Annotated in this window: 206 protein-coding genes, 2 tRNA genes, 1 rRNA gene, 2 pseudogenes and 2 riboswitches (1 of these 213 cut by a window edge); of the genes and pseudogenes, 151 read left to right on the top strand and 60 right to left on the bottom strand. The window is 72.6% G+C overall.

What is annotated here, in order from left to right:
* Window positions 1-576, bottom strand: the 5' portion of a protein-coding gene (locus BGP79_RS13665) for a response regulator (protein WP_076696407.1). The gene continues 90 nt to the left of window position 1, outside the view; only the first 576 of its 666 coding nucleotides appear in the window; it begins with the start codon at window positions 574-576; the stop codon falls past the left edge of the window.
* Window positions 573-2459 carry an ATP-binding protein gene (locus BGP79_RS13660; protein ID WP_076696405.1) on the bottom strand — a complete coding sequence of 629 codons (1887 nt, stop codon included), beginning with the start codon at window positions 2457-2459 and terminating at the stop codon, window positions 573-575. Before BGP79_RS13660 ends, BGP79_RS13665 begins: the two co-directional genes overlap by 4 nt.
* A gap of 187 nt (window positions 2460-2646) precedes the next feature.
* Between BGP79_RS13660 and BGP79_RS13655 the strand changes: the two genes are divergently transcribed.
* Window positions 2647-4146, top strand: coding sequence for a CitMHS family transporter (locus BGP79_RS13655; RefSeq protein ID WP_076696403.1), 1500 nt, complete (start codon window positions 2647-2649; stop codon window positions 4144-4146).
* Between the two features lie 128 nt (window positions 4147-4274).
* On the opposite strand, the gene BGP79_RS13650 is transcribed toward BGP79_RS13655, so the two are convergent.
* Window positions 4275-5174 carry a cytochrome c oxidase assembly protein gene (locus tag BGP79_RS13650; RefSeq protein ID WP_083701937.1) on the bottom strand — a complete coding sequence of 300 codons (900 nt, stop codon included), beginning with the start codon at window positions 5172-5174 and terminating at the stop codon, window positions 4275-4277.
* A 168-nt stretch (window positions 5175-5342) separates the two neighbouring features.
* Here BGP79_RS13650 and gatC point away from each other — a divergent pair, with 168 nt between their 5' ends.
* The 6 genes from gatC to BGP79_RS13620 all read left to right on the top strand — a co-directional run bounded on the left by gatC (window position 5343) and on the right by BGP79_RS13620 (window position 14041).
* Complete coding sequence (gene gatC / locus BGP79_RS13645) at window positions 5343-5642, top strand: Asp-tRNA(Asn)/Glu-tRNA(Gln) amidotransferase subunit GatC (RefSeq protein WP_076696401.1); 300 nt, start codon at window positions 5343-5345, stop codon at window positions 5640-5642.
* Window positions 5643-5680: 38 nt separating this feature from the next.
* Complete coding sequence (gene gatA / locus BGP79_RS13640; RefSeq protein WP_233121613.1) at window positions 5681-7204, top strand: Asp-tRNA(Asn)/Glu-tRNA(Gln) amidotransferase subunit GatA; 1524 nt, start codon at window positions 5681-5683, stop codon at window positions 7202-7204.
* The gene (gene gatB, locus BGP79_RS13635; RefSeq protein ID WP_076696398.1) at window positions 7201-8703 is read left to right on the top strand and encodes an Asp-tRNA(Asn)/Glu-tRNA(Gln) amidotransferase subunit GatB; all 1503 of its coding nucleotides are present in this window, start codon (window positions 7201-7203) and stop codon (window positions 8701-8703) included. The genes gatA and gatB overlap by 4 nt, the downstream gene beginning before the upstream one ends.
* A gap of 109 nt (window positions 8704-8812) precedes the next feature.
* On the top strand, window positions 8813-9460 hold the full coding sequence (locus BGP79_RS13630) for a TetR/AcrR family transcriptional regulator (RefSeq protein ID WP_076696396.1): 648 nt from the start codon (window positions 8813-8815) through the stop codon (window positions 9458-9460).
* 91 nt (window positions 9461-9551) lie between these two features.
* Window positions 9552-12350, top strand: a complete 2799-nt coding sequence (locus BGP79_RS13625) for an MMPL family transporter (protein ID WP_076696394.1) — start codon at window positions 9552-9554, stop codon at window positions 12348-12350.
* A 539-nt stretch (window positions 12351-12889) separates the two neighbouring features.
* A complete protein-coding gene (locus tag BGP79_RS13620) occupies window positions 12890-14041 on the top strand; it encodes a thermonuclease family protein (protein WP_158067192.1) in 1152 nt (383 codons plus the stop codon).
* 259 nt (window positions 14042-14300) lie between these two features.
* Here the strand turns inward: BGP79_RS13620 and BGP79_RS13615 are convergent, their stop codons facing one another.
* Window positions 14301-15287 carry an SDR family oxidoreductase gene (locus BGP79_RS13615; protein WP_076696390.1) on the bottom strand — a complete coding sequence of 329 codons (987 nt, stop codon included), beginning with the start codon at window positions 15285-15287 and terminating at the stop codon, window positions 14301-14303.
* A gap of 242 nt (window positions 15288-15529) precedes the next feature.
* On the opposite strand from BGP79_RS13615, the gene BGP79_RS13610 reads away from it, so the two are divergent.
* Both BGP79_RS13610 and BGP79_RS13605 read left to right on the top strand, forming a co-directional pair.
* Window positions 15530-16270, top strand: coding sequence for a hypothetical protein (locus tag BGP79_RS13610; protein WP_076696388.1), 741 nt, complete (start codon window positions 15530-15532; stop codon window positions 16268-16270).
* A gap of 170 nt (window positions 16271-16440) precedes the next feature.
* Window positions 16441-17613 (top strand): FAD-binding oxidoreductase, encoded by a 1173-nt coding sequence (locus tag BGP79_RS13605; RefSeq protein WP_076696386.1) that lies wholly within the window; start codon window positions 16441-16443, stop codon window positions 17611-17613.
* Between the two features lie 139 nt (window positions 17614-17752).
* Here the strand turns inward: BGP79_RS13605 and BGP79_RS13600 are convergent, their stop codons facing one another.
* Window positions 17753-20023 carry a S9 family peptidase gene (locus tag BGP79_RS13600; protein WP_076696384.1) on the bottom strand — a complete coding sequence of 757 codons (2271 nt, stop codon included), beginning with the start codon at window positions 20021-20023 and terminating at the stop codon, window positions 17753-17755.
* A 119-nt stretch (window positions 20024-20142) separates the two neighbouring features.
* On the opposite strand from BGP79_RS13600, the gene BGP79_RS13595 reads away from it, so the two are divergent.
* A complete protein-coding gene (locus tag BGP79_RS13595) occupies window positions 20143-20958 on the top strand; it encodes a CPBP family intramembrane glutamic endopeptidase (protein WP_083701999.1) in 816 nt (271 codons plus the stop codon).
* A gap of 27 nt (window positions 20959-20985) precedes the next feature.
* Here the strand turns inward: BGP79_RS13595 and BGP79_RS13590 are convergent, their stop codons facing one another.
* The 4 genes from BGP79_RS13590 to BGP79_RS13575 form a co-directional block, all read right to left on the bottom strand.
* Window positions 20986-21837, bottom strand: a complete 852-nt coding sequence (locus BGP79_RS13590) for a sugar phosphate isomerase/epimerase (RefSeq protein WP_076696383.1) — start codon at window positions 21835-21837, stop codon at window positions 20986-20988.
* Window positions 21834-22967, bottom strand: coding sequence for a Gfo/Idh/MocA family protein (locus BGP79_RS13585; protein WP_083701934.1), 1134 nt, complete (start codon window positions 22965-22967; stop codon window positions 21834-21836). The genes BGP79_RS13590 and BGP79_RS13585 overlap by 4 nt, the downstream gene beginning before the upstream one ends.
* Window positions 22964-24373, bottom strand: coding sequence for an MFS transporter (locus tag BGP79_RS13580; RefSeq protein WP_076696381.1), 1410 nt, complete (start codon window positions 24371-24373; stop codon window positions 22964-22966). The genes BGP79_RS13585 and BGP79_RS13580 overlap by 4 nt, the downstream gene beginning before the upstream one ends.
* A 181-nt stretch (window positions 24374-24554) precedes the next feature.
* On the bottom strand, window positions 24555-25466 hold the full coding sequence (locus tag BGP79_RS13575) for a LysR family transcriptional regulator (protein ID WP_076696379.1): 912 nt from the start codon (window positions 25464-25466) through the stop codon (window positions 24555-24557).
* A gap of 110 nt (window positions 25467-25576) precedes the next feature.
* Between BGP79_RS13575 and BGP79_RS13570 the strand changes: the two genes are divergently transcribed.
* The 6 genes from BGP79_RS13570 (at window position 25577) to BGP79_RS13545 (ending at window position 33332) form a co-directional block, all read left to right on the top strand.
* Complete coding sequence (locus BGP79_RS13570) at window positions 25577-27403, top strand: FAD-dependent oxidoreductase (protein WP_198928488.1); 1827 nt, start codon at window positions 25577-25579, stop codon at window positions 27401-27403.
* Between the two features lie 60 nt (window positions 27404-27463).
* The gene (locus BGP79_RS13565; protein WP_076696376.1) at window positions 27464-27799 is read left to right on the top strand and encodes a YciI family protein; all 336 of its coding nucleotides are present in this window, start codon (window positions 27464-27466) and stop codon (window positions 27797-27799) included.
* A complete protein-coding gene (locus BGP79_RS13560; protein WP_076696374.1) occupies window positions 27796-28914 on the top strand; it encodes an alcohol dehydrogenase catalytic domain-containing protein in 1119 nt (372 codons plus the stop codon). The genes BGP79_RS13565 and BGP79_RS13560 overlap by 4 nt, the downstream gene beginning before the upstream one ends.
* Before the next feature lie 8 nt (window positions 28915-28922).
* Window positions 28923-30611: an FAD-dependent oxidoreductase gene (locus BGP79_RS13555; protein ID WP_233121540.1), complete on the top strand. Its 1689-nt coding sequence runs from the start codon at window positions 28923-28925 to the stop codon at window positions 30609-30611.
* Entirely contained in the window at window positions 30608-32419 is a 1812-nt protein-coding gene (locus BGP79_RS13550; RefSeq protein WP_143588427.1) for an FAD-dependent oxidoreductase, read from the top strand. Before BGP79_RS13555 ends, BGP79_RS13550 begins: the two co-directional genes overlap by 4 nt.
* A gap of 202 nt (window positions 32420-32621) precedes the next feature.
* On the top strand, window positions 32622-33332 hold the full coding sequence (locus tag BGP79_RS13545) for a C40 family peptidase (protein WP_076696370.1): 711 nt from the start codon (window positions 32622-32624) through the stop codon (window positions 33330-33332).
* A gap of 56 nt (window positions 33333-33388) precedes the next feature.
* Here the strand turns inward: BGP79_RS13545 and BGP79_RS13540 are convergent, their stop codons facing one another.
* Entirely contained in the window at window positions 33389-34027 is a 639-nt protein-coding gene (locus tag BGP79_RS13540) for a VOC family protein (protein WP_076696368.1), read from the bottom strand.
* A 122-nt stretch (window positions 34028-34149) separates the two neighbouring features.
* Window positions 34150-34266: riboswitch (SAM riboswitch) on the top strand.
* A gap of 61 nt (window positions 34267-34327) precedes the next feature.
* Here BGP79_RS13540 and BGP79_RS13535 point away from each other — a divergent pair.
* Both BGP79_RS13535 and BGP79_RS13530 read left to right on the top strand, forming a co-directional pair.
* Window positions 34328-35653 carry a bifunctional o-acetylhomoserine/o-acetylserine sulfhydrylase gene (locus BGP79_RS13535; protein WP_076696366.1) on the top strand — a complete coding sequence of 442 codons (1326 nt, stop codon included), beginning with the start codon at window positions 34328-34330 and terminating at the stop codon, window positions 35651-35653.
* A complete protein-coding gene (locus BGP79_RS13530) occupies window positions 35650-36801 on the top strand; it encodes a homoserine O-acetyltransferase (protein WP_076696364.1) in 1152 nt (383 codons plus the stop codon). The genes BGP79_RS13535 and BGP79_RS13530 overlap by 4 nt, the downstream gene beginning before the upstream one ends.
* A 139-nt stretch (window positions 36802-36940) precedes the next feature.
* Here BGP79_RS13530 and BGP79_RS13525 read toward each other — a convergent pair whose 3' ends face one another.
* Window positions 36941-37609, bottom strand: a complete 669-nt coding sequence (locus tag BGP79_RS13525; RefSeq protein ID WP_076696363.1) for a LysE family translocator — start codon at window positions 37607-37609, stop codon at window positions 36941-36943.
* Between the two features lie 27 nt (window positions 37610-37636).
* Entirely contained in the window at window positions 37637-38458 is an 822-nt protein-coding gene (locus BGP79_RS13520; RefSeq protein ID WP_076696361.1) for an SGNH/GDSL hydrolase family protein, read from the bottom strand.
* Window positions 38459-38598: 140 nt separating this feature from the next.
* On the opposite strand from BGP79_RS13520, the gene BGP79_RS13515 reads away from it, so the two are divergent.
* Entirely contained in the window at window positions 38599-39270 is a 672-nt protein-coding gene (locus BGP79_RS13515; protein WP_076696359.1) for an alpha/beta hydrolase, read from the top strand.
* A 30-nt stretch (window positions 39271-39300) separates the two neighbouring features.
* Here the strand turns inward: BGP79_RS13515 and BGP79_RS16780 are convergent, their stop codons facing one another.
* Window positions 39301-39516: an RNA-binding S4 domain-containing protein gene (locus tag BGP79_RS16780; RefSeq protein ID WP_076696357.1), complete on the bottom strand. Its 216-nt coding sequence runs from the start codon at window positions 39514-39516 to the stop codon at window positions 39301-39303.
* 148 nt (window positions 39517-39664) lie between these two features.
* Between BGP79_RS16780 and BGP79_RS13505 the strand changes: the two genes are divergently transcribed.
* The 6 genes from BGP79_RS13505 to BGP79_RS13480 all read left to right on the top strand — a co-directional run bounded on the left by BGP79_RS13505 (window position 39665) and on the right by BGP79_RS13480 (window position 44962).
* Window positions 39665-40780 (top strand): DMT family transporter, encoded by a 1116-nt coding sequence (locus BGP79_RS13505; protein WP_076696355.1) that lies wholly within the window; start codon window positions 39665-39667, stop codon window positions 40778-40780.
* Between the two features lie 68 nt (window positions 40781-40848).
* Complete coding sequence (locus tag BGP79_RS13500) at window positions 40849-42231, top strand: glycine--tRNA ligase (protein ID WP_076696353.1); 1383 nt, start codon at window positions 40849-40851, stop codon at window positions 42229-42231.
* Window positions 42228-43136 (top strand): GNAT family N-acetyltransferase, encoded by a 909-nt coding sequence (locus tag BGP79_RS13495; protein ID WP_076696351.1) that lies wholly within the window; start codon window positions 42228-42230, stop codon window positions 43134-43136. The genes BGP79_RS13500 and BGP79_RS13495 overlap by 4 nt, the downstream gene beginning before the upstream one ends.
* A gap of 346 nt (window positions 43137-43482) precedes the next feature.
* A complete protein-coding gene (locus BGP79_RS13490) occupies window positions 43483-44058 on the top strand; it encodes a universal stress protein (protein WP_076696349.1) in 576 nt (191 codons plus the stop codon).
* Between the two features lie 92 nt (window positions 44059-44150).
* Complete coding sequence (locus tag BGP79_RS13485; protein ID WP_076697042.1) at window positions 44151-44585, top strand: CrcB family protein; 435 nt, start codon at window positions 44151-44153, stop codon at window positions 44583-44585.
* The gene (locus BGP79_RS13480) at window positions 44585-44962 is read left to right on the top strand and encodes a CrcB family protein (RefSeq protein WP_076697038.1); all 378 of its coding nucleotides are present in this window, start codon (window positions 44585-44587) and stop codon (window positions 44960-44962) included. The genes BGP79_RS13485 and BGP79_RS13480 overlap by 1 nt, the downstream gene beginning before the upstream one ends.
* Before the next feature lie 99 nt (window positions 44963-45061).
* Here BGP79_RS13480 and BGP79_RS13475 read toward each other — a convergent pair whose 3' ends face one another.
* From BGP79_RS13475 to BGP79_RS13465, 3 genes are all read right to left on the bottom strand, one after another.
* The gene (locus BGP79_RS13475; RefSeq protein WP_076697034.1) at window positions 45062-45709 is read right to left on the bottom strand and encodes an NADPH-dependent F420 reductase; all 648 of its coding nucleotides are present in this window, start codon (window positions 45707-45709) and stop codon (window positions 45062-45064) included.
* 135 nt (window positions 45710-45844) lie between these two features.
* Window positions 45845-46687, bottom strand: coding sequence for an NAD(P)H-binding protein (locus BGP79_RS13470; RefSeq protein ID WP_076696347.1), 843 nt, complete (start codon window positions 46685-46687; stop codon window positions 45845-45847).
* A gap of 116 nt (window positions 46688-46803) precedes the next feature.
* Window positions 46804-50274 carry a bifunctional proline dehydrogenase/L-glutamate gamma-semialdehyde dehydrogenase gene (locus BGP79_RS13465; protein ID WP_076696345.1) on the bottom strand — a complete coding sequence of 1157 codons (3471 nt, stop codon included), beginning with the start codon at window positions 50272-50274 and terminating at the stop codon, window positions 46804-46806.
* 119 nt (window positions 50275-50393) lie between these two features.
* Here BGP79_RS13465 and BGP79_RS13460 point away from each other — a divergent pair, with 119 nt between their 5' ends.
* On the top strand, window positions 50394-51290 hold the full coding sequence (locus BGP79_RS13460) for a LysR substrate-binding domain-containing protein (RefSeq protein ID WP_076696343.1): 897 nt from the start codon (window positions 50394-50396) through the stop codon (window positions 51288-51290).
* 16 nt (window positions 51291-51306) lie between these two features.
* Here BGP79_RS13460 and BGP79_RS13455 read toward each other — a convergent pair whose 3' ends face one another.
* Both BGP79_RS13455 and BGP79_RS13450 read right to left on the bottom strand, forming a co-directional pair.
* A complete protein-coding gene (locus BGP79_RS13455) occupies window positions 51307-52389 on the bottom strand; it encodes a CPBP family intramembrane glutamic endopeptidase (protein ID WP_076696342.1) in 1083 nt (360 codons plus the stop codon).
* A 184-nt stretch (window positions 52390-52573) separates the two neighbouring features.
* A complete protein-coding gene (locus BGP79_RS13450) occupies window positions 52574-53251 on the bottom strand; it encodes an SDR family NAD(P)-dependent oxidoreductase (RefSeq protein WP_076696340.1) in 678 nt (225 codons plus the stop codon).
* A gap of 146 nt (window positions 53252-53397) precedes the next feature.
* Between BGP79_RS13450 and dusB the strand changes: the two genes are divergently transcribed.
* The 8 genes and pseudogenes from dusB to BGP79_RS13415 all read left to right on the top strand — a co-directional run bounded on the left by dusB (window position 53398) and on the right by BGP79_RS13415 (window position 61929).
* Window positions 53398-54672: a tRNA dihydrouridine synthase DusB gene (gene dusB, locus BGP79_RS13445; protein ID WP_369800207.1), complete on the top strand. Its 1275-nt coding sequence runs from the start codon at window positions 53398-53400 to the stop codon at window positions 54670-54672.
* 199 nt (window positions 54673-54871) lie between these two features.
* Window positions 54872-56167 (top strand): deoxyguanosinetriphosphate triphosphohydrolase, encoded by a 1296-nt coding sequence (locus BGP79_RS13440; protein ID WP_076697026.1) that lies wholly within the window; start codon window positions 54872-54874, stop codon window positions 56165-56167.
* Window positions 56164-56727 (top strand): hypothetical protein, encoded by a 564-nt coding sequence (locus tag BGP79_RS13435; protein WP_076696338.1) that lies wholly within the window; start codon window positions 56164-56166, stop codon window positions 56725-56727. The genes BGP79_RS13440 and BGP79_RS13435 overlap by 4 nt, the downstream gene beginning before the upstream one ends.
* Window positions 56728-56872: 145 nt before the next feature.
* Window positions 56873-59038 (top strand): DNA primase, encoded by a 2166-nt coding sequence (dnaG, locus tag BGP79_RS13430; protein WP_076696336.1) that lies wholly within the window; start codon window positions 56873-56875, stop codon window positions 59036-59038.
* A gap of 53 nt (window positions 59039-59091) precedes the next feature.
* Window positions 59092-59164: transfer RNA gene (locus BGP79_RS13425), tRNA-Asn, on the top strand.
* Between the two features lie 170 nt (window positions 59165-59334).
* Entirely contained in the window at window positions 59335-59559 is a 225-nt protein-coding gene (locus BGP79_RS13420; protein WP_076696334.1) for a hypothetical protein, read from the top strand.
* Between the two features lie 34 nt (window positions 59560-59593).
* Window positions 59594-60211, top strand: a pseudogene (locus tag BGP79_RS17130) (MFS transporter); the annotation flags it as partial.
* Window positions 60181-61929: an MFS transporter gene (locus BGP79_RS13415; protein ID WP_369800206.1), complete on the top strand. Its 1749-nt coding sequence runs from the start codon at window positions 60181-60183 to the stop codon at window positions 61927-61929. The pseudogene BGP79_RS17130 and the gene BGP79_RS13415, both read left to right, overlap by 31 nt.
* Window positions 61930-61993: 64 nt before the next feature.
* Here the strand turns inward: BGP79_RS13415 and BGP79_RS13410 are convergent, their stop codons facing one another.
* Both BGP79_RS13410 and BGP79_RS13405 read right to left on the bottom strand, forming a co-directional pair.
* Entirely contained in the window at window positions 61994-62836 is an 843-nt protein-coding gene (locus BGP79_RS13410; RefSeq protein ID WP_076696332.1) for an alpha/beta fold hydrolase, read from the bottom strand.
* Window position 62837: 1 nt separating this feature from the next.
* Window positions 62838-63686, bottom strand: coding sequence for a 3-hydroxyacyl-CoA dehydrogenase (locus BGP79_RS13405; protein ID WP_076696330.1), 849 nt, complete (start codon window positions 63684-63686; stop codon window positions 62838-62840).
* Between the two features lie 177 nt (window positions 63687-63863).
* Here BGP79_RS13405 and BGP79_RS13400 point away from each other — a divergent pair, with 177 nt between their 5' ends.
* Both BGP79_RS13400 and BGP79_RS13395 read left to right on the top strand, forming a co-directional pair.
* Window positions 63864-64895 carry an aldo/keto reductase gene (locus tag BGP79_RS13400; protein ID WP_198928487.1) on the top strand — a complete coding sequence of 344 codons (1032 nt, stop codon included), beginning with the start codon at window positions 63864-63866 and terminating at the stop codon, window positions 64893-64895.
* Window positions 64877-65371, top strand: coding sequence for a rhodanese-like domain-containing protein (locus BGP79_RS13395; protein WP_369800204.1), 495 nt, complete (start codon window positions 64877-64879; stop codon window positions 65369-65371). Before BGP79_RS13400 ends, BGP79_RS13395 begins: the two co-directional genes overlap by 19 nt.
* A gap of 23 nt (window positions 65372-65394) precedes the next feature.
* Here the strand turns inward: BGP79_RS13395 and BGP79_RS13390 are convergent, their stop codons facing one another.
* On the bottom strand, window positions 65395-66600 hold the full coding sequence (locus BGP79_RS13390) for an MFS transporter (protein WP_076696328.1): 1206 nt from the start codon (window positions 66598-66600) through the stop codon (window positions 65395-65397).
* Window positions 66601-66698: 98 nt separating this feature from the next.
* Here BGP79_RS13390 and BGP79_RS13385 point away from each other — a divergent pair, with 98 nt between their 5' ends.
* On the top strand, window positions 66699-67082 hold the full coding sequence (locus BGP79_RS13385; protein ID WP_076696326.1) for a DUF1801 domain-containing protein: 384 nt from the start codon (window positions 66699-66701) through the stop codon (window positions 67080-67082).
* A 167-nt stretch (window positions 67083-67249) separates the two neighbouring features.
* On the opposite strand, the gene BGP79_RS17000 is transcribed toward BGP79_RS13385, so the two are convergent.
* On the bottom strand, window positions 67250-67771 hold the full coding sequence (locus tag BGP79_RS17000; RefSeq protein WP_233121537.1) for a hypothetical protein: 522 nt from the start codon (window positions 67769-67771) through the stop codon (window positions 67250-67252).
* Here BGP79_RS17000 and BGP79_RS16995 point away from each other — a divergent pair.
* Window positions 67764-68276: a cytochrome P450 gene (locus BGP79_RS16995; protein WP_233121534.1), complete on the top strand. Its 513-nt coding sequence runs from the start codon at window positions 67764-67766 to the stop codon at window positions 68274-68276. The genes BGP79_RS17000 and BGP79_RS16995 overlap by 8 nt on opposite strands.
* 52 nt (window positions 68277-68328) lie before the next feature.
* On the top strand, window positions 68329-68928 hold the full coding sequence (locus BGP79_RS13375) for an HtaA domain-containing protein (protein ID WP_143588425.1): 600 nt from the start codon (window positions 68329-68331) through the stop codon (window positions 68926-68928).
* Between the two features lie 54 nt (window positions 68929-68982).
* Here the strand turns inward: BGP79_RS13375 and BGP79_RS13370 are convergent, their stop codons facing one another.
* The gene (locus BGP79_RS13370; RefSeq protein WP_076696322.1) at window positions 68983-69549 is read right to left on the bottom strand and encodes a TetR/AcrR family transcriptional regulator; all 567 of its coding nucleotides are present in this window, start codon (window positions 69547-69549) and stop codon (window positions 68983-68985) included.
* A 95-nt stretch (window positions 69550-69644) separates the two neighbouring features.
* On the opposite strand from BGP79_RS13370, the gene BGP79_RS13365 reads away from it, so the two are divergent.
* Complete coding sequence (locus BGP79_RS13365; protein ID WP_076696320.1) at window positions 69645-70553, top strand: SDR family oxidoreductase; 909 nt, start codon at window positions 69645-69647, stop codon at window positions 70551-70553.
* 102 nt (window positions 70554-70655) lie between these two features.
* Here BGP79_RS13365 and BGP79_RS13360 read toward each other — a convergent pair whose 3' ends face one another.
* Both BGP79_RS13360 and BGP79_RS13355 read right to left on the bottom strand, forming a co-directional pair.
* Window positions 70656-71942 carry an amidohydrolase gene (locus BGP79_RS13360; protein ID WP_076696318.1) on the bottom strand — a complete coding sequence of 429 codons (1287 nt, stop codon included), beginning with the start codon at window positions 71940-71942 and terminating at the stop codon, window positions 70656-70658.
* Between the two features lie 12 nt (window positions 71943-71954).
* Window positions 71955-72803 (bottom strand): trimeric intracellular cation channel family protein, encoded by an 849-nt coding sequence (locus BGP79_RS13355; protein WP_083701998.1) that lies wholly within the window; start codon window positions 72801-72803, stop codon window positions 71955-71957.
* A 107-nt stretch (window positions 72804-72910) separates the two neighbouring features.
* Between BGP79_RS13355 and BGP79_RS13350 the strand changes: the two genes are divergently transcribed.
* Entirely contained in the window at window positions 72911-73570 is a 660-nt protein-coding gene (locus BGP79_RS13350; RefSeq protein ID WP_076697014.1) for a flavodoxin family protein, read from the top strand.
* Window positions 73571-73746: 176 nt separating this feature from the next.
* Here the strand turns inward: BGP79_RS13350 and BGP79_RS13345 are convergent, their stop codons facing one another.
* The 5 genes from BGP79_RS13345 to BGP79_RS13325 form a co-directional block, all read right to left on the bottom strand.
* The gene (locus BGP79_RS13345; protein ID WP_083701930.1) at window positions 73747-74496 is read right to left on the bottom strand and encodes a helix-turn-helix transcriptional regulator; all 750 of its coding nucleotides are present in this window, start codon (window positions 74494-74496) and stop codon (window positions 73747-73749) included.
* Window positions 74497-74556: 60 nt separating this feature from the next.
* Complete coding sequence (locus tag BGP79_RS13340) at window positions 74557-75255, bottom strand: alpha/beta fold hydrolase (protein ID WP_076696312.1); 699 nt, start codon at window positions 75253-75255, stop codon at window positions 74557-74559.
* 134 nt (window positions 75256-75389) lie between these two features.
* Complete coding sequence (locus BGP79_RS13335) at window positions 75390-75791, bottom strand: hypothetical protein (protein ID WP_143588424.1); 402 nt, start codon at window positions 75789-75791, stop codon at window positions 75390-75392.
* A 189-nt stretch (window positions 75792-75980) separates the two neighbouring features.
* Window positions 75981-76730, bottom strand: coding sequence for a ZIP family metal transporter (locus BGP79_RS13330; RefSeq protein WP_076696308.1), 750 nt, complete (start codon window positions 76728-76730; stop codon window positions 75981-75983).
* Window positions 76731-76755: 25 nt separating this feature from the next.
* A complete protein-coding gene (locus BGP79_RS13325; RefSeq protein WP_076696306.1) occupies window positions 76756-78231 on the bottom strand; it encodes a hypothetical protein in 1476 nt (491 codons plus the stop codon).
* A 115-nt stretch (window positions 78232-78346) separates the two neighbouring features.
* Between BGP79_RS13325 and BGP79_RS13320 the strand changes: the two genes are divergently transcribed.
* From BGP79_RS13320 to BGP79_RS13290, 7 genes are all read left to right on the top strand, one after another.
* The gene (locus BGP79_RS13320; RefSeq protein ID WP_076696304.1) at window positions 78347-80005 is read left to right on the top strand and encodes an SDR family oxidoreductase; all 1659 of its coding nucleotides are present in this window, start codon (window positions 78347-78349) and stop codon (window positions 80003-80005) included.
* A gap of 202 nt (window positions 80006-80207) precedes the next feature.
* On the top strand, window positions 80208-81026 hold the full coding sequence (locus tag BGP79_RS13315; RefSeq protein ID WP_158067190.1) for a phage holin family protein: 819 nt from the start codon (window positions 80208-80210) through the stop codon (window positions 81024-81026).
* 51 nt (window positions 81027-81077) lie between these two features.
* The gene (locus BGP79_RS13310) at window positions 81078-81695 is read left to right on the top strand and encodes a CDP-alcohol phosphatidyltransferase family protein (protein ID WP_076696300.1); all 618 of its coding nucleotides are present in this window, start codon (window positions 81078-81080) and stop codon (window positions 81693-81695) included.
* Entirely contained in the window at window positions 81685-82614 is a 930-nt protein-coding gene (locus BGP79_RS13305; RefSeq protein WP_076696298.1) for a DMT family transporter, read from the top strand. Before BGP79_RS13310 ends, BGP79_RS13305 begins: the two co-directional genes overlap by 11 nt.
* A gap of 128 nt (window positions 82615-82742) precedes the next feature.
* Window positions 82743-83939 (top strand): glycosyltransferase, encoded by a 1197-nt coding sequence (locus BGP79_RS13300; RefSeq protein ID WP_076696296.1) that lies wholly within the window; start codon window positions 82743-82745, stop codon window positions 83937-83939.
* A 44-nt stretch (window positions 83940-83983) separates the two neighbouring features.
* Window positions 83984-84057 (top strand) — tRNA-Ile (locus tag BGP79_RS13295).
* A 189-nt stretch (window positions 84058-84246) separates the two neighbouring features.
* Window positions 84247-85434 (top strand): acyl-CoA dehydrogenase family protein, encoded by a 1188-nt coding sequence (locus tag BGP79_RS13290; protein WP_076696294.1) that lies wholly within the window; start codon window positions 84247-84249, stop codon window positions 85432-85434.
* Between the two features lie 109 nt (window positions 85435-85543).
* Here BGP79_RS13290 and BGP79_RS13285 read toward each other — a convergent pair whose 3' ends face one another.
* The gene (locus BGP79_RS13285; RefSeq protein WP_233121531.1) at window positions 85544-86149 is read right to left on the bottom strand and encodes a M23 family metallopeptidase; all 606 of its coding nucleotides are present in this window, start codon (window positions 86147-86149) and stop codon (window positions 85544-85546) included.
* Between the two features lie 503 nt (window positions 86150-86652).
* Between BGP79_RS13285 and rpsB the strand changes: the two genes are divergently transcribed.
* The 8 genes and pseudogenes from rpsB to BGP79_RS13245 all read left to right on the top strand — a co-directional run bounded on the left by rpsB (window position 86653) and on the right by BGP79_RS13245 (window position 94389).
* A complete protein-coding gene (gene rpsB, locus BGP79_RS13280) occupies window positions 86653-87597 on the top strand; it encodes a 30S ribosomal protein S2 (protein WP_076696292.1) in 945 nt (314 codons plus the stop codon).
* 149 nt (window positions 87598-87746) lie between these two features.
* Entirely contained in the window at window positions 87747-88583 is an 837-nt protein-coding gene (tsf, locus tag BGP79_RS13275; RefSeq protein WP_076696291.1) for a translation elongation factor Ts, read from the top strand.
* 141 nt (window positions 88584-88724) lie between these two features.
* Window positions 88725-89468: a UMP kinase gene (pyrH, locus tag BGP79_RS13270; RefSeq protein WP_076696289.1), complete on the top strand. Its 744-nt coding sequence runs from the start codon at window positions 88725-88727 to the stop codon at window positions 89466-89468.
* A gap of 90 nt (window positions 89469-89558) precedes the next feature.
* Entirely contained in the window at window positions 89559-90116 is a 558-nt protein-coding gene (gene frr, locus BGP79_RS13265) for a ribosome recycling factor (RefSeq protein WP_076696287.1), read from the top strand.
* Window positions 90117-91115: a phosphatidate cytidylyltransferase gene (locus tag BGP79_RS13260; protein WP_233121528.1), complete on the top strand. Its 999-nt coding sequence runs from the start codon at window positions 90117-90119 to the stop codon at window positions 91113-91115.
* An 82-nt stretch (window positions 91116-91197) separates the two neighbouring features.
* Window positions 91198-91821, top strand: coding sequence for a DivIVA domain-containing protein (locus BGP79_RS13255; protein ID WP_083701929.1), 624 nt, complete (start codon window positions 91198-91200; stop codon window positions 91819-91821).
* 487 nt (window positions 91822-92308) lie between these two features.
* Window positions 92309-92608 (top strand): annotated as a pseudogene (locus BGP79_RS16990) (DUF485 domain-containing protein); the annotation flags it as partial.
* 182 nt (window positions 92609-92790) lie between these two features.
* Complete coding sequence (locus BGP79_RS13245; protein WP_076696998.1) at window positions 92791-94389, top strand: cation acetate symporter; 1599 nt, start codon at window positions 92791-92793, stop codon at window positions 94387-94389.
* Window positions 94390-94437: 48 nt separating this feature from the next.
* On the opposite strand, the gene BGP79_RS13240 is transcribed toward BGP79_RS13245, so the two are convergent.
* Entirely contained in the window at window positions 94438-94929 is a 492-nt protein-coding gene (locus tag BGP79_RS13240; RefSeq protein WP_076696283.1) for an Lrp/AsnC family transcriptional regulator, read from the bottom strand.
* A gap of 199 nt (window positions 94930-95128) precedes the next feature.
* Here BGP79_RS13240 and pdhA point away from each other — a divergent pair, with 199 nt between their 5' ends.
* The 16 genes from pdhA to BGP79_RS13160 all read left to right on the top strand — a co-directional run bounded on the left by pdhA (window position 95129) and on the right by BGP79_RS13160 (window position 113777).
* Window positions 95129-96319, top strand: a complete 1191-nt coding sequence (gene pdhA / locus BGP79_RS13235; RefSeq protein WP_076696281.1) for a pyruvate dehydrogenase (acetyl-transferring) E1 component subunit alpha — start codon at window positions 95129-95131, stop codon at window positions 96317-96319.
* Complete coding sequence (locus tag BGP79_RS13230; protein WP_076696279.1) at window positions 96316-97362, top strand: alpha-ketoacid dehydrogenase subunit beta; 1047 nt, start codon at window positions 96316-96318, stop codon at window positions 97360-97362. Before pdhA ends, BGP79_RS13230 begins: the two co-directional genes overlap by 4 nt.
* Window positions 97359-99089, top strand: coding sequence for a dihydrolipoamide acetyltransferase family protein (locus tag BGP79_RS16220; protein WP_076696277.1), 1731 nt, complete (start codon window positions 97359-97361; stop codon window positions 99087-99089). The genes BGP79_RS13230 and BGP79_RS16220 overlap by 4 nt, the downstream gene beginning before the upstream one ends.
* Before the next feature lie 10 nt (window positions 99090-99099).
* Window positions 99100-100719, top strand: coding sequence for a carboxyl transferase domain-containing protein (locus BGP79_RS13220; protein ID WP_076696275.1), 1620 nt, complete (start codon window positions 99100-99102; stop codon window positions 100717-100719).
* An 83-nt stretch (window positions 100720-100802) separates the two neighbouring features.
* Window positions 100803-103028: a biotin carboxylase N-terminal domain-containing protein gene (locus tag BGP79_RS13215; RefSeq protein WP_233121606.1), complete on the top strand. Its 2226-nt coding sequence runs from the start codon at window positions 100803-100805 to the stop codon at window positions 103026-103028.
* Window positions 103021-104229 (top strand): acyl-CoA dehydrogenase family protein, encoded by a 1209-nt coding sequence (locus tag BGP79_RS13210; protein ID WP_369800203.1) that lies wholly within the window; start codon window positions 103021-103023, stop codon window positions 104227-104229. The genes BGP79_RS13215 and BGP79_RS13210 overlap by 8 nt, the downstream gene beginning before the upstream one ends.
* A 2-nt stretch (window positions 104230-104231) precedes the next feature.
* Window positions 104232-104804, top strand: coding sequence for a MaoC family dehydratase (locus BGP79_RS13205; protein WP_083701927.1), 573 nt, complete (start codon window positions 104232-104234; stop codon window positions 104802-104804).
* Entirely contained in the window at window positions 104804-105829 is a 1026-nt protein-coding gene (locus BGP79_RS13200) for a zinc-binding dehydrogenase (protein ID WP_076696271.1), read from the top strand. Before BGP79_RS13205 ends, BGP79_RS13200 begins: the two co-directional genes overlap by 1 nt.
* A gap of 10 nt (window positions 105830-105839) precedes the next feature.
* On the top strand, window positions 105840-106664 hold the full coding sequence (locus tag BGP79_RS13195; RefSeq protein WP_076696988.1) for a CoA ester lyase: 825 nt from the start codon (window positions 105840-105842) through the stop codon (window positions 106662-106664).
* Window positions 106665-106713: 49 nt separating this feature from the next.
* Window positions 106714-107577: a sigma-70 family RNA polymerase sigma factor gene (locus BGP79_RS13190; RefSeq protein WP_076696269.1), complete on the top strand. Its 864-nt coding sequence runs from the start codon at window positions 106714-106716 to the stop codon at window positions 107575-107577.
* A gap of 144 nt (window positions 107578-107721) precedes the next feature.
* Window positions 107722-107958 carry a DUF1059 domain-containing protein gene (locus BGP79_RS13185; protein WP_076696267.1) on the top strand — a complete coding sequence of 79 codons (237 nt, stop codon included), beginning with the start codon at window positions 107722-107724 and terminating at the stop codon, window positions 107956-107958.
* A 147-nt stretch (window positions 107959-108105) separates the two neighbouring features.
* Window positions 108106-108840 (top strand): sulfite exporter TauE/SafE family protein, encoded by a 735-nt coding sequence (locus tag BGP79_RS13180; RefSeq protein WP_076696265.1) that lies wholly within the window; start codon window positions 108106-108108, stop codon window positions 108838-108840.
* Window positions 108841-108984: 144 nt separating this feature from the next.
* The gene (gene dxr, locus BGP79_RS13175) at window positions 108985-110241 is read left to right on the top strand and encodes a 1-deoxy-D-xylulose-5-phosphate reductoisomerase (RefSeq protein WP_083701926.1); all 1257 of its coding nucleotides are present in this window, start codon (window positions 108985-108987) and stop codon (window positions 110239-110241) included.
* 64 nt (window positions 110242-110305) lie between these two features.
* The gene (locus tag BGP79_RS13170; protein WP_076696263.1) at window positions 110306-111643 is read left to right on the top strand and encodes an RIP metalloprotease; all 1338 of its coding nucleotides are present in this window, start codon (window positions 110306-110308) and stop codon (window positions 111641-111643) included.
* 117 nt (window positions 111644-111760) lie between these two features.
* Window positions 111761-112927: a flavodoxin-dependent (E)-4-hydroxy-3-methylbut-2-enyl-diphosphate synthase gene (ispG, locus tag BGP79_RS13165; protein ID WP_076696262.1), complete on the top strand. Its 1167-nt coding sequence runs from the start codon at window positions 111761-111763 to the stop codon at window positions 112925-112927.
* Between the two features lie 13 nt (window positions 112928-112940).
* A complete protein-coding gene (locus BGP79_RS13160) occupies window positions 112941-113777 on the top strand; it encodes a DUF4081 domain-containing GNAT family N-acetyltransferase (protein WP_233121525.1) in 837 nt (278 codons plus the stop codon).
* Window positions 113778-113814: 37 nt separating this feature from the next.
* Here the strand turns inward: BGP79_RS13160 and BGP79_RS13155 are convergent, their stop codons facing one another.
* Both BGP79_RS13155 and BGP79_RS13150 read right to left on the bottom strand, forming a co-directional pair.
* Window positions 113815-114366, bottom strand: a complete 552-nt coding sequence (locus tag BGP79_RS13155) for a hypothetical protein (RefSeq protein WP_076696258.1) — start codon at window positions 114364-114366, stop codon at window positions 113815-113817.
* A 122-nt stretch (window positions 114367-114488) separates the two neighbouring features.
* Entirely contained in the window at window positions 114489-115757 is a 1269-nt protein-coding gene (locus BGP79_RS13150) for an acyl-CoA dehydrogenase family protein (protein ID WP_076696256.1), read from the bottom strand.
* A riboswitch (SAM riboswitch) is annotated at window positions 115751-115863 on the bottom strand. It overlaps the preceding gene by 7 nt.
* Before the next feature lie 133 nt (window positions 115864-115996).
* Between BGP79_RS13150 and BGP79_RS13145 the strand changes: the two genes are divergently transcribed.
* From BGP79_RS13145 to BGP79_RS13115, 7 genes are all read left to right on the top strand, one after another.
* Entirely contained in the window at window positions 115997-116308 is a 312-nt protein-coding gene (locus tag BGP79_RS13145) for a helix-turn-helix transcriptional regulator (protein ID WP_076696255.1), read from the top strand.
* Complete coding sequence (locus BGP79_RS13140; RefSeq protein WP_304442064.1) at window positions 116305-116724, top strand: VOC family protein; 420 nt, start codon at window positions 116305-116307, stop codon at window positions 116722-116724. The genes BGP79_RS13145 and BGP79_RS13140 overlap by 4 nt, the downstream gene beginning before the upstream one ends.
* A gap of 14 nt (window positions 116725-116738) precedes the next feature.
* Entirely contained in the window at window positions 116739-117320 is a 582-nt protein-coding gene (locus BGP79_RS13135; protein ID WP_076696253.1) for an SUMF1/EgtB/PvdO family nonheme iron enzyme, read from the top strand.
* Between the two features lie 105 nt (window positions 117321-117425).
* Window positions 117426-117929, top strand: coding sequence for a hypothetical protein (locus tag BGP79_RS13130; RefSeq protein ID WP_076696251.1), 504 nt, complete (start codon window positions 117426-117428; stop codon window positions 117927-117929).
* A 26-nt stretch (window positions 117930-117955) separates the two neighbouring features.
* Window positions 117956-118177: a hypothetical protein gene (locus BGP79_RS13125; RefSeq protein ID WP_076696249.1), complete on the top strand. Its 222-nt coding sequence runs from the start codon at window positions 117956-117958 to the stop codon at window positions 118175-118177.
* 237 nt (window positions 118178-118414) lie between these two features.
* Complete coding sequence (locus tag BGP79_RS13120) at window positions 118415-120217, top strand: proline--tRNA ligase (RefSeq protein ID WP_076696247.1); 1803 nt, start codon at window positions 118415-118417, stop codon at window positions 120215-120217.
* A 94-nt stretch (window positions 120218-120311) separates the two neighbouring features.
* Window positions 120312-121064: a sulfite exporter TauE/SafE family protein gene (locus BGP79_RS13115; protein ID WP_369800238.1), complete on the top strand. Its 753-nt coding sequence runs from the start codon at window positions 120312-120314 to the stop codon at window positions 121062-121064.
* A gap of 87 nt (window positions 121065-121151) precedes the next feature.
* Here the strand turns inward: BGP79_RS13115 and BGP79_RS13110 are convergent, their stop codons facing one another.
* Window positions 121152-121883 (bottom strand): VIT family protein, encoded by a 732-nt coding sequence (locus BGP79_RS13110; protein ID WP_076696244.1) that lies wholly within the window; start codon window positions 121881-121883, stop codon window positions 121152-121154.
* Between the two features lie 210 nt (window positions 121884-122093).
* On the bottom strand, window positions 122094-123737 hold the full coding sequence (locus BGP79_RS13105) for a DUF4439 domain-containing protein (protein WP_076696242.1): 1644 nt from the start codon (window positions 123735-123737) through the stop codon (window positions 122094-122096).
* A gap of 127 nt (window positions 123738-123864) precedes the next feature.
* Here BGP79_RS13105 and rimP point away from each other — a divergent pair, with 127 nt between their 5' ends.
* From rimP to rbfA, 5 genes are all read left to right on the top strand, one after another.
* Window positions 123865-124506, top strand: coding sequence for a ribosome maturation factor RimP (rimP, locus tag BGP79_RS13100; protein ID WP_083701925.1), 642 nt, complete (start codon window positions 123865-123867; stop codon window positions 124504-124506).
* A 1-nt stretch (window position 124507) separates the two neighbouring features.
* Window positions 124508-125557, top strand: a complete 1050-nt coding sequence (gene nusA, locus BGP79_RS13095; protein WP_083701924.1) for a transcription termination factor NusA — start codon at window positions 124508-124510, stop codon at window positions 125555-125557.
* A 13-nt stretch (window positions 125558-125570) separates the two neighbouring features.
* The gene (locus tag BGP79_RS13090; RefSeq protein ID WP_083701923.1) at window positions 125571-125927 is read left to right on the top strand and encodes a YlxR family protein; all 357 of its coding nucleotides are present in this window, start codon (window positions 125571-125573) and stop codon (window positions 125925-125927) included.
* A gap of 138 nt (window positions 125928-126065) precedes the next feature.
* Window positions 126066-129002 (top strand): translation initiation factor IF-2, encoded by a 2937-nt coding sequence (infB, locus tag BGP79_RS13085; protein ID WP_076696238.1) that lies wholly within the window; start codon window positions 126066-126068, stop codon window positions 129000-129002.
* Window positions 129003-129107: 105 nt separating this feature from the next.
* Entirely contained in the window at window positions 129108-129557 is a 450-nt protein-coding gene (rbfA, locus tag BGP79_RS13080; RefSeq protein ID WP_076696236.1) for a 30S ribosome-binding factor RbfA, read from the top strand.
* Between the two features lie 109 nt (window positions 129558-129666).
* On the opposite strand, the gene BGP79_RS13075 is transcribed toward rbfA, so the two are convergent.
* The gene (locus BGP79_RS13075; protein ID WP_076696234.1) at window positions 129667-130809 is read right to left on the bottom strand and encodes a pyridoxal phosphate-dependent aminotransferase; all 1143 of its coding nucleotides are present in this window, start codon (window positions 130807-130809) and stop codon (window positions 129667-129669) included.
* A 54-nt stretch (window positions 130810-130863) separates the two neighbouring features.
* Here BGP79_RS13075 and truB point away from each other — a divergent pair, with 54 nt between their 5' ends.
* From truB to BGP79_RS13045, 6 genes are all read left to right on the top strand, one after another.
* Window positions 130864-132009, top strand: coding sequence for a tRNA pseudouridine(55) synthase TruB (gene truB / locus BGP79_RS13070; protein ID WP_083701922.1), 1146 nt, complete (start codon window positions 130864-130866; stop codon window positions 132007-132009).
* On the top strand, window positions 132006-132374 hold the full coding sequence (locus BGP79_RS13065) for a hypothetical protein (protein WP_076696231.1): 369 nt from the start codon (window positions 132006-132008) through the stop codon (window positions 132372-132374). Before truB ends, BGP79_RS13065 begins: the two co-directional genes overlap by 4 nt.
* The gene (locus tag BGP79_RS13060; RefSeq protein WP_198928486.1) at window positions 132371-132820 is read left to right on the top strand and encodes a hypothetical protein; all 450 of its coding nucleotides are present in this window, start codon (window positions 132371-132373) and stop codon (window positions 132818-132820) included. The genes BGP79_RS13065 and BGP79_RS13060 overlap by 4 nt, the downstream gene beginning before the upstream one ends.
* Window positions 132813-133403, top strand: coding sequence for a GNAT family N-acetyltransferase (locus tag BGP79_RS13055; protein WP_076696227.1), 591 nt, complete (start codon window positions 132813-132815; stop codon window positions 133401-133403). Before BGP79_RS13060 ends, BGP79_RS13055 begins: the two co-directional genes overlap by 8 nt.
* 63 nt (window positions 133404-133466) lie before the next feature.
* On the top strand, window positions 133467-134168 hold the full coding sequence (locus BGP79_RS16215; RefSeq protein ID WP_143588423.1) for a DUF4345 domain-containing protein: 702 nt from the start codon (window positions 133467-133469) through the stop codon (window positions 134166-134168).
* 61 nt (window positions 134169-134229) lie between these two features.
* Window positions 134230-135237 (top strand): bifunctional riboflavin kinase/FAD synthetase, encoded by a 1008-nt coding sequence (locus tag BGP79_RS13045; protein WP_233121523.1) that lies wholly within the window; start codon window positions 134230-134232, stop codon window positions 135235-135237.
* Between the two features lie 48 nt (window positions 135238-135285).
* On the opposite strand, the gene BGP79_RS13040 is transcribed toward BGP79_RS13045, so the two are convergent.
* Window positions 135286-136446 (bottom strand): ScyD/ScyE family protein, encoded by a 1161-nt coding sequence (locus BGP79_RS13040; RefSeq protein WP_076696223.1) that lies wholly within the window; start codon window positions 136444-136446, stop codon window positions 135286-135288.
* Window positions 136447-136720: 274 nt separating this feature from the next.
* Between BGP79_RS13040 and rpsO the strand changes: the two genes are divergently transcribed.
* The 3 genes from rpsO to BGP79_RS13025 all read left to right on the top strand — a co-directional run bounded on the left by rpsO (window position 136721) and on the right by BGP79_RS13025 (window position 141076).
* Window positions 136721-136990, top strand: a complete 270-nt coding sequence (gene rpsO, locus BGP79_RS13035) for a 30S ribosomal protein S15 (RefSeq protein ID WP_076696221.1) — start codon at window positions 136721-136723, stop codon at window positions 136988-136990.
* Window positions 136991-137321: 331 nt separating this feature from the next.
* Window positions 137322-139604, top strand: coding sequence for a polyribonucleotide nucleotidyltransferase (locus BGP79_RS13030; RefSeq protein WP_076696973.1), 2283 nt, complete (start codon window positions 137322-137324; stop codon window positions 139602-139604).
* Between the two features lie 152 nt (window positions 139605-139756).
* Window positions 139757-141076 (top strand): pitrilysin family protein, encoded by a 1320-nt coding sequence (locus BGP79_RS13025; protein ID WP_076696219.1) that lies wholly within the window; start codon window positions 139757-139759, stop codon window positions 141074-141076.
* Window positions 141077-141164: 88 nt separating this feature from the next.
* Here the strand turns inward: BGP79_RS13025 and BGP79_RS13020 are convergent, their stop codons facing one another.
* The 5 genes from BGP79_RS13020 to BGP79_RS13000 form a co-directional block, all read right to left on the bottom strand.
* Window positions 141165-142067: an ABC transporter permease gene (locus tag BGP79_RS13020; protein WP_076696217.1), complete on the bottom strand. Its 903-nt coding sequence runs from the start codon at window positions 142065-142067 to the stop codon at window positions 141165-141167.
* Window positions 142054-143037, bottom strand: coding sequence for an ABC transporter ATP-binding protein (locus BGP79_RS16985; RefSeq protein WP_076696969.1), 984 nt, complete (start codon window positions 143035-143037; stop codon window positions 142054-142056). The genes BGP79_RS13020 and BGP79_RS16985 overlap by 14 nt, the downstream gene beginning before the upstream one ends.
* 101 nt (window positions 143038-143138) lie before the next feature.
* On the bottom strand, window positions 143139-144224 hold the full coding sequence (locus tag BGP79_RS16980) for a hypothetical protein (RefSeq protein WP_076696215.1): 1086 nt from the start codon (window positions 144222-144224) through the stop codon (window positions 143139-143141).
* A 119-nt stretch (window positions 144225-144343) separates the two neighbouring features.
* Window positions 144344-146167 carry an acyltransferase family protein gene (locus tag BGP79_RS13005; RefSeq protein ID WP_076696213.1) on the bottom strand — a complete coding sequence of 608 codons (1824 nt, stop codon included), beginning with the start codon at window positions 146165-146167 and terminating at the stop codon, window positions 144344-144346.
* 67 nt (window positions 146168-146234) lie between these two features.
* Window positions 146235-146612, bottom strand: a complete 378-nt coding sequence (locus BGP79_RS13000; protein WP_076696211.1) for an MFS transporter — start codon at window positions 146610-146612, stop codon at window positions 146235-146237.
* 52 nt (window positions 146613-146664) lie between these two features.
* Here BGP79_RS13000 and BGP79_RS12995 point away from each other — a divergent pair, with 52 nt between their 5' ends.
* The 20 genes from BGP79_RS12995 to dapF all read left to right on the top strand — a co-directional run bounded on the left by BGP79_RS12995 (window position 146665) and on the right by dapF (window position 169685).
* Window positions 146665-147957 (top strand): glycoside hydrolase family 28 protein, encoded by a 1293-nt coding sequence (locus BGP79_RS12995; RefSeq protein ID WP_143588421.1) that lies wholly within the window; start codon window positions 146665-146667, stop codon window positions 147955-147957.
* A gap of 120 nt (window positions 147958-148077) precedes the next feature.
* Window positions 148078-148902, top strand: a complete 825-nt coding sequence (dapB, locus tag BGP79_RS12990; protein WP_076696207.1) for a 4-hydroxy-tetrahydrodipicolinate reductase — start codon at window positions 148078-148080, stop codon at window positions 148900-148902.
* A gap of 64 nt (window positions 148903-148966) precedes the next feature.
* A complete protein-coding gene (locus BGP79_RS12985; protein ID WP_369800202.1) occupies window positions 148967-149656 on the top strand; it encodes a hypothetical protein in 690 nt (229 codons plus the stop codon).
* Complete coding sequence (locus BGP79_RS12980) at window positions 149653-150279, top strand: pyridoxal 5'-phosphate synthase (RefSeq protein ID WP_076696205.1); 627 nt, start codon at window positions 149653-149655, stop codon at window positions 150277-150279. Before BGP79_RS12985 ends, BGP79_RS12980 begins: the two co-directional genes overlap by 4 nt.
* Window positions 150276-150959, top strand: a complete 684-nt coding sequence (locus BGP79_RS12975) for a DedA family protein (protein WP_233121520.1) — start codon at window positions 150276-150278, stop codon at window positions 150957-150959. Before BGP79_RS12980 ends, BGP79_RS12975 begins: the two co-directional genes overlap by 4 nt.
* Window positions 150960-151176: 217 nt before the next feature.
* On the top strand, window positions 151177-152079 hold the full coding sequence (gene dapA, locus BGP79_RS12970) for a 4-hydroxy-tetrahydrodipicolinate synthase (RefSeq protein ID WP_076696203.1): 903 nt from the start codon (window positions 151177-151179) through the stop codon (window positions 152077-152079).
* Entirely contained in the window at window positions 152076-153770 is a 1695-nt protein-coding gene (locus BGP79_RS12965; RefSeq protein ID WP_076696201.1) for a ribonuclease J, read from the top strand. The genes dapA and BGP79_RS12965 overlap by 4 nt, the downstream gene beginning before the upstream one ends.
* 105 nt (window positions 153771-153875) lie before the next feature.
* Window positions 153876-154427 (top strand): dihydrofolate reductase family protein, encoded by a 552-nt coding sequence (locus tag BGP79_RS12960; RefSeq protein ID WP_076696199.1) that lies wholly within the window; start codon window positions 153876-153878, stop codon window positions 154425-154427.
* Window positions 154428-154556: 129 nt separating this feature from the next.
* Window positions 154557-157400, top strand: coding sequence for a DNA translocase FtsK (locus BGP79_RS12955; protein ID WP_076696197.1), 2844 nt, complete (start codon window positions 154557-154559; stop codon window positions 157398-157400).
* A 67-nt stretch (window positions 157401-157467) separates the two neighbouring features.
* Window positions 157468-158064 (top strand): CDP-diacylglycerol--glycerol-3-phosphate 3-phosphatidyltransferase, encoded by a 597-nt coding sequence (gene pgsA, locus BGP79_RS12950; RefSeq protein ID WP_076696195.1) that lies wholly within the window; start codon window positions 157468-157470, stop codon window positions 158062-158064.
* On the top strand, window positions 158057-158566 hold the full coding sequence (locus BGP79_RS12945; RefSeq protein ID WP_233121518.1) for a CinA family protein: 510 nt from the start codon (window positions 158057-158059) through the stop codon (window positions 158564-158566). Before pgsA ends, BGP79_RS12945 begins: the two co-directional genes overlap by 8 nt.
* Before the next feature lie 268 nt (window positions 158567-158834).
* Window positions 158835-161282 (top strand): right-handed parallel beta-helix repeat-containing protein, encoded by a 2448-nt coding sequence (locus BGP79_RS12940; RefSeq protein WP_076696193.1) that lies wholly within the window; start codon window positions 158835-158837, stop codon window positions 161280-161282.
* Between the two features lie 261 nt (window positions 161283-161543).
* Window positions 161544-161984 carry a helix-turn-helix domain-containing protein gene (locus BGP79_RS12935; RefSeq protein ID WP_076696192.1) on the top strand — a complete coding sequence of 147 codons (441 nt, stop codon included), beginning with the start codon at window positions 161544-161546 and terminating at the stop codon, window positions 161982-161984.
* A 132-nt stretch (window positions 161985-162116) separates the two neighbouring features.
* On the top strand, window positions 162117-162338 hold the full coding sequence (locus BGP79_RS12930) for a DUF3046 domain-containing protein (RefSeq protein WP_076696190.1): 222 nt from the start codon (window positions 162117-162119) through the stop codon (window positions 162336-162338).
* Between the two features lie 330 nt (window positions 162339-162668).
* Complete coding sequence (gene recA, locus BGP79_RS12925) at window positions 162669-163730, top strand: recombinase RecA (protein ID WP_076696188.1); 1062 nt, start codon at window positions 162669-162671, stop codon at window positions 163728-163730.
* Between the two features lie 115 nt (window positions 163731-163845).
* Entirely contained in the window at window positions 163846-164343 is a 498-nt protein-coding gene (locus tag BGP79_RS12920; protein WP_076696186.1) for a regulatory protein RecX, read from the top strand.
* A gap of 113 nt (window positions 164344-164456) precedes the next feature.
* Window positions 164457-165923, top strand: coding sequence for a hypothetical protein (locus BGP79_RS12915; RefSeq protein ID WP_143588420.1), 1467 nt, complete (start codon window positions 164457-164459; stop codon window positions 165921-165923).
* A 66-nt stretch (window positions 165924-165989) separates the two neighbouring features.
* Window positions 165990-167537, top strand: a complete 1548-nt coding sequence (gene miaB / locus BGP79_RS12910; protein ID WP_076696182.1) for a tRNA (N6-isopentenyl adenosine(37)-C2)-methylthiotransferase MiaB — start codon at window positions 165990-165992, stop codon at window positions 167535-167537.
* Between the two features lie 70 nt (window positions 167538-167607).
* The gene (miaA, locus tag BGP79_RS12905) at window positions 167608-168531 is read left to right on the top strand and encodes a tRNA (adenosine(37)-N6)-dimethylallyltransferase MiaA (RefSeq protein WP_076696180.1); all 924 of its coding nucleotides are present in this window, start codon (window positions 167608-167610) and stop codon (window positions 168529-168531) included.
* Between the two features lie 83 nt (window positions 168532-168614).
* Window positions 168615-169685 (top strand): diaminopimelate epimerase, encoded by a 1071-nt coding sequence (gene dapF, locus BGP79_RS12900; protein WP_083701917.1) that lies wholly within the window; start codon window positions 168615-168617, stop codon window positions 169683-169685.
* 90 nt (window positions 169686-169775) lie between these two features.
* On the opposite strand, the gene BGP79_RS12895 is transcribed toward dapF, so the two are convergent.
* A complete protein-coding gene (locus BGP79_RS12895; protein ID WP_076696178.1) occupies window positions 169776-170399 on the bottom strand; it encodes a class I SAM-dependent methyltransferase in 624 nt (207 codons plus the stop codon).
* 228 nt (window positions 170400-170627) lie between these two features.
* Here BGP79_RS12895 and hflX point away from each other — a divergent pair, with 228 nt between their 5' ends.
* Window positions 170628-172322 carry a GTPase HflX gene (gene hflX, locus BGP79_RS12890; protein ID WP_076696176.1) on the top strand — a complete coding sequence of 565 codons (1695 nt, stop codon included), beginning with the start codon at window positions 170628-170630 and terminating at the stop codon, window positions 172320-172322.
* Between the two features lie 74 nt (window positions 172323-172396).
* A complete protein-coding gene (locus BGP79_RS12885) occupies window positions 172397-174484 on the top strand; it encodes an ATP-dependent DNA helicase (RefSeq protein ID WP_076696947.1) in 2088 nt (695 codons plus the stop codon).
* On the opposite strand, the gene lexA is transcribed toward BGP79_RS12885, so the two are convergent.
* A complete protein-coding gene (lexA, locus tag BGP79_RS12880) occupies window positions 174481-175188 on the bottom strand; it encodes a transcriptional repressor LexA (RefSeq protein WP_076696944.1) in 708 nt (235 codons plus the stop codon). The two genes, BGP79_RS12885 and lexA, sit on opposite strands and share 4 nt — an antisense overlap.
* A 265-nt stretch (window positions 175189-175453) precedes the next feature.
* Between lexA and BGP79_RS16210 the strand changes: the two genes are divergently transcribed.
* The 7 genes from BGP79_RS16210 (at window position 175454) to BGP79_RS12845 (ending at window position 181796) form a co-directional block, all read left to right on the top strand.
* Complete coding sequence (locus BGP79_RS16210; RefSeq protein WP_083701916.1) at window positions 175454-175957, top strand: LysM peptidoglycan-binding domain-containing protein; 504 nt, start codon at window positions 175454-175456, stop codon at window positions 175955-175957.
* A 109-nt stretch (window positions 175958-176066) separates the two neighbouring features.
* Window positions 176067-177203 (top strand): histidinol-phosphate transaminase, encoded by a 1137-nt coding sequence (locus BGP79_RS12870; protein WP_076696174.1) that lies wholly within the window; start codon window positions 176067-176069, stop codon window positions 177201-177203.
* 201 nt (window positions 177204-177404) lie between these two features.
* Window positions 177405-178013 carry an imidazoleglycerol-phosphate dehydratase HisB gene (gene hisB, locus BGP79_RS12865; RefSeq protein ID WP_076696172.1) on the top strand — a complete coding sequence of 203 codons (609 nt, stop codon included), beginning with the start codon at window positions 177405-177407 and terminating at the stop codon, window positions 178011-178013.
* Window positions 178010-178648, top strand: coding sequence for an imidazole glycerol phosphate synthase subunit HisH (hisH, locus tag BGP79_RS12860; protein WP_076696170.1), 639 nt, complete (start codon window positions 178010-178012; stop codon window positions 178646-178648). Before hisB ends, hisH begins: the two co-directional genes overlap by 4 nt.
* Before the next feature lie 83 nt (window positions 178649-178731).
* A complete protein-coding gene (gene priA / locus BGP79_RS12855) occupies window positions 178732-179514 on the top strand; it encodes a bifunctional 1-(5-phosphoribosyl)-5-((5-phosphoribosylamino)methylideneamino)imidazole-4-carboxamide isomerase/phosphoribosylanthranilate isomerase PriA (RefSeq protein ID WP_076696937.1) in 783 nt (260 codons plus the stop codon).
* Complete coding sequence (locus BGP79_RS12850; RefSeq protein WP_076696168.1) at window positions 179511-180431, top strand: SseB family protein; 921 nt, start codon at window positions 179511-179513, stop codon at window positions 180429-180431. The genes priA and BGP79_RS12850 overlap by 4 nt, the downstream gene beginning before the upstream one ends.
* Before the next feature lie 45 nt (window positions 180432-180476).
* On the top strand, window positions 180477-181796 hold the full coding sequence (locus BGP79_RS12845) for an MFS transporter (protein WP_076696166.1): 1320 nt from the start codon (window positions 180477-180479) through the stop codon (window positions 181794-181796).
* Between the two features lie 112 nt (window positions 181797-181908).
* Here the strand turns inward: BGP79_RS12845 and BGP79_RS12840 are convergent, their stop codons facing one another.
* Window positions 181909-182367, bottom strand: coding sequence for a DUF1844 domain-containing protein (locus BGP79_RS12840; protein WP_198928483.1), 459 nt, complete (start codon window positions 182365-182367; stop codon window positions 181909-181911).
* A gap of 365 nt (window positions 182368-182732) precedes the next feature.
* On the opposite strand from BGP79_RS12840, the gene infC reads away from it, so the two are divergent.
* From infC to BGP79_RS12820, 4 genes are all read left to right on the top strand, one after another.
* On the top strand, window positions 182733-183818 hold the full coding sequence (gene infC / locus BGP79_RS12835; protein ID WP_233121513.1) for a translation initiation factor IF-3: 1086 nt from the start codon (window positions 182733-182735) through the stop codon (window positions 183816-183818).
* A gap of 109 nt (window positions 183819-183927) precedes the next feature.
* Window positions 183928-184122, top strand: coding sequence for a 50S ribosomal protein L35 (gene rpmI, locus BGP79_RS12830; RefSeq protein ID WP_076696162.1), 195 nt, complete (start codon window positions 183928-183930; stop codon window positions 184120-184122).
* A gap of 69 nt (window positions 184123-184191) precedes the next feature.
* Window positions 184192-184578, top strand: coding sequence for a 50S ribosomal protein L20 (rplT, locus tag BGP79_RS12825; RefSeq protein ID WP_076696160.1), 387 nt, complete (start codon window positions 184192-184194; stop codon window positions 184576-184578).
* 92 nt (window positions 184579-184670) lie between these two features.
* Window positions 184671-185555, top strand: coding sequence for an RNA methyltransferase (locus tag BGP79_RS12820; protein WP_076696158.1), 885 nt, complete (start codon window positions 184671-184673; stop codon window positions 185553-185555).
* Between the two features lie 109 nt (window positions 185556-185664).
* Here BGP79_RS12820 and BGP79_RS12815 read toward each other — a convergent pair whose 3' ends face one another.
* Window positions 185665-185943 carry a GlsB/YeaQ/YmgE family stress response membrane protein gene (locus BGP79_RS12815; protein WP_076696156.1) on the bottom strand — a complete coding sequence of 93 codons (279 nt, stop codon included), beginning with the start codon at window positions 185941-185943 and terminating at the stop codon, window positions 185665-185667.
* A 202-nt stretch (window positions 185944-186145) separates the two neighbouring features.
* Between BGP79_RS12815 and BGP79_RS12810 the strand changes: the two genes are divergently transcribed.
* Window positions 186146-187120, top strand: a complete 975-nt coding sequence (locus BGP79_RS12810; protein WP_076696154.1) for a cation diffusion facilitator family transporter — start codon at window positions 186146-186148, stop codon at window positions 187118-187120.
* Window positions 187121-187267: 147 nt separating this feature from the next.
* On the opposite strand, the gene BGP79_RS12805 is transcribed toward BGP79_RS12810, so the two are convergent.
* Both BGP79_RS12805 and BGP79_RS12800 read right to left on the bottom strand, forming a co-directional pair.
* Window positions 187268-188845 carry an amino acid permease gene (locus BGP79_RS12805; protein WP_076696152.1) on the bottom strand — a complete coding sequence of 526 codons (1578 nt, stop codon included), beginning with the start codon at window positions 188843-188845 and terminating at the stop codon, window positions 187268-187270.
* Between the two features lie 114 nt (window positions 188846-188959).
* Window positions 188960-190144: an MFS transporter gene (locus BGP79_RS12800; RefSeq protein ID WP_076696929.1), complete on the bottom strand. Its 1185-nt coding sequence runs from the start codon at window positions 190142-190144 to the stop codon at window positions 188960-188962.
* Window positions 190145-190252: 108 nt separating this feature from the next.
* On the opposite strand from BGP79_RS12800, the gene BGP79_RS12795 reads away from it, so the two are divergent.
* Complete coding sequence (locus tag BGP79_RS12795; RefSeq protein ID WP_076696150.1) at window positions 190253-190726, top strand: (deoxy)nucleoside triphosphate pyrophosphohydrolase; 474 nt, start codon at window positions 190253-190255, stop codon at window positions 190724-190726.
* A 64-nt stretch (window positions 190727-190790) separates the two neighbouring features.
* Here the strand turns inward: BGP79_RS12795 and BGP79_RS12790 are convergent, their stop codons facing one another.
* The 3 genes from BGP79_RS12790 to BGP79_RS12775 form a co-directional block, all read right to left on the bottom strand.
* Window positions 190791-191948, bottom strand: coding sequence for an Rv2578c family radical SAM protein (locus tag BGP79_RS12790; RefSeq protein WP_083701914.1), 1158 nt, complete (start codon window positions 191946-191948; stop codon window positions 190791-190793).
* Between the two features lie 289 nt (window positions 191949-192237).
* The gene (locus tag BGP79_RS12780) at window positions 192238-193761 is read right to left on the bottom strand and encodes a DUF5129 domain-containing protein (RefSeq protein ID WP_083701913.1); all 1524 of its coding nucleotides are present in this window, start codon (window positions 193759-193761) and stop codon (window positions 192238-192240) included.
* Window positions 193762-193857: 96 nt separating this feature from the next.
* Window positions 193858-194337, bottom strand: a complete 480-nt coding sequence (locus tag BGP79_RS12775; protein WP_233121510.1) for a hypothetical protein — start codon at window positions 194335-194337, stop codon at window positions 193858-193860.
* A 249-nt stretch (window positions 194338-194586) separates the two neighbouring features.
* Here BGP79_RS12775 and pheS point away from each other — a divergent pair, with 249 nt between their 5' ends.
* Window positions 194587-195687, top strand: a complete 1101-nt coding sequence (gene pheS / locus BGP79_RS12770; RefSeq protein ID WP_083701912.1) for a phenylalanine--tRNA ligase subunit alpha — start codon at window positions 194587-194589, stop codon at window positions 195685-195687.
* Complete coding sequence (gene pheT / locus BGP79_RS12765; RefSeq protein WP_076696145.1) at window positions 195687-198221, top strand: phenylalanine--tRNA ligase subunit beta; 2535 nt, start codon at window positions 195687-195689, stop codon at window positions 198219-198221. The genes pheS and pheT overlap by 1 nt, the downstream gene beginning before the upstream one ends.
* 117 nt (window positions 198222-198338) lie before the next feature.
* On the opposite strand, the gene BGP79_RS12760 is transcribed toward pheT, so the two are convergent.
* On the bottom strand, window positions 198339-199499 hold the full coding sequence (locus tag BGP79_RS12760; protein WP_083701911.1) for a GGDEF domain-containing protein: 1161 nt from the start codon (window positions 199497-199499) through the stop codon (window positions 198339-198341).
* A gap of 252 nt (window positions 199500-199751) precedes the next feature.
* Here BGP79_RS12760 and BGP79_RS12755 point away from each other — a divergent pair, with 252 nt between their 5' ends.
* The gene (locus BGP79_RS12755; protein ID WP_076696143.1) at window positions 199752-200159 is read left to right on the top strand and encodes an STAS/SEC14 domain-containing protein; all 408 of its coding nucleotides are present in this window, start codon (window positions 199752-199754) and stop codon (window positions 200157-200159) included.
* A gap of 2 nt (window positions 200160-200161) precedes the next feature.
* Window positions 200162-201736, top strand: a complete 1575-nt coding sequence (locus tag BGP79_RS12750) for a bifunctional diguanylate cyclase/phosphodiesterase (RefSeq protein WP_076696142.1) — start codon at window positions 200162-200164, stop codon at window positions 201734-201736.
* Window positions 201737-201791: 55 nt separating this feature from the next.
* Here the strand turns inward: BGP79_RS12750 and BGP79_RS12745 are convergent, their stop codons facing one another.
* Window positions 201792-202796: a quinone oxidoreductase gene (locus BGP79_RS12745; RefSeq protein ID WP_233121507.1), complete on the bottom strand. Its 1005-nt coding sequence runs from the start codon at window positions 202794-202796 to the stop codon at window positions 201792-201794.
* A gap of 145 nt (window positions 202797-202941) precedes the next feature.
* On the opposite strand from BGP79_RS12745, the gene BGP79_RS12740 reads away from it, so the two are divergent.
* The 7 genes from BGP79_RS12740 to BGP79_RS12710 all read left to right on the top strand — a co-directional run bounded on the left by BGP79_RS12740 (window position 202942) and on the right by BGP79_RS12710 (window position 210198).
* Complete coding sequence (locus BGP79_RS12740; RefSeq protein ID WP_076696140.1) at window positions 202942-204015, top strand: aldo/keto reductase; 1074 nt, start codon at window positions 202942-202944, stop codon at window positions 204013-204015.
* Between the two features lie 93 nt (window positions 204016-204108).
* On the top strand, window positions 204109-205140 hold the full coding sequence (gene argC, locus BGP79_RS12735; RefSeq protein WP_076696138.1) for an N-acetyl-gamma-glutamyl-phosphate reductase: 1032 nt from the start codon (window positions 204109-204111) through the stop codon (window positions 205138-205140).
* Window positions 205137-206327 carry a bifunctional glutamate N-acetyltransferase/amino-acid acetyltransferase ArgJ gene (argJ, locus tag BGP79_RS12730; protein WP_076696136.1) on the top strand — a complete coding sequence of 397 codons (1191 nt, stop codon included), beginning with the start codon at window positions 205137-205139 and terminating at the stop codon, window positions 206325-206327. Before argC ends, argJ begins: the two co-directional genes overlap by 4 nt.
* A gap of 7 nt (window positions 206328-206334) precedes the next feature.
* A complete protein-coding gene (gene argB, locus BGP79_RS12725; RefSeq protein ID WP_076696134.1) occupies window positions 206335-207306 on the top strand; it encodes an acetylglutamate kinase in 972 nt (323 codons plus the stop codon).
* 101 nt (window positions 207307-207407) lie between these two features.
* Window positions 207408-208706, top strand: a complete 1299-nt coding sequence (locus BGP79_RS12720) for an acetylornithine transaminase (protein ID WP_076696914.1) — start codon at window positions 207408-207410, stop codon at window positions 208704-208706.
* Between the two features lie 5 nt (window positions 208707-208711).
* A complete protein-coding gene (gene argF, locus BGP79_RS12715) occupies window positions 208712-209677 on the top strand; it encodes an ornithine carbamoyltransferase (protein WP_076696132.1) in 966 nt (321 codons plus the stop codon).
* Window positions 209674-210198, top strand: coding sequence for an arginine repressor (locus BGP79_RS12710; RefSeq protein ID WP_076696130.1), 525 nt, complete (start codon window positions 209674-209676; stop codon window positions 210196-210198). The genes argF and BGP79_RS12710 overlap by 4 nt, the downstream gene beginning before the upstream one ends.
* A gap of 78 nt (window positions 210199-210276) precedes the next feature.
* Here the strand turns inward: BGP79_RS12710 and BGP79_RS12705 are convergent, their stop codons facing one another.
* Window positions 210277-210765: an ankyrin repeat domain-containing protein gene (locus tag BGP79_RS12705; protein WP_083701910.1), complete on the bottom strand. Its 489-nt coding sequence runs from the start codon at window positions 210763-210765 to the stop codon at window positions 210277-210279.
* 211 nt (window positions 210766-210976) lie between these two features.
* On the opposite strand from BGP79_RS12705, the gene BGP79_RS12700 reads away from it, so the two are divergent.
* Genes BGP79_RS12700 through BGP79_RS12690 form a run of 3 tightly spaced genes read left to right on the top strand, consistent with a single transcriptional unit; the run spans window position 210977 to window position 214139 of the window.
* Window positions 210977-212281 (top strand): ABC transporter substrate-binding protein, encoded by a 1305-nt coding sequence (locus tag BGP79_RS12700; protein WP_076696128.1) that lies wholly within the window; start codon window positions 210977-210979, stop codon window positions 212279-212281.
* Window positions 212278-213219 carry a carbohydrate ABC transporter permease gene (locus tag BGP79_RS12695; protein ID WP_076696127.1) on the top strand — a complete coding sequence of 314 codons (942 nt, stop codon included), beginning with the start codon at window positions 212278-212280 and terminating at the stop codon, window positions 213217-213219. Before BGP79_RS12700 ends, BGP79_RS12695 begins: the two co-directional genes overlap by 4 nt.
* Entirely contained in the window at window positions 213216-214139 is a 924-nt protein-coding gene (locus tag BGP79_RS12690; RefSeq protein WP_083701909.1) for a carbohydrate ABC transporter permease, read from the top strand. The genes BGP79_RS12695 and BGP79_RS12690 overlap by 4 nt, the downstream gene beginning before the upstream one ends.
* Before the next feature lie 124 nt (window positions 214140-214263).
* On the opposite strand, the gene BGP79_RS12685 is transcribed toward BGP79_RS12690, so the two are convergent.
* Together BGP79_RS12685 and BGP79_RS12675 are read right to left on the bottom strand one after the other, a co-directional pair.
* Window positions 214264-215175 (bottom strand): hypothetical protein, encoded by a 912-nt coding sequence (locus BGP79_RS12685; RefSeq protein ID WP_143588419.1) that lies wholly within the window; start codon window positions 215173-215175, stop codon window positions 214264-214266.
* A 203-nt stretch (window positions 215176-215378) separates the two neighbouring features.
* Complete coding sequence (locus tag BGP79_RS12675; protein ID WP_076696121.1) at window positions 215379-216182, bottom strand: hypothetical protein; 804 nt, start codon at window positions 216180-216182, stop codon at window positions 215379-215381.
* Between the two features lie 197 nt (window positions 216183-216379).
* Between BGP79_RS12675 and BGP79_RS12670 the strand changes: the two genes are divergently transcribed.
* Together BGP79_RS12670 and BGP79_RS12665 are read left to right on the top strand one after the other, a co-directional pair.
* Entirely contained in the window at window positions 216380-217879 is a 1500-nt protein-coding gene (locus tag BGP79_RS12670; protein ID WP_369800201.1) for a long-chain fatty acid--CoA ligase, read from the top strand.
* A gap of 31 nt (window positions 217880-217910) precedes the next feature.
* Window positions 217911-218363, top strand: a complete 453-nt coding sequence (locus BGP79_RS12665) for a DUF2867 domain-containing protein (RefSeq protein ID WP_083701908.1) — start codon at window positions 217911-217913, stop codon at window positions 218361-218363.
* Between the two features lie 41 nt (window positions 218364-218404).
* Here BGP79_RS12665 and BGP79_RS16665 read toward each other — a convergent pair whose 3' ends face one another.
* Window positions 218405-218911: a 2'-5' RNA ligase family protein gene (locus tag BGP79_RS16665; protein ID WP_076696906.1), complete on the bottom strand. Its 507-nt coding sequence runs from the start codon at window positions 218909-218911 to the stop codon at window positions 218405-218407.
* Window positions 218912-218934: 23 nt separating this feature from the next.
* Window positions 218935-220419, bottom strand: a complete 1485-nt coding sequence (locus BGP79_RS12655; RefSeq protein ID WP_076696118.1) for a cryptochrome/photolyase family protein — start codon at window positions 220417-220419, stop codon at window positions 218935-218937.
* A gap of 113 nt (window positions 220420-220532) precedes the next feature.
* On the opposite strand from BGP79_RS12655, the gene BGP79_RS12650 reads away from it, so the two are divergent.
* Both BGP79_RS12650 and argH read left to right on the top strand, forming a co-directional pair.
* Window positions 220533-221813: an argininosuccinate synthase gene (locus tag BGP79_RS12650; protein WP_076696116.1), complete on the top strand. Its 1281-nt coding sequence runs from the start codon at window positions 220533-220535 to the stop codon at window positions 221811-221813.
* Complete coding sequence (gene argH, locus BGP79_RS12645; protein WP_076696115.1) at window positions 221806-223236, top strand: argininosuccinate lyase; 1431 nt, start codon at window positions 221806-221808, stop codon at window positions 223234-223236. Before BGP79_RS12650 ends, argH begins: the two co-directional genes overlap by 8 nt.
* A gap of 65 nt (window positions 223237-223301) precedes the next feature.
* Here argH and BGP79_RS12640 read toward each other — a convergent pair whose 3' ends face one another.
* Window positions 223302-224216 carry a DNA-3-methyladenine glycosylase gene (locus tag BGP79_RS12640; RefSeq protein WP_076696113.1) on the bottom strand — a complete coding sequence of 305 codons (915 nt, stop codon included), beginning with the start codon at window positions 224214-224216 and terminating at the stop codon, window positions 223302-223304.
* Here BGP79_RS12640 and BGP79_RS12635 point away from each other — a divergent pair.
* The 5 genes from BGP79_RS12635 to BGP79_RS12615 form a co-directional block, all read left to right on the top strand.
* On the top strand, window positions 224211-225179 hold the full coding sequence (locus tag BGP79_RS12635; RefSeq protein ID WP_076696111.1) for a DNA-3-methyladenine glycosylase: 969 nt from the start codon (window positions 224211-224213) through the stop codon (window positions 225177-225179). The two genes, BGP79_RS12640 and BGP79_RS12635, sit on opposite strands and share 6 nt — an antisense overlap.
* 93 nt (window positions 225180-225272) lie before the next feature.
* Window positions 225273-225836 (top strand): adenine phosphoribosyltransferase, encoded by a 564-nt coding sequence (locus BGP79_RS12630; protein ID WP_076696109.1) that lies wholly within the window; start codon window positions 225273-225275, stop codon window positions 225834-225836.
* Between the two features lie 302 nt (window positions 225837-226138).
* Window positions 226139-228466: an AAA family ATPase gene (locus BGP79_RS12625; RefSeq protein WP_233121504.1), complete on the top strand. Its 2328-nt coding sequence runs from the start codon at window positions 226139-226141 to the stop codon at window positions 228464-228466.
* Window positions 228447-229868 carry a tyrosine--tRNA ligase gene (gene tyrS, locus BGP79_RS12620; protein ID WP_083701903.1) on the top strand — a complete coding sequence of 474 codons (1422 nt, stop codon included), beginning with the start codon at window positions 228447-228449 and terminating at the stop codon, window positions 229866-229868. Before BGP79_RS12625 ends, tyrS begins: the two co-directional genes overlap by 20 nt.
* A gap of 679 nt (window positions 229869-230547) precedes the next feature.
* Window positions 230548-230686: ribosomal RNA gene (locus BGP79_RS12615) — 16S ribosomal RNA — on the top strand; the annotation flags it as partial.

Genomic DNA, 230686 nt, shown 5'->3' with positions numbered 1-230686 from the left:
CGAGAGGTGCCGTTGCGCCGTCGCCCGCGACACGCCGACCGACGCCGCCAGCTCCGTCGCCGAGTAGGCCAGTGCCGGGTCCATCGCCTCGAGCAGCACCGCCTCCGTGGCCGACCGCGGCCGGCCGGTCGGCACGGAGTCGCCCGCGATCAGGGCGCGTCGGGCCCGGTCCACGCCGGCTTGATCCAGTGGCCCCGCAGCGTCCAGCATCCGCCGGTACCGCGCGTAGGCGCGCAGCTGCTGGGACAGCGCTTCCTCCGTGAACGGCTTGAGCAGGTACGCCAACGCCCCGCGCCGGAACGCCATCCGCAGCGCCGCCGGCTCCGCAGCGGCGCTGAGCAGCACGGTGTCGACGTCGAGGGTGCCGAGCAGATCCAGCCCGGTGCCGTCGGGCAGATAGACGTCCAGCAGCACCAGGTCCGGCCGGTGCCGGGCGACCGCCGCCCGCGCCTGCTCGACCGAGCCGACCGGCGGCAGTGCCGAGAACCCCGCGACGGAGTCGACATAACGGGCGTGCAGCCGAGCGACGTGGAAGTCGTCGTCGACGATCAGCACCGACAACGGGCGCGCGGTCATCGGGGGCTCCTCTCGGTGGCCGGGTCGAGGGTGGCCGGATCGAGGCCGGACGGATCGGCGACCGAGGGACCGCCGCCGGACGCGCCGCCCCCGGACGCGCCGCCGCCGGACGCGCCGCCGACGACCCCGGCCGCCATCACCGTCGGTAGCCGGGCACACATGACGGCGCCGGGGCCGCCGGGCCGGCCCGGGGAGGCGACCCAGGTGTCCCCGCCGAGACGTCGGCTCAGGGCCAGGCCCAACCCGCTGCCCAGGCCGAGGCCGGACGAGGACCCACGTCCGGCGTCCGACGGGCCGGACGGGTCGGCGGAGTGAGGGTGGGAAGAGGCGACGTCGGTACTGTAGCCCTCGGCGAAGATGTCCTGCGCCGCGCCACGGGCCGCCTCGGGGATGCCGTCCCCGGAGTCGGCGACCACCAGGTGCAGCGTCGTCGCGTCGTCGAGCGCTTCCACCTCCACCCACCGGTCGGTCGACGCGCCGGCGACGGCGGCCTTGATGGCGTTGTCGATCAGGTTGCCGAGCACCGTGGTGACCTCGTGGGTGCTGGCGACGGTGCCGCGCACCAGCGTCTCGGGGCCGACCCGCAGCGCCACGCCCCGCTCGGCGGCCTGCACGCTCTTGGCGCCGATGAACGCCTGCAGGTGCGCGTCCCCGAGCAGGTCGATCTGCTCGGCGGGGAACACCAGCGGCCCCGACCCGGCGAGCTCGGCGAGATAGGCCCGCGCGCCGTCGACGTCGCCGCCCCCGAGGTAGCCGGCCAGCGTGTGCAGCTGGTTGGAGAACTCGTGCCGTTGCGCGCGCAGGGCCCCGGACATGGTCTCGACGGCGTCCAGGCGCCGGGTCAGCTGCTGCAGGTCGGTGTGGTCCCGCAGCAGGACGACGCGGCCGAGGTCGCGGCCGCCGTGCTGCACCGCGCGGACGGTCACCAGCAGCACCCGCTCCTCGTGCACGACGATCGCGGGGTCCTCCCCGGTCACCGCCGGCGAGGCACCACCCGTGTCGAGCCGCAGCAGCCCGGCGGGCAGGGGCAGCGACGCCCAGGGCCGGCCGGCGACGTCGTGCGGCAGGCCGAGCAGCTCGAGCGCGGCGTCGTTGCCGACGGTCACGTGCCCGTCGGGTGCCACCCCGACGACGCCCTCGTCGACGCCCTCGAGGACGGCCACCTGGTCCTGCACGAGTTCGCGGAGCTGCTCGGGCTGCAGTCCCAGCGTCTTGCGGGCCAGGCGGCGGCGCAGCAGCAGGCTCGCCAGCAGGCCGACGACGAGGGCACCGAATGCGCCGAGCACGATGCCGACGGCGTCGCGCCCGATCACCGCCGTCACCGACTCGCGGGAGAAGCCGACGCTCACCTCCCCGACGACCGCGGCGGACCCCGGCGCGTACACCGGCACCTTCGCGCCGGCCGAGGCGCCGAGGGTGCCGGTGTTCCGGGTGGTGACCTCCTCGCCGCGCAGCGCCGCGGACGGGTCGGTCGAGACGACCTGGCCGAGCCGGTCGGCGGTCGGGTGGGCCAGGCGGACGCCCGTCTCGTCCGTGACGACGACGAAGAGCGCGCCGGTGCGGGTGCGCGCGGCCTCGGCGGTCGCGAAGATCGGACCCGCCCGCAGCTGCGCGACCGGCGGGGTTCCCTGCTGGGCGCTGATCGCGGCCACCTGCGTCCGCAGGGCCGGCTCGGAGGCGACGGTGCGCGCCAGGCCGAGGGCCTGTCGCTCCGCGTCCTCCCAGCTGCGCTCGATCGTCGACCACAGGAAGAGGGAGCCGCCGATCACCACGATGAGCAGCACGACGCCGACCTCGAGCAGCAGCGTCTCGGTGGTGAAGGAGAGCCGACGCCGGTGCGGGCGCGCGAGCAGCGTCTCCGTCGTCCGGCGCGGCGTTGTCATGGCGTCCAGTCTGCCCCCATCACGCCGCCCGGAGGAGCGGAACCGGGCGTGAGCACAATGCGCAGAACGTGCCGAACGCGCACTATGCCGGGAAGCGCGCGGAACCGGGACGACGTGGCCGCGCTCACCCTAGGGTCGGTGACGGTCGTCACGCCGCTGTGACGCCGAACGCACCCCAGGAGTCCTCATGCTCGTCATCCTCGGCTTCGCCATGATCCTCGTCTTCATGACGCTGATCATGACCAGGAAGCTCACCCCGGTCGTGGCGCTGATCGTCGTCCCCACCATCTTCGGCCTGTTCGCCGGCGCGGGTCTCGGCATCGGCGACATGGTCATGGACGCCATGAAGTCGATGACCTCCACCGCCGCCCTGCTGATGTTCGCCATCATCTACTTCGGCCTGATGATCGACGTCGGGCTGTTCGACCCGCTGGTGCGGTTCATCCTGCGCCGCTTCGGCAACGACCCGGCCAAGGTCGTCGTCGGGACCGCGGTGCTCGCCGCGGCCGTCTCCCTGGACGGCGACGGGTCGACCACCTTCATCCTCACGACCGCCGCCATGGTGCCGGTGTACCTGCGGCTCGGCATGAGCCCGGTGGTGCTCACCTGCGTGGCGGGCCTGGCCAACGGCACGATGAACATCCTGCCGTGGGGCGGCCCCACCGCCCGCGCCGCGACGGCCCTGAAGATCCCGGTCGCCGACGTGTTCGTGCCGATGGTCCCGTCGCTGATCGCCGGCCTGCTCGTCACCCTGCTGTTCGCCTGGCACCTGGGCCTGCGGGAGCGACGCCGGCTCGGCGGCACCGTGAGCCTCGAGACCTCCGGGGCCGGTACCGTCCGCGGCACGGGCGAGCGGTGGGCGCGGGGAGCCGTGGCGCGGACCGCGACGGTCGGCGGGGGCTCCCGCGGTGGCACCGGCACGGCCGTCCTGAACCGGCCCGAGGCCGGCGTGGGCGGCGGTACGGGCACCGGTGAGAGCGGGACGAACGGCGCCGGGACGAACCACGCCGGGACGGACGGTGGCTCCGCGATGGCCGGGACGGCGCTGGACCCGACCCGGGAGACCCTGCGGCCGAAGCTGATCTGGTTCAACCTGGCCCTGACCGTCGCCATCATGGTGTTACTGGTCGCCGACGTGCTGCCGCTGCCGTACATCTTCATGGTCGGCTCCGCGATCGCCCTGATCGTCAACTTCCCGCACGTCAAGGGGCAGGCGCGACAGATCGTGGCGCACGCGCCGTCCGTCGTCGCCGTCGTCTCCATGGTGATGGCCGCCGCGGTGCTGACCGGGGTGCTTTCGGGCACCGGCATGGTCGACGCCATGAGCCAGTGGCTCGTCTCGGTGATCCCGCCGGCGCTCGGGCCGTTCATGGCCGTCATCACCGGCATCCTCTCCATCCCGATGACGTTCTTCATGAGCAACGACGCGTTCTACTTCGGGGTGTTGCCGGTGCTCAGCGAGACCGCCGGTCACTACGGCGTCGGCGCGGCCGACATGGCCCGCGCGGCGATCACCGGTCAGCCCTTCCACCTGCAGTCCCCGCTGGTCCCGGCCATCTTGCTGCTCGTCTCCCTGGCCAACGTGGACCTCGGCGACCACCACCGCAAGGTGCTGTGGCGCGCCGCCGTCGTCAGCCTGGTGATGCTGGGCATCGGCGTGGCGACGACGGCGGTCGGCATCGGGTAGCCGGCTCCGTCGACGACCTCGAACAGCGCGGCGAATGCCCCGTCGTTCACGGATTGCCGCGAACGACGGGGCATTCGACGAACAACGCGGCAATGCGGCGCGGCGATCCCGCGCGGCACCGGACGGCGTCAGCCCTCGGCGGGCGGTGTCGGCCGGTGCCCGAGGTGGGCCTGGGACAGGGCGGTGAACTCGTCCTCGGTCAACTCGTCGAAGGACCGGGCCTCCGTCGCATCGGTACGGGAGAAGCGGACGAACATCAGGATGATCAGTGGCAGGTCGATGATCTCGGCGATGAACCACAGGCTGTCACCCGCGAGCTGCTGGTCCCGCAGCGGATTCGGGAACCACGGCAGCCCCGCCCCGGCGGCCGCGTGCTGGTCGAGCACCTGACCGCTGAGCCGCACGATCACGCCGGGAATCGCGTCGAGCAGCAGTTCGGCGAAGACGAACACGAACTCGAGCATCAACAGGCCGCCGACGCGGGCGAAGAAGGCCTCCTCCGTGTTCGGCAGGATCATCAGTAGCCCGACGAGCGGCACCAGCACCGTCAGCACGACGCCGATCGCGGGAGAGGTCCGCAGCGTGAACGACCACGGGGTCACGAACGACATGAACAGCACGAAGCCGATTAAAGGCGCCAGGATCGGGTTGCTCACCAGGCGCACCGGCCGGCTGGTGGCCCAGCGCTCCAGCCGTCCGCGACCGACGGGGCCGAGGGCGGCGCGCGCCAGGGTCACCGGTCGGCCGAGGCCGACGAGCATCGGGACGAGGAACAGGTCGAGGCTGAGCTTGACCGCAAAGGCCCAGCGCAGCGTCGAGGAGTAGACGCCCACGAACCCGCAGCTGAGCACGACGAACGAGCCGAGCCCGAGGACGAGGAAGGCCAGCGTGCGCCACACCGGCCAGTGTCCGCCCGCCCGGTGCACGGCCCGCAGGCCCCGCACGTAGCCGGCCGCGGCCAGCCCGACGAGCACGAGGGCCACCGGGTCGAGGGTCCAGGAGGAGAGGAGGACTTGCAGCGGCGGCATCGGTGTCTCGGATCTGCGGTGGAACGGACGAGAAGGGCGCACGAGCTGGCCCGCCCGCCATCCTGCCACCGTCGGCTGAGCGGGGTCTGGCCGGGCGTCGTCGTTCCCCTCGGCGGGCCGCCGTAGGATGGAGGGCGGAAAACCCACCCGTGTCTTTTGAGGAGGACTGTGGCTCAGATCAGTCGTGACGACGTCGCCCACCTGGCGCGGCTCGCCCACATCGAGATGTCCGAGACGGAGCTGGAGACCATGGCCGGCGAGCTGGCGGTGATCGTCGACTCGATCGCCTCCATCTCGCAGGTGGCCGGCGACGACGTCCCCGCCACCAGCCACCCCCTCCCGCTGTCCAACGTGTTCCGCGAGGACACCGTGGGGGAGACCCTGACCCAGGAGCAGGCGCTCTCCGGCGCCCCCGACGAGGAGGACGGTCGCTTCAAGGTCCCGGCCATCCTGGACGAGGAGCAGTGAGCGTGACCGCCGACCTGATCACCCTGACCGCCGCGCAGATGGCGGAGAAGCTCGCCGCCGGCGAGATCACCTCCGTCGAGCTGACGCAGGCGCACCTGGATCGGATCGCCGCCGTCGACGGCGCCGTCCACGCCTTCCTGCACGTCAACGCCGAGGAGGCGCTCGCCGTCGCCGCCGAGGTGGATGCCGCCCGCGCCGCGGGGGAGAGCATGCACCGGCTCGCCGGCGTCCCGATCGCGATCAAGGACCTCATCGTCACCGTTGGGCAGCCGACGACGGCGGGCTCCCGCATCCTCGAGGGCTGGATGAGCCCCTACGACGCGACCGTGGTCGAGAAGATCCGCGCCGCGAAGCTGCCGATCCTCGGCAAGACCAACCTCGACGAGTTCGCCATGGGCTCCTCGACCGAGCACTCCGCATTCGGGGACACCCACAACCCGTGGGACCTGGACCGGATTCCCGGCGGCTCCGGTGGCGGATCCGCCGCCGCCGTCGCCGCCTTCGAGGCGCCGCTGGCCCTGGGCACCGACACCGGCGGATCGATCCGCCAGCCCGCCGCCGTCACCGGCACCGTCGGCGTCAAGCCGACCTACGGTGGCGTGTCCCGGTACGGCGCCATCGCGATGGCCTCGTCGCTGGACCAGATCGGCCCCGTCGCCCGCACCGTCGAGGACGCGGCCCTGTTGCACGAGCTGATCGGCGGCCACGACCCGCGCGACTCCACCTCGCTCGCCGACCCGGTGGCCGCGTTCGCGGCGGCCGCATCCGCGGCCGCGGTCGACGGCAGCGTCGAGGGGCTGCGCATCGGTGTCGTCACCGAGCTGCAGGGTGAGGGTTACCAGGCCGGTGTGCTGGACCGCTTCCACGAGTCGCTCGACCTGCTGCGCGAGGCCGGGGCCGAGATCGTCGAGGTCTCCTGCCCGCACTTCCAGTACGCCCTCGGGGCCTACTACCTGATCATGCCGTCCGAGGTCTCCTCGAACCTGGCCAAGTTCGACGGCGTGCGGTACGGACTGCGCACGCTGCCCACCGAGGGCCCGATGACCATCGAGCGCGTGATGGCCGCGACCCGTGCCGCCGGATTCGGGGACGAGGCGAAGCGCCGCATCATCCTCGGCACCTACGCCCTGTCCGCCGGCTACTACGACGCCTACTACGGCTCGGCGCAGAAGGTGCGCACGCTCGTCCAGCGCGACTTCGACGCCGCGTTCGAGCAGGCCGACATCCTGATCTCCCCGACAGCGCCCACGACGGCGTTCCGGCTGGGGGAGAAGACGGACGACCCGCTGGCCATGTACCTCAACGACGTCGCCACCATCCCGGCCAACCTGGCCGGCGTGCCGGGCCTGTCCCTGCCGAGCGGCCTGGCCACCGAGGACGGGCTGCCGGCCGGCATCCAGCTGCTCGCCCCCGCCCGCGAGGACGAGCGGCTGTACCGGGCCGGTGCCGCGCTCGAGCGGCTGCTGGTGCGCCGCTGGGGCGGCCCGCTGCTGGAGAAGGCGCCGGACCTGCTGTCCGCGCGGGACGACGCATCCCTGACCACCACCGGAGGCGAGAAGTGAGCACCGAGACCCTGGTTCCCTTCGACGAGGCGCTGGCGACCTACGACCCGGTCCTCGGGTTCGAGGTGCACGTCGAGCTGAACACGAAGACGAAGATGTTCTCCGCCGCCCCCAACGCCTTCGGAGACACGCCGAACACCAACGTCGCGCCGGTGGATCTCGGTCTGCCCGGCGTGCTGCCGGTGGTGAACAAGACCGCCGTGGAGTCCGCGATCAAGCTCGGCCTGGCGCTGAACTGCTCGATCGCGCCGTCCTGCCGCTTCGCCCGGAAGAACTACTTCTACCCGGACACGCCGAAGAACTTCCAGACCTCCCAGTACGACGAGCCGATCGCCCACGACGGGTACCTGGACATCGAGCTCGAGGACGGCGAGGTGTTCCGCGTCGAGATCGAGCGGGCCCACATGGAGGAGGACGCCGGCAAGCTGACCCACCTCGGTGGCGCGGCCGGCCGCATCCAGGGCGCCGACTACTCCCTGGTCGACTACAACCGGGCCGGCGTGCCGCTGATCGAGATCGTCACCAAGCCGATCGTCGGCGCCGGTGCCCGCTCCCCGGAGCTCGCCCGGGCCTACGTGGCCGCGGTCCGCGAGATCGTCAAGGGCCTGGGTATCTCCGACGCGCGGATGGAGCGCGGCAACGTCCGCTGCGACGCCAACGTCTCCCTGATGCCCAAGGGCGCCACCGTCTTCGGCACCCGGTCCGAGACGAAGAACGTCAACTCGCTGCGCGCCGTCGAGCACGCCGTCCGGCACGAGATCTCCCGTCACGCGGGCGTGCTGAACGCCGGACAGAAGGTCGTGCAGGAGACTCGGCACTGGCACGAGGACACCCGGTCCACGACGTCCGGGCGGCCCAAGTCCGACGCCGACGACTACCGGTACTTCCCGGAGCCGGACCTCGTGCCCGTGGTCACCAGCCGCGAGTGGATCGAGGAGCTGCGGGCGACGCTGCCCGAGCCGCCGGCCGAGCGGCGCAAGCGGCTCAAGGCCGACTGGGGCTACAGCGACGCCGAGTTCCGTGACGTCGTCAACGCCGGGGTGCTCGAGGCGATCGAGGACACCATCGCCGTCGGCGCCTCCGCCGCGGTCGCCCGCAAGTGGTGGATGGGGGAGATCTCCCGCGTCGCGAAGACCCGCGACGTCGAGCCCACCGAGGTCGGCGCCACCCCGACGCTGATCGTCGAACTGGATGCGCTGATCACCGAGGGGCGGATCAACGACAAGATCGCCCGCCAGGTGCTCGAGCACGCACTCGCCGGCGAGGGCACGCCCGCCCAGATCGTCGAGGCCCGCGGCCTGGCCGTGGTCTCCGACGACGGTGCGCTCGGTGCGGCCGTCGACGAGGCGATCGCTGCCATGCCCGACGTCGTCGCCAAGATCAGGAGCGGCAAGGTCCAGGCCGTCGGCGCCCTGATCGGGCCCGTCATGAAGGCGACCCGCGGTCAGGCCGACGCCGGCCGCGTCCGCGAGATCGTGCTGGAGAAGCTCGGCGTCTGACGCCGTCCGTCTCGATCGACGCCCCGCACCCGACAGGGGTGCGGGGCGTCGTCATGTTCTTCACGAGGGTATTTGCATCGAGTGCAAGATTGCACCTAGTGTAGTCACCGTGACCCGATCGACCCTCGACCGTCGCGCTGCGCAGAAGGCGGAGCGCCGTTCCGCGCTGGTCGACGCCGCCCGCGAGCTGATCGAGGACCGCGGCGGCCCCTTCTTCGGCGTCGACGAGCTCGCCGCCCGCGCCGACGTGTCGCGTCGGACGGTCTTCAACCACTTCCCGTCCCTGGACGACCTCTTCCTCACCGTGTGCGAGGACGCGCTCGCCGTCGTCGTCGACGACTTCCTCGCCCGCATCGCCCGCACCCCGCTGGGGGACGGCAGCCGGTCCGCCATGTTCGACGAGATCGCCGCCGCCATGCACGACGCGGACCTGCCCGCCGCGATCGCCACCATCCTGCGCATCCTCGGCGGCGCGTCGTCCGCGAACGACCGCAAGGCCCCGCTGACCGACGCCGCCTTCTCCCGCGTCACCGAGCGGCTGCTCGCCGAGGTGCTGCGCCGCCACCCCACCGCGGACCCGCTCGAGGCCGAGCTGCTCGTCGAGTCCCTGATGAGCGGTGTCATCGTCATCGCCCGGCACTGGGTGGAGCGCACGGACGGCCGCCTCGACGCCGACGCGCGTGCCACCTGGGAGGACCTGCTCACCCGGCTGCTCGGCAGCGTCCGCAACGGCTACCTCCCGGCCACCACCCCCTGAACCCGCGGGTCCGCACCCGCATCCCATCCTCACGGAGCCCGGCGGTGCCGGGCCCGACAGCACTCACACAGAGAGAAAGGAGCGAGTCGGCATGGCCGGTCTCCTCTACCGCCTCGGGCGGTTCTGCGCCAGCAGGCACTGGCTGGTGATCATCAGCTGGATCCTCGTGCTCGCCATCTCCGGCGGGACGTTCGCCCTCTTCTCCGGCACCATCTCGTCCGCGATCTCCATCCCCGGCACCGCCACGGAGAAGGTCCAGGACCGGCTGGCCGAGAAGTTCCCGGCCGCCACCGGCGGCTCGGGCAGCATCGTCGTCGCGACCGAGAACGGCGCGGCGTTCACCGACGCCCAGAAGCGCGAGATCACTGCGCTGTTCGGGGGCATCAAGACGATGGACGGCGTCAAGGACGCCATCGACCCGTTCGCGCAGCAGAAGCAGCTCGACGACGCGCGGACGAAGGTCACCGACGGGCGGACGCAGATCGCCGATGCCCGCGCCAGACTCGACGCCGCGCAGCAGAAGATCGACGCGGGGCGCACGCAGCTCGCCCAGGCGCAGCAGCAGCTCGACCAGAAGAAGTCGCAGGCGCAGGCCGCCGGCCAGTACGCCTTCGCGAAGCCGCAGCTGGACCGTGCCCAGGCGCAGCTCGACGCGCAGACCCCGCAGCTGGCCGCGGGTCAGAAGCAGATCACCGACGGGCGCGCCACGCTGCAGACCCAGCAGACGAAGCTGGAGCAGGGCGCCGCGCTGCTGGACCTGTCGAAGAACATCCGGGTCGTCTCCGAGGACGGCAGCGCCGCGATCGGCACCATCCGCTTCGACCAGTCGACGTTCGCGACACCGCAGCCGCAGAAGCAGGCCATCAGCGACAAGGCGGAGAAGGCCGGGATCGCCGGCGTGCAGGTCGAGGTCTCCCACGACATCGCGCAGGGCGTGCCCAGCGTGCTCGGCCCCGGCGAGATCGTCGGTGTCATCATCGCCGCCATCGTGCTGCTGGTCATGCTCGGCACCGTGATCGGCGCCGCGCTTCCGCTGGTCAGCGCCATCCTCGGGGTGGCGGTCGCCTCGCTCGCGGCCCTCTCGTTCTCCAACCTCGTCGAGTTCATCTCGGTGACCCCGGTGCTCGGCGTGATGCTGGGGCTGGCGGTCGGCATCGACTACTCGCTGTTCATCCTCAACCGGCACCGGTCCCAGCTCAAGCGCGGGATGTCCGTGCACGAGTCGATCGGCCTGGCCAACGGCACGTCCGGCAACGCGGTCGTGTTCGCCGGATCCACCGTCATCGTCGCCCTGCTCGCCCTGAACATCACCGGCATCCCGTTCCTCGGCCTGATGGGCACGGTCGGCGCCGGCGCGGTCCTGGTGGCGATCATCATCGCCATCACCCTCACGCCCGCGCTGCTGTCCCTGGTCGGGGTGCGGATCCTGAAGAAGAAGGAGCGTGCGGCGATCGGGCGGGACGGTACGGCCCCGCGCCTGCCGACCACCCCGATGTCCACGTGGCGGGCCATCGTCACCCTGGTGGCCGGCGTCATCGTGCTCGTCGTCATCGCCCTGCCGGCCACGCAGATGCGACTCGGGCTGCCCTCGGGGGCCTCCGAGGCCACCGAGTCGACCCAGTACAAGGCGTACAAGACGCTCGAGCAGAAGTTCGGCGCCGGCCAGAACGGTCCGCTGCTGGCCGTCGCGGAGCTGCCGGAGCCGGTGGCCCAGGCGGACGTGACCGCGACGGAGGTGACCATCGGCCGCGCCATCGCCGGTCAGCAGAACGTCGCCGCCGTCGCCCCCATCGGCGCCTCGGACGACCGCACCGTCATCGCCTTCCAGGTGGTGCCGACCAGCGGACCGGACAGTGAGACGACCGAGCAGCTCGTCCGCGATCTGCGGGGCGTCTCCGTCGACGTCGACGGCGGCCGGGCCACGCTGGGCGTCGCGGGCAACGCCAGCGCCAACATCGACGTCTCGACCAACCTCGCCACCGTGCTGCCGATCTACCTGGTGGTCGTCGTCGGGCTGTCGCTGCTGATCCTCATCCTGGTGTTCCGGTCCATCCTGGTGCCGCTGACGGCGACACTCGGCTTCGTCCTGTCGCTGCTCGCGACCTTCGGGGGGATCACCGCGATCTACCAGTTCGGCTGGCTCGGCGCCGTCTTCGGGGTGCACGACCCGGCGCCGATCCTGAGCTTCCTGCCCATCATCGAGATCGGCATCCTCTTCGGCCTCGCGATGGACTACCAGCTGTTCCTCGTCTCCGGCATGCGGGAGGCGTACGCCCACGGGCACGAGGCCAGGGTGTCGGTGCAGCGCGGTCTGCACGCCGGCCGCGCCGTGGTGACGGCGGCGGCGATCATCATGACGTCCGTGTTCTCGGGCTTCATCTTCTCGGAGTCTTCGACGATCCGGCCGATCGGCTTCGGTCTCGGCTTCGGCGTCCTCGTCGACGCGTTCCTGGTGCGGATGCTGCTCATCCCCGCCGTGATGCACCTGCTCGGCCGGTCGGCCTGGTGGCTGCCGCGGTGGCTCGACCGGATCCTGCCGGACGTCGACGTCGAGGGCGCCAAGCTGGAGCGCGAGCACCCGGCGACGGGCCCGATCCCGGCGGTGGCGAGCTCGGATCCGTCTGCGTTCACGCCGCAGGGGCGCGACGACGAGCTGGTGTCGGTGGGTGCGCCGTCCGGCGGTGCGGCGTCGTCGGCCGCCGGCTCGGCAGGCTCCGGCTCGGCTGGCTCGGCCGGCTCGGGTGCGCCGTCCGGCGGGGTCCCGTCTGCTTCGGGCGCTCCGTCCGGCGGGGGTCGTCACGCGGCGGCGGCGTCGGGCGACCGGGACGTCCCGGCGGACACCGATGCGGGTTCCGGGTCGTCCGGCCGCGGGCCTCGGCACCGCGCCTGATCCACCCGGTCACGACGGCCGTGCTGTTCCCGCTCCGGCGGGCGGCGCGGCCGTCGTCGTCTCCGGTCGGCGAGGCTCAGCCCCGGTCGCATGCTGCACGGTGAAGGGCGGCCCGACGCGCCCCAGCGATCGGGACCGTTCCTGCCATGGCGCCGGGTTGCTCGGTCCCGAACGGCAATACCGGTCCCGATGGCGCCTCGACCGTTGGTGCGGTCGTCGTCCCCGCCCTGTGCACCTCAGCCGATGGGACAGGTACTCCCGCTGAGTGGGGGACTTGCGGTCCCTCGTGGCAGGAACGGTCCCGTCTGCGGTGTCGATGCGCAGGTCGGAGCGCCGGCGACCGCCTTACTCGCTACGCCGCGCTGTCGAGAGTGCATGCTGGCGTGGCTCGATCAGGGATGTCCACGACTTACGGAGATCGGAGACACCGCTTGTTCAGCATCAGGTCGTGGTCAGGTGCGCTGGCCGTCAGTGCCGTGCTGGTGATCAGCGGGTGCAGTGCGCCGACCGCGGGGGGAACCGTCGCGTCGGAGTCGGCCGTGACGGCGGTCGACGCGGTGGCCGCCGACGGCGACATCGCGACCGTCGTCCGCGTCATCGATGGCGACACCTTCGATGCCACCCTGCACGGCAAGGTGACCCGTATCCGGTTGCTCAATGTCGATACCCCGGAGACCAAGCACCCGAACAAGGCGGTGCAGTGCCAGGGCCCGGAAGCGACCCGGGCGCTGACCGACCTGCTGCCTGTCGGATCGACGGTGTCCCTCGACTACGACGTCGAGCGCACCGACCGCTACGGGCGCACGCTGGCCGCGGTCACCGGGCCGACCGGTGTCTTCGTGAACTCCGAGCTCGCCCGGTTGGGACTGGGGGTCGCCGTCATCTTCAAGCCGAACGTCAAGTGGTACGACGCGGTGAAGAAGGCGCAGGACGAAGCCACGACCCAGCGTCGCGGGCTGTTCGACCCCACCATCGGCTGCACCATCCCTGCCGCCGAGCAGAGCGTCGGTCAGACGATCTCCACCGGCACCGAGGACACCGCGGCGGCGGCCCAGGCGACGGCCGATCGGCTCACGTCCCAGATCGCCAGGCTGGAGGCGATCCGGTCCCTGCTGATGAAGCCGCCAACCGGATTCGTCGTGGCGGGCCTGTTCTCGTCGTCCGATCTCGAGGCGCTGATCGGGCGCGCGAAAGCCCGCAGGACCACGGCCGACACCACGGCGTCGACCCTGCGAGCTGACGAGACGCGTGCCGCCGGGCAGCAGCGGGCCGCCCGCGCCGCCGCTCAGCGGGAGGCGGATCGACGGGCAGCGGCCGCCGCGCAGGAAGCGCAGGCGGAGGAGGCGCGCCAGGCACGGGTTGCGGACGCGGAGCGTCAGGCGGCTGCCGAGGCGGCGGCGCAGCAGGCTGCCGCGGATGATGCTGCTCGGGCGGCGGCGCAGCAGGCTGCCGCGGATGATGCTGCTCGGGCGGCGGCGCAGCAGGCTGCCGCGGATGAGGCTGCTCGGGCGGCGGCGCAGCAGGCCGCCGACCAGGCTGCGGCCGCTGAAGCCGAACGCCAGGCCGAGGCGGCGCGCCAGGCGCAGGAACAGCAGCAGGCGCCGGCGCCTGCACCCGCGGATCCCTACCCCGGTTACCACGGGCCGCGATGCTACGAGCCGGGAGGCCAGGTCTGGCACCCCTGCGGGTGATCAGGTCCGGTCGCCGGGTTCGGCACCGCCCTTGAATCGGACGGTCACGACGGCCGCGGCGCCTCAGCCCCGGTCGCATGCTGCACGGTGAAGGGCGGCAGATGCGCCCACAGTGATCGGGACCGTTCCTGCCATCGCGCCGGGTTGTTAGCGTCCCGAATGGCAAGAACGGTCCCGATGGCCGTGTCCGCTCGCGCGCCGGCGCCGGAACGACGACGACGTCGGGTGCCGGTCGTGACCGGCGGAAACTCCGGCGGCCCTAGCGTTCCAGGTTCTTCTGCGCCGCGCGGTGGCCGAGGCCGGTCAGGAAGTTGACCAGCGGCGAAGCGAGGCGGCGGCGCGCGTCCTCACCCTTGACGGTCGTCGCGTCGTCCGAGCGGACGTTCGGCCCGCTGGCCGTCGTGCCCGGCAGGAACCGGTTGAAGATCCCCATGCCGCGCACCGTGATCGAGGGTGCCAGACCGCCGAAGCGGGTGGACGCCTGGGCGGCAATGCCGATCGCGGCCACGGGCTTGCCCGCCAGCGTCGCCGCGACCATCTTGTGCGCCGCCCGCTCGGCGGGCATCGCGACCAGCGGCAGCGTCGCGCCGAGGGAGAACCACCGGTACTCCTTCTCGACGTCGCCGACGAAGGCCGCCTGCAGGTGCGAGCCCGTGCGCATCAGGCCCGGCACCAGCGTCGTCGCCGTCACCCCGGTGCCCGCGAGCTCCGCGGCCAGCCCCTGGGTGAAGCCGACGGCCCCGAACTTGGCCGTCGAGTACGGCACCAGGTGCGGGGCGCTGACCTTGCCGCCGAGTGACGTGACGATGCCGATCCGCCCATGACCGCGAGCCCGCATGCCGGGCACCGCCGCCAGCGCCACGTTGATCGGCCCCCAGGTCATGATGTCGATCGCCTCCCGGAAGTGGCCCCGGTTCATCGCCGCGAGCGGGCCCACCTGGATGACGCCCGCGACGTGGACGACGACGTCGAGCACCCCCTGCCGCTCGGCGAAGGCGACGAGGTCCGCGACCGCGTCGGGATCGCCCGCATCGGCGACGCGGTGCAGCACCCGGGTGCCGGACGGGTCCAGGTCGGCGGCGGCGGCGGCCAGCGTCTGCTCGTTGCGCGCGGCGATCACGACCCGGTAGCCCTGCTCGAGCAGATCGCGCGCCATCAGCAGGCCGAGGCCGCGCGAGGCGCCGACGACGAGGGCGACGCGGAGGGAGGAACCGGTGGACGAGGGGGAGGAGGCTGCGGCGGTCATGGTGCCAGTCTTGCCAGCGGCTCGCACCGGCACAAGCGCACAGCAGCGCCACGAGACGCACAGGCGGAAATGGGCTGATGCTGTGGCGCCGAACTGGCAGATGGGGTACAGGCGATCCCCAGTGTCCGCTCGCACACTGGTCAACGGCATCGCGGAACCGGCGCTCACCTGGGGCGCCACGATCCCGGGGAATACCTCGAGGGTCGTCGGACCGCCGCGTCACCTCACTCAGGGGAGAGACCATGCAGGACTTCGAGACACCGACGCCGGACGAGCGGACGACCGCGCACCGGAACTCGCGACGCACCCGGTCGACGGTGCGCTGGGCGGCCACCGGACTGCTCACCCTCGGGCTGGCCGGCGCCGGCGGCGTCGCCGTCATGGCAGCGGGCAACGGCACCGACGGGCAGCCCACGAGCGGGGCGACGCCGAGCCCGAGCGCCTCCGCGAGCCCGGGTCAGCACCACGGCCACGGCCGCGGGCACCGCGGGGACTGGTTCCCCGTCGGACCGGCCCGGGCACCGCTGCACGGCGAGTTCGTGGTGCCGAAAGGCCAGAGCACCGCCACCGTCCTCGTCCAGCGCGGGCAGATCACGGCCGTGTCCTCGACCTCCGTGACGGTCAAGTCCTCCGACGGCTACACGGCGACCTACGCACTCGGCACCTCGTCGAAGCTCTTCGCCGCCCCCACGCGGCCGCTGCGTACCCCGGACTCGAGCGCCGGCCCGGACTCCACCCCCAGCCCGAGCGCCAGCCCGAGTGCCGGCGCGCAGGCCCGAGGCACCCACGGCGCCCGCCACCGCACCACCATCACGGCCTCCGAGCTGAAGGTCGGCGATCGGGTGGCGTTGATGGCCGCCAAGTCCGGGACGCCGACCGTCGAACGGCTGCTCGTGCTGCCGGCCGGTGCGGGCAGGACCGCCCCGGCGACACCGGCGCCCTCCTCGGGCGCCACCACGCCGGCGCCGACGTCGAGCTCCTGAGCGCGAGCCAACCCCTCAGGCAACCCCCGAACCACCGGTACCGACACGGATCGACCCTCGCAGGAGCCCCGGGGGTCGATCCGGCGTCACCGGAGCGTGCCGGGTCGCGGATCTGAGACTGATCAGCGCAGACCGGTGACCCCGGTGCCGCCCTGTGACACGATCGGGCCATGGACACCGACGTCTTGATCATCGGCAGCGGCATCACCGGCCTGTCCCTGGCGGCGGCGCTCGCCCCGCACACGGGGGTCGTCATCGTCGAGGCCGATCCCACCGTGGCCTACCAGCAGACGGCGCGGGCCGCCCGGGCCCTCGAGCCCACCATCGATCCGCCGGTGCTGAGGGCTCTGCGGCGCCGCTCGGCCGAGCTGATCGCGGACGCGCTCGGGGACGGGGCACACCATCTCGCTCGCACTCGCCGGCGTGTCTTCGCGGGGTCGAGCGGGCAGGTCGACGACCTCGCCGCCGCCGGGGCACTGACCGTGGCCGAGGACGCCGTCGCCGTCCTGACCGCCGCGGCCGCCCGTGACACATCGGTCTCCGCGGCCACCGACGACGCCCTGGAGGTCGATGCCGGGGCACTTCAGGAGTACTACCGCGACGCCGCGCTGGACGCCGGCGTCGACATCATCCCCGTCGCGGACGTGCACACGGCGGCGCGCATCGGCGGTGGCTGGCTGATCGGCGCCGGCCAGGAGGGCATCGCCGCGCGGACCGTGGTCAACGCCGCGGGGGCGTGGGCGGACCCGATCGCCGTCATCGCCGCCGTCGAGATCCAGGGCCTGCAACCGCACCGGCACACCGCCGCCGTGTTCGGCCTGGACGCACCCCTCGACCCGGACATGCCGGCGCTCGTCCGCGACGGCGTCGTCATCCGCCCCGACGGGGACGGCCTGCTCGTCGCCGGGGTCGCGGGCACGCCGGGGAACGCCGGGTTCGTTGCGCCGCACTCGGCAGCGGTGGAGAACCTCCGACGGGCCGCGCTCACGCTGACCGGCCACCGACTCGGTGAACTCGACCGGGCGTGGACGGCGGTCCGCACCCGCGGTCGCGACGGACTGCCGGTGGTGGGGTACGACGGCGAGGCGGACGGGTTCTTCTGGCTCGCCGGTCAGGGCGACGGCGTCGTGCACGTCGCGCCCGCGCTCGCCGAGCTGGCGGCCGGGCTGATCCTCGACGCGCACGGCATCGACCGCGGCGACACTGGTCGCAACCCGGCTGCAGCCGCGGGTCGGTCGACCGACGAACCCGACCCGACTGCGATCCTCGCCGCGCTCTCACCCGTCCGACGGGTGCCGACCCGACCGTCCGCCGACCTGGGCCGCACCGCGCCCGTGCACTGACGACGGCGCCCGGGCGGCGCCCTGACACCGTCCGACGCGCGGCCGGGCAGCGACGCGTCCAGACGCGACAGCAGCCCGACCATCAGTCACGGCGGCGGTGCGACTGCGCCGTAGCCGGTCGCGTCGTCCGCCTCCGCCATCAGGCGACGCCGAGCGCGTCCAGCATGAACGCGTACTGGAAGGCGGTGTCCTTCCACTTCTCGTACCGGCCGCTCGCGCCGCCGTGGCCGCCGTCCATCTCGGTCTTGAGGATGATCGGCTCCGAGCCGGTGCCGATCTCCCGCAGCCGCGCCACCCACTTGGCCGGCTCGACGTAGAAGACGCGCGTGTCGTTCAGGCTCGTGATCGCCGCGATCTTCGGGTACGCGACCGGCGCGATGTTCTCGTAGGGGGAGTAGCCCCGCATGTAGGCGTAGACCTCGGGATCGGTGATGGGGTTGCCCCACTCCTCCCACTCGAGCGCCGAGAGCGGCAGCTCGGGGTCGAGGATCGTCGTCAGCGCGTCGACGAACGGCACGACGGCGACGATGGCGCGGTACCGCGTCGGCGCCAGGTTCGCGACGGCGCCCATCAGCAGCCCGCCCGCGGACCCGCCGGTCGCGACGATCCGCGCCGGGTCGGCCCAGCCGGAGTCGACGAGGAAGTCCGTGACGTCGACGAAGTCGGTGAACGAGTGGCGCTTGGCGAGCTTCTTGCCGTCCTCGTACCAGGGCCGGCCGAGCTCGCCGCCGCCGCGCACGTGCGCGACGACGAACACGACGCCGCGGTCGAGCAGGGAGAGCCGGGCGACGGAGAAGGACGGGTCGATGCTGATCTCGTACGAGCCGTAGCCGTACTGGATCACCGGGTTGCGCCCGTCGGGCTCGACGTCGGCGCGCCGCACGATCGAGACGGGGATCCGGACGCCGTCGCGCGCCGTCGCCCACGCCCGCTCGGCGCGATACGCGGTCGGGTCGTACCCGCCGAGCACGGGTGTCTCCTTCCGCAGCGCCAGGGCCAGCGCAGCGGAGTCACCGGCGGACTCGCCCGCCCCGTCCCCGGCGCCGTCCAGGGCCGGGAAGTAGTCGTAGACCCGCGGCGGCGTCAGGAACGAGGTGTAGGTGATCCGGGCGACGGGTGCCTCGAACTCGGCGCCGACGAGTGACGCCGAGTAGAGCTCCTCCTCGAACCGCGGCTCCGTGGCGGGTCGCTGCTGCGCCGTGCCGAGACCGGCGAGCTCGAGCACCTGGACCCGTTCGGTCGTGTCCATGCGGGCGGCGACGAACAGGTGGGTGCGGTTCGAGGCGATGCCGCTCAGACGCACGGTGTCGCGGTGCTCGATGACGGGCGTCCACGTCTGCTCGGCGACCGGCCGGCCGGCGTCGGCGGGATCCATCAGGGCGATCGCCGAGTTGACCGCGTCCCGGTTGTGGAGCAGAACGAACTGGTCCCGACCGTCGAGCAGCACCGGTTCGACGTCGTAGAGCACGCGATCGGCGCGGTCGATGACGATCTGGAACCCGGCGTCGTCGCCGTCGCTCGTGTCGAGGCGCTGCACCCGGGACTCGCTGTACTCGGAGTTGCCGGACGTGACGATGAGCCAGCGCCGGTTGGAGGAGATCTCCGCGCCGAGCCAGAGGCCCGGGTCGTCCTCGCGGGCGACGACCTCGTCGGCGGAGGACGGCGTGCCGAGCACGTGCCGGCGCAGCTCGTGGGGACGCCACGCGGCGTCCACGACGGTGTAGTAGAGGCTGCGCCCGTCCGGGTGGAACTGGGCGTCGTAGAACGTGTCCTCGATGACGTCGGGCAGCGCCTCACCGGTGCGCAGGTCCTTCACGCGGATGGTGAACCGCTCGTCGCCGGCGCTGTCCACCCCGTACGCGAGCAGGCCGCCGTCCTCGCTGACGGCGAAACTACCCAGGGAGAAGAACGGCAGGCCGTCCGCCTCCGCGTTGCCGTCGAGCAGGACCTGTTCCCCGTCGAGCGGCTGGCCGGGCTCGATGACGGGCGGCTCCCAGTGGGACAGCTCGGTGCCGTCGCCCTCGGCCGCCACCCGGCAGTGCACGGCGTGCTGGCCGCCCTCGACCGTGCGGCTGTAGTACCACCAACCGTGCCGGCGGGACGGGACCGAGAGGTCCGTCTCCTGGGTGCGGCCCTTGATCTCGTCGAAGATCCGCTCCCGCAGGCGCTGCTGGCCGGCGGTGACGGCGTCGGTGTACGCGTTCTCCGCGGTCAGGTGCGCCAGCACCTCAGGATCCGTCTTCTCGCGCAGCCACTCGTAGTCGTCGACCAGGGTGTCCCCGTGATGGGTGCGCTCCTTCGGGATCTTCCGGGCCACCGGAGCGGGGGGCAGGGCCGCGGCCGGGAGGGTGGCGGAGCCGGGGGCGGGGGTGGTGCCGTCGGCGGGAGTCGGAGCGGAGTGGTCGGTCATGCCTCGATCCTAGGAGCCGGGGTCCGGGGACGCTGCTCGATCCGCCCACCGCGGACAGGCGGTGAGGGCACGGTGGCGGTGCCCCACGATCGCCGAGGTCGGTCGTCTAGGGTGTGGGCGTGCCCGCTGACTCCGCCGCGACCGACCGCCTCGAGGCGTTTCCGGTCGCCTCCGGCCCGGACCGCCGTCGCCTGCGGTTCGAGATCCTTCTCGTCCTCGGCCTGTCGCTCGGCGAGTCGGCCGTCTACGCCGTCGTCCAGCTGATCGACAAGCTGACCACCGGACCCCTCGGGGGCCAGACGACCACGTTGAACCCCACGCAGAGCAACCGCGAGTACCTGGACCTGACCTACCAGCTGCTCGGCATCGGGTTCTCCCTGGTTCCGGTGCTGCTCGTCCTGTTCCTGCTCGCGGGGCAGGGCGGCGGGCCCGGTGCGCGGGTGCGGCCGCTGCGCCTGCTCGGCATCGACCGCTCACGGCCCTGGGCCGACCTGGGGCAGGGGGCCGCTCTGTTCGCCGTCATGGCCGGCGGTTCGCTCGCCCTCTACGCGGCCGGCCGGGCGCTGGGGATCACGACGGCGCTCGTGCCGGCGGCACTCGGCACCTACTGGTGGACCGTGCCGGTCCTGATCCTCTCCGCGGTGCGGCACGCCGTGCTCGAGGAGGTGATCGTCGTCGGCTACCTGATCCTGCGGTGGCGGCAACTGGGCTGGACGACGCCGGCGATCCTCGTGGCCAGCGCGGTGCTGCGCGGCAGCTACCACCTCTATCAGGGCATCGGCCCGTTCCTCGGCAACGTCGTCATGGGGCTCGTCTTCGTCGCCTTCTACCTGCGGGTGCGCCGGGTGATGCCGCTGATCATCGCGCACGCCCTGCTCGACATCGGCGCGTTCGTCGGGTTCACGCTGCTCGGCCGGGCCACCGGCTTCGGGTGAGCAGGCCGCGCTGACCAACGGACCGGCTCAGGCAGGCTCGTCGACCGTGGCCAGCAGCTCGCGGGTCGAGGTCAACAGGTGCTCGGCCCAGCCCAGCGCTCCGAGCCGGGCGGCCCGGGCGTGGTCCGGCACCTCGAGACTGAGCGGCGTGTCCTCGCCCACGGCCCGCAACAGCTCCCGCAGGGGGAACGCCCCCTCACCCGGGGCGCGCCGCAGGGCGCGGGACTCCACCTTCCGCGGTTCGCCGTCGGCCGTCATCCCCCGCGGCAGGGGCGTGGGCACGTCCAGGTCGCTCGGCACCGCGGCCGGCCCGTCGCACAGCTGGAGCACGGGGATCAGCCGGGCCTCCAGGGCGGCCACGTCGGCGACGGAGCTGCCGCCGCGCACGAGGTGGAGGGGATCGAGCATCACCCGGGCGCCGGCGGCCGTGGCCACCGCTGCCGCGTCGGCGACGGTGGCGACGGCGTTGTAGCTGATGGCCTCCAGCGCCGGCACGATGCCGTGGTCCGCGGCGTCGCGGACCAGCTCCGCGAGCGTCTCCGTCAGCCGTGCCCGGTCGGCATCCTGGCCCGCGACGTTGATGATGTCGGCCCCGTAGGCGGCTCCGGCCTCGAGCATCGGCAGCCAGGCCTCTCGCCCGGTACGGCCGTCCAGGGACAGGAACTCGATGTCCCGTACCCGCAGCCCGGTGTCGCTCAGGCGCGCGACGGTGGACCGGGAGGCGGCCGATCCCGGCGCCTGGTCGGGGATGTCCTCGGCCGGCGTCGCGCCACGGACGCGGATGCCGACGAAGTCGTACCCGGCCCGGGCGGCCGTGGTGACGAGGTCGGGCGGGTCGAGCTGCAGCAGGCTGAGGTGGGCGAGTCCGATCTCCCTCATCGGGGTGCTCCTCCGGTTCCGGGGCCCTCGTGCTCGATTGCGTCGGGCCCGGTCGCGTCGGGTCGCTCCGGGCGCCCGCTGCGGACCGCGGCGTACACCGCGGCGAGGGTGCGCAGGGACCGGAGCGCGTCCTCGCCGGTCACGCCGGGCTCGCGGCCCTCGCGCACGGCGGTGACGAACTCGGCGATCTGGAGGGTGTGGAACGGCGCGAGGGCGGCGTTGATGGACGGCAGGTCGGCGTCGGGCAGCAGTGCCACCGGCGGGGCGAGTGCCGCGGCGCCGGGGACGGCCCAGACGTCGTTGACCGCCTCGGTCCCCTCCGGGTACTCGAGCAGGCCGACGGTGGCGCCGGTGGAGCCGGTGACCGCGACGCGCAGTCCCAGGCCCGGTGTCAGTGCCGTCGATGCCACCAGCTGGCCCATCGCCCCGTTGGTGAACCGCAGCGTGGCCACGAGGGTGTCCTCCACCTCGATGTGCTCGCCGTGCCGATAGGTGTCCGCCGCGGCCATGACCAGGTCGACGTCCCCGAGGTACCACTGCAGCAGGTCGAGGTAGTGGATGGCCTGGGTCATGAGCACGCCACCGCCGTCGGTCGCCCACGTGCCGCGCCAGGGGGTGGCCGTGTAGTAGGCGGTGTCCCGGTGCAGCAGCACCTCGACGCGGCCCAGGATCGGCGTGCCAAGGGTGCCGTCGTCGAGCGCCTCCCGGATCCGTTGCGCCGCCGGCCACCAGCGGCGCTGGAACACCGCACCGAGCCGGACGCCGGCCTCGCGGCAGGCCGCCACCATCCGTTCCGCGGACGGGACGTCGACGGCCAGCGGCTTCTCGCACAGCACGTGCACCCCGTGCGCCGCCGCGGCGAGCACGAGCTGCTCGTGGGTGGGGTGCGGGGTGCAGACGCTCACCACGTCGACGTCGTGGGCGAAGAAGTTTTCGAGGTCGGTGGTCGCCGTCCCGATGCCGTGCTCGGCCGCAAAGGCCTCGGCCCGCTCGGCGTCGGCGTCCAGGCAGGCGACGACCTCGACCTGCGGCTGTGCGCGATACGCGAGCACGTGGTTGCCGGCGATGGCGCCGCATCCGATGATGCCGACGCGCAGGGCCGGCTGGTTCGCGGGCTCCCGGGCGCTCACGCTGACGCCTCCGTCCGGCCGGCGGGGGCCAGCGTCTCGGACGCGTTCGCGGGGGTGACGGTTCGACCCCGGCGGCCGGTGCCGAGGGCGAGGTCGGCGGTCGGCGTGTGCGCGGTCTCCCGGCTCAGGGCGGCGCAGAGTCCCGAGATGCCCACGCACACGGCCGAGAAGAGGGCGACGCCGAACCAGTTGTGCTGGGCGCCGGAGACGGACTCGGCGATGGCCGGGGTGAACCCGGCCAGCAGCAGGCCGACCATGAGGCAGATCGCCATGCCGGAGTACCGGACGTTGGCCGGGAACTGCTCGGGGAAGTAGGCCGGATAGACGGCGTTGGTCGCCGAGTACGCGCCGGCCACGAGCAGGATGCCCAGCACCCACACCGGCCAGGTGTTCGCCGGGTCCCCGTTGGCCAGGGCCCACAGGAAGGCGAAGATGAGCACGATCTGGGCGGCGGCGCCGGTGATGAAGACCGGGCGGCGTCCGACCCGGTCGGAGAGGTGGCCCCAGAGGGGCAGCGCCACGACGGCCACCAGGTTGGCCACGCTGATGAAGGCGAGCATCTCGTTCCGCGGGATGCCGGAGACGGCGGTGCCGTAGGAGAGCGTGAACACGTTGATCATCGTGTTGACCATGGTGAACAGGCTCATCCCGGTGACCAGCAGCAGCGTGCGGGGGTGGCGGCGGACCAGCTCGAGGACGGGCACCGTGACGACGAGGTTCAGTTCCCGGGTGTCCCTGAACACCTCCGGCTCCTCCAGGGTGCGACGGAGGACGAGCGCGACGATCGTGACGACGGCCGAGACGAGGAACGGCACGCGCCAGCCCCAGCTCAGCTGCGCGTCCGCGGGGAGCGACTGGAGTGGGATGAAGACGGCGGAGGAGAGCACGATGCCGAAGGTGATGCCGGCCATCGTCCAGCTGGAGAAGAATCCGCGGCGGTGGTCCGGGGCGTGCTCCATCGACAGGGACGCCGACCCGGGCGACTCGCCGCCGGCCGAGAGCCCCTGTGCCAGCCGCAGGACGATGATGATGATCGGCGCCCAGATGCCGATGGCGTCGTAGGTGGGAACGAGCCCGATCGCGAAGGTGGCCGTCCCCATCAGGACCAGCACCATGATGAGGACCTTCTTCCGTCCGATCACGTCGCCGAGGTGGCCCCACAGCAGGGCGCCGAGGGGCCGGGTGATGTAGGCGACGCCGATCGTGGCCAGCGAGAAGAGCTGACCGGCGGTACCCGCACCGGGGAAGAAGAGGTCCTTGAGGTAGAGCGCCGCGGCCGTGGCGAAGATGAAGAAGTCGTAGTACTCCAGGGCGCTGCCGGCGAAGCCGGAGACGGCGGCGTTGCGCGCGTTGCGGCGCTTCCTCTGCGCCCGCACGTCCTCCGGCGTCGTGACCGTGCTGTTCATGGATTCCCCTTGCGTCGGACCGGGGTGCACGCCCTCGTGCTCCACCGGGTCGGTTCGGTCCAGCGTCACCGCGGTCCGAGGTGACGGGCGACACATGCCAGCGTGGGGGATGCGGTCGAGGAAATCCAGGACCCAATCAGTCATGCACTGTGTAGCAGGGACACTTGATCCTCGGGGGAGGTCAGAGCCCGCCGGTGTCCTCCACGGCGGGGAACACCCGGTCCAGCACAGTGAGGAAGGCGCGCAGGGGGACCGACTCGTTCTCCTCCGACCAGATCACCCCGTGCCGGAAGATCACCGGCTCGCCCTCCAGCTCCACCCAGACCGCCGAGGCCGGCAGGATCGGGATCACCTCGGAGGTCACCAGCGTGACCCCGACGCCGGCCGCCACCATGGAGAGGATCAGGAACGGGTCGCTCACCGTCTGCGCGACGTCGGGCAGGAAGCCGGCGGACTGGCACAGCTGCCGCGCCACGACGGTCATCGACGAGTTGCCGTCCACCGGGCCCATGACGAAGGGCTCGCCCCGCAGCCGACGCACCGGGATTGGCCCGCGCCCGGCGAGCGGATGGTCGGCGGGGACGACGCAGCCGACGTGCTGCCGGGAGATCTCCCGACCGGCCAGTGGGGGCTCGAGATCGCTGATCAGGCCGATGAAGGCCGCATCCAGGTCGCCGTTGCGGACCATCCGGATGCCGTCGAAGGTGCGCACCCCGCCCTCCAGCCGGAGCTCGATGGACGGGAAGTCCCGCCGCAGCGACTGGGTGATCCGCGGCAGCGTCTGGTGATTGTGCACGCCGGAGAAGCCGAGGGAGATGCGTCCGGTCGGCACCCCCTCCGCGCTGCGCGCCGCATCCATCGCGTTGGCCAGTGTCCGCAGGGTCCGGTAGGCGTAGGGGAGGAGCGCCTCGCCCGCGCCGGTCAGGGCGACCGACCGCGTGCTGCGCACGAAGAGCGGGGTGCCGACCTCCCGTTCGAGCCGGCGGATGACCTGGCTCAACGGGGACTGGGCCATGTGCAGGCGGGCCGCCGCGCGGCCGAAGTGCATCTCCTCGGCGACCGCGACGAAGGCCTCGAGCCAGCGCACCTCCATGGCGACACCTCTCCCCGTACTGAGCTTGTGCCGCACACAGTATCGGACCGATCGTGAATCAATCGATCCATGGTCTTGTGGCGGTCCCACCGGACCACCACGCTGGAGGAATGAGCAGGACCAGCGCTGACGCGATGACCGGGACCGACGAGCAGGTCGACGAGACCGTCGACGTCGTCGTGGTGGGATCCGGGGCGGGAGGACTGTCGACGGCGGTCACGGCCGCCCACCAGGGCCTGCGCGTCCTCGTCCTGGAGCGGGACCGCCACTGTGGCGGGGCCACCTCCCGGTCCGGCGGGTGGATGTGGGCGCCGCGCAACGAGTTCGCCCGGGCGGACGGCGTCGACGAGTCCCTCGACGACGTGAAGGCCTACCTCCGTGCCGCCGTCGGCGACGAGTACGACGAGGTCCGGGTCGACGCCTTCCTGCGCCACGCCCCCGCGATGGTCTCCTTCTTCCAGCACCACACCGCGCTCCAGTTCACGCCCGGGGCGAGGATCAACGACATCTACGGCACCCTGCCGCACGCCGGCACCGGGCACCGCTCCGTCGGCCCCGCCCCGCTGAACGGCCGCAGCCTGCCGCGGAGCCTGCGCCGCATCCTGGCGCCGCAGTACTGGGAGACCTCCTTCCTCGGGATGGGCATCATGGCCGGCCCGGACCTGCAGGGCTTCCTCGCGGTCTCCAAGTTCCAGCTGCACGGCTGGGTGCACGCGGCCCGCCGCGTGCTCGGCCATCTCGGGGACCTGGTGACCACTGGGTCCGGGCAGCACTGGGTCAACGGTGTCGCCCTGACCGGTCGGCTCGCGAAGTCCGCCGTCGACGTCGGCGTCGACATTCGGGTCTCGCACCGCGTCACCGGCCTCACCCGGGACGCCACAGGCAGGGTGACCGGGGTCGTGGTCGAGACGCCCCACGGTCGGCGCACCGTCGGCGCGTCCCGCGGCGTGGTCCTCGCCGCCGGCGGGTTCTCGGCCAGTGCGGCCATGCGCCGGGAATTCTTCCCGCACAACCGTGACGCCGACGATCACCACACGCTCGCTCCGGCCACGGCCGACGGCGCCGGCATCGCGCTCGGCCGCTCCGTCGGCGGCGTCCTGGACACCACCGGCGTCTCCCCGGCGGCGTGGTGCCCCGTCTCCCTCGTGCCCTACCGGAACGGACGCACCGGCGTCTTCCCGCACATCATGGACCGTGCCAAGCCGGGGGCCATCGGTGTCCGCCGCGACGGGAAGCGCTTCGTCAACGAGGCCGACGGCTACTGGGACTACGTCACCGGGATGAACCGGGCCACGCCGGACGGCGAGGCCGCCGAGGCGTGGCAGATCGCCGACTCCCGCACGGTGGCCCGCTATCCGTTCGGTTTCGCCATGCCCCGGCCGGTGCCCAAGCTGCCGTTCCTGCGCTCCGGCTACCTGGTCAAGGCGGACACCCTCGAGGCGCTCGCCCAGCGGTGCGGCATCGACGCGGACCAGCTGGTGGCCACCGTCGCCGCGTTCAACGAGGACGCCCGCCGCGGTGAGGACCCCGAGTTCCACCGCGGGGAGACCGCCTTCAACCGGTACGGGGGAGACTCCGATGTCGTCCCCAACCCGTCGCTCGCCCCGATCGAGAAGGCACCGTTCTACGCCGTCCACGTCCGTCAGGGCTCGTTCGGCACCTTCGCGGGCCTGCGCGCCGACGAACGCGCCCGGCTCCTCGACGAGCACGGCGCACCGATTCCCGGCGTCCACGTCGTCGGCGTCGACCAGAAGAACCTCTTCGGCGGCCACTACCCGGCCGGCGGCGTCAACATCGGCCCGGCCATGACCTTCGGCTACATCGCCGCCCTCGACCTGGCCGCCACGGATCCGGCCACCGACCCGGGCGCCGACACCGCCACCGAGCCGGCCACCGCCATTGAGCCGGTGCGAGCCGGCAGGTCCGTCACCGGCTGACCGCGCTGCCGCGTGCGGCCCCGTCCTCCTCTTCACCCGACGATCCCCTCAGGAGTCACCATGTCCCTCTTCGCCGTCACCTACCGCTACACCCCCGGATCCGAGGCCGGGCGCGACGAGCACCGCCCGCGCCACCTCGCCTTCCTGCAGGAGCTGTTCGACGACGGGCGATTGGTGGTCTCCGGTCCCACCGACGCCACCGGTCCCGAGCCCGGGGCGCTGCTCGTGGTGCGTGGCGAGTCGCCCGAGGACGTCGACGCCACGATGGCGGCCGACCCCTTCGCCCACCACGGCTACGTGGAGCGGACCGTCCGGGGCTGGGACCCGAAGTTCGGTGCGGACCGTCTCGCCGCTGCGGACGACGACCGGTCCACCGCGGGGGGGTCGGCCCGATGAGCGCGGAGACGATGCTGGCCGTCCGCACCGTCGCGGCCACCACCCTCGACTACGTCCGCGTCCCCCGGCCCTCCGCCGGTCCGGGGGAGGCCCTGCTCCGGATCGATCACGTGGCCCTGTGCGGCACCGATCTGCACATCTTCGAGGACGACTACGCCTCCGAGCTGCCGCTGGTCCAGGGGCACGAGCTCGCCGGCACCGTCGTCGCCCTCGGCCCCGGTATCGACGAACCCGGCGTCGACGGCCTCGCCCTCGGCGATCGCGTGGCCGTCGATCCGCTCATCCCGTGCGGGCAGTGCGCCGCCTGCCGGCAGGGGCGCGGAAACGTCTGCGCCCGCCTCGTGGTGCTGGGCTGCTACTGCGACGGCGGCCTGGCCGAGTACCTCCCGGTCTCCGCGGAGCGGCTGCACCGGATCCCGGACGGCATCCCCTCCGAACTCGGCGCGATCGCCGAGCCGGTGTCGATCGCCCTGCAGGCCATCACCCGGGGACGCGCGGCGGCCGGGGAGACGGTGCTCGTGCTCGGCGCCGGGCCCATCGGGCTGCTCGCCACGCTGGCCCTGCGCGACCTCGGGTGCACCGTGATCACCGCCGACACCGTCCCGGGACGGCTCGACCTCGCTCGGGACTTCGGCGCCCATCACACCCTCCTCGTCGACCCCACCGGTCCCTTTCCGGCCGAGGAGCTGGCCGCGGCGCTGCCCGACACCGCGCCGGACGGCCCTCAGCTGGTCCTCGAGGCCACCGGCGTGCCCGCCTCGCTGACCAACGCCGTCACCGCCGTCGCCCCCGCCGGGCGCGTGGTGCAGGTCGGCATCTCCGTCCGGCCCACCGGATTCCCGCTCAACCTGCTGGCGTTCAAGGAGATCGACCTGCTCGGCAGCCGCAACAGCCAGGGCCTGATCCCGCAGGCGCTCGAGCTCATCGTGCGCCACCCGGACACCGTGCGCGCCCTCATCACGCACCGGTTCGGGGTGCAGGACCTCGCCACCGCCTTCGCCACCATGCGCGACACGGGGCAGCGGGTCGGCAAGATCCTCATCGACATGCCCGGTGCCGGCGACGACGGGGACGGCACGCGCCGCGATGCCCGGGACGGGGCGCTGTCACGATGACCAGTCCCGTGACCAGCGCTGTCAGCACCCCGGTCATCACCCCCGTCTCCGCGCTGCCGGCCCGGGCCGACGTCGTCGTCGTCGGCTCCGGCGCCGCGGGCCTCACCGCGGCGACGCGCGCCGCCGACGCCGGGGCCCGCGTCCTCGTCCTGGAGAAGGCCGCGCTGCTCGGCGGCACCACTGCCGTCGGCGGGGGCGTCCTCTGGGCTCCCGCCAACCGGCTCGGCGCCGCCGCCGGCTACGCCGACTCCCGGGAGGACGCGATCGCCTACCTCACGGCGGCCACCGGCGGGACCGTGGACCCCGAGGACGTCGCCTGGTACGTCGATCGGTCCGGTGCGGCGGTGGACTGGCTCGTCGAGAACACGCGCGTCCGGCTCACGCCGCTGGCCCGGCCCGACTACCGCCTCGCGTGGCCGGGCGCCACGGAGGGCGGCCGCAGCCTCGACAACGACGCGTTCGACGTCGGCTCGGTGCCCGGCCTGCGGGACGCGATCCGGCCGACCAGCTACTTCCCGCTGCTGACCATGGCCGAACGGGACGCCCTGAACGGGGCCGCCCCCGACGCGGCCCTGCTGACCCGCCGGGCCGAGGACGGCGCGCGCACCATGGGCGGGGCGCTGGTGGCGAGCCTGCTCGTCTCCGCCCTCGAGCGGGGCGTGACGGTCGCCGCGGGCGCGCGCGTCACCGGCCTGGAGCCGGCCGAGGACGGCGCGTGGACCGTCACCGTGGCCGGCGCGGCGCCGATCGAGACCGGCGCCGTCGTCCTCGCCTCCGGCGGCTTCGAGTGGGACGACGCTCTGCAGCGCGCGTTCCTGCCGCACCCGGTGGTCCCGATCTCCGCCCCGTCCAACGAGGGCGACGGGCTGCGTCTGGGCCTGCGGCTCGGCGCCGCCGTCGCGGAGATGACCACCTTCTGGGGCGTGCCCGTGATCACGCCGCCCGGGCAGGTCTACGACGGGCGCGCCTCGGGGCGGATGGGCAACGTGGAGATGACCCTGCCGGGCTCGATCACCGTGGGGGCCGACGGCCGCCGCTTCGTCAACGAGGCCCTGAACTACCACGACGTCTCCCACGTCATGGGCGCCGTCGACGAGCACCGGCTCGAACCGAAGGGGCTGCCCGCCTGGCTGGTCGTCGACGACCGGTACCTGCGCAGCTACCCCGTGGCCGGCTCGACCCCCGGCCAGGGGCCCGACGGGATGGTCACCGCGGACACCATCGAGGAGCTCGCGCGGCGGATCGGCGTCGACCCGGCGGCGCTCGCCGACGAGGTGGCCCGCTTCAACGCCGATGCCGCGGAGGGCGTCGACCGGGCGTTCGGGCGCGGCGCCTCGGCCGAGGACCGGTTCCTCGGCGACGACAGCATCACCCCCAACCCGTGCCTGCGGCCGTTGACCGTGGCGCCGTTCCACGCCGTCGCCCTGCACTGCGGCGCGCTCGGCACCTCCGGCGGGCTGGCCACCGACCGGCACGGGCGGGTGCTCCGGTTCGACGGCGAGGTGATCGACGGGCTCTACGCCGCCGGCAACGTCTCCGCCACCCTCTTCCGTGGCGCCTACCCCGGCGGCGGATCCACCCTCGGCCCGGCGATCACCCGGGGCTTCGCCGCCGGCGAGCACCTCGCCGCCACGTTCACCGCCGGCTCCGCCGGGTGCGCCACCACCGCCCCGGCCGCACAGGAGATCCTCGCATGAGCACCACCACCGCCGACGTCCGCGCCGGCACCGCCATCCCGTACCCCTCCGGGGAGCCCGCCGCGGCACTGCGCGAGGCCGACGAGCTCGACGTGCTCGTCATCGGCGGCGGTGGGGCCGGGCTGTCCGCCGCGGTGTTCTCCGCCATCGCCGGTCTGCGCGTCGCCGTCGTCGAACGCACCGACCGGGTGGGCGGGACGACCGCATGGACCGCCGGCACCACCTGGGTGCCGGGCACCCACCACGCGGCCGAGGTCGAGGCGAGCGACTCGCGGGCCGACGCCGCGGCCTTCCTCGACGCCGCCGTCGGCTCGCACGCCCCGGCGGAGCTGCGTCAGACCTTCCTCGACCTGGGTCCGGAGGCCGTCGCCGTGATGGAGACCGGCTCGTCGGTGCGGTACCTCGCCCGGAAGGTCCACCCGGACTACCTCACCCAGCTCCCCGGTTCCCGGCTGGCCGGGCGGGCGCTCGAACCGGCCACCTTCGACGGGACCCGCCTCGGGGAACGCCTCGCCCTCGTCCGGGACCCGCTGCCCGAGTTCACGGCGTTCGGCGGCATGTCGATCGAGCGTGACGACATCGGCCACCTCGCCGGCGCGCACCCGACCGAGGAGTCCCGGCGGCACCTGCTGACCCTGCGCCGCGCCTACCGCGACGCCGTCGCCCGCCACGGGAGGGACACGCGGCGCACCATGGGCAACGCGCTCGTCGCCGCGCTGCTGCACACGCTCGACGAGCGGCGGGTCCCGGTGCTGACCCGCAGCCAGGTGGTTTCCGCGACCCGCACGGACGGCGGCTGGGACGTCCGCATCGACGAGGACGGGACGGCCCGGCACGTGACCGTCCGGAACCTTGTCGTCGGCTCCGGCGGATTCAACCGGCACCCCGGACGCCGCGCGGCGCTGCTGCCGGGCCACGACATCGCCTGGTGCCCCGGGGCGCCCGGCCACACCGGCCAGGCGCACGACCTCGTCGACGGCCTGGGCGGCCACTACGGCACCACCGGATTCGCCCACGCGTTCTTCGCCCCCGTCTCCACGCGCCGACGGGAGGACGGCAGCCGGGCCGTGTTCCCGCACTTCGTCATGGACCGCGCCAAGCCGCACATGGTGGTGGTCGACCAGCACGGGCGTCGCTACGTCAACGAGGCGACCAGCTATCACCTCTTCGGCAACCAGATGGTGATGCACGACCACGAGGACCCGGGCTCGGCCACGCCGTCGTTCCTGATCACGGACGCGACCGGCATGGCGACGTACGGCCTCGGGATGGTGCGGCCCTTCCAGCGCGAACGGGGGCTCCGCCCCTACCTCGACGACGGGTACCTGGTCCGGGCCGACTCCCTGGCCGTGCTCGCCGACCGGCTCGGCATCGCCGCCGACCAGCTGGCGCGCACCGTCGCGCACACCAACGCGTCCGCCGCCCGGGGCGAGGATCCCGAGTTCCACCGCGGCCTGAACGACTACCAGCGGTTCAACGGCGACCCCGCCTCGTCGACCGGGCACCCCAACATCGCACCCGTCGACGGCGCCCCCTACTACGCGGTCCGCCTCTACCCCGGGGACATCGGGGCATCCACCGGATTCGAGACGAACGCCGCGGCGGAGGTGCTCGGCGCGGACGGGACGCCCCTCGGCGGCGTCTACGCCGCGGGCAACGACATGCAGTCGGTGATGGGCGGCACGTATCCCGCGCCCGGCATCACGATCGGACCGGGGCTGGTCTTCGCCTACGCCGCGGTGCGGAACATGGCCGGCGACCGGCCGCTGCCGGGCGCGGAGACGCGGCGGCCGCTGGCGGGGTGGTGACGGCGCTCCTCGTCGGCACCGGCCGGACTCCCAGCATCATCGCAGGCGGACACCCATGGTCACGGGACCGTCGGGTGCCCTAGGGTGACAGGCATCGGGCCGACGACGTCGGCCGGAGGGTCGGCCCCGGTCGGCCCGTCCACGCACGGGGAGCAGGACGGCCGCACGCCGCCGCACCGCGTGGCTTTCTACGGGGGGATCCATGAGTACCCAGCACGCCCGGCATCGCGCCGAGACCGTCCACCCCGGCAGCGCCGGAACCGGCGGCGTCGGACGGGTCCTCGCCCGGCACGGCCGCCGGGCCGCGACCGTCGCCGTCGTGGGCGCCCTGACCGGTGCCGCCACGCTCGGGCTCGCCGCCCCCGCCCAGGCGCACTGGCTGGTGGCGCCGCCCGCGCCGGCTCCGGCCGCAGCCGTCACCACGACCACGACACCGGTCACGGGCGAGGCCTGGCCGATCCCCGACTCGGCGATCCGGGCCACGCTGCCGACGACGCTCGGCCCGGTGACCACCTGGCGCACGCCGACGGCCGCCGTCGCCACGGGCAACGCCGCGGCGCTGCGCAACGCGATCATCGCCACCGCCCAGACCGGTGTGGGCCACCGCTACGTGTGGGGCGGCACCTCACCGGTGACCGGGTGGGACTGCGGCGGCTATGTCAGCTGGGTGCTGCGCCAGCACGGCTTCGATCTGCCGGTGCTCGGGGGCGACGCGATGGCCACCGCGCTCGGCGCCCAGCAGATCCCGCTCTCCGAGGGCCGGCCCGGGGACATCATCTGGATCCCCGGCCACCACATCGGCATCTACGACGGCAACGGCGGGGCCTACGAGGCGCTCAATCCCGTCCAGGGCACGATGCACGTCCCGTACCACGGGGGACTGCTGATCCGGCTGCCCGTCAAGGACAGCTGAGCGCACGTCCGGCTCGGTCCGCATCCGATCGACGGGCCGGGAGCGGCCGGAGCCGGCTAGATGGTGACGGTGCCGCGCGGGGTCTCGAAGGTGACCGAGAGGACGCCGGGGGTGCCGTTGGGGGCGACCCAGTCCACGTCGACGTCGGCGAGGGCGTCCCGCACGTCCCGTCCCAGCCAGTCGGTGACCCGCGAGGGGGAGCCGGCGATCTGCAGTTCGGCCAGCGCGACGTCGGTCGGCGCCGCCATCGAGGGGTGCAGGTCCGGCGGGCTGATCCAGTTGAGCAGGAACGGCACCTGCGGGTCCGCGATGAGGCCCTTGACGCCGATCTGCCGCCACTGCAGCTCCCGGCCGTCCGGGAACTTCCGGTTGCCCGGCACCGAGTCCCGGCCGAGGCGCTTCTCGAACAGGGCGAGATCGGAGACGCTGACCACCCAGCCGAGCCAGCCACCGCCCAGCTCCGAGCGGGCGCGCACGGCCTGACCGAACGGCGCGCTGTCCGCGGACGGGTGGTCGAGCACCTCGACGACCTCGATGTAGCGGTGGTTCTTCAGGGGGAAGATCGCGTTCCGGGTGCCGAACCGCGGGTGGATGCCACCGGTCACCGGGCGCATCCCGAGCGCCTGGCCGATCTCCTCGGCACAGACGTTGAGTCCGGCGGGTCCGCAGGCGAAGGAGACGTGATCCAGGCGCATGCCGACATCCTCGCACCGGCGCCGCGCCGACGCTGGTTAGGTGACCCTAATCACGTCCCGGCGGGGTACGTCGAGAGTCATCGACTTGCGCGGGAGGGCCGGTGCATCGAACACTGGTGCGAGGTCATGAGTGTCAGCGACATGCAGCCCCGGCTCGCTGACCGGCAACCCTCCTACCGCGGTGGGGTGCCCCGGGTGAAGACCTGGCGCCGCGCACTCGCGCGTCGCAAGCGCGGGCCGGTGTGCCCGGGGACGGTGCACCCGCCCCGGAACCGCCGGCTCTGATCCGAGAGGCACGGCATGTCCGACTCCTGGTCCTTCGAGACCCGCCAGATCCACGCCGGCCAGCAGCCCGACCCCGCCACCGGGGCCCGGGCGCTGCCGATCTACCAGACCAGCTCCTTCGTCTTCGACGACGCGGACCAGGCAGCCTCCCGGTTCGCGCTGGCGGAGCTGGGCCCGATCTACACCCGGATCGGCAATCCCACCAACGAGGCCGTCGAGAACCGGGTCGCCTCGCTCGAGGGCGGCGTCGGTGCCCTGCTGCTCGCCTCGGGCTCGGCCGCCGTCACGTACGCCATCCTCAACGTCGCCGAGGCCGGTGACCACATCGTCGCCAGCCCCTCCCTGTACGGCGGCACCCACAACCTCTTCCACTACACGCTGCCCAAGCTCGGCATCAGCGTCGACTTCGTGGAGAACCCGGACGACGCGGCGTCCTGGGCGGCGGCCGTCAAGCCCACCACCAAGGCGTTCTTCGGGGAGACCATCTCCAACCCGCGGCAGGACGTCCTCGACATCGCCACGGTCGCCGACGCCGCGCACGCCGCGGGTGTGCCGCTGATCGTCGACAACACCGTGCCCACCCCCTGGCTGGTGCGGCCCATCGAGCACGGCGCCGACGTCGTCGTCCACTCCGCGACCAAGTACCTGGGCGGGCACGGCAACGCGATCGCCGGGGTGATCGTCGACGCCGGCCGGTTCGACTACACCGCCGAGGCGGGCCGCTTCCCCGGTTTCACGGAGCCGGACGAGTCCTACCACGGCCTGGTGTTCGGGCGGGATCTGGGGGAGGGTGGGGCGCTGGGCGCGAACCTCTCCTACATCCTCAAGGCGCGGGTGCAGTGGCTGCGGGACACCGGGGCCGCCGCGAGCCCGTTCAACGCGTTCCTCATCGCGCAGGGCCTGGAGACGCTGAGCCTGCGGATCGAGCGGCACGTGGCGAACGCGGAGAAGGTCGCGGCGTGGCTCGAGGGGCGCGACGACGTGCTCTCGGTCGCCTACGCCGGCCTGCCGTCCAGCCGCTGGTACGAGCTCGGCCGGAAGTACGCGCCGAAGGGTGCCGGCGCCGTGATCGCCTTCGAGATCGACGGCGGAGCAGAGGCCGGGCGCCGGTTCGTCGACGCGCTGACCCTGCACTCGAACGTGGCCAACATCGGGGATGTGCGCTCGCTCGTCATCCACCCTGCGTCCACGACCCACAGCCAGCTCTCGGACGTCAACCAGGCGATCGCCGGGGTGAGCCCCGGACTGGTGCGCCTCTCGGTGGGCCTCGAGCACATCGACGACATCCTCGCCGACCTCGAGACCGGCTTCGCGGCCCTGCGGGAGGCCAACGCCGCATGAGTGTGCTCCCGGACCAGCAGCAGCACCAGCAGCAGGCGCGTTCCGCCCTCGCCTCCCTCGGCGAGGCGGCCGATGCGGTGCGCTTCGCGTCCGTGGGCGACCTCCCGCTGGAGGGCGGCGGCGTCCTGCCCGACGTCGTGCTCGCCTACGAGACGTGGGGCACCCTGAACGCGGACGCGTCCAACGCCGTCCTCATCCACCACGCCCTGACCGGCTCCTCGCACGTCGCCCGGGGGGACACCGACGTGCCGGGCTGGTGGGACACCCTGGTGGGGCCGGGCCGGCCGCTGGACACGGACGAGGTGTTCGTCGTCTCGATCAACATGGTCGGCGGCTGCTACGGGTCGACCGGCCCGTCCTCGCTCGCCGCGGACGGGCGGCCCTGGGGGTCGCGGTTCCCGCAGATCACCCTCCGCGACGCCGCGCACGCGGAGAAGCGGCTCGCGGAGGCGCTCGGCATCGACGTCTTCTCGCTCGTGATCGGCGGGTCCATGGGCGGAGCCCGGGCGCTGGAGTGGGCGGTGACGTTCCCGGACGCGGTGCGGCGGTGCGCGGTGCTGGCGATCGGGGCGTCCTCGACGGCCGAGCAGATCGCGTGGGCGCAGCCACAGCTGCTCGCCATCCGCAACGACCCGGACTTCGCCGACGGCAACTACTACGACGGTCCGGCGCCCGCGGCCGGCCTCGGCATCGCCCGCCGGATCGCGCACATCACCTACCGCAGCGAGGCGGAGCTCGGTGCCCGGTTCGGCCGGAACCCGCAGACGGGGGAGGACCCCTTCAGTGGGACCAACGCCTCCCGCGGTCGGTACGCCGTCGAGAGCTATCTGGACCACAAGGCCACGTCCTTGGCCGCCCGCTTCGACGCGAACAGCTACATCGTGCTCTCCGACGCGCTGATGAGCCACGACGTCGCCCGCGGCCGCGGCAGCCTCGAGCAGGCGCTCGCCGGGGTGCGGGCCGAGTTCCTCGTCGCCGCGGTCACCTCGGACCGGCTGTACCTGCCCGAGCAGTCCTTCGAGCTGGCCGCCGCGCTGCCGGGGGACGTGTCGGTGCACCTGATCGACGCCGCCATCGGGCACGACGGGTTCCTCACCGAGATGGACCAGCTCGGCGCCCTGCTGGACGCGCACGTCTTCGGCCGCTGAGTGGTCGCTTCCGGTGCCCGGTGCGCTTGCGGTGCAACGGCTACCGCGAGTGTGGCCGGTGGGGCGGATGAGGCGTCGTCGGCGCCACTCCCGTCACAGCCGTCTCACTCGGTGTAGCGAACGCTCCGCCTGCGATTCGTCAGCGGACGGTCGGGGCTCCGCCGGTGACCGACTCGACCGCGAGCGTCCCGCCGAACCCGAGCAGCACGACGCCGGTGACCCGGTCGACGATCCGCAGGGACCGCGGGCTGGAGAGCCACCGCCGCGCCGCCCGGCCGCCGACGATCAGCACGCTGAACCAGGTCATGGTCAGGGCGGCGTGCACACCGGCGAGGATCGCGCCCATCAGCAGCGGCGGCACCCCGGCCGGGAGGAACTGCGGGATGGTCGCGATGGAGAAGACGCCGACCTTGGGGTTGAGCAGGTTGGTGCCGGCGCCCACGAGCCAGCCGCGCCAGGCCGAGGACGGCGCGGGCGGGAGCTGGTCGTCGAGCTGCTGGGGCAGGGACCGGCCGTGGCGCACCGACCGGACGATCATCGACCCGCCGAGCCAGAGCATGTACGCCGCGCCGGCCACGGTCAGCGCCCGGTAGGCCACTTCCGACGCGGTCAGCAGGGCGGAGACGCCGACCGCGGCAGCGACGCCCCACACCATCGCGCCGGTCGCGACACCGGCGGCGGTCGCCCACGCGCAGGGGCGCGTGCGGGTCAGGGAGGACCGCAGCACGAGGGCGGTGTCGAGCCCGGGCACCAGCGTGAGCAGGCCCGCGAGCAGGGCGAAGGCGAGGACGGCGTCGAGGATCGTCACCGCCTCAGGCTACGGGTGCTCCCCGTTCTACTCCGCGCCGGGCGGCATGCCGGGGCCGAACACCGGCCCGGGTACGGGGCGCTTCGCGGAGACGTGGTCGCTCGAGGAGACCCGCCGGATGCGGCGCAGCACCCACGGCGCCAGGTACTCGCGCGCCCAGACCAGGTCCTCGCTGCGGGCCTGCCGCCACGTCCGCGAGGGCAGCGGGCTCGCCTGCATCGGGTGCAGGTCGTGCGGGACGTTCAGGGCGTCGAGCGCCATCATGGCGATCCGGTGGTGGCCGAGCGGGGAGAAGTGCAGCCGGTCCGGCGCCCACATCTGCGGCTCCAGCAGCTCGCGCAGCGACCACATGTCGGCGATGACGGCGTCGTGCCGCTTCGCCACGGTGTGCAGGTTCTCGTTGAAGATGGCCACCCGGCCGCGGATCGCCCCGAGCACCGGGGTGTCGCGGATGTCCGGGCCCGTGAACAGCAGCACCGTGGCGCCCGAGTCGGCGAGCCGGCCGATCGCGCCGTCCAGCCGAGCGGCGACCGCGTCCGGGTCGGCCCGGCGGATGATGTCGTTGCCGCCGGCGGAGATGGTGACCAGGTCCGGCTTGAGCTCCAGCGCGGGGTCGACCTGCTCGGCGATGATCTGGTCGAGCAGCCGGCCGCGGATCGCGAGGTTGGCGTAGGCGAAGTCGCCCGCCGTCCGGCCCAGCTCCTCGGCCAACCGGTCCGCCCAGCCGCGGTGACCGCCCTCCGCGGCGGGCTCCGGGTCCCCGATGCCCTCCGTGAACGAGTCGCCGAGGGCCACGTACCGGGTCCACGGGTGCACGGGCTGGTGCTGGTCGGTCACGTTCTCACTCACCCCCCCATCGTGCCACTCGCGCGCCCAGCCGGAGCTCGTCACGAGAGGTCGCACGGAGGCCGATCTCGAGCCGGAGGGGACATCGATCGACGAGCCGACGGAGGGACGGAGCCTCGCGGTGACCGTGGCACAATGGCGCGGTGACGTCCCCCGATCTGTCCGTGTGGTGGTCCGCGCCCGCTTCCGAGCGCGCGGGAACGCCCCTCGTCCTCCTGCTCCACGGCTACGGCGCCGACGAGCGCGACCTCGCCGCTCTCGTGCCGTTCCTGCCCGCCGGCATCACCTACGCCGCGGTCCGCGCGCCCCACCCGATGGAGCCGGGTTTCTCCTGGTTCGACCTGCAGTTCGACCCGACCGGCAGGGCCGTCGGCTACTCCGGCGGTGCCGCGATCGACGCGTGCCGCACCTTGTTCACCTGGCTCGACGGCGTGCGGGGCGACTTCAGCAGCGTCAGTCTGCTCGGTTTCTCCCAGGGGATGGCGGTGGCGACGTCGATGCTGCGTCACGCGCCGGAGGACTTCGCCGTCATCGTCGGCTGCTCCGGCTTCGTGCTGGTCGAGGACGGGAACGTCGACACCAGCGCCGACGGCTACTTCGACGACGCCGCGCTGACCGCCCGCCGGCCGCCGATGTTCTGGGGCCGGGACCAGGAGGACGACGTCATCCCCGTCGAGCTGGCCGAGCAGACCGCCGCGTGGCTGCGCGGGAAGGTCGATCTGATGAAGGTGCTCTACGCCGGGATGGGCCACGGGATCAACGAGCAGGAACTGCGGCACGTCAACGAGTTCCTCACCCATCACCTGCTGGGCTGACGGGCCGGGGGAGAACCCTCGGGTGAAGCGTCAGGCGACGCGGACGCCCGTCCCGTTGACCTCGACCACGTCACCGGAGCGCACCTGCCGGCCGCGCCGGGTCTCGATGTCCCCGTTGACCTTGACGAGGCCCTCCTCGATCAGGCGCTTGGCGTCGATGCCGTCCTCGGCCAGGTTGGCCAGCTTCAGCAGCTGACCGAGCCGGATGGTCGTATCGCGAAGGCCGATCTCCTCGAAGTCACTCACCGGCCCAGTGTCCCACGCACGCGCGTCCGGCCCGGGGCCGCCAGCGCCGGGAGGCCGGGCACGACCGAGCGCAACCGGCCGAGACCCCGCGTGACGCGACGACGACGGACCGCCCGGCGGGCCGGGGGAGCGGCCTAGGCTGGAGGGTGTGACTGCCGACCGCGTGACGCCCGACGATGCCGCGACCTCGACCGCTGATACCCCGCGGCCCCGGGTGCACATCCCCGCCCCCGTCGGCGCCCTCCTCGCGATCGTCGGCGGCGTCGCCTTCGCCTTCCAGTCCCGCATCAACGGCGCCGTCGCCGGCCAGTTCCACGACGGGTTCGCGGCCGCGGCCCTGAGCTTCGGCGTCGGCGCGGTGGTCCTGCTGATCGGGGTGGCGCTCGTCCCGGCCGGCCGGCGCCGCGCCGCCCGCCTGATCCGGGCCATCCGCTCCGGGGACCTGCCCGCCTGGTACCTCGTGGCCGGGGCCATCGGCGCGAACGTCGTGCTGGCGCAGAGCCTGACCGTGGCGATCCTCGGCGTCGCCATCTTCACGGTCTCCCTCGTCGCGGGCCAGACCATCAGCGGCGTCCTCGTCGACGCGACCGGCTTCGGCGCGCGGGAGCCCCGACCGCCGTCACGGTGGCGGCTGATCGGCTCGGTGCTGACCATCATCGCGGTCGTCTGGGCCGTCTCGCCGGACTTCAGCGGCAGCACCGACCTGGGTGCGGTCATCGGCCCCCTCGTGCTGCCGGTGATCAGCGGTCTGCTCTACGGGTTCCAGCAGGCCATGAACGGCCGCATCGGCGCCGCGGCCGGGACTCCGATGATCCCCGCCACGACCAACTTCACCGCCGGCGCGATCGTGCTGGTGATCGCGTGGGCCATCAAGCAGGCGTTCGTCCCGACGACGGGCACGTTCCCGACGGCGTGGTGGGCGTTTCTGCCCGGCCCGCTCGGCATCGTCGCCGTCTCGCTCAGCGCGCTGCTCGCCCCGCGGCTCGGCGTGCTGCTGCTCGGCCTGGGCACCATCGCCGGCCAGCTGCTCGGCTCCCTCGGCCTCGACCTCTTCGCCCCGGCCGGTGGCGCGCACGTCGCCGCCGCGACCATCGGCGGCACTGCCCTGACCTTCGTCGCCGTCCTCGTCGCGACCCTGCCGTGGCAGTCGCAGCGGCGGTTCGCGGACGCCGGCCGCCGGGCCCGGCAGGAGCAGGAGAGCCACGGGAACGACGACGTCGACGGGCCCGCCCGCCGCACCGACGCCGACCGGCCTGCGCGGTAGGGTGGTAGCTGCCTTTCCGGCCTGGGCCCGCATCCAGCGGCCACGACCCCCATTGGAGCCCTCACCTCATGCCAGCAACCCGCCTCGATTCCGTCATCAACCTGGCCAAGCGCCGGGGGTTCGTCTTCCAGGCGGGTGAGATCTACGGCGGTTCCCGCTCGGCGTGGGACTACGGCCCGCTCGGCGCGGAGCTGAAGGAGAACATCAAGGCCGCCTGGTGGCAGACGTTCGTGCGCGGCCGCGAGGACATGGTCGGCCTCGACTCGTCGATCATCCTGCCGAAGCGCGTGTGGGAGGCCTCCGGGCACGTCGCCACGTTCACCGACCCGCTGGTCGAGTCCCTGCACACCCACAAGCGCTACCGGGCGGACCACCTCGTGGAGGCGTACATCGCCAAGCACGGGAAGCCGCCGGTCAACGGCCTCGCCGACATCCGCGATCCGGAGACCGGCCAGGAGGGCAACTGGACCGAGCCGCAGCAGTTCTCGGGCCTGATGAAGACCTTCCTCGGTCCCGTCGACAACGAGGAAGGCTTGCACTACCTGCGGCCCGAGACGGCACAGGGCATCTTCGTCAACTTCCTCAACGTCGTCACCGCGGCCCGCAAGAAGCCGCCGTTCGGCATCGGGCAGGTCGGCAAGGCGTTCCGCAACGAGATCACGCCCGGTAACTTCATCTTCCGCACCCGCGAGTTCGAGCAGATGGAGATCGAGTTCTTCACGGCCCCCGACGAGGCGCAGCGCTGGTTCGAGCACTGGGTCGAGTCCTGCTGGGACTGGTTCGTGGACCTCGGCATCAACCCGGACAACATGCGCCGCCTCGACGTCCCCGAGGACGAGCGGGCGCACTACTCGGCCGGCACCATCGACCTCGAGTACCGCTTCGGCTTCCAGGGCAACGCGTGGGGCGAGCTGATGGGCGTCGCCAACCGGACGGACTTCGACCTGACCAACCACTCCGAGGCGTCGGGCACCAAGCTGCAGTACTTCGACCAGAACTCCGGCGAGCGGTACACCCCGTACGTCATCGAGCCGTCCTTCGGCCTGACCCGGTCGATGATGGCGTTCCTCGTCGACGCGTACGCCGAGGACGAGGCCCCCAACGCCAAGGGCGGCGTCGACAAGCGTACCGTGCTCAAGCTGGACCCGCGGCTGGCCCCGGTCAAGGCCGCCGTCCTGCCGCTGTCCCGCAACGAGAACCTGTCGCCGAAGGCGCGGGACCTGGCCGCCGAGCTGCGCAAGCGCTGGAACATCGACTTCGACGACGCCGGCGCGATCGGCCGCCGCTACCGCCGCCAGGACGAGATCGGCACCCCGTTCTGCGTCACGGTCGACTTCGACACCCTCGAGGACCAGGCCGTGACCATCCGCGAGCGGGACACGATGGGCCAGGAGCGCGTCTCCCTCGACCAGGTCACCACCTACCTCTCCGAGCGGCTGGCCGGCGCGTGAGCATCACCTACCGCCCGTGGGCCGAGGGCGACGACCTGGAGCTGCTGCAGATCCTCGGCGACGCGTCCCACCCGGCGCTGGCCGGGGGCCGCGCGCTGCTGCGCCCGGCGTCGGAGAGCCCGTTCGTGCGCACCATCGTGGCGGAGGACGACGGCGTGCCCGTGGCCGCCGGCGTGGTCAGCGAGGCGTCGGTGCACCCGGAGCGGCTCTGGATCTACGTCGAGGTGGCCCGCGAACGGCAGCGGGAGGGCATCGGCTCCACCCTGCTCGCCATGCTCAAGCAGGAGACCGGCGCCGCTCCCGTGCAGCGGCTGCGCGCCAAGGTCGAGCTCGGCTCGCCGGGCGCGTCCTTCGCGGCGTCTGCCGGGTTCGGCCCGCTGCAGCGCTCGCAGGTCGTCGTCGTGAAGCCGCAGGCGCTGCCGCTGGTGCCGCTGCACGAGGACGGCTCGCAGGTCATCGAGGACCTGGCCACCGGCTCGGTCGAGCTGACGACGGCCCTGTGGGACTTCTACCGGGCGGTGCACCAGTGGGATCCGCCTGCCGAGCTGTCCGTGGGGCGCGTCAACCAGCTGTTCCTCGGTGAGGCCGCCGGCGCCCACGGTGCGGTCGTGCTCCGGACGAAGGGGGCCATCACCGCCTTCGCGATCAGCTACGCGCCCGCGCCGCCGGACAATCCCGCGCTGGATGCGCCGGAGAACGAGCCGACCGACGTGCTGCTGGGCTACGACACGACGGCGCACAACCCGTCCTTCGCGCTCAGCCAGCTGCTCGCGCTGCTCGTCGCCTCCTACCCGGTGGCCCTCGAGGTGGACGAGTCGATGGGCGACCTGGCCGACCTGCTCGCCCCGCTCGTCGCCGACGGGCGCGCCGAGGTCGTCCAGGAGACGCTCATCGTCGCCGACTGAGCTCCCGGAGCCGAGCTCCCGGAGCCGACCGACCGGCATCCGACCACCCGGATGCCGACCAACGCGTCGATGGCGCCGACCCACCCGGGCCGGCGCCATCGGTGCGTCCGGGCGGCCTGCGGCGACTTCCGTGCGCGGCCTCGGTGCGCGGCCTCTGCTCGCGGTCGGTGGTTGAATGGGAACGACGCCGCGTTCGCGCTCCGGCCGGTCCGACGGCGTCACGGCGGTGGGGCCCGCCGTCCCCAACCTCGGCCGCACCGGTGATCGCGCGGTCCGACAACGGTCCCTGTCCCGTCATCGGGCTGCCCTGACCCGGGCCGCCCCGTCACCCCGGACAGGAGCACCCGTGCCCGCCTCACCCCCGCAGGACTCACCGGTTCCCGGCTCGCCGTCTCTCGACCCCCGGCCCGGCGGTCGACCCGGCCCCGTCGTCGTCGGCGTCACCGACCGCCAGCCCGCCGTCGTGCTCGACACCGCCGCGGACTTCGCCGCCCGGCTGGGCGCCCCGCTCATCCTCGTCGCCGCCGACCCGACCCACCTGCCGGCCGACCCGCGCTCGGCCGCCGATCCGGAGGCGCCGGTCGTCGCGCTCGACCCGGACGAGCAGGACGACGACGCCCGCCCCCGGCTGCGCACCCTGCTCGAGGCGCGGGTGGCCGCGCTGCGAGCCGACCGTGACCTCGACCCCGCCATCCGCCTCCTGCCCGGTGACCCGGCCGAGGTGCTGACCGCCGTGGCCGCGGCCGTCGGCGCGCAGTTGATCGTCGTCGGGACGGCCGACCGGTCCTTCCGCGCCGGGGTGCGCGAGTTCTTCGAGGGGTCGGTCGCCACCCATCTGGCGCACCGCCAGACGGTGCCGGTGCTCGTGGTGCCGAGCCCGGGCGTCACCGCGGCCGCCGACCGCCCGCGGACTCGCGCGTGAGGGCGGAGCGCGCGGCGTCGGGCGCCACCGGTGCCGGGCCCGTCGGTGAGAACCCGCAGGCGGCGGCCGCCCGCCGCCCGGTGCACCTGCGGATGCGGTGGGTCCTCCTCGTCGCCCTCGGCGGGATGGTCGGTACCGGTGTGCGCGAGGCGCTGGCCCTGACGTTCCCCGCGCCGCCTCACGGCTTCCCCCTGACCATCTTCGGCATCAACGTCGTCGGCGCGTTCGTGCTCGGCTGGCTGCTCGAGTTCCTGGCCCGGCGCGGGCCGGACGAGGGCGGCCGCCGAGCGGCGCGGCTCGGGATCGGCACGGGCGTGCTCGGGGGCTTCACGACCTACAGCGCGCTCGCCGTCGACACCGCCCAGCTGGCCGGGACCGCGACCGGCACGGCGCTGCTCTACGCGGCGGGCAGTGTGGTCGTCGGGACGGCAGCGGCATGGGCGGGCATCGCGACCGCCGCGGCGGGGGCGCACCGCTCCGAACGCGGGACGGCACCGGCCGAGCACGGCGACGGGGCGACGTCGTGATCGGCCCGGCCCTGTTCCTCGGCATCGCCGCGGCCGGAGGCGTGGGCGCGGCCCTGCGATTCGTCGTCGACGGTCTGGTCCGGTCCCGCACCCGCGGCACCTTCCCGTGGGCGACCGTGCTGATCAACGTCACCGGCTCGCTGCTGCTCGGGGTCATCACCGGTCTGGCGGCGGCCCACGGGCTGGACCGGGCCTGGGTCCTGGTGCTCGGCGGTGGCCTGCTCGGCGGCTACACGACCTTCAGCACGGCGAGCGTGGAGACGGTGCGGCTGGCCCAGGGCCGCCGGCGCCTCGCCGCGGCCGGCAACGCGGTCGGGACGGCGGTGCTGACGGTGGCAGCGGCGGCGATCGGCCTGGGGCTCACCGGCGCCCTCTGACCCGCAGAACGACGCCAGCTCGTCAATGGATGTCGCATCCGGGTCCCCGGAGGGCCTCGATGGAGCATCTGTTGACGAGCTGGCGGGTGAAGCGGGAGATCACATGTCGCGGTAGCGCTTCGCGTTGCCGAGCGCGGTGCGCAGGCCGTCGGCGTCGTACCGGTCGACGTACGCCTCGGTGTCGCGCTGGTAGCGCCAGCCCTCGGCGAGCGGTCCGGCGTCGACGACGTCGAAGCCGAACTCGTTGATCAGCGCGCTGACCTGCGCCTTGGCGGCCTCGTCGTCGCCGGCGATCGCCAGCGCCCGGCGCCCGGACGTGCCCTCTGGCTCGCCCTGCGTGCCGAGGTCCTTGAAGTGGATGTGGTTGAACGCCTTGACGACGTGCGACTCCGGCAGGTGCTCCTGCAGCAGCTCGCTCGTCGTGGTCTCCTCGGCGTCCAGCTCCGGCATCTGCCCGTCACGCTGCGGGTAGTAGTTGTTGGTGTCGATGACGACCTTGCCGGCCAGGGTGCCCACCGGGACGTCCCGGTACGCGCTCAGCGGGATGGTGACGACGGCGATGTCCGCCAGGCGGGCCGCCTCGTCCGCGCGCTCGGCCCGGGCGTGCGGCCCGAGCTCGGCCACCAGGGACTCGAGGGTCTCCGGTCCGCGCGAGTTGCTCATCACGACGTCGTAGCCGTGGTCGACCGCCAGCTTCGCCAGGGTCGAGCCGATGTTTCCGCTTCCGATGAATCCGATCGTGGTCATGGTGGCGGCAACCACGCCCCGGCGTCGCCCATTCCCCGGCCCCACTCCGCCAGCTCGCGGACTTGTGCAGCACCCGAGCCCGATCCGCCCGTCGATGAGGCGAAAGTCCGCGAGCTGGCGCCGGGCGCAGCGTGGTCAGGCGCCGGTGCGGAGCAGCTGCTCGAGGGTCAGCGGGGTGGTGCCGGTGACGCGTTCGACGTCGTCGGTCACCGGGGCGAGCACGCCCGAGGCGATCGACGTGTAGGTGGAGATCCAGGCCTCCACCTGCCAGTCCGGCGCTCCCCAGACGGCGCGGGACGCGTGCGCTTCCGCCAGCGTCTCATCGACGTACCGGAACGGCTCGCCGCGGACCTCGGTGAGGGTCGCCGCGATCTCCTCGAGCGTCAGCGCCTGTGGCCCGGTGAGCGTGTAGGTGATGTTCCGGTGGGCGACGGCGTCCTGCAGCACGGCGACGGCGACGCGGGCGACGTCGGCGCGGGCCACGGCGGCCACCCGGCCGTCGGCGGCGGGCCCGCGGATCACCCGGTCGTCGCCGGCGAAGAGCTCGAACATGTCGAGGTAGAAGCTGTCCCGCAGGAACGTGAACGCCAGGCCCGACTCCCGCAGGATCTCCTCGGTGGCCCAGTGGTCCCGGCCGAGGGTGAAGGTGGCGTCGTCCGCGGCGGCCGCGAACGACGTGTAGACGATGTGCTCGACGTTGGCGCGCACGGCCGCCTCGATGAAGCAGCGGTGCTGTTCGACCCGGTCCGCGCTCTCCCCGGCGGAGACCATGAACAGCACGTCGGTGCCGTGCAGCGCCTCGACGGCGGCGTCCTGATCGGCGTACTCGGCCACCCGGACGTCGGCGCCGGGCAGCTCGGGCGCCCGAGACGCGTCCCGGACCACCAGTCGCGGGGCGATGCCGTCGGCGGACAGCGAGCGAGCGACCCGGCCGCCCACCTCGCCCGTGGACCCGGTGATGGTGAGCGTCGTCGTCATGACGTCCTTCCTCTCACCCCTGTCGCCGGCTCGTCAATAGGTGTCGTATCCGGAGCCTTTTCAGGGCCGGATGGAACATCTCTTGACGAGCTGGCGGAAGGAGCCGGGGAGGGGCGTCAGATCAGTCGGTCCGTCAGGTGGTCCGGCGTGCCGAACCGGTGGGCGGTGATGCTGACCGCCTGCTCGTGCAGGAACGGCAGCAGCTCCACCCGGCCGGCCTCGGTGACCTCGCCCGCGTACACGGCGATGTCCGGACGGGGTCCGACGGCGGCCATCAGGGCGTCGAGCGCCGGGCCCGCCGCCCCGATCAGCCGGATCCGGCCGCCGGGCAGGTCCGCGGCGCGGCGAGCGAACTGGGCGTCCGACTCGACGACGGCGTCGACGTGAGCCGAGGCGAGCACGGTGCGGATCGGCTCCGGCAGGAGTTCCGGCGAGGAGATACTGACGCGGGACCCGGCGCGCAGACCGGCAGCCGCCACCCGGATCAGGTCGGCGACGTCGCCGCCCGCGGCGAGCCGCACCCGCACCGGAACGGGCAGGTAGCGCAGGATGTTCCGCTCGGCGTGCAGGCCGGAGACGTCGCGGGCGAGCCCGAACTCGCGCTCCCACGCCACCTGGTCGGAGGCGACGGAGCGGTCGAGGAAGCCGGCAGACGAACCCGACCGGGCCGCCGCCGCCACGAGCGCCGTGACCGCGGGCAGCAGCACGCCCGCCGGCGACGCGGTCGCCTCGCTCCGCCGCCACGCGCCGAGGCCCATCAGGTAGCTGGGCCCACCGGCCTTGGTGCCCGGTCCCACGGCCGAGCGCTTCCACCCGCCGAAGGGCTGGCGCCTCACGATGGCGCCGGTGATGCCGCGGTTGACGTACACGTTGCCCGCCTCGACGTGCTCGAGCCAGTGGCCGATCTCCTCCGGGTCGAGGGAGTGCAGGCCGGCGGTCAGCCCGTAGGCAACGCCGTTCTGCAGCTCGAGCGCCTCGGAGAGCGTGTCCGCCGTCATCACGCCGAGCACCGGGCCGAAGTACTCGGTCTGGTGGAACGGGGAGCCGGCCTTGACGTTCATCCGCACGCCGGGGGACCACAGCCGCCCGTCCTCGTCGAGCTGCCGCGGCTGGACGAGCCAGTGCTCGCCGCGCTCCAGGGTGGTCAGCGCGTGCGCGAGCTTGCCGGCGGCCGGTTCGATGATCGGACCCATCTGGGTCCGCGGGTCCTGCGGCCAGCCGACCATCAGGGAGCGGACGCCGTCCTCGAGCTGACGCAGGAAGCGCGCCGACCGGCGGACCGGCCCGACCAGGATGACGAGCGACGCGGCGGAGCACTTCTGCCCGGCATGCCCGAAGGCCGACGCGATGACGTCCCGCACCGCCAGATCCAGGTCCGCGCTGCCGGTGACGACGATGGCGTTCTTGCCGCTGGTCTCGGCGAGCAGCGGCAGGTCCGGCCGGAACGAGCGGAACAGTTCCGCCGTCTCGTAGGACCCGGTGAGGATGACCCGGTCCACAGACGCGTGGGCCACCAGCTCCCGACCGAGTTCCTCCTCGCCGACCTGCATGAAGCGCAGCACCTCCCGGGGCACCCCGGCGTCCCACAGTGCCTGGGCGAGGACGGCGCCGCAGCGGGACGCGGGTCCGGCGGGCTTGAGCACGACGGCGCTGCCGGCGGCGAGCGCGGCGAGCGTGGACCCGGCGGGAATCGCGACGGGGAAGTTCCACGGCGGGGTGACGAGCGTCAGCCGGGCGGGCGCGAAGGTGGCGCCGTCGACGGCGTCGAGGCCCCGGGCCTGCTCCGCGTAGTAGTGGGCGAAGTCGGTGGCCTCGCTGACCTCGGGGTCGGCCTGGTCGATGGTCTTGCCGGCCTCGGCGGCCATCACCTCGATCAGGTCGAACCGGCGGGCGGCCAGCATCTGCCCGGCCCGGTGCAGGATCCCGGCCCGCTCGGCACCGCTGCGGGCACCCCACGCGGCGCCGGCCTCGGCGGCGGACCGCAGCACGGCGTCCAGCTCGCCGGCGTCCTCGATCCGGGACGCCTCGAGCAGGTCGACACCGGCGCGGGAGTCGCGGGCGCGCTCCAGCACCAGCCGGCCCCAGTCCCGGTTGGCCGGCAGGGACGCGTCCGTGTCCGCCGTGTTGGCGAACCGATCCGGCAGGGGCGCCTCGAGCGGCCGTTCGGTGGCGCGGTCCTGCGTGCGGGCGGGCGCCGGGACGACGCCGTCGAGCGCGGCCATGTCATCCAGGAAGGCGAGGAACCGGGCCTGCTCGCGCTCCAAGAGGGCCGGCTCGTCGGCCAGGTCGGTGACGGCGGACATGAAGTTGTCCGGGCTGGCACCCTCCTCCAGCCGGCGCACCAGGTAGGCGATGGCGACGTCGAACTCGTCCGGGTGCACCACCGGCGTGTAGAGCAGCAGCTGCCCGACGGTGCGACGGACGGCGGTGGCCTGTGCCTGCGCCATCCCGAGCAGCATCTCGACGTCGATGCCGTCCTGCACCCCGCGGGCGCTGGCGAGCAGCCAGGCGAAGGCGACGTCGAACAGGTTGTGCCCCGCGACGCCGATCCGCACCGCCGCCAGGTTCTCCGGGGTGAGCGCCCGGACGAGGATCGCCTTGTAGTTGGCGTCGGTGGCCTGCTTGGTGGGCCAGGTGGCGGCCGGCCAGTCGTGCAGGTCCGCCTCGACGTGCTCCATCGGCAGGTTGGCGCCCTTGACGACGCGGATCTTGATCGGCGCGCCCCCGGCGGCCACCCGCTGCTTCGCCCAGTCGGTGAGCTCGTCGATCGTGGCGATCGCATCGGGCAGGTACGCCTGGATGACGATGCCCGCGGTCAGGCTCGCGAACTCCGGCTGATCGAGGATGGCACGGAAGACGGCGACGGTCAGCCGCAGGTCCTTGTACTCCTCCATGTCCAGGTTGATGAACTTCCGCGCCGCCGCGCCCGCCGCCTGCCGGTACAGGGGGGTCAGCCTGCCGACGATGTCGGCGACGGCCTCGTCGAACGCCCACAGCGGGGTGGGGGAGACGGTCGAGGAGACCTTGATGGAGACGTAGTCGACGTCGTCGCGGGCCAGCAGCTTCGCCGTGCCCTCGAGCCGGCGGCCGGCCTCGGCGGTGCCGAGCACGGCCTCGCCGAGCAGGTTGATGTTCAGCCGGTTGCCGCCCGCGGCGATCCGCTCCAGCGCCGGCCCGAGCCTGCTCTCGGTCGCGTCGACGAGCAGGTGCCCGACCATCCGGCGCAGCGCGGCGCGGGCGGCGGGGATGACGACGCCGGGGGCCACGGGGCCGAGCGCACCGCCGGCGCGGACGGCCGTCTTCAGATACCAGGGCAGGAAGGCGGGCACGTCCGCGGCGATCTCGGCGAGCTTGCGGGCGGCGACCCCGTCGTCCTCGGGCCGGATGACCCCGTCCACGAAACCGACCGTGAACGGCAGGCCGCCCGGGTCGCGGAGCACGCCGGCGAGGTTCTTCGCCGAGGCGTCGACCGGGATGGCGGCAGCCTCGGCGAGCCACTGGCGGACGAGGGCGACGGCGTCCCCGGCCAGCTCGCGCGGGTCGTCCGGGGCCGGCGGGGTCGGTCGGGTCTCGGTGGTGCTGGTCATGCGTGGGCCTTCCTTCGGCGTTCCGGGGCTTGGCACCAGTATGGGAGCGCGCTTCGTTCGGGAACAGCGATGATTGACGAAGGTTGTCCTTCACTGTTTCCGACGAATGGGGCCTCACCGTGCTGGATCTCAAACGGCTGCGGCTGCTGCGTGAGCTGCGGATCCGCGGGACCATCGCCGCCGTCGCCGCGGCGGAGAGCTACAGCCCGTCCTCGGTGTCGCAGCAGCTCGCGCTGCTGGAGAAGGAGGCCGGGGTCCCGCTGCTGCGCCGGGTGGGCCGCCGGGTGGTGCTCACCGCGCAGGCCGAGGAGCTCGTGGGTTACGCGGACGAGCTGATCGCGACGATGGAGCGGGCCGAGTCCGCGCTCGCCGCCTCACGCACGGAGGTCTCCGGGACGGTGCGGGTGGCGGTGTTCCAGTCCGCCGCGCTGGCCCTGATGCCCGAGACGCTGCGCGCCCTGGCGGACCGCTTCCCGCAGGTGCGGGTCGAGATGGTCCAGCACGAGCCGGAGTCGGCGCTGCACGAGACGTGGGCGGGGGACTTCGACGTCGTGATCGCCGAACAGTACCCGGGGCACGCGACCGCGAGGTACCCGGGGCTGGTGTGGCGGGAACTGATGGCGGACGCGATCCTGCTGGCGGTGCCCCGGCACTGGGAGACGGTGAACGGCCTGATGGACACGGCCGACGTGCCGTGGGTGATGGAACCGGCCGGGGCGGCGTGCCGGCACTGGGGCGAGCAGACCTGCCGGGTGGCCGGCTTCGACCCGGACGTGCGCTTCGAGACCGCGGACCTGCAGGCGCAGATCCGTCTCGTCGAGTCCGGCAACGCCGTCGGGCTGATCCCGGACCTGGTGTGGGCCGGCCGGGAGCGGACGGTGCGGCTGATCCGCCTTCCCGGTGACCCGCGGCGCACCGTCTTCACCGCGGTGCGCGCGTCCGGCGCGGAGCGGCCGGCCGTCGTCGCGGTCCGGGAGGCCCTCGCGCGGACGGCCGCCGGCATCACGGGGGAGTGAGACGGCCCGCCGAGGGTCAGGTGCCGAAGCCGGCGCCCTGCAGCAGCAGCGCGAGCAGGATCGACGTGCCGTTGAACCACATGTGCGTGAGCACGGCGGGCCCGAGCCGGCCGAACCACAGCGTCAGCCCCGCGTTGGCGATCCCGATGACGAAGATGGACGCGAACTGGATCACCACGGACCGGGGATCGTCGAGCTGGCCCAGGTGCGCGCACCCGAAGAGGAACGCACTGACCAGGGCCGCGATGACCGACGCGCGCACCAGCGGGCGCTTCGCCGTCGCCGGGCGCACCCGGGCGCGGGAACGCTCCGCGCGGGCGGCGGCCGGAGAGCCGGCCGGGGCGCCGCCTGAGGAGACACCCGGGGCACCGCCTGAGGAGACGCCCGGGGACAGCGCGGGCTGACGCCGCCAGCGGCCGAGCCACGCCTGGTTCTGCACGGCGCGCAACAGCAGTCCCCGGAAGAACAGCTCCTCGAGCAGCGGAGAGATCAGGGTGGCGCCGATGCCGGCATTGATCACCAGCCAGAACGTCGAGCTGCCGGCGAGGAAGAGGTCGCCGTTGCTCTGCAGCGGCGCGGTGGCCCCGGTGAGCAGCACGACGACGACGGCGACCACGATGCTGACCAGCCGCAGGCCCACCGAGGCGAGCAACCCGATCAGCAGGTCCACCCACCGGAACCGCAGCCCGAAGTCCTTCGCCAGACTGCCGAACCCGCGGGTCCGGGAACTGATGAGGGCAGCGCCGAGCAGGACGGCCCACGTCAGCACCAGGGAGATGAAGACGCCGGCGCCCTCGTCGAGTGCGGTGCGGCCCACCAACCGGGCGATCACGGGACCGAGGACCAGGCCCACCGCGATCGGCAGGACGACGAAGGCGGCGGCCGCGAGCACGACGTCGATGATCGACCACCGCGGTCGCAGCGGATGCGTGGGGGTCAGCTGAGCCGGATTCGCCCAGCGCAGCGACGCCGGCAGGTGCTCACCGGGCCGACCGCGCAGCGGGCGGGACTCCGGTCCGGGCGGAGGAGCCTGCGGTACCGGCGCGATCCCTCCCGGACGCCACGGCGGCACGGGGACGGGCGGTCCCGGTCGGGTCATCGGCGGTTCATACCCTTCATGCGATCAGGACGCGGCGGCGGGCCGGAATGGCCGCGGCCGTGGCGGGCGTCGCCCGCACCCTCACGCTAGCGCCCACCGCTGACCGAACGCTGGTCGCGCTCGCCGGACCGCGGGAGGAGAGGGGGCCCGGGAGGTGACGGCCCGTGACGGCCCGGACCCATCGCTACAGGGACGTCATCCCACGGACGCGGTGCCCGACGGCGATGGCCTCACCCGAGACCGCCGAGCGGGGCGAGAGGAGGAAGGCGATCAGGTCGGCGATCTGCGCGGGGCTCGACTCGCCGCCCCGGCCGGGGGCGACCTCGGTGGCGGGTTCGACGTCGACCGTGCCGGGGTTGACGGTCGTGACGGCCACCCCGGTGCCGGCGCACGCATCGGCCAGGTTCTTGGCCGCGATGATCAGTGCCGCGTTGCGCACCGACCCGGTCAGGTTGCCGGTGAGCAGCGCGTTCTGTCCGCTGACCCCGACGATGCGGCCGAAACCGGCCTCCGTCATGGTCGGCAGCACGGCGTTGGCCACCCGCAGGAAGGTCATGGCCTTCGCGTCGATCGCCCCGATCACCTGGGCCGGGTCGGCCTGACGCTCGGGATCCAGGGTCTGGGCGGCGGGTGCCGCGGCCACCACCAGCCCGTCGAGCCGCCCGTGGTCCGCGAGCACCCGGTCGATCCCGGCGGAGACGGACGCGTCGTCCGCGGCGTCGAGCGTCAGTCCGTCCTCGATGTGCCGGGACGCGGGCACCACCGTCGCCCCCTCGGCCCGCAGGAGGTCGACGACGGCGGAGCCGATCAGACCGGTGGCACCGACGACGAGGATGACGCGATCACGCAGCTGGAGGTCCATGGCGCGACGCTATCAAGGAGGCGCGAACAGCGTCGCCGGGCCTCCGTGCGGGTGACGACACCGGGCTGTCCGTCCACCGCTGTGAACTCATGCACCGCGTGACGGTGGTGTCCGGTGTGGACCGCGTCCTCTGGGACAATGGACCGGTGACCGCTACCGTGACCGACGCTGCCGTGGCCGGTCCGGGCGTGCTGACCGCGCCCGGCGGGCCGGACGGCACGCACTCATCGACCGACGCGCCCTCCGGCGCCACCGCCCTCAAGCTCGACCTGCTGCCCCTGCAGCTGGGCCACCTCACCGTGGACACCCCGGTGGTGCTGGCCCCCATGGCGGGGATCACGAACACGGCGTTCCGCCGCCTGTGCCGCGAGTACGGCGGCGGCCTGTACGTGGCCGAGATGGTGACCTCTCGGGCCCTCGTCGAGCGCACGCCCGAGTCGATGCGGCTGATCAAGCACGACGACGACGAGGCCGTCCGCAGCATCCAGCTCTACGGGGTGGACCCCGTCACGGTGGGCGCCGCCGTGCGGATGCTCGTCGAGGAGGACCGCGCCGACCACATCGACCTGAACTTCGGCTGCCCCGTGCCCAAGGTCACCCGGCGCGGCGGCGGCTCCGCGCTGCCGTGGAAGACCGACCTGTTCACCGCGATCCTCCACGCCGCCGTCCGCGAGGCCGGCAAGGCCCGAGGCGGGGCCGGGATCCCGCTGACCATCAAGATGCGCAAGGGCATCGACGAGGACCACCTCACGTACCTGGAGGCGGGCCGGATCGCCCGTGACGCCGGTGTCGCCGCCGTCGCCCTGCACGGCCGCACCGCGAACCAGTACTACTCCGGCACTGCGGACTGGGACGCGATCGCCCGCCTGCGCGAGGCCCTGCCGGACGTGCCGGTGCTCGGGAACGGCGACATCTGGTCCGCCGAGGACGCCGTGCGGATGGTGCGCTCGACCGGCGTCGACGGGGTCGTCGTCGGCCGCGGCTGCCAGGGCCGGCCGTGGCTGTTCGGGGACCTGCAGGCCGCGTTCGAGGGCAGCGACCGTCGCTTCCGTCCCGGCGTCGACGTCGTCGCCGCGACCTTCCGTCGGCACGCCGAGTTGCTCGTGGAGAACTACGGCGAGGAGCCGAAGGCCCTGCGCGACATCCGCAAGCACGTCGCCTGGTACTTCAAGGGCTACCCCGTGGGTGGGGACCTGCGCGCTCGACTCGCCCAGGTCGAGACGCTGGCCGGGCTCGACGAGCTGCTCGGTGAACTCGACCTCACGCTGCCGTATCCCGGGAACGCCGCCGAGGGGCCTCGCGGCCGGGCGGGCAGCCCCAAGCGCACCGCCCTGCCGGACCGGTGGCTCGAGTCCCGCGCCCTGAACGAAGAGCAGCGGGCCACGATCGCCGCCGCCGAGCTGGACGTCTCCGGTGGCTGAGCGGGCACCCGGAATCCGCGCCGCGGACGGAGCGGCGGACGGGACGGCCGACAGTGCCGCGGGCGTGCCCGCTGGACGGGTGACCGACACCCCGGCCGCGGGCGAGGGCGGCCTCGCCGCCACCGCCGAGCCCACCGCGTCCCTCGCCGGTACCGTCCGCGTCGTCGAGCACGGCATCACGACGCCGGGTTCCGGCAGCCTGGACGGTGCCGACGGCGCCGGTCTGCCGTCCGGCTACACCGACGCCGACGTCGAACGCTGGGTGCCCGAGAGCCCCAAGAAGCGGCACCGCACCGACTTCGAGCGGGACCGCGCCCGCGTCCTGCACTCCTCCGCGCTGCGCCGGCTCGGGGCGAAGACGCAGGTCGTCTCCCCGGACACCGATGACTTCGTGCGCACCCGCCTCACCCACAGCCTCGAGGTCGCCCAGGTCGGGCGGGAGCTCGGCCGGCTGCTCGGCTGCGACCCCGACGTCGTCGACGCCGCGTGCCTCTCCCACGACCTCGGCCACCCGCCGTTCGGCCACAACGGGGAGGCCACCCTCAACCAGCTCGCCCAGAACATCGGCGGCTTCGAGGGCAACGCCCAGACCCTGCGCCTGCTCAGCCGGCTCGAGCCGAAGGTCGTCACCGGCGACGGCGGCTCGGCCGGCCTGAATCTGACGCGCGCGAGCCTCGACGCCGCGTGCAAGTATCCGTGGTCGGCCAAGGATGCTCCGCTGATCCACGGCGTGCGGACCAGCAAGTTCGGCGTCTACGAGGACGACCTGCCCGTCTTCACCTGGCTGCGCGACGGCGCCGAGCCGGGTCGCAGTTGCATCGAGGCGCAGGTGATGGACCTGGCCGACGACATCTCCTACTCGGTGCACGACGTCGAGGACGCCATCGTCTCCGGCCACCTGCAGCTGAGCCAGCTCACCGACCGGGACACCCGCGACCGGGTGATCGAGTACACGCGCCAGTGGTACCTGCCGCACACCGACCCGGCCGAGGTGGACGCCGCCCTGGCGCGCCTGGAGGCCAGCGCGGTGTGGGTGCGCGATTCCGGGGTCGACCGCGCCGGCCGGGCCGCCCTGAAGGACATGACGAGCCAGCTGATCGGCCGGTTCTGCCAGAGCGCTCTCGAGGCCACCCGGGCGATCTACGGCCCGGACCCGCTGACTCGCTACGCCGCCGACGTCGTGGTCCCGGCCGACACGGTCACCGAGATCGCCGTCATGAAGGGCATCGCCACGACCTTCGTCATGACCAGCTACGACCGGCAGCCGATCTACGAGGAGCAGCGCGAGGTCCTCACGCAGCTCGTCACCATGCTCGCCTCCACGGGGGACCAGCACCTGGACCCGATGTTCGCCGTCGACTGGCGGGACGCCGCGGACGACGACGCGCGGCTGCGCATCGTCGTCGACCAGGTCGCCTCGCTGACCGACATGTCCGCCCTCGCGTGGTACGGCCGGCTCAGCCCGCTCGGCCGGCAGCGGCAGCGGCTGTGGTGAGCGGCAGCTCGCCCCGGGGGAGTGCCGCCCCGAGCCGGGCCTCCCTGATCAAGGACCTCAAGCGTCGGGCCCAGGGCAGCCCGTTCACCGTCGAACGCGCCGGCGACGGCGCCGTCGTCCGGCTCGCCCTCTCCGCCGGCGGGTGGGGTGGCCGGCTGCGCGACGCCGGCCTGCCCGTGGCCCCCGAGGTCACGCTGGACCTGGACGAGACCGGGCGTACCTACGTCCTCCGCGCCGCCGCACGCGAGCTGGCCTGGCAGGACGGCGCGAACCCCGACCGTCCCGAACCTCTGATCGGCGGACCGGCGCTGGTGCCCCGCGTCGGCCGGGGCGGCACCGCCGGACTGCGCCGTGAGGGTGTGCGGTGGGAGGCGCCCGCCGAGCTGGCGCGCAACCCGATCGGGGCGATCTTCGCCTTCGTCGACGACGCCCTGGCCGACTCCGGCTGGACCCGCCGCGCCAACACCGGCCTCGCGGAGAAGAAGGTGCTCGTCGGGTCGATCGTCGCCGTGGTGGCGTTCGCCGTCGTCGGGGTGATCACCTGGCTGCTGCTGCGCTGAGCTCTCCCGCCAGCTCGCCGACAGATGCTCCATCGGGGCTCGACACCGGGGTGGATGCGACATCCATTGACGAGCTGGCGGTGGGTGGCCCGGGCGCCGGTGGACGACGGCGGGGAGTGTCGGTGCCGCTGGCTAGACTGGAGCCGTGGCGGGACTGATACGGCGGGAGGACATCGACACCGTCCGTGAGCGCACCGACCTGCGGGACATCGTCGGTGAGCACGTGACCCTCCGCACCGCCGGCGTCGGCAGCTGGAAGGGCCTCTGCCCGTTCCACGACGAGCGTTCCCCCTCGTTCACCGTCCGCCCTCAGATCGGCCGCTACCACTGCTTCGGCTGCGGCGAGAAGGGCGACGTGTTCGCCTTCGTCCAGGCCATGGACCACGTCACCTTCACCGAGGCCGTCGAGAAGCTCGCGCACCGGCTCAACTACGAGCTGCAGTACGAGCAGGGCTCCGGCCCGCGCCGCGAGGACGTCGGCAAGCGGCAGCGGCTCGTGGACGCGCACAAGGTCGCCGCCGAGTACTTCGTCGCCCAGCTGCGCACGCCCGGTGCCGCCATCGCCCGGGACTTCCTCACGGAGAAGGGCTTCACCGCCGAGGACGCCGCCCACTTCGGTGTCGGCTACGCGCCGCAGGGCTGGGACCACCTGCTCAAGCACCTGCGCGGCAAGGGCTTCACCGACGAGGAACTCGGGCAGACCGGCATCTTCACCGCCGGCAACCGCGGGCTCTACGACCGGTTCCGCGGCCGGCTGATCTGGCCGATCCGCACCATCGCCGGGGAGACGATCGGATTCGGTGCACGCCGCCTGCACGACGACGACCAGGGCCCCAAGTACCTCAACACCCCGGAGACGGCGCTCTACAAGAAGTCGCAGGTGCTCTATGGGCTGGATCTGGCCAAGAAGGACGTCGCGCGCACCCGCCAGCTCGTGGTCGTCGAGGGCTACACCGACGTGATGGCCTGCCACCTCGCCGGGATCCGTACGGCGGTGGCGACCTGCGGTACCGCATTCGGCGGCGAGCACATCAAGCTGGTCCGCCGGCTGCTCTCCGACGACGGCAGCGGCGGTGAGGTGATCTTCACGTTCGACGGCGACGAGGCCGGGCAGAAGGCCGCGCTCAAGGCGTTCGACGAGGACCAGAAGTTCGTGGCGCAGACCTACGTGGCCGTGGAGCCGACCGGCGCGGACCCGAACGACCTCCGCCTGACGGGAGGCGACACAGCCGTCCGGCACCTGCTCGAGTCCCGGCGGCCCCTGTTCGAGTTCGCGATCCGGGCCACGCTGAAGAACTTCGACCTGGAGACCGTCGAGGGTCGGGTCCGGGCGCTGCGGGCTTCCGCCCCCGTGGTCGCCGGGATCCGTGACGCCGCCATCCGCCCCGGGTACGCCCGGGAGCTCGCCGGCTGGCTCGGCATGCCGGTGGAGGACGTCACCGCCGCGGTCGCCGCCGCCGGCCGGCACACTCCGACCGGCAGCGCGCAGAAGGGGCACAATCAGAACGAGCGCGGGCAGATCGGGCACGCGCAGACCGGGCGGAGCCAGGCCGGGCTCAGTCAGAACGGGCACGGGCAGACCGGTCGCAGCCAGAACGAGCGCGGCCAGCGTGGTGCCGGTCAGCAGCGGGATCGGTATCCGCAGGGCCGGAACGACGGCCGGAACGACCGCCGCGACGGCCGGCAGTCCGACGGCCGCCGGTCCGACGACCGACGCGACGACCGGTGGCCCGACGAGGCCGGAGCACAGGCCCCGGACGCCGGGCATTTTGCCGGTGCCACCCGGGTCGACGAGGACGGCATACCCGCCCGACCGCTGCCCGGAGGCGGCCGGAGCTTTCCCCGCCCGGACTGGCGCGATCCGGCCGTCGGCATGGAGCGCAAGGCCCTCGAGGTGGTCCTGCAGGTCCCGGGAGCGCTGACCGCGTCGGACTGGGACCGGTTCGACGCCGCCGTCCTGCGCGAACCCGCCCACCGTGCGGTACACGAGGGCATCGTCGCCGCCGGCGCCGCGGGTGCGCCCGCCTCGCGCTGGGCCGATGCCGTCCTCGACGAGGTGCCCGAGGTGCTGCGCGGTTTCGTCTCGGAGCTGGCGGTCACGCCGCTGCCGGCGTCGAGCGAGGAGAACCTGAAGGCCTATGCGGAAGGGGTGCTGCACCACCTCTTCGACGCGCAGATCGCCCGCCGGAAACAGGACATGCTGGCCCAGTTGCAGCGGCTCGACAGCGGCGCCGATGCGGACCGTGCGCGGGCCCTCCAGCAGGAGTTGATGGAGCTCGAACGGCAGCGCCGAGCCCTGCGCCCGCAGTGATCCGCCGATTTCATCCGGGCCCGTCCGGACTGGTACGGTAGTACCTGCTTCATTCCCCCGTAGCTCAATTGGCAGAGCATTCGACTGTTAATCGAAGGGTTACTGGTTCGAGTCCAGTCGGGGGAGCATCACCACGACGAAGGCCCCGTGATCACGCCGATCACGGGGCCTTCGTCGTTCGCGCCGGTCAGCGGCGACCCGCACTGATCAGCCTGCTGATATTCGCGTCCTGATCGCGACCCTAGACTCGCACTCGGCCGGACCACCGGGGTCCGTTCGTGGAGGGAGAACGAACCATGGCAGTTTCCGTCAACCTCGCCAAGCTCCTCGACAAGGCGTACGAGGACTCCTCGATGGAGGAGATCCTCAACGCGCCGATCTCCGCCCTCGCCGGCGTCACGGATGCCACGGGGGAGAAGATCGCGGAGGCCTTCAAGGTCAAGACGATCGGCGACCTGGGCAACAACAAGTACATCGCCGCCGCGGTCGCGCTGGCGGCGCTGGGCAAGCACGCCGGCTGACGCCTCCGTGGTTCCCGCGACGGGGCCGGTCGGGATGCCCGGCCGGCCCCGTCGTCGTGCGGGAGGCAAGCCGCGCCCGACCCCGTCGACTCACGCGGAAACAAACGTTCCGCGGGGTACGTTCTCGTGCAGAAGAATCGTTCGCCGCCGCAGAACCGAGGCCCCGATGCCCACTCCGAGCACCGCCGGCCGCTGGCCGCGCACGGTGTCGCTGCGCCCGCGCGCCGAACGCGGCCGTCACTCCGCGGCGAATGCGCCGTCCGAGCCGACCGGGAGCCCGGCTCCCGGCACGTTCGGTACCGGTGAGGGCGGCTCGCCGATCATGACCCACCGGCAGATCCTGCTGGTGCTGCTCGGCCTGATGGCGGGCATGTTCCTCGCCTCGCTGGACCAGACGATCGTGGGCACCGCGATCCGCACGATCGGTGACGACCTGCACGGCCTCGACCAGCAGGCCTGGGTCACCACCGCGTACCTGATCTCCTCGACCATCGCGACGCCGATCTACGGCAAGCTCTCGGACATCTTCGGCCGCCGCCCGCTGTACCTCTTCGGCATCACCGTGTTCATCGTCGGGTCGCTGCTCTCGAGCTTCTCGACGTCGATGATCATGCTCGCCGCGTGCCGCGCCTTCCAGGGCATCGGCGCCGGCGCCCTGATGTCGCTGCCGCTCGCGATCATGGGCGACATCCTGGCCCCGCGCGAACGTGCCCCTACCAGGGGTTCTTCCTCGCCATCTTCGGCGTCTCGGCGGTCCTCGGCCCGCTCATCGGCGGCCTGTTCGCCGGGGCGGACCAGGTGCTGTGGATCGCCGGCTGGCGCTGGGTGTTCCTCGTCAACGTCCCCATCGGCGTCGTCGCCCTGCTCATGGTCATCGCGTTCCTGCACCTGCCCCGGTTGGGTGAGCACCGCACCCCGCGGATCGACTGGTGGGGTGCCACCGCGGTCATCGTCACCCTCGTTCCGCTGCTCCTCGTCGCCGAGCAGGGGCGCGAGTGGGGCTGGGTGTCGCCCGGCGCGATCACCTGCTACGTGCTCGGGGGCGTCGGCCTGGTCACCTTCCTGCTCGTCGAACGGGTGATGGGCGACGACGCGATCATCCCGCTGAAGCTGTTCGGCTCGAGAGCGTTCTCGATGGCCACCGTGCTCGGCTTCCTCGTCGGCTTCGCCATGTTCGGGGCGATGCTGACGCTGCCGCTGTACCTGCAGATCGTCATCGGTCTGACGCCGACCGAGTCCGGGTTCGCGACCCTGCCGATGGTGCTCGGCCTGATGATCGCCGCCGCCGGGTCCGGGCAGATCATCTCCCACACGGGGCGGTACGGCATCTTCCCGGTCACCGGCACCGCGGTCACCGCCATCGGCTATCTGGTGCTGGTGTTCCTCAGCCTCGACTCCCCGCTCTGGTACGTCATGATCGGCATGTTCCTGATCGGCCTCGGCCTCGGGCAGCTGATGCAGACCCTGACGCTGGCGACGCAGAGCGCCGTGGCGCCGCGCGACATGGGCGTGGCCACCAGCTCGTCGACGTTCTTCCGGCAGATCGGCGGGACGATGGGCACCGCGGTGCTGCTCTCGGTCCTCTTCGCCGTCATCCCGGCCAACATCGCCCACGCCATGGGCGACCGGGGCGACCTCGCGTCCTCGCTCGACGCCGCGCTGACGCCGTCGGTCGCGTCCGCCCCCGCCAACGCCGGCGTCATGCGCACCATCTGGAACCCGATCGTCGGGCCGCTGAAGGAGAACGTGCAGACCGGACTGGACCAGGGTGCGCAGCGCGCCAAGCAGGCCGCCGACGCGGCCGTGACGCAGCGGGTGACGGCGGGGGTGCAGCAGCAGGTGGCCGCGGGCAGGATCCCCGCGAGCGCCGCGTCGGGCGCGATCGCCCAGCAGGTGGCCGCGGCCCGCCCGGCCGCGCAGGCGCAGGCCCTCGAGGCGGCCGCCCGGCAGGCGCAGGCGACCGTGACCGACGGCCGGCTCGTCGTGAACTGGGCGGACGCTGGCCAGCGGCGTCACTGGGTCGATCAGCTCGCGCCGACGGTGGCGGACCGGGCGGCGAACGCCACCGGCGGCAGCGGCGGTGGCAACGGCATCACCAGCGACACGTCGTTCCTCAACGGCGCGGACGCGCGGCTGACGCGGACCTTCATGACCGGGTTCATCGACTCGGCCGTGACCATCTACCGCGTGGGGCTCGGGGTCATCCTGCTGGCGTTCGTGCTCTCGTGGTTCTTCCGCGTCCCGCCGCTGCGCCAGACCTCCGCCCTGCAGGAGGCGGCCGACCAGCAGCGGGCCGCGGACGAGGGGGCGGCGGGTACCGCCGTCACCGCGCCGGTGCCTCAGCCGGATGCCACCGGTACGCGGACCTGACCGGGCCGGAACCGGCGGCCGGCTGAGCGCGGCGGAACAGGGCGTCAGCGAGCGTGAACGAGCGTCAGTCCGCCGCGTCGACCCCCGCCAGGAAGGCGTCGACGATCGCGGCCGGCTGCTGGTCGGGGATCCAGTGGGTCCCGCCGATCTCCACGAACCGGTACGGACCGGTGACCGAGTCCGCGCACAGCTGCGCCGCGCGCCGGGAGACCGCGGAGTCGCGCGAGCTCCAGACGAACGTCGTCGGCACGGTGACCCGGGGCGTCGAGGAGATGAACGGCAGCGCCCGGTACCAGCCGAGCGCCCCGGGCAGCGCGCCGCCGTCGACCATCTCGTGCCGGTACCGCTCCAGCGCGGCGGCGTCCATCCCGGCGCCGGCCAGCAGCTTCGGGCCGCCGGAAGCGGTGCGGGAGAGCACCAGCTCCGGGATGCGGGGCAGCTGGAAGAACGCCATGTACCAGGAGCGGCGCGCCTGAGCCCGTGAGCGCAGGGCACGCGAGAACGCCACCGGGTGCGGGACCGACACCGCGGTCCACGTCCGCACCCGCTCGGGGTGGTGCGCGGCGACGGACCAGCCGACGTTGGCGCCCCAGTCGTGCCCGGCCAGGTGCACGGGCCCGGCGCCGAGCCGGTCGATCAGGGCGACGACGTCGGCGGTCAGCTCGGCGAGGCGGTATGCGCGACGGCCGCGCGGCCTCGCTCCGGGGGAGTAGCCGCGCTGGTCCAGCGCCACCGTCCGGTAGCCGTGATCGGCCAGCCGGGCACTGACGCCCGCCCACGACGTCGCCTTCTGCGGGAAGCCGTGCAGCAGGACGACGACGTCCCCGTCGAGGGGACCGGAGTCCGTGACGTCGAAGGTCAACCCGTCGCGGACGAACGAGGTCAGCCGGGCCGGTGCGGCGTCCATGTCAGCGGTAGTCGTAGAAGCCCTGGCCGGTGGCCCGGCCGAGCTTGCCGGCGTCGATGTAGTCCCGCTTGAGCACCTCGGCGAACTGGCGCAGATCGGCGTCGGGGCTGGTCCGCATCAGGTTGTACGGGGTCTGCATCCCGATGATGTCGTAGATCTGGAACGGGCCGAGCGGGGCTCCCGTGGCCTTGCGCCAGGTCAGGTCGATCGTCTCGACGTCGGCGACGCCGCGCACGTACAGCTGCGACGCGGCGGTCAGGAAGGGCACCAGCAGCGAGTTCAACACGTACCCGGGCTGCTCCTTGAGCACCCGGATGACCACCATCCCGATCTCCTCCGCGAACGTCGCGACCTCGTCGAAGCACGCCGGATCGGTCCCCGGGTGGCCCATCACCTCGGCGGTGTTCTGCACCCAGATGTTGTTGGCGAAGTGCAGGGCGAGGAAGCGCTCGGGCCGGCCGGTCGCGTCGGCGATGGCGCTCGGCAGCAGGGTGGAGGAGTTGGTGGCGAAGATGGTCCGCTCGGGGGCCGCCTCGCCGACCGCGGCCCAGGTCTGCCGCTTGATGTCCAGCACCTCGGGCACGGCCTCGATCACGAGGTCGGCGTCGCCGACGGCGTCGGCCAGGTCACGGGTCGCGCGGATGCGGGCGACGGCGGCGTCGAGCAAAGCGTCCGTGGCGTCCGGCAGATCCCGGCGGTACTGCTCGGCCAGGTACGCCCACCGCTGCGGCAGCGTCGCCAGGGTTGCGTCGTCGAGGTCGCGGACCACCACGTCCTTGCCCTGGTACGCGGACTGGAACGCGATCTGGGACCCCAGAACGCCGCTGCCGAGAACCGTGATCGTCTGCATGTCATCTCCTGTACTGGATCGGACGGATCGAGATCGGCCGGAACGAGACCACGCAGGTCGGACCGGCCACCGAGGCCAACCTATCCCGCCCCGACCGCCGGTTGATCAGCATGCTGACCGAGGCGGGTGATGTCGCCTAGGGTGGATCCGTCCCGACCGGTCGTCCCGAGGAGTTCCGTGAGCCAGCATCCCGACCAGCAGCCGACGTCACCGGAAGAGAACCGCGGCCAGGTTCCCGCGGGCAGTCCGGTGCCGGGCACCGACGCCGGTGCCGATACCCCCACCGGCGCCGACGGGGCGATGCAGCAGCGGGACTTCGGCCGCACCGGCCTGCGGGTGTCCGTGGTGGGGCTGGGCGCCGGGCAGATCGGTGAACAGGACGTCACGGAGGCGGAGGCGGCCCGGGTGCTGGGCAGCGCGCTGGACGCCGGCGTCACCCTGATCGACACCGCGGCGACCTACGGGCTGAGCGAGGAGCGGATCGGCCGGCACGTGGCCGCGCGCCGCGACGAGTTCGTGCTCTCCACCAAGGGAGGCCAGGCGCTCGACGGGCACGCCGAGTGGACGCCCGGCGCTGTCACCGCAAGCATCGACCGCTCGCTGCGCCGCACCCGGTCGGAACGGCTGGACATCTTCTTCCTGCACTCCTGCCCGGTCGACGTGCTCCGGCGCGGAGACCTGCAGGACGCGCTCGACGACGCCGTCGCGGCCGGCAAGGTCCGCGTCGCCGGCTACAGCGGGGACAACGAGCACCTCACCTACGCCGTCGAGTCGGGCCGGTTCGGCGCGATCGAGACGAGCATCAACGTCGTCGACCAGGCGAACCTGCGCCACGTCGTCGGCACCCTCGCGCGGGACGCCGGGCTCGGTGTGATCGCCAAGCGGCCGATCGCCAATGCGCCGTGGCGTTTCGCCGAGCGCCCCGTCGGCCACTACGGCGAGCTGTACTGGGAGCGCTTCCGCGAGCTCGGGCTGGAGGCCGCGGTCGCCGGAGCCGAGGGCGCTTCCGGCCTGGAGTGGAACGAGCTGGCCCTGCGGTTCACCGCGTACGCGCCGGGCGTCCACACGGCCATCGCCGGGACGGCGAAGGCGGACCACCTGCGCAGCAATCTCGATGCCGCCGCCGGCGGACCGCTGCCGGCCGACGTACTGAGCGCCATCGACCGGGCGTGGGAGCGGGCGGGCAGCGCATGGCCGGCCTCGACCTGACACCGCGGCCGGTAGGGCCACGCCAGGACCCGGTCACCGCCCCGCTCGACCGGACCGGACCGGTCGACGCCGCTGCACCCGCGGGCTCGATGGGACTGCTGGCCCGGGCGCGGGCCGGTCTGGACCGGCTCACCCCCGCCGAGGCGCTCGCCGAACAGCGGCGCGGCGCCGTCCTGGTCGACGTGCGCACGAGCGCACACCGCGCGGCCGCCGCGGAGCTGCCGGGCGCGCTCGTCATCGACCTGACCGTGCTGCCGTGGCGCCTGGACCCGTCGTTCGCCTACCGCATCCCGGAGGCCACCGCGTGGGACACCCGCTGGATCCTCGTCTGCCGGCACGGCTACTCCTCGTCCCTGGCGGCGTGGAACCTCCGGCAGCTGGGCCTGAGCCGCGCGACCGACGTGATCGGGGGATACGAGGCATGGGAGGCGGCGGGACTGCCGGTCACGCACGACCCGCCCGACATCCGCTCCTGACGACGCCTGGGCCGGGCCCGCGATCACGAGTCGGCGACCGTGGGGGAGCGCGGAGCCGCCGTGGCCGTCAACCCGACGACGACGGCAAGCGCACCGAGGCCCCAGCCGATGCCGGCTGCCGCGGCCACCGCTCCCACCAGGAGCGGCCCGCCGGCGTCCCCGAGCTCCCGGCCCAGTTCGGCGGTGCCCATGGTCCGGCCCATCCGCTCGGGCGGGGCGGCGTCGGCCAGGTGGGCGAAGGCGATCGGGGTGGTCACCGCGATGCCCGCGCCGATCAGTGCCGCCGCCAGATAGACCAGGACGCCGGCAGCGACACCGGCCGTGACGGCGGCGAGGGCGCCGGCGACGATGCCGACGGCGATCAGGCCGAGGCCCCCGGCCATCGCCGGGCGGTCGGCGAGGCGGCCGGCGTCGCGGGCCCGGCCGATGACGGGCTGGATCAGTGCGGACGCGAGGGCCAGCACGGTCACGGCGCCGATGCTGAGCACGGTGCCCAGGCCGGAGGCTGCGGCGATCGCGGGCAGGAAACCCACGGCTGCACCGAGCGACCCGGTCGCCGCCGCCAGCACCGCGGTCGGGCCGAGGAAGGACCGTTCGACCAGCTGCCGCGCCAGGTCCGTCAGCGTGTAGCGTGGCCGGGGCAGCGGCGTGATCGCCGGGACGGCGACGGCGGCCCACCCGGCCGCGACGAGCGCGATCACCGCGAGGACGCCGAACAGCAGCGGCAGGCCACCGGCGAGGATCAGCCCGGCACCGATCAGCGGCCCCAGCGCGTAGCCGAGGCTCTTCCACGACCCGTACCGGCCGAACGAGCGCCCGCTGCGCGGCCCCGCGAGGCGGGCGACGGCCGCCGAGGAGGCGGGGGAGAAGGCCGAGGCCGCCGCTCCCTGACCCAGCCGGGCGACGGCGAGCAGCACCGGGCTGGCCGCCCCGATCCCGATCAGGGACGCCACGGCGAAGCCCAGCAGCCCGGCCACGATCACCGGGCGCGGGCCGATCCGGTCGGCGAGTGAGCCGAACACGGGTTTGAGCACCACCTCGGCGAGGTCGTAGAGCGCGAGGAAGACGCCGAGGGCGAGCAGGCCGGCGCCGACGTCGCCCCGGGCGGCCCCGACCTCGGCGCCCAGACCCGCGGCCACGCTGTGCGCACCGAATGCCGTCGTGAAACCCGCGGCGTAGAGCGGGGCCACCGCCCGGGCAGAAGGCGGGGCAGGGCGCGGCGAACTCATGTGCGGCAGTCTAGGGGCGCCGGGGGTCCGCTCCGGCCGCCCTAGACTGACCGCAGCCTGCAGCACCCGGATGCCGGCCGACGGGAGGAGAACCGCGCATGGACGCCACGCCCAGCGACCGGATCGACGAGCTGATCGAGCAGCATCCCGACTGGCGGGGCGAGACGCTCGCGCGGATGCGTCGTCTCATCCTCGACGTCGATCCCGGCATCGTCGAGGAGTGGAAGTGGATGGGCGCCCCCGTCTGGGAACTCGACGGCATCCTCGTGGTCGGCAACATCTTCAAGAAGAAGGTCAAGCTCGGGTTCATGTACGGCGCGTCCCTGGACGATCCGGCCGGTCTCTTCAACGGCGAGCTCGGTGGCAACCAGCGGCGGTCGGTGGAACTGGCCGAGGGTGAGACCGTCGACGACGCCGCGTTCCAGGATCTGGTCCGCGCCGCCATCGCCCGGAACCGGGCCAAGCGGGGCACCGCAGCCTGACGACGGTCGAGCAAATTCGCTGAGTGCATACTCATCATCAGGCCAATTCATTGGACAGATGTGTGCCCTGTCACGTGAACTGAAGCGACGGCGTCCGGTCCTCGGGCGCCGACCCGCTGTCTGTGCCCGGGACCGTTCCCGCGAGGCACGCCGATGTTCCCGTGAGGTCACCCATGACTGTCGACTCGCCCGTCTCCGCCGGCATCCCATCGTCCCCCGACGTCGATCTGTTCTCCGACGAGATCCTGACCGATCCCTACCCGACGTTCGCGCGGCTGCGCGAGCAGGCCGCCGTCGTGCACATCGAGGCGAACGACCTGTGGGCGCTCAGCCGCTACGACGGCATCCGGGACGCCCTGGCCAACCCGGAGGTCTTCTCCTCCAACAAGATCGCCTTCAACGACCAGATGAACGAGGCGCTGCAGGGCACGACGCTCACCACGGACCCGCCGGCGCACGCCTCGATGCGTGCCGTGCTCTCGGAGAACCTGTCGCCGCGCTCGCTGCGCAAGGTCAAGGGAGAGATCGACGCCAAGGCCGACGCGATGGTCGCCGACCTGGTCGAGCGCGGGCAGTTCGACGCGATCGACGACCTGGCCCGGGCCCTGCCGCTGCAGGTGGTCGCCGACCTGATCGGCGTCACCGGCCGGCCGCGGCGAGATCGCCCCCGAGGCCTGCGGCATGATCATCCACCAGTACGTGGCCGCCGGCATGGACACCACCATCGCCTCGATCGGCAACGTCATCGCCCTGCTCGCCTCCCACCCGGACCAGTACGAGCTGATCCGGCGCGACCCGTCGCTCATCCCCGCCGCCTACAACGAGGCGCTGCGCCTCGAGCCGCCCGTCAACACCTGGGGCCGGCTGGTGAAGGAGGACGTGGAGATCGAGGGCACGGTGATCCCCGCCGGGGCCCGCGCCGCGATCCTCTTCGGGTCGGGCAACCGGGACGAGCGCCACTACGAGGACGCGGACACCTTCCGGGTCGAGCGCAACCCGGTCGATCACCTCAGCTTCGGCTACGGCATCCACGGCTGCGCCGGTCAGGGCCTGGCCCGGCTCGAGGCCCTGGCCGTGATCACCGCGCTCACGCGCCGGGTCCGCCGGTTCTCCGTGGGCCGGTCCGAGCGCGTCGTCAGCAACATGACGCGCAGCCTGGACAAACTGCCCGTCGTCGAGCTCGACGCCGCCTGACGTGACCTGGGCCGAGGCCCGCAACGCACGAGAGACGGAACGAGGAGTGGATGTGGCCGCAGGGATGACCTGGGGGATCAAGGACAGCCTGATCGCCTACATCGAGGGACCGGCCGAGGGCGAGGTTGAGGTCACCACCCCGGCGGTCCGCACGGATGCCGGGTTCTTCTTTCCCCGGGCGGATCAGCCGGGTGAGACGGCCGACGCGGCGGGTACGCCGCACACGGCCGGCGCCGCGGCCTTCGCCTTCGCCGGATCGGTGCGACTGACCGGGCACTGGGGTGCGCTCGACGTCCTGCTCGCCGACCCCCGGATCACCCTGACCGGGAGCACCGGCACCCTGGCCGTGCGGGATCGGGGGCATCGCGACCCCACGGCCACCCTCGTCATCGCCGACCTCACGCTCGTCCCCGCGAGAGCATCGAGTCAGGCGTCCGACGACGAGGAGGGCGACGCGGCGGGGGATGCGCCGAACGACGGGACACGTGACGCCCCCGGTGGTGCGGACGCCGACGCCGACACGGGCGCCGACGCGGAGTCGTGGCTGCTGACGGCGACGTTGACTCCGCACGGTCGGTTCCTGCTCGGCGCGCAGTACCGCGTCGGTGAGGACCTGTCCCCGCTGCGAGTCGTCCTCCCGTCGCGCTCTTGACACGGCACCCGCGTGGCCTGCGCGCGTCGTGGTGATGGCAACGCGGATCGGCGCTCAGGCCGGGGCGACGAGGCTGTGCAGCCGCGCCAGCACGGCTTCCTGCAGGTCGGCGAACGAGCGCGTCTCGCCGGCCTCGATCCATGCGGCGAAAGTCGTGCGGAAGACCGTCACCGCACTCTCTGCGGCGAGCGCGGAGGTCGTCCCGTCCAGCCCGTGGTCCCGCAGCGCGGCGGTGAGGGTGAGCGCCAGCGCCGAGAGCTTGAGCAGTTCCCGCTCCTGCAGGCTCGGGTGTCCGGCGATCACGGCCTGCCGGATCCGGGACCACGCGCGCCGCTCGTCGGGGAAGAAGGCCGCCGCTCCGGAGAGGGTGGCGCGCACGAGAGCCATCGGGTCCGACGAGGCCGCGGTGTCGAGGCCGGAGAGGAACGCCTGCTCGAACAGGTCCTGCCCGTTGAAGAGCACCTCCCGCTTGTCCGCGAAATGGCGGAAGAAGGTGCGCTCGGTCAGACCGGCGGCGGCCGCGATCTCGGCGACGGTCGTCCGCTCGAACCCGTGGGCGGCGAAGAGGTCGAGCGCTGCCGCCTGCAGACGCTCGCGCGTACCGGTCTCCCATCGGGCCATGTCCTCATCCTACCGGGGGGATGACAGCGGCTGACATCAGCGCTACGGTGATGGCAGTGACTGTCATCAGAGGCGGTCGGAGCAGGGGAGTCACCATGCAGGTCTTCGTCACCGGGGCCAGTGGATGGATCGGATCGGCGAGCGTCGACGAGCTGCTCGCGGCGGGGCACGAGGTCACCGGCCTCGCCCGCAGCGATGCGTCGGCGTCGTCGCTGGAGAAGAAGGGAGTCCGGGTCCTGCGCGGCGACCTGGACGACCTCGACGCGCTGCGGCGCGGTGCCGAGGCCGCGGAGGGCGTCGTGCACCTGGCGAACAAGCACGACTGGGCGCACCCGAGGGAATCGGATCGCGCCGAGCGGGCCGCGGTGGAGACCCTGCTCGCCGCGCTCGACGGGTCGGACCGGCCGTTCGTCGTGGCCTCCGGGCTCGCGATGCTCGCGCAGGGCCGGCTGGGCACCGAGACGGATCCCTCGCCGGCCGTCGGGCCCGCGTCGCCCCGGGGCGGCACGGAGAACCTGGCGCTGGACCACGTCGAGCACGGGGTGCGCAGCATCGCCGCCCGCTTCGCGCCGACCGTGCACGGGACGGGCGATCACGGCTTCATCGCCCTGATCGTGGCGGCGGCACGGCGTCGCGGTGTCTCCGGCTATGTCGGGGAGGGCACGAACGCGTGGGCGGCCGTGCACCGGTCCGACGCCGCCCGGCTGGTCCGCCTCGGCCTCGAGCAGGCGCCCGCCGGCACGCGGCTGCATGCGGCGGCGGAGGAGGCGGTGAGCACGCGGGAGATCGCCGAGGCGATCGGCGCGATGCTCGACGTGCCGGTCGTCTCCGTCGCCCCCGAGGATGCCGTCGACCACTTCGGATTCATCGGCCGGTTCTTCGGACTCGACATGAGTGCCTCGAGCGAGCTGACCCGGGAGCGCTTCGACTGGACGCCGACGGGCCCGACCCTGCTCGAGGACATCGCCGCCGGCGCCTACGCGCACGCCGGCCTCGACGCCTGACCGGCACCCACACGCCAGCTCGTCGATAGATGTCCCATCCACCGTCCTTTCCGAGGCGAATGCAGCATCTATCGGCGAGCTGGCGAGGGTGGGCTGCCGCGGTCAGCTGCCGGCGAACCAGGTGGTGGCTGCGACCACGATGGCGGCGGTGCCGGTCGACAGGGTCGGTTCCATCACCGGGGCGAACTGGGGGGAGTGGTTGGCGGGGATGTCCTGGTTGACCGTCCCCTTCTTCTCCGCCGCCGCGTACGTCTGCGGATCGATACCGCCGATGCCCCAGTAGCTGTAGGGCACACCCAGGGCCCGCGGGATGTCGCTGAAGTCCTCGCTCGCCGACTGCCGGCCCTGGTCGTCCACGGCGTCGCCGAAGTGCGCGGTGAACGCCGCGGTCAGCCGCGCCGTCGTGTCCTCGTCGTTCTCGGTCAGCGGGTAGTGGTCGAACATCTCGATGTCCGGGTCCTCCGGCGCGTCCGACGCCTGCGACTCGGCGACCGCGATGCGCGTGATGGCGCCCAGCACGTGCTCCCGGACGGCCGTGTCGAAGGTGCGCACGTTGAGCTCGAGCACGGCCCGGTCGGCGATGATGTTGCTCTTCGTCCCGCCGCTGATCCGGCCGATGGTGACGACCGCGAAGTCGCCCGGGGCCACTTCGCGGGCGACGACGGTCTGCAGGCGCATCACGATCGAGGACGCGAGGACCACGGGGTCGACGGAGAGCTGCGGCATCGAGCCGTGCGCGCCGCGGCCGTGCACGGTGATCCGGATGCTGTCCGCGCTGGAGAGGAACGGTCCGGCGTGGGGGCTGACGACGCCGGAGGTGAAGGCGAGCACGTGCTGCGCGAAGGCGACGTCCGGGTGGGGGATGGTGTCGGCCAGCTTGTCGTCGACCATCTCCTTCGCCCCCGTCGCGTCCTCCTCGGCCGGCTGGAAGAGCGCGACGAAGGTGCCGCTCCAGGCGTCCTTCGACTCGGCGAGCAGCCGGGAGGCACCGAGCAGGCAGGCGACGTGGACGTCGTGGCCGCAGGCGTGCGCCACGGGTACCTCGTTGCCGTCCGCGTCCTTCGCGGTCACGGTGCTGGCGTAGTCCAGCCCGGTGTCCTCCTTCACCGGCAGGGCGTCCATGTCGGCGCGCATCAGCACGACCGGGCCGTCGCCGTTGGCGAGGACGCCGACGACGCCGGTGGTCCCGATCTTCTCGGTCACCGCGTAGCCCAGACCGGTGAGTTCCTTCGCCACCCGCGCGGCGGTCTCGACCTCCTGGTTGCTCAGCTCGGGGTGCTGGTGGAAGGACCGGTAGAGACCGTGCTGCCAGTCGGTGATCCCGTCCTGGCCGCGCAGGATCCGCTGGGCGGCTCCGTCGTCAGGCGTCGCGTTCTCGGTCGTGCTCATCGCCGTGCTCCCTCACTGGTCGTGCCGGTCGTGCTCACGGTGGTTCCGGTCCTGCTCCCGCTGGACGACCTCCTCCCGCGTTGCGGCGTCGTCCCGGTCGTTCCGGTCGTCCGGGTCCCGGGAGACGACGGCGGTGGCCCCGCCGTCGTGGTGGAGGTGATGGACCGCGTCCGTGCCGACGCCCCACCAGTGGCTCAGCCAGCGCGACGCCTGCCGCGCCGGACGAGGCGCATGGACCTCGTGGGGCAGCTCCCAGTCGAAGTGGCGCGCGAGGAGGGAGAAGGTGGCGGCGACGACGATCGCGGCGATCGAGTCCGCCGTGGAGTGACCCAGCAGCCACAGGACGACGGTGATCGAACTGGCGACGAGGGCGCTGGTGGCGCTGAGGGTCCTGCCGCCGAAGATGCTCGGCGTCTTCTGCAGCATGACGTCGCGCACGGTGCTGCCGCCGACGGCGGTCAGGGCGCCCATCAGCACGGCCGGGAGCCAGCTCAGTCCGAGTTCGAGGGTCTTCTGGGCGCCGACGTTGGCCCAGCAGCCGAGCGAGAGGGCGTCCAGCAGGGTCAGGGACCAGCGCGCCGGGCGGCTGCGGAACGGGATGACGAAGGCGACGCCCGCCCCGATCAGGGCCATCACGAGGTAGAGCGGATCGGCGACCGCCGCGACCGGGCCCGCCTGCAGGAGCGCGTCACGGATCATGCCGCCGCCGAGTCCCGAGAGGATGGCGAGCACGATGAAGCCGACGATGTCGAGGCGCGCCGTGCGGGCCGCGATCCCGCCGAGGACGGCGTTGGCGAGCACGCCCGTCAGGTCGATGACGCGGACCGCCTGGTCGACCGTCTGGGCGTCGGGGGGAGTCACGGCGTACACGCTGACCTCACCCGGTTCACCCCAGCCACCGTCGTCGCGATGACAAGGGCAGAGGTCCCGGGCGACACCGCACAGGCACGATCATCAGTATGCTGGCGATGATCGGCGCCGCCGGTGCCGACGACGTGCTCCCGGGAGGCCCCGTGTCCGCTCCACTGACCGTTCTCGCGCTGGTCTGTTCGCTGAAACCGTCACCGGCGCGCTCCAGCGCCGAGCTGATGGCGCGGCAGGTGCTCGACGAGCTCGCCACCCACGGTGTCACCGGTGACGTCGTGCGGGTGGTGGACCACGACGTCAAACCGGGCGTCGAGCTGGACATGGGCGAGGGTGACGCGTGGCCCGGCATCCGGGAGCGGCTCATCGCGGCCGACATCGTGCTCATCGCCACCCCGACGTGGATGGGGCAGCAGAGCAGCGTGTGCCAGCGTGTGCTCGAACGGCTCGACGCGGAGCTGTCCGAGACGGACGACGCCGGCCGCCTGCAGACCTTCGGCAAGGTCGGCATCGCCGCGGTCGTCGGGAACGAGGACGGCGCCCACCACATCAGCGCCGTCCTCTTCCAGGGGATGAACGACGTGGGCTTCACGATCCCCGCGCAGGGCGTCACCTACTGGAACGGTGAGGCGATGCACGCGACGGACTACCAGGATCTGGACGAGACACCCGAGGCGACCGCCTCGACCACGGCCACGATGGCCGCGAACGCCGCGCACCTGGCCCGGCTGCTCGCGGCGGAGAACTACCCGGCCTCCTCCTGAGACGGCCGGCGTGGACCGGGCACGGCCGTGGGTCGAGAGCGTCCATCCCCCCAGGAGACGCCCTCGACCCACGGCAATGAGTCGAGGATGACGTGGCGAGGGCGTGGCCGCCAGCGGGCTGCAGGAAGCTGCAGGCGGCGGCGTGGCGCCGCCGCAGAAAGCGGGCGACGTGGGGCTCAGGCCCCGTGCGGCTCCTGCGCCATGGCGAAGGCGTAACCGGCAGCGAACCGTGAGCGGACGCCGAGCGCGGCCATGGCCGCGCCGATGTCGGTCCGCACCGTCCGCACCGAGAGGCCGAGCAGCCGCCCGATCCGTTCGTCCGTGGCGTCCAGGCGCAGCAGCTCGAGGATCTGCACCTGCCGGTCGGTCAGGCGAGGCGGGTGAGCCGCGCCGCGGCACGGGACGGCGGTCGCCATCAGTGCCCGCCAGTAGGACCACGCCGCGCTCACGGCGCGGTCGTCCGTCAACTCGAGCAGCGAGCCCATTCCGGCCTCGGTGGGGCCCTGCAGCAGCACGGACCGGCGGTCGACGATCTTGATCTGCACCGGCGCGTACGCGTAGAAGTAGGCGCCCGGGGGCTCGGCCTCGAGGAGCCGGCGAGCGGCCTGCTCGGTGCTCTCGTGGTCGAACACGCTGATCATCGTCAGGCCGGCGGCGCAGCGACGCCGGTTGTTGGGCAGGCTGCGCATCAACTGCTCGGCCGTCGCCGCGGAGCGGGTCGAGAGCAGATGACGCCAGGTCGCCGACGCGGTGAGCGTCCACGACGAGAGGTCACCGCGGGCGACGAGGTGGACGCCCGGGCCCGTCTCGGCACCATCCAGCGTGGCGAGGGCGCGGTGCCGGCTCTCCTGGACGCCGAGGGCGGCATCGAGCACCCGCTGGCGTGCGATGTTGCTCAGGTGCGCGGGACCGCTCATGGCAGCCATGCTGCCTCCTTTCCGCGCACGCCCCAAACAGCACCGCGGGCGCGGCGCGGATCGGTGCCGTCAGCGCGCGACGGCGGCCACCAGCGCCTCGGCCAGGTCGTCCGGGCGCGTCAGCTGCGGCCAGTGCCCGGTCGGCAGGTCGACGAGGTCGACGTCCCGGATGTGCGCCAGCTCGGCCACGAACGGGTTGCCCGCCGCGATCCACGCCCGCATCTGGTCGCCGGTGAACTCGCACGCGATCACCGTGACCGGGACGTCGAAGCGCCGTTCGTCGTGCAGGTGCTGGGGGTCGCTGGTCACCCGGGCCGGTTCGGGCACGGCGCGCGCTCGGAAGGCGGCGCGGAGCTCGTCGGTCAGGTCGGTGAGGTCCGCGTCCTCGAAGAACTCCCAGGGCGGCAGGGGAGCGTCGGGGCCGTCGGTCGGGATCTCGTCGTTGATCACCCCGCCCTCGCCGAGCGGGCCGCTGTCCACGTACACGCTGCGCGCTACCCGGTCCGGCCGCGCGTCGGTCGCGGCGTGGATGATCGCGCCGCCGCCGGAGTGGCCCACGAGCACGACGGGGCCGTCGAGCTCGTCGATGCGGGCGACGACGGCGTCGACGTGGTCGCGCAGACCGATGCCGGAGCGGTCGGCGTCGGCCGACTCCTTGCCGGGCAGGGTCAAGGGGTGCACGCGGTGGCCGGCGGCCTCGAGCGGGCCGAGAACCGGCGCCCAGGAGTCGCCGTCGAGCCAGAATCCGGGAACGAGGATGATGTCCATGCCGCGACCCTAGGCGCTGCTGCGGACAGAACCCGTCCTCGGGCGGTGATCCGCATCTGCTCCGACGGAGGAACGGCCCCGTCCCGTCGCGGTGACGGGGCGGGGCCGCTCTCGACCAGCGGGGCTGACGGTGGTCAGTCGGCGGAGTCGGACGCCTCCGGGGATCCGGACGCGTCGTCCGCGGTGGTCTCGTCGTCGGCGCTGGTCCTGTCGTCTGCGACGACGCCGTCGGCGCCCTCGACGGAGGAGCCCGAGACGCCGTCCTCGGCGGAGACGTCCGCGGTGCTGTCGGTCCAGGCGTCGGCCGCGCCGTCCGGTCCCGGCCCGTCGGCCGTGGTCTCACCGGACGTCGGGTCGGAGGACCCGGTCGCGTCGGTCGTCGCTGTCGCGTCCTCCGTGTCGCTGTCGGTGCTGCCGCTGACGTCGCCGTCACTCGTGGCCACGGTGCCGCCGGCCACCTCGTCCTCCGGCTGCGGGCTCCCGTAGCCTCCCGCGTCGGTCTCCTCGTTGATCGCCGGGTCGTTGGTCTCGCTCATGGCCACCCCTTCGTCGTTCGCGGAAGCGGCGGCGTGCCCGCCGCGTCCGGCACCGGTCGACGGTGCCGTGGTCGCCACGCTAGCGGGTGGGGGAGCAGCACGACAGGGCCGTTCACCAGTCGGCTGATCCTCCTGTCGCCGGAGCCCGCGAGCGCGCCCCGGTCGCCGGCCGCCCGTGACCCGGACAGGTCAGGCGACCAGGGAGAGGAACGTGGCCAGGGAGAAGCCGAGGACCGTGACGAGGCCGGCGGTGTTGCCCGCCTTCTCCTGCGCCTCGGGGATCAGTGAATCGACCAGCATCACGAGCAGGGCGCCGGCGGCGAACCCGTCGATGAAGCCGCGCAGCCCGCCCGTGGCGAGGTCGGCGATCAGGTAGCCGAGCACGGTGGACGCGAGGCAGACCACGGTCACGGCGATCCACAGGCCGGTCACGCGACGGCGGGAGGAGCCGGACGCGATCATGTCGCTGGAGGAGCCGATCGACTCGGGCAGGTTCGAGACGAAGATGGCCACGAGCAGCGACGCGCTCACGCCCGCGCCGCCGGCCAGTCCGATGCCGAGCACCAGCTGCTCGGGGATGCCGTCGAGCACCGCCCCGACCGCCAGCGAGGTGCCGCCCGCGTGCCGCCGGGAGTCCTGGGAGTGCCGGAAGCGGCGCCCGTGGTGACCGCCGACGGGCAGGCCCTGGCCCGAGACGAGCCGGTTGGCGAGGTAGTAGCTCAGCGCGCCTGCGGCCAGCCCGATGCCGACCGGCCAGGGACCGCCGCGCTGGATGCCCTCCTCCGCGAGCTCGAACGACACGCTCGCGATCAGGGCCCCGCCGCCGAAGGCGAGCACGCCGCCGACGAGCCGCTTCGGCCAGGTGTGGACGATGCCGAGGATCGCACCGATGAGCAGGGACGAGGCAGCGACGGTGCCCCAGAGGAGTGCGTCGAGCATCAGCGGTCCCTCGTCTCTCGTGCGCTCACGGCGCCGGCCAGGCGTGCACCGGGATGTTGTCGTGCATGTGCCCCTGGTACCGGCGCACCAGTTCGCGCATCGACTCGTCGCGGTCCATCCCGCCGGCCTGCAGGGCGGCAGCGGTGTCCAGCTGCCAGCGGGCGCCGTTCTGCCCGCTCTGGGCCCGCTCCCGCAGGATGCCCAGGTAGTGGGTCACGAGGTCAGGGTCGACGCCGAGCTGGTGCAGCCCGGTCTCGGCCATCGGCAGGAGCCGCCGGACGATCAGCTCGTCGACCGGCACGTCGCCCACCCCGGGCCAGTAGACCTGGGCGTCGAGGCCGTACTTGGCGCACTGCTCGAAGTTCTCGCGGGCGGTGGAGAACGCCATCCGCGACCACAGCGGCCGGTCGGAGTGGCGCATCACGTGCACGACGCCGTAGTAGAACGCGGCGTTGGCCACGATGTCGGCGACCGTCGGGCCGGCCGGCAGCAGCCGGTTCTCGACCCGCAGGTGCGCCTCCTCGCCGCCGGGATCGTAGATCGGGCGGTTCCACCGGTACACCGTGCCGTTGTGCAGCCGCAGCTCGTGCAGCCGCGGCGGCCGGCCCGGCTCGTCCGGCGGGAGGTTGCGGTCCTCCCGCAGCTCCGGCAGCAGGGCCGGGAACCAGCGCACGTTCTCCTCGAACAGGTCGAAGATCGAGGTGATCCACCGTTCGCCGAACCACACCCGCGGGCGCACGCCCTGGGCGCGCATCTCCGGCGGCCGGGAGTCGATCGCCTGGTGGAAGAGGACGACGCGGGTCTCGTGCCACAGCCGCCGGCCGAGGAAGTGGGGGGAGTTCGCGGCGAGCGCCACCTGCGGGCCGGCGAGGATCTGGGAGGCGTTCCAGGCCGACGCGAAGCCGGAGGGGGAGACCTGCACGTGCAGCTGCACGCTCGTGCACGCGGCCTCCGGGGAGACCGTCTCCGTGTACAGCTGCAGGTCGTCCTCGCCCTGGATGTCCAGCTGCACGTCCTCGCCGCGCGCCGCGAGGATCGAGAGGTTGAGCGCCTCGTAGCGCTTCTCCGGGCTCATCCAGTCCGGATCCTTCAGCAGCTGCTCGGTGATGGTGGGCAGGATCCCCACCATCACGATGCCGGCCTTCGCCTCCGCGGCCCGCTCCTCGGCGTGGTTGAGCCGGCGGCGCAGGCCCTGCTCCATGTCCGCCAGACCACGGCCGGCGATGCTCGTCACCGGGTAGTTCATCTCGATGTTGTAGGCGCCGATCTCGGTCTGGAAGGCCGGGTCGGCGATCCGGTCGAGCACGCTGGCGTTGCGCAGGCTCGGCCGGGAGGTGGCATCGACGAGGTTGAGCTCGACCTCGAGCCCGATCGACCCGGTGTCCTCGAACGTCGCCCCCGACAGATACCGGTCGAACGTCTCGAGGCTCTCCATCAGGCGACGCCGGTACCGGGTGCGCTGCTGCCGGCTGTAGGTCGCGGAGGAGACATCGTCACCCATGACATGAACCCAACCACAGGGGAGAACAGGTTGCCTAGTCGGGGCAGGGACGGGGGCGGCCGGCGGCCCGGGGCGGAGTCTCTCCGTCTTCGAGAGGACCGCGTAGGGTTGGGCCATGGAGCGCCTCAGCGATTCCCGGCCGGCCGAGCTCACGGGCAACGACCAGACCGGTCAGGACACATCCTCCGACCGCCAGCACCACGTGCTCGTCACCGGTGCCACCGGCTACATCGGCGGCCGCCTCGTGCCGCGGCTGCTGGCCGCCGGGCACCGGGTCCGCGTGCTCGTGCGCACGCCCGACAAACTGCTCGACGTGCCGTGGCACGACCAGGTGGAGATCGTCCAGGGCGACCTCTCCGAGCAGCGTGACACCGAGCGCGCCTGCGACGGCGTCGACTCCGTCTACTTCCTGGTCCACTCCATGTCCTCCGGCAAGGACTTCGAGCGCACCGAGTCCGCGATGGCCGGGATCATGGCCCGCTCGTGCGCGGCCGCCGGCGTCCAGCGGGTCATCTACCTGGGCGGGCTGCACCCGACCGACGTCGAGCTCTCCCCGCACATGCGCTCCCGGGCCGCCGTCGGCAAGGTCCTGCTCGACGGGCCGACGGACGCGATCGTCTTCCAGGCCGGGGTCATCATCGGCTCCGGCTCGGCGTCCTTCGAGATGGTCCGGCACCTGGCCGAGGAGCTGCCCGTGATGCCCGCGCCCTCCTGGGTGCGCAACAAGATCGAACCGATCGCCGTCCGCGACGTGCTGCACTACCTGCTGCACGCGCTCGACCTGCCCACGGGCCTGAACCGCACCTTCGACATCGGCTCGCGCGAGGTGTTCACGTACGCGGCGATGATGAACGGCTACGCGACGGCGTCCGGGCTGCCGCGGCGGCTGATCATCGCGCTGCCCCTGCCGGCGCCGCTGCTGGCCGGCTGGTGGGTGGGCATGGTGACGCCGATCCCCATGTCGATGGCGTTCCCGCTCGTCCAGTCCCTGCAGCACGACGCGGTCAGCGCCGAGCACGACATCGACGACTACATCCCGCCGCCCCCGGACGGGCTCACGAGCTACCGGCGCGCCGTCGAGCTCGCCCTCCTGCGGATGCGCGAGAACGAGGTGGAGACGACGTGGGCCGGGGCCAGCGCCTCCGCCCACGACGCCGATCCGCTGCCCTCGGACCCGGACTGGGCCGGCCACAAGGTGTACGTGGACGAGCGCACGCACCACTGCGACGCCGATCCGGAGTACGTCTGGCGGATCATCGAGGGCATCGGCGGGAAGAACGGGTGGTACTCGCTGCCGCTCGCCTGGGCCGTGCGCGGCTGGATGGACAAGTTCAGCGGCGGGGTCGGGCTCTCCCGCGGCCGCCGCGACCCGCAGACCCTGCACACCGGTGAGGCCGTGGACTGGTGGCGCGTCGAGCACATCGAGCGCGGCCGCCTGCTGCGGTTGCGCGCCGAGATGAAGGTGTCCGGCAAGGCGTGGCTCGAGCTCGAGGTGCGGCCCGACGCCGAGGAGTCCGGGGACTCCGCTGGCGCCGACCACGAGGGCGGCAGCACCTACCACCAGCGGGCGATCTTCTTCCCGAAGGGGCTGAGCGGACGGCTCTACTGGCTGGCCATCCTGCCCTTCCACGGCGTCATCTTCCCGTCCATGAGTCGCAACATCGGCGACGCCGCGGCCCGGCTGCAGCAGTCCGAGGCCGGTGCGCGACGGAGCGACGGCGGTGCGCCCACGGGCGCCGATACCGCCGCGAGCGCGCCGACCGGCGTCGCCTGAAGGCCGGGCCCCGCACGGGCGGGGCACCCGCGCCCCGCCCGCGAGGGCGGTGACCGGGCACGATGAGGAACCGTCGCGCCCGGAGTCGACCTGCGCCGGTGATACTTTTGACCTTGATCCAGGGTCAGGACGAACGGATGGAGCAGCAGCGATGAGTCACCAGGCCACCACTCGCACCGGGAATTCCCGATCTCTGGGGGGAATGACCACGGTCCTGTCCCGCCTCGTACCCAAGCAGCTGGCGGACGAGGTGAACCTCGCGCTGCTCGAGATGAAGAAGAAGGGCATCCAGGTCGGCATCGCCGCCGCGTTCTTCGTCGTCGGCCTGGTCTTCCTGGCCTTCCTCGTCATCATGCTGCTCATCGCCCTCGTCTCCGGTGTCGCGAACTGGTTCAACTGGGGGATCTGGCTGTCCGCTCTCGTGGTGGGTGCGGTGTTCCTCGTCATCCTGCTGATCGCGGCCCTCGTCGGCCTGTCGCGGCTGAAGAAGGCGATGCCGCTCAAGCCCGAGCAGGCGATCCGCGGGCTGAAGTACGACCTCGGGGTCCTCAAGGAGGGTCGCAGCTTCGACGAGCGCACCCTGGACGCGCGGAAGACGCCGGAGCAGCAGGCCGAGGACGAGCGGAAGAAGCAGGCCAAGGAGCAGGAGAAGGCCGCCAACCCGCCGGCATCCGAGTCGCAACTGAAGACCCGCACGGGTCAGCGCCGCGCGCACCTGGCCAACCTGCGCGACGACCTCGGCCGCAAGGTCGACGTCAAGAGCCAGTGGGAGGCCTTCAGCGGCCGCGCGGTGGCCCGCGCCGAGTCCTTCTCCGACGACGTCGCCACCCGCCTGCACGCCAGTTCCGGCTCGGTCAACGGTGCCGCCGGCCGCACGTCCGCGGCCAACCCGTCCGGCGCGCCGCGCACGGCGGGCGAGCCCGCCGAGACGCTGAAGGACCGCTGGGTCCCGCTGAGCGTCTTCGCCGTCTCGAGCGGCGCCTTCGCCGTCTTCGTCCGCAAGCTGACCAAGAAGTTCTGACCCGTCCACCCCGCGCCCGCCACGGAGCGTGCTGATCGTGCCGGAGGGCCCATGCGGCTGATCAACGCCGGGGCGCCCGCCCACGGGCGGGCGCGGGTGGTGGACCGGTTCTGGACGGTGCCGAACGTCATCACGCTCGTCCGGTTCCTGCTCGTCCCCGTCTTCTTCGTCCTGATGGTGCGCCAGCAGTTCGGCTGGGCACTCATCGTCCTCGCCGTGCTGGGCAGCACGGACTGGGTCGACGGATACGTCGCCCGCCGGCTCGGGCAGGTCTCCCGGATCGGGATGATCCTCGACCCGCTGGCGGACCGGCTGGCCCTGATCATCGTGGCCATCGCCTTCGTCGCCTCCGGCATCGCGCCGCTCTGGCTGATCGTGGCGATCCTCGTGCCCGACGCGGTGCTGCTCGTCGTCTCGCTCGCCCTGTTCCGCAACCACCCCGACCTGCCGGTCAGCCTGATGGGCAAGGCCCGCACGGCGATTCTGCTGGTCGGAGCACCGCTGCTGCTGCTGGGCCACCTGGCGGTCTTCCGGGGCACGCCGGTGACCACGGTGGCCCTCGTGTTGCTCGCCGTGGGGTGCCTGTGCCACGTCCTCGCCTCCGCGGGGTACCTGTGGTCCATGATCCGCAAGTTCCAGAGCCGACGGATCGTGGACCGTGCGGCCTGAATACTTCGTCGCCATCGCCTGCGCCCTCGCCTCCGCCGTCTGCCTCGCCTACGGCAGCCAGCGCCAGGGCAGTGCCGTGGCGGCACAGACCGGCGGCCTGTCCCTGCACGGCCGCGGCGCGCTGCGGCTGCTCGCCAACCCCCGGTGGGTCCTCGGCACGGTGCTGATGGGCCTCGGCATGGGACTGAACATCGCCGCCCTGGCCAACGCGCCGCTGATGATCGTGCAGCCGCTCGGTGCCATCGCCCTCGTGATCACCACCGTGGTCAACGCCCGGGAGCAGAACCTCAAGCTCAACCGGGTCACCGTCTTCTCGATCGGGTTGTGCATGTTCGGCAGCACCCTCTTCGTGCTGATGGCGCTGCTGATCACCAACCCGGCCCACGAGGGGACGACGGCGCAGGAACTGACGACCTGCCTGTTGCTCGCCGTCGTGCTGCTGATCTTCGGCTCGCTCGCCGTCGGGTTCCGCGGCCGGTTGAACGCCTTCATCTACATCGTCGGCGCCGGCATCCTGTTCGGCTTCGTCGCCGTGCTCTCCCGGTTGCTCTTCACCCACCTGTTCGGGACGGGCGGCGTCGACCTGCTGGCCGTGCCGATCTACATCTACATCGCCATCGTGGCGGCCGGTGGCCTCGGCATCTGGTTCGTCCAGAGCGCCTACTCGCACGGGCCGCCGGACCTGGTGATCGCGGGGCTGACGGTCATCGACCCCATGGTCGGCATCGCGATCGGCATCGCCATCCTGGGGGAGGCCCGCGCCAACCCGCCGGCCCTGGTCGTGATCGGGATGATCATCGCGGCGGTCTCCGCCGTCGTCGGCGTCGTCATGCTCTCCCGCTACCACCCCGACGTGATCAGCCGGAAGGCCGAGAAACGGCACGCGAAGAATGCCGCCGCGGAGCGACCCCGGAGCTGAGTCCGCGGCCGATGCGCCCGGCCGGGGCGCGTCCCGACGGCGAGAGCTCACACCCTCTGATACCGTCGCGGGGGATTGCGGGCCGGTGCCCGCGACCGTGACCGCGACACCCCCAGGAGCCCTTTCCCGTGACCTCAGCGCCCAGCGCCGGACCGCTCAAGATCCTCATCGCCGCGGACACGTATCCGCCGCACATGAACGGTGCGGCCCGGTTCTGCCAGCGGCTCGCCCACGGCATGCTCGCCCGCGGGCATGAGGTGCACGTCGCCGCCGCCCGTGACTCGTCCGGGGCGAGCTACCGCACGGTCGAGGACGGCGTCGTGGTCCACCGGTTGCGGTCCCACCAGCCGCCCACCCACCCCTACTTCCGGATCTGCCTGCCCTGGGAGATCAACCGCGAGGTGCGGCGCATCCTCGAGGAGGTGCGCCCGGACGTGGTGCACGTCCAGTGCCACTACATGATCGGCAAGGCGTTCGCCGACACCGCGGCGAAGATGGGCATCCGCCTGATCGCCACCAACCACTTCATGCCGGAGAACCTGGCGCCCTTTCTGCCGTTCCCGCAGTGGTTCCTCGACGTCGTGGCGAAGAACTCGTGGCGCGACATGGGCAAGGTGATGGGGCAGGCCGCCGTCGTGACGACGCCGACGCCGCTGGCCGCCGCCGCCATGCACCAGCACGCGTTCCTGCGGCAGGTGCTCCCGGTCTCCAACGGCATCGACGCCGCCAAGTACGAGCAGCTGGCGGGGGAGGAGCTGGAGGCTCCCGAGTACCCGACCGTGCTCTTCGTCGGCCGGCTGGCGCAGGAGAAGCACGTCGACGTCCTGATCGACGCGGTCGCGAAGCTGCCCGTCGAGCTGAACACGCACCTGGAGATCGTCGGCGACGGCGAGGTCCGGCCGGCGCTCGAGGCGAGGATCGCCGAACTCGGCGTGGGGGAGCGTGTGCGTTTCCTCGGGCGGGCGTCCGACGAGGAACTGCGCCGCGCCTACCTGCGGGCCACGGTGTTCTGCCAGCCCGGCACGGCGGAGCTGCAGTCGCTCGTGACCCTGGAGGCCATGAGCGCCTCCAAGCCCGTGGTGCTCGCCGACGCGATGGCCCTGCCGCACCTCGTGGACGACGGCCGGAACGGCTGGCTGTTCCGCCCGAACGACAGCACGGACCTGGCCGACAAGCTCCGTCGGGTCATCGAGCTCCCGGAGCAGGAGCGCCTGGCGCTGGGCAAGACCAGCCGCGAGATGGTCAACAAGCACGACCTCGGCGCCACCCTGGACATCTTCGAGGCGCTCTACCGGGGCGTCGACTACGCCGACCTGACCGTCTGAGGCGGTTCTACGATGGTCACGCCCGGCAACGGCCGGGCGTTCGAGGGGCCGTAGCTCAGCTGGTCAGAGCAGAGGACTCATAATCCTTTGGTCGTGGGTTCAAGCCCCACCGGCCCTACCCTCCACCCGGCTCCGGCCGCCGACCCGTCGGCGTCCGGAGCCGTTCTCCGTTTCCGGCTCTTCTTCCGTGTCACCGGGACAGCTGGCATAATCGACGTTAGTTACTGATCAGTAACTAAACGAGCGACGACCGGCTCGAACGCCTCGGTCGCCGCGAAGCTTCCGACTCGACCAAGGCAGGAACTCGATGGCTCACGACGTCGATCCGAACAACCTCCCCTACGCGGACGGGGACTTCCTCCACTTCGAGGAACTCCTCAGCGACCAGGAGCGGGTGCGGCTGAAGGAGGTGCGCGCGTTCCTCGACGCCGAGGTGCGTCCGATCGCCCGGGACGCCTGGAACGCCGCGGAGTTCCCGCGCGATCTCATTCCCAAGCTCGCCGAGCTGGACATCGTCTCGCCCGTGCGCCGCCTCGGCTACTCGCCGCTGCTCGCCGGGTTCATCCACGCGGAGTTCACGCGCGCCGACACCTCGATCGCCACCTTCATGGGCGTGCACGACGGTCTCTTCACCGGCTCGATCGAACTGCTCGCGTCCGAGGAGCAGCAGCGCGAGTGGCTGCCGGACATCTACGCCATGAAGAAGATCGGCGCCTTCGGCCTCACCGAGCCGCTCGGTGGATCCGACGTCGCCGGCGGCACGCGCACCACCGCGGAGCGGCAGGGAGACACCTGGGTGCTCAACGGCGAGAAGCGCTGGATCGGCAACGCGACCTTCAGCGACTGGGTGGTCATCTACGCCCGCGACGTGGCGGACAACAAGGTCAAGGCCTTCCTCGTCGACACCTCTCTCCCGGGGTACTCGGCCACGAAGATCGAGAACAAGATCTCGCTGCGCACCGTCCAGAACGCCGACATCACGCTCGACAACCTCGTGGTGCCCGACGAGTTCCACCTCGCCCACGGCAACAGCTTCCGCGACACCAACAAGGTGCTGCGCTCCACCCGCATCGGGGTGGCGTGGCAGGCCGTCGGGCAGCAGATGGCCGCGTTCGACGTCGCCCGCAAGCACGTCGTCGAGCGTCACCAGTTCGGCCAGCCGCTCGCCGCCAACCAGATGGTGCAGGATCAGCTGGCCACCATCCTCGGCAACGCCATGGCGTCGATGGGCATGCTGGTCCGCGTCGCCCAGCTCGAGGCGAACGACCAGGCCACCGAGGAGCACGCGGCCCTGGCCAAGACCTTCGCCTCCGCCCGCATGCGCGAGTCGGTCGCGATGGGCCGCAGTCTGCTCGGCGGCAACGGCATCGTCGTCGATTTCGAGATGGCGAAGATCTTCGCCGACGCCGAGGCGATCTACACCTACGAGGGCACGCAGGAGATCAACAAGCTGATCACCGGCCGCGCGGTCACGGGCATCTCCGCCTTCGTGTGACCGGCTGCCCGGATGGGCATCCTCGACTCCACGAGCGCCGTCGTGGATCGGCTCCGGCCGGTCCGCGGCGGCGCTCGGGCGTTCCCGGCCCGCCCGATCACCCCGCCGCTCATGACCGCGCGGCCGCGGGGGAGAACGGCAGCAGGATCGACGGCCGCCGGTCCAGGACGAGGCTGAGCGGGTCCACGTAGTCCTCGCCGAGCCGTACGCCCCAGTGCAGGCAGGACGCGGGGGAGCAGTGGGAGGCGCCGTGCGCGAGCCGCCCCACCACCTGGCCGGCCGCCACGTGGTCCCCGCGGTGCGCCGACGCGACCACCGGCTCGAGGCTGGTCCGCAGCCCGTCGGCGTGCGCGATGGTCAGCACCGGGCGGTCCACGACGACGCCGACGAAGACGACGATGCCCGCGGCAGGTGAGCGCACGGGCGCGCCGGGCGGCCCGGCCAGGTCCACCCCGCGGTGCCCGGCCGACCAGAGCTGTTCGGGCGCGTCGAACGGCCGGACCACCGGGGGTCGCGGCTGCAGCGGCCACTGCCAGCCCCGCGGAGCGGGCGTGGGCACGGCCGCGGCGGCGACCCTCGTCGCCGGCGCCGCGCTCACCGTCCGCGCCTCGGCCGGAGCAGCGGCGGGGGTCGCCGTCAGCATCGCCAGCACGACGGCGACCACCGTGGCGCGGTGCGGCGGCGGTCGATCGCGCGGCCCGGTGCGCGTCGCCACGATCTGCCGGAATCGGGTGCGTCGGGTTGAGGCCGGCCGCGGTGCCCCACACCGGGACGGCCATGACGGGGGTGCCTTCGAGATCGTCACGGGTCGAGGGTGCGCCCGGGACGGCCACGGGAGCCTCTGCCCCGGCGAGGATGGGGACAACGGCACCCCGGTCCCGACCTGGGGAGGGAGAAGCCGTCACCTCCGCCGGGTGGCCGGAGGCCCGGTCCGGAGCCCTCCCGGCCTGCGGTAGACTGGCACCAGCAGCCGAGTCTCCTCGGCTGACTACGCGTGTCCGCGCGCAGACGTCGACGATCGCCGGTGAACGGCGATCCAGACGGACGGTTCCTCCCCACGGTCCGGGTTCACCCCGGTCGGGAGGTCCACGGTGATCACCGTCCCGGACACCAGGAGCACCGCCCGCCGGGCGGCCCGGACGCCTGTCCGGGAGCGATCAACCGTCAACAGGCAGTGGTACAGGCTGGAGAGCCACCGCTGCCGGAAGGAGTGTCGACATGCCCGTCGTCACCATGCGCCAGCTGCTCGACAGCGGCGTCCACTTCGGTCACCAGACCCGCCGTTGGAACCCGAAGATGAAGCGCTTCATCTTCACGGAGCGCAACGGCATCTACATCATCGATCTGCAGCAGTCGCTGTCCTACATCGATCGCGCCTACGAGTTCGTCAAGGAGACCGTCGCCCACGGCGGCACCATCCTGTTCGTCGGCACGAAGAAGCAGGCCCAGGAGGCCATCTCCGAGCAGGCCACCCGCGTGGGTCAGCCCTACGTGAACCAGCGCTGGCTCGGCGGCATGCTGACCAACTTCCAGACGGTCTCCAAGCGGATCTCCCGCCTCAAGGAGCTCGAGGAGATCGACTTCGAGGACGTCGCCGCGTCCGGCCACACCAAGAAGGAGCTGCTGCTCCTCGGCCGCGAGAAGGACAAGCTCGACAAGACTCTCGGCGGTATCCGCGATCTCGCGAAGACCCCGTCGGCGATCTGGATCGTCGACACCAAGAAGGAGCACCTGGCGGTCGACGAGGCCAAGAAGCTGGGCATCCCGGTCGTCGCGATCCTCGACACCAACTGCGACCCCGACGAGGTCGACTTCCCGATCCCGGGCAACGACGACGCGATCCGCTCCGTCAACCTGCTGACCCGCGTGGTCGCCGACGCCGTCGCCGAGGGCCTGATCGCCCGCAACAACCGCGCGACCGGCAAGGACGGTGCCTCGAGCGCCGAGGAGCCCATGGCCGAGTGGGAGCGCGAGCTGCTCGAGGGTTCGCAGGCGCAGCAGTCGGAGACCACCTCCGAGGCGACCGCCGACGTCGAGGTCTCCGAGAACACCGTGACCGACCCGGCGGACGCCGCCGCGGCCGACACCGAGCCCGAGGCGACCGAGGCTCCGGCCGAGTCCACCGAGGCCGCCGCCGAGGCGACCGAGACCCCGGCCGAGTGATGTCCGCGGGCTGATGCCCGCGGCTTCCTCCACCGATCCACCGGCGCACTGCCGCCGGGACTGCGGACCGCACTTCACCAGGGCGGTCCGCAGTCACGACTGGGGCCGACACCCGAGCGGCCCGCACCGATCCGACAAGAGGAGATGTCATGGCGAACTACACCGCCGCCGATATCAAGGCACTGCGCGAGCGCACGGGCGCCGGCATGCTGGACGTGAAGAAGGCGCTGGACGAGGCCGACGGCGATGCCGCCAAGGCCATGGAGATCATCCGCGTCAAGGGCCTCAAGGGCGTCACCAAGCGTGAGGGCCGCTCGACCGCGGAGGGCCTGATCGCCGCCCGCGTCGAGGGCAACGTCGGCGTCATGGTCGAGGTCAACTGCGAGACCGACTTCGTGGCCAAGGCCGCCCCGTTCGTCGAGTTCGGCACCAAGGTCCTCGACGCGGCCATCGCGTCCGGCGCGACCGATCTGGACAGCCTGCTGGCCGCCCAGATCGACGGCAAGCCGGTGTCCGAGCAGGTCACCGAGGCCGGCGCCCTGCTGGGCGAGAAGGTCCAGGTCCGCCGCGTGGTCCGGGTCGAGGGTGCCACCGTCGACGCGTACCTGCACAAGACCTCCAAGGACCTCCCGGCGCAGGTCGGCGTCCTCGTGGCCGTCGCCGGCACCGGCGAGGCCGCGCAGACCGTCGCCCACGACGTCGCCGTCCACACCGCCGCGATGACCCCGACCTTCCTGAGCCGGGACGACGTTCCGGCCGAGACGGTCGAGAACGAGCGGCGCATCGCCGACGAGACGGCTCGCGCCGAGGGCAAGCCCGAGGCCGCGCTGACCAAGATCGTCGAGGGTCGCCTGACCGGCTACTTCAAGGAGGTCGTCCTCCTCGACCAGCCGTTCGCGAAGGACAGCAAGAAGACCGTTGGTAAGGTTCTCGAGGAGGCCGGCACCACGGCCGTGGGCTTCGCCCGCTTCCGCGTCGGCGCCTGAGCGCTCGGCCTCCCACCAGCAGCAGTACCCGGTCCGCCGCTGAGGCGGCGGACCGGGCCACGCATCGACGGGGGTGGTCACCTGGATCGGGTGACCACCCCCGTCGTCGCGTCCACCTGTGAACCCGGAAGGCAGGCGCCCATGCAGACGCACAATCCCGACCTCGCGCACGAGCCAGGACCGCACCGTCGACGGGTGCTGCTCAAGCTCTCCGGCGAGGTGTTCGGCGGCGGCAGGCTCGGCGTCGACCCGTCCACCGTGCGGGGCATCGCCGATCAGATCGCCCAGACCCAGGGCGAGGTCGAGGTGGCCATCGTCGTCGGCGGGGGCAACTTCTTCCGTGGGGCCGAGCTCTCCCAGGAGGGCATGGACCGGTCCCGCGCCGACTACATGGGCATGCTCGGCACCGTCATGAACTGCCTGGCACTGCAGGACTTCCTCGAGCAGGCCGGCGTCGAGACCCGCGTGCAGTCGGCCATCACGATGGGCCAGGTCGCGGAGGCGTACATCCCGCGCCGCGCCATCCGTCACCTCGAGAAGAACCGCGTCGTGATCTTCGGCGCCGGCGCGGGTCTGCCCTACTTCTCGACCGACACCGTCGCCGTCCAGCGCGCGCTCGAGGTGCACGCCGACGTCGTGCTCGCCGCCAAGAACGGGGTGGACGGCGTCTACACCGCCGACCCCCGCAAGGACCCCAGCGCCACCAAGCTGGACCGCCTCACCTACGACGAGGCCCTCCGCCGCGACATCCGGGTGATGGACCAGACCGCGTTCAGCCTCTGCAAGGACAACGGCATGCCCATGCTGGTGTTCGGCATGCAGGGCGCCGGCAACGTCACCCGCGCGATCCTCGGCGAGGAGATCGGCACCATCATCACCGCCTGAGACGGGCGGGGCGACCGGACCCGGCGGGGTCCGCACGCTGGATAGGATGACGAACGAGACCATGAGACCTACGACGCCAAGGAGACGCGCGTGATCGACGACACTCTGCTCGAAGCCGAGGACAAGATGGACAAGGCCGTCGACGTGGCCAAGGAGGACTTCGCCGCCGTCCGCACCGGCCGGGCCAACCCCTCGCTGTTCGCGAAGCTGACCGTCGACTACTACGGGGCGCCGACGCCGCTGCAGCAGCTCGCCTCCTTCCAGAACCCCGAGGCGCGCACTCTGCTGATCACGCCCTACGACAAGAGCTCCCTCAACGACATCGAGAAGGCGCTGCGGTCCTCGGACCTGGGGGCGAACCCGGCCAACGACGGCAACGTCATCCGGATCGTCATGCCCGAGCTGACCGAGGAGCGCCGCCGGGACTACATCAAGCTGGTCCGGAACAAGGCGGAGGAGGCGAAGGTGTCCGTCCGCAACATCCGCCGCCGCGCCAAGGACGACCTGGACAAGCTGGTCAAGGACGGCGAGGTCGGCGAGGACGAGGGCACGCGCGCGGAGAAGGAACTCGACTCCGTCACCAAGCGGCACACCGACTCCATCGACGAGCTGCTCAAGCGCAAAGAGACCGAGCTGCTGGACGTCTGAATGAGCGACCTCCCGACGCCGGACGGGCCGGGGCACCCTCCGGCCGGCCCGGCGCCGCTCGGGTCGCCCGCTCCGGCCACCGCGATGCCGGCCCCTCCGGCGTCGGCTGCCTCCGGCCGGGGGCCCCGCCGCTTCAGCCTGCTGCCGCCGGTGCACGGCCGGGCCAACCGCACCGCGCGGAAGACCCCGTCGCGGGCCGGCCGCAACCTGCCCGCCGCGATCGGCGTCGGGCTGGCCCTGCTCGCGGCCCTGATCGTGGGGCTGCTCTTCTCACCCCTGCTGTTCACCGCCTTCGTGGCCGCGTTCGTCGTCGTCGGCGTGTTCGAGTTCGCGCGCGCGATGGCGTTCCGCCAGGTGCTCGTGCCCCGCGTCCCCCTGGCGATCGGAGCGGCCGCGCTGCCCTTCGCCGCCTACCTCGGCGGACCCGAGGTCCTCACCCTCGTGTACGTGGCCGCGTGCCTGCTCGCGGTGCTCTGGCGGGCGATCGACCCGCGCCCCGGTGCGCCGGCGGCTGCCCGGGCCGGCGTCCTCGCCCTCACCTGGATCCCCCTGATGGTCAGCTTCGCGCTGCTGCTGCTGCGCACCCACGACGGCGCCCTGAAACTGATCACGATGCTGCTGCTCGTGGTCGCGAACGACACCTTCGGCTACCTCGTCGGCGTGCTGTTCGGCCGGCACGCGATGGCACCCCGGGTCAGCCCCAAGAAGACCTGGGAGGGCTTCGGCGGGTCCATCGTCGGGGCGGCCGTGATCGGCCTGCTCTGCGCGACGCTGCTGCTCGGTCAACCCTGGTGGGTCGGCTCCATCATGGCCGTCGCGACCGTCGGTGCCGCTACCCTCGGCGATCTGGCAGAATCCATGGTCAAACGCGAAGTGGGGATCAAGGACATGGGCACCATCCTGCCGGGACACGGCGGTGTCATGGATCGGCTCGATTCCATCGTTCTCGCTTCGCCGGTGGCATTCTTGATGTTCGAACTGCTGATGCCGCAGTTGTGATCCGTCGGCGCCTCTGCCGGCCCGGGTCACGCCCTGCGGCCACCCCCGGGCGAGTCGTCCGGGTTCGGAAAGGACACGGCCGATGAGCGCCACGGGGGAGTCGGGCCCGGTCACGACCACGGCGGGATCACCGGCGTTGCCGGAGTCCGCCCCGGCCGAGGACGCGGATCGCGCGCCGTTCACTCTCGTGCCCCATCGCCGCCGCGGTTACCGCCCCGCCCAGGTGGATGCCTTCCTCGACCGCGTGCGGGAGGCCTGGCGCACCGACACCGCCGACGCGCCGCTCGGCAGCGGTCACGTGCGCGACGCCGTGTTCGACCTCGTGCGCGGCGGGTACGACCCGCAGGAGGTGGACGCGGAACTCGATCGGCTCGAGGACGCCTTCGCGCGGCGGGAGCGCGACGACGCCGTCGCGACCGGCCGCGCCGATCTGGACCAGGCCCTCGCCGTCGTCCGCGCCCGCCTCACGCGTGGCCCCGGCCAGCGGTTCCGGGCGCCCACCGGCCGCCGTCCGGGCTACCGCCAGCGCGACGTCGACGCCCTGTGCGAGCGCGTCGCCGAGCATCTCGACGGCTCCACGCGGCTGCGGCTCGAGGACGTCCGCGCCGCCCGCTTCTCCCCGCAGCGCGGATCCGACGCCTACGACTCCGGCCAGGTCGACCTCTTCCTCGACCGGGTGATCGACATCCTGCGCTCCCGCGGCTGACGGCGCTGCACCGTCCCCGGTCCGCACGCTGAACCTCGCCTGCCGGGCTCCCGCCGTCGCCGCGCCCCTCCGCGGGACACGCCGCAACGTGTCGGCAACCCCGAACGTCGGTGAGCCCGGTTAGCCTGTGCGCAGTGATGTGGATCACGTCCACCGGCGCTCGCCCGGTGATCCCGGTGATCCGCCTCGCTGTCTGGAGACGCTGTCCACCGGCCCGGCCGGGATGATGCTGTACGCCGGTCGGCCCGCCGATACCCGCTTCCGGGTGTCGGTTCGCCACCGAGCGCTCCTGCTCATCCGTCAAGGAGGACCCATGGGCAAACATCGATCCCACGACGACCCCGATCCGGGGCCGGACCAGCACCACCGTCCCGGCCAGCACGCCGCCGCCACCGCCGCGGACGACGACGGGGGCGCTGTCCCCACCGCCGCGGACCGTCCCGTCCACGGCGCCCGCGCGGGCGGTGACCCGGCCGGGACACCCGACATCGACTTCGAGGGCGTGCAGCGGGACGAGCGTTTCGTGACGCTGCGGCGCACGCACCGCAGCTTCGTGTTCCCGATGGCGGCCGTCTTCCTGGTCTGGTACTTCGCCTACGTGCTCCTGGCCGACTACGCGCACGAGTTCATGGCGACCCGGCTGGCCGGCAACATCACCGTGGGCCTCGTGCTCGGCCTCGCCCAGTTCGTGACCACGTTCGCCATCACCATGGGGTACGTGGCCTACGCGAACCGCCGGCTCGACCCGCAGGCGGCCGCGCTGCGCGACGAGCTGGAGGGTGAGGACTCGCCGTACCACCGCAGCCCGGCCACGGCCGGCGGGACCTTCGACGGCGACGTCGACGTCCTCGCCCGCGGGGACGCCACCGGCACCCGCGCCGGCTCGACCAGCCCGACCGTCACGCGTGAAGGAGACCCGACGTGAGCGCACCGCACATCCTGCCCAGCGTCGTCCCCGGTGTCGTCCCGATGGCGGCGACCGACCAGGTCGGCACCCCGTGGGTCAACATCCTGATCTTCGGCCTGTTCGTGGCCGTCACGCTGGTGATCGTCCTGCGCGCCAGCCGCAACAACCGCACGGCCGCGGACTACTACGCCGCCGGCCGCTCCTTCTCGGGGCCGCAGAACGGCACGGCCATCGCCGGGGACTACCTCTCGGCGGCGTCGTTCCTCGGCATCGTCGGAGCCATCGCCGTCAACGGCTACGACGGCTTCCTGTACTCGATCGGGTTCCTCGTCGCGTGGCTCGTGGCCCTGCTGCTGGTCGCCGAGCTGCTGCGCAACACCGGCAAGTTCACGATGGCGGACGTGCTCTCCTTCCGGCTGCGGCAGCGGCCGGTGCGGATCGCCGCCGCGATCACGACGCTCGCGGTGTGCTTCTTCTACCTGCTCGCGCAGATGGCCGGCGCCGGTGGCCTGGTGTCGCTGCTGCTCGGCATCCCCGACCGGCTCGGCCAGTCCGTGGTCATCGTCGTCGTCGGCGCCCTGATGATCCTCTACGTGCTGATCGGCGGGATGAAGGGCACCACCTGGGTGCAGATCATCAAGGCGTGCCTGCTGGTGGCCGGTGCGGCCGTCATGACCGTCTGGGTGCTCGCCATCCACGGCTTCAACCTGTCCGAGCTGCTCGGCCACGCCGTGGCGACCGCGGGCGGCAACGAGGCGCTGCTGAACCCGGGGCTGCAGTACGGCAAGACGCCGACGTCCCGGCTGGACTTCGTCTCCCTCGCCCTGGCACTCGTGCTCGGCACCGCGGCCCTGCCGCACGTGCTGATGCGCTTCTACACCGTGCCGACGGCCAAGGAGGCCCGCCGGTCGGTGGTCTGGGCGATCTGGCTGATCGGCATCTTCTACCTGTTCACCCTGGTGCTCGGGTACGGTGCCGGCGCGCTGATCGGCGCGGACCGGATCAAGGCGGCCCCGGGCGGCGTGAACTCCGCGGCGCCGCTGCTGGCGTTCGAGCTCGGCGGGTCGCTGCTCCTCGGTTTCATCTCGGCGGTCGCCTTCGCGACGATCCTCGCCGTGGTGGCCGGCCTGACCATCACGGCGGCCGCGTCCTTCGCCCACGACATCTACGCCAACGTGGTGCGCCGGGGCCAGGTCGACGCCGGTGGTGAGGTCAAGGTCGCGCGGCGGACGGTCGTGGTGATCGGCATCGTCTCGATCATCGGCGGCATCGGGGCCCAGGGGCAGAACGTCGCGTTCCTCGTGGCGCTCGCGTTCGCGGTGGCGGCGTCGGCCAACCTGCCGACGATCCTGTACTCCCTGTTCTGGTCGCGGTTCACGACGCGTGGCGCCGTCTGGAGCATGTACGGGGGGCTCGGCGCGGCGATCGTGCTGATCGCGTTCTCGCCGGTGGTCTCCGGCTCGGCCACCGCGATGATCCCGGGCGCCAACTTCGCGATCTTCCCCCTCTCCAACCCGGGCCTGGTCTCGATCCCGCTGGCGTTCCTGCTCGGCTGGATCGGCTCCGTCACCGACAAGGCGGGGGAGAACCGGCGCAAGCAGGCCGAGATGGAGGTGCGCTCCCTGACCGGGGTGGGTGCCGAGAAGGCCGCCGAGCACTGACGCGCCCGTTCCGCCCGTTCCGCTCGTGACGCGGCGGGGACCGTGCCCTCACCCGGGGGTCCGGTCCCCGCCGCGTTCCAGTCCCTGCTCGATCAGCGGGAGCACGCGGTGGGCGATGATCTCGTGCATCGAGATCGACGTGTCGATCCGCATCACCCCCGGGCAGGCGAGCATCGCCCCGTGAATGCGGAACAGGTCCTCGGCGTCGACGCCGACGACGCGGACCAGCAGATCTGCCCCGCCGGTCGTGCCGTGGGCCTCCACGATCTCAGGGATCCGGCCGAACGCCTCCGCGATCGCATCCAGCTCCGGCTGCTGCACCTGTACCGCCATGAACGCCGTGAGCGGGTAGCCCAGCGCGGCCGGGGCCACCTGGTGAGCGAAGGGCAGGAATGCGCCGCCCTCCTCCAGCCGCCCCAGCCGGGACTGCACCGTGTTCCGGGACAACCTCAGCCGGGTGGAGATCGCGACCGCCGTGCGGCGCGGGTGGACGACCATGTCCCGCAGGATCCGCAGGTCGGTTGAATCGGCAAGCATCATGCTGGCGAACCTAGTCACTGTGCACAAGAATGCCAAGCCACGTGCGCCGCTGTTGGGCGACATGCTCAACGTCGAGCGCCTCCGTTGCGCTGTGTGGCTGGTGTGAGTAAGTTCACAGACAGGCGGCCGACGGAGCCCGCCCGGGTGATGACGCCACCGCGTCGACCCCGACCCTTGATGCGAAAGCAGCGTGTCAGCCGTGTCCGTGAACAGCCTGATCCTCGATGCCCTCAACCAGGGCGGCCAGCTCGTCGACGACCTCGTCCAGCTGATCAGCCCCACCGGTGAACGCCGGGTCAACCCCGTCTTCGACGCGCTCGTCGAGGACGTCGACGCCGACGCGCTGGCCGCGTTCTACATCGACATGAGCGTCATCCGACGCATCGACACCGAGGCGACCGCCCTGCAGCGGCAGGGCGAACTCGGCCTGTGGCCGCCGTTGACCGGCCAGGAGGCCGCCCAGATCGGCTCCGGGCGTGCGCTGAACCGCACGGACATGATCTTCCCCAGCTACCGCGAGCACGGGGTCGCCTACTGCCGCGGTGTCGACCCGGTGGACATCCTCAGCCTGTGGCGCGGCGCCGCCTCCTGTGGCTGGGACCCGACGGTCACCCGGATGGCCACCCCGCAGATCATCATCGGCGCCCAGACGCTGCACGCCACCGGGTACGCGATGGGCATCAAGGCCGAGGGGTCCGACGACGCCGCCATCGTCTACTTCGGGGACGGAGCGACCAGCCAGGGCGACGTCAACGAGGCGATGGTCTTCGCGGCCAGCTTCGGGGCGCCCGTCGTCTTCTTCTGCCAGAACAACCAGTGGGCGATCTCCGAGCCGGTGGGGCTTCAGGCGCAGGGTCACATCGCCGACCGCGCCCCCGGTTTCGGCATCCCGTCGGTGCGGGTGGACGGCAACGACGTCCTGGCCGTGACCGCGGTGACCCGTCGGGCGCTCGCCCGGGCCCGGGCGGGGCAGGGACCCTCCTACATCGAAGCGGTCACCTACCGGATGGGCCCGCACACCACGGCCGACGACCCCACGCGCTACGAGGACCGGGGCCTGCGCGCCGAGTGGGAACAGCGGGATCCGCTCGCCCGGGTCCGGGCCCTGCTCGCGGCCGAGGGGTACGACGTCGACGCGCTCGACGCCGCCGCGACCCGCGCCGCGGACGAGGCGGCATCCGGGCTGCGCTCCGGCATCACGTCGATGGCGGACCCAACGCCGGAGAGCCTCTTCGAGCACGTCCTGTCCAGCCCGGACGCCTGGCTCGAGGACCAGCGCGACCGCTACCTGCTCTACCTGGACTCGCTGGACGACGCCGGCTCGGGTGACGACGCCGGTGCCGGGCACGGCGGGGCGACGCACGGCGCATCGACGGGGGCACGGGCATGAGCACCATGACCATGGCGGGGGCACTGAACGCTGCCCTCGCCGCCGAGCTGGACCGGGACGCGAAGACCGTCCTGATGGGGGAGGACATCGGCGCGCTCGGCGGTGTCTTCCGGATCACCGACGGGCTGCAGGCTCGTTTCGGCAAGCACCGCGTGATGGACACCCCGCTCGCGGAGTCCGGCATCGTCGGCACCGCGATCGGGCTCGCGATGCGTGGCTTTCGTCCCGTGGTCGAGATCCAGTTCGACGGGTTCGTCTATCCCGCGTTCGACCAGATCGTCTCCAACCTGGCCAAGCTGCACTACCGCACCCGCGGTGCCGTCAGCCTGCCGGTGACCATCCGCATCCCGTTCGGCGGCGGCATCGGCTCCCCGGAACACCACTCGGAGTCCCCCGAGGCCTACTTCGCCCACACGGCGGGACTCCGGGTGGTCAGCGCGTCCACCCCGCAGGAGGCGTACAGCACCCTGCGTGCCGCGATCGCCTCGGACGACCCGGTCGTCTTCCTCGAGCCCAAGCGCCGCTATTGGGGCAAGGGCGAGGTCGACGACACGCGGCAGCTCGACCTGACCCGGGCCGCGGTCGTGCGACCCGGGACCGATGCCACCGTGATCGCCTACGGTCCGCTCGTCGCCACCGCGCTGGACGCGGCCACGGCGGCCGAGGACGAGGGCATCGACCTCGAGGTCGTCGACCTGCGCTCGCTCTACCCCCTCGACCTGGCGACCCTGGAGGCGTCGGTGCGGAAGACGGGCCGGCTGCTCGTCACCCATGAGGCCGGCGAGTTCGGCGGCCTCGGCGCGGAGATCGTCGCGATCCTCACCACCCGCTGCTTCTACTCGCTGCAGGCGCCGCCCGAACGGGTCACCGGGTTCGACATCCCGTACCCGCCGGCCCGGCTCGAGGACCACCACCTGCCCGACCTGGACCGCATCCTCGACGCCGTCGACCGGCTCGTCGGCCGCGACAACTCCCAGACCGGGTCCCGTTTCGACGCGCTCGCCGGCTCGTCGACCTCCTCCCTGATCGGAGCTGCCTCGTGATCCGTGAATTCGCGCTGCCGGACCTCGGCGAGGGCCTGACCGAGTCCGAGATCGTCAGCTGGAAGGTCGCCGAGGGGCAGAGCGTGAGCCTGAACCAGGTGATCGCTGAGGTCGAGACCGCGAAGGCCGTCGTCCAGCTGCCCAGCCCGTGGGACGGCGTCGTCGAGCGCCTGCTGCAGGCCGAGGGCGCGACCGTCGACGTCGGCACCCCGATCCTCGCCATCGACGTGCCCACCGCCGACGGCGCGGGCTCGGACGGTGCGGGGACCGGATCGGCGCGTCGCGAGCCGACCCTGGTCGGCTACGGGGCTGCGCCCGCCGGGACCGGTCGGCCCGCCCGGCGCCGCCGCGGGAACGTCGCGCTCGCCGGGGTGGCGAACGGGTCGACCGGGGCACCCGATGACGAGCCCGGCCAGCCCGGCGTGCCGGACGTGCCGCGGGTGCCGCGCGATCCCGACCAGCCCGACACCGATCAGCCCGACACCGGGCAGCCCGATCCCGGCCGGCGGCCGGAGGAACCCGGCGTTCCGCTGCCCGGCCACACGCCGGACGCGCCGACGAGCCCGGAGACGCCGGACGAACCGCTGCGCCCGGGCGGGCCGGAGGTCCCGCCACTGCCCGGCCGGCCCGACGAGCCGCTCGCACCGAACGGCCCGGAGGTCCCGCCGCTGCCGGGAGGGCCCGAGATCCCCCCGCTGCCGGGCGCCCCCGACCTGCCGCGACCGGGGCAGGACGGTACTGCACTTGCCGGCCACGACGGCCACCGCGAACGGCGCCACAGCACCCCCATCGTCCGCAAGCTCGCGCGGGACCTCGGCGTCGACCTCGAGTCGCTGACCGGTACCGGCCGCGGCGGCCTGGTCACCCGGGACGACGTCACGACCGCCTCCCGCGCGGGGACGGCAACGCCCGTCGCCACCCCGTCCGCTCCTCCGGCGGCACCGGCCGCGCCATCGGCAGCCGCGCCGGTCTCCGTGTCGGGCGCATTGTCGCCCGTCGGTGGAATCGGCATTCGCGAGGCCGGGGCGCGTGAGACCCGCGAACCCATCCGCGGCGTGCGCAAGCACACCGCGGCCGCGATGGTCACGAGTGCCTTCACCGCGCCGCACGTCACCGAGTTCCTCACGGTCGACGTGACGGAGAGCGTGGCCCTGCTGGCGTCGCTGCGCGCCGACCGGGCGTGGGCCGAGGACCGGCCGACGATGACGGCGCTGGTCAGCAAGGCCGTCCTGGTCGCCCTGCGGCGGCACCCCGAGCTCAACTCCCGCTGGGACGAGGCCGCGGGGGAGATCGTGCGGTTCGGCTACGTCAACCTCGGCATCGCCGCTGCGACGCCGCGCGGGCTCGTCGTGCCGAACATCAAGGACGCCGACGGCCTGGACCTGCGGACCCTCACCGGTGCGCTGCGCGACCTCACGAGCGCCGCGCGCGACGGCCGGACGACGCCCGCGGCCCTGAGCGGGGGCACGTTCACCCTCTCCAACGTCGGCGTGTTCGGCGTGGACGCGGGTACGCCGATCCTCAACCCGGGAGAGGCGGGCATCCTCGCCACCGGGCAGGTCCGCCGCACGCCGTGGGAGTACCAGGGACAGATCGCCCTGCGCGACGTCATGACCCTGAGCCTGTCCTTCGACCACCGGCTCGTCGACGGGGAGGCCGGTTCCCGGTTCCTCGCCGACGTCGGCGCCGTCCTGCGCGCTCCCGGCGTCACGCTGACGCTGATCTGACCGGGCGCCCATGGACACCCTGACCAGCACCCTCGACGCCGCTCACCCGGCCGACCCGGTCCTCGCCCGGCGCACCGCCGCGCACGCCGAGCTCGCGGCGGAACTGCGCCGTCGGCTCGGGGCCGCGGCACTCGGGGGCTCCGCGGCCGCCCGGAAGCGGCACCGGGACCGCGGCAAGCTGCTGCCCCGGGAACGGGTCGAGCAGCTGCTCGACGAGGGCAGCCCCTTCCTCGAGCTCTCGCCGCTGGCCGCGACCGGGATGTACGACGACGCGTGCCCCGGCGCCGGCCTGATCACCGGCATCGGGCTGGTCGCCGGGCGGCCGGTGATGGTCGTGTGCAACGACGCGACCGTCAAGGGCGGCACCTACTACCCGATGACGGTGACCAAGCATCTGCGCGCCCAGCAGGTGGCGCTGGAGAACCGGCTGCCCTGCCTGTACCTCGTCGATTCCGGTGGCGCGTTCCTGCCGCTGCAGGACGAGGTGTTCCCCGACCGGGAGCACTTCGGCCGGATCTTCTACAACCAGGCCAACCTCTCCGCCGCGCGGATCCCGCAGCTCTCGGCCGTCCTCGGCTCCTGCACCGCGGGCGGTGCCTACGTGCCGGCGATGAGCGACGAGACCGTCATCGTCGCCGAGCAGGGCACCATCTTCCTCGGCGGGCCGCCACTGGTGAAGGCCGCGATCGGCGAGGACATCACCGCGGAGCAGCTCGGCGGCGGTCGCCTGCACACGAGCACGTCCGGGGTGGCGGACCACCTCGCCGACGACGACACCCACGCCCTGCAGATCCTGCGCGACATCGTCGCCACCCTGCCGGACCCGCCCTCCCCGGCGTGGACCGTGCGGGAACCGGTCGAACCCGCCGTCGACCCCGGGACCCTGACCGCCGTCGTCGCCGCGGACACGACCATGCCGTACGACGTGCGCGAGGTGATCGCCCGGCTGGTCGACGGCAGCGCGTTCAGCGAGTTCAAGCGCGACTACGGCTCCACCCTCGTCACCGGGTTCGCGCACCTGCACGGCCACCCGGTGGGCATCGTCGCCAACAACGGCGTGTTGTTCAGCGAGTCGGCGATGAAGGGCGCCCACTTCATCGAGCTGTGCGACCAGCGCGGCATTCCGCTGATCTTCCTGCAGAACATCACCGGCTTCATGGTCGGCGCGGACGCGGAGGCCGGCGGCATCGCCAAGCACGGCGCCAAGATGGTCACCGCCGTCGCCACCTGCCGCGTGCCGAAGCTGACCGTGATCATCGGCGGCTCCTTCGGGGCCGGCAACTACTCGATGTGCGGCCGGGCCTACGGGCCGCGATTCCTGTGGATGTGGCCGAACGCCCGGATCTCGGTGATGGGCTCTGCGCAGGCCGCGTCCGTGCTGGCCACGGTGCGCCGCGACGCCGCCGCCGCCGCGGGCCAGGAGTTCACCGCCGAGGACGAGCGGGCCCTGACCGAGCCGGTGATCGAGCAGTACGAGCAGCAGGGCAGCCCCTGGTACTCGACTGCCCGACTGTGGGACGACGGCGTGATCGACCCGGCCGACACCCGCACCGTGCTCGGTCTCGCGCTCGACGTCGTCAGCCGGACCCCGCTGCCCGACGACCACCGCTTCGGCCTGTTCCGGATGTGAGCCCATTGACCACCCGATTCCCTGCCACTGCCACTGCCGAGCTCGCGGCGGCCGAGTCCTCCACCGAGCGGCTCTTCTCGACCGTGCTCGTCGCCAACCGCGGCGAGATCGCCTGCCGCGTCATCGCCACCCTGCACCGGCTCGGCATCGAGGCCGTCGCCGTCTACAGCGAGGCCGACGCCGACGCCCGGCACGTGCGCGAGGCCGACCGGGCCGTCCTGATCGGGCCCGCGGCCGCCCGGCTGAGCTACCTCGACGTCGACGCCGTCATCCGTGCGGCGAAGGACACCGGCGCCGAGGCGATCCACCCCGGCTACGGGTTCCTCTCCGAGAACCCCGAGCTCGCCGACGCGTGCGAGCGCGCCGGCATCGTGCTGATCGGCCCCGGCAAGCGGGCCCTGGAGACGATGGCCGACAAGATCCGGGCGAAGGCGCACGTCGCCGCGCACGGCGTTCCCGTCGTGCCCGGCGTCGACGACACGGATCTCGCCGCGGAGGCGCACACCGACGACGGCGACGGCGACCGCGACGGACGTCTGCTCGCCGCGGCGGACCGCATCGGCTACCCGCTGCTGGTCAAGCCCTCGGCCGGTGGCGGCGGCAAGGGCATGGTCGCCGTCACGGAGGCCACCGCGCTTCCCGCGGCGCTGGCCACGGCCCGCCGGACCGCCGCCGCGGCCTTCGGGGACGACACCCTGCTGCTCGAACGGCTCATCACCTCCCCGCGGCACATCGAGGTGCAGGTCCTCGCCGACGAGCACGGCACGGTGCTGCACCTGGGGGAGCGCGAGTGCTCCCTGCAGCGGCGCCACCAGAAGGTGATCGAGGAGGCGCCGTCGCCGCTCATCTCGGCCGCGACCCGGGCCGAGCTCGGCGCCGCCGCTTGCCGGGCCGCCGCGAGCGTGGACTACCGCGGGGCGGGCACGGTCGAGTTCATCGTCTCCGCCGACGAACCCGACCGGTTCCACTTCCTCGAGATGAACACCCGGCTGCAGGTCGAGCACCCGATCACCGAGATGATCACCGGGCTGGACCTGGTCGAGGAGCAGGTGCGCATCGCCGCCGGGCATCCGCTGCGGATCGGGCAGGACGACGTCACCCTCACCGGCCATGCCGTCGAGGCCCGGCTCTACGCGGAGGACCCCGCCGCGGGGTTCCTGCCCACCGCGGGCACCGTGCTCGCCCTGAACGAGCCCACCGGGCCGGGCGTCCGGGTCGACAGTTCCCTGCTGCCCGGCACCGTCGTCGGCACCGACTACGACCCGATGCTCGCCAAGATCATCGCCCACGGGGCCGACCGCGGGCAGGCCCTCGACCGGCTCGCCGCCGCGCTCGCCGGCACGGTGGTGTTCGGGGTGGGCACCAACGTCGACGCCCTCCAGGCGCTGATCGCCCATCCGGCGGTGCGGGCCGGCGACCTGGACACCGGTCTGATCGACCGGAGCCTGGAGCAGCTGACCGGCTGGCGTCCGGGCGACGCCGACGTCGCCGGTATCGCCGTCGCCCTGCTCGCGGACCGGTCCGATGATCAGGCCGCGCACGCGCGCTCGGCGGACGGCGCCGCACTGAACCATGGGACGGGGGACGGCCACGAGTCTTCCGACGGCGACGTGTTCTCCGGTGCCGGGCCGTCCCGGTCCCGCACGCTGGGGGGAACGCCGGAGACGACGGCGGCAGGGGCCTGGTCCCGCGCCGCCGGGTTCCGGCTCGGTGGTCGGGTCGACCGCCTGCGCCTGCGTGACGGTGACGGCAACGACCGCGTCGTCGCCGTCACGCAGGCCTCTCCCGGGGCCGGGTCCGTCGTGTTGGTCGACGGGGATCCCATCACGCCCACCGGCCCGTGGCGCGTGCTCGACGCCGGGGATGCCGTGTACGCCCACGGGGGCACGGACGGCGACGCGTCGTCCACTCCGCACACGTCCACCCCGCACACCGTCACCCTGCACCGCATCGACCGGGGCGCCGCCCTGGCCGCCGCGCGGGCCCGGGCGGTACGCGCGGCCACCGGCGCCGACCCGGAGGTGCGCAGCCCGATGCCCGGCACCGTCGTGGCCGTCCTCGCCGAGGCCGGGGCCACCGTCGACGTCGGTGCCCCGCTCGTGATCGTCGAGGCCATGAAGATGGAGCACACCCTCACCGCGCCCGTCGACGGCGTCGTCGCCGTGCACGTCGCGGTGGGTGACCGTGTCGCCGCCGGCACGGTCCTCGCCGACGTCGCAGCGGCCATCACACCCGCCGCCACACCGGCCGGCACGTCCGGCGACACCCACTCCGAGACCACCCCGCACGAGGAGAACTCTGATGACTGACGTCCTGAACAGCACCGGCAAGGCCGACACGGACCTGAGCACCGTCGGGCTGAGCGAGGAGCTGGCGGCCCTGGCCGCGATGGTCCGGGACTTCGCGCAGACCGTCGTCGCGCCCGCCGCCGTCACCCACGACGCCGCGCACACCTTCCCGTACGAGGTGGTCGCCCAGATGGGCGAGCTCGGCCTGTTCGGTCTGCCCGTGCCGGAGGAGTACGGCGGCATGGGCGGAGACCACACGGCCCTGTGCGTGGCCATCGAGGAGCTCGCCCGCGTCGACCAGTCCATCGCCATCACCCTCGAGGCGGGTGTGTCGCTCGGCATCTCCCCGCTGCTGCACTACGGCACCGAGGAGCAGAAGGCCGCGTGGGTGCCGGACCTGGCCGCCGGCCGTGCACTTGCCGGCTTCGGGCTGACCGAGCCGGAGGCCGGCTCCGACGCGTCCGGTACGCGCACCACGGCCCGGCTCGAGGACGGGCAGTGGGTGATCAACGGCAGCAAGGAGTTCATCACCAACTCCGGCACGGACATCACCCGGCTGGTCACGGTCACGGCGGTCACGGGGACGGGAGTGGACCGGAAGGGCAGAGAACGCAAGGAGATCTCCACCCTGCTGGTCCCGGTGCCGACCGAGGGCTTCCGTGCCGAGAAGGCGTACGACAAGGTCGGCTGGAACTCCTCCGACACCCACCCGCTGACCCTGACCGACGTGCGGGTGCCGGAGGCCAACCTGCTCGGGGAGCGCGGCCGCGGCTACGCCAACTTCGTGCACACGCTGGACGAGGGCCGCATCGCCATCGCCGCGCTCGGCACCGGTGCCGCGCAGGGCTGCCTGGACGCCTCCGTCCGGTACGCGAAGGAGCGGCAGGCCTTCGGCTCGGCGATCGGCCACCACCAGGCGATCGCCTTCAAGATCGCCCGCATGCAGGTGCGGGTGCACACCGCCCGGCTCGCGTGGCGGGACGCGGCCGCCCGGATGACGGCGGGCAAGCCGTTCAAGACGCAGGCCTCGATCGCCAAGATCGTCGCGGGCGAGGCCGCCATGGACAACGCCCGCGACGCGACCCAGATCTTCGGCGGATACGGTTTCATCAACGAGTTCGTCGTCGCACGGCACTATCGTGATTCCAAGATCCTGGAGATCGGCGAGGGGACCACGGAGGTGCAGCAGATGCTCATCGCCCGCTCGCTGGGACTGGAGTGAGCATGACGACGGACCGGATCATCACCGACCCCCGCGACGACGGGCGCCTGCCGACCGGGGCCATCCCCATCACCGAGGCGGTGCGGCAGCGCGGCCTGTACTTCGAGGAGTACCGGGCCGGGGTGGTCTATGAGCACCGACCCGGCCGCACCATCACCGAGGCCGACGACGTCCTCTTCACGACGCTCTCGGGCAACAGCCAGTCGCTGCACCTGGACGAGCACTTCGCCGCCAGCCAGCCGTTCGGCCGGCGCCTGGTCAACTCGATGTTCACCCTCTCGCTGCTGGTCGGCCTGTCGGTGGCGCAGCTGACGGAGGGCACCATCGTCGCCAACCTCGGCTTCGAAGCGGTCGAGTTCCCCGCCCCGGTCTTCCACGGCGACACCCTGTACGCGTCGACCGTCGTCGTCGGCAAACGGCTCTCGCAGAGCCGGCCCGGGCAGGGGATCGTCACGCTCAAGCACACCGCGCGCAACCAGACCGGTGCCGTGGTGGCCGTCGCGACCCGCTCGGTGCTGATCTGGTGCGAGGAGGCCCACCAGCGGCACGAGAACGCCGGGTCGGCGAAGGCCTGATGCACGCCTTCGCGTTCTCCGCTCACGGCGGCCCCGAGGTGACGGCGCACGTCGACGTCCCGGTACCCGTGCCCGGACCCGGACAGCTCCTCGTCCGCATGGCCGCCTCCGGCGTCAACCCCGGCGACGTCAAGGTGCGCAGCGGCGGTCGCCAGGGTGCCTTCGACGTCCGGTTCCCCATGGCGATCGGCCGGGAGGCGGCGGGGGACGTCGTCACGGTCGGTGACGGCGTCGAGGGCTGGGCGCCCGGCGACGCCGTGTTCGGCGCCGCGGCCGCCGGCACCGGCACCCTCGCCGACCTCGTGCTCCTCACCGCCGAGAGCGTCGCTCGCCGGCCGGACGGAGTGTCGCCCGAGCAGGCCACGTGCATCCCCGTCTCCGTCGGCACCGCGTGGGACGCCCTGGACGAGCTCGACCTCGCCGCCGGCTCCATCCTGCTGGTGCTCGGCGCCGGCGGCGGCGTGGGCTCCGCGGCCTCCGCCATCGGGGTCGCCCGCGGGCTGACCGTGATCGGCGTCGCGTCCGCGGGCAAACGGCAGCTCGTCGAGGACCTGGGCGCGGTGCACGTCGTCTCCGGCGACGGATGGACCGACCGCGTACGCGAGCTGACCACCGACGGACGCGTCGACGGCGTGATCGACCTGGTCGGTGGGGACGTGCTGCGCGAGGCGGCCGCCCTGGTCCGCGACCGGGGCGCGATCCGCAGCGGTGCCGCACCGCAGCTGGCCACCGGACTCGGCGGCTCCGGCGTCACGCGCCGGCGCACGACGGCCGTCTTCACCGCGATCGCCGAGGCCATCGCCGCGGGGGTGTTCAGCCCCGTCGTCAGCGGCACGTGGCCGCTCGCGCAGGCCGAACAAGCCGTCGCCGCCGTCGAGGACGGGCACGCGATCGGCAACGTCGTGGTGATCGCCGACGAGCAGGCGTCCGGCGCGGCGTCCGGTGCGGCGTCCGACGACCAGGCGTCCGAACGCGCGGCGGCCGCCGAGCCCGCCGGCGACCGGACGCCCACGTCCGGCCCGTAGCATCGACGTCGTGACGACCTCCTCGACCTTCGCCCTCGGGCCCGCCCTGCTGTTCTGCCCCGCCGACCGGACGGACCGCTTCGCCAAGGCCGCCGACCGGGCGGACGCGGTGATCCTCGACCTGGAGGACGCCGTCGCGCCGGTCGACAAGGACACCGCCCGCGCCAACTTGGCCGAGCACCCCCTCGATCCGGCGCGCACCGTCGTGCGGGTGAACGCCGCCGGCACCGAGGACTTCGACGCCGACGTCGCCGCGCTCGCCGAGCTGCCCTACCGCACGGTCATGCTCGCCAAGACGGAGTCCACCGCGCAGGTGCGCGCCCTGGCGGGGCACGACGTGATCGCCCTGATCGAGACCGCCGCCGGAGCGCTCGCCGTCGCGGACATCGCCGCCGAGCCGAACGTCGTCGCCCTGATGTGGGGTGCCGAGGACCTCGTGGCCTCCCTCGGGGGCACCGGCAGCCGCACCGCGGGCGGGCGGTACCGGGCCGTCGCCACGCACGTCCGCTCCACCGTGCTGCTCGCCGCGGGCGCCCACGGCAAGGCCGCGATCGACGCCGTCTACACCGCGATCGAGGACACGGCCGGGCTCACCGACGAATGCGAGGACGCCGCCGCCACCGGATTCGCTGCCAAGGCGTGCATCCACCCTGCCCAGGTGGCGGCCGTTCGCGCGGCCTTCGCGCCGTCCGAGCAGCAGGTGGCCGACGCCCGCGAGCTGCTCGCCGAGGCCGAGCACCGGCCCGGGGTGTTCTCGTGGCGTGGCGCCATGATCGACGAGCCGATCCTGCGGCACGCCCGCGCCGTCGTCGCTCGCGCGGACACCGGCCGCTAGTCCGGTTCGGAGAGACCGCACAGCAGAGACCGGACAGGGAGGGGCACGCGTGGACGCGACGAGCGAGTTCGAGCACGAACGCCCCCGCCTGCTGCGGGTCGCGGCGCGGGTCCTCGGCGACCCGGTCGAGGCGGAGGACGTGGTCCAGCAGGCCTGGTTGCGCATGCACACCGCCGACGGGCCGGTCGAGAACCTGCCCGCTTGGCTGACGACGGTCACCACCCGGCTGTGCCTGGACCGGTTGAAGGCGCGGGTGGCGGTCCCGGTCGACACGACCGCGCCGTCCGACTCGCTCGAGGAGACCGCCGTCGTGCCGGACCCGGCCGACGCCGCCGTTCTGACCGACGCCGTCGGCGGCGCGCTCGGCGTGGTGCTGGACCGGCTCAGCCCGGCCGAACGGGTCGCCTTCGTCCTGCACGACTCGTTCGCCGTCGACTTCCCCGCCATCGCCGGCATCCTCGACACCTCGCCGGTGGCCGCCCGGAAGCTGGCCTCGCGCGCCCGGGCCAAGGTGGCGCAGCCGTCGTCGTCGGCTCGCGAGGATCACCGTCCGGCCGCGTGGGAGGTGGTGGACGCCTTCATGGCGGCGGCCCGCGAGGGCGAGCTCGGCCGCCTCGTCGCCCTGCTCGCACCCGACGCCCGGATCACCGCGGACGAGGCCGCCGTGCTCGCCGGCACCCCCGAGCGGATCGAGGGTCGCGACGCCGTCGCCGCCTTCTTCAACGGCAGCGCCCAGGCCGCGCTGCCCGTCTTCGTCGGCGACGGCCCGGGGTCGGCCTGGTACCACCGGGGCCGGGCCGCGGTGTTCTTCGACTTCACGGTGCTCGACGGTCAGGTCCGCGAGATCACCTTCCGCGCCGACGCCGCCGTGCTCGCCCGGGTACGGCGCCGGCGGGGCGCGGACTTCGCCTGACGGGCGGATCCCACCCGGTCGGTGAGTGACGACGCGGGGTGACAGCTCCCGTCACGACGGCCGGTCGCGGCCGCTGGTCACACTTCGGGATCCTCGATCGTCATCAGGGTGTACGACGACCCACCCGCTCGAACGGAGCCGACCATGAAGACGATGACCTGCCGCCAGCTCGGAGGCCCCTGCGACCTGACGCACCGCGGCGACACCGCCGACGACGTCATCAAGGCGCAGGACCGCCACCTCAAGGAGGCCGTCAAGGCCGGGGATGCCACGCACCAGGAGGCGCGGGACGCGATGAAGGGCCGCTGGCGGCACCCCCGCCAGTCGATGAGCTGGTACCACGACGTCAAGGCGTCGTTCGCGGGCCTGTCCGAGTCCTGACGGACCGAAAACCCACCTCGCCAGCTCGTCAATAGATGTCCCATCCGGGCCCTCCGGGACCCACGATGGAGCATCTGTTGACGAGCTGGCGTCGCGTGGGGTCGCGGGGGAGAGGGGCGGCCGGGGTGCGTCGGTAGAGTGACGCGGGTGTTCGCCCTCGTCCTCGTCGCCGCCGCCGTCGGGGCCCTCGCGCAACGCATCTCCGGGCTCGGGTTCGCCCTCGTCGTCTCCCCGGTGCTCGTCCTCGTCCTCGGCGCCTTCGACGGGGTGATGATCGTCAATCTGTGTGCGGCCGTCTCCGCCGCGATGGCCGTCCCGCTCGTGCGGCGCGACATCGAGTGGCGCCGGTACGCCGCGCTCGCCGGCTGCGCCCTGATCGGGATCGTCCCCGGCGCCGTGCTGGCCGCGCACCTGCCCGGACCCGTCCTGGAGATCTCCATCGGCGCGCTGCTGATCGTCGCGCTGACCGTCTCCGTGCTGCTGACTCACACCGACGTCGTCCTCTCCGGCCCGGTGACGCTCGTGGTCAGCGGCGTCGCGTCCGGGGCGATGAACGCCGCCGCCGGGATCGGCGGCCCCGCCGTCAGCGTGTACGCGATGCTCAGCCGCTGGCCGCACCGCTCGTTCGCGGCCACCCTGCAGCCCTTCTTCCTCACCCTCGGACTGTGCTCGCTCGGCGCCAAGTGGATCGCCTCCGGCGGCCGGATGCCGGGCCTGGAACCCTGGCAGTGGCTGGCGATCCTCGCCTGCACCGCGGGCGGCCTGCTCGTGGGTCAGCGGGTCGCTCCGCACGTGCCCGCGGCCGCCGCCCGCCGCATCGTCATCACCATCGCCTACCTCGGCGCCGTCTCGATCCTGGTGAAGGGGCTCACGGACCTCTGAGGCCGGCCGCCGAGGGGCGCGTCGGTGGGTCGCGGAGAAGGGTCGCGGTTCCGCTCGGCGGCAGTCCTCCAGGCGGCCTCCCGTCGAGGGCGAGCTGGGTCACGCGTGACGGTCCGGCGGCCGGCATCGCGGCATACTGAACGGATGCCCGACTCCCGCGACCACGACCGAACGCCCCCCGGCCGCACCCCATCCCACGGCCCGGGGACCGGCGTCGGGCCGCAGCGCCGCACCGTGAGCCTGCTCGGCTCCACCGGCTCCATCGGCACGCAGGCCGTCGACGTCGTCCGCGCCAACCCGGACCGGTTCCGCGTGACGGCACTGGCGGCCGGCGGCGGGAACCTGACGGCGCTCGCCGAGCAGGTCGTCGCCGTGCGTGCCGAGGCGGTGGGGATCGCCGCGGGCGACCCCGTGGCCCTGCAGGACGCGATCGACGACGCCGCCCGCGCCGCCGGGCGGGCCGGCCAGCACCGGCCCCAGATCGAGCACGGTCCCGACGCCGCCACCCGGATCGCCGGCGTCGGCGCCGACGTCGTCCTCAACGGGATCACCGGGTCCATCGGCCTGCGGCCCACCCTGGCGGCGCTCGAGGCCGGGTCCACCCTCGCCCTGGCGAACAAGGAGTCGCTCATCGTCGGTGGGACGCTGGTGACGGCGAAGGCCGCGCCCGGCCAGCTGGTGCCCGTGGACAGCGAGCACAGCGCCATCGCCCAGAGCCTGCGGGCCGGGACCGCGGGGGAGGTGCGCCGCCTCGTCGTCACGGCCAGTGGTGGTCCGTTCCGCGGCCGCAGCCGGGAGCAGCTGCGGGACGTGACCCCGGCCGAGGCCCTCGCCCACCCCAACTTCGCCATGGGCCGCGTCATCACCACCAACTCGGCGACCCTGGTCAACAAGGGCCTCGAGGTGATCGAGGCGCACCTGCTCTTCGACGTGCCGATGGACGCGATCGACGTCGTCGTCCACCCCCAGCAGTACATCCACTCGATGGTCGAGTTCGTCGACGGCGCCGTGGTCGCGCAGATCGGGAAGCCGACGATGGCGGTGCCGATCGCCCTGGGGCTGGGCTGGCCGGACCGCGTGCCGGACGCCGAGGAGCCGATCGACTGGACGAGGGCCGCGGACTGGCGGTTCGAGCCGCTCGACGACGAGGCGTTCCCCGCCGTCGTGCTCGCTCGCAGGGCGGGGGCCGCCGGGTCCACGTATCCCGCCGTCTACAACGCCGCGAACGAGGAGTGCGTCGAGGCGTTCCACGCCGGTCGCATCGGCTTCCTCACCATCACGGAGACCATCGAGCGGGTGCTCAGCGAACACCGGGCGGACGGGCAGTTGAGCGTGGATACTGTTCTTGAGGCCGAACGCTGGGCCCGGGCCCGCACCCACCAGCTGCTCGGCTCGCTCTGATCACCACCGCTGCTCGGCCCCGGCCGAACGTCTCCTCCCGACCGAACGACCCCGCAGGACGGCCATGACTGTAGTGCTCTTCATCCTCGGCGTGCTCGTCGTGGTCGTCGGCGTCATCCTCTCGATCGCGCTGCACGAGGTCGGTCACCTGGTGCCCGCCAAGCTCTTCGGCGTCCGGGTCACCCAGTACATGATCGGCTTCGGCCGCACCGTGTTCTCCTTCCGCCGCGGCGAGACCGAGTACGGCTTCAAGCTGATCCCCGCGGGCGGCTACATCGCGATGATCGGCATGTACCCGCCGGCCCGCGAGGACGGCCGGGTGCGCGCCTCGACCACCGGCGTCTTCCAGAGCATGGCCGACGACGCCCGCCGGGCCTCCGCGGCCGAGCTGCAGCCCGGTGACGAGAACCGCATGTTCTACCGGCTGCCCGTGTGGAAGCGGATCGTCATCATGCTCGGCGGTCCGTTCATGAACCTGCTGATCGGGACGGTGATGATCGGCATCCTGGTGATGGGCTTCGGCACCGCGCAGCCGACGACGACGGTCGGCAGCCTCAGCCAGTGCGTGGTCACCGCGGAGCAGCAGCAGCGCACCGGGCAGACCTCGTGCCTGGCCACCGACAAGCCGTCGCCCGCGGTCGCCGCGAAGCTGCAGCCCGGCGACACCATCGTCGGCTTCGCCGGCGCCGACGTCACGTCCTGGAACCAGCTGACCACCCTGATCCGGGACAGCGCCGGGAAGACGGTGCCGATCGTCGTCGAGCGGAACGGCACGCGCACGAACGCGACCATCACCCCGGTCATCAACGACGTCTCGGTCCTGGACGCGAAAGGCCAGCCGGTGCGCGACGCGAACAACGAGGTGCGGACGACACGGGCCGGATTCGTCGGCATCGGGCCCGTGCAGCGGATGGTGCCGCAGCCGATCACCGAGGTGCCGCCCATGGTCGCGCAGAACGTCGGCGCCGTCGTCGGCGTCGTGCTGCACCTGCCCCAGCGGATGGTCGAGGTCGGCCAGGCCGCCTTCACCAGCGCGCCACGGAACCCGAACGGGCCGATGAGCGTCGTCGGGGTCGGCCGCATCGCCGGGGAGGTCGCCGCGACGGACCGGATCGACGTCCAGTCCAAGATCGCCGGGCTGATCGGGCTGGTCGGCAGCGTCAACATCGCCCTGTTCGTGTTCAACCTCATCCCGCTGCTGCCGCTCGACGGCGGCCACGTCGCCGGCGCCCTGTGGGAGGCCGTGCGCCGCGGGTTCGCGAAGATGTTCCGCCGGCGTGACCCGGGCCCCGTCGACATCGCGAAGCTGATGCCGGTGACGTACGTGGTGGCGGGCCTGCTGCTCGTGATGGGCGCGCTGCTGATCTTCGCCGACATCGTCAAGCCCGTGAACCTGTTCTGACGCCGTTCGTCCACGCTGCCCGTCCACGCTGCTGGCGAACGATCCGCCCGCCGGGGCGGCGCCGAATGTCCACGGGGGGATAATGGACGTCGGTCCACCGATCCATGAGGAGAGACTTTGACCTCGGTCAGCCTGGGAATGCCCGCTTCACCGCCGCCGGTGCTCGCACCGCGCCGGAAGACCCGCCAGATCAAGGTGGGCAGCGTCGGCGTCGGGTCGGATTCTCCGGTCAGCGTCCAGTCCATGACGACGACGCCGACCACCGACATCAACGCGACCCTGCAGCAGATCGCCGAACTCACGGCGTCGGGCTGCGACATCGTCCGCGTTGCGTGCCCGAGCCAGGACGACGCGGACGCGCTGCCGATCATCGCGAAGAAGTCGCAGATCCCCGTGATCGCCGACATCCACTTCCAGCCCAAGTACGTGTACGCGGCGATCGAGGCCGGCTGCGCCGCGGTCCGCGTCAACCCGGGCAACATCCGCAAGTTCGACGACCAGGTCAAGGAGATCGCCCAGGCGGCGAAGGACCACGGCACGTCGATCCGGATCGGCGTCAACGCCGGCTCCCTGGACAAGCGGATCATGGACAAGTACGGCAAGGCGACGCCCGAGGCGCTCGTCGAGTCGGCCGTGTGGGAGGCCTCCCTGTTCGAGGAGCACGACTTCCACGACTTCAAGATCTCCGTCAAGCACAACGACCCCGTCATCATGGTGCGGGCGTACGAGCTGCTCGCGCAGCGCGGTGACTGGCCGCTGCACCTCGGCGTGACCGAGGCCGGCCCGGCGTTCCAGGGCACCATCAAGTCCGCCACCGCGTTCGGGGCGCTGCTCTCGCAGGGCATCGGCGACACCATCCGCGTCTCCCTCTCCGCCCCGCCGGTCGAGGAGGTCAAGGTCGGCGCGCAGATCCTGCAGTCGCTGAACCTGCGGCCGCGCAAGCTCGAGATCGTCTCCTGCCCGTCCTGTGGGCGTGCGCAGGTCGACGTCTACACGCTGGCGGACAAGGTGACCGAGGGGCTCGAGGGCCTGACCGTGCCGCTGCGCGTGGCCGTCATGGGCTGCGTCGTCAACGGCCCGGGGGAGGCCCGTGAGGCCGACCTCGGCGTCGCGTCGGGCAACGGCAAGGGCCAGATCTTCGTCAAGGGCGAGGTCGTCAAGACCGTGCCCGAGGACCAGATCGTCGAGACCCTGATCGACGAGGCGATGCGCATCGCCGAGGAGATGGGGGAGACCGGTGGCGAGGACGCCGTCGCGGGCAGCCCCGTGGTCAGCGTCAGCTGAGCTGAGCGCCCCCGTGCCGGTCGGCGTCGACGGTGTCCGCGAGCTCGGTGCCGCGGATACGGCTGCCCTGCGCGAACTCGTCGCCGCGGACCCCGTGGCGAACATCTTCCTCGACTCCCAGCTCGGTTCCCGCGGCATCGTCGCCGGAACCGGGCGGATCCTCGGGCACGTCGACGGCGGCCGGTTGACCGCCGCGTGCTGGGCGGGGGCGAACGTCGTGCCCGTCGGCGCCACCGCCGCGGTCGCGGAACCCCTGGCGGACGCGCTCGTCGCGCTGCGCCGCCGATTCTCCTCGATCTTCGGTCCCGCCGAGGCGGTGCTGCCGCTGTGGGACGCCATCAAGGGGCGCAGTCCGCACCCGTTCGACGTCCGGCCGGATCAGCCGTTGCTCGCCGTCGGGCCCGACGTGCCCGTGCGCGGTCCCGGCCTGGTGCGCCTCGCCGGCCAGGACGACTTCGACGTCGTGCTGCCGGCCTCCGTGGACATGTTCACCGAGGAGGTCGGGTACAGCCCGCTGCAGGCGGGGGAGCAGTCCTACCGCGAGCGGGTGCGCGGGTTCATCGCGGCCGGCCAGTGCCTGATCCACCGAGACCGGAACGGCGACATCGTGTTCAAGGCCGATCTGGGCACGATCAGCGCGCACGCCAGCCAGGTGCAGGGTGTGTGGGTCAACCCCCGGCACCGCGGGCAGGGCCTGGCCGCCGGTTTCATGGCCGATGTCGTCACCCTGGCCCGGCGCCGGGCCCCCGTCGTCAGCCTCTACGTCAACGACTTCAACACCCGCGCCCGCGCCGTCTACGACCACGTGGGCTTCGCCCCGGTCGGCCGGTTCGCCACCGTCCTGTTCTAGGCGGCCTCTTCCCGGCAGCGTCGGCTTCCCGGCGCCCTCAACGCAGGAAGCGGGCCGCAGCGGTCGCGCGGCGGATCGCCGTCAGCCGTTCCCGCTGATCACCGGCGCGGTCCTGCAGCCGCTGCAGCGCCGCCCGGTCGAGGCCGGTGCCGCCCGGCAGCGCCAGCAGGGTGTCCCACAGGGATTCCTTCATGTCCACGGCGGACTCCAGCGCCTCGAGCTCCATCTGGGCCGACTGCGTGCCGCGCCGCCGCAGCGGGTTGATCGGGTCGAGGCGGGCGACGACGGCCGAGCCGATGCCGAGCACCCGCCGGACCGGCGGCACCCGGTAACCGAGGCGGTGCACCAGGCTCGCGAGCTCCCGTCGGTCGGCGTCCACGTCCGCCGTCAGCCGCCGCAGCGCCGGCCCGTGCTCGGTGCCCCGCCACGTCCCGCTCACCGTCCGGAACAACCGCACCCCCGAGGCGGCCGCGAGCAGGTGGTGCACCAGGTACGGGGCCAGCTCGTCGTCGTCGAGCCGTGTCGTCCCCACCCCGGTACCGCCCGGTGCTGCCGTGGTCCGCCCCTGGTCCTGCGCTTGATCCGTCATGACCTCATTCAACGCCGCCCGCGGTCGATGCGCGACGTCGGCGTGCTCGGCCCCCCGCGGGTGAGGACCGGGCGACACACGGACCGCACACCGACGCCGTGCGGCGGCAGGCGACGCGGTGTTCAGGCCGAGGGCCGCGCGTCGCCGATCGCGTTCAGGCCCTCGGGCGGGGTGCCGTTGACGAACCAGTCGCCGATGGCGCGGGCTCGGAACACCGCCGGGTTGTGGGTGGCGACCGTCTGGGCGTTGCGCCAGTGCCGGTCCAGCCCCTTGCGCGTGCTCGTCGCGGACGCGCCGGAGGCCTCGAACAGCTGCTGGGCGGCCGTCAGGGCGAGCTCGGGCACGGTCACCTGCGCCTGCTCGACGTCGACCTCGGCCTGCAGCTGCGCGCGGGTCGCCGGCTCCGGTTCGCCGCCGACGACGGTGGCGGCGGGGGCGTCGACCAGGGACCGGTCGAGGCTGCGCGCGGCGGCGATCACGGTGGCCTCCGCGGCGAAGGCCCCGGCGGCGATCCGGCCCACCACCTGCTGGATCAGCGGATCCTCCCGGAAGGGCAGACCGGAGCCGGTGTTGAAGGTGCGAGTACGGCCGGCCACGATCGTGGCGGCGTCGTCCCGGGCCGCGCGGGCGATCCCGGCCAGGACCGCGAGCAGCACGAGCTGGAAGAACGCGGCCTCGTGCACCGCCTCGGCGGAGCCCACGACCCGGTCCAGCACGTCCTGCTCGTCGACGACCACGTCGGTGAACGTGGCCGTCCCGGTGCCGGTCAGCCTCTGCCCGAAGCCGTCCCAGTCGTCCTCGACCCGCACGCCGTCGGCCGTCACGGGCACGACGGCGAAGCGGCGGCCCGGGACGCCGTCGAGGGCGGCGCTGACCCGGGTGTGGTCCGAGAAGATGGTGCCGGTCGTGTAGTACTTCGTGCCGTTGAGCCGCCAGGCGCCGGCCGCGTCCCGGCCGAGCGTGGTGTTGACGGTGCCGAGGGCGTTACCGCCGCGCTCGGTGGAGGCGTTGCCGACCGTCTGGCCGGCGACGATCCGGCCGTACCAGCGCTCGCGCACGGGGGCCGGCTGCCAGCGCAGCGACTCGGTGAAGCCCAGGTGGGAGCGGTAGAGGTGCGCGACGTTGGAGTCCGCGGCGGCGAGATCGACCAGCAGGCGGATCACGGTCTCCACGGACCCCCCGGCACCCCCGTGCTCGGCCGGGACCCGCAGGGCGCCGAACCCGGCTTCGTCGAGCCAGCGCACCGGCTCGTGGGGAAGCGTGCGCTCCTGGTCCCGCTGCAGGGCGTCGTCGGCGATGCGGGCGAACACCGGCGCATACCGGGCGTGCTGACGGGCGTACTCGGCGTCGGGATCGGTCCGAGGATCGGTGGTGGTCGCGGTCGTGCTCATCGGTGCATCAGCTCCATCGCACCTGGCGTTAGCACCGGCTCCGGGATGATCGGAGTGGTTGCTGCGGCGTCGTGGAGCCAGGTCTCTCGGCCGCTCGGGATGGTCGGTCGTCCCGGGAGGGATCGTGCACCACCCCAGTCGATGGGCCGGGTCCGCCGCAACTCGGGTCGGGGGAGTGGCGGCAACAGGGCGTCATACAGGCCTCGACGCGCAACCTCTGCGTTGCCTATACTGGCCGGATGGACGACGGGTTCGCCGCCATCTCCCATCCCGCGCGACGCGCGCTGATCGGGGAACTGGCGGAACGGAACGACCAGACGCTGTTCGAGCTGACCGTCCGGCTGCTCGAGCGGCACGGTCTCGCGTTGACCCGGCAGGCCGTGGCCAAGCACGTCGGCGTCCTGAGAGAGGCCGGGGTGCTCACCGTCACCACCCGCGGCCGCACCACCATCCATCACCTGCACGCGGAGGCGCTCACGCCCGTCCGTGACTGGCTCGACCGGCTGCCGCGGCAGGCTGACCACCCCCGAATCACCGAGGAGCAGTCGTGATCATCAGCACCATGAGCATCTTCGTCGACGACCAGCAGGCCGCGCTCGACTTCTACACCGGCACGCTCGGGTTCGTCCCGCAGCAGGACGTCCCGCTCAGCGGGCCGCACCGCTGGCTGACCGTGTCCTCGCCGGAGTTCCCCGACGGCGTGCAGATCTCCCTCGAGCCGGCCGAGCACCCCGCGGTCGGGCCGTTCCGGGAGGCACTGGTCGCCGACGGCATCCCCTTCACCAGCTTCGGGGTCGCCGACGTCGCGGCGGAATACGAGCGGCTGCGCGGCCTCGGCGTCGTCTTCACCCAGGAGCCGGTGAACCATGGCCCGGTGACCACGGCCGTCCTCGACGACACGTGCGGCAACCTGATCCAGCTCGCGGCGATGAACGAGCCCGCCGGCGGGCTCGAGGGCGCTCCGTGACTCGCGTCCCGCCGATGATCCCCCTTCCCGTCGGCGAGGTGCGCCTGCACGACGCGCGCCGGTCCACCCACACGGACGTGACGCTGGAGTCCTTCTCGCTCGCCCGTACCCCGGTCACCGGTGCCGACGGGGAGCGGCCCTGGTCCGGCGTCACGTGGTTCGCCGCGATCCACTGGTGCAATCTGGCGTCGGCGGCGGCGGGGCTGCCGCACGCGTACGTGGTGGAGCGCCGGACGGTCAGGTGGGACGTCTCATCGACCGGCTACCGCCTGCCGACGGCGGCCGAGTGGGAGTTCGCGTGCCGTGCCGGCACCGGCGGTCCGACCTACGGCGACCTGGCCGACGACGTCGACGGTCCGCAGCCCGTGGGCCGCAAGGTGCCCAACGGCTTCGGGCTCCACGACATGCTCGGGAACGTGTGGGAGTGGTGCTGGGACTACGCCGATCCCGCCCGGTACGGGGAGTACCGCTCCCTGCGCGGCGGCGGCTGGGCGGACGCGTCGTGGCACGTGCGCGTCTCCGCGCGACGGGACCTCGTGCAGCACTGGCGGCGGTTCCTGGACGGCCCCGAGCGATATCTGCGGCACCTCGGCTGAGAACGCTCGCGCCGGTGACGCAGGGGAGCGTGCCCGGTGCTGGCGGATTCGGCTCCACCGGCGGGGCGGAGCCGCTCGACGGCCGCGATGATCGAGAATCTATGGATGGACGAGCATGATGAGGCAGCCCGGATCATCGGGCGCTCCCTCGTGCTTCTCGGCGTGCTGAGCGTGCTGGTGATCGCGTCGACGGGTGCCCTCGTGGCCCTCGCGCCGACCCCGTTCTGGCCGTGGGTCGGCTCCTGGCTCATCCCGTGGGCGCAGACACCGGGCTTCGCTGGGGTGGCGGCACTGGCCGGTGGTCTGGCGGCCGTCGTCGGCGCCGTGATCGCGTACCGGGGCGCGCGGCGTCAGGCCGAGGTGACCCGGGCTGCCGCGGACAAGGCCGAGACGTGGCGGCGGGTCCAGTGGGCGTTCGACCTGCTGCTCGGCGACGACCCCGACGCCGGTGTCGTCGCGTGGCTGACCCTCGCCTCGATCGTGCAGGACGAGGCGCACACGGACGCTGCGGACAAGTCCCTGGTGCAAGGAGTCCTCGAGTTGTCGGGCGCCCGGCTCTCCGCGTACCTGGACGAGCACCCCGGTGACGGAACCGACGGCCCGGCGTAGACTCGAGCATCAGGAGGGAATCAACGATGGCACTGATCAACCCGGCGGCAGGGGCCTCGTCCTTCGGTCGCGCCCGGCGCCGCCGGTCCAGCGACACCACCGTGGCCCGCACCGCCGAGGACCGGGCAATTCTCACCCACCGTGAGGCGGTCGCCGCCGCACGCGCGAACGTGGCCGCCAGCCGCGTGCTCGGAGTGAAGGCGGACCCGAGGGTGGCCGCCCTGGCCGAGGAACCGCTGGCCGACTGACCCCGCCGCGAGATGTCGTCGGTCATGCGTTCACCGCGGCGTTCCCGGCGCTCCTGACCATCACCCCCGCCGGTTGACCGCCGGTCACGATCCGTCACGAAACAGGCAGAGCCTGTCGACCGGCTGATGCGGCGCGCGGACGCGGTCCACCGGCGCGAGGGGAGCGGCACGCGGGCCGTTAGACTGCACACGGCCTTCGGCCGCCCACTCCTCCGACGAGAAACGGATCCCGCCCCCGTGGTCACCCGCCTCACCCAGCTCTTCCTCCGCACGCTGCGCGAGGACCCCGCCGACGCCGACGTCGCCAGCCACCGGCTGCTGGTCCGCGCCGGCTACATCCGCCGCGCCGCCCCGGGGATCTACTCGTGGCTGCCGCTGGGGCTGAAGGTGCTGGGCAGGGTCGAGGCGATCGTGCGCGAGGAGATGAACGCGATCGGCGGCCAGGAGGTGCACTTCCCGGCGCTGCTGCCGCGGGAGCCCTACGAGGTGACCAACCGGTGGACGGAGTACGGCGAGAACCTGTTCCGCCTGAAGGACCGCCGCGACGCCGACTATCTGCTCGCGCCCACCCATGAGGAGATGTTCACCCTCCTGGTCAAGGACATGTACACGTCCTACAAGGACCTGCCGGTGTACCTGTACCAGATCCAGACCAAGTACCGCGACGAAGCGCGTCCCCGCGCGGGGCTGCTGCGCGGCCGCGAGTTCATCATGAAGGACTCGTACTCCTTCGACGCCGACGACGAGGGTCTGCAGCGCGCCTACGACGCGCACCGCGGCGCCTACCTGCGGATCTTCGCGCGCCTCGGGCTGGAGGTCGTCGCCGTCAACGCGGTCTCGGGGGCCATGGGCGGCTCCCGCAGCGAGGAGTTCCTGCACCCCACCGAGGTCGGCGAGGACACGTTCGTCCGCTCGGCCGGCGGGTACGCCGCGAACGTCGAGGCCGTCACCACGGTGGCGCCGGCGTCCGTGGACGCGTCCGGCGTTCCCGACGCGCACATCGAGGACACCCCGGACACCCCGACCATCGACACCCTGGTGGCCGAGGCGAACGCCCACTTCCCCCGCGAGGACCGCCCGTGGACCGCGGCGGACACGCTGAAGAATGTCGTCATCGCCGTGACCCTGCCGACGGGGGAGCGCCGCATCGTCGTCATCGGACTGCCCGGCGACCGCGCCGTCGACCTCAAGCGCGTCGAGGCCACGGTCGGGGAGCACCTCGGCGTGACCGGCGAGGTGGCCGTCGAGGCCGCCAGCGAGGCGGACCTGGCCGCCAACCCGGGCCTGGTCAAGGGCTACATCGGGCCCGGCGTGGCGCTGGACGCCCCCGTGCTCGGCACCCGCTCCCGCACCGGCCTGACCTACCTGCTGGACCCGCGGGTCGTCGACGGCACCCGGTGGATCACCGGGGCCAACCAGGCCGGCCGGCACGTGTTCGACCTGACCGCCGGCCGCGACTTCGCCGCCGACGGCGTGATCGAGGCGAGCGAGGTCCGTGCCGGGGACCAGGCGCCCGACGGCTCCGGCCCGCTGGAGCTGGCCCGCGGCATCGAGATGGGTCACATCTTCCAGCTCGGCCGCAAGTACGCCGAGGCCCTGGACCTGCAGGTCCTCGACGCCAACGGCAAGCGCGTGATCGTGACGATGGGCTCCTACGGCATCGGTGTCAGTCGCGCCGTCGCCGCCCTCGCCGAGGCGTATCACGACGAGAAGGGCCTTGCCTGGCCGCGCAACGTCGCCCCGTTCGACGTCCACGTGATGGCCACCGGCAAGGGCGAGGAGATCTTCGCCGCCGCCGCGCAGCTGGCCGCCGACCTCGAGTCCGCCGGCCTGGACGTCGTCTACGACGACCGGCCGCGCACCTCCCCGGGGGTCAAGTTCGGCGACGCGGAACTGCTGGGCGTGCCGACGACCGTGGTGGTCGGGCGTGGCCTCGTCGACGGGGTCGTGGAGGTCAAGGACCGCGCCACCGGCGAGAGCACCGACGTGCCGCTCGCCGAGGCGGTCGAGCACCTGCGCGGCGTCGTCGCCGGCTCGTGAGCGGGTCCGCTGACCGCGCGGTCATGACCTCCTCGCCCCTGACGACCCTCTCGTGATCACCGGCCTGGAGGCCGCCGACCCCGCCGTCATCATCATGGTGGTGGTCGCCGGCCTCGCCGCCGGGTGGGTGGACGCCGTCGTCGGCGGGGGAGGGCTGCTGCAGCTTCCCGCGATGCTGCTCGTGCCCGGGATCACGCCCGTGCAGGCGCTCGCGACCAACAAGATGGGCTCGGTGTTCGGCACCTCGACGAGCGCGGTGATGTACTACCGCCGGGTCCGCCCTGACCTGCGCACCGCGCTGCCGATGGCGGGATTCGCCCTGGTGGGCAGCCTGGGCGGGGCGATCGTCGCGGCCAGCCTGCCGCAGCAGGTGTTCAAGCCCGTCATCCTCGTCGCCCTGATCGCCGTCGCGGTGTTCACGGCCCTCAAGCCCGACGCCGGCCAGGTCACGCAGTTGCGTCACGAGGGCCGGCGCCACCACGGCCTGGCCGCCCTGATCGGCGCCGTCATCGGCTTCTATGACGGGCTGCTCGGCCCCGGCACCGGCTCGTTCCTGGTGATCGCGCTCGTCACCGTGCTTGGCTACGCCTTCCTGCAGGCCAGCGCCAAGGCGAAGATCGTCAACGTCGCCACCAACATCGGTGCCCTGCTGTTCTTCGTCCCGCACGGCTCGGTGCTGTGGGGGCTCGGCCTCATCCTCGGTGCGGCCAACATGGTGGGCGGCTACCTCGGGGCCCGCACCGCCGTCGCCCGCGGGAGCCGGTTCATCCGGGTCGTCTTCCTCGTCGTCGTCGGGTTGCTCGTGCTCAAGCTCGGCTCCGACATCCTCGGGGACCTGAGGCGCTGAGGCACCGACGCATCAAGAGACAGCGAGGGGCCGGCGTGCTGCCGGCCCCTCGCTGGTGGCTCTCCTCCCGCGCACCGCGCGGATCGGTCAGCCGACGCCGGAGACGCCGAGCAGCTGCCCGACGAGGAACGTCGCGGCGAGCGCCAGGGCGCCGCCGATGACGAGCCGGAGCGTCGCCCGCAGCACCGGGGCGTCACCCAGTCGCGCCGAGACGACGCCGGTGATCGCGAGGGCGATGAGCGTCACGACCATGGTGACCGGCACCCGCCAGCCGGCCGGCGGCAGCAGGACGGCGATCATCGGCAGCAGCGCACCGACGAGGAACGCCCCGAAGGAGGCGGTCGCGGCGTGCCAGGGGCTGACCACGTCGTCCTGGTCGATGTTCAGCTCCATGGAGAGGTGGGCGCTGAGCGCGTCCTTCTCGGTCAGCTCGATGGCGACCTGGCGGGCGGTCTCCTCGCGCAGGCCCCGCTCCCGGTACAGCTCGGTGAGCTCCGCGAGCTCGCCCTCGGGGTCGTCCCGCAGCTCGGCGGTCTCCTTGGCGATGAGGGCCTGCTCGGTGTCCCGCTGGCTGCTGACGGAGACGTACTCGCCGAGCGCCATGGACACGGCGCCACCGATCACGGCCGCGGCGCCGGCGACGAGGATCGGGCCCGGCTCGGTGGTGACCGTCGCGACGCCGACGACGACGGCGGCCACGGAGACGATGCCGTCATTGGCGCCGAGCACCCCGGCGCGGAGCCGGTTCAGGCGCTGGGAGAGCCCGGAGGCGGCGTGCGGTTCGTCGCGGTCGTGGAGGCGAGACTGTGGCTGGTCCATGACGGCATCAAACACCCGGCGCGGCGATCCCGCCAGCAAGGTTGGGCTGGCCTCACCGGCGCGGCGGACCAGGCTCGATGCGGTGGGTCGATTCGCACCCGGTCCCACGACATGCCGGGTGACGTCGGGATAGAGCGTCCTGTCCCGGTCGTCGACGGCGTGTCGGGGGACAGGGTGGTGTCGTCCGGCGTGTCGAGCTGGCGAAGACGCTCAGCGGGTCGTCGACGAGGCGGGGCCGGTCGTCGTCGGGCAAGAGGAGGTCGAGCCGGGTGTCGTGGACGACGTGGTGGGTGCCGGCAGGAGGCTGTCGGCGAGGCCGGGCGCGGGCGCGATGCTGCCCGTGACGGCGGTCCGGGCGCGTGCGGCGTCCAGGAGCAGCGGCACCGCGCGGGCCCGCAGCGCGGCGTCGCTGAACGCGATCACATCGCCCCACGCCAGAACGGTGTCCTGCTCGAGCCGGGCGGTCGCCGCCGTTGCCCGCGTCGGCTGGTCGAGGACGGTGCGGTCGACCGGGAACGCCGGCCGCTCGGGCTCGACGGCCCGGCAGTGATCCCGAGCGAATCCGGTCACGACCGCCAGTCGAGTGCGGTGCGCGTGTTCCGCCGCGGTGGCCGCCGGGAGGCCGTCGTCGGTGCGAGCCCGCAGCACCTCCCACGTGTAGGCGGCGCGCTGTTCGGCGAGCGCGACCCGGGAGAGCGCCTCGGCCGGCCCCGGGACCGCGGTCGACGCTGTTGAGGACGGGGACGGGGACGGGGACGGGCTGGAGCTGCGAGGCGATGACGAGGTCGGCGACGGCGAGCCGGGCGTGGCGCCGATCGACGGGGAGCCCGTCGACGAACGGGAGGTGCCGCTGGCCGGACTCGGGCAGGACGACGGTTGGTCCGCCGGGATGCCCGACCGGATCCGAGACGTCGCGTCGGACAGGGCGATGCCGGCGCTGCGGGCGAGCCGGTCGGCCCACTGCACCTGCGCGGCGCCCGTCGCGGCGAGCACCCGGGCCATTCCGCCCTCCGGCGCGGTCGACCACGCGCTCGTCGATGCCGCGTCGGAGGACGACGAGGTGGAGGAGGGCAGGGAGGACGACGCGGACGAAGCCGCGGTGGAGGCGGGCACCGGGGGAGTCGTTGCCGGACCCGTCGCCGCATCACCGCGGAGCGAACCGGAGGTCCCGCCGCCGGTGGCCGCCGATGCCGAGGTGGCAGAGGTCGATGCGGCAGAGGCCGGTGCGGGGGAGCCGAGGACGGCCGCATCCGTCAGGCTGCGGACCCCGGCATCCTGCAGGTCCCGCGCCACCGTCGCCGCGGTGACCGGCCGCGCGGTCGCCGCCGACGCGGCTCCCGATCCGCCGCTGCCGGACGGAACACTGCCGGACGGACCTGCACCGGACGGACCTGCACCGGACGGAACGGCACGGGCCGCACCCGTCGTCGTCGGGTCGCCACCCGCGGCACCGTCACTCGTCGGAAGGGCACCGGGTGCGCCACCACCCGTCGCCGTTGCCGCACCCGGGGGCGGACCGTCGTCGCCGGCCAGCAGGCGTCGCTGCACGGTGATCGCCGCGGCGATGCCGGCCAGGTCGGTCCGCACCGTCGGTGTCGTGCCGCCACGGCGCAGCAGCACCCGGACGTCGTCGTCCAGCCGCGCCAGGGCGGTGGAGGCGGCTCGGCGGGCGTTCTCCGCCTGGATGCGCGTGGGGGAGCCCGGGGTGCCGGGCATCAGGAGGGGCCGCACGACGGCGGCGCTGAACACCGCGACGAGCGCGAACAGCGCCACGCCCGCGACCACCAGCAGCCAGGGCCGTTTCCGGGAGCCCCGGGACGGCGTCGGTGACCCGGCCCGGTCGCGTGCTCCCATGACTGTCGATCCTGCCACGCCGGGCCTGTCCGCCCGTGCCCGCACGGGTGCGCGAGTGCGTGTCCCGTGGCCGCGCCGGGACACGGTAATGTCGTTAGGCTGGAGCACAACCACGTAGCAGGAGGTCATGATGGCGGCCAGGTCCGGCCAGAAGCAGGCGCCGTTGCCCCGGCGGAACCCGCAGCCGGCGGCGGTCGACACCGGCAGCGTCGAGGCACTCTTCGCGCCGCTGGTCGCCGAGGCCGGCCTGTTCCTCGAACAGGTCCGCGTGCACGGCCCGGCCGCCCTGCGCACCCTCAGCGTCATCGTCGACCTGCCGGAGGACCGCACCGGGTCGCTCGGGCTGGACGAGGTCGCCGAGCTGGCCCGCCGCCTCTCCGACGCCCTCGACGAGGACCCCGACGTCGTGCCCGGGCCGGTCAATCTCGAGGTGTCCTCGCCGGGCGCCGAGCGCAAGCTCACCGAACCCCGCCACTGGCGCCGTTCCCGCGGACGCCTGGTCACCGTCGTGACCACGTCCGGGGCGACGCTGCTGGGCCGCCTCACCGAGGCGGACGAGACGGAGGCGACGATCGTCCCGCGCCATGAGGGCCCCAAGGGCACGAAGCCGAAGGACGGGGAGCCCGTCTGGGTCCTCTACGACACGGTCACCTCCGCCCGCGTCCAGGTCGAGTTCACCTCCCCGGGCGACGAGCACGAGACCGACGAGCACGACACTGACCAGTACGACACCGACCAGCACGACACCGTCGAGGACGAGGAGGCCTGACATGGACATCGACATGAGCGCTCTGCGACTCCTCGAGCAGGAGCGGGAGATCCCGCTGGACCGGCTGATCCCGGCGATCGAGCAGGCCCTGCTGGTCGCCTACCAGAAGGGCACCGGCCACACCCACCAGGCCCGCGCCGAACTGGACCGCAAGTCGGGTCACGTCACCATCTACGCGGTGGAGACCGACGACGAGGGCAACACGGTCGGCGAGTACGACGACACCCCGGCCGGTTTCGGGCGGATCGCGGCCAGTACGGCCCGCCAGATCATCCTGCAGCGGCTGCGCGACGTCGAGGACGACGCCGTGGTCGGCGAGTTCCGCGCCAAGGAGGGCGAGCTCGTCTCGGGCCTCATCCAGCAGGGCCGCAGCGCCCACATGGTGCAGGTCGATCTCGGCTCCGTTGAGGGCGTCCTCCCGCCGCCGGAGCAGGTGCCGGGGGAGGACTACCGGCACGGCAACCGCATCCGCGCGTTCGTCGTCGACGTCCACCGCGGCATGAAGGGCCCCTCGATCACGCTCTCCCGCTCACACCCGGGCCTGGTGCGCAAGCTCTTCGAGCTCGAGGTGCCCGAGATCGCGGACGGTAGCGTCGAGATCACCGCGCTGGCCCGCGAGGCCGGGCACCGCACCAAGATGGCCGTCGCCGCGCGCGTGCCGGGCGTCAACGCCAAGGGCGCGTGCATCGGTGAGATGGGCTCCCGCGTCCGGGCCGTCATGAGCGAGCTCTCCGGGGAGAAGATCGACATCGTCGACTGGGCGGACGACCCCGCGATCTTCATCGCCCACGCGCTCTCCCCGTCGCGCGTCACCTCGGTGACCATCGTCGACGCGGGCAACCGGTCGGCGAAGGTCGTCGTCCCCGAGTTCCAGCTCTCCCTCGCCATCGGCAAGGAGGGGCAGAACGTGCGGCTCGCCTCCAAGCTCACCGGCTGGCACATCGACATCGCCTCCGACGCCGCGGCGGCCCGCGACGCGGCCGGCACCGCCGCCGGTCGGACCTCCGGGAGCGTCGACGCGACGGCCGACGGCTCGTCAGGCTCCCGCTGACACGCCCCCGTTCGTGGCGCGGCGGGAACAGGAGCTAGACTTGAACGGTTGGGAACACCGTGACGGCCCCGTGCGCACCTGCGTCGGTTGCCGTCAGCGGGACTCCCAGCAGCTGCTCGTGCGTGTGGTCCGTCCCTCTATCTCCAGTCCTCGACTGCAGGTGGATGCGCGGCGCCGCCTGCCCGGTCGCGGGGCGTGGCTCCATCCCGAGCCTCAGTGCCTGCAACGGGCGCTCTCGCGTCGGGCGTTCGATCGGGCCTTCCGGGCCGCGGTCGACGCCTCCGACGTCGAGTCCTGGATCGCACAGCACGTCCCGGGTCATCACCCGTCCCGAGACGACCGTCAACCTGAAAGCGGGTCAGAACACTGATGGAAACCCGATGAGTGCCTCCCGATGAGTGCATCACTGTGCTCTCTCACCGCCGCCGCCCGCGCCTCGCGCAACGGAAGCGGCAGTACGGAATAGACGGTCCGGCCCCTGTCCGGCGCGGACCGAGACAGGAGAAATGTGGCCAAGGTCCGCGTTCACGAGCTCGCCAAGGAGCTCAACATCACGTCGAAGGACGCCCTCGCCAAGCTGCAGGAACTGGGGGAATTCGTCCGGTCGGCGTCGTCGACCATCGAACCCCCGGTCGCGCGCAAGCTGCGCTCGGCCTACCCGTCGGCACCCGCCGCCGGTAACGGTGCCGCTGCCAGCAACGGTGGTGCGGCGAAGCCGTCCGCCGGCGCCGGCAACACCGCGTCCCGCGGGTCCGCTCGGCCCGGCCCCTCCGGGCCCCGTCCCGGTCCCGCCGCCCCGGCAACGCCGTCCGCGCCCGCCGAGACTCCGGCCCCCGCGGCCGCCACCCCCACGACCGAGACCGCTCCGGCGGCCTCGTCGCCCGCCCCGCAGCGCACCGAGGCCGCTCCGGCCGCGGAGAGCGCCCCGGCGCGCCCGACGTCGTCGGCCACGCCGTCCAGCGCCCGTCCCGGCCCCAAGCCGGAGACTCCCGCCCGCGAGGCCGCGCCGCGCGACGGCGGCAGCCGCGACGACGCCCGGAGCCAGGCGCCCGCACCGGGCCAGAAGCCCGGCCCCCGCCCCGGCGCTCGTCCGGGCAACAACCCCTTCGCCCCCTCGCAGGGCATGCCCCGCCAGGGCGGCCGACCGGGCAACAACCCGTTCGCGCCCTCCCAGGGCATGCCGCGTCCCGGTGGCAGCCGCAGCGGCGCCGCCGGTGCGGCGGGCCCGCGTCCGCCGGCCGGTGCCGGTGGTCCCCGTCCGGGTGCTCCGCGCCCGGGTGGTACCGGTGGTCCCCGACCGGGCGCTCCGCGTCCCGGTGGTACCGGCGGTCCCGGCGGTGCGCGTCCCAATCCGGCCATGATGCCCAAGCGCTCCGCCGAGCGTCCGGGTGCGGCCGGTCGTCCCGGCGCCGGAGCCGGTGCCGGTCCGCGTCGCGGCCCCGGAGGCGGTCCCGGTTCGGGTCCCGCCGGCGGTGGCTTCGGCAAGGGCGGTCGCGGTCGTGGCGGCACCCAGGGTGCCTTCGGCAAGGGCGGCGCCAACCGCGGCAAGCAGCGCAAGTCGAAGCGGGCGAAGCGCGCCGAGCTGGAGCAGATGCAGGCTCCCTCGGTCGGCGGCGTCTCCGTCCGCCGGGGTGATGGCAACACCATCCTGCGCCTGCGCCGCGGCGCCTCGCTGACCGACTTCGCCGAGAAGATCGATGCGAACCCCGCGTCGCTGGTGACGGTGCTCTTCCACCTGGGCGAGATGGCCACGGCCACCCAGTCCCTGGACGAGGACACCTTTGCGCTGCTCGGTGACGAGCTCGGCTACAAGATCGAGATCGTGTCGCCGGAGGACGAGGAGCGCGAGCTGCTCGACTCCTTCGACATCGACCTGGACGCCGAGCTCGAGGCCGAGGGCGACGACGAGCTGCAGGCCCGTCCGCCGGTGGTCACCGTCATGGGTCACGTCGACCACGGCAAGACCCGCCTGCTGGACGCGATCCGTCACTCGGACGTCGTCTCCGGCGAGTCCGGCGGCATCACCCAGCACATCGGCGCGTACCAGGTGCACCACGAGCACGAGGGCATCGACCGGGCCATCACCTTCATCGACACCCCGGGTCACGAGGCGTTCACCGCCATGCGTGCCCGTGGTGCGAAGGTCACCGACATCGCGGTGCTGGTCGTGGCCGCGGACGACGGCGTGATGCCGCAGACGGTCGAGGCGCTCAACCACGCCCAGGCCGCCGGTGTGCCGATCGTCGTCGCCGTCAACAAGATCGACAAGGAGGGCGCGAACCCGGACAAGATCCGCGGTCAGCTCACCGAGTACGGTCTGGTGCCCGAGGAGTACGGCGGCGACACCATGTTCGTCGACGTCTCCGCCCGGCAGAACCTGAACATCGACTCGCTGCTCGAGGCCGTCCTGCTCACCGCGGACGCGGCGCTGGACCTGCGGGCCAACCCGGACAAGGACGCCCGCGGCGTCGCGATCGAGGCCAACCTCGACCGTGGCCGTGGTGCGGTCGCGACCGTCCTGGTCAACTCCGGCACCCTGCACGTCGGCGACACCATCGTCGCCGGTACGGCCCACGGCCGTGTCCGGGCGATGTTCGGCGACGACGGCGAGCAGGTCGAGGCGGCGACGCCGTCGCGGCCGGTCCAGGTGCTGGGCCTCTCCTCGGTGCCCCGCGCCGGTGACAGCTTCCTGGTCACCGACGACGAGCGCACCGCCCGGCAGATCGCCGAGAAGCGGGAGGCCGCCGAGCGCAACGCCCAGCTGGCCAAGCGCCGCAAGCGCATCAGCCTCGAGGACTTCGACAAGGCCGTGGCCGAGGGCAAGATCGACACCCTCAACCTCATCCTCAAGGGGGACGTGTCCGGTGCCGTGGAGGCGCTGGAGGATGCGCTGCTCAAGATCGATGTGGGCGACGACGACGTGCAGCTGCGCGTCATCCACCGCGGTGTCGGTGCGATCACGCAGAACGACGTCAACCTGGCGACCGTGGACAGCGCGATCATCATCGGGTTCAACGTCAAGCCGGCCGAGCGCGTCGCCGAACTGGCGGAGCGCGAGGGCGTCGACATGCGCTTCTACTCGGTCATCTACGCCGCGATCGACGACATCGAGCTGGCCCTCAAGGGCATGCTCAAGCCGGAGTACGAGGAGGTGCAGCTCGGTACCGCCGAGGTGCGCGAGGTGTTCCGCTCCTCCAAGTTCGGCAACATCGCCGGTTCCCTGGTGCGCAGCGGGATCATCCGCCGCAACACCAAGGCCCGCGTGCTGCGCGGCGGCACGGTGGTCGGCGACAACCTCACCATCGAGTCGCTGCGACGGTTCAAGGACGACGCCACCGAGGTCCGCGACGGCTTCGAGTGCGGTATTGGCCTGGGTTCGTTCAACGACATCCGCGAAGAGGACACCATCGAGACCTTCGAGATGCGCGAGAAGCCGCGCGTCTGATCGTGCTCGATCCGACGGCGCATCGTGCCCGGCACCTCACCGGTGCGGGAACGGTGCGCCGTCGTCCGTCCCCCTCCGGCACCACCACGAAAGAGAGAGAACACCATGGCCGACGCAGCACGGGCCGCCCGGCTCGGCGACCGGATCAAGGTCATCGTCGCGCAGGCGCTGGAACGGCGGGTCAAGGACCCCCGGCTCGGTTTCATCACGATCACCGACTGCCGGGTCACGAACGACCTGCAGCACGCCACGCTCTACTACACCGTCTTCGGTGAGGAGGAGCAGCAGGTGTCCACCCGGGCCGCGCTCGAGTCCGCCAAGGGCGTCCTGCGTGCCGAGGTCGGGAAGAACATCACCGCCCGGCTGACGCCGACCCTGACGTTCGTCGCCGACGAGGTCCCGGTCAACGCGTCCCACGTCGAGGATCTCCTGCGCACCGCCCGCGAACGCGACGCCGAGCTGGCCGCCCAGGCCTCCGGTGCCGCCTACGCGGGGGAGGAGGATCCTTACCGCAAGCCGGCCGAGGACGACGACCTCGAGGATCTCGACCGCTGATCCTCCGCACGATCCTGCCGCCAGCTCGTCAGTAGATGCTCCATCCGGGCCCGATCCCGGGCTCGATGGGACATCTCTTGGCGAGCTGGCGTCGTCGTGGAGGGAATCCTCAGGGGGTCGGGAGGCGGGAGAGGCCCTCGACGAGGTCCTCCGTCGACCCGCACAGGGCGACCCGCACCCACCCCTCACCGCTGGGGCCGAAGGCGGTGCCCGGCGCGAGGGCGACGCGGCGCTCGGCGAGCAGCCGGTGGCACCACGCCCGCATGTCGCCGCCGCTGACGGCGCTCACGTCCACCCACAGGTAGAAGGCGCCCTCGGCGGGCAGGTACGGGTAGCCCTTCTCGCCCACCAGCCGCTGCGCGGTGTCCCGGTTGGACCGGTAGTGGGTGCGTGCGGTCTCGATGTAGTGCTGGGGCCCGGTCAGGGCCGCGACCGCGGCGTGCTGCACCGCCGGATTGACGCAGGAGACGATCGCCTCCATCACCGGGTCGATCAGCGTCGCCATGCCCGGCGGGATGACCAGGGCCCCGATCCGCAGCCCGGTCAGCCCGTAGGTCTTGGAGAGGGTGTGCGAGACGATCACCCGGTGGTCGGTGTCGTACCGCAGCGGGCTGACGTGCTCGACGCCGTCGTAGGTGAAGGCCTCGTAGCACTCGTCGGAGATCACCCACAGGTCGTGCGCGGCCGCGAAGTCCATCAGCGACCGCACCGTCGGCGGGTCGAACACGGCGCCGAGCGGGTTGGACGGGGAGTTGAGCACGATCGCCCGCGTCCGTGGCGTCACGAGCGCCTCCAGGTCCTCGACCCGCGGCGCGAACCCGTCCTCGGGCCGCAGCCGGTAGGTCACGGGAACGGCGTGCACGAGGGACGCCGTCATGGTGAACGTCGGGTACCCGGGGTCCGGCACCAGCACCTCGTCGCCGACGTCCAGCGTCAGGCTCATCGCCAGGTGCAGGCCCTGCTGTGCGCCCGTGACCACGTAGACCCGCGAGGCGTCCAGGCTGAGCCCCTGCTGGGCGTTGACCCGGTCCGCGAGCGCCTGGCGCAGCGCGGGCAGCCCGGCGTTGGGCGTGTAGAACGTCTCGTCCCGCTCGTAGGTCTCGATCGCGGCCCGCAGCACGTGCTCGTCGGTGGGGAATCCCGGCTCGCCGATGGAGAGGACGACGGCGTCCCCGAGGCTCCAGGCGGCCTGCGTGATCTCGCGGATCTGGTTGGTCGGAACGGTGCGGACGTGCGGGGCCAGCTCGGGCATGCCGCCAGTCTAGGGCGGGGCCGGCGCCCGACCGCGGGAGGTAGGATCGTCTGCGTGCCAGCGCCCGGAGACCCTCGCGAGACCCGCGACGGATTCGTCCTCGTGGACAAGCCGGCCGGCTGGACCAGCCACGACGTCGTCGGACGGATGCGCCGCATCGCGGGCACCCGACGGGTCGGGCACGCCGGCACCCTGGACCCGATGGCGACCGGCGTCCTCGTGCTCGGCATCAACCGGGCCACCAAGCTGCTGACCTACGTCGTCGGCGTCCCCAAGACCTACAGCGCGACCATCCGGCTCGGGCAGGCGACCGTGACCGACGACGCCGAGGGCGAGGTGACCGCCTCCGCCGGAGCCGCCGGGATCACCGAGGCCGCGGTCCGCAAGGGCGTGGCCGCCCTGACCGGGGACATCGAGCAGGTGCCGAGCGCCGTCAGCGCCATCAGGGTCGACGGCCAGCGCGCCTACAAGCGGGTGCGTGACGGCGAGGACGTCACCCTCGCCGCACGGCCGATCACCGTCTCCCGCTTCACGATCGAGGCGATCCGTGGAGCGACCGCCGGCACCGGAGACGGTCGCGCGGTCGCCGTGCTCGACGTCGACGTCGAGGTCGACTGCTCCTCGGGCACGTACGTGCGGGCACTCGCGCGCGACCTCGGCGCGGCGCTCGGCACCGGGGGACACCTGACGCGGTTGCGCCGCCTTGCGGTCGGTCCGTTCCGGATCGAGGACGCCGTGACGCTGGAGCAGCTGGAGCGGGACAAGCAGGACGAGAAGGACCGGCAGGACGGGCAGGACCGGCAGGACCGGCAGGACCGGCCGGTCCCGCACGAGCGTGCCACCGGCCCGCACCTGATCGACGCCGGTGACGCCGCCGCGGCCGTGCTGCCCAGCCGCACCGTCGACGCCGCCGAACTCGCCGAGCTCGCCTTCGGCCGCCGGCTCGCCGCGGGGCCGCAGCAGGGCACCGTCGCGGCCCGCGCCGAGGACGGCAGCCTCGCCGCGGTGCTGCAGGACGACGGCCGATCCGCCCGCCCGGCGCTCGTCCTGGTGACCCCGGAGACGACAGCGCGCCCGGCGTCCGCGACCCCCGCCGAGCCCGCGACCGAGCCCGTGACCCCCGCCGAACCCGCGGCGCGCGACGAATCGGCGACCCCGACCGAGACCGGGACCCCCGCCGACGGGCCCCGCCCGGCATGAGCGTCCTGTTCTGGCTGACCACCGTGGTGGCGCTGTTCTCGACCGTCGTCTGCCTGGTCGAGGGGATCCGTGGCCGCATCCCGGAGAACCTCACGGTGTTCTCGGTGCTCGCCGTCGAGGTGGTGCTGCTGATCGTCGTCGTCGCCGCGATCATCGGCTCCGCGACGGGCGCCGGTCCGCGCGGTGCCGCCTGGGAGTTCGGGGGCTACCTGGTCACGGCCGCCCTGATCCCGCCCGCGGCGGTGTACTGGTCGCTGGTCGAGCGGACCCGCTGGAGCACCCTGGTGCTCGCCGCCGTCGGCGTCACGGTGTTCGTCATGATGGCCCGCATGCTGCAGATCTGGGAAGGACAGGCCGGCCTGTGAACGAGAGACCCTCCGTCGCGAAGGCGTCCGGCCCCGGCCGCCTGATCATCGCCGTCTACGCGATCTTCGCCCTCGCCGCCTCCGCGCGTGCCGCGTTCCAGATCGCCACCAAGTTCGCCGACGCGCCGCTGGCGTACTTGCTCTCCGCGTTCGCCGCGGTGGTCTACCTCGTCGCGACCGTGTGCCTGGCCTCCCGCCGGCCCGGCTCCTGGACGGCGGCCGTCGTCGCGGTCGGCATCGAACTCGCCGGCGTGATCGTCGTCGGGCTGCTCTCGGTGCTGGACCCGACCACCCTGCCGCACGACACGGTCTGGTCCGTGTTCGGTCGCGGCTACGGCTTCGTCCCGCTCGTGCTCCCGATCGTCGGCCTGTGGTGGCTGTACCGGAACCGGCCGGGCCGGGGCGTCCGGTCGCGGCCCGGGCGACGGGACGACGCGGGTGTCTGAGCTCCCGCCGGTGCCCGAACTGCCGCCGGTGGCCCCGCTGATCGAGGGCGAGACCGTGCGGCTGCGGCCGCTGCGGGAGGATGACGTGCCCGCCCTCGTCGACAACTGCCGCGACGAGCAGGCGCGCCGCTTCATCCCCGTCCCGCTCGACTACACCGCCGACGACGCCCTGACGTACCTGAACCACACCGTGCCGGACGGATGGCGGACCGGCAGCAGCCACGTCTTCGCGGTGGCCGACCCGGCCGACGACACGCTGCTCGGCACCGTGGGCCTGCACGCCTTCCGCGCCACCACGGCCGACGTCGGCATCAATCTCGGACCGGCGGCGCGGGGCCGCGGCATCGGTACGGCCGCGTGCCGGCTGGTGATCGACTACGCCGTCGAGGGTCTCGGCCTGCGCACGCTCTACTGGCACGCCTTCGTCGGGAACGAGCCGAGCGTGGCGCTGGCGCGCAGGCTCGGGTTCACGTTCCGGGCCGAACTGCCCGCCTTCGCCGCCCTGCGGGGCGAGCCCGTGGACGTGTGGCTGCTCAGCCTCACCATCGACGACGGCGGCACGATCGCGACGCCGGGCGCGTGAGAAACTGAGAAGGCAGCCGCCGGACCCCCGTCGCGTCAGCCACCACGAATCGAGGCACCTCCCGTGACCCAGATCCCGAACCGTCCTGGACCCGCCGACGAACCCGAGCGGGGCGCCGGTCGGTCCGCGCAGCCCGCGGGCACGGACCGGGCGCCGTCGGCTCCGGCCGCCGGTCGCCCGGGGCAGGATCGCGCCGGCACCGCCGGCACTGGCACCGCCGGCACCGGGAGACCCGGCGACACCGGCACCACGGGCGGAACGGGCAACGCCGACCGGGCGGGGAAGTCCGACCGATCCGCGAAGCCGGGCCGTGCCGGCAAGGCCCCGGCAGAGCCGCGCCCCGGCTCGGACTGGGGCACGTTCCGCGCCGTCGTCATCGCCGTCGGCGTCGTACTCGCCGCGGTCGGCGCCTACTTCCTCATCGCCGGCACCCACGGACTGCCGGACGCCCCGAGCGGCCCCTTCGACCCCACCCTCGAGAGCCAGTTCCGGTTCTTCGCCGCGGTCGAGATCGGCGTCGGTGCCGCGTTCATCGCGATCGCCGTGAAGTTCCGGTGGGTCGAGGTGCTGTGGCTCGTGTGCATGATGGTGTTCTTCGGCGGTGTCGGCCGCGTGATCTCGTGGGCCATCGTCGGCGGCACCCCGCACTGGCTGATGATCGTGTTGATGATCATCGAGCTGGCCTTCCCGGCGGCCCTGCTCGTGTGGCACCGCTGGATCACCAAGACCGTCGAGCTGAAGCGGTCGCTGGCCTCCGGCCGCTGACCGCCGGCCGTTCATGGTGGCGCCGCCGATTCCGGTGCGGCGCCCGAGGAGATGGAGACGCGTGCAGTACTTCCCTGATGTCGCCGAGGTGCCCGCCGGGTTCGGACCCAGCGTGGTGACGATCGGCAACTTCGACGGTGTCCACCGCGGTCACCAGCAGGTGATCGCCGAACTCGTGCGGCAGGCCCGGCAGCGGTCCGTACCCGCGGTCGTCGTCACCTTCGACCCGCACCCGGCCACCGTGCACCGGCCCGAGAGCGCCCCGACCCTCATCATGGGGCTGGACGACCGGCTCGAGGCCCTCGCCGAGCTCGGCGTCGACGCCGTGCTCGTCATGCACTACACCGCGGAGCTGGCCCGCAGCACCGCCGAGGACTTCATCACCGACGTCTTCCTGGACGCGCTGGGGGCCGGGGCCGTCGTCGTCGGCCACGACGTGCGCTGGGGCCGGGACAACGCCGGGGACCGGCAGGAGATGGAGCGGCTCGGCGCCGCCCACGGCTTCGCCGTGACCGTGATCGAGGAGTACCAGTTCGGCGCCGGCGATCCGGACGACCCGGGCCAGGAACGGCGCGGATCGTCCACCTGGATCCGCGAGGCGCTCGACGCGGGCGACGTGCGCACCGCCGCCACCGTCCTCGGCCGCCCCCACCGCATGCGGGGACTGGTGGTGCACGGAGCGGCCCGCGGCCGGGCCCTCGGCTTCCCGACGGCGAACCTGGCCCCCGACGCGGTGGGCTACATCCCGGCCGACGGCGTCTACGCGGGCTGGTTGATCGACGAACGCGGCGACCGCTGGCCCGCGGCCATCTCGGTGGGCTCCAACCCGACGTTCGAGGGCGTGAGCCGGCAGGTGGAGGCGCACGTGATCGACCGGCCGGCGGGGGAGGACGTGAACGTCTTCGACCTCTACGGTCAGCGCGTGGCCGTCGAGTTCATCGAGCTGCTCCGCGGCATGGTCGCCTACACCGGGGTCGAGGCGCTGATCGAGCAGATGCGCCTGGACATCGAGACCACGCGAACCGTGCTCCAGGGCGCGCCGACGCCCGGTCATCCCCAGCGGGCGTGACCGGGCGCCCGGTCGCTCAGGCGGCCTCCTCGGCCGGCCGTCGCCGGCTCAGTCGGCGTCCTGGTTGGGGCCGACGGAACCGCGCCGTTCGCCCGCGAGGCTGACCCGGACGATCTGACCCGCCGGCGGCGCGTTGTCGCCAGGCAGCGCATTCGTCGCCACGTACAGCGTGCAGCCCTTGACCGACACGTCGGCCGGCAGCGGGACCGACAGGAACGGACGCGCCGTGTGCGAGCCGCGGGGGATGACCGACACCCGGTTCCCGAACAGCTCCGCCACGTACAGGTCGCCGCGGGCGCTGAAGGCGAGGCCGGTGGGCGAGGCCAGCCCGCCGGCGACGAGCTGCACCCGGCCGTTCGACGGGTTCACCCGGTAGACGGCGCCACGGGCGCCCAGCGAGGGATCCTCCGGCCCGCCCGGCAGCGTCGAGACGTACATCCAGCCGTCCCAGCCCCGCCGCACGTCCGTCGGCACCGGCTCGAAGTAGTAGTCGTGCCCCACGGTGCACGCCGGCAGGCCCGTCGCCTGCGCGGCCTGCGCGGTGACGTGCGTGACCGACGGCGGCAGCACCGCGACCGTCCGGACCCGGCCCGTGCGCCGGTCGACGCCGACGACGTCGTTGCCCCCGGCGTCGGCGACGAACACCTCGTGTGCGGTGGGTTCGGTGGCGTAGGGATGCGAGTCCGCCTCCCCGAGGTAGGAGCCCGGGACCTCTGCCGGCACCTGCGCGAGGCAGGAGGCGGGCAGGTCGCGGAACCCGTACCGGACGCCGCCGTCCGGGTTGACCCGCGCCTCGTACGCCGCCACGTCGGCGAGGGTCCGGACGGTGCCGCCGCGCGAGATCGAGCGGATCAGACCGGTGTTCGGTGCCGGGTCCGGGCCGGCGCCCGTGTTCTCGGCGAAGAACGTGGTCCCGAACCGGTAGGAGACGGCACCGACCTCGGCGCCGGGCGTGCTCGTCCGGTACACCGTGGTGACGTTGCCGCGCGCGTCCGTGCGGTTGAGCAGCCCGGCGAAGTTCTGCGTGAACAGGACGGACGAACCGCGCCCCGCGGCGACGGAGAGCGGCGTGACGAGGTCGGCCCCCGTGATGGGTGTCGGGGTGCCCGGGGCGGGTCCGCGGGCGGCCGCCTGGGCGGGTCCGGCCGCGGCGGCTCCGGTGAGGGTCAGGGCGAGGGCGGTGCACAGCGAGATGAGTGTTCGGCGCATGGTGACTCCGATGCGAGTGGGCGTGGAGACCCGGCGTCGAGCCCGGTGGTCCCCCCGCAGCGGACCTGGCGCACCCGGGACGGACCGGGCCGCGCGCACCCCCACCGACCCGGCGGGTTCGCTGAACAGCACACAGGGTAGACGGCGGCACGCGACCTGTCCACGGTGCTGATAGACTCGTTCGCTAGGTCCGGCTGCAGTCCGTGGTTGCCGTTCCCTCGCCGTCCTCGCGACGGCACCGCACTGACACGGTACTGACTCGAAGGAGTTACCCATGGCACTCGATGCCGCCACGAAGCAGCAGATCATGTCCGACTACGCCACCGGCGAGGGCGACACCGGTTCGCCCGAGGTCCAGGTGGCCCTGCTGTCCCAGCGGATCCGGGACCTGACCGAACACCTGAAGGTGCACAAGCACGACCACCACACCCGTCGCGGTCTGATGGCCCTGGTCGGCCGCCGTCGCCGGCTGCTGACCTACCTGCACGACACCGACATCACCCGGTACCGGTCCCTGATCGAACGGCTCGGCCTGCGCCGCTGAGCGCACCCGCACCGATACACTGGAAGGCGGCTGGACACCCACGTGCCCGGACCGGCGGTCGATCCGCCGGGCGGGGACCGGTGTCGGCCGTCTTTCCTGTTCCTGCACCATCGGCCATCGACGCCGATGAGTGAGGGAGCGGGAATCCGAACAATCCCGGCCAGCGCCCCCGACGGCAGCTGCGGTCCTCGGTAGTGATCTCCGGGCGCCTCGTCCTCTGCGACGCGGAACCGCCCCGGGGATCTCGATCGAAGACCGGTTGCCACCCGCGCGGAGCTCCGCGCGGTGCGGAGGCGCGGCCACGATCACAGAAACGGAGGTGACCTTCTTCATGGAGGGTCCCGAGATCAAGTACGCCGAGGCCGTCATCGACAACGGCCGCTTCGGCAAGCGCACGGTCCGATTCGAGACCGGCCGGCTGGCCCAGCAGGCCGCCGGTGCGGCGATGGTCTACATCGATGACGACACGTCGATGCTGTCCGCCACCGCGATCGGCAAGTCGCCGCGCGAGGGCTTCGACTTCTTCCCCCTGACCGTGGACGTGGAGGAGCGGATGTACGCCGCCGGCCGCATCCCCGGCTCCTTCTTCCGGCGTGAGGGCCGTCCCAGCACGGACGCGATCCTGGCCTGCCGCCTGATCGACCGCCCCCTGCGCCCCGCCTTCACCAAGGGCCTGCGCAACGAGGTCCAGGTCGTCATCACGGTCATGTCCGTCAACCCGGACGAGCTGTACGACGCCGTGGCCATCAACGCCGCGTCCATGTCCACCCAGCTGACCGGTGCCCCGTTCTCCGGCCCGATCGGCGGCGTCCGCGTGGCGCTGGTGACCGACGGCAACGGCGGCGCCCAGTGGGTCGCGTTCCCGAAGCACTCCGAGCTCGAGAACGCCGTGTTCTCGATGGTCGTGGCGGGCAGGATCGTTTCCGGCGGCGCCGGCGACGACGTCGCCATCATGATGGTCGAGGCCGAGGCGACCGACAACGCCTGGACGCTGATCAAGGAGCAGGGCGCCCCGGCTCCGACCGAGGAGACCGTCGCCGAGGGTCTGGAGGCGGCCAAGCCGTTCATCCGCGCCCTGTGCGACGCGCAGTCCGACCTGGCCGGCCGCGCGCAGAAGCCCGCGATCGAGCTGCCGGTCTTCAAGGACTACGAGCAGGACGTCTACGACGTCGTCGCCGCCGAGGCGTCCGACGAGATCGGCCGCGTCTTCGCCATCGCCGCCAAGCAGGAGCGCGAGGCCGCGTCCGACGCCCTGCTGAAGTCGACCGTCGACCGGCTCGCCGGTGAGGGCGCGCAGTTCGCGGGTCGTGGCAAGGAGGTCGCCGGCGCGTTCAACGCCGTGACCAAGAAGGTCGTCCGCCAGCGGATCCTGCGCGAGCAGGTCCGCATCGACGGCCGCGGCCTGACCGACATCCGCAGCCTGACCGCCGAGGTCGAGGTGCTGCCGCGCGTGCACGGTTCCGCAATCTTCGAGCGCGGCGAGACCCAGATCCTGGGTGTCACCACGCTGAACATGCTCAAGATGGAGCAGCAGATCGACTCGCTGTCGCCCGTCAAGCACAAGCGGTACATGCACAACTACAACTTCCCGCCGTTCTCCGTCGGTGAGACCGGCCGGGTCGGCTCGCCCAAGCGGCGCGAGATCGGTCACGGCGCGCTCGCCGAGCGGGCGATCGTGCCGATCCTGCCGACGCGTGAGGAGTTCCCCTACGCGATCCGTCAGGTCTCGGAGGCGCTGGGCTCCAACGGCTCGACGTCGATGGGCTCCGTGTGCGCCTCGACCCTGTCGCTGCTCAACGCCGGTGTGCCGCTGCGCGCCCCGGTGGCCGGCATCGCCATGGGCCTGGTCTCCGACGAGGTCGACGGGGAGACCCGCTACGCGGCCCTGACCGACATCCTCGGCGCCGAGGACGCGTTCGGCGACATGGACTTCAAGGTCGCCGGCACGAGCGAGTTCGTCACCGCCATCCAGCTGGACACCAAGCTCGACGGCATCCCGGCCTCCGTGCTGGCCGCGGCGCTGAAGCAGGCCCGCGAGGCCCGCCTGCACATCCTCGGAGTGCTGGCCGCCGCCATCGACGGCCCGGACGAGATGAGCGAGTTCGCGCCCCGCGTGATCAGCGTCCGCGTCCCGGTCGACAAGATCGGCGAGGTCATCGGGCCCAAGGGCAAGATGATCAACCAGATCCAGGACGACACCGGCACGGACATCTCCATCGAGGACGACGGCACCGTGTACATCGGCGCCACCGACGGCCCGTCCGCGGAGGCCGCACGGTCGGCGATCAACGCGATCGCCAACCCGCAGGTCCCCGAGGTGGGGGAGCGCTACCTGGGCACCGTGGTCAAGACCACGACCTTCGGCGCGTTCGTCTCGCTGACGCCGGGCAAGGACGGCCTGCTGCACATCTCCGAGCTGCGCAAGCTCGCCGGTGGCAAGCGGGTCGACAACGTCGACGACGTCGTGGGTGTGGGCCAGAAGGTCCAGGTCGAGATCACCAAGGTCGACGACCGGGGCAAGCTCTCGCTCTCTCCCGTGGTCGACGACGACGCGGACACCGGCTCCGGCGACGCCGGCGAGCGGGCGCACGCCGAGGCTCCGGCCGAGGGCTGATCCGCCCGTCCCGGGCTCCGGGACACCGCCTGACCGGCACCGTCCGACCAGGCACCGAAAGGAGGTCCGCCGCCACGTGCGGCGGGCCTCCTGCCGTCTTTCCGCGGGAGAACGCTCCCGCCCACCCCGCTCGTCCATCGAAGGAGCGACGCATGACCACCGCCTCGACCACGGCCCCCGGCTGGCCGGCCGCCCCCGACTCGCCCGTGCGGCGCTCCGTGCTGCCCGGCGGGGTCCGGGTGCTGACCGAGGCGATGCCCGGGCAGCGCGCCGTCACCGTCGGCTTCTGGATCGCGGTCGGATCCCGTGACGAGGCGGCCGGCGAATACGGATCCACCCACTTCCTCGAGCACCTGCTCTTCAAGGGCACCCCGACGCGCTCCGCCCTGGACATCGCCTCGGCGTTCGACGCCGTCGGCGGGGAGTCCAACGCGGCGACGGCGAAGGAGAGCACCTGCTACTACGCGCACGTGCTCGACGAGCACCTGCCGATGGCGATCGCCACGATGGCCGACATGGTCACCTCGGCGTCGCTGGACGCGGAAGAACTCGAGCAGGAGCGCACCGTGATCCTCGAGGAGCTGGCGATGGCCAGCGACGACCCCGCCGACGTCGCGCACGAGCGCTTCGCCGCGGCGGTCCTCGGGGACCACGCGCTGGGCCGTCCCATCGGCGGCACGCCGGAGATCATCCGCAGCGTCGGCCGGGAGTCCGTGTCCGCCCACTACCAGCGCTACTACCGGCCGGACGAGCTGGTCGTCACCGCCGCCGGCAGCCTCGACCACGACGCCGTGTGCGGGCTGGTCCTCGAGGCGCTGCGCCGCTCCGGCTGGGAACTGGACCCGGACGCCGTGCCGGTGGACCGCCGGTCCGAGACCGCGGCCGTCATTACCCCGGAAACCGCGCTGCAGGTGGTGCAGCGCCCGGTCGAGCAGGCCAACATCATTCTCGGCACCGGGGGGCTGAACGCGACCGACGACCGGCGCTTCGCCCTCAGCGTGCTCAACGCCGCGCTCGGCGGCGGCATGTCCTCCCGCCTCTTCCAGGAGATCCGCGAGAAGCGCGGCCTGGCGTACTCGACCTACTCGTTCGCCGCCGGCTACGCCGATGCCGGATACGTCGGCCTCTACGCCGGCTGTTCCCCGGCACGGGTCCCGGAGGTGCTCGGGCTGCTGGAGTCCGAACTGGGCCGCCTGGCCGACCACGGGCTCGACGCCGAGGAACTCGATCGGGCCAAGGGGCAGCTGCGCGGCGGGCTGGTGCTCGGGCTCGAGGACACCGCCTCGCGGATGTCGCGGTTGGGCCGCGCCGAGCTGGTGCACGGCCGGTTCATCGACCTGGACGAGTCGCTCGACCGGGTGCAGCGGGTGACGCCGGCCCAGGTCACCGCGCTGGCACGCACGCTCGCTTCCGGCCCCCGCAGCACCGTCGTCGTCGGTCCCTTCGAGGACACCGAGACGTTCGGCCTCTGATCCGGCCACAGTTCGTCGATTGATGTCCGAAACGAGGCGAAATCGCCTCGGATGGAACATGTATTGACGAGCTGGCCGGGGGGCGGCGTCAGCTGAGGATGTCCTTCGTCGTGAACCGGCCGTAGGCGAGCGCGCCGAACAGGGCGACCCAGGCCGCCTGCAGCAGGGCGTTCGCGCCGAAGGACCCCCACGCGATCGGCTGGCGGAGCAGGTCGGCGACGTCGAGCCAGTGATCGGTGAACAGCCACGGGTGCAGCCAGTCGAGCTGGTCGAGGCTGCCGAGCACCTGCGAGACGACGGCGAGCACGATCGTCGTCGCCATCGCCCCCACCGGCACCGTGGTCAGCGTCGAGACGAACAGGCCGATCGCGGCCAGGCCGAGCAGGGACACGGTCACGTATCCAGCCATCAGGGTCAGCCGGCCCAGGGCCTCGGCGGTGCCGATCGTGTCCCCGGAGAGCAGGGTGGCGGAGCCGAGCGGGAAGAGGGTCAGGCCGACGAGGACGCCCCCGGCCACGACGGCCAGGGCCGCCGCGAGGCAGAACACGACGGTCGCGGCGTACTTGACGACCAGCAGCCGCACCCGCCCGGCAGGGGCCGCGAGCAGATAGCGCAGCGTCCCCACGCCGGCCTCACCCGCGATCGTGTCCCCGGCGACGACGCCGACGGTCAGCGGCAGGAACAGCGGCATGCTCACGACCAGGCCGACGACGCCCGCGAACAATCCGTTATGGGTGACCTGGTCGAGGAACGCCGGGCCGCGCCCGCTCGCCGCCCGGCCGGGGGAGAAGCGCACCGCGAGCCCGATCAGGACGGGCACCGCTGCGAGCGCCGCGAGCATCGCCCACGTGCGCCGGCGGCGGAACAGGATGCCGACCTCCGAGCGGAACAGGGCGAGCCCGTTCGCCCGGACACTGCCGGCGCGGCTCTGCGTCCCGGTCTGCGTCCCCGTCCCGGTCGCGGGGAGCGGGCGCCGCTCAGCCGGCGACATCGAAGCCCTCGCCGGTGAGCTCGACGAACCGCTGCTCGAGCGTGGCGCCGGCCGAGGTGAAGCCGCGCACGCGCACGCCGGCGTCGACGAGGGCCGCGACCACCGCCTCCGGCGTGACGCCGTCACCGGACCGCCCGCCTGCCTGTTCGCCGGCCTGCGTGCCGGTCTGCTCGCCGGCGCTCATGACCGGGTAGGCGGCCGTGACCGTCTCCGGGCCCCCGGGTTCGACCGACATCCCGAGCCGGGCGAGGACCGCGACGGCGGCGTCGGTGTCCGGGGTGTGCACCTCCACCCGGGACCGGCTCTCCCCGCGCAGGTCCTCCAGCGTGCCCTGCGCGACCAGGCGGCCGGCGCGCAGCACCGCCGCGTGGGTGCAGACCTGCTCGACCTCGGCGAGCAGATGGGTCGAGACGAAGACCGTCGTGCCGTCGTCGGCGAGCGAGCGGATGAGGGCCCGCACCTCCCGGGTGCCCTGCGGGTCGAGCCCGTTGGTCGGCTCGTCGAGCACGAGCAGCTCCCGGGGCGCGAGCAGCGCCGCGGCCAGGCCGAGGCGCTGTTTCATGCCGAGCGAGTAGGCGTGTACCTTCTTCCGGGCCGCGTGCGTGAGCCCGACGCGTTCCAGCGCCGTCCCGATCCGGGCGGTGCGCGTGCGGGGCGAGGCGAGCGGGTCCGCCGTGTCGAGTCGGCGCAGGTTCGCCTCGCCGTGCAGGAACGGGTAGAAGGCCGGCCCCTCGACGAGCGCCCCGACGTGGGGCAGCACGCGGGCGAGCCGGTCGGGCACGGACTCGCCGAGGATCTCCGCCCGCCCGCTGGTCGGCGCGACGAGACCCAGCAGCATGCGGATCGTCGTCGTCTTGCCCGACCCGTTGGGCCCGAGGAAGCCGAACACGCTCGCCCGGGGCACGATCAGGTCGAGTGAGTCGACGGCGGTGTGGCGGCCGAAGGTCTTGGTCAGCCCGCTGGTGGCGATCGCGGGGCTCGTGGCGGAGCCGGGCCCGGGCGTCGTCGCGACGTCCTCCGTCGCTGCCCCCGCCTCGGCGAGATGACTACCGTGGGCGTGCTCGGCCGGGGTCACCGGGCGGCGGCCTCGAGCGTGCTCGCCGGCACGGCGCCGGCGAGGAGCCGTCCGTCGTCGGTGAGCAGGACATTGACGAGCGAGGTGGAGAGCAGGCGTCCGCCCGGCACCCGCGTGGCGACCTGGGTGACGAGCGGGGACCGGGTGAGGTCCGCGGGCACGCGGGCGGCGGGAATCACCGTGACGGCATCCCAGCCGGCGGCGGTGCCGGCCGTCTCCTTCGCGGCCTGCTGGTTCGACGAGGTGAGGGGCCGGGAGCGGTGGGACGCCGTGGGCAGCTGCTGCTGCGTGACGGTGGCACCCGCCGGCGGCGTGAACGAGAACACCGACGGGTCGGGCGCCCGCAGGTCGAGCGAGGTCAGGGCGACGTGGAACGCGGGATCCGCCTGCCCCTTCGCGTAGACGTCGACGGCCAGCGGCAGCCCGGTGGTCGACTCGACGGCGATCCGCACCGAGGCGACCAGGCTGCCCGTCGTGCGCGGCGTCAGGACGAGGGTCCAGGCGCCGTGGTTCGCGACCGTCACGGGATCGCCGACCGTCACGGTGGTCGAGGGGCCGACCGTGGCGAGGACGTGCTGGGCCAGCTCGTCCGGCGTCGCCGCGGCCGGGCTCGGGCTGTCGGGCGTGAGGGGACCGGCACCGCTCGACGCGGTCGCGGTCGGCAGCGTCGTGTGCGTCGCCCGCTTCGTCGCCGAGTCCCAGGTCCATGCGCTCGTCCCGGAACGGATCGCGTCGCGTTCGGCGAGCTGATCCATCACCTGGACCCGCTGCTTCGTCGGTCCGTCGACGTAGACGCGGGCGGTGTGCCCGGTGGTGAGCAGGTCGAGGATCGCGGCCGTGTTCCCGGCGCCGGCATCCGAGCCGAGGGCCTTCGCCGGGATCGACGGCAACCCGAGGTCGGTGCGCTGCTCGACCTCGCCGGAGAACTGGTGGGTCCGGTGGGCCGCGACGAGGGCGAGCACCTGCTCGGCCGTCGCGGGGGCGGGCGGGGATGCGGCAGAGGCGCCACTGGTCGCCAGGCCCACCGCGACGAGCGCGGGGACGGCGGCAGCGGGGACCCAGCGGTACCAGTTCGTGCTCATGTCCGGCCTCCCGTGTGCGGTGACATCCACGCTACGCCGGTCCCGGTCCGTCAGCGCCGGTTCCGGGCAACCTCACGGGGGATTCCCCGGCTGGCGGTGGCACGACGGCCGGACACCCGTCAGGGGCCGGTGATCGCCCGGGTGATCACGTCCGCGTACAGCTGCTGGCCGCGCGGAGTCGGATGGATGCCGTCGCTGGCCAACCACTCGGGGTGCACGGCGACGGCGGCCTGCCAGTCCGCGACGGTGATGCGGGGCTCGTCCGCCACCGCCTCGTGCAGGGCCCGGTTGGCGTCGGCCGTCCAGTAGACGCGGTCCGGAGCGAAGCCGGTCACGAGCACCAGACGGCGGTCGGGCCCGAGGACGTCCAGCAGGTCGGCGATCCGCTGGCGGGAGAACACGTCGTTCGTGGCCAGGCCGACCACCACGGTGCGGCCGAGCCGGCCCTGGTCCGCCAGGCGGCGGGCGACGTCGGCGGCGTCGTTCATCGACCGGCCCACACTCGCGTCGATCACCGCGCCGCGCAGGTCCCGCTCGAGGGCGGCGGTGGAAGCGACCGTCACCGAGTCGCCGATCACCGTGACGTCCCGCCCCGCGCCGGTGGCCCGGCCGATCGTGCTGGTCGGCTGGGCGTCGAGGACCTTCTGCCCGGACTCGATCTGCTGCTGCGCCTGCGTGGTGGTGGGCGCGTCGGTGACGCCGGCGACGGCCACGCTGCCACTGCCGAGCACGGCGGCCACCGCGACGACGGCCACCGCCAGCGCCTTCCGGCCGCGGGTGCGGGCGTGGGAGCCGAGCGCCCGCAGGGCTCCCCGCCAACCGAGCCTGAGCACGGGCCGCTCGACCCACCGGTAGCTCGCCTCGGTGAGAGCCAGCGTCACGGCGACGACGATGACGGCCTGCGTGAGCATGGGCAGCGTCGGGTCGGCGTAGTGGAGCAGGACGAGGACCGGCCAGTGCCACAGGTACAGCCCGTAGGAGCGCCGGCCGACCCACACGAGCGGGGCCACCGACAACAGGCGGGAGAGCGCGCCGGGGCGCCGGGTCAGCAGGCCCTGGACGACACCGACGGTCAGCAGCGTCGCCAGCGCCAGCCCGCCCTGGTAAGTCAGGTCGCTGCGCTCGGTGAGCACGACACCGCACGCCACCAGACCCGCCAGGCTGAGCAGCCCGAGCCCGTGCCGCACCCGGGCCACGGCCGCAGTGGCAGCGGCCGCGCGGGCGGCGTCGAGCGCGTGGGGGACGGCGAACGCGAGGGCGGCCCCGGCCATCAGCCCGAAGCTGTGGGTGTCGGTCCCGAAGTAGACGCGGGTGGCCTCCGAGCCGGGCACGTGCAGGGCGGCCATGCCGGCGGCGGAGGCGACGGCGGCCAGGGTCGCCGCGACGACGAGGATCCGGCGGCGCGCCTTCAGCAGCAGCAGGCCGACCACGATCAGCGGCCACGCCACGTAGAACTGCTCCTCCACGCTGAGGGACCAGAAGTGCGTGAGCAGCTGCGGGGACGTCTGCGCGAAGTACGCCGAGTGGGAGGTGATGCCCAGCCAGTTGCTGGTGTAGGTCAGAGCGCCGGTGAGCTGCCGGCCCAGCCCGACGAGCACGTCACCGCCCAGCAGGGCGGCGGCGGTGGTCGTCGTGAACAGGACGAGCAGCATCGCGGGCAGCAACCGGCGCGCCCGGCGCAGCCAGAAGGCACCGAACGCGATCCGTCCGGTGCGGCGGAACTCGACCAGCAGCAGGGAGGTGATGAGGAAGCCGCTGAGGACGAAGAAGACGTCGACGCCGATCATGCCGCCGGGCATCCACTGCGGCAGCAGGTGGTAGAGCAGCACGAGCACGACGGCGAGCGCCCGGAGACCGTCGAGGCCGGGAAGGCTCGCGTGACGCGGCCGTGCCGACGCGGTCGGGACGGCCGTGGGGGAGGGGACAGACGACGTCGTTACCAAAACGATATCGAGTCTATCGGTTCTCGCCCACGGCCGCCCCGCTCTGAGAGAAGGCCCACAGCACCCGTCAGCCGGCGGTCGCCTCGGCCTCCCGCACGTGGATCTCCTCGACGAGTTCCCGGTGCCGGGTGTCGGTGAGCGGGTACAGGAACCAGAGCACGAGGCCGGCGATGCAGAACGCGATCGCGGGGTAGAGGGCCTGGATCCCCTTGATGCCGAGTGCCGCGCCGGCGGACTGCGCGACGTTCGGCACGTACCCGACCAGCGTCAGGCCGAAGCCGGCCAGCCCGCCCGCGATCGACTGGGCGATCTTGCGGGAGAAGTTGAACATCAAGTAGGGCGCCGCCCTGACGGCTGCGCTCGCGCCCGTCGCCGCGGTCCCCGGCAGTGCTGCCCCCGGCACCGCCGGTTCCCGCACCACACCGTCGCCGGCGACGTCGTCCACCTGCCTGCCCAGCTCCTGGGGCGCCCTCGGCGACGGGACCCACGACGACACCGTGCCGATCCAGCGCGCGATCGACGACTGCGCCGCTCGCGGCGGTGGCACCGTCCGGCTCACCGGCCCGGACCGGACCTGGGTGACCGGACCCATCCAGCTGCGCAGCCACATCACCCTGCAGATCGACGACGGGGCGACGCTGCGGGCGGTCGCCGACCGGTCCCGATTCACCTGGGGCTTCGTCGGCTACACCTTCAACCAGTCCGCGGCGGGCAACCCCGACGTCGCCGAGGCGCTGGTCTCCGGCCGCGGGGTCACCGACGTCGCGATCACCGGCGGCGGCACCATCGACGGCCAGGGCAGCCAGCTCTGGTGGACCGAGGCCCAGCAGGCCAAGACGGACATCTCCCGCTACAAGTCGGCGCTGACGTTCGGGGCGCTCGCGGCCGCCATCGAGGCCGACCCCGCCCACCCGTCCGCGCTGCCCGCCTCCCGGTACGCGGCGCTCGGGGCGATCCCCACGAGCAACGGCCTGCCCCGGCCGTGGGTCGTCGAGTTCTACGACGCGCAGCGGGTCTCCGTCTCCGATGCCACCGTGACCAACTGCTCGATGTGGTGCCTGGGCCTGAGGTACACGACCGACGCCGCCGTCACCGGCCTGACGGTCCGCAACCCGTCGGACGCCCCCAACACCGACGGCGTCGACGTCGTCTCCTCCGACCGGGTGCGCCTGAGCCGGCTCGACATCGCCACCGGGGACGACGACGTCGCCATCAAGTCCGGCTTCCCCGGCTTCGCGACCCCGGCCGTCCCGGCGACCGACATCACCGTGACCGACTCGGTGTTCGGCACCGGGCACGGGCTGAGCATCGGCAGCGAGGCCGACAACGGCGTCCGCGACGTCCGCGGCTCCCACCTGACCTTCACCGGCACCGACAACGGGGTGCGCATCAAGTCCGGCCGTGACCGGGGCAGCGACATCGGGGAGATCGCCTTCGAGCACGTGCGGATGACCGACGTCGCCAGCCCCATCACCTTCACCGACTACTACACGGGCCTGCCGAAGCCCGGCGTGGACACCGGCCGGCCCGTGACCGCGACGACGCCGCACATCCACGACGTCACGGTGCGGGACCTGCAGGCCACCGGGGCGCAGAAGTCCCAGCTGATCGGACTGCCCGAGGCCCCACTGCAGCGCATCGATCTGTCCGGCGTCCTGCTGCAGGGCACCGCGCTGGAACTGCGCAACGTCACCGGTGCCTTCCACGGCGTCCGGGTGCAGCCGACCACGGGCAGCCCCTACCTCGTCGAGGAGGGCGTCGCCGTCACCGGCCTGCGGGCGACGACCTGACACCGGACTGACGTCACCCGCTGCCGGCTGACACGGGCCGGGCAGGGTCGCCGATCCTGCCCGGCCCGTCGCCGTCTCCGACGGCCGGGCCTCCCAGCCTGCTGCCCTAGGGTGGAGACCATGCCCGACTCCTCCGTTCCCGAAGCCGACGCCGTCGGAATCGACGCTCCCGGAACCGACTCCGGCTCGACCCCCATCCGCGTCGCGGTGACCGGGGCCGGCGGACGCATGGGCGCGGCCGCCGTCGACGCGATCGAGGCGGCCGACGATCTCGAACTTGTCGCCGCCCTGCGCCGCGGTGACGACCTGGAGCAGGTCGTGCGCGCGCGGGCCGACGTCCTGGTCGACCTGACGGTGCCGGACAGCACCGAGGAGATCGTGCACTTCGCCGTCCGCAACGGCGTCCACGCCGTCGTCGGCACCACCGGCTGGGACGAGGCCCGTCTGGCCGCCCTGACCGACGCCCTGGCCGCGGCCCCGGGTATCGGCGTGCTGATCGCCCCGAACTTCGCCGTCGGCTCCGTGCTCGCCACTGCGTTCGCCGCGAAGGCCGCGCGCTTCTTCGAGTCGGTCGAGATCATTGAACTGCACCACCCGGACAAGGTCGACGCCCCGTCCGGCACGGCCGCCCGCACCGCGGCGCTCGTCGCCGAGGCCCGCCGCGCCGCGGGGACGGCGCCGAGCCCGGACGCGACCCGCACCGGCACGCCGGAAGCGCGCGGCGCCGACGTCGACGGCGTGCGTGTGCACAGCGTGCGCCTGCGCGGCCTCGTCGCCCACCAGGAGGTGCTGCTCGGCTCCCCGGGAGAGACGCTGACCATCCGGCACGACTCGCTGGACCGTACCTCCTTCATGCCCGGCGTCCTGCTCGGCATCCGATCCGTCACCACCGCTCCCGGCCTCACCCACGGCCTCGACGCCTTCCTCGGCCTCGAGGAGCGGTGACGGAGCCGTGCAGAAAAGCGCTGCACGACTGGACGAGCAGAACGAGGGACTCGAAGGGACAGCGATGAGTGAGACGACCGGTCACGGCGCCCATGCCGAGAAGCCGGATGTCGAGACGGTGCGGAAGGACGCGGAGCGGAAGAACGCGCGGCGCGCCCTGAGCACCCGGCACCTGATCGGGCTGGTGCTGCTGGTGATCGGCGCGCTGGTGGCCCCGTTCGACTTCTGGCTCGGCCTGATCTTCATCGCGCCGGCGTTCTTCTTCCTCGCCACCCGCGTGTGGGTCGCCGTCGTCGTCGTCCTGCTCGCCCTCTACCTCGTGCTCACCGCCCAGCGCGGCTGGCTGCTGCTGATGTCCGACGGCGCCCTCGCCAAGGGACTCGGCGTCGCCCTGCTGCTGCTGCCCGTCGTGGGCGCCTGGGTCCTCGCCCGGGAGATCGCGTTCGGCACCCAGGTGGAGCGGATGGCCCGGATCCTCGACCGGGAGGGCGGCCTGCCCGACGACGACCTGCCGCGCCGCCCGTCCGGCCGGGTGATCCGTGCCGCCGCCGACGAGGCGTTCGAGCGGTACCGCACCGAGGTGCAGGCCGACCCTGAGGACTGGCGCCGCTGGTTCAGGCTGGCGTGGGCCTACGACGCCGCCGGGGACCGGACCCGCGGCCGCCGGGCGATGCGGGACGCCATCCGCCGTCACGCCGAGAACCCGGACCACCCGGCCCAGCCCGGTGCAGCGACGGAGGGACCCACCCCATGAGCGACCACGGACCCGCCCGGCCGGAGAACGACTCCGACGCGTCCACCGACCCGCTCGGCCGCCTGCGGTCGTGGTGGGAGCAAGCCCGTGAGATCGGCAGCGGCATCCCCGACGCCATCAGCCTCGCGACCGTGACGCCGGCGGGGTTGCCCGCCAACCGCATCGTGATCGCCAAGCGCGTGGACGACTCCGGCGTGGTGTTCGTCACGTCCGGGACCAGCGCCAAGGGTCGCGACCTGGCCGCCCACCCCGAGGCCGCCGCCGTCTTCCTCTGGCCGGACCCGCTCCGGCAGGTCCGCGTGAGTGGGCCGGTCGAGGTGCTCGACGACGCCGGCTCGGACGAGCTCTTCGCCTCCCACGCGCCGCTGTCCCGGGCCGGATTCGTCGCCTCCCGGCAGAGCGAGCCGATGGACCCGGACGGACTCGAGCGGCTGTGGGAGCGGATCCGCGACCTCGCGGAGACGCCCGACGAGCTCGCACGCCCCGCCACGTGGCACGGGTACCGGCTGGTGGCGACCGCGATCGAGTTCTGGTCCCAGGACGAGGAGCGCACCCAGACCCGCGTGCAGCTCACCCGGGCGACGCCGGCCGACCCGTGGCAGCAGCGCCGGGTCCAGCCGTGACGGCGGTGGCGTCCCTGCTGGTGCCGCTCTCGAGCCAGGACGCCGTCTCGGGCGCCACCGGCGGCGTCTTCGGGGCCGTCTCCCGCTGGGTGATCGACGTGATGGGCGTGATCGGCGCTCCGGGGGCCGGCCTGGCGGTGTTCCTCGAGAACGTCTTCCCCCCGATCCCGTCCGAGGTGATCCTGCCGCTCGCGGGTCTGGCCGCCAGTCAGGGCAGATTCAGCGTGGTCGAGGCGATCATCTGGACCACGACCGGCTCGGTGCTCGGCGCCTACCTGCTGTACGAGATCGGCCGGGTGCTCGGGCACGATCGCATCGTCCGGCTGGCGGCGAGGATCCCGCTGGTCGACGTCGAGGACGTCGACAAGGCCGTCGGCTGGTTCGACCGGCACGGGGACGCCGCCATCTTCTTCGGCCGGTTCATGCCCGGGGTGCGCAGCCTCATCTCCATCCCCGCCGGGATCGAGTCGATGCCACCGCTGCGGTTCGGGGTGCTCACCCTCGTCGGCTCCGGCATCTGGAACACCGTGTTCATCCTGGCCGGCTATCTGCTCGGCGATCACTGGGACACCGTGCTGGTCTGGGTCGACGCGGCCAAGTACGTGATCTTCGCCGTCATCGCGGTGCTGCTGGTCTGGTTCCTCGTCGCCAAGGTCCGGCGCCACCGCTCGCGCGCCTGACCTCGACCGTCTCGCCGGCAGCGAGTCCACCCACTCGTCGACCCACTCGTCGACCCACTCGTCGACCATGCGTCGGCCCGGCCGCCGGCACGCCGACGACCCTGCTCTCGACAGTCCGTCGACAGTCCGTCCACTCCCCGCAGAACCGCCGCAGCGGCGGCCGGCGACCGGCCCGTCGGGTGCGCGCGGGACCCCCGCAGCCGGTAACGTGGAGGCCATGCCCGACGCCCCCATTCCCTTCGGCCGCCTGTTGACCGCCATGGTCACGCCCTTCACCCCGGACGGGGAGGTGGACCTCGATGCCGCCGCGGCGCTGGCCGACCGGCTCGTGAGCGACGGGTGCGACGGCCTGGTCGTCACCGGCACCACCGGCGAGACGTCGACGCTGACGGACGAGGAGAACCTCGCCATGTTCCGTGCCGTCAAGGACGCGGTGGGGGACCGGGCCAGCATCATCGCGGGCACGGGCACCAACGACACCGCCCACTCGATCAACCTGTCCCGCCGCGCCGAGGAGCTCGGTGTCGACGGCCTGCTGATCGTCACCCCGTACTACAACAAGCCCAGCCAGACCGGCGTGCAGGCCCACTTCACGGCCATCGCCGACGCCGTCGGCCTGCCGATCATCGCCTACGACATCCCCGGCCGGTCCTCCATCCCGATCGCGCCCGAGACGATGCTCCGGCTCGCCGAGCACCCGCGCATCGTCGGCGTCAAGGACGCCAAGGCGGACTTCGCCGCCGCGACCCGCGTGCTGGCGGGCAGCGACCTCACCTGGTGGTCCGGCGACGACGGGCTGACCCTGCCCTGGATGTCGCTCGGCGCCGTCGGCGTCATCGGCGTCACCACGCACGTCGCCACCACCCGCTTCCGCGAACTGATCGACGCCGTCGTCGCAGGCGACCTGACGACCGCGACGACGATCGCCTACGAGCTCGAGCCCGTCATCCGTGCCACCATGGCGCGCGTCCAGGGCGCCGTCGCCGCCAAGCAGATCCTCGCCTGGCAGGGCGTTCTCGCCCACGCCGGCGTGCGCCTGCCCCTCGTCCCGCCCACCGCGGACGAGACCACCTTGATCCGTGCCGATCTGGCCGAGGCCGGTTGGGAGCTGTCCGCATGAGTGACCCCACGCTGGAACTGAAGGCCCCGCCCGCGCTGAAGCCGGGCACCATGCGGATCATCCCGCTGGGCGGCATCGGCGAGGTCGGCCGGAACATGACCGTCTTCGAACTCGACGGCAAGCTGCTCATCGTCGACTGTGGGGTGCTCTTCCCCGAGGAGCACCAGCCCGGCGTCGACCTGATCCTGCCGGACATCACGAGCATCCGGGACCGGCTCGACGACGTCGTCGCCGTCGTCCTCACCCACGGTCACGAGGACCACATCGGCGCCGTCCCGTACCTGCTGCGCCTGCGCAAGGACATCCCCCTGGTCGGCTCGCAGCTGACGCTGGCACTGATCGAGGCCAAGCTCGCCGAGCACCGGATCAAGCCCTACACGCTCGCCGTCACGGAGGGTCAGGTCGAACAGCTCGGCCCGTTCACCTGCGAGTTCGTCGCGGTCAACCACTCCATCCCGGATGCCCTCGCGGTCTTCATGCGCACGCCCGCCGGCAACGTGCTGCACACCGGCGACTTCAAGATGGACCAGCTGCCGCTCGACGGGCGGATCACGGACCTGCGCGCCTTCGCCCGGCTGGGGGAGGAGGGCGTCGACCTGTTCATGGTCGACTCCACGAATGCGGACGTGCCCGGCTTCATGTCCTCCGAGCGGGAGATCGGGCCCACGCTGGACCGGGTGATCGGCCAGGCCCGCAAGCGCGTCATCGTCGCCTCCTTCTCCTCCCACATCCACCGCGTCCAGCAGGTGCTCGACGCCGCCCACGCCAACGGCCGGAAGGTCGCCTTCGTCGGCCGCTCGATGGTGCGGAACATGTCGATCGCCTCGCAGCTGGGCTACCTGCACGTCCCCGAGGGCATCCTCGTGGACATGAAACGAGTGGACGACTACCCGCAGGAGAAGATCGTCCTGATGTCCACCGGTTCCCAGGGTGAGCCGATGGCCGCGCTGTCCCGGATGGCCAACGGCGACCACCGGGTCCAGGTGGGGCGCGGTGACACGGTGATCCTGGCCTCCTCCCTCATCCCGGGTAACGAGAACGCCGTCTACCGGGTGATCAACGGGCTGATGAAGCTCGGCGCCGACGTCGTACACAAGGGCAACGCCAAGGTGCACGTCTCCGGCCACGCGGCCGCCGGCGAGCTGCTCTACTGCTACAACATCGTCCGGCCCCGCCAGGTGATGCCCGTGCACGGCGAGGTCCGGCACCTGATCGCCAACGGCAAGCTCGCCCAGGCCACCGGCCTGGCCGAGGAGGACGTGCTGCTCACCGACGACGGGTCCGTCATCGACATGACCGACGGCGTCGCCCGCGTGGTCGGCGGCATCGAGTGCGGCTTCATCTACGTCGACGGCACCACGGTCGGCGAGATCACCGACGACGACCTGAAGGACCGCCGCACCCTCGGCGACGAGGGGTTCATCTCGATCGTCACTGTGGTCAACCGGCACAACGGCACGATCGTCTCCGGCCCGGAGATCCACGCCCGCGGCTTCGCCGAGGACGAGAAGGTGTTCGCCGAGATCATCCCGAAGATCAGCGAAGCCCTGCACGAGGCGGTGCAGTCCGGTCCGGGCAGCGCCCACACCACGTACCAGCTCCAGCAGATCGTCCGCCGCGTCGTCGGCTCCTGGGTGAACCGCCGGTACAAGCGGCGCCCGATGATCATCCCCGTCGTCCTCGAGGCCTGAGCGACCCACCGCCGGGTCGAGGCACGTTGACCGTCCCGTCCACGCGTTCCTAGGGTGACGGGTACGGCTCCGCCACCGGCGGGGGACGACGGGCGGGAGTGGACCATGCGGCGACTGATCGTCACCCAGAACGCCACGGTCGACGGCGCCGTGGAGATGCTCGACTCGTGGTTCGACCCGCGTGACCAGGACCCCGAGCTGGCCGCGGAGCTGCGGCGGCAGGACGAGACGAACGACGCGCTCCTGCTCGGCCGGCAGACCTTCGAGGATTTCCGCGGCTACTGGCCGCAGCAGACCGACGACACCACCGGGGTGGCCGATCAGCTGGACCGGGTGCACAAGTACGTCGTCAGCACTACCCTCGGGGACCCCGGTTGGATGAACAGCACGGTGCTGCACGGGGACCCGGTCGAGGAGGTCGGCCGGTTGAAGGATGTCCCGGGCCAGGACATCGTCTGTACCGGCAGCATCACCCTTGCGCACACCCTCATCACCGCGGGTCTGGTCGACGAGTTCCGCATCTTCACCTTCCCCGCGATCCAGGGCCGCGGTCGCCGGTTCTTCCCCGACGGCCACGCCGTCGACCGCCTGCGCGCGGTGGACGTGCGGCGCTTCGGCAACGGGGTCGTCTACACCGCCTGGGCGCCCACCGGGTGAGGCGGTCGCTCCGGCGGTGCTGATCCGGCGGCATTGATCCGCTGCGTTGGCCGGCGGCATTGCTCCGGCAGTGTCGGTCCGGTGGTGTTGGTCCGGCCTGCGGCTCCGCCTCAGCGGTACCGTGGAAGCATGGCGACCCGTACTTCCCCCGCCCCTGCCCGCCAGGGCAAGGGCAGCGCGTCGCGAGCATCCACCCGTTCCGGCGGTGGGACCGGCAGGTCCTCCGCCCGGTCGGCAGGCTCCTCGCGCGCTCCGCAGCCCGAGGACCGGCCCTCCCTTCTCGTGCGCGCCGCTCGCGGCGCGTGGCTGGGGCTCGCCCACGGCGTCGGGAACGCTGTCCGGGCCGTCGGGCACCGGGTCGAGGGGCTCGACCCGCAGGACCGTCGGGACGGCCGGGCGCTCCTGTTCCTCCTGCTCGCCGGCCTGGTCGCCGCGGTCGAATGGTGGTCGCTGTCCGGGTGGTTCGCCCGGGGCGTCCACGCCGTCGCCGCCGGCACGTTCGGCTCGATCGCGCTGATCCTGCCCTTCGTCCTCGTCATCCTCGGCCTGCGCTTGATGCGGACGCCGACCGCGACGAACGCCAACAACCGGGTGACCATCGGCCTGGCCGTGCTCACCGTCGCCTCCTCCGGCATCGCCCATCTCGCGCTCGGTGCGCCCACGATCTCCGCCGGCGTGGACCAGCTCTGGGCCGCCGGCGGCATGATCGGCTTCCTCGCCGCCAGCCCGCTCAGCCAGATCATCACCCCGGCGGGAACCCTCGTCCTGCTGCTCGCGCTGGCCTTCGTGAGCCTGCTCATCATCACGGCCACGCCCTTCGGCCGCATCCCCTCCCGTCTGCGCGCGCTGTACGAGCACCTGACCGGTCAGCAACCGTCGGCGGCGCGGGCGGACGAGCACGACCGCTCCTACCTGGACGACCCGGCTCCGCCCCGACCCGCCCGGCGGAAGAAACGATTCGGCCGCAGGGACCACGAGGACCGGACCGCCGAGCTGGACGCGTACGACGGCGACGAGGCGTTCGAGCGGGCCCTGCTGGACGACGACGCCGATCCGGCCACCGCGGACATCCCGGTCGTGGCGGAGACGCCGCCGCAGCCGGCGGTGCAGTCCTCTCCGGCGGTGCCGTCCTCTCCGGCGGTACAGTCCTCTCCGGCGGTACCGCCGGGGGTCCGCCGTCCCACCCGCGCCGAGCAGGCCGCCGCGAAGCTGCGCGCCGACCAGGGGCTCGACGCCGACAGCCGCCCGACCGAGGCCCTGGCCGCCGTCCGGTCGACCCCGGTCGCCCCGCAGATGCCGCCCAGCCCGATCCCGCAGCGCTCCGAGCAGCTGCAGCTCTCCGGCGACGTCACCTACACGCTGCCCGCCTCGGACGTGCTCACGCCCGGCACGCCGCCGAAGGAGCGGTCCGCGGCCAACGAGGCCGTCGTCGCCGCTCTGACGAAGGTGCTCACCGACTTCGGCGTCGACGCGGAGGTCACCGGGTTCTCCCGCGGCCCGACCGTCACCCGGTACGAGATCGAACTCGGCTCCGGCACCAAGGTCGAGCGGGTCACGGCGCTGAGCAAGAACATCGCCTACGCGGTGGCCTCGGCCGACGTGCGGATCCTCTCGCCCATCCCCGGCAAGTCCGCGATCGGCATCGAGATCCCCAACACCGACCGCGAGACCGTGTCGCTGGGCGACGTGCTGCGCTCGAACAACGCCCGCAAGACCGACCACCCGATGGTGATGGGCGTCGGCAAGGACGTCGAGGGCGGCTTCGTCGTCGCGAACCTCGCCCGGATGCCGCACCTGCTGGTCGCCGGTGCCACCGGCGCGGGCAAGTCCTCGTTCGTCAACTCGATGATCACGTCCATCCTGATGCGATCCACGCCGGACGAGGTGCGGATGGTCATGGTCGACCCCAAGCGCGTCGAGCTGACCGCGTACGAGGGCGTCCCGCACCTGATCACGCCGATCATCACCAACCCGAAGAAGGCGGCCGAGGCGCTGCAGTGGGTCGTCCGCGAGATGGACGCCCGCTACGACGACCTGTCGACCTACGGGTACAAGCACATCGACGACTTCAACAAGGCCGTCCGCAACGGCAAGGTCACCCCGCCGCCGGACTCCAAGCGCGTGATCAAGCCGTACCCGTACCTGCTGGTCATCGTCGACGAGCTCGCGGACCTCATGATGGTCGCGCCGCGGGACGTCGAGGACTCGATCGTGCGGATCACCCAGCTGGCCCGTGCCGCCGGCATCCACCTCGTCCTCGCCACGCAGCGGCCCTCCGTCGACGTCGTCACCGGCCTGATCAAGGCCAACGTCCCGTCCCGGATGGCGTTCGCCACCTCGTCGGTCACCGACTCCCGCGTCGTCCTGGATCAGGCCGGCGCGGAGAAGCTGATCGGCCAGGGCGACGCTCTGTTCCTGCCGATGGGCGCCTCCAAGCCGATGCGCGTGCAGGGCGCCTGGGTCACCGAGTCCGAGATCCACCAGGTCGTCGAGCACGTCAAGGGCCAGCTGCGGGCCGTCTACCGGGACGACGTCACGGTGCAGGCCGAGAAGAAGCAGATCGACGAGGAGATCGGCGACGACCTCGAGCTGCTGCTCTCCGCCGCCGAGCTGGTGATCAACACCCAGTTCGGGTCGACGTCGATGCTCCAGCGCAAGCTGCGGGTCGGATTCGCCAAGGCCGGACGTCTGATGGACCTGCTCGAGTCGCGCGGCGTCGTCGGTCCCTCGGACGGTCCCAAGTCCCGCGAGGTGCTGGTCAAGCCCGACGACCTGGGCGTCACGCTCGCCGCGATCCGCGGCGACGATCCGCCGGCCGCTGCCACCGCGACGGCGGGGAATGCGGATGCGGCGGGGGACTGGGGCACCGACCTGGTCGCGGCCGACCTCGATGACCGGACCCAGGCGATCGACTACCACGACGACGCCGAGGGGGACGACTCCGAGGACGCCTGGAACCTGACCGGGCGCTGAGGTCCGGCGCGGACGTCGCGGCCGGGCGGTTCGCCGGACGGTCGGGTCGCCCCGGTAGCCTTGACGGATGAGCACCCCGGCACCGCACTCCTCCCCGGTCTCCTCCTGGAACCTGCCGAACGTGCTGACCGGCATCCGCATCCTGCTGGTGCCCGTGTTCATCGTGCTGCTGGCCGCCGACGGGGGAGCGCACGGAGGCCTGCGCTGGGCCGCCGCCGCCCTCTTCGTCGTCGCGATCTACACCGACAAGCTCGACGGCGACATCGCGCGGTCCCGTGGGCTGGTGACGAACTTCGGCAAGATCGCCGATCCGATCGCGGACAAGCTGCTCACGGGGTCGGCCCTGGTGATGCTGTCGGTGCTCGGTGAGCTGTGGTGGTGGGTCACCATCGTCATCCTCGTCCGCGAGTGGGGCATCACCGCGCTGCGGTTCTGGGTGATCCGCTACGGCGTGATGGCGGCCTCGGCCGGCGGCAAGCTGAAGACCGTGCTGCAGGCCGCCGCGATCATCCTGCTGCTCATGCCGCTCGGCACCGTGCTCGGCCCGTGGGCGCTGTGGCTCGGCTGGCTCGTGATGGCGGCCGCGCTCGTCGTCACGGTCGTCACCGGCGTCGCCTACGTCCGCGATGCGCTCACCCTGCGCCGTGAGGGCACCCGTGCCTGACCCGGCCGAGGGATCGCCGAGCACCGGGTTGCCTGCCGATCCCGCTCGCGTGATCGAGGCCGCCGTGGCCCGCGGCCTCACCATCGCCACCGCCGAGTCCCTCACCGGGGGCGCCGTGTGCGCCGCGCTGGTCGAGGTGCCAGGAGCGTCCGCGGCCGTGCGGGGCGGCGTCGTGTCCTATCACCGTGACGTCAAGGTCGCCCTCCTGGGCGTCGATCCCGAGCGCCTCGCCTCCCACGGTGCCGTCGACCCCGAGGTGGCCGCGCAGATGGCCGCCGGAGCCCGCACGGCGACCGGAGCCGACATCGCCGTTGCGACCACGGGGGTGGCCGGCCCGGAGCCGCACGACGGGCAACCCGTCGGCACGGTCTGGATCGGCACGGCGTCCGCCGCCGGGGAAAATGCGGTGCTCCACCGGTTCGCCGGGGACCGCGACCGGATCCGCGGGGCCGCTCGCGACGCCGCGCTGAGCGCCCTGCTCGACGTCGTCACCACTCGATGACCGCCGACGACGGAGTCATCGCACCGGTGCATCGTTTCGGCTTCCGAACAGTCGCTGAGTCGTGATGAAAACGAGATCACAGCAGATTCACAGGAAAATTGCCTTACGCGTCTGTCACGTGGCTCACCTGTGCCGTTGTCATGCATTCTCCTGCCGGCATGAACGCTTCGCTGGACGCATAGTCGTGATCGTTTCGCGACCGACCGGCGAGTAGCCGGACGAGGTGTAGCTTTTCCGTGATCATCCCTCGCTGACCCCAGAGGACATCATGGCCGTCACTTCGCCCTGCCCTGCTCTGCGCTCGTTCCGCCGCCGTGCGGCGATCGCCCCCGCTCTCCTGCTCGCCACGACCCTGCTCGTCGCGACACCCGCTCACGCCGCGGACACCACCGTGGCCGCCGACGGTTTCGACCGCACGGTGGCATCCGGACTCGGATCGGCGACGACCGGCGGTGCCTGGAGCAGCGCGGCGACGACCGGGCTGTCCGTCTCCGGGGGCACGGCCCGGGCCCAGCTCGCCGCCGGCGCCCGGCAGGTCGCGACCCTGACCTCGGTCAGTTCCCTGGACACCCGGATGAACGCCGACTTCGGCGTGGATGCGCTGCCCGCATCCGGCATGGGCATCTTCAACGGCGTCACGCTCCGCGCTTCCGGCAAGGCCGCGTACACGACCGTGGTGCGCGTCCGACCCGACGGGACGCTCCGTGCCTCGATCAGCCGGACCAACGCCGCCGGCACCACGACGACCATCGCCCCGGAGGTGACCGCACCCGGGTCGGTGGCCGGTGGCGGCCGGTACGCGGTCCGCGCCGAGACGGTCGGCACCTCGCCCGTCACCGTCCGGGTGAAGGTCTGGGCCGCCGGGGCGACGGAGCCCACGGCCTGGACGCTGACCCGCGACGACGCCGCGACCGACCGGGTGACCACGGCGGGCGCCGTCGGGGTCAACCTGTACAACGCCCCGACCTCCGGAACGCGCACTGTCTCCTTCGACAACGTCCGCGGCACGTCGACGTCGGCCGTCACCGCCGTCGCGCCGGCACCCGCCCCGGCTCCTGCTCCTGCCCCGGCCCCTGCTCCGGCGACGTCGGGCTCCCGGGGTGCTCCCGCGATCGGCACGGCGGACTACGGCGTGCCCTCGGGCGCCCTGGTGGTTTCGCCGACGGGCAACGACGGTGCGGCCGGCACCGTCGCGGCCCCGATGCGCACCGCCCAGGCCGCCGTCGACCGCGCCGCCAACGGACAGACCGTCGTCCTGCGGGGCGGCACCTACCACGAGCGGGTCGCGATCCCGCGCGGCAAGCGACTCACCGTCCAGCCCTATCCGCGGGAGGCCGTCTGGTTCGACGGGTCGGTGCCCGTCACCGCCTGGAGCCAGTCGGGCACCCGTTGGGTGAGCTCGGGCTGGACGGCGACGTTCGACAGTCCCGCCCACCGCACCACGAACACCGATTTCGCCCGGTTCACCGATCCGGCCCACCCGATGTCCACGTACCCGGACATGGTCTTCGTCAACGGCACCCCGCTGCGTCAGGTGGGCTCGGCGTCCGCGGTCGTGGCCGGGACCTTCTCCGTCGACTACGGCAACCACACGCTGACCATCGGCTCCAACCCCGCCGGTGCGTCCGTGCGTGCCAGCAACCTCTCGCAGGCCTTCGAGGTCGCCTCGGACGGCACCGTCCTGCGCGGGATCGGCATCCGCCGCTACGCGAATCCCCTCTCCAGCAACGGCGTCGTCTACCTCGCCGGTGTCGGCGCGGCGATGCGCGACACCGAGGTCTCGGACAACGCCACCACCGGCGTCTCGGCGGCCAAGACCGGCCAGACGCTGCAGCGGAACTCGTTCCTGCGCAACGGCATGGTCGGTCTCGGCGGGTACCAGGCCGACGGCCTGACGCTGGCCGACAACGCGATCAACGACAACAACACGGAGTACTTCAAGCCCGCGCCGACCGCGGCCGGGGCGAAGATCGTCCGCACGCGGGGCATGACCATCCGCAACAACGACTTCCTGCGCAACCGCAGTGCCGGTGTGTGGCTGGACGAGTCCGACACGGACTTCACCATCACCCACAACACGGCGTCGGCGAACACCACCACCGGCATCCAGGCCGAGATCTCCGAGTCGGGCATCATCGCGGACAACCGGGCGACCGACAACACCACCGGCATCCAGATCATCTCGACCGGCAACGTGAAGGTGTTCAACAACCTCATCGGCGGCAACACGTTCATGGGCCTGAAGGTCTTCCAGGACGCCCGTCGTCAGGCGGTGGCCAGCTGGGCCGGGCACGACACGCGTCGTCCCATCCCGGATCCGACCTGCACCTGGGTGACCCGCAACATCCAGGCCAGCAACAACGTCTTCACCACCACCGGGCTGTTCCAGGTCTACGCACTCAGCGGCCAGTCCGGCGTGCCCGGTGACCGGATCTTCGCGTCCATCAACGGCAACCTCGTCGGTGACCGCAAGGTAGGGGTGCAGCCGACGGTCGTCGCGCTGGGCGAGCTGGACACGCTGCTGCGGCGGTACCAGTCCAACGCGGAACTGACGGCGCTGCACTCCAGCTGGAGCAACGCCTTCGCCGCCTGGGGTCTGACCACCGACCAGATGGCGGCCCGGGCCACGACCCTGACGTCCGGGGCTGCGCTTCCCGCCGACGTGGCCGCCGCGGTGGGTCAGCCGACGGGCGTTCGCCGGGTGGGCACCTTCTGACGGACACGGGCCTTCCGGGTCGTACAGTCGACCCCCAGCTTCACGTCAGTGGATCCCCAGCCCGCGCTCCTAGGCTGGAGAGCCCCGGTGACAGCCGGGCACGCACGACGCCGCGGACTTCCGACCGGAACACCGGTCGGAACAAAACGTGACGTCAGACGGTTGTCATCAGTGAACCGGCGCCGACGGCCCCGGTAGCATGGAATCACCTCGAGGCCACGGCAGCGCGGGGGTCCACCCGAACAGGAGTTGACGACACAGATGGTGAAGGAACCCGTATCCGTGAACGGCGTCGTCCGTTGGCGCGAAGTGGGTCTGGCCGCAGAGACGAAACACGACCAGAAGGAGCGCACGATGGTGCTGTTGCGTCACGAGATCGGTGATGTGCTGCGTGATGTCCGTCAACGCCAGGGCCGCACGCTCCGGGAGGTCAGTCACGACGCGCGAGTCTCGCTCGGTTACCTCAGCGAGGTCGAGCGTGGCCAAAAGGAAGCCTCGTCCGAACTGCTGTCGTCCATCTGCTCGGCCCTGTCCGTCCCGCTCTCCCTCCTTCTCCGCGAGGTCAGCGATCGGCTTGCCGTCGCCGACGGGGTGACGGTGCCGGACACCGTGCCGACGGATCTGTCCCGCGAGTTCGTCACCGAGATCCCCGACGAGGTCCCGGAGCAGTTCTCGCGTCCGCTCTACTCCGGTCGCGTCTGACGCGGACCCGGATCCACTCCTCGGCGGCGAGAGCCGTCCACGATCCTCTCGATGGGGCCCACCGGCCGGTCCGGTGGGCCCCATCGTCGCGCCGGGACCCGGCCGGCGCCCGACCACTCGACAGGAACACCGATGCGCACCAGCCACTTCTGGCGACTCATGGACGACGAGTTCGGCGTCGCCTACTCCCGCGTCCTCGCCCGCGATCTGGTCCTGACCCGGCTCGGCGGGCACAGCGTCGTCGACGCCCTCGACACCGGCGCCGATCCGCGTGAGGTGTGGCTGGCCGTGTGCGACGCGCAGGACGTGCCCGAGTCCCGCCGACTCGGCCGGGACATCCCGCCGCGGCGCTGAGCCCACGCCTGGTCGCGATGGCAACACGCCGCGTCGGGCCTTCGAATATCTGTTCGGATCGCAGTAGGCTCGAGAACAGAACGAGCAAGCAGGATCGGCACTCGTCCGAACATCGTTCCCGAGAGCTCGGGCAGCAGGAACGACCGTCCTCGCGACGGCTCCGGGACGACGGTTCCGGGCGAGTTCCGGCGGACGTTGTCCACAGGCGGAGCGACTCCGCTGCTTTTGTCGGTGCTGCCGCCTAGCGTTGCCGACATCGGATCCGCCCCCGCGGATTCCCCCAGTCCGAAACACCCTGGCCACCGCGGCCACGACCGAAGAGGTGGAGACATGCCGGCACCAGCCGACCGCCAGAAGGCCCTCGAGACCGCCCTCGCCCAGATCGACAAGCAGTTCGGCAAGGGCTCCGTGATGCGCCTGGGCGATGAGACGCGCGCCCCCATCGAGACCATCTCGACCAGTTCCATCGCCATGGACGTGGCCCTCGGCATCGGCGGTCTGCCGCGTGGCCGCGTGGTCGAGATCTACGGCCCCGAGTCCTCCGGCAAGACCACGGTGGCCCTGCACGCGGTCGCCAACGCCCAGCGCAACGGCGGCATCGCGGCGTTCATCGACGCCGAGCACGCCCTGGACCCCGACTACGCGCAGAAGCTCGGCGTCGACACCGACGCCCTGCTCGTCTCCCAGCCGGACACCGGTGAGCAGGCGCTGGAGATCATGGACATGCTGGTCGGGTCGGGCTCGCTCGACATCGTCGTCATCGACTCCGTGGCGGCGCTCGTGCCGCGCGCCGAGATCGAGGGCGAGATGGGTGACAGCCACGTCGGTCTGCAGGCCCGGCTGATGAGCCAGGCCCTGCGGAAGATCACCGGCCGCCTGAGCCAGACGAAGACCACCGCCATCTTCATCAACCAGCTGCGCGAGAAGATCGGGGTCTTCTTCGGCAGCCCGGAGACCACCACCGGTGGAAAGGCGCTGAAGTTCTACGCCTCGGTCCGCATCGACGTGCGCCGCATCGAGACCCTGAAGGACGGGGCGAACCCGGTCGGCAACCGCACGCGCGCGAAGATCGTCAAGAACAAGATGGCCCCGCCGTTCAAGCAGGCCGAGTTCGACATCCTCTACGGCCACGGCATCTCCCGCGAGGGCGGCCTGATCGACATGGGCGTGGAGCACGCGCTGGTCAAGAAGTCCGGCGCCTGGTTCACCTACGACGGGGACCAGCTCGGGCAGGGCAAGGAGAACGCCCGGCAGTTCCTCAAGGACAACCCGGAACTCGCCGACGAGCTGGAGCGGCGCATCCGCGAGAAGCTCGGCATCGGTGTCCGCGCCGCGGACGTCGAGCAGGGCTCTCCGCAGCTGAAGGCGGTCGGGGACGACGACGGGTTCTGATCGACGCGGCGGAGGCGGCCGCCGCCGACGCGGTCCGAGCAACTCCGCCGGTGACGCCTCCGACTGTGCTTCCGACAGGGCGTCCCGGCCGGAGGCGGAGGCCGACCCGGAGGAGGTGGCCCGCAGCATCGTGTTGCGGCAGCTGACCGGGTCGGCCAAGAGCCGGGCACAGCTGGAGCAGAAGCTCGCCGACCGGAACGTGCCCGAGGACGCCGCGACCGCGGTCCTGGACCGGTACGAGGATCTGGGCCTGGTCGACGACGTCGAGTTCGCCCGGATGTGGGTCAGCAGCCGGGTGGAGTACCGACACCTCGGCAGGTCGGCGCTCCGCCGTGAGCTCACGCTCAAGGGCGTCGACCGGGACACCGTCGCCGACGCTCTCGCGAACGTCAGCGACGAGCAGGAGTACGAGGGGGCGCTCGCCCTCGTCCGCCGCAAGGTCACCGCAGCGGATCGTCGGGAGCTCGCGTCCCCGGACGCGGACCGGCAGCGTCTCGTCCGCCGCCTGGTCAGCATGCTCGCCCGCAAGGGCTATCCGCCCGGGACGGCGTTCCGGGCCGTCAACGAGGTGCTCGGCGAGGACGAGGACGGCGTCATCCCCGACGACGACTGACCGCCGTCCCGGAGTCGTTCCCGGCCGCGGGCGCATTCGTCCGGCGTGTCGTTCCGGCGTGTCCTGCGCGATCCGGCCGGGTCGGCCCCGGCGGCGTCCTAGCCTGTGTGCTGATGGCCACCGCCGCTCATCGACGTGCACGTCCGGTCCGCCGGCCCCTCAGCTGCGTCGTCCTCTGCCTCGCCCTGGGACTCGGGGCGCTCGTTCCCGTGCCCGCTGCGCAGGCCGGGCCGGGGGACTACCCGAGCTGGGACCAGGTGCGTCGCGCCCGGCACACCGAGGCGGACAAGGTCCACGAGATCGGGGTCGTCTCCACCCTGCTGGATCGTCAGGAGACCGAGGCGGCCCGCGCCGCCGACATTGCCGTGCAACGCCTGGCCGAGCAGGCGCTGGCCCAGCAGGCCGCCGACGCCGCTCGATTCACCGCGGAGGTGGTCGGGCAACGCCGCGACGAGGCCGTCCGGCAGCTGGCCTCCTCCTCCCGCATGGTCGGAGTCCTCGCCTCCGCCGCCTGGCGCAACGCGGGAACGGCATCCCTCCTGCTCGTCCCCGCCAACCTCGAACAGGCGCGCGAACTCGGCATCCTGCGCGTCGTGCTCTCCCGCACCGGCAGGACCGTCGAGGACTACCGGTCGCGGCGCAACACCCTCGCGGCGATGGAGAGCCAGGCCGCCGCGGCCCAGCAGGTGCGGGACCGGACGGCCGAGAAGGCCCGACAGGCGCTGGCTGCCGCCATCGCGGCACAGCAGGACGCGCAGCGGATCGTCGTCGCCCAACAGACCCACCGCACCGAGCTCTACGCCCAGCTGGCCCTCCTCAAGGGCACCACGGCGCGCGCCGAGATCACCTACCGCGACGGAGTCCGGCGCGCGGAGGCCTACCGAGCGGCGCAGGCCGCCGCCCGCGCCGAAGCGGCGCGTCGGGCCCGTGAGGAGGCAGCGCGGCAGGCGGCGGAGTTGGCCGCCCAGCGGGCGGCGCAGCAGGCCGCGGCTCAACAGGCCGCGGCTCAACAACAAGCCGCACAGCAGGCCGCGCAGCAGCAGGCAGCACAGCAGGCCGCGCAGCAGCAGGCAGCACAGCAAGCGGCGCAGCAGCAGGCAGCACAGCAAGCCGCGCAGCAACAAGCAGCTCAGCAGCAGGCCGCGCAGCGACAAGCAGCCCGGCAGGTGTCACCCGTGGCGGTGCCGGCCCCCGCTCCTGCCGCGCCCGCCCCGTCCCCGGTCACCTCGGCGGAACCGGCGCTGCTGACCACGACGCCCACCGGGGCCGTCAACGATCCGGCCGGTGCACAGGCGTGGGCCGCGTCCCGGCTCGGCGCCCACGGCTGGGGGCAGGACCAGATGAGCTGCCTCGTGCCCCTGTGGGATCGGGAGTCCGGCTGGCAGACGACGGCGACGAACCCGTCGAGCCTCGCCTACGGCATCCCGCAGTCCCTGCCCGCGTCGAAGCTCGCCAGCGCGGGCGCGGACTGGCTCACCAACTACCGGACGCAGGTGGACTGGGGCCTCGGGTACATCGCCGACCGGTACGGCTCACCCTGTGGCGCGTGGGGCCACGAGCAGTCCGCCGGATGGTACTGACCGGCCGCTGCTGACTGTCGGTGGCCGTGAGAACCGTGCGGCCGGCCCGCTCGGTAGGCTGGTGCGGTGAGTTCGACGCTTCTGCCCGCACTGCCCGCGACCATCGACGCCGAGGCTCCCCGCACCTACCAGGTGCGCACCTTCGGCTGCCAGATGAACGTCCACGACTCCGAGCGGATCAGCGGCCTGCTCGACGCCGCCGGGTACGTGCCGGTGCCGGACACCGCGGGTGAGGGTGAGGCCGACATCGTCGTGTTCAACACCTGCGCGGTGCGGGAGAACGCGGACAACAAGCTGTACGGCCACCTCGGCCAGCTCGTCGGCGCGAAGCGGGCGAACCCGCGGATGCAGGTCGCCGTCGGGGGCTGTCTCGCCCAGAAGGACCGGGACACGATCCTCGCGAAGTCGTCCGTGGTCGACGTCGTCTTCGGCACCCACAACATCGGCGCCCTGCCGACGCTGCTGGACCGGGCCCGGCACAACCAGCAGGCCGAGCTGGAGATCCTCGAATCCCTCGACGTGTTCCCCTCGACGCTGCCAACCCGGCGCGAGTCCGCGCACTCCGGCTGGGTGTCGATCTCCGTGGGCTGCAACAACACGTGCACGTTCTGCATCGTGCCGTCCCTGCGCGGCAAGGAGCGCGACCGCCGGCCCGGCGACATCCTCGCGGAGGTGCAGGCGCTGGTCGACGACGGGGCCGTCGAGGTCACGCTGCTCGGCCAGAACGTCAACTCCTACGGTGTCGAGTTCGGCGAACGGGGTGCATTCGCGGACCTGCTGCGCGCGTGCGGCACGGTTGACGGGCTCGAACGCGTGCGCTTCACGAGCCCCCACCCGGCCGCCTTCACCGACGACGTCATCGACGCGATGGCCGAGACCGGCAACGTCATGCCCCAGCTGCACATGCCCCTGCAGTCCGGCAGCGACGCCGTGCTCAAGGCGATGCGCCGGTCCTACCGCTCCAGCCGGTTCCTGGGCATCCTCGACCGGGTCCGTGACCGCCTCCCGCACGCGGCCATCACCACGGACATCATCGTCGGCTTCCCGGGGGAGACCGAGGAGGACTTCCAGGCCACGCTCGACGTCGTCGAGGCCTCCCGCTTCTCCTCCGCCTTCACGTTCCAGTACTCCATCCGTCCCGGCACCCCCGCGGCCACGATGGAGCACCAGGTGCCCAAGGCCGTCGTCCAGGAACGCTACGAGCGGCTCATCGCCCTGCAGGAGCGCATCAGCGGTGAGGAGAACCGGGCCCTGATCGGCCGCACCGCCGAGGTGATGATCACCGCCGCCGCCGGGTCGAAGGCCGACACCACGGGCCGGATCTCCGGCCGCGCCCGGGACAACCGGCTCGTCCACGTCGCCGTTCCCGCCGGGGCCGGGGTGCCGCGCCCCGGTGACATGGTCACCGTCCCCATCACCGCGGCCGCGCCCTACCACCTGATCGCCGACCCCGCGCCGGAGCAGTACGCGCTGCGCCGCACGCGCGCCGGCGACGCGTGGGACCGGGCGCAGGCCGAGTCGTGCGGTGTGCCCGCCCCGGCGTCCGCCGGCGGGGCCGCCGGGCGACCCGGTGCCGTCGCACTCGGGATGCCGGCCCTGCCCGGCCGCGCCTGAGACGTGAGCGCACCCGTCGTCCGGATCGCCCGCATCGTCCGGGTGGCGATGCCGAGCCGGTCGTGAACCGGTGACCGGTCAGCCGGCCCCCGTCGTCGCGATCGTGGGTCCGACCGGCACCGGCAAGTCCGACCTCGCCGTCGACGTCGCGCTCGCCCTCGACGGGGAGATCGTCAACGCCGACGCGCTGCAGTTCTACCGCGGCATGGACATCGGCACCGCCAAGCTGCCCGAGGCCGAGCGCCGGGGGGTCCCACACCACCTGCTCGACGTCCTCGAGGTGACCGACGAGGCCTCCGTCGCCACGTATCAGCAGCAGGCCCGCGACACGATCGACGACATCGCCGCACGCGGCCGCCGCGCCGTCCTGGTCGGCGGCTCGGGACTGTACGTCCGCGCGGCGCTGGATCGCCTCGAGCTGCCCGGCACCGACCCGGCCATCCGCGCACGCCTCGAGGCGGAGGCCGAGGCCGGGGGGCTGGAGGCGTTGCGGGCCCGACTCACGCTGGTCGACCCCGTCGCGGCGGGCCGCGTGCACGACGCCCGCCGGGTGATCCGGGCGCTCGAGGTGCACGAGCTCACGGGCCGGCCGTTCAGTTCCTTCATGCCCGACCGCCAGTACGTCCGTCCCACCGTCCAGCTCGGCCTGCGGATGCCCACCCCGGCCCTGCGCGAGCGGCTGGACGCGCGCGTGCACGCCATGGTCGAGCAGGGTCTGGCGGAGGAGGTCGCGCGGCTGGATGCCGCCGGACTGCGCCGCGGCCGGACGGCGTCCCGGGCCATCGGCTACGCGCAGTTCCTCGCCGTCGCCGACGGCGAGCTGAGCGAGGCGGACGCGATCGCCGACACCGTGACGGCCACCCAGCGGTTCGCCAAGCGCCAGCGCACCTGGTTCGGGGCCGACCCGCGCGTCCACTGGCTCGACGTCGACCGCACCGACCGGCCCGGTCTGCTCGAGGCCGCCCTCACCCACCTGTCGCCGGTTCGTCGCTAGAGGCTGCGTCCGGGCCCGATCCCGGGCATCGGTCTACGTCGGGTGACGAGTCGGCGTTGAAGGGCGGGCGATAGGCTGGGGGCATGCCCCCCGTGACCTCGGCCACTGCCCTGCCCGACGGCGTCGCCCCCACGGGTCCGCCCGCAGGCGCCCGTCCCGGGCACACCGTCTCGTCGTCGACCGCTCCGTCGACCACGGTCCCGTCGCCGAACGCGGTACACGACGACGCGCTGGCCCGGGCCGCCGAACGCTGGTCCGGCGTCACCCTGACCAAGGGCCACGGCACCGGCAACGACTTCGTGGTGCTGGCCGATCCGGACGGCAGCCGGCCCGTCGACGAGCCGACCGCGGCCGCCCTGTGCGACCGGCACCGGGGGATCGGGGCCGACGGCATGATCCGCGCTGTCCCGTCCCGGCTGCTGCCCGAGGGACGGGCCCTGCTCGACGCCGAGCCGGCCGCCGAGTGGTTCATGGACTACCGCAACGCCGACGGCTCCCTCTCCGAGATGTGCGGCAACGGGGTGCGCGTCTTCGCCGAGTTCCTGCGCCGCGAGGGCCTCGCCACCGTCGAGCCCGGCACGGTGCTGCCCATCGGCACCCGCGGCGGCGTCAAGTACGTGCGGGCCGTCGACGGGGGCTACGCCGTGGACATGGGGCCGTGGACACTGATCGACGCCGCGACGGCCCGCGAGCGCGGCGCCGACGCCCTCGTCCGCACGGACGGCGTCGACGTCGACCGGCCGGCCGTCTCCATCAGCATGGGCAACCCGCATACCGTCGTCGCCCTCGCCTCGGTCGCCGAACTGGACGCGCTCGCTCTCACCCGGGCACCGAGTGTGGACCCGCTCCCGCCGGCCGGGACGAACGTGGAGTTCGTGGTGCCCGCGGACCCGCTCGTGGGGGACGACGGCGTCGCGGCGCTGGCGATGCGGGTGCACGAACGCGGCGTGGGGGAGACCCAGTCCTGCGGGACGGGGGCCTGCGCCGCCGCCGCAGCCATCCGCTTCTGGGCCGGGACGGGCGCTCCGGACCGGTACACGGTCGCGGTGCCGGGCGGCGTCGTCGGCGTGACCTTCACGGCCGCGGCGGACGGCACCGAGCACGTCGAACTGAGCGGCCCGGCGCTGCTGGTCGGACGGGTCGACCTGCTCTGACCGGAGCGCGGCCGGCGTGGCGAGCGCACCGGCCCGGTGCACCCGGCAGCCTCGCCCGGCCGACTCAGCCGACTCGCTCAGCCGGCATGGTCAGCGGGCGCGGACGACCCGCAGCAGCCGGAATCCCTTGTCGGTGGTCGCCCGGTCGACGGTGAACGTCCCGTCGCCGTGCTGTTCGGCCAGGGAGTCGGTGATCCAGCGCTGCAGCGAGTCGGCGCCGAGGTTCTTCTGCACCACGAGCAGCGCGGTCCCGCCCGGCGCCAGTCGCGGCAGCCACGTCGTGAGCAGGTCGTGCAGCACGGCCTTGCCGACGCGGATCGGCGGGTTGGACCAGATCAGGTCGTACGTCTGCTCCGCCGGGACCTCGTCCGGCTCGGCGGCGAGGATCCGGTCCAGGCCGAGCGCGGTGGCGTTGCGGCGCACCAGCTCCAGCGCCCGCGCGTTGACGTCGACGGCCACGACGTCGGCCTCGGGGGAGCGCAGCGCGAGCGTGAGCGCCATCGGCCCCCAGCCACAGCCCAGGTCCAGGAAGCGTCCCGTGGCCGGTGGCTCCGGTGCATGCCGCAGCAGCACCGCGGTGCCCTTGTCGACGGCGTCGGGGCTGAACACGCCACCGGCGGTGCTGACCGTGACCGTCCGGTCGGCCAGCGTGACCGTCAGGGGACGCACCGTGAGAGGGCCGGAGGGCTGCGCGGAGAAGTAGTGCTCGGACATCCGTCCCAGCCTAGCGAGCACGGCCCGGTGGTGAGGACGCCGGACGCGGCACCACGTCACGCCGGGCTCGGGTGTCCGGGTGGCACGGGAAGAGAGACGGCGCCGCCGGCGTTGATCATGTGGACGGATCGGCGCGTCCGACGGGCGCGGCGACTACCATGGACACACCCCGTCGCGTCGGCGGATCACACGACGCGCCGGACGGCAGAGCATTCCATCAAGGAGACCATGACCCACCCCCGACAGCCCACTGAATTCTCCCCGGCCCGCGAGCTGGGCCCCGAGGACATGCAGGGCGTCATCGATCGCATCCTCGCCCGGGAGGACGCCGTCACCGATGCCGGTGCCCGCGCCCGGACGTCGCAGACTCACGAGAACGGCAGCGCCGACCGCGGCACCCGCGAGAACGGCAGCCACCACGACGGTGCTCAGAACGACGGTGCCGGGACCGGTACCGGACGGACCGGCGCCGGCCAGGCCGCCCTGGGCCGCATCCTGGACCGCCGGGCCCAGGCGCTCGCGGAGGGCGACGACCACCGCAACGACTACGACGGCGACCAGGGCGACCGCGCCGACCGGCGCGCGCTGCGCCGTGTCGCCGGCCTGTCCACGGAGCTCGAGGACGTCACCGAGGTCGAGTACCGGCAGCTGCGCCTCGAGCGCGTCGTGCTGGCGGGCCTGTGGACCGACGGCACCGCCGCCGACGCCGAGAACTCCCTCCGGGAACTCGCGGCCCTGGCCGAGACGGCCGGGTCCGAGGTGCTCGACGGCATCGTCCAGCGTCGCCTGACCCCCGACCCGGGCACGTTCCTCGGCTCCGGCAAGGCCGAGGAGCTGCGCGAGATCGTCGCCGCGTCCGGCGCGGACACCGTCGTCGTCGACTCGGAGCTCTCCCCGTCGCAGCGACGCGGTCTGGAGGACATCGTCAAGGTCAAGGTCATCGACCGGACCGCGCTGATCCTCGACATCTTCGCCCAGCATGCCAAGTCCCGTGAGGGCAAGGCCCAGGTCGAACTCGCGCAGCTGGAGTACCTGCTGCCGCGCCTGCGTGGCTGGGGCGAGTCGATGTCCCGGCAGGCCGGTGGCCGCGTCGGCGTCGCCGGTGGCGGTATCGGCTCCCGTGGTCCCGGTGAGACGAAGATCGAACTGGACCGTCGCCGGATCCGTACCCGGATGGCCAAGCTGCGCCGCCAGATCGCCGCGATGGAGCCCGCGCGCGTGACCAAGCGCGGCAACCGCCGGCGCAACGAGGTGCCCTCGGTGGCCATCGCCGGGTACACCAACGCCGGCAAGTCCTCCCTGCTCAACCGGCTCACCGACGCCGGGGTGCTGGTCGAGAACGCCCTGTTCGCGACCCTGGACCCCACCGTGCGCAAGGCCGAGACCGACGACGGCATCGGCTACACCCTCGCCGACACCGTCGGGTTCGTCCGGTCCCTGCCGACCCAGCTCGTCGAGGCCTTCCGGTCCACGCTCGAGGAGGTCGCCGACGCGGACGTGATCCTGCACGTCGTCGACGCCTCGCACCCGGACCCCGAGGGGCAGATCGCGGCCGTCCGCGAGGTCCTCGCCGAGGTCGATGCCCGGGACATCCCGGAGGTCATCGTCCTGAACAAGGCCGACGCCGCGGACGAATTGACGCTCGAGCGGTTGCGCCGGCGCGAACCGTCGAGCATCGTCGTCTCCGCCCGGACCGGGAAGGGCGTCGCCGAGCTGAAGGAACGCATCGCGCAGACCATCCCGCGGCCGGACCAGGCCCTCGATCTGCTCGTCCCCTACGAGCGCGGCGACGTGCTGTCCCGCCTGCACGGGCCGGACGCGCAGATCGTCACCCTGCACCACGATCCCGACGGGACGCGTCTGACCGTCCGGGTCCGGGCCGGGCTCCGGCCCCTGCTCGACCCGTTCGTCGTGACGGCGTGAGCGCCGGTCCCACCCTGCGCAGCGGGAAGGACCAGCGCGGGAAGGACCAGCGCGAGAGGGACGCCGATACCGCGGTGAGCAGTACCCCCGCCGCGCCCGCGACGGCGCTGCTCGACGCGGCCGTCGCCGGTCTGGGTGGGGAACGCCGCGACGGTCAGCGGTCGATGCTCGAGCACGTCGAGGCGGCGATCACCGAGAAGCGGCACCTGCTCGTCCAGGCCGGCACGGGCACCGGCAAGTCGCTGGCCTACCTCGTGCCGCTGATCCGGCACGCGCTCGACGCCGAACGGCCGGTGCTCGTCGCCACCGCGACGCTCGCCCTCCAGTCCCAGATCGTCGGCCGCGATCTGCCGCGCCTGCTCGACGCCCTCGCCCCCGAACTGGACCGGCGGATCGACGTCGCGCTCGTCAAGGGCCGCGGCAACTACGTGTGCCGGCACAAGCTCGACGGGGGTTTCCCCGCGGAGGAGGACGCCGCCGACACGCTGTTCAGCCTCGCCGCGGACACCACGACGCCCCATCCGGGTGCTCCGCGCGGTGACGCCACCCGCGCCGACTCCGGTCCGATCAGCGCGCTGGGCCGCGAGATCACCCGCCTGCGCGCCTGGGCGGAGGAGACCGAAACCGGGGACCGCGACGACCTGCGCCCCGGCGTCTCCGAGCGCGCGTGGCGGCAGGTCTCGGTCAGCGCCATGGAGTGCATCGGCGCCCAGAAGTGCCCGGTGGCCGCGGAGTGCTTCAGCGAACGGGCGCGTCAGCGCGGCGCCGAGGCGGACCTCGTCGTCACCAACCACGCCATGCTCGCGATCGACGCCTTCGAGGGCCTGGCGGTGCTGCCCGACTACGAGGTGGCCGTCATCGACGAGGCCCACGAACTGGCCGACCGGGTGACCGGGGCCGTCACCGGGCAGCTGTCGTCCACGATGGTGCACACCGCGGCGACCGCCGCCCGCCGTCACACCGCGATCGACGTCACCGCGCTGCACGAGGCCGCTGACGGCTTCGACGCCGCCCTGGCCACCACCCCGACCGGGCTGCTCGGGCGCGGGCTGGACGACGATGCGTCCACGGCCGTCAACCGCGTGCTGGCGGCCACCCGCGCCGCGCTCTCCGACTCCAAGTCGGGCCAGGGCGCGCCGGCCGACGGAGGCCGGCAGATGGCCCGCTCGCGGCTCACCCAGGTGCACGACGTCGCCGAGCGGCTCCTCGCCGCGGCTCCCGCCACCGACGCCGTCTGGGTCTCCCGGCCGGGCCACTGGTCACCGCAGACCGGCTACGCCGAGGCGGATCCCACCGACCCCGCGACCCTGACCATCGCGCCGCTCTCGGTCGCCGGGCGCCTGCGCGAGGGTCTGTTCGCCGATCGGACGGTCGTGCTCACCTCCGCGACGCTGGCCGTCGGCGCGGCCTTCGAACCCGTGGCCGGCGCGCTCGGGCTGCAGGGCACCGGCGCTCCGGCCTGGACCGGCGTCGACGTCGGCTCCCCGTTCGACTACCCGCGGCAGGGCGTGCTCTACGTCGCGAAGCACCTGCCGCGTCCCGGGCCCGGCATCTCCGCGGGCGCCCTCGAGGAACTGGAGGCGCTGATCCGCGCGTCCGGCGGCGGGACGCTGGGTCTGTTCTCCGCCCGTCGCGCCGCCGAGCAGGCGGCCGACGCGCTGCGGGAGAAGCTCGACGTGCCGATCCTGTGCCAGGGCGAGGGCAGCACCGCGGCTCTGATCGACCAGTTCGCCGCCGACCCCGACACGTGCCTGTTCGGCACCATGTCTTTGTGGCAGGGCGTCGACGTACCCGGGCCCTCGTGCCGGCTCGTGGTGATCGACAAGATCCCCTTCCCGCGGCCGGACGACGCGCTCTCGACGGCGCGCACGCGCGCGGTCGCCGGGGCGGGCGGCAACGGATTCATGGCGGTGGCGGCGTCCCACGCCGCGGTGCGGCTCGCGCAGGGAGCGGGACGGCTGATCCGCAGCCGGGGAGATCGCGGCGTCGTGGCGGTCCTCGACTCGCGGCTCGCGACCGCCGGGTACGGCGGGTTCCTGCGGGCGTCCCTGCCGCCGTTCTGGAGCACCACGGACCGGGACGTGGCCCTCGCGGCGCTGCGCCGACTTGCGGCCGCCGACGCGGCTGACGCGGCTAACCGTACCGAGGCCGCCTCGGCCTAGAGGGCGCGGACCACCGAGACGACCTTGCCCATCACGGTGGCGTGGTCGCCGAGGATGGGCTCGTACTGCGTGTTCTGAGGCAGCAGCCACGTGTGGCCGTCCCGCTGCCGGAAGGTCTTGACCGTCGCCTCGTCGTCGAGGAGCGCGGCCACGATGTCGCCGTTCTCGGCCGCGTTCTGCCGCCGGACCACCACCCAGTCGCCGTCGCAGATGGCCGCGTCGATCATCGAGTCACCGGCGACCTGCAGCATGAACAGTTCGCCGTGGCCCACCAGCCGGCGCGGCAGCGGCATGACGTCCTCCACCTGCTGATCGGCCAGGATCGGGCCACCGGCCGCGATCCGCCCCACCAGCGGGACCATCGCCGTGTCCGTGGCCGACGGCGCCAGCGGGGTGGGCGCGGTGACGGACGGATCCGCGTCCGCGGCGGGCACCGGCTCCTCCGCGAGCGTCAGCGGGATCAGCACCTCCATCGCCCGGGGCCGTTTGGGATCGCGGCGCAGGTAGCCGAGCCGCTCGAGCTGGCCGAGCTGATGGGTGACGCTCGACAGGCTCGCCAGGCCGACCGTGTCGCCGATCTCCCGCATGGACGGCGGGTACCCCTTGGCCGTGACGGAGCGCTGGATGGTCTCGAGGATCTTCTGCTGACGGGCGGTCAGGCCCCGGGTCGCTGCGCTTCGCTGCACGTCGGTCTGTCCTCTCACGGTCCCGACGTCACGGCCCACGAGCGGCGGCGGAATCGGCTCTCGGCAGTTCTGTCGGTGGCGGTTGGTGCACTGGGAACCGAACCGGCTCCCTGCGCCTCACGGTAGGGGAGCAGGGGAGCGTTTTCAAACACATGTTCTAGCGAGTCTCGACATCGTTCGATGATCAGTGCTAGAAATGGACCAGAACAGATTCGAAGATGTGTTCGAACCCGGCAGGCGCCGGGTCGAACACGTCCCGGGTCCCCCGACCGAGGAGGCTGGCATGTCGATCCACGTCCTGCACGCACCGAACTTCACCCTGTCCCTCCGCCGCGCCCCGCGCGGCGCCACCCGCTCGCTGCGGCCGACGGCGCGCGGCGCGGTCCGCTCGACCGCGGTCCGACCCGTGACCGCAGCACCCGTCGTCGCCCGGCCGGCGGCGAAGGCGGTCCCGGCCGTCGCCCGTCGCTCTCCGGTGCACCTGACCCGGCGCGGTCGGCTCGTCTTCGTCGGCCTGCCGGTGCTGCTGGCCGTGGCTGTCCTGCTGACCGTGGTCGGGGTGTTCACGACTGCGCCCGCCGCGGCGGAGCAGGGTGTCCGTCAGGTGCCGTCGACACCCGCGGTGCAGGTCACCGTGCAGCCCGGTCAGTCGCTGTGGCAGGTCGCCGCGGCCCATGCGCACGGCCGGGACACCCGCGACGTGGTCGCCCAGATCGTCTCGCTGAACGGGCTCAGTGGGGACCGCATCGACGCCGGCCGGAAGCTGTACATCCCCCTCGGCTCCTGACCGTGGGCCGGTGTGGCGGTGACGGACTGCGCAGCTGTGGGACGAGGACGCCTGCCGGCGCGGGCGACGACGATTCGCGGCCTCCGGGGCGCCTTCCTAGACTGGGGCGGTGACTTCCAACAGCGCCGAGGACCGACTGGAGCGCCTCGAGGCGCTGCCGCTGCGTGAGAACCTGCGCGGTTCCGTTCCCTACGGAGCGCCGCAGATCGACGTGCCGATCCAGCTGAACGTCAATGAGAACACCCATCCGCTCCCGGTCCCGGTGCGGGAGGCGATCCTCACCGGTGTCGAGGGGACCCTCGGCACGCTCAACCGGTACCCGGACCGGGAATTCACGACCTTGCGCACGAGCCTGGCCCGCTACCTCGGGCACGGGCTCGACGCGGACCAGTTGTGGGCGGCCAACGGCTCCAATGAGGTGCTGCAGCAGATCCTCCAGGCGTTCGCCGGGCCCGGCCGGACGCTGATGAGCTTCCCGCCGACGTATTCGATGTACCCCCTGCTGGCCGCCGGCACGGACACCCGCTACCTCGCGGGCACCCGGGAGGCGGACTTCACCCTCACCGCCGGGGCCACGGCGGCGCAGGTCCGCGAGCACGCCCCCGACGTCGTCATCGTCTGCAGCCCCAACAACCCGACCGGCACCTCCACCGGGCTCGACGTGATCGAGGCCGTCTATGCGGCCACCGAGCCGACACGGTCCATGGTGATCGTCGACGAGGCGTACGCGGAGTTCGCGCACACGGGCACGCCGAGTGCGCTCGAGCTGCTGCCCGGCCGCGAGCGGCTGATCGTCTCCCGCACCATGAGCAAGGCCTTCGGGATGGCCGGCACCCGGCTCGGGTACATGGCCGCCGCCCCCGAGGTGACCGACGCCCTGCGCCTGGTCCGCCTGCCGTACCACCTCTCCGCCGTCACGCAGGCCGTCGCGCTGGCCGCGCTCACCCATGCGGACGAACTGCTGGCGACGGTCGAGGACATCAAGGCGCAGCGGGACCGGATCGTCGGTGGCCTCGACCGGCTCGGCCTGACCCCGACCCCGTCGGACTCCAACTTCGTCCTCTTCGGCCCGCTGGCCGACCCCCAGGCCGTGTGGCACGGGCTGCTCGACGCCGGCATCATCATCCGCGACGTCGGTCTGCAGGGCCGGCTGCGGGTCAGCGCCGGCACCGAGGCCGAGACCAGCGCCTTCCTCGACCGCATGCAGGTCCTCGCCGACGCCGGCGTGGCGGTGCCCGCCCCGTGAGCCCGGCACCGACGAGCCACGTGGACGGCTCGACCGCCCCGTGAGAGCGGCTGTCGCCGGACCAGCCCCGCGCGGACCGATCGTGGGAGTCGCGGCGGCGGCGCCCGACCCCGAGGACGCCCACGGCTCGTCCGCCGCGGCTCGCTAGAATCATCCCGTTCCCTCCGACCCGTCACCGTTCGGTGACCACGAAGGACTGCCATGAGCACCCCATCCCGGACCGCCCGCCGGCAACGCACGACCAGCGAGTCGTCCGTGACGGTCGAGATCGACCTCGACGGCACCGGCGAGGCCCGGATCGACACGTCCGTGCCCTTCTACGACCACATGCTGACCGCGCTGGCCAAGCACTCTCTGATCGACCTGACGGTCCAGGCGAGCGGTGACACGCACATCGACGTCCACCACACCGTCGAGGACGTCGCCATCACCCTGGGCGACGTGCTGCGCGAGGCGCTCGGCGACAAGGCAGGCATCCGCCGATTCGGCGAGGCCACCGTGCCGCTGGACGAGGCCCTCGCCCGTGCGGTCGTCGACATCTCCGGCCGCCCCTACCTCGTCCACTCCGGTGAGCCCGCCGGCCAGGAGTACCACCTCATCGGCGGCCACTTCACCGGCTCCCTCACCCGGCACGTGTTCGAGGCGCTCGCCCTGCACGCCCACATCTGCCTGCACGTGACGGTGCTCGGCGGCCGCGACCCCCACCACATCGTCGAGGCCCAGTTCAAGGCGCTCGCCCGTGCGCTGCGTGCGGCCGTGGAGCCGGACCCCCGGGTGACCGGCATCCCGTCGACCAAGGGCGCCCTGTGAGCGGCAGACCCCGCGTCACCGTCCTGGACTACGGGTCCGGGAACATCCGCTCGGCCGTGCGCGCGCTGGAGCGGGTCGGTGCCGATGTCACCCTCAGCCGCGACCCGGCCGAGGTGACCGAGGCTGCCGGCCTCGTGGTTCCCGGTGTCGGCGCGTTCGAGGCGGTCATGACCGGGCTGCGCGCCGTCGACGCCCCGCGCCTGATCGGCCGGCGCATCGCCGGCAACCGTCCCGTGCTCGGCATCTGCGTCGGCATGCAGGTGATGTTCGACCGTGGCGTCGAACACGGGGTACCGACCGCCGGCCTGGGGGAGTGGCCGGGCACGGTCAAGCGGCTGGCCGCCGACGTCGTCCCGCACATGGGCTGGAACACCGTCGAGCCTCCCGCCGACAGCGCACTGTTCGCCGGGCTGGCCGACGAGCGCTTCTACTTCGTGCACTCCTACGGGGTGCAGGACTGGTCGTTCGACGTGACCATCCCCGCGATGACCGCGCCCCGCGTCACCTGGAGCCGGCACGGCGGCCCGTTCATCGCCGCCGTCGAGAACGGCCCGCTCTCGGCCACCCAGTTCCATCCCGAGAAGTCCGCCGACGCCGGGGCGCAGCTGCTGCGCAACTGGCTCGACACGCTCTGACCGCTCGATCGAGCGGCCCCACCGGCACGCACCACCACCGGCCCGCAGCGCCGGAGAAGACGAGGACACGCATGACGAACCCGATGCCCGAGGCCCCCGCCACCGAGCCGGCCGACCCGACCGGGGACGGTGCGCCCGCTGACCGGCTGGTCCTGCTGCCGGCCGTCGACGTCGCCGACGGCCAGGCCGTGCGCCTCGTCCAGGGTGAGGCCGGCAGCGAGACCGCCTACGGGGACCCGGTGGATGCCGCGCGTCAGTGGCAGGACGCCGGTGCCGAGTGGGTGCACCTGGTGGACCTCGACGCCGCCTTCGGCCGGGGCTCCAACCGGGACCTGCTCGCCCGGGTGGTCGAGAGCCTGGACGTGAAGATCGAGCTCTCGGGCGGCATCCGCGACGACGCCTCGCTCGACCAGGCCCTCGAGCTCGGAGCCACCCGCGTCAACCTCGGGACCGCCGCCCTGGAGAACCCCGCGTGGACCGCCGCCGCGATCGAGAAGTACGGCGACGCGATCGCCGTCGGTCTGGACGTGCGCGGCACGACCCTGGCCGCCCGTGGCTGGACCCGTGACGGCGGCGACCTGTGGGAGGTGCTCGCCCGGCTCGAGGACGCCGGCTGCGCCCGCTACGTCGTCACCGACGTCACCAAGGACGGCACCATGCGCGGCCCGAACCTGGACCTGCTGGGCGAGATGATGACCCGCACCGGCAAGCCCGTCGTCGCCTCCGGCGGCATCTCCTCCCTCGACGACCTGGTGGCGCTGCGCACCCTCGTGCCGCGGGGCCTGGAGGGCGCGATCGTGGGCAAGGCGCTGTACGCAGGCGCGTTCACGCTGCCCGAGGCGCTGGACGTCGCCGGCCGCCCGTGAGCCGCGAGCTGCCCGGGCACATCCGGGCCCTGCTGGACGCCGCCGGCGGTCCCGCGGACTCGGCCGGGATCCCGTGGGCGGGCCGTGATCTCGCCGGGTCGGTCCCGGCGACGGCCGAGCACGCCGGCGACGACGGCACCGCCGACGCCGGGGTCGTCGCGGCCCTGGCGGCGCTGCGGTCCGGCCGGGTGGGGGAGAGCGCCGTCGTCGACGCCCTGCGCGACGCCCGCGTCTTCGTCCCGCTGATCGCCAGCGTCGCCGGCCACCCGCACGCCAGCTCGTCAACAGATGCTCCATCCGGTGTCGATTCCGGCCCTGATGCGACATCCATTGACGAGCCGGCGGGAGTTCCGGTCTCCGACAAGGAGGCCGACCTGTCCCTCGTCACCATCGCCGCACCGGACGGCCGCACCGCGCTGCCGGTCTTCACGTCCGTGGACACGCTGCGGGCCTGGCATCCCGACGCGCGGCCCATCCCCACCTGGGCGCCGCGCGCCGCGCTGTCCGCCGCGGCGGAGGATGCGCAGCTGATGGTCCTCGACCCCGGCGGCACCGTTAGTTTCGTCGTCCGCCGGCCCGCGCTGTGGGCCCTCGCGCAGCAGCGACTCTGGACGCCGTCGTACGCCGACGAGGCCGTCGCCGCCGCCGCTCGCGGTGCTACAGTGAGCGAGCCCGCCGTCCTGCAGGTCGACTGCGCAGCGGGCCGGGGCGTGGCCAGTGCCGACCGCGACGGCACGCCGATCGCCGGGGGCGGTCCGGGCCCGGAACTGCGCATCGGTCTCACCCTGCGCACCGGCCTCGACCGCCACGAGCTCGACGCCACCGTGCGTCGCATCCAGGAGCGCCTGGCCGCCGACCCCGTGTTCGCCGACGGCGTCGATTCGATCGAGATGCGGATCGTGGCCGCCCCCAGCTGACCCGCGCCGTCGTGCCCGGGAGGAGAGGACAGGACGAAGTCCGCCATGAGGACGACGACGTTCGCCCGGTACGGCACCCTGCTGTCGCAGCCCCCGATCCGCCGACTGCTGCTCGTCGGCATGCTCGCCCGCGTCCCCCACGCCGCGGCCGGCGTGCTGCTGACGCTGCACGTGGTCGACGCGCTCTCCCGCGGTTACACCGCCGCCGGCATCGTCGCCACCGCGATCACCCTCGGTCTGGCCGTCGGCGCTCCCTGGCGCGGGCACCGCATCGACACCGTCGGCCTGCGCCGCGCCCTGCTGCCGTCGGTGGTGGCCGAGGCGGTCATCTGGTCGATCGCGCCATTCCTGCCGTACGAGCTGCTGATCCCCGCCGCCGTGCTCGGAGGCCTGTTCGCCCTGCCGGTGTTCTCCGTCGTGCGGCAGTCGCTCGCGGTGCTGGTCGCCGAGGACCAGCGCCGCACCGCCTACGCGGTCGACTCGATGGCGACCGAGCTCGTCTTCATCGTCGGCCCCGCCTCGGGCGTCGTGCTGGCCACGACCCTGCACACCCAGGTCGGCCTCGTCCTCGTCGGTGTCTGCTCGGCGCTGGCCGGCGTGCTGCTGATGTGGTTCAACCCGCCCACGCGTTCGAGCCAGCTCGGGGCGGGCGCCGACGCCGCCGGGGAGCGGAACCGCCGGCAGGACGCCGAGGCGGTGCAGACGCTGGCTCCGGCCGAGATCGCCTCTGCCACGGACGCGGTCACCTCGTCCCTGCCGCTGATCACGTCGTCGCTGTCCGTGGTGGGCCGCCGGGCACGGCTGGGTTGGATGACTCCCGCGGTGGTCGCCGTCCTCGGCGCCGCCGCCGCCGTCGGGCTGCTGCTCTCGGGCAGCGACGTCAGCTTCGTCGCCGTGCTGCGGGAGACCGATCAGGTCGACTCGCTCGGTCTCGTCTTCGCGTTCTGGTGCCTGGCCTCGGTGCTCGGCGGGCTGATCTACGGCGTGCTGGACCGGCCGATCCCGCCGCTGGTGCTGTTGGCTGGCATGAGCCTGCTGACCATCCCGATGGTGTTCGCGACCGACCCGCTGACCCTCGGGCTGCTGGCCATCCCGCCGGGCCTGCTGTGTGCGCCGACGCTGACCGCGTGCAGCGAGCGGGTCGCCGATCTGGTGGGGGAGGCCCGTCGCGGGCAGGCGATGGGCTGGTACGGCTCGGCCCTGACCGCCGGCAGCGCCCTCGGCTCCCCGACGATCGGCATCGCGATCGACGTGTTCGGCCCGGGCGCCGGCTTCGTCAGCGCCGGCTCGCTGGCCCTGCTGCTCGCCCTCGTGGGTCTCGCGCTGATCGCGGGCCGGTCCCGCGCGGCGCGCCGTCGTACCTGACGGCTGGGGGAGTCCCGTCCGACGCCGGGCGTGCTGAATCCACGGGGCCGAGCCGGCGCGTCTGACCCGATCGGTCGGGAGGGACGCGCCGGTCGGGCCTGCTGACGGATGCTCAGTTGACCGGGCCGGTGTACTTCTCGCCGGGTCCCTGACCGGGCTTGTCGGGGATGGCCGAGGCCTCGCGGAAGGCCAGCTGCAGCGATCGCAGACCGTCGCGCAGCGGACCGGCGTGCTGGCTGCCGATCTCCGGCGCTGCCGCGGTGACGAACCCGGCCAGGGCCGTGATGAGCTTGCGGGCCTCGTCCAGGTCCGTCAGCTCCGCCGCGTCCGGGCCGTCCGCCAGACCGCACTTGACGGCGGCGGCACTCATCAGGTGCACGGCGGCCGTCGTGATCACCTCGACCGCGGGGACCTCGGCGATGTCCCGCATCTGCTGCTGCACCTGCTCGGTGTCGCTGCCTCCGCCGGTCGCATCACCGGTCGCACCGGCACCGTCGGCGCCGGGGAAGACATAGCTGTCGGTGTGATCGTGCGGGGCGGGGGCGGAGGAATTCGGGTCCGGAAAGCTCATGATGGTAAGCTTGACACAGACCACCGGCCCGCTCTGTGCGGGCCGATTGCAAGCGGAGGCTTCTCCCACCCGCGACGGCCCGTCTTCATGAGTGCGGCCGCCGGGTCTCGGTCGGGTACCACGTTGCTGGATCAAGCGATTCCGGTCGGCGGTGCATCGTCATTGTTCGGCGTGCGCTCAGCCGTGCCGGTGCCGATCCACCGGGGTGGTTCCGCCGTTGTTCGACGAAGCCTCCGTGTGCACGCGCAGACGGAGGCTTTTCGTGTGTGTGCGGTCCTCACGTCCCCGTGGCGTGAACAACCAACCGACCACAGGAGCAACACATTAGCGATCCCCGAATCAATGATCGTATCCGCGTCCCCGAGGTGCGGCTCGTCGGGCCTGCCGGTGAGCAGGTGGGCATCGTCCGTATCGAGGACGCCCTTCGACTGGCCGCAGAGTCCGACCTCGATCTGGTCGAGGTCGCGCCGCAGGCCAAGCCGCCGGTGTGCAAGCTGATGGATTTCGGCAAGTACAAGTACGAGGCGGCGGTGAAGGCGCGCGAGGCGCGCAAGAACCAGACCAACACGGTGCTCAAGGAGATCCGGTTCCGGCTGAAGATCGACAAGCACGACTACGAGACCAAGGTCGGCCACGCCCTGCGCTTCCTGGGCGCCGGCGACAAGGTCAAGGCCATGATCCAGTTCCGTGGTCGTGAGCAGCAGCGCCCCGAGATGGGCATCCGGCTGCTCGACCGGCTCGCGACGGACGTCGCCGAGGTCGGTTCCGTCGAGTCCACGCCCCGCATCGACGGACGCAACATGGTCATGGTCATCGGCCCGCTGAAGAACAAGGCCGACCAGCGTCGGGCCGCGCAGCGCGAGGAGCGCCGCGACTCGAAGAAGCGTCCGGACGACCGCGTCGACACGACCACGCAGGCGCCGATGACGCAGAGCATCGGTGACGCGCTGCGGAACGCCGGTGCGGGTCAGCCCGCCGAGACCGAGACGGTCGAGGCTCCGGTCCAGGCCGAGACGACGGCGACGCCCGCCGCCGTCGAGAGCCCGGTGGAGACTGTGGCTGCCGAGACTCCGGATGCTGAAACGCCGGCGGTCGAGGAGACGGTCGTCGAGGCGCCCGCCACCGAGACGTCCACCGTCGAGGCGTCGGTCACCGAGGAGAAGCCCGCCGAGGCGCCCGAGCAGGAGACGCCCGCGGCCGCTGCGAAGCCCGCGACCGCGGCTCCGAAGGCCACCGCAGCGCCGAAGGCGCCGGCCCCGAAGGCCTCGGCCCCGCGTCCGGCGACGCCGAAGCCCGCATCGGCCGCTCCGGCTGCGGCCCCGCGACCTGCCGCCACGCCGCGGCCGGCCGCACCGGCCAGCACCGCGACGCCGAAGCCCGCGGCGCCGAAGCCGGGAGCTCCCCGGCCCTCGGCACCGAAGCCCGGTCCCAAGCCGGGTGGGCGGAAGTAGCCACCACCCCGCCCGGCGGTCACGCCGGGCCACGCACGAACGGGTCCTGACCGGGCCCGAGCAACGCGCCGCGACCTCGGTCGCGGCCCAGGAAGAACGGAGACGGCAGATGCCGAAGCAGAAGACCCACAGCGGGGCCAAGAAGCGATTCAAGGTCACCGGCAGCGGCAAGCTGCGCCGCCAGCAGTCCAGCATGCGCCACAACTTCGAGCGCAAGCCCAGCACCCTGACCCGCCGCCTGTCCATGGACAAGGACGTGTCGGCAGCGGATCGGAAGACCATCAAGCGGATGCTGGGTCTCTGACCAGAGACCCGCTCGAGACGACCATTCCGGTGAGGCCCGACCTCACCACAGATCTGAAGGAGTAAGCACGTGGCACGTGTGAAGCGGGCGGTCAACGCCCACAAGAAGCGCCGGGAGACCCTGGACCGGGCGAGCGGCTACCGCGGTCAGCGGTCGCGCCTGTACCGCAAGGCCAAGGAGCAGGTCACCAAGTCGTTCACCTACAGCTACCGGGACCGTCGTGCCCGGAAGGGTGACTTCCGCCGGCTGTGGATCCAGCGCATCAACGCCGCGGCCCGCGCGAACGGCATCACCTACAACCGGTTCATCCAGGGCCTGCGCCTGGCCGAGATCGAGGTCGATCGCCGCATGCTCGCCGAGCTCGCGGTCAACGACGAGGCCGCGTTCACCGCGCTCGTCGTGCTCGCCAAGGATGCCCTGCCCGCCGACACGTCGGCGCCCGCCACCGCGGCCTGAGGCACACCATCTCGCGGGACGATCGGGACACCGGCACGACGCCGGTCGGTCCCGCCTCGACCCCGCCGACGGAGCGCCCGGACAGCGTCGTCATGTCCCACCCCGGAGCCGACCGGGTGAGGGACGTGGCACGCCTGACCGGGCGCTCCGCGCGTTCGAAGCAGGGATCGTTCCTCGCCGAGGGCCCGCAGGCCGTGCGCGAGGCCCTGCGCCGGCACCGTGCCGGGACGCCGACCGTCCGGCAGGTGTTCGCCACCGAGGACGCGCTGGACCGGCACCCGGAGCTGGCCGAGCCCGCCGACGGCGTCGTCCTCCGCCGCGTCACGCCGGAGGTGCTGGCGGCCATGAGCGACACCGTGACCCCGCAGGGCGTCGTGGCGGTCTGCGCGATGGTGGACGTGAACCTCGACGACGTGCTGGCCGGGTCTCCCCGGCTGGTCGCGGTGCTGTGCCAGGTGCGCGATCCCGGCAATGCCGGCACGATCCTGCGGGCGGCCGACTCGGCCGGAGCGGACGCGGTGATCCTCACGCACGGCAGCGTCGACCTGTACAACCCGAAGGTCGTCCGCTCGACGGTCGGTTCCCTCTTCCACCTGCCGGTGGTCCTCGGCGTCCCCTTCGCCGACCTCGCCGCCCGGCTGCGGGAGGCCGGCGTCGCGGTCCTCGCCGCCGACGGCTACGGCACGGAGAACCTGGATGTGCTGCAGGACGCCGCCGCGTCCCGCCGGCTGACCGGCGGCGGAGCGGCTCGGTCCGTCGGCCAGGTCGACGACGTCGTCGGCGCAGCGGGGGAGCTCCGGCTCGAGGCGTCGACCGCGTGGCTGTTCGGCAACGAGGCGCACGGGCTGTCGCCCGAGGAGCGGGACGCCGCCGACGCGCGGGTCCGCGTGCCCGTCTACGGGGCGGCAGAGAGCCTGAACGTGGGCACGGCGGCGACCGTGTGCCTCTATGCCTCGGCGCGCGCCCAGCGCCGCTGACGCGCTCCACGCCGCACGGCGGACGCCGAACATACTCCGCACAGCACACACAGAACGGCCCGGGCTTTTCCGCCCGGGCCGTTCTGTGTGTGGGGTGATGCTGGGTGAATCAGCTGCGGGTGCGGCTGCCCATCCGGCCCTGGATGAACTGCCAGATCGCGGCGACGATGACGCCGCCGATGATGGCGAAGATCCAGGTCCCGATGCTGAAGAACTCCTGGTTGACGTTGATCCCGAAGATTGCGCTCGCGATCCAGCCGCCCAGCAGTGCTCCGATGATGCCGAGAATCAGGGTGGCGATCCATCCGCCCCCCTGCCGACCCGGGAGGATCGCCTTGGCGATCGCCCCTGCGATGAGACCCAGGACGATCCATGCAATGATGCCCATGTTGTTGCTCCTTACCTCAGGGTGCTGACGAGGCCAGTATGGCATTGACGAGGCCATCTGCGTGTGACCTGCCCCTTGCGGACGCGTCGGATCGTCTGCTACGGGCGGGACGCCGACGGAATCCGATACGCTCCTGAACGACGCCGTCCGGCGTCGGCCGACTCCGTCGTGACGTCGGCAGTACTGCGCGCAAGGAGCTCTCATGTCCACCAAGGGTGGCAACACGGCGATCATCGCGGCGCTGGCCGCCAACCTGACCATCGCCGCGCTCAAGCTCCTCGCCTGGCTGCTCACCCGCTCGTCGTCGATGCTGGCCGAGGCCATCCACTCGTTCGCCGACTCGGGTAACCAGGTGCTCCTGCTGATCGGCGGCAAGCGCGCCTCGCGGCAGGCCAGTCCGCAGCACCCGTTCGGCTACGGGCGCGAGCGCTACCTGTACGCGTTCATCGTCTCGATCATCCTCTTCAGCGTCGGCGGCCTGTTCGCCCTGTTCGAGGCGTACGAGAAGGCCCACGACCCGCACCCGATCGAGGGGCAGTGGTGGTGGGTGCCGCTCGTCGTCCTCGTCGGCGCCATCATCGCCGAGGGCCGGTCCTTCTCCGTCGCGATCCGCGAGTCCAACGAGACGCGCGGGGACCGTTCCTGGTGGGCGTTCATCCGGACGGCGAAGGCGCCCGAGCTGCCCGTCATCCTGCTCGAGGACACGGCGGCGCTGCTGGGCCTGGTGTTCGCCCTCGCCGGGGTGAGCCTGACCCTGCTCACCGGCAACGGGCTGTGGGACGCGGCCGGCACCGGCCTGATCGGCCTGCTGCTCGTCGCGGTCGCCGTCGTGCTCGCCATCGAGACCAAGTCGCTGCTGCTCGGCGAGTCGGCCGGCCGGGAGGACGTCGCGGCGATCGAGCGAGCGCTCGAGGCCGACGGTGCCACGCAGATCATCCACCTCAAGACCATGCACCTCGGGCCCGAGGAGCTGCTCGTGGCCGCCAAGATCGCCGTCGCCGCCTCCGCGACGGGAGCGGAGGTGGCGCGCGAGATCGACGCCGCCGAGGCGCGGATCCGCGAGGCGGTGCCCATCGCCCGGGTCATCTACCTCGAACCGGACATCTGGCACGCGGACGACGCCGATGACGCCGGCGCACACCGGGTCGGCGCGGACGCGCCGGCGGACGGTCACTGACCCGACGAACCGACCGGTCACCCGAGCCGGTCACCCAGCCGCTCCCTGACCACCCACGGCGGGATGATGAACGGAGAGGGCGCGTCGCCCGCGGCGACGCGCCCTCTCCGGTCTTCCCTCGACAACTGTTTTGTCAGCGCACGCTGATCAGCGCTCCGGCCGGCGGTTCCGGTCGACGGCCGGCCGGTTCGCCAGCACCGGGTGCAGCCCGGTGATGCCCTGGCGCTCGGCGGCCGCGGCGTAGATGCCGTTGCGGGCTCGGAACCAGCCGAGGATCAGCAGTGGGATCAGCAGGATCAGGGAGGCGAGCACCCAGCGCCCGGTCTCGGAGAAGCCCATCGTGACCAGCACGAAGAGCAGGAACGCGAGCGTGAGGTACGAGGTGAACGGGGCGCCGAACAGCCGGAAGGACGGCCGCTCCAGTTCACCGGCACGGGCGAGGCGGTGCAGCTTGATCTGGCACAGCATGATCGTCGTCCAGCCGCCGATGATGCCGAGTGCGGAGATCTCCAGCACGATCTCGAACGCCTGGGAGGGCACCACCGCGTTCAGCACGACACCGAGCAGGGTGACGGCGGCGGTGAGCAGGATGCCGCCGTAGGGCACGCCGTGCGAGCTCATCAGACCGGTGAACTTCGGCGCGGAGCCGTTCACCGACATCGAGCGCAGGATGCGGCCGGTGGAGTACAGGCCGGCGTTCAGGCTGGACAGGGCCGCCGTCATCACCACGAGGTTCATGATCGATGCCGAGAGGAGCCCGGCGTCGGGGTTGCCGATGTGGGAGAAGAAGGTGACGAAGGGCGAGACGCCCGCCTGGTAGCTGGTGAAGGGCAGCAGCAGGGAGAGCAGCAGCACCGAACCGACGTAGAACACCGCGATCCGGAAGATCACCGTGTTGACCGCCCGCGGCATCACCTCGCGCGGCTTCTCGGTCTCACCCGCCGCGATGCCGACGAGCTCGATGGCCGCGTAGGCGAACACGACGCCGCTGATGGCCAGCATGGGCGCGATGCCGCCGGCGGGGAAGAAGCCGTCGTTCTGGGACCAGACGGTCAGCCCGGTGGGGCCGGCGTCGGTGTGGGCGCCGGAGACCAGGAAGATGATGCCGACGATCAGGAAGATGACCAGCGCGGCGACCTTGATCAGGGCGAACCAGAACTCCATCTCCCCGAAGATCCGCACGGACACGAGGTTCAGCGACAGGACGACGACCAGGGCGATGAGCGCGATCGCCCACTGCGGGATGGCGTTGATCGGTTCCCAGTAGTGGGCCCAGAACTTGACGTAGAGGGCGACCGCGGTGGTGTCCACGACCGACGTCATCGCCCAGTTCAGCCAGTACATCCAGCCGGCGGCGTACGCCATCTTCTCGCCGTAGAACTCGCGGGCGTACGAGACGAAGGAACCCGACGACGGGCGGTGCAGCACCAGCTCGCCGAGGGCCCGCAGGATCAGGAAGGCGAAGAACCCGCACACCAGGTACACGAGCACGAGGGACGGGCCGGAGTTGGCCAGCCGCCCGCCGGCACCCATGAACAGGCCGGTGCCGATCGCCCCGCCGATCGCGATCATCTGGATCTGCCGGGAGCTCAGCGTCTTGTGGTAGCCCTCTTCCTCGCTGCTGAAGTCGCGGACGGACATCAGCGCGTCGCCGGTCAGTTCGCGGTCGTTCTCGAGCGCGTCCCCGACGTCGTGGTGCCGGTCGGTCCCGGGTCGGTCGGTCATGGTGCCCTCCTCGTGCCGGTCCGGCCGGTCGGGCCGGGGTGATCGCGTCCACGGTAGTCCCGTCGGGGGGCCGACCCCAAGCCCGCCGGGGCGCGCCGCCCCGGCTCGCCGTCCTCAGGCGCTCGCGCTGCCCCGGCGGCGCTGCCGCATCACGCTCAGCGCGACGATGGGCAGACCCGCGGCGGCCAGCACCGACCCCATGACGATCGGTGCCACGAGCCCGAGGCCCGCGGAGATCACGACGCCGCCGAGGAAGGCCCCGAGCGCGTTGGCGATGTTCAGTGCGGAGTGGTTCAGCGCGGCGGCGAGCGTCTGGGCGTCCGCGGCGACGTCCATCAGCCGTGCCTGCAGCCCCGGCACGAGGACCGAGCCGCTCGCGCCGATCAGCAGCACCATGAGCATGGCCGGGATCGCCCAGTGCACCACCACGGCGAAGACGGCGAGCAGCACGCACGTGATCACCAGGCCGATGACGATGCCGCCGATGACGGACCGGTCCGCCAGGCGCCCGCCGATCAGGTTGCCGAGCACCATCCCGAGCCCGTAGAGCCCGACGACGAGGGGCAGCCACGCGGCGTCCAGCCCGGCGACGCCGGTCATGATCGGGCCGATGTAGGAGTACATCGCGAAGAAGCCGCCGAAGCCGACGATGCCGGTGAGCAGCGCGAGCCAGACCTGGGGCCGGCGCAGCGCGCCGAGTTCCCGCAGCGGGCTGGCATTCGGGTCCGGCGGGAGGAAGGGCACGACGCGGCTGATGAGCACGACGGCGAGGGCGCCGATGACCGCGACGAACACGAACATCCACCGCCAACCGACGCTCTGGCCGAGCCAGGTGGCGATCGGCACGCCGATCACGTTCGCCACGGAGAGGCCCATCATCACCATCGCGATCGCGTGCGCGCGCCGGGTGGCCGGGGCGAGGGAGGCGGCGATGAGCGCGGCGACCCCGAAGTACGCGCCGTGCGGCAGCCCGGCGATGAACCGGGTGACGACGAGCCACGGGTAGGAGGGCGCGAAGAAGGCGCTGAGGTTGCCGACGGTGAACAGCACCATCAGCAGGACCGCGAGGTGCTTGCGGGGGATCCGGGTGCCGAGCGTCGCGAGCACCGGGGCGCCGACGACGACGCCGAGCGCGTAGGCGGAGATGACGTGGCCGGCCTCGGAGATGCTCACGGCCATGTCGTCCGCCACGTTCTGCAGCAGGCCCATCATGGCGAACTCGGTGACGCCGATGCCGAAACCACCGACGGCCAGGACGATGATGGCGTTGCGCAGCACCCGGGAGTCGACGGCAGGCACGCGGGGGTGCGAGCCGGTGCGGGGAGCGGGGGTCGCGGCGGCCTGGTCGGCGTCCTGCGGAACTGGCGGGGTCACCATGAGAATTCTAGGCCGCCCTACACTGACGGCATGACCGAAACCGGCCCGGTGACCCCTGATCGTGAGGGACCTCACCGGGTGATGGTGGTCGGGGCGGCGGTGGTCGACGACGCACGCCGTCCGGGCCGCCTGCTGGTGGCCCGGCGCAGTGCGCCCGCGGCGCTAGCGGGGTTGTGGGAGTTCCCGGGCGGGAAGGTCGAACCGGGGGAGAGCGGCGAGGACGCGCTCGTGCGCGAACTGGACGAGGAACTCGGCATCACCGCGGAACTGCACGAGGAACTGCCCGGGCCGTCGACGGAGGGCTGGCCGCTCTCCGGCACGGCCGCGATGCGCGTCTGGGTCGCCACGACCGGTGACCGGCCCCGCGCCCTGCAGGATCACGACGAGCTGCGCTGGGTGGACCTGGACGACCCGGCCGCCGTCACCGCCCTGCCGTGGATCCCGGCCGATCTGCCGATCGTCGAAGCACTCCTGGAGCGGCTCGCCGCCCTCCGCGACGGCTGAACCAGGCCGCATCCCGGAGTCATCGGTTCCCGCTCGGAGGAACTGCTCTCGGAAGGATGCCGTGCTAGAACAGTGCCGGCTGCTCGGCTGCCGGAGCCGACGACGCCGCCGTCCGGGATGACGACGCTGCCTCGCGCCGTGCCAGCTCGTGGGGGCCGTAGTCGAGGAGTCGGCGGCCGCCGGGGGCAGTGCCGACGGCCGCCGACTCGGGCTCGTCCCGAAAGAACCGGGCCGACGAGCCCAGGCCGTGCCGGCGCCGGAAGTAGCGGAGCCGGCCGGCCAGCCAGGTGGTGTACTCCTTGGTCGCGTACGTGCCGCCCCCGTAAAGCCGGCGGTACCGGCCGACCAACTGCGGGTGCTCGGCGGCGAGCCAGGTGAACCACCACTCGCGGGCGCCCGGCCGCAGGTGCAGAGCCCCGGCCGTCACCCCGCTGGCCCCCGCGGCGGCGAGCGCGCCGAACAGGCCGTCTAGGGCCTCGTCCGAGTCGGTCAGCCAGGGCAGGATCGGCATCGCCATCACCCCGCACGGCAGCCCGGCGTCCGCCAGCCGGCGGATCAGGTCGAGCCGCGCCGCGGGGGTCGGCGTGCCCGGCTCGACGCGGCGCTGCAGCGCGGGGTCGACCATCGCCAGGGAGATACCCACCCCCACCGGCACGTCCTTCGCCGCGGCGGTCAACAGCGGCAGGTCCCGCGCCAGCAGCGTGCCCTTGGTCAGGATCGAGAACGGGGTGCCCGACCCGGCCAGCTCGCCGATGATGCCGGGCATCAGCCGGTACCGGCCCTCGGCCCGCTGGTAGGGGTCCGTGTTGGTGCCGAGCGCGACGTGCGGGCGCGCCCACGAGCGGCGTCGCACCTCGGCGTGGAGCACCTCGACCGCGTTGACCTTGACGACGAGCTGGCTGTCGAAGTCCGGCCCGGCGTCCAGATCCAGGTAGGTGTGCGTCTTGCGGGCGAAGCAGTACACGCAGGCGTGGGAGCAGCCGCGATACGGGTTGATCGTCCAGGCGAACGGCATCGCCGACGTCGCCGGCACGTGGTTCAGCAGGCTCTTCGCGTGCACCTCGTGGAACGTGATGCCCGCGAACTCGGGGGTGCGCACCGACCGCTGGAGCCCCGCGAGGGGCAGCAGCGCCGGGGCCGGACCCGTGGCGGGGACCTGCTCGTCGACCTCCACGGAGGCGGCGGCCGTCTCCGCCGCGATCGTCTGACCTTCCCAGCGCATGACGACATTCGAACACATGTTCGAACGGGCAGCAAGCACGTCACTCGTCGTCGGATCGGCGGAGCGCCGGTCGTCACCGGTGGACGGCGGTCCTGCTCACCGCGTCAGGAGCGCCGGACGCGTCCCCACGGCTTGACCATGGCCAGCAATCACGGCGATCACCGGTCGCCACCGACGTGACCGCCAGGACGACGAGGGCGACGTCGACGCCGATCCACGCGCCGGTCGCCACCAGGTGAGCGATCAGCGTGAGCTGACGCACACGTCGGGCCCGCGGGTGGTTTCTGCCTCAGAAGCTCGACGAACTGCCCGACCCGGAGAAGCTGCCGCCGGACGAGCCGTAGCCGGTGGTGCCGCCGGAGGAGCCGGACCGGGCGTGGTCGATCGAGCTCTGCCCCGACGAGAATCCCGCGACGTACATCCAGACGGGGAACGTGGTCAGCTGCGGGTCGGTGTACCGGACGATGCTGGAACTGCGGCGCTGCCGGCCGGCACCGCGGCGGCTGTTCTCCAGCGCGTCCCGCATCAGGCCGGCCTCCTTCTCGCTCCGGGCGCGGTCGCTGATCACGGCGTCGGCGTGCAGGTCCATCCGCTCGCCCAGATCGCGTTGCGCGGACGCCAGCCGGTCCAGGGCCGCCTCGCCGGTCAGCGACCCGTCCCGCAGTCCCGCGCCCCACGTCTCGACGTCGGCGCGCAGCCGGCGGTCGAGCGAGCGCAGCGCCCCGCGCGACTCCTCCGACCCGGCCGTCTCGGGCTTCTCGATCATCGCGTTGGCCTCGTCGAGCTGGCCCAGTAGCTCGCCGCTCTGCCGGCGCCACGCCTCCTCCCACCCGCTGTCGTGGTTCAGCAGCGCGTTCGCATCCGCGATGGCGTCGTCGAGCCCGTCGAGGCGGACGGCCCGCCGCTCGAAGTCCTGGGCGTCGGTGAGGGCGTCCTTCTTCGCCCGGGCCCGGCGGGAGAGGTCGTCGAGCCGGGCCCGGAGCGTCGTGAGGTCGTGGTAGTCGGTGAGGAACGCACTCCAACGCTGCAGGATGCGCGCGCCGTGACTGGAGGACGCGGGGATGGTGTTCGCGTGCAGCTCGGTGACCTCGATGTCGCGGGTCACGGAGGCGTAGGAGGCGTTGCCGGCGTCGAAGGCCTTCGCGAACCGGCGCCGGCCCACCGCCCGCGCCAGGGCCCCGAAGGCGAGGGCGCCGAGGGCGACGATGACGCCGAAGGTGCCGAAGACGAACACGGCCGGGTGGCGGTACCAGGGCCGCTCGATCAGCGCGGCCGCCTTCTTCACACCGGCCACGGTCCCGTCCGTCCACCTCGCCTCGGTGAAGGCGTCCTTCGTGGCCTCCTGCACGGTGCCGTAGTCGTCGAGCGACAGTTTGCGGTCCTCGCCGCTGTAGGTGCCGACGTGACGGCCCTGCGGGTCCACGGCGAGGATGAACAGGCCGTCGGCCCACTTCTGCCGGTCGGCGCTGAGCCACTCCGGGTGCTTCTTCCGGGCAAACGCGAGCACCTGCTCGTTGATGTTGTCGCTCCGGCGTCCGCGCACGGTGTAGATCGCCACGCGGGTGGGCTGGTAGAAGTCGATGTCCTGCAGCTCCCGGGTCAGCTGCGGCCGGTAGAGCACCCCGGCGGTGTCCTCGACGACGACGTCGCCCGAGGCCAGGGCCCGAGCGGACGGCACGCCCGGCGCGACGGGCCCGGCGACGAGAGCGAAGGCGAGCAGGGCCAGCACCGCGTGGATCATCCGGCGTGCGGATCCGGTGGGCAGGCGGCGCGGGGAGGCGGGGGCGGTCGGGACACGCGCGGGAGCCGTCATGTGCTCAGGGTGCCACGGGCGGCCGGCGCAGGGCCCCTGGTCGGTGCGCGTCGCGAGGAGACGTCCGGAATGCGGCGTCGGCGCGGTGAGGCCGATTCACCGACCGGGACGACGCCGTCCTCGCAGCGGGCGGACCGGTCGCTCGCGGTAGCCGCCGATCCGCAGGCCCGCGCGGCGTTCGAACACGTTGCGCGACGCGGGGTCCCCGGTACGCAGCAGCGACCAGACCGCCGCGACACCGTATGCCGGCAGGAACGGCAGCCCGAGCAACGCCGCGTACTGGGTCGCGTGCGCGGCCTCGTGGGCCACGAGGTCGGGCGAGAGTGCCGCACCGATCGGCTGCCCCTCCGGTGCGTGACCGCGCACGAGCACGACGTTGCCGACCGTGAAGGCGCTCGCGACCGGCAGGCGCGGCCGGTAGCCGGTGCCGACGTACAGGCCGTGCGGCCCACGGCGGACCGGGGTGCCGGTGAGCGCGGCGATGCCGAGGCCGAGCGGCGTCGACAGGTTCACCCAGTTCACGCTCCGCCGGATCCGTTGCCCGCGCGTCAGGTCCCTCGCGCCGCCCTGCGTCATGCCGGTCATCCTAGATCCGGAATCGGTTCGGAACCGGCTCGGAACCGGCCCGGTGAGATCACGGTCCCGGGGGTCCGGCAACGCTGGCCTAGACTGATCAGGGCCTTCATCGCGGTGTGACGGGTGCCGGAACCGACGGCACGCCCACCGCGTCCGGAGGCCGAAGAGCACCGCCGTGCCGCGAGCCGCGAGCCCGGCCGAGCATCACCGTTGACCACCACTGCCGAGGACGCGCGAGGACACTGGACCATGCCTGAGACGACCGCGAGGGACGACGACGCCGAGTCCGCCGTCCCCGACGCTCCCGCCATCGCCGCTCCCGATCCCACGGATCCGGACGCGGTCGACGCCGTCGTCGAGGCCGCGCTCACCGCCGTCGCCGGTGCCGCGGATCTGGACGCCCTCAAGGCGGTCCGTATCGCCCACACGGGGGAGCGGTCCCCGCTGGCGCTCGCCAACCGGAGCATCGGGTCCCTGCCGAAGGCCGACAAGGCCGCCGCGGGCAAGATCATCGGCCCCGCGCGCGGCCGGGTGTCCCAGGCCATCGCCGCGCGGACCACCGTGCTGGAGGCCGAGCGGGAGGAGCGAATCCTCGTCGAGGAGGCCGTGGACGTCACCGCCGCCCCGCGCCGGCGCAGCGCCGGCGGCCGTCACCCCATCTCCACGCAGATCGACCAGGTGTGCGACATCTTCGTCGGCATGGGCTGGGAGATCGCGGAGGGCCCCGAGGTCGAGTCGGCCTGGTTCAACTTCGACGCCCTGAACTTCGCGCCGGACCACCCGGCCCGCGAGATGCAGGACACCTTCTTCGTCGACCCGCCCGAGGCCAACCTCGTGCTGCGCACCCACACGTCCCCGGTGCAGGTCCGCTCCATGCTCGAGCGGGACCTGCCGCTCTACGTGCTGTGCCCGGGCCGCGTGTACCGCACGGACGAGCTCGACGCCACGCACACCCCGGTCTTCCACCAGTTCGAGGGCCTGGCCATCGACAAGGGCCTGTCCATGGCGGACCTCAAGGGCACCCTCGAGCACTTCGCCCGGCAGATGTTCGGCGCCGAGGCGCGGATCCGGCTGCGCCCGGCGTTCTTCCCCTTCACCGAGCCCAGCGCCGAGATGGACGTCTGGCACCCCGGGGCCAAGGGCGGCCCCCGCTGGATCGAGTGGGGCGGCTGCGGCGTCGTCAACCCCAACGTGCTGCGCGCGGCGGGGATCGACCCGGAGGAGTACTCCGGCTTCGCCTTCGGCATGGGCATCGAGCGGGCACTGATGTTCCGCAACCAGGTGCCCGACATGCACGACATGATCGAGGGCGACGTCCGGTTCAGCGAGCACTTCGGGATGGAGATCTGATGCGCATTCCCCTGTCATGGCTGCGTGAGTACGCCGCCGTCCCCGCCGGGGCCACCGCCGAGGACGTGATGGCGGACCTCGTCACCGTCGGGCTCGAGGAGGAGGACGTCCACCGCCCCTCCGACGAGCTGAGCGGCCCCGTCGTCGTCGGCCAGGTGCTCACCGCCGAGAAGGAACCGCAGACCAACGGCAAGACCATCAACTGGTGCCAGGTGCGGGTCGCCCCCGAGGGGCAGCAGGCCGCCGACGGCGGTGCGGACGTGCGCGGCATCGTGTGCGGCGCCCACAACTTCGTGCCCGGCGACAAGGTCGTCGTCACGCTGCCCGGTGCGGTGCTGCCCGGGGACTTCCGGATCGCCGCCCGCAAGACCTACGGGCACGTCTCCGACGGCATGATCGCCTCGGTGCGTGAGCTCGGCATCGGCGAGGATCACGACGGCATCCTCGTGCTCTCCTCGATCGGCCTGGACCCCGAGGTGGGCACCGACGCCCTGACGCTGCTCGGCGTCACCGACGAGGCCGCCGAGATCAACGTGACCCCGGACCGCGGCTACTGCTTCTCCATCCGCGGCGTCGCCCGGGAGTACGCGCACGCCACCGGCACCGCCTTCACCGACCCGGCGACCCTGCCGGTCCCGCCGACGCGGGTGGGTGGCGGCATCGGCGTGCACCTGGCCGACGACGCGCCGATCCACGGCAGGCCCGGTGCCCGCCGGTTCCTCACCCGCCGGGTCACCGGCATCGACCCGACGCGGCCCACCCCGCCGTGGATGGCCTCCCGGCTGCGACTGTGCGGCGTGCGCTCCATCTCGCTGACCGTCGACATCGCCAACTACGTGATGTTCGAGCTCGGCCAGCCGATCCACACGTACGACGCCGCGACCCTGACCGGTGACATCACCGTGCGCCGCGCGCGGGCGGGGGAGACCCTGCGCACCCTGGACGACAGGCAGCGCGCGCTGGACCCCGAGGACCTGCTCATCACCGACGAGTCCGGGCCCATCGGCCTGGCCGGCGTGATGGGCGGCGCGTCCACGGAGTGCTCCGGCACCACGGTCGACGTGCTGATCGAGTCGGCGACGTTCGACCCGGTGAGCATCGCCCGCACCCGGCGCCGGCACAAGCTGCCCTCCGAGGCGGCCAAGCGGTTCGAGCGCGGTGTCGACCCCGAGGTCGCCGCGGCGGCCGCCCAGCGCGTCGTCGACCTGCTGGTCGACCTCGCCGGCGGCACCGACACGAGCGAGCTGACCGACGAGCGGATCCCGGTCGAGGCGACGGAGATCTTCCTGCCGCGCGGCTTCATCGACCGGCTGATCGGCCGTGCCTACGACGATGCGACCGTCACCGGCCGGCTCACCGAGCTCGGCGCCATCGTGACCGAGGACGACGCCCACGGCGTGGCCGGCTGGCGCGTCCTGCCGCCGACCTGGCGTCCCGACCTGGCCATCCCGGCCGATCTCGCGGAGGAGGTGGCGCGGCTCGACGGGTACGACAACATCCCCTCGCGGCTGCCCGTCGCCCCGCCGGGCCGCGGCTTCACCCGGGTGCAGCAGCAGCGACGCCGGCTGGCGACCTCCCTCGCCGCCGCCGGGCTGACCGAGGTGCTGGCCTACCCGTTCGTCACCGAGCACGCCAACGCCACGTTCGGCGTGCCCGTCGCCGGGCAGGCGCGCCCGACCGTCAAGCTGGCCAACCCGATCAGCGCCGAGCAGGCGTGGCTGCGCACCTCGATGCTGCCCGGCCTGCTCGACACGGCCCGGCGCAACGTCTCCCGCGGTTTCCGCGACCTCGCTCTGTTCGAGACGGGCACCGTGTTTCTGCCCGAGGGGCAGCACGGGTCCGCGAGTGTGCCGCCGATCGGCGTGCTGCCGGAGCCGGCGGTGCTCGCCGACCTGCAGGCGGGCCTGCCCGCCCAGCCGGCGCACCTCGGCGTCGTGCTCACCGGCCACGAGCCGGGGACCGGCAAGAACGCGCGCCTGCTCGACTGGGCCGACGCGCTCGACGCGGCGCTGCTCGCCGCCCAGGTGCTCGGCGTCGAGCTGACCGTGGCCGCCGGCCGACACCAGGCGTTCCACCCGGGCCGGACGGCCGCGCTGAGCCTGCCCGACGGCACCCCGGTCGGCTGGGCGGGCGAACTGCACCCGCAGCTGCTCGCCGCCGCCGACCTGCCGGCCCGCACGGTCGCCGCCGAACTGGACCTGGACGCGCTGTACGCCGCCGCGCCGGAGATCGTCACGGCCGGTGAGCTGTCCACCTACCCGATGGCCACCCAGGACGTCGCGCTCGTCGTGCCGGACGCGGTCACCGCAGGTCAGCTGCGGGAGGCCCTGATCGAGGGTGCCGGGGAGCTGCTCGAGTCGATCGACCTGTTCGACGTCTACACGGGAGAGGCGCTGGGGGAGGGCCGGAAGTCGCTGGCGTTCACGCTGCGGTTCCGTGCCCCGGACCGGACGCTGACCGCGGACGAGGCCTCCGCGGCCCGCGCGGCGGCTGTCGCCGTCGCGGCGGAACGGTACGGCGCCGCCCAGCGCTGATCGGTCCTCCGGCGGCGCCGCCGTCGACGCCGCCGTCGTCACCAGGAACGACGAAGACCCCGGGAGACCGGGGTCTTCGTTCGTCTGTGGTTGTCCGTCGGTGGACGTGGTCGGCCGTCAGGCGGCCTGGCCGTCACCGATCATCGTCCGGTTGCGGCCCTGGTTCTTGGCCGCGTACAGGGCGCGATCCGCGCGAGCGATGAGTTCGGTGAGGGACGAGAAGCCGGTGGAGGTGTCCGCGATGCCGAAGCTGGCGGTCGCCATCCGGCCGGTACCGCGCAGGGGGCCGGTCTCGGCGAGTACGACGTTGATGCGATCGGCCACGCGCACCGCCTCCGGCGCCGTCGAGGACGGCAGCAGCATGATGAACTCCTCGCCCCCGTACCGGCCCACGAGGTCGGAGGTGCGGACCGTCATCCGGCAGGCGTCGCCGAAGGCCTGCAGCACGGCGTCGCCGGTGATGTGACCGAACTCGTCGTTGATGGCCTTGAAGCGGTCCAGGTCCGCCATCACGACGGAGCACACCGTGGAATTGTCCCGGGAGCGGCGCAGCAGCGACTCGGCCTCCTCGAGGAACCGCACCCGGTTCAGCAGCCCGGTCAGGCCGTCCAGCGTCGCCTGCTCGCGCAGTTGCGCCGTGCGCTGCGCGTTGTTCAGCGCCGTCATCGTCGAGGTCGCGGACACCAGCAGCAGGATCGCGACGAGGAACGTGACGCCGGTGCCGAACAGGGAGAGGAAGACCGGATTGGTGGGGCCCATCAGGAGCACGCCGGCGGCGCGGGCGAGGAAGTAGACGGCGGCGACCGTCGCCATGATCGCGAAGGAGCGCACGTCCCGCCACTGCGAGGAGTGCCGGATGCGCAGCTCGACGGCGGCCGCGCCGATCCCGATCCCCATGGCGACCAACCACGCGGCCTGGCCCGGGGCCGTGTCGCCGACGCTGCGGCCGGCCATCGAGACCGTCGTGGTCGCCGCGCCCAGGAGGAGGAGTGGCCAGATGACGGCGGGACGCCCGCGCATCCGACGCGCACCGACCCACATGCAGCCCGCCGCGATCGCCATGATGCCGCTGCCGACCGACATGATCGGGCTGATGTTCTCGACCTGGCCGATCGTGTAGCAGATCGAGGCGCCGGAGAAACAGGCGACGGACGCGGCCCACCAGCGGGCGACGTCGGTCCGGGTGCGGCGGTACGAGTCGAGGTAGAAGATGATCAGCTGCACGAACGACACGGCGGCCAGAACGACCATCATCGTCGTCACGTCCAACTTCAGCATGAGACCTCCACCGCGGCCCGCCCAGAACCGTTCGATTGTATGGCCGTTACTGTCGGCCGGTCACAGATTCTGTCAGATGACGTGCAACACACCAAGCGCGAAACGCCGTCGTGACGACGGCACGAATGGTGACACGAACGAGACGTACGGTGACGCTGACCGGGGGCCACGGCACGATATGCTCCACGGGAGTGGGCTCAGCCACTCGCGCGCCGATGCGCGCATGCGTGCAGGACGAAAGCGGGGTGAACGATGACGGGTGGAACTGGAGGGACGGTTCCCGGACCGGGCAGCGGCATCGTCAGCCTGACCTTCGATGCGGACGGCATCCTGCACTTCGTGATGGAGCCCCACCTCCGCCTCGACGGCGTCCGCGCCCAGAACGCGGTGGACCTGACCAACGAGTGGGCCGACGGACGGCGCATCGCCGTCCTCGTCGACATCACCGGCATGATCTCGGTGGACCGTGACGTGCGTCGCGTCCTCACGCAGCCGAGCGCGGCCGCCGCCCTGGCGGTGCTGGGGGGTTCCTCCGTGGAACGCGTGCTCGCGAACTTCGTCATCAGCGTCACGAACGTGCCGTGCCCCATCCAGTATTTCCGGTCGGAGGACCAGGCGCGCGCCTGGCTGCTCCAGGTGACCGCCGACGAGGGGCGCTGACCGTGGCCGACGACCGACGGGCCGAGGACGAGGGCAACGGCAGACTGGACGAACTGGTCGAGGGGATCGTGCGGATCTCGGCCGGCGACTTCGCCGCGCGTCTGCCCATCTCCGAGGCCCGTGACGAGATCGACGCCCTGACCGCGGGCATCAACCTGCTCGCGGAGGAGATCGAATCCCTCTACTCCGACATGGAGAGCCGCGTCGCGGAGCGCACCATCGAACTGCAGCGTGCTCGCATGGAACTGCAGCGCCTGGTCGACACCGACGACCTGACCGGACTCGCCAGCCGACGGCTGCTGCTCGAGCGTGCGGGCGAGGCGCTGCACTCGCCCGATCGCGGTGACGGCGGCACCGCCCTCGTCGTGCTCGACCTCGACGACTTCCGCCTGATCAACGACAGCCTCGGCCACTCGGTCGGTGACGCGGTGCTGCTGCACGTCGCGAGCCGCCTGCGCGGCATCGTGCGCCCCGATCAGCTCGTCGCGCGTCTCGGTGGCGACGAGTTCGCGATCCTCGTTCCGACCGGCGGTGTCGAGGCCGCCCTCGCCGTGGCCCACCGGGCCCTGGACGTGCTCGGTGAACGGGTCATGATCGGTCCGCTGAACGTGGGCGTGGACGCGACCGCCGGCGTGCGTGCCGGCGAGCACGGCACCCCGGTCGAGGACCTGCTGCGGGACGCGGACACCGCGATGAACCAGGCCAAGACCGACGGCAAGGGCCGGGTGTCGATCTTCACTCCGGCGATGCACCAGGATGCCCGTGACCGGGTCCAGCTGATCTCCGAGCTGCGCCGCGCCCTCGAGACGGACCAGCTCGAGGCCTTCTACCAGCCCATCGTCGATCTGCGCACGGACTCCGTGGCGGGCGCCGAGGCCCTCGTGCGCTGGCGCCACCCGGAGCGCGGGCTGCTGTTGCCCGCCGCGTTCCTCGATGCCGCCGAGGAGGGCGGCCTCATGGTCGAGATCGGCCGGTGGATGCTCAGCAGCGTGATCGGGCAGATCGGCCGGTGGACGCGCGAACTGACCCTGTCGGACTGCTTCCGGGTGCACGTGAACATCTCCCCGTCGGAACTGCGGCACGGCGACCTCGCCGAGTACGCGACCGGACTCCTGCGGGACGAGGGCGTGGCGGGCCGGCGGCTGACGCTCGAGATCACCGAGTCGCTGCTCGTCACCCGCGGCGACGTCGTCGACCGCAACATGGCGGCCCTGCGCGACATCGGCATCCCCCTGGAGATCGACGACTTCGGCACCGGATACTCGTCCATCAGCTACCTGCAGTCCCTCCCGGCGGAGAACGCCAAGATCGACCAGTCGCTCACGAGCGGTCTGCTCGTCCAGGGCAAGCAGCGCCAGTTCGTCGGCGCGATCCTCGACCTGATCCACACCGCCGGCATGGGGGCGGTGGCGGAGGGCGTGGAGGAGCGCGGCCAGGCGGACGTGCTGCGCAGCCTGAACTGCGAGTACGCCCAGGGGTACTACTTCAGTCGGCCGGTGCCCGCCGAGATCATGCGCGAGTACCTCTCCGGCGCGCGCCCGCTCGCCGCGGCCGCCGACGACGCCCGCTGGGCCTGAGCCGAGCCAGCGCCGACGGCCACAGCCCGACGCGCCGCCCCGGCCGGACGCCGGCTCAGGGGACCAGCAGCACCTTGCCGGTCGTGCGACGTGCCTGCAGGTCCGTGTGCGCCTGGCCGGCCTCGGCCAGCGGGTAGCGGGCGCCGACCCGTACGTCGAGCTTGCCCTCCTCGACCAGGGCGAACAGGTCCGCCATCCGGGCGCGGCGGTCCTCGGCCGTCGTCGTGTAGTGCATCATCGTCGGCCGGGTCAGGTAGAGGGACCCGCCGGTGTTGAGCCGCTGCGGGTCGACCGGCGGCACCGGCCCGGATGCCGCCCCGAAGAGCACCATCAGGCCGCGCACCCGCAGGCTGGCCAGCGAGTCGTCGAAGGTGTCCTTGCCGACCCCGTCGTAGACGACGTCCACGCCCCGGCCGTCGGTCAGCTCGCGCACCCGGTCCCGGAACCCGGCGTAGCGCAGCACCTCGTCGGCGCCGGCACCGGCAGCGAGCTCCGCCTTCTCGTCCGTGGAGACCGTGGTGTAGACCGTCGCCCCCGCGGCCTTGAGCAGCTGGATGAGCAGCAGGCCGACCCCTCCGGCGCCGGCGTGCACCAGCGCGGTCTCCCCGGGCTGGACGTCCTTCGTGGCGTGCGTGAGCAGGTGGGCGGTCATGCCCTGCAGCGGCAGGGCCGCGGCCGTCTCGTCGTCGATGCCGTCCGGCACCGGGACCAGCGCGTCGGTGTCGACGGCCGCGTACTGCGCGTAGCCCCGCGCCCCGTGGGCGGTGGCGACCCGGTCGCCGACGGCCACGTCGGTCACCCCGTCGCCGACGGCGACGACCGTGCCGGCGAATTCCGCGCCCGGCGTGAAGGGGAACCCCACGTCGTAGATGCCGGACCGCTGGTAGGTCTCGATGAAGTTGACACCGGTCGCGGCGATCCGCACGAGCGCCTGACCGGGCCCGGGTTGCGGGACGGCGATGGACGCGGTGGTCAGCACCTCGGGTCCACCGGCCTGCTCGGCGACGATGGCGGTGGCGGTCTCGGGGATGGCGGTGCTGGCGGTCTGTTGGTCGCTCACGGGTGCTCCTCGGTGACGGGGACAGGGTTCACGCCATCGTAGGCACACGCCGGTGGGGGGACGGTGCCGGCTTTACGACGGGGTGCGCGGCGCGGCAGCATGGGGGAGGAGCGATCATGAGGCACCTGATGATGAGGAGTGCGACATGGAGTACACGCGACTGGGCAGTTCCGGCCTGTACGTCTCCCGGCTGGCCCTGGGCACCATCCCGTTCGGTTCGGGCGGCGGCATGGAGAAGATCGACGGGATCGACGGCAAGGACGCCGAACGGCAGCTCGACACCGCGCTGGACCACGGGGTGAACTTCCTCGACACCGCCAACATCTACTCGGGCGGGGACGCCGAGCGGGTGCTCGGGGAGGTGCTCGGCGCGCGCCGCGACGCGTTCGTCCTCACCTCCAAGGCGCGCACCGCGACCGGGGACGGGCCGAACGACTCCGGGGCCGGCCGCTACCACCTCACGCGTGCGGTCGAGGACAGCCTGACGCGGCTGAAGACCGACCACCTCGACCTGCTCTATCTGCACCAGTGGGACGGGCAGACCCCGATCATCGAGACGATCGCGACGGCGAACGAGCTGATCCGGGTCGGCAAGATCCGCTACTGGGGCGTCTCCAACTACAACGGCTGGCAGCTGGCCAAGACGGTGTACGAGGCCCAGCTCGCCGGGCTCGAGGGCCCGATCTCGCACCAGACCTACTACACGCCCGAGGCGCGGGAGGTCGAGTACGAGATCATTCCGGCGGCCCGGGATCTCGGGCTGGCGACCTTCGGCTGGAGCCCGCTGGGGGAGGGGCTGCTCAGTGGTCAGGTGAGGCGCGGCCGGCAGACCTCGCCGGACACCCGGCAGGGTACCGACTGGCCGGAGCCGCACGTCGTCGACCAGGAGCGCGCGTACGACCTGATCGACCTGTTCGACGAGATCGCGCAGGGACTGGGTTGGTCCATCCCGCAGGTCGTCATCGCCTGGATCCTCACGCGGCCGGGCGTCAATGGCACCGTGATCGCGGCGCGTCGCCACGAGCACCTGGTCGAGGATGTCGAGGCCGCGGAGCTGACCCTGCCCGACGACGCCCGCGACCGGATCACCGCCGCGTCCCAGCTGCCGGCCTATTACCCGGTGTGGCACCGGCTGCTCAACGGCCAGGACCGGCCCGAGCCCGCCGAGGCCGAGTTCTACTCCGAGCACCAGCAGGCCCTCGACGCCGCCGGCTCCTGAGGCCGCGACCGGGGCCGGACGTCATTGCCCGGCCTCGGCCCACTGTTGCATAACTATCCTGACCACTGCATAACTTTCCTGTATGGTGGGGACATGAGCTTCTCGGTCGCCGTCTCGGGTGCCACCGGTTATGCCGGTGGCGAGGTCCTTCGTCTGCTCGCGGGCCATCCCGAGGCTCGCATCGGTGCGGTCACCGCGCACAGCAGCGCCGGCGTCCGCCTCGGTTCGATCGCACCCCACCTGCACGGCCTCGCCGACCGCATCGTCGAGGAGACGACGGTCGAGAACCTGACCGGGCACGACGTCGTCGTCCTCGCCCTGCCGCACGGGGCCAGCGCGCCCGTCGCCGCGCAGCTGCCCGCCGAGACCCTGATCATCGACGCGGGGGCCGATCACCGGCTCACCGACGCCGCCGCGTGGGAACGGTTCTACGGCAGCGAGCACGCCGGCAGCTGGCCCTACGGGCTGCCCGAGCTGCCCGGCGCCCGCGACCAGCTGCGCGGCACGAAGCGGATCGCCGTGCCCGGCTGCTACCCGACGTCGTCGCTACTGGCGCTCGTGCCCGGATTCGACGCCGGCCTGCTCGAGCCCGACGACGTCGTCATCGTCGCCGCGTCCGGCACGTCGGGGGCCGGCCGGTCCTCCAAGCCGCACCTGATCGGCGCCGAGGTGATGGGCTCGATGAGCCCCTACGGCGTCGGCGGCGGTCACCGGCACACGCCCGAGATCGAGCAGGGGCTCTCCCGGGCCGCCGGCTCGCCCGTGCAGGTGTCCTTCACCCCGACGCTCGCGCCGATGCCGCGGGGCATCCTCGCCACCGCGACCGCCCGGCTCGCCGCCGGCGTCGACGCCGCCACCGTGCGCGAGACCTGGGACGCCTTCTACGCCGACGAGCCGTTCGTGCACCTGCTGCCCGAGGGCCAGTGGCCGACCACCGGATCGGTGCTCGGTTCCAACCACGCCGTCCTCCAGCTCGCCGTCGATCCGCACGCCGGTCGCGTCGTCGTCTGCTGCGCGATCGACAACCTCACCAAGGGCACCGCCGGCGGCGCCATCCAGTCCATGAATCTCGCCCTCGGCCTCCCCGAGACCCTGGGCCTCGACCTGCAGGGAGTCGCCCCGTGACCAGCGTCAGCACCGGCACGCCGGAGGATGCCCTCGGCGTCACCACCCCGGCCGGCTTCCGTGCCGCGGGCGTCACCGCCGGGCTGAAGGCCTCCGGCAAGCCCGACGTCGCGCTCGTCGTCAACGACGGCCCGAGCCACGCGGCCGCGGCCGTGTTCACCGCCAACCGGGTGGCCGCCGCACCGGTGCTGTGGTCCCGCCAGGTGATCACCGACGGCCGGGCGGACGCCGTGCTGCTGAACTCGGGCGGCGCCAACGCGTGCACCGGGCCCGAGGGGTTCGCCAACACCCACACCAGCGCCGAGCAGGTCGCGACCGCGCTGGGCATCGGCGCCGGCGACGTGCTCGTCTGCTCCACCGGCCTGATCGGGGAGCAGCTGCCGATGCCGCAGCTCGGCGCGGGCATCACCACCGCCGTGGCGGCGCTGGCCGAGGACGGCGGTCCCGCGGCGGCCGAGGCGATCATGACGACGGACACCGTGGCCAAGCAGGCCACCCACCTCAGCGAGGACGGCTGGTCGATCGGCGGGATGGCCAAGGGCGCCGGCATGCTCGCGCCCGGACTGGCCACCATGCTCGTCGTCCTGACGACCGACGCCGACCTGCCCGCGGACGCCCTCGACGCCGCGCTGCGGTCCGCCACCCGCGTCACCTTCGACCGCGCCGACTCGGACGGCTGCATGTCGACCAACGACACCGTCACCCTGCTCGCGTCCGGGGCCAGCGGCACCACGCCCGACGCCGCGGCGTTCACCGCCGCCCTGACCGGGGTGTGCGACACCCTGGCCCGCGCCCTGATCGCCGACGCCGAGGGGGCCAGCCACGAGATCGCCGTCCGGACGGTGAACGCGGCCACCGAGGACGACGCCGTCGAGGTCAGCCGCGCCGTCGCCCGCTCCAACCTGTTCAAGACCGCGATCTTCGGGCAGGACCCCAACTGGGGCCGGGTGCTCTCCGCGGTCGGCACGACGAGCGCCGCCTTCGAACCGGGCGACCTGAACGTCACGATCAACGGCGTGGCGGTGTGCCGCAACTGCGGGATCGGCGAGCCCCGGGAGGCCGTCGACCTGTCCGGCCGGCACGTCGACGTCGAGATCGACCTCGGCGCCGGCACGGCGACGGCGACGATCCTGACGAACGACCTCACCCACGACTACGTGCACGAGAACAGTGCCTACTCCAGCTGAGGACGCCGTGACGGACCCGATTGACACCGCAGACACTCCCGACACCGCCGCCGCGAAGGCGGCGACTCTGATCGAGGCGCTGCCCTGGATCCAGCGGTTCGCCGGGGCGCGCGTGGTGCTCAAGTACGGCGGCAACGCCATGGTCGACGACGAGCTGCGACGCGCGTTCGCGGCCGATGTCGTCTTCCTGGCGCACGTCGGCCTGCACCCCGTCGTCGTCCACGGCGGCGGCCCCCAGATCAACGCCATGCTCTCCGCCCTCGGCATCGAGTCCGAGTTCCGGGGCGGCCTGCGGGTGACCACCGAGGAGACCATGGACGTCGTCCGGATGGTGCTCACGGGGCAGGTCGGCCGCGAACTGGTCGGGCTGATCAACCAGCACGGGCCGTATGCGGTCGGCATGTCCGGGGAGGACGCCGGCACGCTCACCGCGACGCGCACCGGCACCGTCGTCGACGGCGAGGAGGTCGACCTCGGCCTCGTCGGGGAGGTCACCACCGTCCACCCGGCCAACATCGAGAGCCTGCTGGCCGCCGGCCGGATCCCCGTCATCTCCTCGGTGGCGCCCGAGGTGGACGCCGGCGGTGTCCCCACCGGGCAGGTGCTCAACGTCAACGCCGACACCGCCGCGGCCGCCGTCGCGGTCGCGCTCGGCGCCCAGAAGCTCGTCATGCTCACCGACGTCGAGGGCCTCTACGCGGACTGGCCGGACCGGTCCTCGCTGATCTCCCGGCTCTCCGCCGACCGCCTGCGCGCCATGCTGCCGGGTCTGCAGTCCGGCATGATCCCGAAGATGGCCGCCGCCCTGGCCGCCGTCGACGGCGGGGTCCCGGCCGCGCACGTCGTGGACGGGCGCAACCCGCACAGCATGCTGCTCGAGATCTTTACCGACGAGGGCATCGGCACGCTGGTGACGGCGGACGAGCGGGGCACCACGACCACCACCACCACCACCCCGACCGCGAAGGAGAAGCCGTGACCACGTCATCGACCCCAGCGACGGGTGGGGACCGGCGAGAGACCGGTCTGTCCGCCGAGCTCGCCGGCACCCCGGCCACCTCACCGGCGACCACCGCGACGATCGGGGGGACCGGCGGCACCGTGTCGACCGGCGCCGCCTGGCTCGAGCGCTACTCCGGGTCCCTGCTCGACGTGTTCGGCACCCCGCAGCGCGTGCTCGTGCGCGGCTCCGGCAGCCGGGTGTGGGACGCCGATGGCGCGGAGTACCTGGACCTGCTCGGCGGCATCGCCGTCAACGTCCTCGGGCACGCCCACCCGCTGCTGACCAGCGTCGTCGCGAGCCAGCAGGCCACGCTCGGCCACATCTCGAACTTCTTCACCAGCCCCACGCAGGTGGCGCTCGCCGAGCGGCTGCTGGCGCTGGCCGGCGCCCCCGCCGGCTCCCGCGTGTTCTTCGCCAATTCCGGCACCGAGGCGGTCGAGGCGGCGCTGAAGCTGGCCCGCCGCGCGGGCAACAGCGCGGACCCGGTGCGGCCCACTGTCGTCGCTCTCGAACAGGGTTTCCACGGCCGGACGATCGGGGCGCTCAGCCTCACGCACAAGGCCGCCTACCGGGAGCCGTTCGCCCCGCTGCCCGGCGGCGTGACGCACATCCCCGCCGGTGACCTGGACGCCCTGCGCGCCGCCATCACGGAGGAGACCGCCGCGCTGGTGCTCGAACCCATCCAGGGCGAGGCCGGCGTGCTGCCGCTGCCCCCGGGCTACCTGCGGGAGGCCCGCCGGCTGACCCGCGAGGCGGGCGCCCTGCTCATCCTCGACGAGGTGCAGACCGGTGTCGGCCGCACCGGGCGCTGGTTCGCCTTCCAGCACGAACCGGACCTGATGCCCGACGCCGTGACCCTGGCCAAGGGCCTCGGCGGCGGCTTCCCGATCGGTGCCCTGATCACCTTCGGCTCGGCCGTCTCGGACCTGCTCGGCCCCGGCCAGCACGGCAGCACCTTCGGCGGCAACCCCGTCGCGACCGCGGCGGGTCTGGCGACCCTGCACGTGATCGAGTCCGACGACCTGCTCGGCAACGCCGACCGCGTCGGCCGGCACCTGCGCGAGGGCCTCGCCCGGACGCCGGGCGTGACCGCCGTGCGCGGCGAGGGCCTGCTGATCGGCTTCGACCTGGACGCCGATCCCGCGGACGGGCTGGCCCCTGCCGCCGTCCTCGCGGCCCTCGACGCCGGCTTCATCGTCAACGCCCCCGGGCCGCGCACGATCCGGCTCGCCCCGGCGCTGCTGCTGACCACCGAGGAGGCCGACGGCTTCCTCGCCGCCCTGCCGGGCATCCTCGACGCGGCCCGCGCGGCGACCGCCGGCACGTCGGCTGCACCCTCCGCCGGGACCGCCCGGCCCGAACCCGCCCAGGAGTAGTTCCCATGACCCGGCACTTCCTCACCGACCTCGATCTCAGCCCGGCCGAGCAGGCCGAGGTGCTCGATCTCGCCGCCGCCATGAAGGCGGACCGGTACGGGTACCGTACGTACGCAGCGTCGGGGCACGCGTCGAAGACCGTCGCGGTGATCTTCGACAAGACCTCCACCCGGACCCGGGTCTCCTTCGCCGCGGGCGTCGCGGACCTCGGCGGCAACCCGCTGATCATCAATCCGGGGGAGTCCCAGATCGGGCACAAGGAGTCCGTCGCGGACACCGCCCGCGTCCTCGAGCGGATGGTGCACACGATCGTGTGGCGCACCTACGCGCAGGCCGGCCTCGAGGAGATGGCCCGGTTCAGCTCGGTGCCGGTGATCAACGCCCTGAGCGATGACTACCACCCGTGCCAGCTGCTCGCGGACCTGCTGACCGTCCGGGAGCACTGCGGCCGCACCGCCGGGCTCACGCTCGCCTACCTCGGCGACGCCGCGAACAACATGGCGAACTCGTACCTGCTCGCGGGCGTGAACGCCGGCATGCACGTACGGGTTGCCGGGCCGGAGGGCTACCTGCCGGACGAGGCGATCGTCGCGGCCGCCCGGGAACGTGCGCAGGCCACCGGCGGATCCGTGCTGGTGACGACGTCCGCCGCCGAGGCGCTCGACGGCGCCGACGTGCTCGCGACCGACACGTGGGTGTCGATGGGGCAGGAGGACGAGAAGGCCGACCGGGCCGAGGTCTTCCGGCCGTACGCGATCGACGAGGCGGCCCTCGCGGCGGCGGCGCCCGGCGCGATCGTCCTGCACTGCCTGCCGGCCTACCGCGGGTACGAGATCAGCGCCGGCGTCATCGACGGGCCCCAGTCCGTCGTGTGGGACGAGGCGGAGAACCGGTTGCACGCGCAGAAGGCGATCATGCACTGGCTGATGGACGCCTCGGGGCTGATCGACGCGCCGGGCTCGTCCTCGTGAGCGCCGGCTCGGAGGGCGCCCGATCCCGGCCGACGACGAAGACGGCCCGGCAGGCCCGCATCGCGGCGCTGCTCGAGGGGTCGGCGGTGCGTTCGCAGGCGGAGCTCGCGCAGCGGCTGGCCGACGACGGTCTCGCGGTCACGCAGGCGACGCTCTCCCGCGACCTGGTGGAACTGGGGGCGGTACGCGTCCGGGGGGCCGACGGCGGGCTCGTCTACGCGGTCCCGGCCGTGGGGGCGGACCGCACGCCCCGTAGCGCCGTGGACCAGGAACTGCTCGACGCGCGCCTGGCCCGGCTGTGCGAGGAGCTGCTGGTCACCGCGGAGGCGTCGGCGAACCTCGTCGTCCTGCGCACCCCGCCGGGCGCCGCCCAGTTCCTGGCGTCCGCGATCGACCACTCGGTGCTGCCCAGCGTGCTCGGCACCATCGCCGGGGACGACACCGTGCTGCTCGTGTGCCGGGAACCGGAGGGCGGCCCGGACCTGGCCGCGCGGTTCCTCGCGCTGGCCTCGGACGGCTGAGACCCGGCCGCCTCGAGCCCAGCTGCCTGAGACCTGGACCCCTGAAGCCCAGCCGGCTCGAGCCCAGCCGGCTCGGACTCAGTCGCGCGGAGCGCGCAGCAGCTCCGCCATGGCGGGCAGCTGGAAGTAGTCGGCGACGGAGACGGGCGTCTGCCGGCCCCCGTGCGGGTCGGCGCCGGCTGCGAGCAGCGCCCGCACGATCGCCTCGTTCTGCCGGAACACCGCCGCCGCCAGAGCCGTCTGACCCATGTCGTTGACCCGCTCCGTCTCGGCGTCGCGCGCCAGCAGCGCCTCCACCGTCCCGGTCTGCTGGTGGTAGGCCGCGAGGATCAGCAGGGTGTCGCCCTTGGCGTTCGTCAGGTCGACCGGCAGGCCGGCGTCGACGAAGGCGCTCAACCGCTCGGTGTCGCCGTCGCGGGCGAGGTCGAACATCTCGTTCAGCAGCGCGAGGTCCTCGTCGGTCAGCTGGTCGGTCTCGCGGCCGGCCGGCCGGGTGTCTGATGGAGCGGCCGGCTGCTCGGTCGGGTGATCGGTCAGCTCGTCCGTCGCGTCGCGTGTCTCGTCCATCCGTTCATTGTTCCACCGGGCGCAGTTCCACCGGGTGCGGGCTCCGGTCGGCGAGCGCCTCCGCGGTCCCGGTCCGGACCTCGTCGTCATCCGGGTCGTGCCGTCGGCGCCGTCGTCGGGCATACTGACCGTGACCTGATATCTCGATTTCCGTGACATCAGGTCACGGGCCGCGTCGACCACGTCCCGCCGGCACTCGACAGGAGCATCCATGCAGGTGACCCGACGCCGTTTCCTCCGAGCGGCCGGTGCAGCGGCGGTACCGCTGATGGCCGCGGGCTGCGGCTTCGTCCCGCAGAGCAGCGGGTCCGAGGCCGACGCCGACACCCTGACCTTCACCACGTGGGGCACGGACGCCGAGCTCGCCGGCTTCCGGTCCGCGATCGCCGGCTTCGAGCAGGCGTACCCGGGTCGGCACGTCGCCTTGAACTCCGTGCCCTACGAGCAGATGTTCACGAACATCGACGCCCAGCTGCAGGCCGGCAACCCGCCGGACGTGTTCCGGGTGCCGTACTACTCCTTCGGCGCCTACGCGGCCCGGGGACAGCTGCTGGACCTGAGCCGGTCGCTCAACGCCGGCGTCGGGGACCGATTCACCGCGACGGCGTGGGCCGCCGTGCAGGCGCAGGGACGCCCGTTCGGGGTCCCGCACCACACGGACACCTCGGCGCTGCTGGTCAACACCGAGATGCTGCGGAAGGCGGGCATCACCACGGTGCCGCGGACCGCGGCCGAGGCGTGGACGTGGGACGAACTGGCCGACGTGGCCGGAAAGCTGCGGCGGGCGCTGCCCGCGGATCGGTACCCCTTCGCCTACAACTGGCAGGGCAACGGCGTCACGCGGTGGCTCAGCCTGCTCTTCCAGGCCGACGGTGCCTTCCTCGGCACGGACCAGCGGACCCCGGCCATCGACTCCGCCGCCGGGCGGGACGCGGTCGCGTTCGCCCAGCGGTTCTTCACCGAGCGCTGGGTCCCGGCCAACGACTCGATCAAGTCCTCGACCTACGCGGTGGACTCCTGGTACTCGGGGACGGTCGCGATGGTCTGGTCCGGAGCGTTCCAGATCCCCGACGCCGCGAAGACCCTCGACTTCGACTGGACGGCCGCCGTCGCCCCCCGGCGCGCCCGCGGGGGCGGCGACTTCGGCGGCAACGCCCTGGTCGCCACGGCGCAGACCAGCAAGCCGGACCTGGCGGCCTCGTTCCTCGACTTCATCACCCGGAAGGACCAGATGCAGGACTTCTGCTCGCGGGCCTCGCTGCTGCCCACCCGCCGGGATCTCGCCGGCGGCGGCCTGCGGTTCGCCGTCCGGCCCGAGCTCACCGCCACCTTCGTGGGTCAGGCGGGCGTGATCCAGCCGGAGGACGTCGCCCAGGTGGCCAGCCCCGACATGGCGAAGATCATCACCGTCCTGAAGGACGGTCTCGAGGACGCCTTCGTCGGCGGACGATCCCCGGACGCGACGGTCCGGGCCCTGGCCGAGGGCATCGCGGCAGCGACGGGAGCGCACGCATGAGCCAGGACCTGACGACGGACCCGACGACGGGCGGCGCCCCGGTCTCCGGGCTGAACCGGAAGCCGGCGCGTCACCGCTCCGAGGCGCGGGCGGCCTACGCGCTGATCGCCCCCAACATGGTGCTGCTCGCGATCTTCGTGCTCGTCCCGCTCGTCGGGGCATTCGTGCTCAGCTTCCAGCGGACCAACGGCTTCGGCGCCGGCGACTGGGTCGGGCTGGAGAACTACGGCCGGCTGGTCGGCGACCCGCTGTTCTGGCGGGCCCTGGGCAACACCGTGCTGTTCACGGTGATCGTCACCCCGGTCTCGATGGCGCTCGGGCTGCTCGCGGCCGTCCTGCTGAACTCGGTGCTGCCGGCGCGCGGACTGTTCCGGTCGGTGGTCATCATCCCGATGGCCGTCTCCGGGGTGGCGACGGCGCTCATCGGGGTGCTCGTCTTCGACCAGAACTCCGGCATCCTCGACAAGATCCTCCGCGCGGTGGGTCTGCCCGCCGCGCAGTGGCAGTCCAGCCCCGTGGCGGCCTTCGCCTCCGTCGTGCTCGTGACCATCTGGTGGCGGGTCGGCTTCAACATGCTGATCTACCTGGCCGGGCTGCAGGGGATCGGGACGGCGCTGCCGGAGGCGGCGGAGATCGACGGTGCCAACGCATGGCAGCGGTTCCGCAACGTCACCGTGCCCCTGCTGGGCCCGTCGTCCTTCTTCCTGGTCATCCTCAACGTCATCTACTCCTTCCAGGTGTTCGACATCGTGTTCGTGCTCACCGGAGGAGGGCCGCGCAATGCGACATCGGTGCTGGTCACCTACGCCTACGACAACGGATTCGTCACCCGCGACCAGGGGTACGCCGCGGCCATCGGGATGGTCCTGCTGCTGCTCGCCGTCGTCTTCACCGCCGCGCAGTGGCGCGGCAGCCGCACCCGGGAGCTGACCGAATGAGCACTGCCGCCCGCACCACGACCGATTCCCTGCCGGACCCGGCCACCGCCGACGCCGCCAGGACGGATCGCACCCCGCGCCGTCCGGCTCCCTCCCGGCGACGGCGTGGACGCGCCGGTCTGCTCGCGCGGACCCTCGCCGCCGTCGTCGTCTCCCTGCTCGTCATCGCCCCGCTGTACTGGATGCTCGTCGTGGCGCTCTCACCGCGCTCCGAACTGCTCGGCAGCGAACTCCGCCTGTGGCCGCGACAGCTGACGTGGGACAACGTGGATCGGGTGTTCTCCTCGTTCCCGGTGGTCGAGTGGTTCGGCAATTCGGTGGCGATCTCCCTGTCGGTGGCGATCCTGACCACGGCGGTCAACCTGCTCGCCGGCTACGCCTTCGCGCACCTGCGGTTCCGGGGTTCGACGGTGCTGTTCTTCGTGGCGCTGGCGACCCTGACCATCCCGGTGCAGGTGATCATGGTGTCGCTGTTCCGCATCGTCACCGGGCTGCACCTGTACGGCACCTACTGGGCGGTGATCCTGCCGAGCGCCGCGTCCGCCTTCGGGCTGTTCCTCGCCCGCCAGTTCCTGCTCGGGGTGCCGCGGGAACTGATCGAGGCGGCCCGGCTCGACGGGGCGAGCCACCTGAGGGTGTTCACCCGCGTCGTGCTGCCGATGTCCTGGCCCCTCGTGGCGGTGCTGTTCTTCATGAGCCTGCTGCAGTCCTGGAACGAGTTCGCCTGGCCGCTGATCGCGCTGCGGGAGAACCGGCTGTTCACCCTGCCCATCGGCTTGCTCTACCTGCAGGGTCAGTTCAACGCCGACTACGGGGCCACCATGGCGTTCGCCCTGGTGAACGTGGTGCCGATCGTCGTCGTCTTCCTGCTGTTCCAGCGGTTCTTCGTGCAGGGCTTCGCGCGCAGCGGTATCCGCTGAACCATCCCCGCTGAGCCATTCCCGCTGAGTCGTCCCGCCGCGCCGTCCCAGCGCCGCGGCAGGCGTCGCGGTCCTGGGCGCACTATTCGCGCCGCGGTTCGCGCCGCCGTCTGTCTCGACGGCGTCAGCGGCGCAGCGGGGTGACCTGGGACGCCGGGGGAGCGCTGACCTTCGGGGCGGCGTTCCACGCGGTGAACCGCATCTCGCCACGGCCGCGCATGACCGGTCTCGCCTCCGCGATGGTCGCGTCCTCGACCGTCAGCCGGAGCGGATAGGCGTCGCCGCTCGCGGCGATCCACAGGGTGTTCCGGTCCGAGCCGTCGAAGCCGGTGAGCGTGAAGGCCGGGACCCCGTCGAGCGTCGTGCGGGCGACGCGGCCCTTCTTCAGGTCCTCCAGGGTCGGCTGCTGGGCGAAGGCCGAGTCGAGGATCATCGTCATGTCGGTCCGCTGTGTGTCGAACGTGCTCGTCGGGCCGCTGACCCACCGTCCGGCCAGCGTGGCCGCCTTGGCCCCGGCGCCGTCCTGCTCCCAGTAGCGGCGGTCGCCCTTGAGGTAGGCCGTCTTCCCGACCACCCGCACCTCGACGGTCTCGACGTCGGTGTCCCTCAGCAGGGAGACGTTGGTCCCGTCCCGGTTGCCGGTGAACACGACCGTCTGCTGCTTCTGCTTCGAGCCCGGCAGCGTGGTGCGGAAGGTGACGCTGTCGGCGAGGGTGAGCGCGACCCGCATCCGGGTGTAGAGGTCGTAGGCGCTCGGCAGCTGCCCGCCGGAGGCAGTGCCGGACGACGTCGCCGCGTCGGTCGTCGCGGGTGCCGCGGCCGCGGGATCGCTCGATACCGACGCCGGGCTCGACGCTGGGCTCGACGGCGAGGCGGCGGCCCCGGTCGTGTTCGTCGCGGCTCCGGCTGCCGTTTCCGACGCCGGGCCCGACGCGGCGGCGCCCGGGGTCGTGTCCGCGGGGGCCCCGCACCCCGACAGGGCGACGGCGGCGGCCAGGGCCACCCCGGTCATGGTGGTCGACAGGATCCTGATCATGACGCATCCCCCTGCGTGATCGATCGGCCGGCCACCGGCGCTGGTGACCTGCTGCGACGCTATCAAGCGGTCCGGCTCCGGGGGAGAGGGCGGACCGACGGTGTGGACGTCGGTCCCGGGACGACGACGGGCGGACCGGCTGTGCCGGTCCGCCCGTGAGGTCCTGCGTGCGGGAGGCGGGTTGCGCCCGACCCCGCGGATCGTCAGCCCTGGCCGGGCGCCGCGACGATCTCCGAGGCGGCCGGTGCGACGGCCTTCGGCGCCGAGTTCCACTGGTCGAAGCGGACGTCCTCGGTGGTGCGCGTCCCCGTGCTCGCCTTCGTGTTGGCGACGCGCAGCGGGTAGGGCTCGCCGTCGGCGGCCACCCAGAGGCTGCTCGCGCTGGTCCCGTCGAACCCGGTGATCTTCCACGCCTTGACGCCGTCCAGGTCGGCGGCGGTCACGGTGCCCTTCGCCAGCTGCGCCGAGGTCGGGTCGTTCTTGAAGGTACTGTCCGCGATGTTCTTGATGCCGACCTCGCCCAGCGAGGACATTTTCGCCGCCGGAACGGCCACCCACTTGCCGATCAGCTTGCTGGCGGCGGCCGTCGGCGCGCCCACGGCCTTCCAGTAGGTCGCGTCACCCTTCAGGTACCCCTTCGTCCCGACGATGAGGACCTGCGCCTTGCCCTTGGTCGGGGAGGCGATGGACAGGGTCGCGTTGGTGCCGGCCTGGTTGCCGGTGACCTCGTAGGTCTCCTTCGAGCCACTGACGTCCGTGGCCTTCACGTGCGCGCTGGTCGCCGCCTTCACTGCGGCCTTCATCTTCGGGTAGAGCACGGTCGCGGTCGGCGTCTCCGGGGTCGGCGTGGCGCTGGGCGACGAGGCCTCCGCGGCCTGGGCGGAGGACGCGCCGCCGCTGGCTGCTGCCGAGCTGGTGGACGTGCTGGACGAGCCGCCGCATCCGGCGAGCCCGAGCGTGGCGGCGAGCGCCAACCCGGTGATCGTGATCGAGAACTTCCTGTTCATGACAAACCCCCTGCGTGAACGGTGTGATCGGGCTCCTGGTCGAAGGGCCCGTTGCGACAGTAACAGCGCGCGTTCACAGGTATCGCACAGCGGCCCCGGTGCGTCGTCGGCACGGCGGTGGTCGCCGATGGTTACCCGCCGGTATTGTGATCTGCACGACATGACAGCCCGCCGGCCGCGGCCGACGAGAACGGACGATGATGACCAACCTTGCCTCGATCCTCCTCGACTCGGCGAGCGAGCACGCCGACGCGACCGCGCTCAAGCTCGACGACACGGTGCTGACGTATGCGGCGCTGGAGCGGCTCTCCGGGGCCGTCGCCGCCCAGCTGACCGCGGACGGCGTGCAGCCGGGGGACCGGGTCGCCCTGATCAGCCCGAACGTGCCGCAGATGCCGGTCGTGTACTACGGGATCCTGCGGTCTGGCGCCGTCGTCGTCCCCCTGAACCCGCTGCTGACCGCGCGTGAGATCGAGTACCACCTGACCGACTCCGGTGCCGAGCGGGTGTGGGTGTGGGAGGGCATGGCCGACGCCGCCCGGACCGCCGCGCAGGCCACGGGGGCGAGCGTGACCGTGATCGACTCCGGGCCGTTCCTGCAGTCCCTCGCCCAGACCGAGCCGACGCCGGGCCTGGTCGAGCGTGACGACCAGGAGACCGCCGTCATCCTCTACACGTCCGGCACCACCGGGCGCCCCAAGGGCGCCGAGCTGACGCACGCCAACCTCCGCAAGAACGCGCTGATGTCCACGGGCCTGTTCGCGCTGGGGCCCCAGGACGTCCTCTTCGGCGGCCTGCCGTTCTTCCACGTCTTCGGCCAGACCAGCGCCCTGAACGCGGCGATCGCGCAGGGCGGCGCCATCACCCTGCTGCCCCGGTTCGACCCGGCCGCGGCCAAGCGCATCATCGAGCGGGACAAGGTCACGATCTTCCTCGGCGTCCCGACCATGTACATCGCGCTGCTGCGCGACCCGAGCCCGGTCGACGCGTCCAGCCTGCGGGTGGCCGTCTCGGGCGGGGCGCCGCTGCCGGTCGAGGTGCTGCACGAGTTCGAGCGGACCTACAAGGCCACGCTTCTCGAGGGCTACGGGCTCTCCGAGACGTCCCCGGCGGTCTCCTTCAACCAGCTCGACGGTCCGCGCAAGCCCGGCTCGATCGGCACACCGGTGCCGGACGCGCAGCTAAGGGTGGACGACGGCGACGGCGGGGAGGCGGCCGATGACGCCGTCGGTGAGCTGCTCGTGGCCGGTCCCTTCGTGATGAAGGGCTACTGGAAGAACCCGGAGGCGACCGCCACCGCGATCGTCGACGGCTGGTTCCACACCGGGGACCTGGCCCGGCGCGACGCGGACGGTGTGTACTTCATCGTCGACCGCAAGAAGGACATGATCCTGCGCGGTGGGTACAACGTGTACCCGCGCGAGGTCGAGGAGGTGCTGTACGAGCACCCGGCCGTCGCCGAGGCCGCGGTCATCGGCATCCCGCACGACCTGAACGGCCAGGAGATCGCCGCGGTCGTTGCGCTCAAGGCCGAGCACCAGGGCGACGACCGGGAGGCGCTGACCGAGGAGTTGACGGCGTGGGCGAAGGAGCGGCTGGCCGCGTACAAGTACCCGCGGCGGATCGCGTTCGTCGACGCCCTCCCGAAGGGCCCGACGGGCAAGATCCTCAAGCGGGAGATCAGCCTGGACGCCTGATGGGGCATCCGGGCGTCGTGAGCGCGGCGTCGTGACGCTGGGAGAGCGCCGGAGGCGGGAGGTCCGCGCCCCGGTGGACCGGGTCTGGTCCGTGGTCGAGGGTGTCGGCGGGCCGGCCGGCTGGTACGCCTTCACGCGGCTGTGGTCCGTGCGCGCGGCACTGGATCGCGTGGTCGGCGGGCCCGGGATGCGTGGTCGACCGAACCGACCGCTGCGGGTCGGCGACGTCGTCGACTTCTGGGTCGTCGAGGCGATCGTCCCGGGCCGGTCCCTGACCCTGCGGGCCGAGATGCGGATGCCGGGGACGGCGCGCATGACCCTGACGGTGACGCCCGCGGGCGCCGGTGCCGCGCTCGAGCAGGTCATCACCTTCGAGCCGCGCGGCGTCGCCGGGCCGGCCTACTGGTACGGGCAGTTGCCCGCGCACCGGGTCGTCTTCGCGGCGATGCTCCGCGGGATGGTCAGGGCCGCCGAGCGTCGCTGACGGCCGTCGTCACGCCCGACGCCGGAGGGGGCCGGGCGCCCTCAGCCGAGCAGCGTCGTGACCGTCCGCTGCTCCGGGTTCCACCGGCGCACACCGACCAGGGACGGCGGCGCGGCCGGCAGGATCGGCAGCGTGGCGAGCGCCGTGCTGACCTGGGCCGGCTCCAGCCGGCGGCACAGGGTCACGTGGGGGACCCACGCACGGAGAGGGTCGGCGGCGACGTCGACGGCGGACTCCTGCAGGCCGTGCACGACGTCGGTGACCGCCCGGTCCACCTCGACCAGCCGGGCGAGGACGAGCCGCCGGTTGCCGAACAGCACGAGTCCGCCCCAGCGCGCCGCCACCGGCAGCACCGGCGCGAGCAGGTGCTCGGCCTCCTCCTGCAGCGGCTCCGGCACCGACGTCGCGGCCAGCACCGTCACATGGGGCCGGTTGCTGGCCGAACGGTGCGCCCCCGCCGACGGCAGTCCGGCCGCGAGCAGGTCGTCCCAGTCCGCCCGGATCGCATCCTCGGCGTCGGGGTCGAGCGTGAACTCGATCGAGTGCATCACCACGTGCTGGAGTCTCCCGTTCAGTCCGTCAGGTACGGCGCCGCGCGCTCGCGGTGGCCGGCGAGGGTGGCCTCGTCCATCCCCTCCAGGTGCCGCAGCACCATCTGGGAGCGGTGGTTGGACGCGAACGTCTCCCGGTGGTCGGCGACGAAGGACCAGTAGAGCCCGTCCCAGTCCGCCCGCCACTCGCCGGTGCCGAAGTCCGACATCGTGGTCAGGTAGTGACTGCCCGAGACGTACGGCTTCGTGGTGATGGCGCCGCCCGCGGCGTACTGGCTCATCGCGTGCACGTTGGGCACCATCACCCAGTCGTACGCGTCGATGTACATGACCATGAACCACTCGTAGACGTCCACCGGGTCGGTCCGCAGCAGGCACATCGCGTTGCCCACCACCATCAGGCGCTCGATGTGATGGGACCAGGCCCGCTCCAGCACCCCGTCGATCACATGGTCGACCGGGTCGAGCCCGGTCTCACCCGTCCACCAGCCCGGATCCAGGGAACGGGTGTGCCCGAGGGCGTTCGACGTGCGCATCCGACGGCCCCAGCGGCGGTAGGTGGCGCGCATGTACTCCCGCCACCCGATCAGCTGCCGCACGAAGCCCTCGAGGGAGGCGAGCGGCACGGCGTCGTCGTGGCCGGCCTCGAGGACGCGCTCGAGCACGTCGGCGGGGTCGAGCAGTCCGGTGTTCAGGCCGGGACTCATGGCCGCGTGGTAGATGAACGGGTGGGCGCGGGCGATGGCGTCCTCGTAGGGTCCGAACAGCGCCAGCCGCTCGTCCAGGAACTCGGTCAGCATCGCCTCGGCCTCGTCGTGGCTGGTGGGCCACGCGAACGACTCGGCGTTCCCCGGGGCGTCCGGGAACTCCTCGGCCACCCAGGCGATCGCCGCCGTCACGGCCGGGTGCCGGTCGGGCCAGGTGACGCCGGGCACGAGGTGGCCGCGGGGGAGCTTCTTCCGGTTCTCCGGGTCGAAGGACCACTTCCCGCCCACGGGGTCCTGCCCGGTGACGAGGACGTCGAGGCGGCGCCGCTGCCACGTGTAGAACGCCTGCATGCGAGCGCGGTGCCCCCCGGCGAACCACTCGTCGATCTGCTGGCGCGTGGTGAGGAAGTTGGGGGTCTCGAGCACGTCGTCCGCCTCGAGCGTGTAGCCGGCGTCGGCGAGGGACGTCACGCAGGAGCGGGAGAGGAAGTCGTCGACGACGTCGTACACGGTCACCCGGGACGGCTTCCGCGCCCGGACGGCCGCGGTGAGCCGGGGCGCCGTCGCCTCCGCGGCATCCGTGCGCAGCGTCTCGACGTCGAAGCCGGCCTCCCGCAGCCGGTCGGCGAACCGGTCCATGCTGGCGCGGTGCAGAACCAGCTTCTGGGCGTGGAACAACAGCTGCCGGAAGTACAGGTCGTCCTCGACCAGCAGCATGACGGTGCCGGGGTCCGCGTCCAGGTGCGCGGCGAACAACTGGTGCGGATAGATCAGTCGAACGTGCGGTCCGGGGCCCATCGCCTCATCCTAGGAGAGGGCACCGACAGCGGGCCCGACGCCGGAATGCATAAATTCTTATTCCACTGTATAGTTTTGCAAGAACGTGCATCATCATCCAGGAGGAGAGTTCAGTGAGCGAGCGGATCGTGCTGGCCTATTCGGGCGGTCTCGACACATCGGTGGCCATCGGGTGGATCGCCGAGGCGACGGGCAGTGAGGTCATCGCCGTGGCGGTCGACGTCGGGCAGGGCGGGGAGTCCCTGGAGACGGTCCGCCAGCGTGCGCTGGACTGCGGTGCCGTGGAGGCGTACGTCGCCGACGCCCGCGACGAGTTCGCGCAGGACTACTGCATGCCGGCGCTGAAGGCGAACTCCCTCTACATGGACTCCTACCCGCTGGTCTCGGCGCTGTCCCGGCCGGTCATCGTCAAGCACCTGGTCGCCGCGGCCCGCCAGTTCGGCGCCTCGACCGTGGCGCACGGCTGCACCGGCAAGGGCAACGACCAGGTCCGCTTCGAGGTGGGCATCCAGACCCTCGGGCCCGACCTGACCTGCATCGCGCCCGTCCGCGACCTCGCCCTGACCCGGGACAAGGCCATCGACTTCGCCGAGCGGAACAACCTGCCGATCGAGACGACGAAGAAGAACCCGTTCTCCATCGACCAGAACGTGTGGGGCCGGGCCGTCGAGACCGGGTTCCTCGAGGACATCTGGAACCAGCCCACGAAGGACGTCTACAGCTACACCGACGATCCGGCCTTCCCGCCGGTCGCCGACGTCGTGGAGATCTCCTTCCGCGCCGGTGTGCCGGTGGCGCTCGACGGCGTCGCCGTCACCCCGCTGCAGGCCATCGAGGAACTGAACCGGCGGGCCGGCGCCCAGGGCGTTGGCCGGATCGACATCGTCGAGGACCGGCTGGTCGGCATCAAGAGCCGCGAGATCTACGAGGCCCCCGGTGCGATGGCGCTGATCGCCGCGCACCGCGAGCTCGAGAACGTCACCATCGAGCGGGAGCAGGCCCGGTTCAAGAAGACCGTCGGCCAGCGGTGGACCGAGCTGGTCTACGACGGCCAGTGGTTCTCCCCGCTCAAGCACTCGCTCGACGCATTCATCGACGACACGCAGACGTACGTCAACGGCGACATCCGGCTCGAGCTGCACGGCGGCCGGGCGACGGTGCTGGGCCGCCGGTCGGAGACGTCGCTGTACGACTTCTCCCTCGCGACCTACGACACCGGCGACGCGTTCGACCAGTCCAGCGCTCGCGGCTTCATCGACATCTACGGTCTCTCCGCGAAGGTCGCCTCGGAGCGGGAGCAGCGGGTGGGTGGCAGCCCGGACCTGTCCGCGGTGCCGACGCTGAACAAGACGGACGCCGCCGGTACCGCGACGGACGCGGGCGACGATGCCTGATCCGGCGTCGGGCCCGGCCCGGCACGGGACCAACACGGGTGCGCTGTGGGGTGGCCGGTTCTCCGGCGGTCCCGCGGACGCGCTCGCGGCCCTGAGCAAGTCGACGCACTTCGACTGGCGGCTCGCGCACCACGACATCGCCGGTTCGCGGGCCCACGCCCGGGTGCTGCACACCGCCGGTCTGCTCGACGAGGACGAGCTGACGCGGATGCTCGCGGGGCTGGACCAGCTCGACGCGGACGTCGCCTCCGGGGCCTGGGCCGCCGCGGAGTCCGACGAGGACGTGCACGGCTCCCTCGAGCGAGGCCTGATCGAACGAGTCGGTCCCGAGCTCGGCGGCAAGCTGCGCGCCGGCCGGTCCCGGAACGACCAGATCGCCACCCTGGGGCGGATGTACCTGCGGGAGGCGGCCACCTCGATCGCGACCGGCGTGCTCGCTACCATCGACGCGCTCGTCGACCAGGCGAAGGCCCACCCCGACGCGGCGATGCCGGGCCGGACGCACCTGCAGCACGCCCAACCGGTGCTGCTGGCCCACCACCTGCTCGCCCACGCCTGGGCGCTGCTGCGGGACGTGCAGCGCCTCGCCGACTGGGACGCGCGCGCCGCCGTCAGCCCGTACGGCTCCGGGGCGCTCGCCGGCTCGTCGCTGGGCCTGGACCCGAACGCTGTCGCCGCCGAGCTGGGCTTCGCCTCCGCGGTGCACAACTCGATCGACGGCACCGCGTCCCGCGACGTGTACGCCGAGTTCGCCTGGGTCACCGCCATGATCGGCGTCGACCTGTCGCGGATCAGCGAGGAGGTCATCCTCTGGGCCACCAAGGAGTTCGGCTTCGTCACCCTCGACGACGCGTTCTCGACGGGCTCGTCGATCATGCCGCAGAAGAAGAATCCGGACGTCGCCGAGCTCGCGCGCGGCAAGGCAGGTCGCCTGATCGGCGATCTGACCGGCCTGCTCGCGACCCTGAAGGGCCTGCCGCTCGCCTACAACCGGGACCTGCAGGAGGACAAGGAACCGGTGTTCGACGCCGTCGACACCCTCGAACTGCTGCTGCCGGCCGTCTCCGGGATGATCGCGACGCTGACCTTCCACACCGACCGGATGGCCGAGCTCGCCCCGCAGGGGTTCGCGCTGGCCACCGACGTGGCCGAATGGCTGGTGCGCGCCGGCGTGCCCTTCCGGGAGGCGCACGAGCTCTCCGGTGAGGCGGTCAAGCTCGCCGAGTCCCGCGGCGTGGAGCTGTGGGACCTGTCCGACGAGGACTACGCGGGCATCTCCGACCGCTTCACGCCGGACGTGCGCAGCGTCCTCTCGACGGAGGGGTCGCTGACCAGCCGGTCCGCTCAGGGCGGCACCGCACCCGCGGCCGTCGCGGCTCAGCTCGAGGCGCTGCAGGCCCAGGTCGACGCCGTCCGCGGTTAGCTTCTTGAACGCCAGCTCGTCAATAGATGCACCATCCGGGCTCCGGAGAGGGCTCGATGGTGCATCTATTGACGAGCTGGCGGTGTTTCCGGCGGAGCCAGGTGCGCCCGCCACGCGTGCAGCACCGCCCACGAACGCCACGGCGCCCACGCCCGGGCCATCGCGGTGACGGCGGCAGGGCTGAGCCGTGCGGGCGCACCGGCGAGCCGGGTCAGCCCGTTGCGGACGGCGACGTCGCCCGGGAGGAACACGTCCGGGTCGCCGAGCCACCGCAGCGCCACGTAGCCCACCGTCCACGGTCCGATGCCGGGCAGCGGCAGCAGCATCGCGCCGAGCTCCGCCGTCGTGCGGGCCCGCCGCAGGTCGAGCCGGCCGCCCGTGATCCGTTCGGCGACGCCCACCACGGAGTCGATGCGACGACCGGGCCCCCGCAGCACCGCGCGACCGTGTTCGGCGATCACCGCGGCGTCCGGGAAGAACCGGTCGATGCCGGGCGCGGGCAGCCGGGTCGGCGGAGCATGCTCGGCCAGCCGGTGCAGCGCGGTCCGCGCGGCGGCCTCCGAAATCTGCTGGCCGATGATGGCGCGCATCAGCATCTCGTGCGGTTCCACGCTGCCGCCCACCCGCAGCCCGGGACGGCGTCGGACCGACGCGCCGAGCACCGGGTCCTCGGCCAGGGCGGCGTCGGGCAGCCGCGGGTCGGCGTCGAGGCTGAGCAGGGTCCGGGCGGCGGACGTCACCGTCGCGGCGTCGCGGGCGTCCTCCAGGGTCGCCGACAGCCGGATCCGGGCGCCGTCCCAGGCCACGCGCATCAGGGCGTGACCGTGGGGGCAGTCCATCGAGCGCTGGTAGGACGTCCCGTCCGCGACCTCGACACCGGTGATCCGCCGATGCGCGAGGAACGCGAACACGGCCGGATCGAACGGCCCGGCGACGGGCAGGACGGTGTCGACGGTGGCGGGCTCGACGTCGGGATGCACCGGATCATCCTGCCATCGCCGTCGCTCCGAGCCGGCTCCGTCGCCGCTCCACGGCCGCGGGCGCGGGCGCGCGTCGAGGCGGCCGCCCGCGTCGACGCCCGCGTCGAGCCGGCCGCCCGGGCCGCCGCCGGTAACGTGGCCGCCATGCCCGAGGACCTGCTGAGCTTCCTGGCCGCCCACGACGCGTTGAGCGTCGCACCGCGGCTGCTCGGCGGCACCATCACGACGACGACGGACGCCGGCAGCGTCACCGTCCGAATCACCGAGACAGAGGCGTACCTGGGGCAGCGGGATTCCGCCGCGCCGGACCCGGGCGCCCACTCGTTCCGGGGCCGCACCGCGCGCAACGCCGTCCTCTTCGGCCCGGCCGGACACCTCTACGTCTACTTCACCTACGGCATGCATCACTGTGCCAACGTCGTCTGCGGCACCGACGGGGTGGCCACCGGGGTGCTGCTGCGCGCGGGCGAGGTGGTCGACGGTCACGACCTGGCGCGACGACGCCGCGACACCTCCACCGGACGCAAGGCCACCGGCCCGAACAGCAACAGCACCGGCACCGACGCCGACGGCACCGGCACTGATACCGCCGGCCAGAACGCGACCGGCCAGAACACCGCCGGCCGGAACACCCCCGCGCGCCCCGACCGCGACCTCGCTCGCGGGCCGGCACGACTGGCGCGGGCCCTGGGCCTGCACCTGCGCGACAACGGCGTGCCGATCATCCCCGGCGTCGCGGATCCCCGCCCGCTGCCCGACGAGGCGCCGGACCCGGTGCGCTCCGTCCGCGTGCAGCTGCCGGCGGCCGCCGCCGAGGACGCCGCGATCAGCACCGGTCCGCGCGTCGGCGTCAGCGGTCCCGGCGGCAGCGCGGACTACCCGTGGCGGTACTGGCTGACCGACGACCCCACGGTCTCCCCGTACCGGCCCGCGGTCGCGCGGCGACGTCGGGCGACCGCGTGACCGCCGGCCGGTGGAGGCAGGACGATGACGGCGGAGGCCCGGCATCGGTCCGGAAGTACGGGTGCCACGCCCGGCGCCCGTATCGTTGAGGGAGTGAACACACCTTCGACCACGCCCACCGGCACGCCCGCGAGGGAATCGGTCGACGCGCAGATCAATCGGCTGCTCGTCACGATCGAGGACTTCCCCGACCCCGGCATCCACTTCAAGGATCTGACCCCGGTGTTCGCCGACGGTCCCGCGCTGCGCGCCGTCGTGGACGCCCTGGTCGAGCCGTTCGCCGGGACCTTCGACGCCGTCGCCGGTGTCGAAGCGCGCGGGTTCCTGCTGGCCGCGGCCGCCGCGTACGCCACCGGCACCGGCGTCGTCACCGTCCGCAAGGCGGGCAAGCTGCCGCGCGAGACGTACTCCACCGAGAGCCACAGCGAGTACGGCACCTCGACCCTGGAGCTGCACACCGACGACCTGCCCGCCGGATCACGCGTGCTCGTCCTCGACGACGTGCTCGCCACCGGCGGCACCCTCGCCGCCGCGGCCGAACTCTTCGGCCGCGCCGGGATCACCGTCGCCGGCTTCGGCGTCGTGCTCGAACTCTCCGAACTGCGCGGACGCCGCCGCCTGGGCGGCCACCGCGTCCGCTCCCTCATCCGCGCCTGAGCATCGGCTGAGCAGCCGCGCCCGACCGCGCTCGAGCCACAGCGGCGTACCACAGCGCTGAACCACCGCGCCGCGCACCCGAGTGCGCGGCTGCGGTCGTGCCCGGTGCGCCGTCCCCCGCTCACCCCTGCCGACCGGCCTGCCGACAGCACGGACGAGCGCGGCACGCCGGGACCGTCCGGCTACCGCCGATCGACCGGTTGTAGAATGGACAGTCCGTTGGGGGCGACCGTGGCCGGTGCTCCGTTCGCGCTGGTCGGCGTGAACGACGCCGTGCGGTCCGTATTCGGGAGGATCGACGCGTGACTGATCGCGTGCAAGACCGGCACGACACCCTGGAGCGCCAGCTCGGACACGAGCGCGACTACGTGGGGCAGCTGTACGCACGGCTGGACGAGATGCGGGTGCAGAAGACCGAGCAGCTGGCCCAGGTGCGGCGCGCCGGGGCCGTCGGCTCGGCGCAGAACGTCTCCGAGCGCGACGCGTTCGCGACGCTCTACGAGGACCGCCTCGCGCAGCTGTACGCCGTCGAGGACAGGCTGGTGTTCGGCCGGCTGGACATGGACTCGGGGGAGACCCGCTACATCGGCCGCATCGGCATGTCGACCGACGACCTGCAACGGCTCATGGTCGACTGGCGGGCCCCGGAGGCCGGCACGTTCTACCAGGCCACGGCCTTCGACCGGCAGGGCGTGCGCCGCCGTCGTCACCTGATGCTGCGCGGACGCACCGTCCGTGCGCTCGAGGACGACGTGCTGGACGCCGCGATGCTGGGGGAGGACGGCGTCGTCCCCGGTGAGGGAGCGCTGCTCGCGGCCCTCAACGAGCGCCGCACCGGCCGGATGGGCGACATCGTCAGCACCATCCAGGCCGAGCAGGACGCCGTCATCCGCTCGCCGCTGCCCGGTGTGCTCGTCGTCCAGGGCGGCCCGGGCACCGGCAAGACCGCCGTCGCCCTGCACCGTGCCGCCTACCTGCTCTACAGCCACCGCGACCGGCTGGCCAAGTCCGGTGTGCTGCTCGTGGGGCCGTCGGACTCGTTCCTCACCTACATCGAGCGGGTGCTGCCCTCCCTCGGCGAGACCGGCGTCATCATGACCAGCCCGGCCTCCCTGATCCCGGACCTGCACGCCGGGCCGGAGCCGGATGCCCGGGTCGCCCGCATCAAGGGCGGCCTCGTGATGGCGGACGTGGTCGCCGCCGCCGTGCGCAACCGGCAGCGGGTGCCCGCCGAGCCGCGCCGGCTCGACGTCAACGGGTTCACCCTCTCGCTCACCCCGCGCCAGGTGGCGCGCGCCCGGGACCGGGCGCAGGCCACCGGCAAGGCGCACAACGAGGCACGCCTGACGTTCGTCAAGATCCTGCTGCGGGAGCTGACCGACCAGCTGACGCAGAAGGTCGAGGCGTCGTCGGGGAAGGAGTACACGGGGGAGCGCTCGTGGCTCGCCGAGGACGTCCGCACCTCCCGCGACGTCCGTGTCGCCCTGAACCTGTCGTGGATGCCCCTGACGGCGAAGAAGCTGGTGGACGACCTGCTCAGCCGGCCCGAGCAGCTGGCGGCCGCGGCCGCCGGGCTGCTGGCGGAGGAGGACTGGCGTGTGCTGCTCCGGGAGCCCGGCGCCCCCTTCACCGAGGCCGACGTGCCCCTGCTCGACGAGGCGGCGGAACTGGTGGGCGACCTGGACGCCTCGGCCGGACGCGACTCCGCGGCGCGCGACGCCGCCCGCACCCGGGATCTGGCCAATGCCGAGAAGGCCCTGGAGAACATGAACCAGACCCTCGCCGACGCGGGGGTGGACGGCATGCTCTCGGCGGAGGACGTCGTCGCCCACAACGCGGCCGCCGAGGCGACGGTGACCACGTCCGAGCGGGCGCTGGCGGACCGCACCTGGGCCTTCGGCCACGTGATCGTGGACGAGGCGCAGGAGCTCTCGCCCATGCAGTGGCGACTGCTGATGCGCCGCTGCCCGTTGAAGTCCTTCACCATCGTCGGGGACATCGCCCAGACGTCGTCGGCGGCCGGCGCCACCTCGTGGGCGGAGGCGCTCGCCCCGTTCGTCGGGGACCGGTTCACGCTGCAGGAACTCACGGTCAACTACCGCACGCCCGCGCAGATCGCCGAGGCGGCGGTGGCGGTGGCCCGGGCCACGGGGGCACCGGTCTCCGAGCCGGAAGCGGTCCGCGTCGGCGACTGGCCGCCCCTGCTCCAGCCGGCCCGGCGCAGCGGGGAGCTTCCCGCGGCCGTCGTCGCGGCGGTGGCCGAGGACGTCGACCTGGTCGACGGCGGACTGGTCGCCGTGATCGCGCCGTCCGGACTCGTCCCTCGGCTGCGGGCCGCGCTGCAGGATCGCTGGGGCGCCCGCATCGGCGGCGGTGCCGGATCCGTGGACCAGAGCATCGTCGTGCTCGACCCGGTGGACGCCAAGGGCCTGGAGTTCGACGGCGTCATCGTGGTCGAGCCGCGGCAGATCATGGCCGACGCCGGGGGACGGCCCGGAGACCTGTACGTGGCGATGACCCGTCCCACCCAGCGGCTACGGCTGATCAGCAGTTCCGGGTGGCCGGCCGGACTCGAGGAGGCGGTGCGGGAGGCGGAGGACGCGGGCATCGATGAGCGTGACGCCGGCTGATAGCGTGGACGGCGTGTCCGTGACCGCCGCCTCATCCTCCGGTGCCCTGCCAGATCCGTCGACGACGTCGACCCCCGATCCGTCCTCCTCTCCCACGCCGCAGCGCAACGACGCGAGCTTCTCCGGCATCTGGGAGGAACTGCGTTGGCGGGGCCTGGTGCAGGTCAGCACCGACGAGACGGAACTCGAACGGGCGCTCGACGGCGAGCCGATCACCTACTACTGCGGGTTCGACCCGACGGCCCCGTCCCTGCACCTGGGCAACCTGGTCCAGCTGCTGACGATGCGCCGGCTGCAGCTGGCCGGCCACCACCCGCTGGCCCTGGTCGGCGGCTCGACCGGGCTGGTCGGGGATCCGCGCCCGTCCGCCGAGCGGACCATGAACACCAAGGAGACGGTGGCGGAATGGGTCGGGTACCTGCAGTCCCAGGTGCGCCGCTTCCTCGACTTCGAGGGTGAGAACCCGGCGCGCATGGTGAACAACCTGGACTGGACCGGACCCATGAGCGTCATCGACTTCCTGCGGGACGTGGGCAAGCACTACCGGGTGGGCACGATGATCAAGAAGGAGATCGTCGCCTCGCGGCTGAACTCCGACGAGGGCATCAGCTACGCCGAGTTCAGCTACCAGATCCTCCAGGGCATGGACTTCCTCGAGCTGCACCGGCAGTACGGGTGCACGCTGCAGACCGGGGGGTCGGACCAGTGGGGCAACCTGACCAGCGGTACCGAGCTGGTGCGCAAGGTCGAGGGGCGGGGCGTGCACGCGATCGGCACCCCGCTGATCACCAACGCGGACGGCACCAAGTTCGGCAAGAGCGAGGGCAACGCCATCTGGCTCGACGCCGCGATGTGCAGCCCCTACACCTTCTACCAGTTCTGGCTGAATCGGCTCGACGCCGACGTGGTCACCATGCTCAAGGTGTTCACGTTCCTGGACCGCGCCCGGATCGAGGAGCTCGCGCGCGAGGTGACCGAGCGCCCGCACCGGCGCGAGGCCCAGAAGGTCCTGGCGTGGGAGGTCACCGCCCTCGTGCACGGTGTCGCCGCGACCGAAGCGGCCATCGCGGCTTCCGCCGCTGTGTTCGGCCAGGGTGATCTCGGTGCCATCGACGAACCGACCTGGCAGGCGGCCACCGCGGAACTGCCGCGTGCCACCGTGGACGACGGCCGGCTCGGCATCGTCGACCTCCTCGTCGCCACCGGTCTGGTGGCGTCCAACTCGGAGGCCCGGCGCACCGTCAACGACGGCGGGGCCTACGTCAACAACGTCAAGGTCACCGATGTCGACCACGTCGTCGACCCGGCCCGGTTGCTGCACGAGCGGTACCTGCTGCTCCGGCGCGGGAAGCGGAACCAGGCCGTGGCCGAGGTCACGCGCGAGGACCGGTCGGCGCACTGACCTCCCGGGACGGCCCGACCGTTTCGATCGCCCGGCGATCCCCGCGATTCCGGAGGAAAGGGGCGGACACGCCCGGGCGTCACGGTGGATTTGCACGGGTGCCCGGATCCGCGTAGTGTTCTTCGAGTCGCCTGCCGGGCAGCGCGGTCGAGACGGGGAAGAACCTGAGGTTCAGATCCCCGGAACGGACCAGCTGGAGCAGGCACCACCCACACCACGATCAACGGTCGATCGGGCTGCGCTCACGAGTGCGGACCCGCAGTGACCGGGACATCGGCGTGGGATCAGGAGTTGATCATCGGCTCGGATCCGCGGATGAGCGGATTTGACAGATGAAAAACAAATGAATTAGATTCGACAAGTCGGAAACGGCGGAAGAACGGTTCGGAAGAATCATTCTCCAGCGTACCGAATTGGTTTTCTAGGGGTCGTTCATCGGCTCGGATCCGCGAAAGAGCGGATTTGACAGATGAAGAAACGATGAACTAGATTGAAATAGTTGGAAACGACGAGGAAAGCGGTTCGAAAGGATCGCACAGATTCGATACGTGCCTGTTGTTTGAGAACTCAATAGTGTGTTGTTTTGTTTGTTGATGCCAGTTATTTACTGGTTGTGATGTCTGGCTGCCACCCCCGTGGTGGTCGGGTGTCATTGCCGGGTTCATGTTTTTTCGTTTTTTTGACGGAGAGTTTGATCCTGGCTCAGGACGAACGCTGGCGGCGTGCTTAACACATGCAAGTCGAACGATGATCCGGTGCTTGCATCGGGGATTAGTGGCGAACGGGTGAGTAAGACGTGAGTAACCTGCCCTTGACTC

This window comes from Tersicoccus sp. Bi-70 (genome assembly GCF_001968825.1).
Taxonomy (GTDB): domain Bacteria; phylum Actinomycetota; class Actinomycetes; order Actinomycetales; family Micrococcaceae; genus Tersicoccus.
This window is presented reverse-complemented; position numbering and strand designations above follow the sequence as displayed.

Coding starts and splice junctions, on each gene's coding strand:
- dapF (WP_083701917.1), top strand. CDS start 168,615: ATGCCCCCCGTGACCTCGGCCACTGCCCTGCCCGACGGCGTCGCCCCC.
- BGP79_RS13315 (WP_158067190.1), top strand. CDS start 80,208: ATGACCACGGTCCTGTCCCGCCTCGTACCCAAGCAGCTGGCGGACGAG.
- BGP79_RS13475 (WP_076697034.1), bottom strand. CDS start 45,709: ATGACCACGATCGGATTCATCGGAAGCGGAAACATCGGCTCGACCCTG.
- BGP79_RS12705 (WP_083701910.1), bottom strand. CDS start 210,765: ATGGACGAGACACGCGACGCGACGGACGAGCTGACCGATCACCCGACC.
- BGP79_RS13600 (WP_076696384.1), bottom strand. CDS start 20,023: ATGACCGACCACTCCGCTCCGACTCCCGCCGACGGCACCACCCCCGCC.
- BGP79_RS13065 (WP_076696231.1), top strand. CDS start 132,006: ATGAGCGTCCTGTTCTGGCTGACCACCGTGGTGGCGCTGTTCTCGACC.
- recA (WP_076696188.1), top strand. CDS start 162,669: ATGCCGGCACCAGCCGACCGCCAGAAGGCCCTCGAGACCGCCCTCGCC.
- BGP79_RS12635 (WP_076696111.1), top strand. CDS start 224,211: ATGCACCGGATCATCCTGCCATCGCCGTCGCTCCGAGCCGGCTCCGTC.
- BGP79_RS13385 (WP_076696326.1), top strand. CDS start 66,699: ATGGACGCCACGCCCAGCGACCGGATCGACGAGCTGATCGAGCAGCAT.
- BGP79_RS12700 (WP_076696128.1), top strand. CDS start 210,977: ATGCAGGTGACCCGACGCCGTTTCCTCCGAGCGGCCGGTGCAGCGGCG.
- BGP79_RS12740 (WP_076696140.1), top strand. CDS start 202,942: ATGGAGTACACGCGACTGGGCAGTTCCGGCCTGTACGTCTCCCGGCTG.
- BGP79_RS13625 (WP_076696394.1), top strand. CDS start 9,552: ATGGCCGGTCTCCTCTACCGCCTCGGGCGGTTCTGCGCCAGCAGGCAC.
- BGP79_RS13240 (WP_076696283.1), bottom strand. CDS start 94,929: ATGATGCTTGCCGATTCAACCGACCTGCGGATCCTGCGGGACATGGTC.
- rbfA (WP_076696236.1), top strand. CDS start 129,108: ATGGCCGACGCAGCACGGGCCGCCCGGCTCGGCGACCGGATCAAGGTC.
- BGP79_RS16995 (WP_233121534.1), top strand. CDS start 67,764: ATGATCATCCACCAGTACGTGGCCGCCGGCATGGACACCACCATCGCC.
- BGP79_RS12675 (WP_076696121.1), bottom strand. CDS start 216,182: ATGAACAGGAAGTTCTCGATCACGATCACCGGGTTGGCGCTCGCCGCC.
- BGP79_RS13135 (WP_076696253.1), top strand. CDS start 116,739: ATGATCCCCCTTCCCGTCGGCGAGGTGCGCCTGCACGACGCGCGCCGG.
- BGP79_RS13530 (WP_076696364.1), top strand. CDS start 35,650: ATGAGTGTGCTCCCGGACCAGCAGCAGCACCAGCAGCAGGCGCGTTCC.
- BGP79_RS13655 (WP_076696403.1), top strand. CDS start 2,647: ATGCTCGTCATCCTCGGCTTCGCCATGATCCTCGTCTTCATGACGCTG.
- BGP79_RS13325 (WP_076696306.1), bottom strand. CDS start 78,231: ATGGGTGACGATGTCTCCTCCGCGACCTACAGCCGGCAGCAGCGCACC.
- BGP79_RS13030 (WP_076696973.1), top strand. CDS start 137,322: ATGGAGGGTCCCGAGATCAAGTACGCCGAGGCCGTCATCGACAACGGC.
- BGP79_RS13365 (WP_076696320.1), top strand. CDS start 69,645: ATGCAGGTCTTCGTCACCGGGGCCAGTGGATGGATCGGATCGGCGAGC.
- BGP79_RS16665 (WP_076696906.1), bottom strand. CDS start 218,911: ATGCACTCGATCGAGTTCACGCTCGACCCCGACGCCGAGGATGCGATC.
- BGP79_RS12795 (WP_076696150.1), top strand. CDS start 190,253: ATGACCGAAACCGGCCCGGTGACCCCTGATCGTGAGGGACCTCACCGG.
- nusA (WP_083701924.1), top strand. CDS start 124,508: ATGGACATCGACATGAGCGCTCTGCGACTCCTCGAGCAGGAGCGGGAG.
- BGP79_RS13485 (WP_076697042.1), top strand. CDS start 44,151: ATGCGGTGGGTCCTCCTCGTCGCCCTCGGCGGGATGGTCGGTACCGGT.
- BGP79_RS13370 (WP_076696322.1), bottom strand. CDS start 69,549: ATGGCCCGATGGGAGACCGGTACGCGCGAGCGTCTGCAGGCGGCAGCG.
- BGP79_RS12690 (WP_083701909.1), top strand. CDS start 213,216: ATGAGCACTGCCGCCCGCACCACGACCGATTCCCTGCCGGACCCGGCC.
- BGP79_RS13130 (WP_076696251.1), top strand. CDS start 117,426: ATGGACGAGCATGATGAGGCAGCCCGGATCATCGGGCGCTCCCTCGTG.
- BGP79_RS13550 (WP_143588427.1), top strand. CDS start 30,608: ATGAGCACCACCACCGCCGACGTCCGCGCCGGCACCGCCATCCCGTAC.
- BGP79_RS16210 (WP_083701916.1), top strand. CDS start 175,454: ATGTCGATCCACGTCCTGCACGCACCGAACTTCACCCTGTCCCTCCGC.
- BGP79_RS13395 (WP_369800204.1), top strand. CDS start 64,877: ATGGCCGGCCTCGACCTGACACCGCGGCCGGTAGGGCCACGCCAGGAC.
- rimP (WP_083701925.1), top strand. CDS start 123,865: ATGATGGCGGCCAGGTCCGGCCAGAAGCAGGCGCCGTTGCCCCGGCGG.
- BGP79_RS13185 (WP_076696267.1), top strand. CDS start 107,722: ATGAAGACGATGACCTGCCGCCAGCTCGGAGGCCCCTGCGACCTGACG.
- BGP79_RS13260 (WP_233121528.1), top strand. CDS start 90,117: ATGAGCGACCTCCCGACGCCGGACGGGCCGGGGCACCCTCCGGCCGGC.
- gatA (WP_233121613.1), top strand. CDS start 5,681: ATGGCGGAGAAGCTCGCCGCCGGCGAGATCACCTCCGTCGAGCTGACG.
- BGP79_RS12775 (WP_233121510.1), bottom strand. CDS start 194,337: ATGACGCAGGGCGGCGCGAGGGACCTGACGCGCGGGCAACGGATCCGG.
- BGP79_RS12670 (WP_369800201.1), top strand. CDS start 216,380: ATGATGACCAACCTTGCCTCGATCCTCCTCGACTCGGCGAGCGAGCAC.
- BGP79_RS12895 (WP_076696178.1), bottom strand. CDS start 170,399: ATGTCCGAGCACTACTTCTCCGCGCAGCCCTCCGGCCCTCTCACGGTG.
- BGP79_RS13210 (WP_369800203.1), top strand. CDS start 103,021: ATGACTGACGTCCTGAACAGCACCGGCAAGGCCGACACGGACCTGAGC.
- BGP79_RS13455 (WP_076696342.1), bottom strand. CDS start 52,389: ATGACCCGACCGGGACCGCCCGTCCCCGTGCCGCCGTGGCGTCCGGGA.
- BGP79_RS12760 (WP_083701911.1), bottom strand. CDS start 199,499: ATGCTGAAGTTGGACGTGACGACGATGATGGTCGTTCTGGCCGCCGTG.
- BGP79_RS13340 (WP_076696312.1), bottom strand. CDS start 75,255: ATGGACATCATCCTCGTTCCCGGATTCTGGCTCGACGGCGACTCCTGG.
- BGP79_RS13110 (WP_076696244.1), bottom strand. CDS start 121,883: ATGGACCAGCCACAGTCTCGCCTCCACGACCGCGACGAACCGCACGCC.
- BGP79_RS12755 (WP_076696143.1), top strand. CDS start 199,752: ATGACGGGTGGAACTGGAGGGACGGTTCCCGGACCGGGCAGCGGCATC.
- BGP79_RS13405 (WP_076696330.1), bottom strand. CDS start 63,686: ATGCAGACGATCACGGTTCTCGGCAGCGGCGTTCTGGGGTCCCAGATC.
- BGP79_RS13290 (WP_076696294.1), top strand. CDS start 84,247: ATGGCTCACGACGTCGATCCGAACAACCTCCCCTACGCGGACGGGGAC.
- hisB (WP_076696172.1), top strand. CDS start 177,405: ATGAGCACCCCATCCCGGACCGCCCGCCGGCAACGCACGACCAGCGAG.
- argF (WP_076696132.1), top strand. CDS start 208,712: ATGACCCGGCACTTCCTCACCGACCTCGATCTCAGCCCGGCCGAGCAG.
- BGP79_RS12695 (WP_076696127.1), top strand. CDS start 212,278: ATGAGCCAGGACCTGACGACGGACCCGACGACGGGCGGCGCCCCGGTC.
- argH (WP_076696115.1), top strand. CDS start 221,806: ATGCCTGATCCGGCGTCGGGCCCGGCCCGGCACGGGACCAACACGGGT.
- BGP79_RS13465 (WP_076696345.1), bottom strand. CDS start 50,274: ATGACCAGCACCACCGAGACCCGACCGACCCCGCCGGCCCCGGACGAC.
- BGP79_RS12820 (WP_076696158.1), top strand. CDS start 184,671: ATGTCCCACCCCGGAGCCGACCGGGTGAGGGACGTGGCACGCCTGACC.
- BGP79_RS13205 (WP_083701927.1), top strand. CDS start 104,232: ATGACGACGGACCGGATCATCACCGACCCCCGCGACGACGGGCGCCTG.
- BGP79_RS13610 (WP_076696388.1), top strand. CDS start 15,530: ATGCAGGACTTCGAGACACCGACGCCGGACGAGCGGACGACCGCGCAC.
- BGP79_RS12930 (WP_076696190.1), top strand. CDS start 162,117: ATGCGCACCAGCCACTTCTGGCGACTCATGGACGACGAGTTCGGCGTC.
- BGP79_RS12685 (WP_143588419.1), bottom strand. CDS start 215,175: ATGATCAGGATCCTGTCGACCACCATGACCGGGGTGGCCCTGGCCGCC.
- BGP79_RS12790 (WP_083701914.1), bottom strand. CDS start 191,948: ATGCGCTGGGAAGGTCAGACGATCGCGGCGGAGACGGCCGCCGCCTCC.
- BGP79_RS13450 (WP_076696340.1), bottom strand. CDS start 53,251: ATGGACCTCCAGCTGCGTGATCGCGTCATCCTCGTCGTCGGTGCCACC.
- BGP79_RS13580 (WP_076696381.1), bottom strand. CDS start 24,373: ATGAACAGCACGGTCACGACGCCGGAGGACGTGCGGGCGCAGAGGAAG.
- rpmI (WP_076696162.1), top strand. CDS start 183,928: ATGCCGAAGCAGAAGACCCACAGCGGGGCCAAGAAGCGATTCAAGGTC.
- BGP79_RS12780 (WP_083701913.1), bottom strand. CDS start 193,761: ATGACGGCTCCCGCGCGTGTCCCGACCGCCCCCGCCTCCCCGCGCCGC.
- argC (WP_076696138.1), top strand. CDS start 204,109: ATGAGCTTCTCGGTCGCCGTCTCGGGTGCCACCGGTTATGCCGGTGGC.
- BGP79_RS13040 (WP_076696223.1), bottom strand. CDS start 136,446: ATGCGCCGAACACTCATCTCGCTGTGCACCGCCCTCGCCCTGACCCTC.
- BGP79_RS13020 (WP_076696217.1), bottom strand. CDS start 142,067: ATGTCGCCGGCTGAGCGGCGCCCGCTCCCCGCGACCGGGACGGGGACG.
- BGP79_RS13590 (WP_076696383.1), bottom strand. CDS start 21,837: ATGAGGGAGATCGGACTCGCCCACCTCAGCCTGCTGCAGCTCGACCCG.
- BGP79_RS13220 (WP_076696275.1), top strand. CDS start 99,100: ATGGACACCCTGACCAGCACCCTCGACGCCGCTCACCCGGCCGACCCG.
- pyrH (WP_076696289.1), top strand. CDS start 88,725: ATGCAGACGCACAATCCCGACCTCGCGCACGAGCCAGGACCGCACCGT.
- BGP79_RS13105 (WP_076696242.1), bottom strand. CDS start 123,737: ATGGGAGCACGCGACCGGGCCGGGTCACCGACGCCGTCCCGGGGCTCC.
- tyrS (WP_083701903.1), top strand. CDS start 228,447: ATGAGCGTGACGCCGGCTGATAGCGTGGACGGCGTGTCCGTGACCGCC.
- BGP79_RS13390 (WP_076696328.1), bottom strand. CDS start 66,600: ATGAGTTCGCCGCGCCCTGCCCCGCCTTCTGCCCGGGCGGTGGCCCCG.
- BGP79_RS13575 (WP_076696379.1), bottom strand. CDS start 25,466: ATGGAGGTGCGCTGGCTCGAGGCCTTCGTCGCGGTCGCCGAGGAGATG.
- BGP79_RS12815 (WP_076696156.1), bottom strand. CDS start 185,943: ATGGGCATCATTGCATGGATCGTCCTGGGTCTCATCGCAGGGGCGATC.
- BGP79_RS13335 (WP_143588424.1), bottom strand. CDS start 75,791: ATGAGCGAGACCAACGACCCGGCGATCAACGAGGAGACCGACGCGGGA.
- BGP79_RS13660 (WP_076696405.1), bottom strand. CDS start 2,459: ATGACAACGCCGCGCCGGACGACGGAGACGCTGCTCGCGCGCCCGCAC.
- BGP79_RS12940 (WP_076696193.1), top strand. CDS start 158,835: ATGGCCGTCACTTCGCCCTGCCCTGCTCTGCGCTCGTTCCGCCGCCGT.
- BGP79_RS13255 (WP_083701929.1), top strand. CDS start 91,198: ATGAGCGCCACGGGGGAGTCGGGCCCGGTCACGACCACGGCGGGATCA.
- BGP79_RS13540 (WP_076696368.1), bottom strand. CDS start 34,027: ATGCGCCTGGATCACGTCTCCTTCGCCTGCGGACCCGCCGGACTCAAC.
- BGP79_RS13145 (WP_076696255.1), top strand. CDS start 115,997: ATGGACGACGGGTTCGCCGCCATCTCCCATCCCGCGCGACGCGCGCTG.
- BGP79_RS13350 (WP_076697014.1), top strand. CDS start 72,911: ATGATCGGCGCCGCCGGTGCCGACGACGTGCTCCCGGGAGGCCCCGTG.
- BGP79_RS13330 (WP_076696308.1), bottom strand. CDS start 76,730: ATGCTCGACGCACTCCTCTGGGGCACCGTCGCTGCCTCGTCCCTGCTC.
- BGP79_RS13125 (WP_076696249.1), top strand. CDS start 117,956: ATGGCACTGATCAACCCGGCGGCAGGGGCCTCGTCCTTCGGTCGCGCC.
- BGP79_RS13200 (WP_076696271.1), top strand. CDS start 104,804: ATGCACGCCTTCGCGTTCTCCGCTCACGGCGGCCCCGAGGTGACGGCG.
- BGP79_RS13345 (WP_083701930.1), bottom strand. CDS start 74,496: ATGGCTGCCATGAGCGGTCCCGCGCACCTGAGCAACATCGCACGCCAG.
- BGP79_RS12845 (WP_076696166.1), top strand. CDS start 180,477: ATGAGGACGACGACGTTCGCCCGGTACGGCACCCTGCTGTCGCAGCCC.
- pgsA (WP_076696195.1), top strand. CDS start 157,468: ATGAGCACCCCGGCACCGCACTCCTCCCCGGTCTCCTCCTGGAACCTG.
- BGP79_RS13360 (WP_076696318.1), bottom strand. CDS start 71,942: ATGAGCACGACCGAGAACGCGACGCCTGACGACGGAGCCGCCCAGCGG.
- BGP79_RS13245 (WP_076696998.1), top strand. CDS start 92,791: ATGGCGGCGACCGACCAGGTCGGCACCCCGTGGGTCAACATCCTGATC.
- dxr (WP_083701926.1), top strand. CDS start 108,985: ATGCCCGACTCCCGCGACCACGACCGAACGCCCCCCGGCCGCACCCCA.
- BGP79_RS13560 (WP_076696374.1), top strand. CDS start 27,796: ATGAGCGCGGAGACGATGCTGGCCGTCCGCACCGTCGCGGCCACCACC.
- BGP79_RS13310 (WP_076696300.1), top strand. CDS start 81,078: ATGCGGCTGATCAACGCCGGGGCGCCCGCCCACGGGCGGGCGCGGGTG.
- pheT (WP_076696145.1), top strand. CDS start 195,687: ATGCGCATTCCCCTGTCATGGCTGCGTGAGTACGCCGCCGTCCCCGCC.
- BGP79_RS13570 (WP_198928488.1), top strand. CDS start 25,577: ATGAGCAGGACCAGCGCTGACGCGATGACCGGGACCGACGAGCAGGTC.
- BGP79_RS13075 (WP_076696234.1), bottom strand. CDS start 130,809: ATGCCCGAGCTGGCCCCGCACGTCCGCACCGTTCCGACCAACCAGATC.
- BGP79_RS13545 (WP_076696370.1), top strand. CDS start 32,622: ATGAGTACCCAGCACGCCCGGCATCGCGCCGAGACCGTCCACCCCGGC.
- priA (WP_076696937.1), top strand. CDS start 178,732: ATGCCCGAGGCCCCCGCCACCGAGCCGGCCGACCCGACCGGGGACGGT.
- BGP79_RS13650 (WP_083701937.1), bottom strand. CDS start 5,174: ATGCCGCCGCTGCAAGTCCTCCTCTCCTCCTGGACCCTCGACCCGGTG.
- BGP79_RS13155 (WP_076696258.1), bottom strand. CDS start 114,366: ATGACGGATCAAGCGCAGGACCAGGGGCGGACCACGGCAGCACCGGGC.
- BGP79_RS13025 (WP_076696219.1), top strand. CDS start 139,757: ATGACCACCGCCTCGACCACGGCCCCCGGCTGGCCGGCCGCCCCCGAC.
- BGP79_RS13150 (WP_076696256.1), bottom strand. CDS start 115,757: ATGAGCACGACCGCGACCACCACCGATCCTCGGACCGATCCCGACGCC.
- BGP79_RS12960 (WP_076696199.1), top strand. CDS start 153,876: ATGCGGCGACTGATCGTCACCCAGAACGCCACGGTCGACGGCGCCGTG.
- BGP79_RS13115 (WP_369800238.1), top strand. CDS start 120,312: ATGGTGGTGGTCGCCGGCCTCGCCGCCGGGTGGGTGGACGCCGTCGTC.
- BGP79_RS13615 (WP_076696390.1), bottom strand. CDS start 15,287: ATGACCGCCGCAGCCTCCTCCCCCTCGTCCACCGGTTCCTCCCTCCGC.
- BGP79_RS13500 (WP_076696353.1), top strand. CDS start 40,849: ATGCCAGCAACCCGCCTCGATTCCGTCATCAACCTGGCCAAGCGCCGG.
- BGP79_RS13320 (WP_076696304.1), top strand. CDS start 78,347: ATGGAGCGCCTCAGCGATTCCCGGCCGGCCGAGCTCACGGGCAACGAC.
- dapB (WP_076696207.1), top strand. CDS start 148,078: ATGCCCGACTCCTCCGTTCCCGAAGCCGACGCCGTCGGAATCGACGCT.
- BGP79_RS12955 (WP_076696197.1), top strand. CDS start 154,557: ATGGCGACCCGTACTTCCCCCGCCCCTGCCCGCCAGGGCAAGGGCAGC.
- BGP79_RS12655 (WP_076696118.1), bottom strand. CDS start 220,419: ATGGGCCCCGGACCGCACGTTCGACTGATCTATCCGCACCAGTTGTTC.
- rpsO (WP_076696221.1), top strand. CDS start 136,721: ATGGCACTCGATGCCGCCACGAAGCAGCAGATCATGTCCGACTACGCC.
- BGP79_RS12810 (WP_076696154.1), top strand. CDS start 186,146: ATGTCCACCAAGGGTGGCAACACGGCGATCATCGCGGCGCTGGCCGCC.
- dapA (WP_076696203.1), top strand. CDS start 151,177: ATGCCCGACGCCCCCATTCCCTTCGGCCGCCTGTTGACCGCCATGGTC.
- BGP79_RS16980 (WP_076696215.1), bottom strand. CDS start 144,224: ATGAGCACGAACTGGTACCGCTGGGTCCCCGCTGCCGCCGTCCCCGCG.
- BGP79_RS12965 (WP_076696201.1), top strand. CDS start 152,076: ATGAGTGACCCCACGCTGGAACTGAAGGCCCCGCCCGCGCTGAAGCCG.
- BGP79_RS13170 (WP_076696263.1), top strand. CDS start 110,306: ATGACTGTAGTGCTCTTCATCCTCGGCGTGCTCGTCGTGGTCGTCGGC.
- BGP79_RS13565 (WP_076696376.1), top strand. CDS start 27,464: ATGTCCCTCTTCGCCGTCACCTACCGCTACACCCCCGGATCCGAGGCC.
- rpsB (WP_076696292.1), top strand. CDS start 86,653: ATGCCCGTCGTCACCATGCGCCAGCTGCTCGACAGCGGCGTCCACTTC.
- BGP79_RS13605 (WP_076696386.1), top strand. CDS start 16,441: ATGGACACCGACGTCTTGATCATCGGCAGCGGCATCACCGGCCTGTCC.
- pheS (WP_083701912.1), top strand. CDS start 194,587: ATGCCTGAGACGACCGCGAGGGACGACGACGCCGAGTCCGCCGTCCCC.
- BGP79_RS12985 (WP_369800202.1), top strand. CDS start 148,967: ATGAGTGAGACGACCGGTCACGGCGCCCATGCCGAGAAGCCGGATGTC.
- BGP79_RS17000 (WP_233121537.1), bottom strand. CDS start 67,771: ATGATCATGCCGCAGGCCTCGGGGGCGATCTCGCCGCGGCCGGCCGGT.
- BGP79_RS12805 (WP_076696152.1), bottom strand. CDS start 188,845: ATGACCGACCGACCCGGGACCGACCGGCACCACGACGTCGGGGACGCG.
- BGP79_RS12935 (WP_076696192.1), top strand. CDS start 161,544: ATGGTGAAGGAACCCGTATCCGTGAACGGCGTCGTCCGTTGGCGCGAA.
- hflX (WP_076696176.1), top strand. CDS start 170,628: ATGACCCACCCCCGACAGCCCACTGAATTCTCCCCGGCCCGCGAGCTG.
- BGP79_RS13470 (WP_076696347.1), bottom strand. CDS start 46,687: ATGACGACGACGCTCACCATCACCGGGTCCACGGGCGAGGTGGGCGGC.
- BGP79_RS12980 (WP_076696205.1), top strand. CDS start 149,653: ATGAGCGACCACGGACCCGCCCGGCCGGAGAACGACTCCGACGCGTCC.
- BGP79_RS13230 (WP_076696279.1), top strand. CDS start 96,316: ATGAGCACCATGACCATGGCGGGGGCACTGAACGCTGCCCTCGCCGCC.
- tsf (WP_076696291.1), top strand. CDS start 87,747: ATGGCGAACTACACCGCCGCCGATATCAAGGCACTGCGCGAGCGCACG.
- BGP79_RS12915 (WP_143588420.1), top strand. CDS start 164,457: ATGGCCACCGCCGCTCATCGACGTGCACGTCCGGTCCGCCGGCCCCTC.
- BGP79_RS13410 (WP_076696332.1), bottom strand. CDS start 62,836: ATGGACGCCGCACCGGCCCGGCTGACCTCGTTCGTCCGCGACGGGTTG.
- BGP79_RS13535 (WP_076696366.1), top strand. CDS start 34,328: ATGTCCGACTCCTGGTCCTTCGAGACCCGCCAGATCCACGCCGGCCAG.
- BGP79_RS13420 (WP_076696334.1), top strand. CDS start 59,335: ATGGCAGTTTCCGTCAACCTCGCCAAGCTCCTCGACAAGGCGTACGAG.
- BGP79_RS12840 (WP_198928483.1), bottom strand. CDS start 182,367: ATGAGCTTTCCGGACCCGAATTCCTCCGCCCCCGCCCCGCACGATCAC.